At 42.6% G+C, this 230686-nt stretch carries 193 protein-coding genes, 3 tRNA genes and 1 pseudogene (2 of these 197 only partly in view); 161 read left to right on the top strand and 36 right to left on the bottom strand.

All coding sequences use genetic code 11. From position 1 onward, the window contains the following. The 3 genes in view from IGJ26_RS12840 to IGJ26_RS12830 are tightly spaced (each overlapping or abutting the next) and all read right to left on the bottom strand, a layout consistent with a single transcriptional unit that may run on beyond the window. Window positions 1-1027: the 5' portion of a response regulator gene (locus IGJ26_RS12840; RefSeq protein WP_005234181.1), read on the bottom strand. 425 nt of this gene lie to the left of the window's left edge; the window shows 1027 of its 1452 coding nt (coding positions 1-1027); the start codon lies at window positions 1025-1027; its stop codon lies off the left edge, out of view. Next, on the bottom strand, window positions 1024-2793 hold the full coding sequence (locus IGJ26_RS12835; RefSeq protein WP_008380747.1) for a sensor histidine kinase: 1770 nt from the start codon (window positions 2791-2793) through the stop codon (window positions 1024-1026). The genes IGJ26_RS12840 and IGJ26_RS12835 overlap by 4 nt, the downstream gene beginning before the upstream one ends. Beyond that, window positions 2762-3418 (bottom strand): DUF624 domain-containing protein, encoded by a 657-nt coding sequence (locus tag IGJ26_RS12830; protein ID WP_010749870.1) that lies wholly within the window; start codon window positions 3416-3418, stop codon window positions 2762-2764. The genes IGJ26_RS12835 and IGJ26_RS12830 overlap by 32 nt, the downstream gene beginning before the upstream one ends. A gap of 264 nt (window positions 3419-3682) precedes the next feature. Here IGJ26_RS12830 and IGJ26_RS12825 point away from each other — a divergent pair, with 264 nt between their 5' ends. The 5 genes from IGJ26_RS12825 to IGJ26_RS12805 all read left to right on the top strand — a co-directional run bounded on the left by IGJ26_RS12825 (window position 3683) and on the right by IGJ26_RS12805 (window position 10346). Next, on the top strand, window positions 3683-4993 hold the full coding sequence (locus IGJ26_RS12825) for an ABC transporter substrate-binding protein (RefSeq protein WP_016612696.1): 1311 nt from the start codon (window positions 3683-3685) through the stop codon (window positions 4991-4993). 189 nt (window positions 4994-5182) lie between these two features. Continuing rightward, a complete protein-coding gene (locus IGJ26_RS12820; protein ID WP_016621592.1) occupies window positions 5183-6142 on the top strand; it encodes a carbohydrate ABC transporter permease in 960 nt (319 codons plus the stop codon). Window positions 6143-6145: 3 nt separating this feature from the next. Beyond that, window positions 6146-6979, top strand: coding sequence for a carbohydrate ABC transporter permease (locus IGJ26_RS12815; protein WP_005234188.1), 834 nt, complete (start codon window positions 6146-6148; stop codon window positions 6977-6979). 75 nt (window positions 6980-7054) lie between these two features. Further along, on the top strand, window positions 7055-8668 hold the full coding sequence (locus IGJ26_RS12810; protein WP_086316501.1) for a glycosyl hydrolase family 28 protein: 1614 nt from the start codon (window positions 7055-7057) through the stop codon (window positions 8666-8668). Between the two features lie 424 nt (window positions 8669-9092). Further along, on the top strand, window positions 9093-10346 hold the full coding sequence (locus IGJ26_RS12805; protein ID WP_086316500.1) for a glycoside hydrolase family 28 protein: 1254 nt from the start codon (window positions 9093-9095) through the stop codon (window positions 10344-10346). A 247-nt stretch (window positions 10347-10593) separates the two neighbouring features. Here IGJ26_RS12805 and IGJ26_RS12800 read toward each other — a convergent pair whose 3' ends face one another. Next, window positions 10594-12210, bottom strand: coding sequence for a sensor histidine kinase (locus tag IGJ26_RS12800; protein ID WP_430599685.1), 1617 nt, complete (start codon window positions 12208-12210; stop codon window positions 10594-10596). Continuing rightward, the gene (locus IGJ26_RS12795; RefSeq protein ID WP_430599684.1) at window positions 12203-13579 is read right to left on the bottom strand and encodes a response regulator transcription factor; all 1377 of its coding nucleotides are present in this window, start codon (window positions 13577-13579) and stop codon (window positions 12203-12205) included. The genes IGJ26_RS12800 and IGJ26_RS12795 overlap by 8 nt, the downstream gene beginning before the upstream one ends. 166 nt (window positions 13580-13745) lie before the next feature. On the opposite strand from IGJ26_RS12795, the gene IGJ26_RS12790 reads away from it, so the two are divergent. From IGJ26_RS12790 to IGJ26_RS12720, 15 genes are all read left to right on the top strand, one after another. Beyond that, window positions 13746-15017, top strand: a complete 1272-nt coding sequence (locus IGJ26_RS12790; protein WP_430599683.1) for an ABC transporter substrate-binding protein — start codon at window positions 13746-13748, stop codon at window positions 15015-15017. An 84-nt stretch (window positions 15018-15101) separates the two neighbouring features. Then, window positions 15102-15977 carry a carbohydrate ABC transporter permease gene (locus IGJ26_RS12785; RefSeq protein ID WP_373192551.1) on the top strand — a complete coding sequence of 292 codons (876 nt, stop codon included), beginning with the start codon at window positions 15102-15104 and terminating at the stop codon, window positions 15975-15977. Further along, window positions 15974-16804 carry a carbohydrate ABC transporter permease gene (locus IGJ26_RS12780; RefSeq protein ID WP_430599682.1) on the top strand — a complete coding sequence of 277 codons (831 nt, stop codon included), beginning with the start codon at window positions 15974-15976 and terminating at the stop codon, window positions 16802-16804. Before IGJ26_RS12785 ends, IGJ26_RS12780 begins: the two co-directional genes overlap by 4 nt. A gap of 51 nt (window positions 16805-16855) precedes the next feature. Next, a complete protein-coding gene (locus tag IGJ26_RS12775) occupies window positions 16856-18364 on the top strand; it encodes an MGH1-like glycoside hydrolase domain-containing protein (RefSeq protein WP_430599681.1) in 1509 nt (502 codons plus the stop codon). A 479-nt stretch (window positions 18365-18843) separates the two neighbouring features. Then, complete coding sequence (locus tag IGJ26_RS12770; protein ID WP_429961487.1) at window positions 18844-20358, top strand: extracellular solute-binding protein; 1515 nt, start codon at window positions 18844-18846, stop codon at window positions 20356-20358. A gap of 264 nt (window positions 20359-20622) precedes the next feature. After that, window positions 20623-21291: a DUF1961 family protein gene (locus tag IGJ26_RS12765; RefSeq protein ID WP_430599680.1), complete on the top strand. Its 669-nt coding sequence runs from the start codon at window positions 20623-20625 to the stop codon at window positions 21289-21291. Beyond that, entirely contained in the window at window positions 21291-21965 is a 675-nt protein-coding gene (locus IGJ26_RS12760) for a YesL family protein (protein WP_016608833.1), read from the top strand. The genes IGJ26_RS12765 and IGJ26_RS12760 overlap by 1 nt, the downstream gene beginning before the upstream one ends. Next, window positions 21940-24453, top strand: a complete 2514-nt coding sequence (locus tag IGJ26_RS12755; RefSeq protein WP_430599679.1) for a hypothetical protein — start codon at window positions 21940-21942, stop codon at window positions 24451-24453. The genes IGJ26_RS12760 and IGJ26_RS12755 overlap by 26 nt, the downstream gene beginning before the upstream one ends. Further along, window positions 24438-25385 carry an ABC transporter permease gene (locus IGJ26_RS12750; protein ID WP_430599678.1) on the top strand — a complete coding sequence of 316 codons (948 nt, stop codon included), beginning with the start codon at window positions 24438-24440 and terminating at the stop codon, window positions 25383-25385. Before IGJ26_RS12755 ends, IGJ26_RS12750 begins: the two co-directional genes overlap by 16 nt. Window positions 25386-25396: 11 nt before the next feature. Continuing rightward, window positions 25397-26275 carry a carbohydrate ABC transporter permease gene (locus tag IGJ26_RS12745; protein WP_005234200.1) on the top strand — a complete coding sequence of 293 codons (879 nt, stop codon included), beginning with the start codon at window positions 25397-25399 and terminating at the stop codon, window positions 26273-26275. 86 nt (window positions 26276-26361) lie between these two features. Then, a complete protein-coding gene (locus tag IGJ26_RS12740) occupies window positions 26362-28572 on the top strand; it encodes a helix-turn-helix transcriptional regulator (RefSeq protein ID WP_430599677.1) in 2211 nt (736 codons plus the stop codon). A gap of 193 nt (window positions 28573-28765) precedes the next feature. Then, complete coding sequence (locus IGJ26_RS12735) at window positions 28766-31438, top strand: beta-galactosidase (protein WP_430599676.1); 2673 nt, start codon at window positions 28766-28768, stop codon at window positions 31436-31438. Further along, window positions 31410-32249, top strand: coding sequence for a sugar phosphate isomerase/epimerase family protein (locus IGJ26_RS12730; protein ID WP_430599675.1), 840 nt, complete (start codon window positions 31410-31412; stop codon window positions 32247-32249). The genes IGJ26_RS12735 and IGJ26_RS12730 overlap by 29 nt, the downstream gene beginning before the upstream one ends. Window positions 32250-32535: 286 nt before the next feature. After that, window positions 32536-33519, top strand: coding sequence for a LacI family DNA-binding transcriptional regulator (locus IGJ26_RS12725; RefSeq protein WP_430599674.1), 984 nt, complete (start codon window positions 32536-32538; stop codon window positions 33517-33519). 272 nt (window positions 33520-33791) lie between these two features. Beyond that, complete coding sequence (locus tag IGJ26_RS12720; protein ID WP_430599673.1) at window positions 33792-34559, top strand: histidinol-phosphatase; 768 nt, start codon at window positions 33792-33794, stop codon at window positions 34557-34559. 68 nt (window positions 34560-34627) lie between these two features. Here the strand turns inward: IGJ26_RS12720 and add are convergent, their stop codons facing one another. The 4 genes from add to IGJ26_RS12700 form a co-directional block, all read right to left on the bottom strand. After that, a complete protein-coding gene (gene add / locus IGJ26_RS12715; protein WP_430599672.1) occupies window positions 34628-35644 on the bottom strand; it encodes an adenosine deaminase in 1017 nt (338 codons plus the stop codon). 152 nt (window positions 35645-35796) lie between these two features. Further along, a complete protein-coding gene (gene ald / locus IGJ26_RS12710) occupies window positions 35797-36903 on the bottom strand; it encodes an alanine dehydrogenase (RefSeq protein ID WP_008380781.1) in 1107 nt (368 codons plus the stop codon). A 148-nt stretch (window positions 36904-37051) separates the two neighbouring features. Further along, window positions 37052-37774, bottom strand: a complete 723-nt coding sequence (locus IGJ26_RS12705; protein ID WP_086297862.1) for a C39 family peptidase — start codon at window positions 37772-37774, stop codon at window positions 37052-37054. A 100-nt stretch (window positions 37775-37874) separates the two neighbouring features. After that, window positions 37875-39806: an ABC-F family ATP-binding cassette domain-containing protein gene (locus IGJ26_RS12700; RefSeq protein WP_101699272.1), complete on the bottom strand. Its 1932-nt coding sequence runs from the start codon at window positions 39804-39806 to the stop codon at window positions 37875-37877. Window positions 39807-40023: 217 nt separating this feature from the next. On the opposite strand from IGJ26_RS12700, the gene IGJ26_RS12695 reads away from it, so the two are divergent. After that, window positions 40024-40698, top strand: a complete 675-nt coding sequence (locus IGJ26_RS12695; protein WP_005228549.1) for a redox-sensing transcriptional repressor Rex — start codon at window positions 40024-40026, stop codon at window positions 40696-40698. A gap of 92 nt (window positions 40699-40790) precedes the next feature. Here the strand turns inward: IGJ26_RS12695 and IGJ26_RS12690 are convergent, their stop codons facing one another. Next, on the bottom strand, window positions 40791-41153 hold the full coding sequence (locus tag IGJ26_RS12690; RefSeq protein ID WP_008380790.1) for a thioredoxin family protein: 363 nt from the start codon (window positions 41151-41153) through the stop codon (window positions 40791-40793). A 220-nt stretch (window positions 41154-41373) separates the two neighbouring features. Here IGJ26_RS12690 and IGJ26_RS12685 point away from each other — a divergent pair, with 220 nt between their 5' ends. The 13 genes and pseudogenes from IGJ26_RS12685 (at window position 41374) to IGJ26_RS12625 (ending at window position 51759) form a co-directional block, all read left to right on the top strand. Continuing rightward, on the top strand, window positions 41374-42321 hold the full coding sequence (locus tag IGJ26_RS12685; protein WP_101699271.1) for a permease: 948 nt from the start codon (window positions 41374-41376) through the stop codon (window positions 42319-42321). A gap of 3 nt (window positions 42322-42324) precedes the next feature. After that, complete coding sequence (locus IGJ26_RS12680) at window positions 42325-43155, top strand: TIGR03943 family putative permease subunit (protein WP_008380795.1); 831 nt, start codon at window positions 42325-42327, stop codon at window positions 43153-43155. A 145-nt stretch (window positions 43156-43300) separates the two neighbouring features. After that, window positions 43301-43567 (top strand): IreB family regulatory phosphoprotein, encoded by a 267-nt coding sequence (locus tag IGJ26_RS12675; protein ID WP_005228556.1) that lies wholly within the window; start codon window positions 43301-43303, stop codon window positions 43565-43567. Continuing rightward, window positions 43567-43998 carry a Holliday junction resolvase RuvX gene (ruvX, locus tag IGJ26_RS12670; protein WP_005234242.1) on the top strand — a complete coding sequence of 144 codons (432 nt, stop codon included), beginning with the start codon at window positions 43567-43569 and terminating at the stop codon, window positions 43996-43998. The genes IGJ26_RS12675 and ruvX overlap by 1 nt, the downstream gene beginning before the upstream one ends. 22 nt (window positions 43999-44020) lie before the next feature. After that, window positions 44021-44338, top strand: a complete 318-nt coding sequence (locus IGJ26_RS12665; protein WP_005228559.1) for a DUF1292 domain-containing protein — start codon at window positions 44021-44023, stop codon at window positions 44336-44338. A 104-nt stretch (window positions 44339-44442) separates the two neighbouring features. Then, window positions 44443-44865 (top strand): annotated as a pseudogene (locus tag IGJ26_RS12660) (NUDIX hydrolase). A gap of 145 nt (window positions 44866-45010) precedes the next feature. Further along, complete coding sequence (locus tag IGJ26_RS12655; protein ID WP_008380802.1) at window positions 45011-46114, top strand: alpha-hydroxy-acid oxidizing protein; 1104 nt, start codon at window positions 45011-45013, stop codon at window positions 46112-46114. A 176-nt stretch (window positions 46115-46290) separates the two neighbouring features. Further along, window positions 46291-46917: a glycosyltransferase family 32 protein gene (locus IGJ26_RS12650; protein ID WP_430599671.1), complete on the top strand. Its 627-nt coding sequence runs from the start codon at window positions 46291-46293 to the stop codon at window positions 46915-46917. 112 nt (window positions 46918-47029) lie between these two features. Beyond that, the gene (locus IGJ26_RS12645; RefSeq protein WP_016612680.1) at window positions 47030-47539 is read left to right on the top strand and encodes a GNAT family N-acetyltransferase; all 510 of its coding nucleotides are present in this window, start codon (window positions 47030-47032) and stop codon (window positions 47537-47539) included. A 122-nt stretch (window positions 47540-47661) separates the two neighbouring features. Next, window positions 47662-48504, top strand: coding sequence for a DUF368 domain-containing protein (locus IGJ26_RS12640; RefSeq protein WP_010749839.1), 843 nt, complete (start codon window positions 47662-47664; stop codon window positions 48502-48504). A 259-nt stretch (window positions 48505-48763) separates the two neighbouring features. Further along, window positions 48764-50215 (top strand): amidase, encoded by a 1452-nt coding sequence (locus tag IGJ26_RS12635; RefSeq protein WP_005234274.1) that lies wholly within the window; start codon window positions 48764-48766, stop codon window positions 50213-50215. A gap of 12 nt (window positions 50216-50227) precedes the next feature. Beyond that, entirely contained in the window at window positions 50228-51079 is an 852-nt protein-coding gene (locus IGJ26_RS12630; RefSeq protein ID WP_005234276.1) for a transporter substrate-binding domain-containing protein, read from the top strand. Continuing rightward, a complete protein-coding gene (locus tag IGJ26_RS12625; RefSeq protein ID WP_086316492.1) occupies window positions 51079-51759 on the top strand; it encodes an amino acid ABC transporter permease in 681 nt (226 codons plus the stop codon). The genes IGJ26_RS12630 and IGJ26_RS12625 overlap by 1 nt, the downstream gene beginning before the upstream one ends. Window positions 51760-51885: 126 nt before the next feature. Here the strand turns inward: IGJ26_RS12625 and IGJ26_RS12620 are convergent, their stop codons facing one another. Beyond that, window positions 51886-52206, bottom strand: a complete 321-nt coding sequence (locus IGJ26_RS12620) for a helix-turn-helix domain-containing protein (protein ID WP_005228576.1) — start codon at window positions 52204-52206, stop codon at window positions 51886-51888. A 255-nt stretch (window positions 52207-52461) separates the two neighbouring features. On the opposite strand from IGJ26_RS12620, the gene IGJ26_RS12615 reads away from it, so the two are divergent. The 6 genes from IGJ26_RS12615 (at window position 52462) to IGJ26_RS12590 (ending at window position 56746) form a co-directional block, all read left to right on the top strand. After that, window positions 52462-52797, top strand: coding sequence for a PTS cellobiose transporter subunit IIB (locus IGJ26_RS12615; protein ID WP_086316491.1), 336 nt, complete (start codon window positions 52462-52464; stop codon window positions 52795-52797). 13 nt (window positions 52798-52810) lie between these two features. Beyond that, window positions 52811-53167 (top strand): PTS lactose/cellobiose transporter subunit IIA, encoded by a 357-nt coding sequence (locus IGJ26_RS12610; RefSeq protein ID WP_016612677.1) that lies wholly within the window; start codon window positions 52811-52813, stop codon window positions 53165-53167. Continuing rightward, a complete protein-coding gene (locus tag IGJ26_RS12605) occupies window positions 53157-53675 on the top strand; it encodes a hypothetical protein (RefSeq protein WP_016612676.1) in 519 nt (172 codons plus the stop codon). Before IGJ26_RS12610 ends, IGJ26_RS12605 begins: the two co-directional genes overlap by 11 nt. Next, window positions 53668-55020, top strand: a complete 1353-nt coding sequence (gene celB / locus IGJ26_RS12600) for a PTS cellobiose transporter subunit IIC (protein WP_016612675.1) — start codon at window positions 53668-53670, stop codon at window positions 55018-55020. Before IGJ26_RS12605 ends, celB begins: the two co-directional genes overlap by 8 nt. Window positions 55021-55166: 146 nt before the next feature. Continuing rightward, the gene (locus tag IGJ26_RS12595; protein ID WP_086316489.1) at window positions 55167-55805 is read left to right on the top strand and encodes a GyrI-like domain-containing protein; all 639 of its coding nucleotides are present in this window, start codon (window positions 55167-55169) and stop codon (window positions 55803-55805) included. Continuing rightward, on the top strand, window positions 55802-56746 hold the full coding sequence (locus tag IGJ26_RS12590) for an ROK family protein (protein WP_086316488.1): 945 nt from the start codon (window positions 55802-55804) through the stop codon (window positions 56744-56746). The genes IGJ26_RS12595 and IGJ26_RS12590 overlap by 4 nt, the downstream gene beginning before the upstream one ends. Window positions 56747-56792: 46 nt before the next feature. Here IGJ26_RS12590 and IGJ26_RS12585 read toward each other — a convergent pair whose 3' ends face one another. Beyond that, window positions 56793-57992: an AI-2E family transporter gene (locus tag IGJ26_RS12585; RefSeq protein WP_060792815.1), complete on the bottom strand. Its 1200-nt coding sequence runs from the start codon at window positions 57990-57992 to the stop codon at window positions 56793-56795. A 201-nt stretch (window positions 57993-58193) separates the two neighbouring features. Beyond that, complete coding sequence (locus IGJ26_RS12580) at window positions 58194-58562, bottom strand: PaaI family thioesterase (RefSeq protein WP_005234285.1); 369 nt, start codon at window positions 58560-58562, stop codon at window positions 58194-58196. A 188-nt stretch (window positions 58563-58750) separates the two neighbouring features. On the opposite strand from IGJ26_RS12580, the gene menB reads away from it, so the two are divergent. Genes menB through menC form a run of 6 tightly spaced genes read left to right on the top strand, consistent with a single transcriptional unit; the run spans window position 58751 to window position 66091 of the window. Continuing rightward, on the top strand, window positions 58751-59566 hold the full coding sequence (menB, locus tag IGJ26_RS12575; protein ID WP_005228595.1) for a 1,4-dihydroxy-2-naphthoyl-CoA synthase: 816 nt from the start codon (window positions 58751-58753) through the stop codon (window positions 59564-59566). Beyond that, complete coding sequence (gene menE / locus IGJ26_RS12570) at window positions 59566-61065, top strand: o-succinylbenzoate--CoA ligase (protein ID WP_194199257.1); 1500 nt, start codon at window positions 59566-59568, stop codon at window positions 61063-61065. The genes menB and menE overlap by 1 nt, the downstream gene beginning before the upstream one ends. Continuing rightward, window positions 61043-62407: an isochorismate synthase gene (locus tag IGJ26_RS12565; RefSeq protein WP_005234289.1), complete on the top strand. Its 1365-nt coding sequence runs from the start codon at window positions 61043-61045 to the stop codon at window positions 62405-62407. Before menE ends, IGJ26_RS12565 begins: the two co-directional genes overlap by 23 nt. Next, a complete protein-coding gene (gene menD, locus IGJ26_RS12560; protein ID WP_086316486.1) occupies window positions 62400-64112 on the top strand; it encodes a 2-succinyl-5-enolpyruvyl-6-hydroxy-3-cyclohexene-1-carboxylic-acid synthase in 1713 nt (570 codons plus the stop codon). Before IGJ26_RS12565 ends, menD begins: the two co-directional genes overlap by 8 nt. Then, window positions 64109-64948, top strand: a complete 840-nt coding sequence (gene menH, locus IGJ26_RS12555; protein ID WP_194199258.1) for a 2-succinyl-6-hydroxy-2,4-cyclohexadiene-1-carboxylate synthase — start codon at window positions 64109-64111, stop codon at window positions 64946-64948. The genes menD and menH overlap by 4 nt, the downstream gene beginning before the upstream one ends. Before the next feature lie 15 nt (window positions 64949-64963). Further along, entirely contained in the window at window positions 64964-66091 is a 1128-nt protein-coding gene (gene menC, locus IGJ26_RS12550) for an o-succinylbenzoate synthase (protein ID WP_086316484.1), read from the top strand. Window positions 66092-66164: 73 nt separating this feature from the next. On the opposite strand, the gene IGJ26_RS12545 is transcribed toward menC, so the two are convergent. Together IGJ26_RS12545 and IGJ26_RS12540 are read right to left on the bottom strand one after the other, a co-directional pair. Then, window positions 66165-67703 carry an AMP-binding protein gene (locus IGJ26_RS12545; RefSeq protein ID WP_086316483.1) on the bottom strand — a complete coding sequence of 513 codons (1539 nt, stop codon included), beginning with the start codon at window positions 67701-67703 and terminating at the stop codon, window positions 66165-66167. 194 nt (window positions 67704-67897) lie between these two features. Further along, window positions 67898-68521: a DapH/DapD/GlmU-related protein gene (locus IGJ26_RS12540; protein WP_008380829.1), complete on the bottom strand. Its 624-nt coding sequence runs from the start codon at window positions 68519-68521 to the stop codon at window positions 67898-67900. 94 nt (window positions 68522-68615) lie between these two features. Here IGJ26_RS12540 and IGJ26_RS12535 point away from each other — a divergent pair, with 94 nt between their 5' ends. From IGJ26_RS12535 to IGJ26_RS12520, 4 genes are all read left to right on the top strand, one after another. Beyond that, on the top strand, window positions 68616-69809 hold the full coding sequence (locus IGJ26_RS12535) for an NAD(P)-dependent oxidoreductase (RefSeq protein ID WP_086316482.1): 1194 nt from the start codon (window positions 68616-68618) through the stop codon (window positions 69807-69809). 54 nt (window positions 69810-69863) lie between these two features. After that, complete coding sequence (locus IGJ26_RS12530) at window positions 69864-70517, top strand: GntR family transcriptional regulator (RefSeq protein ID WP_086316481.1); 654 nt, start codon at window positions 69864-69866, stop codon at window positions 70515-70517. Window positions 70518-70652: 135 nt separating this feature from the next. Next, window positions 70653-71867 carry a quaternary amine ABC transporter ATP-binding protein gene (locus IGJ26_RS12525; RefSeq protein WP_042890221.1) on the top strand — a complete coding sequence of 405 codons (1215 nt, stop codon included), beginning with the start codon at window positions 70653-70655 and terminating at the stop codon, window positions 71865-71867. Continuing rightward, the gene (locus IGJ26_RS12520) at window positions 71860-73584 is read left to right on the top strand and encodes an ABC transporter permease/substrate binding protein (RefSeq protein WP_005228611.1); all 1725 of its coding nucleotides are present in this window, start codon (window positions 71860-71862) and stop codon (window positions 73582-73584) included. The genes IGJ26_RS12525 and IGJ26_RS12520 overlap by 8 nt, the downstream gene beginning before the upstream one ends. 119 nt (window positions 73585-73703) lie before the next feature. Here IGJ26_RS12520 and IGJ26_RS12515 read toward each other — a convergent pair whose 3' ends face one another. From IGJ26_RS12515 to IGJ26_RS12505, 3 genes are read right to left on the bottom strand one after another with little or no spacing between them, the layout of a single operon-like run. Beyond that, the gene (locus tag IGJ26_RS12515) at window positions 73704-74540 is read right to left on the bottom strand and encodes a histidinol-phosphatase HisJ family protein (RefSeq protein WP_086316480.1); all 837 of its coding nucleotides are present in this window, start codon (window positions 74538-74540) and stop codon (window positions 73704-73706) included. Between the two features lie 19 nt (window positions 74541-74559). Further along, entirely contained in the window at window positions 74560-75201 is a 642-nt protein-coding gene (locus IGJ26_RS12510; protein WP_016612655.1) for a sugar O-acetyltransferase, read from the bottom strand. After that, window positions 75185-75607: a VOC family protein gene (locus IGJ26_RS12505; RefSeq protein ID WP_430599670.1), complete on the bottom strand. Its 423-nt coding sequence runs from the start codon at window positions 75605-75607 to the stop codon at window positions 75185-75187. The genes IGJ26_RS12510 and IGJ26_RS12505 overlap by 17 nt, the downstream gene beginning before the upstream one ends. A gap of 160 nt (window positions 75608-75767) precedes the next feature. On the opposite strand from IGJ26_RS12505, the gene IGJ26_RS12500 reads away from it, so the two are divergent. Beyond that, entirely contained in the window at window positions 75768-76748 is a 981-nt protein-coding gene (locus tag IGJ26_RS12500) for an ROK family protein (protein ID WP_081116353.1), read from the top strand. Window positions 76749-76837: 89 nt separating this feature from the next. On the opposite strand, the gene rnhC is transcribed toward IGJ26_RS12500, so the two are convergent. Continuing rightward, on the bottom strand, window positions 76838-77764 hold the full coding sequence (gene rnhC, locus IGJ26_RS12495) for a ribonuclease HIII (protein WP_086316478.1): 927 nt from the start codon (window positions 77762-77764) through the stop codon (window positions 76838-76840). A 216-nt stretch (window positions 77765-77980) separates the two neighbouring features. Between rnhC and zapA the strand changes: the two genes are divergently transcribed. The 9 genes from zapA to IGJ26_RS12450 all read left to right on the top strand — a co-directional run bounded on the left by zapA (window position 77981) and on the right by IGJ26_RS12450 (window position 87545). After that, on the top strand, window positions 77981-78421 hold the full coding sequence (zapA, locus tag IGJ26_RS12490; protein WP_005228634.1) for a cell division protein ZapA: 441 nt from the start codon (window positions 77981-77983) through the stop codon (window positions 78419-78421). 23 nt (window positions 78422-78444) lie between these two features. Beyond that, on the top strand, window positions 78445-78999 hold the full coding sequence (locus tag IGJ26_RS12485) for a CvpA family protein (protein WP_005234314.1): 555 nt from the start codon (window positions 78445-78447) through the stop codon (window positions 78997-78999). 78 nt (window positions 79000-79077) lie between these two features. Next, complete coding sequence (locus IGJ26_RS12480) at window positions 79078-81441, top strand: endonuclease MutS2 (RefSeq protein WP_016612651.1); 2364 nt, start codon at window positions 79078-79080, stop codon at window positions 81439-81441. Between the two features lie 96 nt (window positions 81442-81537). After that, complete coding sequence (gene trxA / locus IGJ26_RS12475; protein WP_005228645.1) at window positions 81538-81852, top strand: thioredoxin; 315 nt, start codon at window positions 81538-81540, stop codon at window positions 81850-81852. Between the two features lie 178 nt (window positions 81853-82030). Then, complete coding sequence (locus IGJ26_RS12470) at window positions 82031-84265, top strand: L,D-transpeptidase family protein (RefSeq protein ID WP_086316477.1); 2235 nt, start codon at window positions 82031-82033, stop codon at window positions 84263-84265. A 123-nt stretch (window positions 84266-84388) separates the two neighbouring features. Next, entirely contained in the window at window positions 84389-84715 is a 327-nt protein-coding gene (locus tag IGJ26_RS12465; protein ID WP_005234324.1) for a PadR family transcriptional regulator, read from the top strand. Continuing rightward, window positions 84702-85382: a DUF2812 domain-containing protein gene (locus tag IGJ26_RS12460; RefSeq protein ID WP_005234326.1), complete on the top strand. Its 681-nt coding sequence runs from the start codon at window positions 84702-84704 to the stop codon at window positions 85380-85382. Before IGJ26_RS12465 ends, IGJ26_RS12460 begins: the two co-directional genes overlap by 14 nt. 17 nt (window positions 85383-85399) lie before the next feature. Beyond that, a complete protein-coding gene (locus IGJ26_RS12455) occupies window positions 85400-86299 on the top strand; it encodes an ABC transporter ATP-binding protein (protein ID WP_005234329.1) in 900 nt (299 codons plus the stop codon). After that, window positions 86292-87545, top strand: a complete 1254-nt coding sequence (locus IGJ26_RS12450) for an ABC transporter permease (RefSeq protein ID WP_008380850.1) — start codon at window positions 86292-86294, stop codon at window positions 87543-87545. The genes IGJ26_RS12455 and IGJ26_RS12450 overlap by 8 nt, the downstream gene beginning before the upstream one ends. A gap of 72 nt (window positions 87546-87617) precedes the next feature. Here the strand turns inward: IGJ26_RS12450 and IGJ26_RS12445 are convergent, their stop codons facing one another. Then, a complete protein-coding gene (locus IGJ26_RS12445) occupies window positions 87618-88331 on the bottom strand; it encodes a gamma-glutamyl-gamma-aminobutyrate hydrolase family protein (RefSeq protein WP_194199262.1) in 714 nt (237 codons plus the stop codon). Between the two features lie 76 nt (window positions 88332-88407). Continuing rightward, window positions 88408-88782 carry a lactoylglutathione lyase gene (gloA, locus tag IGJ26_RS12440; RefSeq protein WP_005234340.1) on the bottom strand — a complete coding sequence of 125 codons (375 nt, stop codon included), beginning with the start codon at window positions 88780-88782 and terminating at the stop codon, window positions 88408-88410. Between the two features lie 147 nt (window positions 88783-88929). On the opposite strand from gloA, the gene IGJ26_RS12435 reads away from it, so the two are divergent. Continuing rightward, window positions 88930-89373 (top strand): NUDIX hydrolase, encoded by a 444-nt coding sequence (locus tag IGJ26_RS12435; RefSeq protein WP_008380853.1) that lies wholly within the window; start codon window positions 88930-88932, stop codon window positions 89371-89373. A gap of 42 nt (window positions 89374-89415) precedes the next feature. Here the strand turns inward: IGJ26_RS12435 and yidA are convergent, their stop codons facing one another. Genes yidA through IGJ26_RS12420 form a run of 3 tightly spaced genes read right to left on the bottom strand, consistent with a single transcriptional unit; the run spans window position 89416 to window position 92419 of the window. Beyond that, the gene (gene yidA / locus IGJ26_RS12430; protein ID WP_005234343.1) at window positions 89416-90234 is read right to left on the bottom strand and encodes a sugar-phosphatase; all 819 of its coding nucleotides are present in this window, start codon (window positions 90232-90234) and stop codon (window positions 89416-89418) included. A gap of 9 nt (window positions 90235-90243) precedes the next feature. Next, the gene (locus tag IGJ26_RS12425) at window positions 90244-91614 is read right to left on the bottom strand and encodes an HD domain-containing protein (RefSeq protein ID WP_008380856.1); all 1371 of its coding nucleotides are present in this window, start codon (window positions 91612-91614) and stop codon (window positions 90244-90246) included. After that, window positions 91598-92419, bottom strand: a complete 822-nt coding sequence (locus IGJ26_RS12420) for a lipoate--protein ligase family protein (RefSeq protein WP_034878392.1) — start codon at window positions 92417-92419, stop codon at window positions 91598-91600. Before IGJ26_RS12420 ends, IGJ26_RS12425 begins: the two co-directional genes overlap by 17 nt. 221 nt (window positions 92420-92640) lie before the next feature. On the opposite strand from IGJ26_RS12420, the gene IGJ26_RS12415 reads away from it, so the two are divergent. Further along, window positions 92641-93078, top strand: a complete 438-nt coding sequence (locus tag IGJ26_RS12415) for a DUF1934 domain-containing protein (protein ID WP_005234346.1) — start codon at window positions 92641-92643, stop codon at window positions 93076-93078. Between the two features lie 84 nt (window positions 93079-93162). Continuing rightward, a complete protein-coding gene (gene rpoE, locus IGJ26_RS12410; protein ID WP_005234347.1) occupies window positions 93163-93771 on the top strand; it encodes a DNA-directed RNA polymerase subunit delta in 609 nt (202 codons plus the stop codon). 164 nt (window positions 93772-93935) lie between these two features. On the opposite strand, the gene IGJ26_RS12405 is transcribed toward rpoE, so the two are convergent. Next, window positions 93936-94007 (bottom strand) — tRNA-Arg (locus IGJ26_RS12405). 51 nt (window positions 94008-94058) lie between these two features. On the opposite strand from IGJ26_RS12405, the gene rpoN reads away from it, so the two are divergent. The 8 genes from rpoN to IGJ26_RS12365 all read left to right on the top strand — a co-directional run bounded on the left by rpoN (window position 94059) and on the right by IGJ26_RS12365 (window position 115137). Further along, on the top strand, window positions 94059-95378 hold the full coding sequence (gene rpoN / locus IGJ26_RS12400; RefSeq protein WP_176257008.1) for an RNA polymerase factor sigma-54: 1320 nt from the start codon (window positions 94059-94061) through the stop codon (window positions 95376-95378). A gap of 246 nt (window positions 95379-95624) precedes the next feature. After that, window positions 95625-96662 carry a sugar-binding transcriptional regulator gene (locus IGJ26_RS12395; protein WP_005228675.1) on the top strand — a complete coding sequence of 346 codons (1038 nt, stop codon included), beginning with the start codon at window positions 95625-95627 and terminating at the stop codon, window positions 96660-96662. Window positions 96663-96702: 40 nt separating this feature from the next. Beyond that, on the top strand, window positions 96703-97704 hold the full coding sequence (gene gap, locus IGJ26_RS12390; protein ID WP_008380858.1) for a type I glyceraldehyde-3-phosphate dehydrogenase: 1002 nt from the start codon (window positions 96703-96705) through the stop codon (window positions 97702-97704). A 99-nt stretch (window positions 97705-97803) separates the two neighbouring features. Then, window positions 97804-98994 carry a phosphoglycerate kinase gene (locus IGJ26_RS12385; RefSeq protein WP_005234355.1) on the top strand — a complete coding sequence of 397 codons (1191 nt, stop codon included), beginning with the start codon at window positions 97804-97806 and terminating at the stop codon, window positions 98992-98994. A gap of 63 nt (window positions 98995-99057) precedes the next feature. Continuing rightward, window positions 99058-99813, top strand: coding sequence for a triose-phosphate isomerase (tpiA, locus tag IGJ26_RS12380; RefSeq protein ID WP_008380860.1), 756 nt, complete (start codon window positions 99058-99060; stop codon window positions 99811-99813). A gap of 112 nt (window positions 99814-99925) precedes the next feature. Then, window positions 99926-101227 carry a surface-displayed alpha-enolase gene (eno, locus tag IGJ26_RS12375; protein ID WP_005234360.1) on the top strand — a complete coding sequence of 434 codons (1302 nt, stop codon included), beginning with the start codon at window positions 99926-99928 and terminating at the stop codon, window positions 101225-101227. A 230-nt stretch (window positions 101228-101457) separates the two neighbouring features. Next, window positions 101458-102570 carry a UDP-galactopyranose mutase gene (gene glf / locus IGJ26_RS12370; RefSeq protein WP_086316476.1) on the top strand — a complete coding sequence of 371 codons (1113 nt, stop codon included), beginning with the start codon at window positions 101458-101460 and terminating at the stop codon, window positions 102568-102570. A 159-nt stretch (window positions 102571-102729) separates the two neighbouring features. Further along, complete coding sequence (locus IGJ26_RS12365) at window positions 102730-115137, top strand: KxYKxGKxW signal peptide domain-containing protein (protein WP_430599669.1); 12408 nt, start codon at window positions 102730-102732, stop codon at window positions 115135-115137. A gap of 135 nt (window positions 115138-115272) precedes the next feature. Here the strand turns inward: IGJ26_RS12365 and secA2 are convergent, their stop codons facing one another. Both secA2 and IGJ26_RS12355 read right to left on the bottom strand, forming a co-directional pair. Then, window positions 115273-117642: an accessory Sec system translocase SecA2 gene (gene secA2 / locus IGJ26_RS12360; protein ID WP_086316474.1), complete on the bottom strand. Its 2370-nt coding sequence runs from the start codon at window positions 117640-117642 to the stop codon at window positions 115273-115275. A gap of 47 nt (window positions 117643-117689) precedes the next feature. After that, the gene (locus tag IGJ26_RS12355; protein ID WP_228085301.1) at window positions 117690-118085 is read right to left on the bottom strand and encodes a hypothetical protein; all 396 of its coding nucleotides are present in this window, start codon (window positions 118083-118085) and stop codon (window positions 117690-117692) included. A 319-nt stretch (window positions 118086-118404) separates the two neighbouring features. Between IGJ26_RS12355 and IGJ26_RS12350 the strand changes: the two genes are divergently transcribed. The 55 genes from IGJ26_RS12350 (at window position 118405) to IGJ26_RS12080 (ending at window position 173938) form a co-directional block, all read left to right on the top strand. Further along, entirely contained in the window at window positions 118405-119622 is a 1218-nt protein-coding gene (locus IGJ26_RS12350) for an accessory Sec system protein translocase subunit SecY2 (protein ID WP_086316472.1), read from the top strand. A 21-nt stretch (window positions 119623-119643) separates the two neighbouring features. Beyond that, window positions 119644-121245: an accessory Sec system protein Asp1 gene (gene asp1, locus IGJ26_RS12345; protein WP_223347114.1), complete on the top strand. Its 1602-nt coding sequence runs from the start codon at window positions 119644-119646 to the stop codon at window positions 121243-121245. Continuing rightward, window positions 121235-122818: an accessory Sec system protein Asp2 gene (gene asp2 / locus IGJ26_RS12340; RefSeq protein ID WP_086316470.1), complete on the top strand. Its 1584-nt coding sequence runs from the start codon at window positions 121235-121237 to the stop codon at window positions 122816-122818. Before asp1 ends, asp2 begins: the two co-directional genes overlap by 11 nt. 15 nt (window positions 122819-122833) lie before the next feature. Further along, window positions 122834-123739 (top strand): accessory Sec system protein Asp3, encoded by a 906-nt coding sequence (gene asp3 / locus IGJ26_RS12335; RefSeq protein ID WP_225869308.1) that lies wholly within the window; start codon window positions 122834-122836, stop codon window positions 123737-123739. A gap of 16 nt (window positions 123740-123755) precedes the next feature. Continuing rightward, window positions 123756-125195: a glycosyltransferase gene (locus IGJ26_RS12330; RefSeq protein WP_086316469.1), complete on the top strand. Its 1440-nt coding sequence runs from the start codon at window positions 123756-123758 to the stop codon at window positions 125193-125195. After that, the gene (locus tag IGJ26_RS12325; RefSeq protein ID WP_086316468.1) at window positions 125185-126033 is read left to right on the top strand and encodes a hypothetical protein; all 849 of its coding nucleotides are present in this window, start codon (window positions 125185-125187) and stop codon (window positions 126031-126033) included. The genes IGJ26_RS12330 and IGJ26_RS12325 overlap by 11 nt, the downstream gene beginning before the upstream one ends. 7 nt (window positions 126034-126040) lie before the next feature. Next, complete coding sequence (locus IGJ26_RS12320) at window positions 126041-126598, top strand: hypothetical protein (protein ID WP_086316467.1); 558 nt, start codon at window positions 126041-126043, stop codon at window positions 126596-126598. A 49-nt stretch (window positions 126599-126647) separates the two neighbouring features. Continuing rightward, window positions 126648-126839 carry a hypothetical protein gene (locus tag IGJ26_RS12315; protein ID WP_077452924.1) on the top strand — a complete coding sequence of 64 codons (192 nt, stop codon included), beginning with the start codon at window positions 126648-126650 and terminating at the stop codon, window positions 126837-126839. Window positions 126840-126884: 45 nt separating this feature from the next. Further along, a complete protein-coding gene (locus IGJ26_RS12310) occupies window positions 126885-127871 on the top strand; it encodes a helix-turn-helix domain-containing protein (RefSeq protein ID WP_086316466.1) in 987 nt (328 codons plus the stop codon). Further along, a complete protein-coding gene (locus tag IGJ26_RS12305) occupies window positions 127868-128884 on the top strand; it encodes a sugar transferase (protein ID WP_086316465.1) in 1017 nt (338 codons plus the stop codon). Before IGJ26_RS12310 ends, IGJ26_RS12305 begins: the two co-directional genes overlap by 4 nt. Next, on the top strand, window positions 128881-129264 hold the full coding sequence (locus tag IGJ26_RS12300) for a hypothetical protein (protein WP_086316464.1): 384 nt from the start codon (window positions 128881-128883) through the stop codon (window positions 129262-129264). Before IGJ26_RS12305 ends, IGJ26_RS12300 begins: the two co-directional genes overlap by 4 nt. Window positions 129265-129335: 71 nt before the next feature. Next, a complete protein-coding gene (locus tag IGJ26_RS12295) occupies window positions 129336-130673 on the top strand; it encodes a hypothetical protein (protein WP_225869307.1) in 1338 nt (445 codons plus the stop codon). Window positions 130674-131335: 662 nt separating this feature from the next. Next, on the top strand, window positions 131336-135211 hold the full coding sequence (locus tag IGJ26_RS12290) for a Cna B-type domain-containing protein (RefSeq protein ID WP_430599668.1): 3876 nt from the start codon (window positions 131336-131338) through the stop codon (window positions 135209-135211). Between the two features lie 144 nt (window positions 135212-135355). Then, window positions 135356-136312, top strand: a complete 957-nt coding sequence (locus tag IGJ26_RS12285) for an alpha/beta hydrolase (RefSeq protein ID WP_430599667.1) — start codon at window positions 135356-135358, stop codon at window positions 136310-136312. Window positions 136313-136329: 17 nt separating this feature from the next. Next, window positions 136330-136602, top strand: a complete 273-nt coding sequence (locus IGJ26_RS12280) for a GNAT family N-acetyltransferase (RefSeq protein ID WP_005234370.1) — start codon at window positions 136330-136332, stop codon at window positions 136600-136602. 156 nt (window positions 136603-136758) lie between these two features. Then, window positions 136759-136995: a preprotein translocase subunit SecG gene (gene secG, locus IGJ26_RS12275; RefSeq protein ID WP_005228700.1), complete on the top strand. Its 237-nt coding sequence runs from the start codon at window positions 136759-136761 to the stop codon at window positions 136993-136995. Between the two features lie 123 nt (window positions 136996-137118). Continuing rightward, the gene (locus tag IGJ26_RS12270; RefSeq protein WP_430599666.1) at window positions 137119-137871 is read left to right on the top strand and encodes an alpha/beta hydrolase; all 753 of its coding nucleotides are present in this window, start codon (window positions 137119-137121) and stop codon (window positions 137869-137871) included. A 3-nt stretch (window positions 137872-137874) separates the two neighbouring features. Beyond that, a complete protein-coding gene (gene rnr / locus IGJ26_RS12265; protein WP_430599665.1) occupies window positions 137875-140235 on the top strand; it encodes a ribonuclease R in 2361 nt (786 codons plus the stop codon). Between the two features lie 15 nt (window positions 140236-140250). After that, a complete protein-coding gene (gene smpB / locus IGJ26_RS12260) occupies window positions 140251-140709 on the top strand; it encodes an SsrA-binding protein SmpB (protein ID WP_008380870.1) in 459 nt (152 codons plus the stop codon). A 292-nt stretch (window positions 140710-141001) separates the two neighbouring features. Beyond that, window positions 141002-141721 carry a F0F1 ATP synthase subunit A gene (gene atpB, locus IGJ26_RS12255; protein WP_008380872.1) on the top strand — a complete coding sequence of 240 codons (720 nt, stop codon included), beginning with the start codon at window positions 141002-141004 and terminating at the stop codon, window positions 141719-141721. Window positions 141722-141753: 32 nt separating this feature from the next. Next, window positions 141754-141966 carry an ATP synthase F0 subunit C gene (gene atpE, locus IGJ26_RS12250; RefSeq protein ID WP_005228705.1) on the top strand — a complete coding sequence of 71 codons (213 nt, stop codon included), beginning with the start codon at window positions 141754-141756 and terminating at the stop codon, window positions 141964-141966. A gap of 88 nt (window positions 141967-142054) precedes the next feature. Then, window positions 142055-142579 (top strand): F0F1 ATP synthase subunit B, encoded by a 525-nt coding sequence (atpF, locus tag IGJ26_RS12245; RefSeq protein WP_005228706.1) that lies wholly within the window; start codon window positions 142055-142057, stop codon window positions 142577-142579. Continuing rightward, the gene (locus IGJ26_RS12240) at window positions 142566-143108 is read left to right on the top strand and encodes a F0F1 ATP synthase subunit delta (protein WP_005234375.1); all 543 of its coding nucleotides are present in this window, start codon (window positions 142566-142568) and stop codon (window positions 143106-143108) included. Before atpF ends, IGJ26_RS12240 begins: the two co-directional genes overlap by 14 nt. A 23-nt stretch (window positions 143109-143131) precedes the next feature. Further along, the gene (gene atpA, locus IGJ26_RS12235) at window positions 143132-144688 is read left to right on the top strand and encodes a F0F1 ATP synthase subunit alpha (protein ID WP_008380876.1); all 1557 of its coding nucleotides are present in this window, start codon (window positions 143132-143134) and stop codon (window positions 144686-144688) included. 16 nt (window positions 144689-144704) lie between these two features. Further along, window positions 144705-145607: a F0F1 ATP synthase subunit gamma gene (locus IGJ26_RS12230; protein ID WP_005228710.1), complete on the top strand. Its 903-nt coding sequence runs from the start codon at window positions 144705-144707 to the stop codon at window positions 145605-145607. Between the two features lie 26 nt (window positions 145608-145633). Next, complete coding sequence (gene atpD, locus IGJ26_RS12225; protein ID WP_005234377.1) at window positions 145634-147040, top strand: F0F1 ATP synthase subunit beta; 1407 nt, start codon at window positions 145634-145636, stop codon at window positions 147038-147040. Between the two features lie 31 nt (window positions 147041-147071). After that, the gene (locus tag IGJ26_RS12220) at window positions 147072-147494 is read left to right on the top strand and encodes a F0F1 ATP synthase subunit epsilon (RefSeq protein WP_005228716.1); all 423 of its coding nucleotides are present in this window, start codon (window positions 147072-147074) and stop codon (window positions 147492-147494) included. A 157-nt stretch (window positions 147495-147651) separates the two neighbouring features. Beyond that, entirely contained in the window at window positions 147652-147885 is a 234-nt protein-coding gene (locus tag IGJ26_RS12215; protein ID WP_008380880.1) for a DUF1146 family protein, read from the top strand. Window positions 147886-147975: 90 nt separating this feature from the next. After that, entirely contained in the window at window positions 147976-149268 is a 1293-nt protein-coding gene (murA, locus tag IGJ26_RS12210) for a UDP-N-acetylglucosamine 1-carboxyvinyltransferase (protein WP_008380882.1), read from the top strand. A gap of 20 nt (window positions 149269-149288) precedes the next feature. Then, window positions 149289-149465, top strand: a complete 177-nt coding sequence (locus IGJ26_RS12205; protein WP_005228723.1) for a DNA-directed RNA polymerase subunit beta — start codon at window positions 149289-149291, stop codon at window positions 149463-149465. A 92-nt stretch (window positions 149466-149557) separates the two neighbouring features. After that, window positions 149558-149833: a membrane protein insertion efficiency factor YidD gene (gene yidD, locus IGJ26_RS12200; protein WP_008380886.1), complete on the top strand. Its 276-nt coding sequence runs from the start codon at window positions 149558-149560 to the stop codon at window positions 149831-149833. Between the two features lie 39 nt (window positions 149834-149872). After that, window positions 149873-150331: a GNAT family N-acetyltransferase gene (locus IGJ26_RS12195; protein ID WP_005234382.1), complete on the top strand. Its 459-nt coding sequence runs from the start codon at window positions 149873-149875 to the stop codon at window positions 150329-150331. A 126-nt stretch (window positions 150332-150457) separates the two neighbouring features. Next, a complete protein-coding gene (locus tag IGJ26_RS12190; protein ID WP_005234383.1) occupies window positions 150458-151339 on the top strand; it encodes an ROK family protein in 882 nt (293 codons plus the stop codon). 284 nt (window positions 151340-151623) lie between these two features. Beyond that, window positions 151624-152811, top strand: coding sequence for an ABC transporter substrate-binding protein (locus IGJ26_RS12185; protein ID WP_008380891.1), 1188 nt, complete (start codon window positions 151624-151626; stop codon window positions 152809-152811). A gap of 108 nt (window positions 152812-152919) precedes the next feature. After that, window positions 152920-153798, top strand: a complete 879-nt coding sequence (locus IGJ26_RS12180; RefSeq protein WP_008380893.1) for a branched-chain amino acid ABC transporter permease — start codon at window positions 152920-152922, stop codon at window positions 153796-153798. Window positions 153799-153807: 9 nt separating this feature from the next. Beyond that, window positions 153808-154785 (top strand): branched-chain amino acid ABC transporter permease, encoded by a 978-nt coding sequence (locus IGJ26_RS12175; protein ID WP_005228744.1) that lies wholly within the window; start codon window positions 153808-153810, stop codon window positions 154783-154785. Further along, window positions 154766-155542 (top strand): ABC transporter ATP-binding protein, encoded by a 777-nt coding sequence (locus tag IGJ26_RS12170; RefSeq protein WP_008380898.1) that lies wholly within the window; start codon window positions 154766-154768, stop codon window positions 155540-155542. The genes IGJ26_RS12175 and IGJ26_RS12170 overlap by 20 nt, the downstream gene beginning before the upstream one ends. Further along, entirely contained in the window at window positions 155542-156243 is a 702-nt protein-coding gene (locus IGJ26_RS12165; RefSeq protein WP_086297753.1) for an ABC transporter ATP-binding protein, read from the top strand. The genes IGJ26_RS12170 and IGJ26_RS12165 overlap by 1 nt, the downstream gene beginning before the upstream one ends. Window positions 156244-156246: 3 nt before the next feature. Continuing rightward, window positions 156247-156894 (top strand): CBS and ACT domain-containing protein, encoded by a 648-nt coding sequence (locus IGJ26_RS12160; protein ID WP_086297750.1) that lies wholly within the window; start codon window positions 156247-156249, stop codon window positions 156892-156894. 122 nt (window positions 156895-157016) lie between these two features. Then, window positions 157017-157250, top strand: coding sequence for a DUF2969 domain-containing protein (locus IGJ26_RS12155; protein WP_005228752.1), 234 nt, complete (start codon window positions 157017-157019; stop codon window positions 157248-157250). 85 nt (window positions 157251-157335) lie between these two features. Then, window positions 157336-157419, top strand: a tRNA-Tyr gene (locus IGJ26_RS12150). A gap of 4 nt (window positions 157420-157423) precedes the next feature. Continuing rightward, a tRNA-Gln gene (locus IGJ26_RS12145) sits at window positions 157424-157495 on the top strand. Between the two features lie 104 nt (window positions 157496-157599). Then, entirely contained in the window at window positions 157600-157782 is a 183-nt protein-coding gene (locus tag IGJ26_RS12140; protein ID WP_086297747.1) for a hypothetical protein, read from the top strand. Window positions 157783-157892: 110 nt separating this feature from the next. Then, complete coding sequence (locus tag IGJ26_RS12135; RefSeq protein WP_086297744.1) at window positions 157893-158600, top strand: EAL domain-containing protein; 708 nt, start codon at window positions 157893-157895, stop codon at window positions 158598-158600. 4 nt (window positions 158601-158604) lie between these two features. Then, the gene (locus IGJ26_RS12130) at window positions 158605-159714 is read left to right on the top strand and encodes a GGDEF domain-containing protein (protein ID WP_194199702.1); all 1110 of its coding nucleotides are present in this window, start codon (window positions 158605-158607) and stop codon (window positions 159712-159714) included. Between the two features lie 332 nt (window positions 159715-160046). Beyond that, the gene (locus IGJ26_RS12125) at window positions 160047-161099 is read left to right on the top strand and encodes a GGDEF domain-containing protein (RefSeq protein ID WP_016612596.1); all 1053 of its coding nucleotides are present in this window, start codon (window positions 160047-160049) and stop codon (window positions 161097-161099) included. A gap of 61 nt (window positions 161100-161160) precedes the next feature. Then, a complete protein-coding gene (locus tag IGJ26_RS12120) occupies window positions 161161-162201 on the top strand; it encodes a bifunctional glycosyltransferase family 2/GtrA family protein (RefSeq protein WP_016612597.1) in 1041 nt (346 codons plus the stop codon). Next, complete coding sequence (locus tag IGJ26_RS12115; protein WP_194199701.1) at window positions 162198-164462, top strand: glycosyltransferase family 2 protein; 2265 nt, start codon at window positions 162198-162200, stop codon at window positions 164460-164462. Before IGJ26_RS12120 ends, IGJ26_RS12115 begins: the two co-directional genes overlap by 4 nt. Then, on the top strand, window positions 164437-166266 hold the full coding sequence (locus IGJ26_RS12110) for a lantibiotic ABC transporter permease (RefSeq protein WP_194199700.1): 1830 nt from the start codon (window positions 164437-164439) through the stop codon (window positions 166264-166266). The genes IGJ26_RS12115 and IGJ26_RS12110 overlap by 26 nt, the downstream gene beginning before the upstream one ends. 303 nt (window positions 166267-166569) lie before the next feature. Further along, window positions 166570-168474, top strand: coding sequence for a BglG family transcription antiterminator (locus IGJ26_RS12105; protein ID WP_086316459.1), 1905 nt, complete (start codon window positions 166570-166572; stop codon window positions 168472-168474). Window position 168475: 1 nt separating this feature from the next. Next, window positions 168476-168925, top strand: a complete 450-nt coding sequence (locus tag IGJ26_RS12100) for a PTS sugar transporter subunit IIA (RefSeq protein ID WP_005234407.1) — start codon at window positions 168476-168478, stop codon at window positions 168923-168925. Window positions 168926-168948: 23 nt separating this feature from the next. Beyond that, entirely contained in the window at window positions 168949-169266 is a 318-nt protein-coding gene (locus tag IGJ26_RS12095; protein ID WP_005234408.1) for a PTS fructose transporter subunit IIB, read from the top strand. Further along, entirely contained in the window at window positions 169256-170392 is a 1137-nt protein-coding gene (locus tag IGJ26_RS12090) for a PTS fructose transporter subunit IIC (RefSeq protein ID WP_086316458.1), read from the top strand. The genes IGJ26_RS12095 and IGJ26_RS12090 overlap by 11 nt, the downstream gene beginning before the upstream one ends. Window positions 170393-170394: 2 nt before the next feature. Further along, on the top strand, window positions 170395-172980 hold the full coding sequence (locus tag IGJ26_RS12085; protein WP_194199699.1) for a glycoside hydrolase family 38 C-terminal domain-containing protein: 2586 nt from the start codon (window positions 170395-170397) through the stop codon (window positions 172978-172980). 103 nt (window positions 172981-173083) lie between these two features. After that, a complete protein-coding gene (locus IGJ26_RS12080; RefSeq protein WP_005234411.1) occupies window positions 173084-173938 on the top strand; it encodes a GRP family sugar transporter in 855 nt (284 codons plus the stop codon). A 172-nt stretch (window positions 173939-174110) separates the two neighbouring features. Here IGJ26_RS12080 and IGJ26_RS12075 read toward each other — a convergent pair whose 3' ends face one another. Beyond that, window positions 174111-175079: an AraC family transcriptional regulator gene (locus IGJ26_RS12075; RefSeq protein WP_430599664.1), complete on the bottom strand. Its 969-nt coding sequence runs from the start codon at window positions 175077-175079 to the stop codon at window positions 174111-174113. A gap of 152 nt (window positions 175080-175231) precedes the next feature. Here IGJ26_RS12075 and IGJ26_RS12070 point away from each other — a divergent pair, with 152 nt between their 5' ends. Further along, a complete protein-coding gene (locus IGJ26_RS12070) occupies window positions 175232-177889 on the top strand; it encodes a glycosyl hydrolase (protein ID WP_228085300.1) in 2658 nt (885 codons plus the stop codon). Continuing rightward, window positions 177886-179700: a beta-glucoside-specific PTS transporter subunit IIABC gene (locus IGJ26_RS12065; RefSeq protein WP_086316454.1), complete on the top strand. Its 1815-nt coding sequence runs from the start codon at window positions 177886-177888 to the stop codon at window positions 179698-179700. The genes IGJ26_RS12070 and IGJ26_RS12065 overlap by 4 nt, the downstream gene beginning before the upstream one ends. A 57-nt stretch (window positions 179701-179757) precedes the next feature. On the opposite strand, the gene IGJ26_RS12060 is transcribed toward IGJ26_RS12065, so the two are convergent. Continuing rightward, window positions 179758-180639, bottom strand: coding sequence for an AraC family transcriptional regulator (locus IGJ26_RS12060; protein ID WP_005225353.1), 882 nt, complete (start codon window positions 180637-180639; stop codon window positions 179758-179760). A gap of 151 nt (window positions 180640-180790) precedes the next feature. Here IGJ26_RS12060 and rhaB point away from each other — a divergent pair, with 151 nt between their 5' ends. From rhaB to tkt, 11 genes are all read left to right on the top strand, one after another. Continuing rightward, window positions 180791-182275, top strand: coding sequence for a rhamnulokinase (gene rhaB, locus IGJ26_RS12055; RefSeq protein ID WP_087665014.1), 1485 nt, complete (start codon window positions 180791-180793; stop codon window positions 182273-182275). Next, complete coding sequence (gene rhaA / locus IGJ26_RS12050) at window positions 182250-183503, top strand: L-rhamnose isomerase (protein ID WP_005234414.1); 1254 nt, start codon at window positions 182250-182252, stop codon at window positions 183501-183503. Before rhaB ends, rhaA begins: the two co-directional genes overlap by 26 nt. A 7-nt stretch (window positions 183504-183510) precedes the next feature. After that, on the top strand, window positions 183511-184335 hold the full coding sequence (gene rhaD / locus IGJ26_RS12045; protein ID WP_016612608.1) for a rhamnulose-1-phosphate aldolase: 825 nt from the start codon (window positions 183511-183513) through the stop codon (window positions 184333-184335). Between the two features lie 84 nt (window positions 184336-184419). Beyond that, complete coding sequence (gene fucO / locus IGJ26_RS12040; RefSeq protein WP_034872046.1) at window positions 184420-185571, top strand: lactaldehyde reductase; 1152 nt, start codon at window positions 184420-184422, stop codon at window positions 185569-185571. A gap of 345 nt (window positions 185572-185916) precedes the next feature. After that, window positions 185917-187395: a BglG family transcription antiterminator gene (locus tag IGJ26_RS12035; protein ID WP_016612610.1), complete on the top strand. Its 1479-nt coding sequence runs from the start codon at window positions 185917-185919 to the stop codon at window positions 187393-187395. Further along, window positions 187388-187825, top strand: a complete 438-nt coding sequence (locus IGJ26_RS12030) for a PTS sugar transporter subunit IIA (protein WP_016612611.1) — start codon at window positions 187388-187390, stop codon at window positions 187823-187825. The genes IGJ26_RS12035 and IGJ26_RS12030 overlap by 8 nt, the downstream gene beginning before the upstream one ends. 58 nt (window positions 187826-187883) lie before the next feature. After that, window positions 187884-188336, top strand: coding sequence for a PTS sugar transporter subunit IIA (locus IGJ26_RS12025; RefSeq protein WP_016612612.1), 453 nt, complete (start codon window positions 187884-187886; stop codon window positions 188334-188336). Between the two features lie 25 nt (window positions 188337-188361). Then, the gene (locus IGJ26_RS12020) at window positions 188362-188682 is read left to right on the top strand and encodes a PTS fructose transporter subunit IIB (RefSeq protein ID WP_008380953.1); all 321 of its coding nucleotides are present in this window, start codon (window positions 188362-188364) and stop codon (window positions 188680-188682) included. A gap of 24 nt (window positions 188683-188706) precedes the next feature. Continuing rightward, a complete protein-coding gene (locus IGJ26_RS12015; protein WP_005234436.1) occupies window positions 188707-189807 on the top strand; it encodes a PTS fructose transporter subunit IIC in 1101 nt (366 codons plus the stop codon). A 71-nt stretch (window positions 189808-189878) separates the two neighbouring features. Beyond that, the gene (alsE, locus tag IGJ26_RS12010; protein ID WP_008380955.1) at window positions 189879-190571 is read left to right on the top strand and encodes a D-allulose 6-phosphate 3-epimerase; all 693 of its coding nucleotides are present in this window, start codon (window positions 189879-189881) and stop codon (window positions 190569-190571) included. A 166-nt stretch (window positions 190572-190737) separates the two neighbouring features. Continuing rightward, window positions 190738-192741 carry a transketolase gene (tkt, locus tag IGJ26_RS12005; protein ID WP_194199698.1) on the top strand — a complete coding sequence of 668 codons (2004 nt, stop codon included), beginning with the start codon at window positions 190738-190740 and terminating at the stop codon, window positions 192739-192741. Window positions 192742-192826: 85 nt separating this feature from the next. Here the strand turns inward: tkt and IGJ26_RS12000 are convergent, their stop codons facing one another. After that, window positions 192827-193699 (bottom strand): alpha/beta hydrolase, encoded by an 873-nt coding sequence (locus tag IGJ26_RS12000; protein WP_016613703.1) that lies wholly within the window; start codon window positions 193697-193699, stop codon window positions 192827-192829. A gap of 169 nt (window positions 193700-193868) precedes the next feature. On the opposite strand from IGJ26_RS12000, the gene allC reads away from it, so the two are divergent. Genes allC through arcC (IGJ26_RS11965) form a run of 7 tightly spaced genes read left to right on the top strand, consistent with a single transcriptional unit; the run spans window position 193869 to window position 201836 of the window. Beyond that, window positions 193869-195098, top strand: a complete 1230-nt coding sequence (gene allC / locus IGJ26_RS11995) for an allantoate deiminase (RefSeq protein ID WP_016613702.1) — start codon at window positions 193869-193871, stop codon at window positions 195096-195098. A 15-nt stretch (window positions 195099-195113) separates the two neighbouring features. Then, the gene (gene allE / locus IGJ26_RS11990; protein ID WP_016613701.1) at window positions 195114-195899 is read left to right on the top strand and encodes a (S)-ureidoglycine aminohydrolase; all 786 of its coding nucleotides are present in this window, start codon (window positions 195114-195116) and stop codon (window positions 195897-195899) included. 13 nt (window positions 195900-195912) lie between these two features. Continuing rightward, on the top strand, window positions 195913-196989 hold the full coding sequence (allD, locus tag IGJ26_RS11985; RefSeq protein ID WP_005234452.1) for an ureidoglycolate dehydrogenase: 1077 nt from the start codon (window positions 195913-195915) through the stop codon (window positions 196987-196989). Between the two features lie 8 nt (window positions 196990-196997). Beyond that, complete coding sequence (gene fdrA / locus IGJ26_RS11980; protein ID WP_008379230.1) at window positions 196998-198752, top strand: acyl-CoA synthetase FdrA; 1755 nt, start codon at window positions 196998-197000, stop codon at window positions 198750-198752. A 12-nt stretch (window positions 198753-198764) separates the two neighbouring features. After that, complete coding sequence (locus IGJ26_RS11975) at window positions 198765-200027, top strand: DUF1116 domain-containing protein (RefSeq protein WP_005234461.1); 1263 nt, start codon at window positions 198765-198767, stop codon at window positions 200025-200027. A 37-nt stretch (window positions 200028-200064) separates the two neighbouring features. Continuing rightward, entirely contained in the window at window positions 200065-200928 is an 864-nt protein-coding gene (locus IGJ26_RS11970) for a DUF2877 domain-containing protein (RefSeq protein ID WP_034872369.1), read from the top strand. Next, a complete protein-coding gene (gene arcC / locus IGJ26_RS11965; RefSeq protein ID WP_008379225.1) occupies window positions 200901-201836 on the top strand; it encodes a carbamate kinase in 936 nt (311 codons plus the stop codon). Before IGJ26_RS11970 ends, arcC (IGJ26_RS11965) begins: the two co-directional genes overlap by 28 nt. Window positions 201837-201866: 30 nt before the next feature. Here arcC (IGJ26_RS11965) and IGJ26_RS11960 read toward each other — a convergent pair whose 3' ends face one another. Continuing rightward, window positions 201867-203498 (bottom strand): PucR family transcriptional regulator, encoded by a 1632-nt coding sequence (locus tag IGJ26_RS11960; RefSeq protein ID WP_016613699.1) that lies wholly within the window; start codon window positions 203496-203498, stop codon window positions 201867-201869. A 130-nt stretch (window positions 203499-203628) separates the two neighbouring features. Between IGJ26_RS11960 and IGJ26_RS11955 the strand changes: the two genes are divergently transcribed. From IGJ26_RS11955 to abc-f, 4 genes are all read left to right on the top strand, one after another. Then, window positions 203629-204843 carry a pyridoxal-phosphate-dependent aminotransferase family protein gene (locus IGJ26_RS11955; RefSeq protein WP_008379221.1) on the top strand — a complete coding sequence of 405 codons (1215 nt, stop codon included), beginning with the start codon at window positions 203629-203631 and terminating at the stop codon, window positions 204841-204843. 151 nt (window positions 204844-204994) lie between these two features. Continuing rightward, complete coding sequence (locus IGJ26_RS11950; protein ID WP_005225368.1) at window positions 204995-206245, top strand: MFS transporter; 1251 nt, start codon at window positions 204995-204997, stop codon at window positions 206243-206245. A gap of 18 nt (window positions 206246-206263) precedes the next feature. Continuing rightward, a complete protein-coding gene (locus IGJ26_RS11945; protein ID WP_087665006.1) occupies window positions 206264-207532 on the top strand; it encodes a dicarboxylate/amino acid:cation symporter in 1269 nt (422 codons plus the stop codon). 359 nt (window positions 207533-207891) lie between these two features. Continuing rightward, complete coding sequence (gene abc-f / locus IGJ26_RS11940; protein ID WP_194199697.1) at window positions 207892-209361, top strand: ribosomal protection-like ABC-F family protein; 1470 nt, start codon at window positions 207892-207894, stop codon at window positions 209359-209361. 156 nt (window positions 209362-209517) lie between these two features. Here abc-f and IGJ26_RS11935 read toward each other — a convergent pair whose 3' ends face one another. The 3 genes from IGJ26_RS11935 to IGJ26_RS11925 all read right to left on the bottom strand — a co-directional run bounded on the left by IGJ26_RS11935 (window position 209518) and on the right by IGJ26_RS11925 (window position 213239). Further along, complete coding sequence (locus tag IGJ26_RS11935) at window positions 209518-210663, bottom strand: cation:proton antiporter (protein ID WP_005234488.1); 1146 nt, start codon at window positions 210661-210663, stop codon at window positions 209518-209520. A 204-nt stretch (window positions 210664-210867) separates the two neighbouring features. Further along, window positions 210868-211665, bottom strand: a complete 798-nt coding sequence (locus IGJ26_RS11930; protein ID WP_008379212.1) for an alpha/beta hydrolase — start codon at window positions 211663-211665, stop codon at window positions 210868-210870. Next, window positions 211662-213239 carry a PucR family transcriptional regulator gene (locus IGJ26_RS11925; RefSeq protein WP_008379210.1) on the bottom strand — a complete coding sequence of 526 codons (1578 nt, stop codon included), beginning with the start codon at window positions 213237-213239 and terminating at the stop codon, window positions 211662-211664. Before IGJ26_RS11925 ends, IGJ26_RS11930 begins: the two co-directional genes overlap by 4 nt. Before the next feature lie 116 nt (window positions 213240-213355). On the opposite strand from IGJ26_RS11925, the gene fdrA (IGJ26_RS11920) reads away from it, so the two are divergent. The 11 genes from fdrA (IGJ26_RS11920) (at window position 213356) to IGJ26_RS11870 (ending at window position 229048) form a co-directional block, all read left to right on the top strand. Then, a complete protein-coding gene (fdrA, locus tag IGJ26_RS11920; protein WP_087665003.1) occupies window positions 213356-216364 on the top strand; it encodes a DUF1116 domain-containing protein in 3009 nt (1002 codons plus the stop codon). Next, window positions 216354-217175: a DUF2877 domain-containing protein gene (locus tag IGJ26_RS11915; protein ID WP_086297672.1), complete on the top strand. Its 822-nt coding sequence runs from the start codon at window positions 216354-216356 to the stop codon at window positions 217173-217175. Before fdrA (IGJ26_RS11920) ends, IGJ26_RS11915 begins: the two co-directional genes overlap by 11 nt. A 15-nt stretch (window positions 217176-217190) precedes the next feature. Further along, a complete protein-coding gene (locus IGJ26_RS11910) occupies window positions 217191-218441 on the top strand; it encodes an MFS transporter (RefSeq protein WP_008379204.1) in 1251 nt (416 codons plus the stop codon). Continuing rightward, window positions 218438-219370 carry a carbamate kinase gene (arcC, locus tag IGJ26_RS11905; RefSeq protein WP_008379201.1) on the top strand — a complete coding sequence of 311 codons (933 nt, stop codon included), beginning with the start codon at window positions 218438-218440 and terminating at the stop codon, window positions 219368-219370. The genes IGJ26_RS11910 and arcC (IGJ26_RS11905) overlap by 4 nt, the downstream gene beginning before the upstream one ends. A gap of 13 nt (window positions 219371-219383) precedes the next feature. Further along, window positions 219384-220601, top strand: coding sequence for a dicarboxylate/amino acid:cation symporter (locus IGJ26_RS11900; protein ID WP_087665002.1), 1218 nt, complete (start codon window positions 219384-219386; stop codon window positions 220599-220601). Between the two features lie 48 nt (window positions 220602-220649). After that, window positions 220650-221711, top strand: a complete 1062-nt coding sequence (gene allD, locus IGJ26_RS11895; RefSeq protein WP_086297667.1) for an ureidoglycolate dehydrogenase — start codon at window positions 220650-220652, stop codon at window positions 221709-221711. Window positions 221712-221939: 228 nt separating this feature from the next. Next, entirely contained in the window at window positions 221940-222422 is a 483-nt protein-coding gene (gene ssb, locus IGJ26_RS11890; RefSeq protein WP_035006702.1) for a single-stranded DNA-binding protein, read from the top strand. Window positions 222423-222715: 293 nt separating this feature from the next. Then, window positions 222716-223426: a gamma-glutamyl-gamma-aminobutyrate hydrolase family protein gene (locus IGJ26_RS11885; RefSeq protein WP_008379192.1), complete on the top strand. Its 711-nt coding sequence runs from the start codon at window positions 222716-222718 to the stop codon at window positions 223424-223426. 28 nt (window positions 223427-223454) lie between these two features. Continuing rightward, window positions 223455-225098, top strand: coding sequence for a peptide ABC transporter substrate-binding protein (locus IGJ26_RS11880; protein WP_087665001.1), 1644 nt, complete (start codon window positions 223455-223457; stop codon window positions 225096-225098). Between the two features lie 463 nt (window positions 225099-225561). Continuing rightward, on the top strand, window positions 225562-227316 hold the full coding sequence (locus tag IGJ26_RS11875; RefSeq protein ID WP_005234510.1) for an ABC transporter ATP-binding protein: 1755 nt from the start codon (window positions 225562-225564) through the stop codon (window positions 227314-227316). Further along, on the top strand, window positions 227300-229048 hold the full coding sequence (locus IGJ26_RS11870; protein ID WP_087665000.1) for an ABC transporter ATP-binding protein: 1749 nt from the start codon (window positions 227300-227302) through the stop codon (window positions 229046-229048). The genes IGJ26_RS11875 and IGJ26_RS11870 overlap by 17 nt, the downstream gene beginning before the upstream one ends. A 137-nt stretch (window positions 229049-229185) precedes the next feature. Here the strand turns inward: IGJ26_RS11870 and IGJ26_RS11865 are convergent, their stop codons facing one another. Both IGJ26_RS11865 and IGJ26_RS11860 read right to left on the bottom strand, forming a co-directional pair. Further along, a complete protein-coding gene (locus tag IGJ26_RS11865) occupies window positions 229186-230097 on the bottom strand; it encodes a LysR family transcriptional regulator (protein WP_005234515.1) in 912 nt (303 codons plus the stop codon). Window positions 230098-230235: 138 nt separating this feature from the next. After that, window positions 230236-230686, bottom strand: partial view of a MetQ/NlpA family ABC transporter substrate-binding protein gene (locus tag IGJ26_RS11860; RefSeq protein ID WP_086297658.1) — the 3' portion only. 389 nt of this gene lie beyond the right edge of the window; only the last 451 of its 840 coding nucleotides appear in the window; its start codon lies off the right edge, out of view — the gene reads right to left on this strand; the stop codon is at window positions 230236-230238.

Genomic DNA, 230686 nt, shown 5'->3' with positions numbered 1-230686 from the left:
TGATCTTTGGGGAATAGTCATCAAAGTAGATGTCTTTTTTGATGCGATGGTTTTCAAAAATTGCCGATAACAAATCGTTGACCTGCAGCCGCAATAGTTGGACAGGGTAAAGCTCCATGCGACAGGTAGAAAAAAAGTTTTCCGTAAGAACTTGGGCTAAAGTCAGTTCGCCTTTGTCGATCAATGCCAAAAGTTTTTCACGGTATTCCATATAGAGACTATTTTCATAGACATTTTCTTGTGAGATTTGGGCTTCTTGGATGACTTCAAAGGTATCAAAATAAAACTCCTTATCCAAGTTCCGCTTGCCTAAATGATAACTGAGTAAAAATTTTTCGGGGGTTTCGACCCAGCAATTGATGGCGATCCCTTTTCCTAGATGCGCAGCCTGTACCTTCGTTTTAAAAAAGAGATTAAAGGTATTTTCCGTACTGAAGTTCAGGATATAGCCAACTTTGTTTTGATGACCGATCACCAACTCGTGATGGTTCTCATAGCTTTCGATCCGCTTGGCGATGGCGTGATAGAATTTCGAATCAAATAAGTACATACAAAATGGAAAAACGAACGATTCAGGCAGCGGTTCTTCTCCGCAGCTATTGATGTATTGTTCAATTTGTTGTTTTAAATAGAGGGTAGATTCCATTTGACGACGTTCAGAACGTTCGATCGTCTCAGCCAACGCTTCTGAAAGCTTGCTCGGAAAAACAGGTTTTTCAAGGAAAAATTTGACCCCTAAAGCCATCGCTTCTTTGGCAAAGGAGAAGCTGCCAAAGCCTGTCAAAATAATGATTTGAATCGCAGGATTGATGGCTTTTAATTTTTTGATCAAGGCAAGTCCATTGACTTTAGGCATATTGATGTCGGTAATCACGATGTCGATGGTGTTTTGCTGACAAAATGCCAAGGCTTCTTCACTGTCTGTGTAAATTCCTTTGACCACTAATGGGAAATCAAAAGAAGCAACGAGGTTAGCCACACCATTTGCTATCAAGGGTTCATCGTCAACAACGAGGATATTTTTCATGTTTCACTCACTCCTTTTAAGGGGATCACAAAGCGCACCGTCGTCTTTTTGAAGGGAATCGAGGAGACGATGGCTAAGGACGCTTGATCACCATAATGCAGTTGCAATCGTTTTTGAATATTGGTCAATCCGATGCCGCCTTCTTTTTCAATCGAGAAGTTGGCTTTAAAACCAGGGCCATTGTCAGAGACACTGACTTGGAGAAAGGTTGCTTGTTGTTCAATCGTAAGGACGAGGCGACACGTCTCCTTCATATCATTGACGGCGTATTTAAAGACATTTTCAATCAATGGTTGAATCAGTAACTTAGGAATTTTAAAGGACAAGTCATTCACCAAAATTACTTCGATATACTCGATCCGTTTCCCGAAGCGAACGTTTTGAATATTGATATAGGCGTGCACGATATCTAATTCATCTTGTAGCGTTGTGAAGTCAGACTTGGTATCGATTTTTTTTCGAAACAAATAGGCAAGGGAGGTGACCATCTCTGAGATCTGCCACTGCTGATTTTCAATGGCGATCCAGTTGATCGAGTCTAACGTATTGTATAGAAAATGTGGATCTAATTGCGCTTGCAATCCTTTAAATTCGATTTCTTGGGACAATATACGCATTTCATAATTGTCCTTGATCAAGGCATTTAATTCATCGATCATCGTATTGTAGCTTTCATAAAGGACCATGATCTCTTCTTGACTATTTTCTGGGACAGCGAGGGTCTTTAAAGAGGCCAGTTTTTTCGTTTTCCGCAGAACGGCCATTTGCGAAGCCAAGTCAGCTAAAGGGCGGGTCAGCTGATTGCTTATTTTCCGAATCACAACAATAATCAAACATAAAAAAGGCAAACTCACAGCGATGGAAAGGCCTTGTAGTTTATAAAGATCAGCTAAGACTTGATTTTCAGGCAGTAAATAAATGAAGGTCATATTCGGCATCGTCTTCCGATCCATTGCGTAGTAGTACTGGCGATTATCAAACGTCATGGAGCCGATCGATCGCTGGAAGGTTTCCATTTTTTGCTGCAAGGTATTTTGATCCGCAGCGAGGGTTTGCTCGTCATTTGCGGTACTATAAAATTGGTTCTGATACGCCATGAAAAATTGGTTTTGTTCGGAGACAATGGGAAGACTTTCGATCTCGTTACGAAAGAAGGACGTATTCACTAGAAATATCACCGTACCAATATAGGTTAAAGAAAGATCGGCTGTTGAATAGATTTTTCGCAGGTAGACACCTTGAGAAAGGTCCTTTGCAAAAAACCAACTCCCTTTGGCAGGCTTATCGGGCAAAGTCTCGATCATATCTTTGATGGTTTGGCCATTAAAGATATGGTCGGTCTCGGCTAGAAAGTTGATCATGTTTTCGTTCGTTGGGGTAAAGAGATAGACGTTTTGAATCGTTGATTCATTGCGTACGAGGGCGTTGATTTCTGCACTTAAGGCATTCTTTTGGTCGATCGCCTCTAAGGATTGCAAGGAATCTTGTGCCAAGATCCTTTGTAGGCCATTTTGGATCGGTGCACTATCGATAATGCGAAAAGAGAGGGTTTCGACGGCAGTTAAACGCTTGGCGATATTTGTTGAAATGATCGAGACATCTTTATACGCGGCTTCTTTCAGCTGCGCCATGTAGACTTGTCGCCAAACTAAGGTCAGGAGAACAGCCAATGAGACGATAATTGCCACCGTCGCAAAAAAGACAAAATGTAACTGTCGCTCAAAAGGCTGCTTTTTAAAGTGATTGATCAGCTTCTGGGACTTCATGGACACTGCCTCGCTTTGCTTGCAATTGTTTGGTTTTTTCAATCATCTGACCATGAAAAAATTCAGCGAAGAACAAGAAAATCACCAGTCCAAAGACGAGTAACAAAGAGGTTTTGGCAGTCAATAAGAGAAACAATAAATACCAGGTAAACAACAAGGCAAGGCCTTGCAGTGGGTAGCGAAAGACTAGAAAGATACTGACGTACAAGGTCTGTTTCCAAGCGTGTTGTTCGGCTTTGGCATAGGTCATAAAGCTGATGAATGCAGTGTAAAGGAGGAGAATCGTTAAAAGTAAATAGACAGGACGCAGCCAAGCCATTTCAGTCGGGAAAAAATGAGTAATCCGTAAGTTAAACAACAACAGGAGTACTGTACTTAATAGTCCAATGCCAAAAAGGGAAAAGGTGCGAAAGGCTTGCTTGTAGGCTTGCCAGAAGGCAACAGCTGAATAGTCATGACCAGTTTTACGAAAATCATGTAAACATTTGATCGTGACAGCGGTGGCAGGACCGAAGCCAAAAATCCCCAACCCTAAAAGGGTAAAGAAAAGCCATAAAAGGTTTAATTTAGCAAAATAAGCTGTTACCGTAAAAAGACGAAACAGTCCGGTTTGTATTTTTTTCATTGTTTCCACCTACCTTGTTTTTTGAAAAGTAAGCCTTTTCAACGCTAGTATAGCATAGTATATTGGAAAAAATAGAGCATGTCTGTTTTTTTACATTTTTCATCTGTTTTTCTATTTTTTTCTAGCTATTGCCCGTGAAGGCTTAGCCTTCAGCAAAAACGACAGTCTAGTTTTTCACATATTTGCTCTTGTTTTTTCATTTTTATTAACGAGGATTTCCATTACAATCACCTTGTAAGCGCAAACAAAAAGGAGTGTAGAAGAATGAAGAAAACTTTTTTAAAAGCAGCGAGCTTGTTGTTTCTTGGTGCGACCTTAGCAGCTTGTGGCAATAACGGCAATAGTAGCGGAAGCTCAGAAGCTGATGCAGATGGGAAAACGACGATTTCCTTTACCTGGTGGGGCTCAGAAGTCAGACACGAGAAGTATATCGAATCGATCAAAGAATTTGAGAAACAAAATCCTGACATCAAAGTTGAATATGAATATGGTTCTTGGGATGACCATTGGAAAAAACTAGCGACAAAAGCGGCTTCTGGAGAATTACCTGATGTGATCCAGATGGATGTGCAGTACATTGCGCAATATGGAACGAAAAATCAATTAGCAGATATGTCGGAATTTATCGGCAATGAGATTCAAACCGATGATATCAAAGAATCGATTTTAGCAACAGGCGAGTTAGATGGAAACGTTTTCGGCATACCAACTTCTGTCAATACTATGGCGATGCTCTACAATCCATCATTGGTAGAACAAGGGGGCACTGGGATTGACTTTAGCAATTATACCTTCGATGACCTTGTAGAAAGTACGGCAGCGATCGCTGAAGCAACAGGTGATTACGGTTGGAACGATAACAATGACAACAGTACGATTTTGCAATACTTTTTACGTACTAAAGGCGAAGATCTATACCAATACGATGCAGACGGCAAACCAGAGATCGGTTTTACCAAAGAAAACTGGGTTGAATTTATGGGGGCTATCGCAGATCTTACGGAAGCCAAAGCAATGCCAACCGCAGAAGTGACTAGCAATGCCAACAGTATGGATCAATATCCGTTTTCACAAGGAAAAGCAGCTTATATGATGACTTGGTCCAATCAATACTTGACCTATAAAGCCTCCGCCGCAGAAGATGTCGAAATCAATTTGGCTCGTCCTTTTGACTCAGAAAACGGGGCGATGGCGTATCGACCAGGGTTCTTTTATTCGATCGCGAATGCTTCTGAATCAAAAGAAGCAGCTGCGAAGTTTGTTGACTTTTTAGTGAATAGTGAAGAAGCCAATAAGATCATCGGTACTGAGCGGGGGATTCCTTCCAATGATGCCATCAAAGAATTGCTTTATGCCGACATGACACCAGAAGAACAAGAGTCCTCTGATTTCTTAGATGATATTGCAGACATCGTCGGTGATCCATCCCCAATCCCACCAATTGGGTTTGCTGAAATCAACACGTACTTTAAAGAGCTGTACGCAGAGATCACTTATGGCACGATGACACCAGAAGAAACTTATGATGCCTTTACGCAACGCTGCGAAGAAATTTTTGCAGAAAACTATCAATAAGCATAGCTGTGGCGCCTTTACTGACTTTTTCAGTAAAGGCGTTTTTTTAGGAGAAGCACTGGAGGAAAAAAATATAGGTCCTCTAGTTTTTCACATTTCTGTGCTTTTTTTTCTATTCATTCTTAAGAAGTACTTCGTTAAAATCAACTTGTAAGCGTAATCAACTATAGGAGGTAGGAAGTGAAAATTATGGAACTACAATCAAAATCACCCACGGCCAAAGAACCTGGGAAACTCAAAAGCTGGTTTAATCGATTACCAGAATCAAAACAGAATATGGTTACAGGCTACTTATTTATCTCACCCTTCATCATTGGCTTTTTTGCTTTTATAATCGTCCCGATGGGGATTTCTCTTTTTATGTCTTTTCATGACTATGATCTATTGACAGAGGCGCAATTTGTTGGCTGGAATAACTTTATAACGATTTTTACGAATGATCCCAAGTTTGTTCAGTCACTGACTGTTACGCTGAAATATGTTGTGTTGGCAGTCCCTTTACGGCTGATCGTCGCATTAGCAGTGGCGATGCTGATCAACCGCCCATCGAAATTAAGCGGCGCTTATCGGGTATTATTTTATATCCCTTCGATTTTAGGTGGGAGCGTGGCGGTATCGATCATGTGGCGGAATCTTTTTGGCGATTCAGGGTTGATCAATGGCGTGCTAGCGGCGATCGGCTTAGACCCGATCTACTTCTTTAAAAGTCCTGGCTTAGCGTTGATGACCTTGATTTTATTAGCAGCGTGGCAATTTGGCTCGTCGATGTTGATTTTCTTATCCGGTTTGAAAAATATTCCGAAAGATTATTACGAAGCGGCGGAAATTGATGGGGCAGGAAAAATCAGACAGTTTTTCAATATCACGGTCCCAGTCCTGACGCCAATCATCTTTTTCAATCTGATCTATCAAACGATCATGGCCTTTTTGACGTTTACACCTGCGTTTATCATTTCGAATGGGACGGGTTCACCCCGTAACGGCACGTTAGTCTATTCCTTGTACATGTATCAACGAGCCTTTACCGATTTCAAAATGGGCTATGCTTCAGCCTTAGCGTGGATTTTACTGGTCATCGTTGGGTTGATTACGATTCTGTTGTTCGCAACATCGAAATTTTGGGTGTTTAAAGAAAACGAGGAGGTTTGATTGATGCGTGAACAAAAACAAAATTATTTCTTTGATGCCGTGATCTTAGTTGCTGCATTACTGATGCTTTATCCGATTTTCTGGCTGCTGTTTAGTGCCTTTAAACCTAGTAGTGACATTTTTCGAACGGCAACGGAGTTGATCCCCCGCAGCTGGACGTTAGAAAACTTTACCAAGGGGTTTGAAGGGATCGCAGGGATTCCCTTCATTCGCTATATTTTCAACTCATTGCAAATCGCGTTGATTTCAATGGTAGGGGCGGTCTGTTCTTCGGCTGTCATTTCTTATGGATTTGGTCGGATTCCTTTCAAAGGAAAAGGCTTTTGGTTTGCTTGTATCTTGGTCACGATGATGCTACCGCAAGAGATCATCATGGTGCCTCAGTATCTTTGGTTTAATCAATTAGGCTGGCTTAACTCGATTCGTCCAGTGACCGTTCCTTCATACTTCGGACAAGCCTTCTTTATTTTCATGATGGTCCAATTCGTCTCTGCGATCCCGACAGATTTAGATGAAGCAGCAAAAATGGACGGCTGTGGACGGGTCGGTATTTTCTTCCGCGTGATTCTACCGTTGATGAAGCCTTCCTTGGCAAACGCTGCGATCTTCTCTTTCTATTGGAAATGGGAAGAACTGATCGGACCGATGCTGTACCTCACACGTCCGCAAAACTACACGGTATCGATTGCCTTGAAGCAGTTCCTGGATGCTAGCAGCACCTCCAATTGGGGAGCCATGTTCGCGATGTCTGTGGTCTCCTTGCTGCCTGTGTTGATCATCTTCTTTATTTTCCAAAAATACATTGTTGAAGGCATCAGCACGACTGGTCTTAAATAAGTATGGAAAAAGATATTCGCTGTTTTGGAATATCTTTTTTCTATTGAATGAATTCGTTGAAGAAAGGACAAACCGATGGAACCATTTCAAGTAATTGATTTTCATGTCGTACCAAGCACGATCGGCGCTCATCAAGCGACCCTTATTTGGGAGAAGCCGCTGCACGCTCAAGCTATTTTTGGTTATCAATTGTTTTTAGACAACGATTTGATCCAAACCAGACCAACAAACAAGACGCATTGGACGTTGACAAACTTATCTGCCGATCAAACGTATCAAGTAACGATCATCTGCCTCGATCTTCAGGGATGTCTGCTTACAAATACCGCAGTCACGACGACCTTTCGTACAAAGAAAAAAAGTGTTGTGTTAGATGTTACGCAAGCACCATACCATGCTGATAGCGAAGGCAAAGAAGATAGTACCGCCATTCTCCAGCAAGCGATCAACGATTGTCCTAGCAACGGCACAGTCTGGATCCCAACAGGGGCGGTGATCCTTTCCGGTGCGTTGGAGCTAAAAAGCAATATGATTTTTCAGGTAGATGGCACATTGCAAGCAAGCCTCGACATAGAAACGTATCGGGTTGCCCCTCACGATTATTTAGGAAGCGTGAATCAAGAGGGGTTGCCATTAAGCCGTTATGAAGGCTGGGAATTGTTTTGTTTTCGTTCATTGATCAACATTGGGTATATCGATCGGGGCGATCGAGGGCGTATCGTTTGTGAAAATGTCCGTCTTTGTGGCAAAGGAACGATCATTGGTGGCGGGAATCCATTAGGACTAGCGATGCGAAACCCTTATGCAGACCGTGAACAGTATCCAGAATATGTTTCTGATGGAAAACCTGGAAGACGAGTAAGGGGACGTTTGATCTGTATGATGCAGGCCAAAAACATCCATTTGACAGAGCTGACGTTGATTGATCCACCATGCTGGACTGTTCATATGATTTACTGTGACACCGTTGTGACCCATGGGGTGACTATTCAGTCCAAAGGCATCGACAATGGCGATGGTTGGGACCCAGATTCTTCGCAAAATTTGCTGATTTTTGACACCGTTTTTGATACGGGCGATGATTGTATCGCAATCAAATCTGGCAAAAATCCAGAAGGAAATCAGATCAATAGACCAGCGAAAAATATTCGGCTGTTTGATTTGACTATTCGAGGGGGACATGGCATCGCGATTGGTAGTGAGCAATCTGGTGGTGTTGAAAATATCGCTTTTCGAGATTGTCAACTGACCAATACGCTTTATGGACTAGAATTGAAAGCGCAGAATGATCGTGGTGGCTATATTCGTCAAGTGACGATCACCGATTGCCTGTTGGATCGTTTCATGGCTCATCCTGTTGCTTACAATGCCGATGGTCAGGCAGCACAACAGTTACCGATCATTTCGGATATTTTGGTCAAGAATACCCGTATCGTAGGGCAGAACCCTTTGGTCGAGCTAAAAGGGTTTGTCGATGAACAAACACAGCAGGTTTCACCGATCCAACGCGTTACTTTTGAGTCAGTTGCCTTTGAATCAGCTAAAGGGCAAAAGAAAATGATTTTTGAACAGTGTCAGGAGGTCAGCTTTAAAGAGGCAGCGATCATTGATCGAGCGGCCATAAGTGACGCAATAAGTTGCCAAGAAACAGTCGAACTATCCATGGTGGGGCAAAAGAAACGCACGTAGAACAAGCTTTTGGAAATGATCTGCGTTGGTTTTCCCAATGAGAAACAGTTAGTTAAGCACCTTATTTCCTTCCTTGACAGGTTGCGCCTTTTTGCTTTTGTAGACAAAAAGGCGCATTTTTCTAACAAGAAAGGACGTTACAAAAAAAGACGATCCTCAGAAATCAAAAAGGACTTTCTTTTGCCGCTAAGGGGACTATAGTAAAGAATGTAGGAAAAAAGGACGCCAGAAAGCACATGGGAAAAGACAACGAGATGTGCCAAGAGGAACGCTTTACTTGATGGACAGCGCCAGTAAGAAGCACTTAGTTCTATCCAAATAAATGATAGATGAAAAAAGGTTGGCGATGCGCAAATTTTTAAAAGTCATGGATATCGATAAACCTATTTGTAGCGTAAAACAAAAGCGTAGGAGGTAAGCAAGAATGGAAGACATCACGCAATTATTGCAACGAGAAATTGACCAAGCATCAACTGTGCAGGGAACAGTGATTACACCACCCGGCGCCTATCAAATCGGCGCGTTGTTTTTAAAAAGCAATGTGCACTTGATTGTCTCAGAGGATACGATTCTGTATGGTAGTCAAGAACTGGCCGATTATCCCGAAGTAGATAATCGGGTCGCAGGGATCAATATGAAGTGGCCTGCAGCGATGATCAATGTTTTTCACGCAGAAAATGTCATGATCTCGGGAAAAGGGAAACTTGATGGTCGTGGAGAAACATGGTGGCAAACGTTTTGGGGAACAGATGAAGCCAGCGGGATGATGGCGGATTATGCAAAGAAAGGCTTACGCTGGGCAGCAGATTATGATTGCAAGCGTCCACGAAATATCCTTGTTTATGAAAGTCAGCAAGTAACCATCAAAGATATTTCGTCGGTACAGTCGGGTTTTTGGAATACACAAATCACGTATTCTCACCACATATTGATCGACGGCATCACGATAGACAATGGAAAAGGGCCTAGTACTGATGGCATCGATATTGATTCCTGTGAAGAAGTCACCATTCAAAATGCCTACATTTCCTGCAACGATGACAATATCTCGATCAAGGCGGGACGTGGGGCAGAAGCCTTAGCCCAGCAAAGAAGCTGTCGGAAAATCACGATCAAAGACTGTCAGTTAGGGTACGGTTCAGGAATTGCCATTGGCAGTGAAACTTCAGGTGGGATCGAAGAGATCAAAATCCAAAAAGTCGTCTTTGAGCAAACTGGTGCAGGGTTTCGGATCAAATCCGCCAACAATCGAGGTGGATTTATACGCAAGGTCACTGCTTCGGATTTAACGATGAAGGATGTTGGCTTTCCTTTTCTCTTACAAACAAATTGGTACCCAGATTATAGTTATCCAGAACTGCCAGCTGATTATGCGGAAGAGATTCCCGACTATTGGCACAAATTGATGGCACAACCTGCTATTCCAGTAGGTCCAGCAAAGGTCTGCGACATTACTATTGAAAACGTGCAAGCTACCAAAATAGGACAACAAAGCGTGCGTGCTTTCTTCATCGAGGCCAGCCAAGCAGAACCGATCCGCAATCTAACAATGAAAAATCTTTCCATCCATGCCGACGAGTTCGGCAAGATTGCAGGGGTCGAAAACTTAAAGATGGTGGAAACGATCGTCACTGCGTTAGCGCCAACCTTGGATCAAAATGATGTGTATGAGCGGTAGTAGAGAAACTCAAATATTTTTGAACGTAGAATATCTTTATTCTGTGTACTAGTAGAGGAACTTATAGAGGGTCGCATTCGGATAGTAAGAAATATAAAGCAGATTTTTGTTTATATAGCGTTGGATTTTAGATAGAAAACTGTGTATTTGAGTAAAAAAACAAACTTTATCCAAAGTTTTCTGGATAAAAACCTGGTAAAGTTTGTTCACTAAATGAATGGTTTGCTTGATCAAATTAGGATAGAGTTTATGTGTGATTTGTTTTACGGAAATAAAGACAGGTCTTTGTATGTTGTTCGGAAAATCTAACTTCCACATACGAACCTTCATGAAATAGATGCTTCATCCTTTGTTGAATTGAGTGTAATGCAAACCCAAAGTTAGATGGGTCAAGAATGTCAGTATGAGGATGGAACGAAGATTGATTAACAACTTCGATAACTAAAGGAAAGTCATCTTCACTCCAAATATTGATAGAAATTGTTGCAAAATCAACTTCAAGCTCATCAATTCCATATTTAATACTATTTTCTAAAATTGGCTGCAAAATAAAAGTGGGAACAGTTTCATCTAGCAATGGTTCTGAAAGGGAGACGTCAAGATCAATTTGTCGATCAGATAATATCTCAATAAGATGAATATAAGCTGAGGCATTTTTTAACTCATTTTCTAAGCTAGTCAATTGTTCTCCATTATTCAGAGCAGTTCGGTAAAATAGAGTCAAATCAGAAATAATTTTGACGATTTTTTCTTGTTTTGCCTCAATAGCAATCCAATTTATAGTAGAGAGAATGTTGTAAAGAAAGTGAGGATCCATTTTTTCCTGTAAAAGTCTAATTTTCAGGTAACTTTTTTCCTTTTCTTTCTTTTTTATATCAGATAATAATTGACTGATTTCATCTTGCATATCCACGAAACGATGACTTAACTTGGACAGTTCATCATCACCATCTAACGCAGGTGGGATCAGTTTACTTTCGGATGATAAATAACTTGTTTGTTCGTAAAGATAATCAAATCTATCAGTATAATGCTTGGAAAATTTAACTATCATTAATCTTATAATTATAAATAATAGTAGAAAAAAAAGAGCAGATATCAAAACTATCGCAATAATAATTGTCTGTAAGCTTGTAAGACCATTTGCTTCAAATATTGCTAAGGACCAATTATTCTCAAGCTTAACTTGAGATACAGGGCTTTTTTTTGCATTTGCAATGTTTTGAAAAGTTACTATTTGGTTATTATCGTCAAATAAGTAGTAAGCAAATTGATCATTGAAAACACCAGAATCATTGAAAAGAACGTCACTTTTAATCTCCATTTGCAACTCCCCTAAAACGTCGTAAAGATTGGGACTTACTATGGCTTTTACTAAAATGATTTTATCCTCCGTAAAAATCCACTGGGGGGTACTTTTATTTTCAATAGTTGTGTAGTATCCAAGGAGAGTGGAGCGTTCTTTTAAGTAGGAGGTATAGTAGTCGTCAATGGGCTGTAAAATATTAATATCTATCTTACTAATGATGTTATTTGATAAAAGAGAGTTGTAGACATAAAAGCCAACATTTTGTGTATCAATAATTACTTCCGACGGATCTTCCTGTGCGTTTGAAAGCTCAGTCAGTAACGAAATTACGTCTGGATTAGTGGCTAGAAAGTTAATAGCATTTTCGGCATCTTTGATATGAGCATTAATACTTGATGCAGTCTGTTGAGTAGAGCGTTCAAAGCTACTTTTAAGCTCTCGTTGTGATATGAAAAAAATAGTGAAGATCATGATCAAATAGAAAAGTAATGTAGGAATCAAAATAGCTAAAGTAACGATTTGTTTTAACTTCTGTGAGTAACTTTGGTTATTCATTGTTTACACCGTTCTTCCTATATTGAAGTGGAGTAACCCCATTCTTTTTTTTGAAAAACTGTATGAAATACGAAGAATCTTCGAAACCACAGCGTTTAGATGTTTCACTAATTTTAATGCTTGAATTTTTTAGCAAGGACTGAGCTAATGAATTTCGTATGTCACCAATGACATTATTAATATTTCCTCCAGTTTCCTTTTTAAACACTGCACTTAAATAATTGGGAGTTTTTTCAAGGATGAGTGCTAGCCATCCGACGGATAAGTCACTATTTGAGATATTTGACTGGATAAGCTCATAGATTCGATTTACCAAGAAATTATTTGAAGTGTTGTTTTTTTTTGTTTCATTCGCTGTATAGACTAAAACTTCAAAGTCTTCAAATGTTGATAAGGTGTCTTCTCCATTTAAAAATGGTTGAGCCAGGGTATTAATCGTATATTCAAAGTGCTTCTTTAAATAGTCAGTTAATATTTGTTTTAGATCTTTCACAGTTACTTGTCGCTGAGAAAGTGCTGATTTCTTGAGTTGTTTCAGGTAATAGGTAATTTTGTCTTCATCATAATCTAATACAGCAAGGTAGAGTAAATTTAAAATCTCAATGATTGGAAATTCTTCGTGTTCAGAGCGATTTGATAGATTACGAGATTTTATATTAAAAAAGAGGTTTTTTTCTAATTCAATCTTTAATGATAAATAGTTTTCCATAAAGGAATGAGAGATTAATTGACCGTAAACTTCACAGTAGGTATCGGTAATAGGTGATTGAATGCTAGTTGGTTTTGAAAAAAGGAGCTCTAAATAATTTTCTAAGTAAATCGTAGTGGCCTCTCTGTCTATAATGATTGAGTCTTTTACTAGATTCACTTCGTCAGGGTTATGGGTAAGTTTCATTTGTTTAAAGCCAGAAAGATTTAATAGGCTACTTACATTGTGATCTTCCTCAGTATTCACTTGTTTTTTTTCAATAGTAAGTAACAGTCGATTTATTTCACGAGATAAACCAATTTTAAGTACTTCATCAAATACAGTTTTAAATTGTTCTAAGCTCATAGGTTTTAAAAGGTACTGTACGACCCCTAAACGCAAAGCATTTTGAGCATAAGAAAAATCACTATGTGCACTGTAAATTATTGAAAGTAGTTGTGGTTGAATTTGCAGAGCTCGTGTAATTAACTCTATACCATCCATTTTAGGCATTTTTAGGTCAGTAAACAAAATATCAATTTTTTCTTTCTTAAATAGATCGAGAGCTACTTGGCCATTTTTCGCTTCGAAAATTTGGAACGGATACTTTTCTTTTCTGAGAATTTGAATGATACCCGTTCGTTCTATTTTGTTATCATCAACGACTAAGATGGTAAACATATTACTTCCTCCTCACTACGTCTAATTTGATATATAGCGTTTTCATTTATTATACTTGATGAAAAGCTTCAATCGTAGATTTTTCATGTTTTTCGCTTCTTTTTAATGTTGTTACCGTTTTCAAAGTTCGTTATTCTGGTAATACAAATAGCAAGGAGGGAATCATATGAGTAAAAAGAAAGTATTTCTAAGCATTTTTGCATTACTTGTTGGCATTATATTGGCAGCTTGCGGAGCTAGTAATGGGAATCAAACGAATGATAGTGATTCAAAGACTATTTCCATGATGGGATGGTATAGCGAGAATGAAATGGAACCGGTAATTGAAGCTGTGAATAAAGAGTTAGGAGATGAATTGACTGTTGAATACTCTTTTGTTCCGTTGCAACAGTACAATAACGTGTTGAGTACACAGTTATCTTCTGGAGAAGGACCAGATATTATTACAGATGGTGCATCTTTTCCATCACGAATCAAATCAGAAAATTTACTAGATATTTCCAATGAAGCATTTATTCAAGACTTCAATGAGAATGGTTTTGCACTAGCAACATCTGAAGATGGGAAAATTTATGGGATTCCTTCTTATGGTTGGTTTTCTGGAATTTGGTACAATAAGGAAATTTTTGAGACGAATGGCATTGAGGTACCAAAAACATATGATGAATTTTTACAAGTATGCGAGAAATTATCTACTCTTGGAATAGCGCCTATCGGATTTGGATTATCTGATTCAGATTCTGGGAATCATTCGCTTATTGGTTACTTAGAAAATTCGTTTTATCGAGATGAAGCAAATAAAGACTTCGATGAACAATTTGCTTACGGTAAAACTAAGATGGCAGGAGTTATGAATGATGCAGTTGATAAGTGGAGGCGAATTATAGACGACGGGTATATGAATGAAAAAATGCTTGGTATATCTGGTGATCAAAATATGAATATGTTTATCAATGGTGAAATTGCAATGATGAACGGTGGACCATGGAATTATGCAAATTTGGAAGAAGCGGGAATGGATGTAGGAATGTTTTCTCATTTAGGTGATACAGAGGGCGATAATTATTTGATTGGGGGGCCAGCAGTTTCATTGGGAGTGAATAAAAACACGAAAAATGAGACTGAGGCTAAAAAAGTGCTTGCCGCATTTGCAAGCTTAGAGGTTCAACAAACATGGGTTGATGCAAATCCAGGAGGTTTTAGTTATAGAAAAGAAGTAAATGTTGATACTCCCGAGGCATATGCTTTAGTACAAAATGAGTTAGATAACGGTCGTGTTGCTTGTGCTTGGGATCGCTGGGGCGTGAATATGCCGGCTGAGACATTTTTGACAGAGTGGAAAAAACAGATTCAAAATCTAGTATCTAATCAAGTGACAACTGAGGAATTTCTTGAAAATTTGGATAAAAAAGCAGATGAAATTCGTTATAAGGAATGATTTGACTGATACGTACGTTTCTTTTACTGGTGTCTATCCTTCATTGGATGATACCAGTAATTATTTTAGAAAGGGAGAACATTTATGACTAGAAAAGATCAAATTGCTAGCACATTTATGCTATTGCCGGTGATAATCATTTTTACAACCTTCTTTATCGCCCCTTTATTATATACGGCTTACTTTTCTTTTTCAGATTGGAATAACTATTCGCCAAGTGTGAACTTAGTAGGATTGAAAAATTATTTAGCTGTTTTTTCAGATAAACAAATATTAATTGGTATTCAGAATTCACTTGTTTACGCAATTTGTACCGTAATCTTACAGAACGTTATTTCCTTGCCGATAGCCGTATTACTATGTTCAAAAATTCCAGGAAGGAATATTTTTCGAACGATTTTTTTTACGCCAGCTGTATTGAGTACTTTAGTTGTAGGGTATCTTTTTAGTTTTATTTTGTCTAGCCAAGATTTTGGATTATTGAATGAGTTTCTCAATTTGCTCGGTCTTAATTCAGTGAACTTTTTAGGGGATCCAAGATTTGCATTGGCGTCAATCATAGGTACACAAGTATGGCAATGGTTTGGATGGTCGATGGTCATTTATATTGCTAACATCCAAAATATTCCAACTGAATTGTATGAGGCTGCAGATCTTGATGGAGCAAATTCAATGCAAAAGTTCTTCAAAATCACGCTACCCAATTTAGCACCTAGTCTTAAAATTAATTTGATCACTGGGATGATTTCAGGATTGAAGGTTTTTGATATTGTTTTCTCTTTAACAAAGGGCGGACCTGGCTATTCTACTGAAACGATTTTATCTCTGATGTTCTCAAAATTCTCGGAAGGAAACTATGCTTATGCTGCAGCTTTTGGGATGGTCTTTTTGGTAGTAACGATGATTTTGACTTCAATTGTGATGACAATATTTAGAAGATGGGAGAGAACGTTAGCATGAAACAAAATGATTGGATCGTTTGTATCAAGTTTTTAGTATTGAGTTTAGTTTCATTTATTGTTTTAGTACCAATTTATTACTTAATCGTAACAACATTTAAATCAGCTCCTGAAGCAGCGGCAAATCCCATGTCTTTACCTCAAAGCTGGTCATTGTCGCCTTATATAGAGGCTTTCCAAAAAATGAACTACTTAAATGCTTTTAAAAATACATTGATTATTACTTCGTTATCAGTAATAGGATTAGTTGTAGTATCATCAATGGCCGGATACGTTCTAAATCGAATGTCTCAAAAAAAAATTTATAGCCGAATTTTTTTGATTATTTTAGCTGGAATGATGTTTCCTTATCAAATGTCTATAATGGGACTATACAAAATAGTACAAAACTTGAATTTAATGAACACATTATTAGCGGTCATTTTAATCAATATCGCTGTGAATATTCCTTTTGCTACTTTGATGTTTCATAGTTTTGCTGATACGATTCCAACCGAATTGGAGGAATCTGCAAGGATGGATGGCGCCACATTTTTCCAGATTTTTCGTAAGGTCATTTTTCCTTTACTAAAACCAACGACAATGACTATTGCCATCCTAAATACATTAACTATTTGGAATGATTTTATGGGGCCTCTTTATTTCTTACAATCTAGAGAACAAAACGTTATTTTACAAGAAGTGAATCGGAATATTGGACAGTTCTCTACCGATTGGTCAAGTATGTTCCCTATGATGGTACTTGGTATATTACCATTGCTAATTTTTTACTTGATAATGCAAAGGTATATTATAGGCGGTGTAATGAGCGGAGCCGTCAAGGGCTAAAGATATAACTGAAAGAAAGATTTAGAAGAGAAAAAATAAAGGTGGTTCTATATGAGGGATATAGTTGAAATGTATGTAGAAAAATTTAATAAAAACGACGAGGAGTTATTTGTACAAGACATTCCCAACAATGAGGTCTTATTATGGATGAAAGACAATGTCCCTGAATTTCATTGTAGTGATAAACTAATTGAAGAAGCTTATTATTTTAGATGGTGGGTCTTTAGAAAACACATCAAAACTACGCAAGAAGGGCGTATTATTACTGAATTCCTGCCAGAAGTTTCATGGTCTGGTCCGTTTAATTCCATCAACTGTGCTGCGGGGCATCATATTGCTGAAGCACGATGGCTAAAACAGGGAAGGGGTTTAATTCGTGAGTATATAAATTTTTGGTTTAGAGGAAGTGGAGATATCTACTCATACTCGACCTGGATTTTAGATAGTATCAATGATTATGCGATTCAATGGCAGGATCACGACTTTATCCAATCCTTACTGAAAGAATTTGTGAAGTTTTATGAGCACATAGAATCAACGAATATGACAAAGTATGGATTATTCTGGTCAGATGATGATCGAGATGCTATGGAAATGTCGATAAGTGGTAAAGGACTCCGTCCAACTTTGAATAGTTATATGTATGGAAATTGTTTAGTCATTGGCTCACTTGCAAAAAAGGCAGGAGAATATCTTCTTGCAGAAAAATATTTTAGGAAAGCTGAGGCGTTGAAAGAAAAAATAGTAAGTTTATTATGGGATGAAGATGCTCACTTCTTTAAAGTCATTCCACAAAGTCATAAAGATGAGGAAATACATTCTTTTGACTTTAAAGATATTAATAAAGACAGAAATGTAAGAGAACAAATTGGCTATATCCCTTGGCATTTTGGATTAACAGATGAGAGACATCAAAAAGCATGGCAATTCCTAAATGATCCAAATGGTTTCAAAGGTGATTATGGTCCAACAACTGCTGAACGCTCTCATCATTTGTTTAATAAAAAATCTACTCATCATGAATGCTTATGGAATGGTCCATCATGGCCTTTTGCAACAACTCAAACATTAAATTCGATGATTTATGAGATGGAGAATAATAGTGTAAGCATTCAACCAAAAGATTTTTTGAGAGAACTTAGGAATTATGCCAATAGCTTTTATCGTGTAACAGGTGAAGGTGAAAAGATTAATTGGTTAGATGAAAATATAGAACCCAATACTGGTGAGTGGCTATCAAGGAGTATTTTAGAAGCATGGGGATGGCCTAAAAACAAAGGAGGAAGAGAACGAGGAAAAGATTACAACCATTCCGCCTTTAACGATTTGGTGGTACGTGGAATTTGTGGAATTAAAATCGCAGAAGAAAATACCATTCATATTTGTCCGCATGTGGATAATACTGTGGAGTCGTTTACGATTAAAGACTTAATTATATTCAATAAAAAGCTAACAATAGAATATAAAAAGTGCAATGAAAAAAATCAGAAAAACAATATGTTTGTCATTTACGATGGAGAGAATTACGAAGGTTACAAAAGCTTAATACTTAAGAAGTAAAAAAAGATAAGCTTGCCATCTAATATTCTATAAAAGACTGTTTTAGATTGATGATTTGAATAAATAGCTGTTGAAGGATTTGAAAATTGTTACTGTACGAAGCTATAAAGAAGAAAATTAAAATGAATCCGGAGCAGGATGAAACATTTTTGTTCCGGATTTCTTTCGTCTTCTTGATAGATGCTTTAGGTTATGGTTTTTTGATAAAAAGATTCACTTATAGAGAACTATCAGAGTTACATAATATAAAAGTACCATAGATGCCCATAACTATAAGTGATTTACTTTTAATAAAATGATTAAAGGTATTTTATGAAAGAGAATAGAAGTTGATTGAAGACGAACAATTCTCACCCAGCCATATATCAACGATTAACAAAAAATGTCAATTGCTGGAAATCCTGCTTTTCGTTATGCTTTTGGTATTGAAAGCGGTTTATTTAATCGAGCTCAACAACAAAATCTAAGGAGGAAAAGTAGTGAAAAAATTAAGTACGATTCTTGGTTTGGGGTTACTATCGGTCGCCTTTTTGTCGGCATGTGGGAAGGAGGAAGCAGGTTCCACAACAGATTATGATACGATTTCGATGTTATCGCCGTACATTGAAACTGAACCACCTGCAAGTGACAATGAGATTTTGAAGCAATTAGAAGCTTACACTGGCAAAAACATTGATATTACCTGGGCACCCAATACATCCTACGAGGATAAAATGAATATTACGTTAGCTTCAGATGATATTCCAGAAGTGATGGTCATTCAAGGAAAATCAGGAGGATTTATCAAGTCAGCAGAAAATGGGGCTTTTTGGGATTTGACCGACTATTTAGCTGATTATCCTAATCTCTCTCAGTCTAACGAGGATGTTTTGCGTAATTCTTCTGTGAATGGCAAAGTGTACGGAATTTATCGGAAACGTGATGCGATGCGGACGGCGGTGATCATCCGAAAAGATTGGTTAGAAAACTTAAACTTAGAGGTACCAGAAACGATCGATGATCTCTATGAGGTTGCCAAAGCATTTACTGAGAACGATCCCGATGGGAATGGTGAAAATGATACGTTTGGTTTGATTATTCCCCAATGGCCTGGCTCGATCAATTCAAATAGTCCTTACGATGTGTTAGCTACTTGGTTTGGGGCAGGAAATGCTTGGAAAGAAATAGACGGCACTTTAGAGCCATCCTTTATGCAACCAGAATACCTAGAATCAATGCAATTTGTTAAAGATATGGTGGAACAAGGCTATGTCAATCGTGATTTTGCAACTATGGCAGCAGATAAATGGGATGAGCCGTTTATCAATGGACGTGGTGGGATCATTATTGATACGTATTCACGAGCAGCACAAATCAGTAATAAATTATTGCAAGCTGGAGAAGAAGACCTCGTCGTCTTTACAGGGAATTTAAAAGATAATAACGGTACGATGAATGCGTTACCGACAGATGGCTATTCTGGTTTCTTGGCGATTCCTAAGTCGAGTGTCCAGACAGAGGAACATCTAAAAGAGGTGTTGACGTTCCTTGATAAATTAAATGATAAAGAAGCACAGGTATTGCTGAACAACGGAATTGAAGGAATCAATTTCGAAGTAGTGGATGGAATGTCCGTCGCACTAGAAGGATCAGAAGCTGAAGCGCTAGCCAATGCGGTCAAAGGGTACTCACAAATTGGGATGAATGTAACGGAAGATACCCTGTACTATATTGCTAAACCTGATACAGAAGCGGCTACTGAAAGCTATGAAAAACGATTGTCACTGATGGAAGCTGATTTAGAGCACGCTGTCTTTAACCCAGCAGCCTCCTATAATACAGATACGTATGTAACAAAAGGGGCACAGCTTGATCAGATCATTAGTGATGCACGGGTTCAATTTATTGCAGGACAAATCGATGAAGCGGGATGGGAAGCTGCGATCGAACTTTGGAAGAATCAAGGAGGCACGCAGCTGATGGAAGAAACGAATGCCCTTCATCAAGCACAATAACGACAGTCGAAGAAGGTTGAGTGGATCTTGCTCTCAACCTTTTTCTTTTTCAATGATTTTTTTCAGCTAATAAAATGGAGTAATAGTCAAGTGAGACGAGACAGGTAGTAAGAAATCAGAAAAGAAAAAATGGAAACAAGCAAATGAAAACCCTAATCTAACGCTTGATATCAAAGAATTCAAAAAAAGTCAATTGTTAGAAATGTAGGTCAAGTTTACTATGAAAAGAGAAAAGCAGCTCATATACGCATAAAAGGAGAAGAAATGTTAGCGAAATTGATCTATGAAAATCCGCTGAATCAAGTAGCAGATATTCAACACTTTATTGCTGAAGGAGAGCCCAAAATTACTTTCCAAGACGGGATGATTCTGGCAAATACGTATTCTGAAGAATCAAACAAACAACCACATTTTGTTTTATGGCTGCCTCAACAATTTCCAGCGGACCTACGAATCACCTGGCAGTTTCAACCACTGGCTGAACCAGGCTTATGTATGCTCTTTTTTGCAGCAGGCAATCGCAAGGGTGGCTCGATCTTCGATTCTGGAGTACCCAAACGAACCGGGGCATATCCCGAGTATCATTCTGGAGGGATCAATGCTTACCACCTTTCTTATTTTCGAAGAAAGTATGAGGAGGAACGGGCGTTTGAAACGTGTAATTTGCGCAAAAGCCATGGGTTTCATCTGGTCGCCCAAGGCGCAGATCCACTTCCGAGTGTAGCAGATGCCCGAGGGTTTTATCACCTAAGAATCGATAAGGTAGGTGCAACGATCTCCTTTTGGATCAACGACTTATTGGTGTTAAGGTACCTTGATGAGGAACAGTTTGGTCCCGTATTAACCAAAGGAGCGATCGGATTTCGGCAAATGGCGCCAATGAAGGCCCGCTATAAAGACTTAAAGGTATATTCCTTAGAGGAGGAACGGTGATGAATTGGCAGAAAGCATATCAAGCAGCAGATTTTGTCTTTTATTGTTTACTGATAAATGTAACCGTTATTATAGGTGCGCTAGTAGGTGGGATCATCTTTGGACTGGCGCCTAGCGTACAAGCAGGATTCCACGTAGCAAAGAAAACCCTTAAACAGGAATCGCCGCCTTTTTTTCAAACGTTCTTTGGGTATTACCGCAGGAACTTTTGGCGATCGAATCGCTTGGGCTTACCGATCATTCTCTTTTATTTGTGCCCCATGGTAGTGATCCAGCAAGGATTTTTAGCGGCATTGACTCAAACAGGCTTGATCCTATTGATCGTTAGCCAATGCGTCGCGATCGCTGTGATCAATACATTGCTTAGCATGTACGAATATTATGTGCTCCCAACGAAGAAGTACCTAGGCGCTTCACTACGCTTTCTTTTCTTTCAACCTATTGGCACCTTTTTAGGCGTCCTTTGGTTTGGGATTTGTAGTACGATCAGCTTTTTTCTCCCCGGTCTCCTGCCATTTTTAAGTATTGGGATGTGGATTATTGGCACAATGGGGATTTACTTGAAATTATTTGATGAAAATGAACAAAAGCTAAAGCAACAAAACGATGCAGTTCAACCTGCAGAGAGGGAAGAGGAGGAAATCGAACATGGCATTGAAATGGCTCAAAAATAAACCTAAGGGAAAACGTGGGCTGAGTTTTGGGTATCCATGGGAAAAAGGGGCTTTACAACCTGAGGTTCTAAGTGAGGAACTGTTTTTACTAGGTGAGGAGCCGCTGCAAACGAAAGTACTGGCTTACTGGCCAGATGGCAGTGTGAAATGGACAGGACACAGTGGTTTGGTGGCAGAAACGACGCAGTTACTTTTTCAAAGAAAACAGCGTGTCCAGAAGAAACAGGCGATTGCTAGGGAAGCTTACAACGGTATTTATTTTGACAACGGTACGATCAAAGGCTTCTTCCCGAAACATGGGGAAGGGAAAAATGTATTGGACTGGGTAGCGGTCAATGGGCAGAAAAAATTGCAAGATCTTCACGCAATCCTGCAATACCAAAACAAAAAGGTGCAGTCCAAAGTAACGGACTTGATGTTGGAAGAAAATGGTTCCGAGAAAGCCGTTATCAAAGTATCAGGCATCATTGAGATCGATCAAGAAGTGGTGCAAGAGTTTATTTTACGGTTCCGCATCTTTCGCGAAATCAGCAAATTGGAAATCATTCATACGGTCATTATCATCAAACCACTTGCTTATGAAGGCATGGGGGTAGCATTTGATTATGCGTTGACAGGTGAAAATTGGAATCGACAAGTCAAATTTATTGCAGATGCTGTGTATCATGAAGCGGCACAATTGTTACTTTCACGGCGACACTATCAGCAAAACATTCCCTATCAACAACAAGCCAGTGGACAGCTCGTTTCATTGACCCCAGCGGACGAGCCGATGCTGTCTCATGCGGTGGAAAATGCTATTTGGGACAATTTTCGGGTCAATCAAATCAATCATCGGTCATTTGAATTAGAAAAACAGACCGAAGCTGGGTACTGTTGGTTGCCCATTGGGGATGGCGAGCATTATTCAGGTACCTTTTACGCTGGGGGAGAAACCGGCGGCGTTGCTTGCAGCATGGAGAAATTTTGGGAAAAAGCACCATCTGCGATCGAGGTGACAGGCATCACCCAAAAAGAAACCCAAATCACGATGTGGCAGTGGTCACCGAATGCCAAGCCAATGGATTTTCAGCACTATTCCAAACGGGATCATATGCTTAGCGGATACGAAGGAATGGAAGAGATTCGTTCGACGGCAGTTGGTGTAGCAAATACGACGCGTTGTTGGTTGGATCTATATGAAGAAGCCCCGTCAGAAGAAGTGTTGCTAGGCTTAGCTCAAGAAAACCAAGAACCTGCCCAGATCGTTTCATTGCCTGAGCGTTATCAAGAGACAAAGGTTTTTGGCAGGATCAGTTTACCAGACGAATCAACGAAAACGAAACAGTTGCTGGAGCAACAATTGGCTGAGATGCGTCAATTCTATTTAGCAGAAGTCCAACAAAGAAGTTGGTATGGCTATTGGAACTATGGTGATGTCATGCATACCTATGATCAGTTTCGACACCAATGGCGCTACGATCTTGGTGGGTACGCTTGGCAAAACACTGAATTGGTCCCTAACATGTGGCTTTGGCTAGATTTCTTACGGACTGGTGATCCAAGCGTCTACTATCTGGCTGAAAGCATGACGAGACATACTTCAGAAGTCGATCAGTATCATGCTGGGGAATACAAAGGATTAGGGTCACGGCATAATGTCGTTCATTGGGGTTGCCAAGCCAAAGAAGTTCGAATTTCAATGGCGGGTCTCCATCGCTACTACTACTATTTGACAGCGGATGAACGCATTGGAGAGATTATGGAACAAGTCAAAGACAATGAAACCTATGCTTTTGATGCGTTACCACCGATGCGCGAGTTTTATGAACGAGAAACGAAGCGGATACCGATTCGCATCGGACCAGATTGGGCTGCGCTAGTCTCGAACTGGTTTACCCAGTGGGAACGGACGAATGATCCTGTGTACCTTGAAAGAATTCGCACCGGCATCACCTGCATCAAAGCCATGCCCCAGCGCCTATTGTCTGGTCCCACAGTGTTATTTGATCCACAAGACAAAACCTTATCTTATATGGGAACAGGGAATTTTGGCGGCTATCACATGGTCATCTCCTTTGGGGCGCCGCAAGTTTGGTTAGAACTTGCTCAAGTGCTGGAAGACCCAGAGTGGACAGAGATGTTAGGGGAGTTTGGCTGGTTTTATAGCTTGAGTCCTGAAATAAAAGCAGAAGAGTCAAACGAGGTACTGACGGAACCTCATTTTGCCTGGCCAATGTTTGCGTCGACGATGATGGCCTTTGCTGGGCGAGTGCGTAACGATCGAGCAATCAGTCAAAGGGCTTGGCAGTTATTGCTTGATAATGACAAATCGGGTGTTCCATTGCCGATCGAAGCGACCATTGAAGCAGCGACAACGTGGAAAAAAATAAAAGAAATGCCGTGGGTATCGACCAATGTGTTGTCACAGTGGGGGCTAAATACGATTTGTTGTTTAGCACTGATTGGAGCGGAATTAGAGGAGGAGAATGAATGGAAACAACAATAAAAAAAGTGCCGAAAACGAAAGAGCAATGGGGGAGTTTTCTCAACCATTTTAAACAAAATAAATGGCTCTATATTTTGACGATTCCCGGGATCATCTATTTTGCAGTATTTCGTTATGCGCCGATGTATGGGTTGATCATTGCTTTCAAAGATTATGTGCCCTTTTTAGGAATCGCAGATAGCCCATGGGTAGGAACACAAAATTTTATGGATTTCTTCAATAATCCTGATTTCTTTCGAATCTTGTGGAACACGTTGATAATTGCCTTTTTAAACATTTTCTTTTCGTTTCCAGCACCAATCTTTTTGGCACTGTTACTGAATGAATTACGCAACAAGCTGTTTCAGCGGACCATTCAAACCTTCGTCTATGTACCGCATTTTCTTTCATGGACGATCGTCGTTAGTCTTTGGCATATTTTATTCAACATCGATCATGGAGCGATCACTCAATTTATCGCTTCGTTGACAGGCGTGGAAATCGATTTTCTCTCAGACCCGCAATGGTTCCGCCCCATGATCGTGATGCAATCGATTTGGAAAGAGATCGGTTGGGGGACCATTATTTATTTAGCTGCCTTATCAGGTGTGGATCAGGAACAATACGAAGCCGCGATCATGGATGGTGCAGGACGTTTTCGTCGTGTGTGGCATATCACTTTGCCTGCGATTCGTTCGACGATCATCATTATGCTGATCATGCGGATCGGGTCGATTTTGTCTACTGGGTTTGATCAGATTTTCTTGATGACCAATCAGTTGAACCGAACAGTAGCAGATGTTTTTGATACGTATGTGTATATGATGGGGATCACCAATGGCGCTTACAGTTACTCAACAGCCGTCGGATTATTTAAATCGATCGTTGGGATCATCCTCGTACTTTGTACCAATAAATTAGCGAAACGTTTTGGCGAAAGCGGCTTATACTAAGGAGGAAAAAGATGGATACTTTACACAATACGAAGGCAGGGAAAATATTTGACATTTTTAATGCACTATTTTTGGCATTGATTGGGTTATTCATGGTGATTCCTTTTATTTATGTGATCGCAGGTTCATTTGCTACGGAGTTAGAATTGACCACACGTTCGTTTTTCTTATGGCCAAATGAGATCAGTCTCGACTCCTATCGCTTTATTTTTTCAACCAACACCTTTATCCGTAGTTTGCTTGTAACGGTCGGCGTTACCATCGTTGGCACGCTGGTGCAGCTTTTCTGTACCTTCACCTTTGCCTATCCTTTATCACGCAAGCACCTAAAAGGACGGAACACCTTGTTGAATCTCGTGATTTTTGCAATGCTCTTTTCAGGTGGGATGATCCCAACGTTTATCGTGGTGAAAAATTTAGGACTGATCAATTCTTATTGGGCATTGATTTTGCCAATCGCGATCAATCCCTTCAACTTAATGATCATCAAAAACTTTTTCCAAGAAATGCCGATCGAGTTGGAAGAATCCGCCAAGATGGACGGCTGTACGGAACTAGGGATCTTATGGAAAATCATTTTGCCTTTATCAAAACCAGTGATCGCGACCTTCACCCTTTTTTACGCCGTTGGTATCTGGAACGACTTCATGAGTGGATTGCTCTATATCAACGATTCAGCAAAATGGCCGATTCAGTTATTGTTAAGACAGATCACGATGGCGTCCAGTGGTGCCAATGCGTTAGCAAGTATGGACCCCAACTATGTGCCGCCGGAACAAGGAATCAAATTTGCAGTCATCATTGTGGCGACTTTGCCAATTTTGATCTTCTATCCGTTTTTGCAAAAACATTTTGCCAAAGGAATGCTGATTGGATCTGTCAAAGGATGATACACTTCAATAGTTGTGGATAGGTTGTCATGCGTTTTTTCGCATGACAATTTGTTACATAAAATCTATTACAAGGGTGTTTGGGAATGAAGTACTTTAAAACAGGCGGTTTTCATCGAAAACTGCAGCTAGCCAGTCTATGGATCGTCGTGCCGCTATTAGCCGTTGCAATCTTTTTGCATGCCTATTTGATCGGACCATTACAACGATCGTATCAGGAACTAAATAATCGCCAAGTCGAAGGAATCGTTAGTAACATCAACCAACAGTTCTCGCAGCTGGAAGTGACTTTAAGCGTTTGGGGGCAATCGTTTCAAAGGCGCTACCAAGAAGATTTATTGGAAACGACAAATTATCAGACGCTGATCCAGCTGTCGGAAGAATTGTTTTACTTAACCAATAGCTCCAATTATGTCAATCGAATCGGTATTTATTCACTAGGCGAGACGCCTTTTGGGATTGAAAGTGGCGGCACGTATGAATTAACACTCGAGCAAACCAAAACAGCATTTGCACGCTATCGGATCGATAATGGTAGGCAGTATCAGTGGAAGATCATTGAAGAAGAGGATGAATTGATTTTTGTACAAAACATTGATAGCCAAGGCGAAGATCAGCCTAAAATTTTTTTAGTTGCAACGATCGACGAGCAATCATTGTTAAAGTATTTTTATGATACTCAAATTGAAAATGGACTCGCAGCGATTTCCTTTAATCATGAGAGTTTTCGTTTTATTGGCGATCAGAACTTAGCGAATGTTATCCAACCGCTGAGTGAAGAGCATCAAGGAACTTGGGTCGAATCGATCAATGGCAATGATTATAGCATGATCGCCGTAAACAGTATGCGACTCAATCAAATATGGACCTTTTATACCGTCGTTCCCTTAGCATTGATTACCGAGCCAGTCACTCATTTGGCTAGAGTGCTGATCGTCGTAAGCATTCTTTTTATTGCTTGTGTGGCAGTCATGAGTCTCTTTTTGGCAAAAAAACAATACCAACCTTTTGAAAAAACGATGGATCAGCTCTTTGGTAATACCCAATGGAAAAAAGAAAACGATCTAGAGTTTTTGGTGGACCGTTGGCAACAATTAAGTCGGGAAAAAGGATTGCTACAAAATCAGGCGGAACGCTTTCAAGATTCGCTCAAGCGGCAAGTAATCCAACATTTGATGGAAGGGTATTATGGCTATCTGTCAGAGGAAGAATCGCAACAATTACTGCAGCAAAAAAACTGGCGCTTAAGTGACCAAGGGTATCGCCTGTTTTATTTCCAACTCAATGATCTATTAAGCAATCAAGCAAATTCACAAGATGAAACCCATATTTTGTTTGCGCTAGAAAACATTATAACGGATGTCACAGCCATGTTTTTCCCTGAATCAACCATCGTTTCTTCAAATGAAGGACGGATTTTGGTTTTTGTGGTCAATCAAGAGCAACAACTGACAGATTACTTCACGATGGTCACCAAGCAAATCAATTTGATCGTCTGCCGTTATGTCACCATCGTTAGTTCGCAACAAGAAACAGAGATTCGCAAGTTGCCTGAAGTTGCCCAATGTCTCAAAAAGCAAATCCATCTGCAACGGTTGATTTCCGAAAATCAAGTGCTTCAAGGAGAGAAAATGCGCCCACTGCCGAAGTATTCTCTTTCGCAAGAAAATTTGATTTTAACAGCGCTGAAAAGTGGCTATCATGAAGAATTGCAACGAAGTCTCCAGCGGTTTTTAGAACAGGTCGTGGCAGAAAACAATCAACAGGCTGCGGTGATCTATGTGGTCAATCGACTGTACGATCAAGTCGATTACCTTTTAAATGAAAATGGGGTCTCACGAACGGATTATGTATCGAAAACGGTTGTGTTAGAGCGAATCGAACGACTTTTAGCCATCAATCAGATCCAAGCCTTTTTGTACCATCATTTCTTAAAACCCGTCTCCATCCTCTGGCAAGAAAATGTCGCTAATTCTTATAGTGAAATGATCCAAAAAGTAGCGGAGTACATCCAATCTGATTTTCGCAATGAACAAATTTCGTTAGAATACGTTGCGGATCGTTTCGAAGTAGACCCAATCTTTTTGAGTAAGGAGTTCAAGCGTGCCAAGCAGGTCAACTTTATTGATTATTTAACCAATGTTCGCATCGTAGAAGCAAAACGGCAGTTGCTCGAAACTGATCACCAAATCAATGAAATTGCAGAAAGCCTTGGGTATAATCCCAGTTACTTCAATCGTTTATTTAAAAAGTGCACGGGAATGACCCCAGGACAATATCGAAAAGGTCAGAGCTGATCACTGTTGGTTGCTGCGGAAAAGCTCGTATTTTCGCAGCTTTTGCTCTGATTTTTCCATGTTTTCGTCAGCCAATGTTTTGTATAATAGAAAAGAAAGCGATTTCTAATACAGCTTAAGTTCAGCAAGAAAACCAGCAGACTTGTCAAAGCTGTTGGAAATCTGATAGTAAATAGATGGAGGAAGAAAAGAAATGAAAATCGTTCTAGGCGGAGATTCAACCGTGGCGGATTATCCCCTTGATCAACAGCCAATGATGGGCTGGGGACAAGCTTTACCAAGCTATCTGTCCCCAGAAGTAGACGTACACAATTTTGCGAAAAACGGCAGTACGACTCGTTCCTTTATCGAAGAAGGGTTGTTTGAGCAACTCCTGCAAGAAGTCGAACCGAATACAGTCGTCCTACTGCAATTTGGACATAATGACCAAAAAGAGAAAAATCATGTCACGATGGAGGCGTACATTGCTCATTTGACAGACATGATCCGTCAAATCAAAGAAAAAACAGGAATCCCGATCCTGTGTACACCTGTTGAACGGCGTGTAGGAGAAGAGGGACGACTGGCGCATACGTTGTCAGCGTTTTTATCGGTCTTAAGAGAACTTAGTCGAACGGAAGAAGTGGATTTGTTTGATTTAAATCGCTATACCTATCATTATTATGACACACTAGGACTAGAAGCTTCCAAAGCACTCTTTGTTTGGTTAGCACCGGATGAACACCCTAATTATCCTGCAGGTCTCGCAGATGATACCCACTTTTCAAAGGTCGGGGCGCATATGATCGCTCGCTATGTAGCGATTCGTTTACAGGCGTTTTTCCATGAGCAACCACTGTTTCCTGATATTTATTACGGCGCCTGCATGTATCCAGAAGTCTGGTCGGAAGAAATCATGCAAAGTGATAGTCAAACGATGAAAACGTTGGGCATGAATTTTGCTAGAATTGGGGAATTCATTTGGCGTGACTTGGAGCCTCAACCTGGAGAATATGATTTTTCGTTGTTGGAACGTGCGCTAGAACAGTACCAAGCAAATGGCATCGATGTTTGCTTATGTATTCCAACGCCGACCCCACCCCGCTGGTTTACAAAACAGTACCCAGAAGCATTAATCACTAATCAAGATGGAACGAAGATGCATCACGGCTCAAGACAGCATGTCTGTACAAACAACGAGGACTTTCGCCGTTATGCCTATCGGTTGACGAGAAAAATCGCTGAGATTGCCGAAAAACATGAAAATGTCGTTATGTTGCAATTGGACAATGAATTTAAATGTCATGTCGATCTATGTTATTGTACGACGTGCCAAACGCGTTGGCATACGTATTTAAAAGATAGCTATCAATCCGTGACCAACCTCAACGAGTGTTGGGGCACGAAGGTATGGAGTGAGTGGTATGACGCATTTGAGGATGTCGTCTTGCCACTAACGACCCCGTTTTTGCATAATTCTTCCCTGATGAATGCCTTTCGTCGCTTTACCACTGATACGTTGAATGAGTTTGCGCATGATCTTTGTCATTTTATCCGAATGGAGACCGCGTTACCCATTACCCATAACTCCGCTTTTGGGTTTAACTTGCAAAATGATGAGCTATTTGCTGATTTAGATATTGCTGGTTTTGATACGTATGCACCGGCAGACAACTATCCAGCGTATACCATGAACTTGGATCGTTGGCGGAATGTCAAACCGCGCAACAAGGAAATGTTATTGTTAGAAACTTGTACCGCCAATGCCGGTCATATTGAAAACTATGCGGCACCTCGTCCTCATGGGTTTGTCACAAGTGAAGCGTTCATTGGCTATGCTGGTCATTTGAAATCCTTCTGTTTTTGGCATTTTCGTGGACATCGCTATGGTGTGGAGCAACCCCATAGCGCCGTGTTAACTGCTTGGGGAGAGCCAGATCGTGGGTATGAAGAGGTAGTTCGGATTGGCGAACTAAGACAACAGATCGCACCACTTTTAGCGGAAACGAAGTATGTATCTGCAAAAATAGCCATCATCTACTCGGACTACTCGAAACGCTTTTACACGATCGATCATGGGGGTATTTATGATTATCGCAGCCTGTTTACCGAATTTTACGGCAGTCTGATTCGCCAAGGGATTCGTGTAGAAATCATTCAAGAAAATAGTCCGTTAGAAGAGTATGATGTTGTTCTTGCCCCATTTGTTCGTTGGATCAGTCCTACCTTGCTGAAAAAATTTGCCGCCTTTACTGAAGCAGGAGGCAAGCTGATTTTAGGCCCGATGACGGGGGATCGGACAAAAGAGCTAGCGTGGCCAGCGACGAATGGCTTAGATCGTTTAGGAGAATGGCTCGGGTTTGACCAAATCCAGCAGTTTACGGTGAAAGGACTGACTTATCAGCTAACCTATGACGGCCTAAAAGAACCTTTGGATCATTTGGTCACAGTTTTTCATTGCCCAGAAGATTGGGAAACGATCGGACGAGGGAATGACCAAACGCTACTAGCTAAGAAACAACTGGCTCAAGGAGAGATCATCTATTTAGGTGCGCTACCTAGCAATTTACCAGACAGTTTGATATGGCAGTCGTTTTGTCACAAAGAACTTTTCCCTTATGAATCAGAGCGCCTGTTGATCAAATGTTCGGAAGGTGTGATGAAGTATCGCCGAGAGTCAGCGACCCATGTCCAACTCTGGATCAGTAACTTAGGGATGACGACAGCTGACTTTACCTTACATCTCCCCGGTTTCGAACGCTTATCAGGTGAAGCGCTGGCGCGGGGTAACCATAGGCTAGAACCTTATGAAAATTTGATTATTGAATGGGAAAAAACAGTAGAAAGCGAGGAGTCAGATGATTCATTTAGCCATCCGAGGGCATGACCTCTCAGGAGAATATACACCCAAGCAGCTAGCACAAGCGGTAGGAGCAAAGAAAATAAGAAACGTTCAGTTTGCCTTGAATGCGTCTTTTCCAGACCTAAGTGCTCCTGAAAAAATGAGTCCAGGTATGGGGACCTTCTTCAAGAATGAATTCCAAGAACAAGGCGTTCAAATCGCTTTGTTAAGTTGTTATAGTAACTTGATTCATCCCGAACCAGAGGAACGAGAGAAAATCTTACAGAAATTTGAGCGCTACTTATTCCATGCCCGTTATTTTGGTGCCAGCATGGTGGCTTCAGAAACAGGCTCAGTCATTGCCGCACTGGGATATAGTGAAGAGAATTTTTCAGATGAGGTTTTTGAAGACTTGATCCATGTGATCCAGCGACTCGTTCGAGTGGGAGAAAAATATCAAATCATGGTAGGGATCGAAGCCGGACTGAATCATCCGCTGTATTCGAATCAGCGCATCGCCGAGCTGATTGAACGTGTTCCTTCTGATTATTTAGGGATCATTTATGATCCAACGAATTTGATCACCGCAAAAACGGCTGCTGATCAAGTCGCATTGGTAGAAGAAGCATTTACTCTTTTCGGAGAGAAAATCGTCTGCTTGCACCTAAAGGATTTTCAACTCTCGGGAGAAGAAGTGATCCCTGTCCCATTAGGTGAAGGACAAATACGGTATCCAGAAATTTTACAGCTTCTGATCAAACACAAGCCATACTGTTATGTGGTATTAGAAGAAACAAAAGACGCTGGGATCGATCGTGCGGTGGCGTTGATTGAAGGCTTAGATTTAAAAAATTAGCTGGGTGCTTTTGTAAATGATTGTTTAAGAGAACACGGGAGTGATTTTCTTGTTTTCTTCAAAGACGCTGACATTAATGCAAACTTTTATCGAGCATAGAAAAGTTGTTTATGGTGAGATTTCATCTAAACAGCTTTTTTATTTTCATAAAAACAGAAAATATGATGCAAGGTTTGTTATTATAGAATAAAAAGAAAGCGTTTTAGAGTGTTGCATTCGGATAATAGATCAAATGGAAAAGGATTTAACAATTACGAGACATGTAAAAGAGAGAAAGGAGGGACCAATGGCAAACATGCAAGACGTAGCAAAACTTGCCAATGTATCCGTGACTACCGTCTCACGAGTGATCAATAACAGAAAATATGTCAATGAAGAAACAAAGCAGATTGTGCTAGAAGCAATTCAAGCACTTGATTATGTACCAAATGAATTAGCACGGTCCTTTTATTACAATTCCTCAAAGATGATCGGCTTGCTGATCTATGATTTGAAAAATGATTTTTATAATCAATTTATCACCCGAATCGAGTCGCAACTGATTGAGAAAGGCTATAGTTTGATGATTGGTACCACACAAGGGAATCCTGAAAGAGAAACCTATTTTTTGAACTTGTTTCTCGCAAATAATATTGATGGGGTAATTTTATGTACCAACCTTTGTACGCAAGGTCCATTGTTGCAAAAGGTTCTCAAATTACCTCTAGTGAGTGTGGGTAGAGTCCTTAGCGATGAAGTATCCTCCGTTTCTGCGGATAATACCTCAGGTGGACAGTTGGCAGCACAGATCTTAATCCAAAATCGTTGTCGCGAGATCCTCTTCGTTAATGGACCAAAGACATTACATTCCGTTCAAGAAAAATCAGCTGGTTTTTATCAAGTGATGGACCAATACCCAGAGATCCATGTTCACGAGGTCATACTCGATTTTGTAAATGTCACGCAAACTTCCTTTGATCAACTTTTTCGTCAATGGCCTTCTATCGATGGCATTTTTGCGGCAAGCGATTTTTTGGCAGCCTGCGCTTTACGTTCCCTTCATTCACTGGATAAAAAGGTTGGTGAAGCGATTCAAGTGATTGGTTATGAAAACACCAATGTTTGTCTTTGTACTAACCCTTTGCTTTCGTCCATCGCACGACCTTTAGAGGAGATGGTGGATTGGACGACCCCGCTACTTTTTCAAGAGGTACAAGGAGACAAAACCGCACCAAGACACGTCCTCTTGAAAAATTCATTTGTCCCAAGAGAAACGACTCAATGGAAGTGATGGGAAAAGAAGCAACCGTTTGCAGCTTTCTTTTGATTGTCTTGGGATAGCCGCAATTCTATAATGAAATGGACTGGAATAAATCTAGAATGAGGAAGTTGCTAAGTGATAGGTGTTGATAGCTAGGAATATTTTTTTAAAAAATGGTTCCGCTTACGAAATGTTCTGTAAAATAGCGAACGGCTTGAAGGATAACGCCTCAAGAAGAGCGTACCTAAAATGCGATCACAAGAACAAATTAACCTAAATGTAATATGAAGGAGTGATTAACCATGTGGAAAGGAAACTATCATACCCACACAACTCGATGCAAACATGCACGGGATTCTGATGAAGACTATGTGATCAAAGCCATCCAAGCTGGCTTTAAGGAAATCGGCTTCGCTGATCATTGTCCCTGGCCCTTTGAGGATGGGTATGTCTCGCCCATGCGGATGGATGTTGCGCAATTGGAAGATTACGTTTCATCGGTGAAAAGCTTACGGGAAAAATATCAAGGACAAATCGATGTGAAATTAGGATTAGAGTGTGAATATTTTGAAACAATGATTCCTTGGCTAGTTGCAGAGAAAGAAAGGCTGTCGATCGACTATTTGATTTTTGGCAATCACTTTCCTGAAATCGAAAGCAATCACTATTACGACCATACACCCGGGGATTCGGTAAAAGCGATCAAAGATTATCTCCGTGTTTCTTTACAAGGGATCGAATCAGAAATTTTTGCTTATATGGCACACCCAGATGTGTTTATGCGGGGCTATAAAACCTTCGATTCCCATTGCGAAGAAGTTGCTTACCGTTTATGCGAAAAAGCCAAAGAGTATCAGCTGCCATTGGAGTATAATTTGGCGGGCTATACGAATGGTGGCTATCCGCATCCTGAATTTTGGAAGATCGCTAAGGAAGTCGGCTGCTCTTGTATTATTGGGATCGATGCCCACGAGAGTGCGGCTTTCACAAATACAGAAATTTACGAAAGAGCTCTTTTAGAAATCGATGCCTTAGGATTAACAAGGATCGATCGGCTCTTCTTTGCGTGAAGGAAAGAAAGTTGATTGTTTTGGAAATAAACATGGACGCCAGTGGGGATCACTAGCGTCCATGTTTATTAGAATTGCCATTCTTGAATTTTTTTCAAGAGTACCGCTTTGTCGGCAGCTTCCGCAAAGGAATGCTGAGCGGCAGTTTCGTTTATGAAGCGCATCTCTGATTCGGACATGTCGCAATGATGAGCCATTTGCAGGTATTCATTGGTCAATGTCGTATTTGAGACCGTTCGGTTATCTGTGTTCAAACAAAAAGGGACATTGGCTTCCAGCCATTCTCTTAATGGGTATGCCGAGTATGTGGGAATCGCACGAGTATGAACATTGCTGGTAGGACAGCCTTCGATACAGCGCTTTTGTTCTCGAACAAACGCTTGAGCAGTGTGATCTCCTTTTAAGGCGATGCCGTGGCCAATCCGCTGCGCACCGCTTTCGATGGCTTGATAAATGTTTTGCACACAGCCGCATTCGCCTGCATGTAAGGTCAGCTGGACACTTTGGTTCTTGAGGAACACTTGATAGCTAGCAGCTAAATCAGGGACGTACCCGTCTTCTTCTGGACCTGCTAGATCAATACCGACTACTTTTTCATCGGTAAGAGCGATCGCTTCATCAAAAATCTCCGTAATAGCTGGTAGGTCTTCTTGACGCATCCCAATGACCAAAACATTGCCTTTGATTGGGTAGCGTTTTTCTGCTCGTGCGATGCCTTCGATCACGGCTTGGATGGTCTGGCTGCAAGTGAGTCCTTTGTCCATCGATAAGCTGGGGGCAAAGCGGATCTCAATATAAGCGACCCCATCTTGAGCGGCTTGTTCCATCACGTCATAGGCAGCAGCTGCTAAAGCTTCTTGTGTTTGCAAATACGGCCGAACGAAATCAAAGCAGCTAAGATAATCCCTCAGGTCATGACAATCTTTGGGGGCTTGCATCTGTGCTTTCACAGCTTCGATGTCTTGAGCGATGGGAAGCTCTTGCTGATTGGCGATGGCGATCAATGTTTCTGGACGAATGGAACCGTCGAGATGGCAATGAAGTTCTACTTTGGGAAATGCTTGGATTTGTTGTTGAGTAAGCACAGTGTTCCTCCTGTCTAGGTCGAATTTTTTTTAAGTATGAATATAGCATACTTCCAAAGCCCATGCTACCCAAAAAAGGAAATTCTCATAGAAAGCAAACCAGCAACCGCGAATTACTTGTGCGGCTGCTGGTTTTATTGTGGGAGAGTGGCTCAAATCAATTCCGATAGATCGGTAAAAGGCAATGACAGATCGTGAGCGGCTTCTTTTGAAGTAAATGCGCCCTCATAGGCGATGACCCCTTTGGCAAGGGCCTCGTTTTCTCGCAACGCTGCTAAAGGGTTTTTCGCTAGCTGCTGGGCATACGGTAATGTGGCAATGCTCAATGCGATGGTTGCCGTTTGCGGCACAGCTCCCGGCATATTCGCCACTGCATAGTGAATAACTTCTTCCCGGATATAGGTTGGCTCGTCGTGGGTGGTGACTTTGTCTTCAGTCTCGAAAATTCCGCCTTGGTCAATGGCAATATCGACGATCACGGATTTTTCAGGCATCTGTTTCACCATGTCGCGGGTCACTAAGCACGGGGCTTTTTGTCCTGGCAATAAAACTGCTCCTACCACCAAGTCTGCGGATTGGATCGTTCGCTCGATATTCAAACGATTGGAATACAAAGTTTGGACTTGACCAGAAAATTGTCGATCCAGCTCTTGTAAGCGTGGGATTGAAACGTCTAAAATTGTCACTTGTGCGCCTAGACCTACGGCGACTCTCGCGGCATTCTCGCCGGCAACGCCACCACCAATGATCGTTACCCGACCTTGACGGACGCCGGGAACACCCGAGAGCAGGATCCCTTTTCCGCCATAAATTTTTTCGAGAAATTGCGCGCCAATTTGAACAGACATTCTTCCAGCGATCTCACTCATGGGAGACAGTAAAGGCAGGGTGCCGTTCGCCAGCTGGACGTTCTCATAAGCAACAGCGATCACTTTGCTGTCGATCAACGCTTGAGCAAGCTGTTGATTGGCGGCTACGTGGAAATAGGTGAATAAAACCAGTCCCTCATGCAAAAAGGGGTATTCTTCTGGTAAAGGTTCTTTGACTTTCATAACCAATTCAGAGGCCCAAACCTCTTCAACGGTAGCAATCGTAGCGCCGACTTCCTGATACGCTTGATCAGAAAAGGTTGATCCTGCACCAGCGCCTTGTTCAACGAAGACTTCGTGTCCGTCTTGGACTAACTCATAGACTCCGGAGGGCGGCAATGCCACACGATTTTCATTGTTCTTAATTTCTTTGGGGATACCGATTTTCATAGATTTCACACCTTTCTTTCTTCCATTATAATAGAAAGCGGATTCCCAAAGGGAGAAAAAAGGGTTTTTTTATTAAAAAAATAAGATCCAGTTGCTGCTTTCGGGACGACAAAGAAAAAAGCCCCACAATGGGACTTTTTTCGAACAATCAGCTGAAGGTCCAAAAGCGTAAGCTTTGATCAGCGATTTCATCTAGTGTGTAGTAAGTAGCGTAGTGGGATTTTTCCGGATCATCATTGGGATCTAAGACAAACACTTGATCGCCCATCATTCCACCTAAGACCATGATATGGCCGCCATCTGTAAATTCCCCTGGGGTCATAGAAACGATGACGGGATGATTTTGTTGCAAGTAGGCTTCAACGCTAGCTAGGTCAGTACTAAGATCATAATAGTTGTAGCCGTTTGCATCGGCAAAGTCAGAAAAAATCCGCCAGTCCGTTCCTTGGCCGTCAACGTAATAATGATCTCCTGCCCAATCAAGGACTTCCGGTGGCGTAATGTGATAGCCTTCAAGATAGGATTGAACCATCGCAAGAGAAGCGATCGCACAGCCGTTTTCTGCTAAGGTTTGGCTGCCGTCATTGCCATAGGATCTATCGGCCCATTCTTCGTTCGTCTGCAGGAAAATCGGTGTTGTGATGTCCATTTCCCCTAAGTACGCATTGATATCTTCACTAAAAATAGCTTGAGAGTAAATATATTCGTCGTCATAACTCTCATCATAGGCAACGACGGTGTGCACGTGTTCGGACAACTCTCCGTACAACACGTGATGAGAGATTCGATTGAACCCTATCCAAATCAACACCAATCCTGCTAAAACAATCATTGGCCGACGCTTTCGATAAACATCTGTCTGTTTTTGCATTTTTCCCTCCTTGTTTTACGAATCGTACGTATTCATCCTGTTCTTTTAAGTAAAACAAAGGAGGGGGAGCTTGTCATCGGCCTACAGACCGATTCCACGATCAACTTTCAAATGCCTCTAGTTCTAAGCTAGTATTTTCCCATGCTTCTAATAGGGCTTCTTGTTCAGTGCGGGCTTGTTCTAACGCTTGATTCAACGCGGTCAATTTTACATGATCATTCAACGCTTCTGGTGCGGTCATGTCTTGTTCCAGTTGCTGGATCGTTTCTTCTATCTTGGCAAGCTCTTCTTCGATTTGGGCGACTTTTCGCTGTAAGGTTCTAACGGCTTTTTGCTGTTCTTTGCTTTGGACAAAGTTTTGTTTGCCTGCTGAAATGGTGGTTTCGGTTGTTTTTGCTTCCAGCATCGCTGCGATTTCAGCTTCTTCTTGTTTCTTTTCTAAATAATAATCGTAATCGCCTAGATAGAGCTTGCTGCCATTTTCAGACAGTTCCACGACCTTGGTGGCGATTCGATTGATAAAGTAGCGGTCGTGAGATACGAAGAACAACGTGCCTTCATAATCGATCAGGGCATTTTCTAAGACTTCTTTGCTGTCGATGTCTAAGTGATTGGTTGGTTCATCCAAAATCAAGAAATTGTCATGATCCATGGCTAATTTTGCCAAAGCGACACGGGCTTTTTCGCCACCGCTTAACAGCGTGATCGGCTTTTCAACATCTTCTCCCGAAAATAAGAAGCTGCCTAATATATTGCGAATATCGACTTCAGGTGTGGTACTGTGGTCATCCCAAAGCTCATGGAGGATCGTTTTGGTTGAGTGCAGATCGGATTGAGTTTGGTCATAGTACCCGATTGAAACATTGGCGCCAAAATGCACCTTTCCTTGAATAAAGGGGATTTTATGAATCAGCGATTTCAGTAAGGTTGACTTGCCGATCCCATTCGGCCCCACTAAAGCGATCGCATCTTTGCGACGAACATCTAAGTCGATGGGCGCCGATAAGACTTCTTCTTCAGAATAACCGATAGCGGCATTTTCTACTTGCATTACAACATTTCCTGAAGGTTTTTCAATGGAAAAAAGGAAGTGGGCGGATTTTTCATCTCCTTGCGGGCGATCCAACCGGTCCATTTTCTCCAATTGCTTACGGCGACTTTGCGCGCGTTTGGTGGTAGAGGCACGGACAAGGTTGCGGGCAACAAAGTCTTCCAGTTTATTGATTTCTTCTTGCTGCTTTTCAAAGGCTTTCCATTCGCTTTGCAGCTGTTCCGCTTTCAGGGTCAAATAGCGGCTGTAATTGCCTTTGTAGTGGCGCATTTTTTGCCGACTCAGTTCGTAGACTTCGTTGACAACTTTGTCTAAGAAGTAACGGTCATGGGAAACGATCAGCAACGCACCGGCATATCCTTGTAGATAGTTTTCCAACCAAGATAACGTTTCGATGTCTAAATGGTTGGTCGGCTCATCGAGGATCAAGATATCAGGTTTTTGCAGCAGCATTTTTGCTAATGCCAAGCGGGTTTTTTGACCACCGGAAAGGGTATCGATCGGCTGTGTGTAAAAAGAAGGATCAAACTGAAAACCGTGCAAGACGGAGCGAATTTCATTTTCATAGCCATAGCCGTTTTTTTCTGCAAATTCATGTTGCAATTGATCGTATTCTTTCAGGAGATTGCCAGAGTTAGCAGCAGGATCTGCTTCGGAGATGGCGATCTCTAAGGTACGCATGCGCTGCTCCATCTGTCGAACCGTTGCAAAAGCTCCTAGCATTTCTTCCCAAACGGTGGCCTGACTATCAAGTCCGGTATCTTGAGCTAAGTAGCCCATCGTAGCGGTCTTGTTTTTAGCGATCGTTCCTTTATCAGGACTTTCGAGTCCAGCAATAATTTTCAGTAGCGTTGATTTACCAGCACCGTTGCGCCCAACAAGCGCGATTCGGGAATTGCTGGCAATCTCTAATTGGATATTTTCAAATAAAACCTCGGCTCCGAAAAGACGGGCGATTTGGTTGGCTTGTAATAAAATCATGTGTATGTCATTCCTATCTTTAAGAAACTTGTCTGTATCAAGGTTGCAATACTACAAGTCTATCATATTTTATGAAAAACAGCGATTGGGAAAAAGTTTGATTTTACCATTATAAAATTTATATTTCAAATTATGAGCATTCAAATTGATTTTTGAACAATGTATTTGTTATGATAGCTTCATCACAAGTGAATTTTTCACAATGGGGGAGTATTCTTTGAAAGATCATCAAATTCCAAAGGCAACAGCGAAGCGATTGCCTTTATATTATCGTTACTTGCGTATTTTGCACCAAGCTGGCAAATTAAAAGTTTCTTCGACCGAACTAAGTGAAGCTGTTCAAGTTGATAGTGCGACGATCCGCCGCGACTTTTCCTACTTTGGTGAATTAGGAAAACGCGGCTATGGCTATGACGTTGAAAGCTTGATGCAGTTCTTTGCGAAGACATTGAACGAAGACCACATGACGAATGTAGCTTTAGTCGGTGTCGGAAACTTGGGGAGCGCCTTGTTGAAATACAAATTTCACCAAAGCAACAGCATTCGGATCAGTGCTGCATTTGATGTCAATGAAGATCTAGTTGGTCGAATCGTAGATGGTGTGCCGGTCTATCCAATGGATGACATGAAGGAACAAGTGAAGATCCAGCAGATCGATGTGGCTATTTTGACGGTTCCCGCACAACATTCACAAGATTTAGTGAACGAGCTTGTGAAAGCTGGCATTAAAGGAATCTTGAACTTTACACCTGCACGGATCACTGCACCAAAAGGCGTGCTGATTCAAAACGTTGACTTAACCAATGAATTGCAAACATTGATTTATTTCTTGCATTCAGGCAACGTCTTGTCCCATGAAGAACCAGTAGAAGAACCATCACTAAGCGAATAATCGCATCACATAAATAGGAACCAGCAAAACAGCTGCCAGATCGTAGTATATACAAGGATCTGACAGCTGTTTTTTGCTTTCATTCACTGAACTTACTCGTCTAACTGGTCAAAAAGTGATTCGTAGGAATCTTGCTCTTCAACGCTTGTGAGTGCTTCTTGATACCGCAAGATTTGTTGAGTCAAACGTGTGAAATCGATGATGCGGGCTTCGCGATGCACTTCTTTCCCATTTGCGAACAAGAGGACGACGGGAACCGTCAAGACCGAAAATAAACTGGCTGCTTCTGGCTCTGTCAGCGTGTTGATGGTAAATAGTGGGAGTTGTTGGGTTTGTGCCAGTGTTTGGATGCGTGGTTTGTCCGCAACACAAATACTGCAATTTGGTTGAGAGAGATAGAGTAGTGCCAACGGATGTTGGGCGAGCCTCTCTTGGATCGGTTGATTTTTTTGCATAAGTCATTCCTCCATGGAAAATGTACGCTGTTCTTGAGGAAAAGTCAAAATATCTGCTAGTTGCTGATCATTTAGGTGAACAAGAAGGATTTAAAGATAAGGAAAATCTAAAGCAACGATTAAAAAAACAGACTGCTTTAAAAAAAACGTTGTATAAAAAAAGGAAAAAACGTATAGTAATTCCAGCGTTTCGAATTTATTGATAAAGAAGGTTAAAGTTATGTTTCAGGCATTACCGAATTCTGTCCTGCAAATGAGTGTTATTTTTTTATCTATCGTCATTGAAGCCTTGCCCTTTGTCCTATTGGGCTGCTTGATATCAGGTGCTTTACAAGTCTTCTTGACGCCAGAAAGAGTCACGAGACTCTTACCAAAAAACAAATTGGCATCGATCACTGTTGGTTGTGGCCTGGGGGTATTTTTTCCTTCCTGCGAGTGTGGGATCGTACCGATCGTTAATCAGTTCGTAAAAAAAGACGTGCCAGTGTATACGGCGTTTGCCTTTATGCTGACTGCACCGATCATCAATCCTATCGTGATTTTTTCGACATTCATTGCCTTTGGAAATTCCGCGAAGTTCGCCTTTTTGCGTGTACTGGGCAGCTTATTGGTCGCAATGGTCGTGGGGATCTGGCTGGCGTATTTTAACAAACAAGAGGTCTTAAAAACACGGCTTGCCAATCAATTAAGTGGCGGGAATGAGCAAGTAGCTCACCCACACCATCATGGGCATGATCACGCCCACCATCAAACAGAAAAGACCAGTCATCCGCTTCTTCGGCAGATTCGTCATTTGCTACAGCATAGTTTGGATGAGTTTTTCGATACTGGGCGTTATTTGATCATTGGTGCGTTGATCGCCTCAGCGATGCAGACCTATCTGCCAACTGGCTTGATGCTGACATTAGGCTCCACGAAGCTGTTAGCGGTTTTCGTCATGCTGCTGTTGGCACTGACATTATCCCTATGTTCCGAAGCAGATGCCTTTATCGGCTCTTCGTTGTTGAGTTTATTCGGCACTGGACCAGTCGTCGGTTTCCTGGTTTTTGGTCCAATGGTAGATATTAAAAACCTGTTGATGATGAAGCGGTACTTTTCGGGGCGTTTTATCGCTTCTCTGGTTGGTTTAGTCGCAATCGTCGTTTCAATTTATGCATGGGTGGTGTAAAGAATGATTCGTTTTTTGATCTTATCAGGCTATTTTGAATTAATGATGTATTTGCAAGTGACGGGCAAACTCAATCAGTTTATCAACATTCATTATCGCTATCTCGCTATTTTATCTATGATCATTTCTTTATTGTTGGCTTTGGTCCAGCTGTACTTTTGGGTCAAACAAGAGCCCGAGCATCATCATGACGACGAGCACCAGCATGGATTAGAGAAAAAATACCAACGAGTGATTGCGTATTTTCTATTAGCCTTACCGATCATCGTGGGTCTCTTTTTTCCCACCGTTAGCTTGGATACGACGATCGTTGAAGCAAAAGGGTTTAATTTCCCCCTAAGTGAAGAATCTGTGGGGGATCCAGAAATGACGACCCAATATCTGAAACCCGATACAAGTCTTTATTTTAACAAAGAAGATTATGACACTCAGATGGATGCAGCCTTGGCACGTTACGCCAAAGATGAGACGATTGCGGTAACGGAAGAAAATTACTTGGAAGTCATGGAGTTGATCTATACGTACCCGAGTGAATTCATTGGTAAGAAAATCACCTATGATGGATTTGTGTACCATGCAGATCAAGATGATGCCAATGAAATCTTTTTGTTTCGTTTTGGCATTATCCATTGTGTGGCTGATTCAGGCGTTTTCGGTTTACGGGTGGAATTGCCGCAGCAAGCGACTGCAGAAAATAACCAGTGGCTCCACGTGGAAGGGACGATCCAATCGAAGTACTATCAACCCTTCAAACGAGACTTGCCGATGGTGGTAGCAGACCAAGAGAAGACGATTGAAGCACCAGAAAACCAGTATGTCTATCGCGCTTTCTAGCTTTTTTTAAGAAAGTTCATAGAAACATCATAAACCTTTGTTATAATGAAGAAAATCTAAGCATATGTTTGTAGTTTTATCAAACGTTTAGTACAATATAGTAGGAACATATGCTAAAATCTATACAAAAGAGAGGTGTCGTGAAATGGGTTTTACAGATGAAACAGTTCGCTTTGATTTTGATGATAGCCGTAAAAAAGAAGTCAGCGAAACATTAGCTATCGTCTACCGAGCATTAGAGGAAAAAGGATACAATCCGATCAATCAAATCGTCGGTTATCTCCTTTCTGGCGACCCGGCTTACATTCCTCGTTATCGGGATGCCCGGAATTTGATTCGTCGTCACGAACGGGATGAGATCATGGAAGTTCTGATCCGTTATTATTTAGGCAATCACGGGATCAACCTATAATGAGAATCATGGGATTGGATGTTGGTTCGCGGACAGTCGGCGTGGCGGTCAGTGACCCAATGGGCTGGACAGCACAAGGGATCGAGATCATTCGCATCAATGAAGATGAAGGCAATTTCGGTTATGATCGACTTGCTGAATTGGTGAAAGAATATGAAGTCTCACGTTTTGTGGTAGGACTACCTAAAAATATGAATAATACGATCGGACCTAGAGCGGAAGCTTCTATGGCTTACGGCGCAGCGATCGAACAGCAATTCGGTTTGCCGGTCGTTTACCAAGACGAACGTCTGACGACCGTTCAAGCAGAACGAATGCTGGTAGAACAGGCGAATACATCGCGTGCCAAACGAAAAAAAGTGATTGATAAATTAGCAGCAGTCATGATTTTGCAGAATTATTTAGATGGTGCTGGGAAACAGCTGTTTTAATTTACAGAAAAGAGGAAAATAAATGTCAGAACATACACACGATCATAACCACGATCACGATCATGAAGGACATGAACACATTACTTTAATCGATGATCAAGGAAATGAAACATTATACGAAATTCTATTAACGGTTGACGGTACGGAAGAATTCGGCCGCAACTACGTCTTGCTTTATCCAGCAGGCGTACCAGAAGAAGAAGACGTTGAATTACAAGCATACGCTTATATTGAAAACGAAGACGGTTCTGAAGGTGAATTAGAACAGATCGAAACAGAAGCAGAATGGGATATGATTGAAGAAGTCTTCAACACATTCATGGCGGAAGAAGAAGAGTAATAAGTTGCAAGTGCTGACCCTTTCCATAAGGGATCAGCACTTTTTTTGATTTAACGACTGTTTATTTTAGAAACATGTCTGCTTTTTTGAAAGGAATGAGAAAAATGAGTAACGTAACGATATTCGATCTTGAAAAGATCGCAGAAGAGCAGCTAGTTTTTGCCGTGATCATCAGCAAGTACCAAGAAAAGTTCGTCTATGTCAAACACAAAGAACGAGACACCTTGGAGATCCCTGGAGGCAAGCGAGAACTAGGAGAAAGCATCACAGAGTGTGCTGCCCGTGAATGAAAAGAAGAAACAGGCGCCAAGCACTTTACTCTAGAGCCGTTATTTATCTATGGGGTAGAAAAAGACGGGGAGACCGATTACGGCTTGGTGTTCGAAGCCCAGATCACGGAGTTGGAGGATGAGTTGACCTCAGAGATCGAAGCAATCTATGTAAGGGTAAAGCCGCCTGTCAGTTGGACATATCCAACGATTCAGCCGTTGTTATTGGCAGAATATGTTAAACGAACAAAACAATAATTCAGCTAGTTCAAATGGAGGGCTGTCTTGAGTGGAAAAGTAAAGTAAGCCTATTTGACAGGAGTGAGCGAATGAGTTGCGTGATCCTGCAATCAGGGGTAGGATGAAAATGTAAACGTTATCTTATTGGAGAGTAGGGAAAGGCATGGAAAAAATTTATCAAGCAAGTACCGCAGAAGGAGCAATCGATTTTATCAATATGCGCGATTTGGAGATCGCGGCAGAGGAAGTGATTCCTAAAGGTGGGTATGGCTATATCAGCAGTGGTGCGGGGGATATTTTTACCTATCAAGAAAATGAACGCGCCTTCAATCACAAATTGATCATTCCTCATGTCTTAAAGGACATTGAATTACCGGACACAACGTTGTCCTTTGGCGGTGACACGTTGTCAGCGCCAATCATTATGGCACCTGTGGCTGCCCACGGCTTAGCAAATGTTGCGGCAGAACAAGCGTCAGCCAAAGGTGTGTCACGTTTTGGCACGATCTATACGGCGAGTTCGTATGCCTCTTGTACGTTGGAAGAAATCCGAGCGGCTGGAGGTCAAGAAGCGCCGCAGTGGTTCCAGTTTTATATGAGTAAAGACGATGGTATTAACAAAGACATCTTGGCGATGGCAAAACGCAATGGCGCCAAAGCGATCGTTTTGACCGCAGATGCAACCGTGGGGGGCAATCGAGAAACGGATCGCCGCAATGGCTTCACCTTTCCGTTGGCAATGCCGATCGTTCAGGCTTATCAATCAGGGATCGGACAAACGATGGATGCCGTTTACGGCTCCTCAAAACAAAAATTAAGTCCCCAGGACGTCGCTTTTATCGCCAAAGAATCTGACTTGCCAGTTTATGTCAAAGGGGTGCAATCAGAAGAAGATGTGGAACGAGCTTTAGGGGCAGGTGCACAAGGGATTTGGGTCTCAAATCACGGGGGACGCCAATTGGATGGTGGTCCAGCTTCCTTTGATTCCTTGCAGATCGTGGCTGAAGCAGTGGCAGGTCGGGCGCCGATCGTCTTCGATAGCGGGGTACGGCGAGGACAGCATGTCTTTAAAGCGATTGCTTGCGGAGCAGATCTAGTGGCGATCGGTCGACCAGTGATCTATGGGTTGGCTCTAGGTGGTGCCACTGGTGTTCAACAAGTCTTTGATTTCTTCAAAAAAGAATTGGAGATGGTCATGCAGCTTGCGGGGACGCAAACGGTGGCAGATATCAAAAAAGCCGTCTTACGGGACAATCATTATTTATAAGCAATCCCTCAAAAAGCACTCGAGTCGTTGACTCAGGTGCTTTTTTCAATGATCCTTTCTGATCCTGAAGAGCAGAGCCAACAGTTCTTTTCGCCGTAAAAAGTGTATATGATTTTGAAACAATTGCAAAATCCGCTACACTTAAAAGAGACCAATAAACTAAAGGAGAGAGATTGATGATTCCAAAAATTATTCATTATTGCTGGTTTGGCGGCAATGCATTAGGTGAACAAGAAAAGAAATACATGGATACCTGGAAAAAATATTGTCCGGATTATGAGATCAAACGTTGGGATGAATCAACGATCGACCTTTCAAAATTCGGTCCTTATCTAAAAGAGGCCTATGACCAAGAAGAATGGGCATTTGTGTCAGATGTGGTTCGTTTGTATGCGTTAGTGACAGAAGGCGGTATTTATATGGATACTGATATCGAGGTGGTCAAACCTTTAGATGAGCTCTTGACACTGGAGGCATTTATGGGCTTTGAGATCGAAACCAAGATTTCTACTGGGATCATTGGAGCGGTTCCGCACCATCCCTTTATGGAAGAATGGTACCACGATTACGATGACCGAAAATTTGTCCGGGCAGAAAAAACGGAAGATGTCGTCACCAATGTGATCCGAGTGACGGAACTGCTGCAAAACCACGGATTAGAATTGAATAATCAACGACAAACCGTTAAGGGCGTAGAGATCTTCCCGCAAATGACGTTTTCACCAAAAAGCTATATCACGGGTGAGGTCGAGGAAGATCCGAGTACGATGGTGATCCATCAGTTTTCTGGCTCTTGGTTATAAAAGAGTAAGTCTATGAAAGGACGGACAGTGGGGAAAGCTGTCCGCCCTTTTTGCTTTTGCAAGGGATAATGGAGATGTGATAGAATAGCTTGATAAAAAAGGAGGCGTTTTGATGGCTATCAAACGATGTACTTTGGCAGATTTAGAAGAATTGGGAGAAATCAGCGTATCCACCTATTACGATACATTTGCTCCTTTCAATACGGAGGAAAATACTCGTATCTATCTAGAAGAAGCCTACAATCTGCCGAAACTGACCCGAGAGTTAGAAAATCCGCAATCGGCGTTTTATTTTTTACAAGAAAATGATCAAACCGTAGGATATATCAAACTTAACTGGGGTGAGGCGCAAACGGAAGCGATTGCCCCAGAGGGGTTGGAAATTGAACGAATCTATATCAAAAAAGAACATAAGCGCAGAGGCTATGGCAAAACACTGCTGCTGTTTGCTCAAGAGACCGCCAAAGCGCTGCAGAAAAAGTCGATCTGGTTAGGTGTTTGGGAATTTAACGACAATGCGTTGGCTTTTTATCATACGATGGGCTTTGTAAGAGTTGGCAGTCATTCCTTTTTTATGGGGGATGATGAGCAGACGGATTTCTTGATGCTGAAAGAACTTTGAAATCTGCCTTTGTATGAGGAATTAGAAATTACTTTCCATTTTTTTGGCAATCAAGTATAGTTAAAGGGATTGATGAAAAAAGAACGATTGGTGAAAACCATCGCTAAGGAGAGCAATTGTAAATGGAAAAACAGAGAAACGAAAGTATTTTGTCACGTTTTCTTAAAGGCGTGGTGATTGCCTTGGGCTTTATCTTGCCTGGTGTTTCAGGTGGCGTATTGGCAGCCATCTTAGGCATTTATGAGCGGATGCTGCGCTTTATGGCACATCTGACGAAGAATTTTAAAGAGAATCTCCTCTTTTTCCTGCCAGTAGGGATCGGGGGAATCGTAGGGATCGGGCTTTTATCAAAGCCATTAGAGTGGCTGCTGCAAAACTATCAAATCATCGTTTTGTGGGGCTTTGCGGGGGCAATTATTGGGACGTTACCAGCACTTGCTAAAGAATCGACCTTGAAAAGCAAACGGACAACCGGCGACCTGCTTTGGTTCTTCGGCAGTATGGTCATCGGCTTCTTGTTCCTCTATTTTATGGGCGATATCTTAGGAACGATCCCTGCCAATTTCATTGGTTTTGTGATCGCCGGCGGTCTGATCGCGTTAGGTGTTTTGGTTCCCGGCTTGAGTCCTTCAAACCTTTTGCTCGTTTTGGGCCTTTATGATCCGATGTTGAAAGGCTTTAAGAGCTTTGACATCATGGGGGTCTTTCTACCGATCGCCATTGGCGGCTTGGCAGTGATGCTGCTGTTTTCGAAATTGATGGAGTGGCTATTGAGCCATTATCATTCAAAAGTCTATCACTTCATTTTAGGGATCGTTATTGCCTCAACGATATTGATCGTGATTCCTCCGGTGGCAAACTATAGCGGCTTTACTTGGGTAACAGCCGTCATCGGAATTATCTTGTTTGTCTTGGGGGCTTGGTTAGGTCTTTGGATGAGCAAGCTGGAAGAAAAATACAAGTAAATCAAAACGGCACATCGTTTGGCGATGTGCCGTTTTTGTTAGGTAATGATTCGGGCAGCTAAGAGAAAGCGTTGGTGGACAGCCAGTAGTAAAAAGATTGGAACGTTTGATAACGATGTGATACAGGTTTAAAAACTGTTCTATTTTTGTTGAAAGATTTCCTAGTGTTTGGTATATTGTAGTCTATATAAAGAAGAATTTTTCATGTGTTACAGTTTAGATAATTGTTTGAGGTTATTGAGAAAAAGGAGGGACAAGCATGCAAGATGCGACCTATTGGGCGGAACAATTGCGGCAAGGACAAATCAGCTTTGCCGAGCGGGTGGCGATGATCGAAGAAAAAGTCAATCAACAAAATTCGCTTTTGAATGCGCTTGTAACATTTGATCCGCAAGCAGCGATCCAGCATTACGAGCAGCATCTTCAAAAAACGGTTTTTGGTGGACAACCCATGCCGTTAAAAATACTCGGCCAAACCAAAGCAGGGTGGCCAGCAACGTCAGGAGCCAAACTGTTTGCAAAAGCACGAGCCAGCCGCACGGCTCATTTTGTCTCTCGTTTAGAAGAGGCGGGCTTTGTGCCGTTAGGGCAAACCAATGCACCAGAATTTGGATTCAAAAATATCACTGATCCAACATTGTATGGGCCTACACGTAATCCGTGGAATCCTGCCTATTCAGCTGGTGGTTCCAGTGGTGGTGCGGCAGCGGCAGTGGCTTCGGGGATGTTTCCGATTGCAGGTGCCAGTGATGGCGGCGGATCGATCCGCATTCCAGCTTCCTTTAGCGGATTGATCGGTTTGAAGCCAACCCGTGGCACGATGCCAGTGGGTCCTAGTGAATGGCGCAGCTGGCAAGGCGCTTCCATCAACTTTGCGTTGACGCTTTCTATGCGTGATACGGAACAGTTGTTTTATGCGTTGCGGACGTCACAGCCGGCAGCCCCTTATCAGGCACCGCAAGTAGAATGGCATCATCAGCAAGCGAGTCAAAAACCGCGGTTGAAGGTTGCTTTTACTACCGCATCGCCGACCGGTGGACAAGTGTCTGAAACTGCCATCCAAGCAGTCCGAAGTGCAGCCGCATTTTTAGAAAAGCAGGGGCACGAAGTCATTGAAGTGGGCTATCCAGTGGATGGTCAGCAAATGATGACCACTTATTACGCCATGAATGGTGGCGAAACAGCTGCGATGTTTGCTGAGATCGATGCTGCTCGTCAAGAACCGGTCAGACGGGAAGAGATGGAATTGATGACCTGGGCACTTTACCAATATGGCAAAAAACTGCCGGCCGCCGATTACGTTCTTGCCTTGCAGTGGTGGGATCAGCTGGCAGAAAAAATGGAAGAAGTCTTTTCGACCTATGATCTCTTTTTAACACCGACGACGGCTTTTCCAGCCCCTTTGATCGAGGAAGACTTACAAAGCGATAGCATTCGCCAAAGACTGCATGAGATCGAATCGCTTGGAAAAAGTGCTGCGGGTGAGTTGATCGAAGAAATGTTTGCCAAGAGCTATACTCTGACACCTTACACTCAATTAGCCAATTTAACGGGGCAGCCAGCCATCAGCTTGCCAACTGCTCTTAGCGAGGAAGGGTTGCCGCTAGGGATCCAATTTATGGCGTCTAAAGGCAGAGAAGATCTGCTTTTCCAAGTCGGCTATTTATTTGAAACACAGCAACGATTTCTGTTGCCAAAACAAGGAAACTAAGAGGAGGATATTATGAAACAAGTTAGAAAAGGGAAAATCGTTGCAATGGTTGGCTTTTTAGGTTTATTTACGGGGGTCCTGTTAAGTGCCTGCAGCAAACCAACGGAAGAAGACTCAAGTCTAAGCAAGGTGGAAGAAGCCAAAACATTGGTTGTTGCTACTTCGGGAACCTTGTATCCATCGTCTTACTATAACGATGAAAATGAATTAGTGGGCTATGATGTCGATGTGGCAAAAGAAGTCGCCAAACGATTAGGCGTAGAGATCACATTTAAAGAGTACAATGTCGATGGACAAGTTTCTTCTTTAACACGTGGAGAAGCCGATTTTGCTGCCAACGATTTTGGTTTGACGGATGAACGGGCGGAAAAATTCAGTCTCTCAACGCCTATCAAATACTCGTTCGATAGTATGATCGTGCGTAAAAGTGATGACTCAGGGATTGCTTCTTTAGAAGATTTGGATGGCAAAAAAGCTGCTGGTGAACCGAATACCAGCTACATGCGCTTAGCCGAATCTTATGGGGCAGAATTAGTGACTTACGACAACGCAACGAATGATCAGTATTTGACAGATGTTGCGAATGGTCGAACGGATGTGATCTTGAATGATTACTATTTGCAAAAAATGGCGGTTGCTGCTTTGCCAGATATCCCTGTAAAAATTTTAGAAGATGTCTACTTTAATCCGAATGAAACGGGCTTCTTATTTGTGAAGGATCATAAAGCATTGCAGGAAAAAGTGGATGCTGTTTTAGCAGAAATGAAAGAAGACGGCCGTTTAAAAGAACTTGCAGAAACGTATTTTCAAACCGATATTTCAGTAAAATCTGATCAAGCGATCCAAACGGTTGAAACAGACTAATGTATATTCCAACCCTTGATTTGCCGTTGATGTGGGACTCATTGCCCTATTTGCTGTCGGGCTTGTCCTATACGGTCGGCATTGCTGTCGTTTCTTTTCTAGGTGGCAACCTCTTAGGGATCATGCTCACCTTCTTAGGGATGCTGGAAAACCCCATCATTAGAGGGTTCGTGCGGGGCTATCTCTCATTTCTAAGAGGCGTCCCAGCGTTGGTCTTGTTGTTCCTACTGTATTTTGGCTTGCCTTATCAATTGTCGGCGCTTAGTGCTGCGATCATCTGTTTTACATTGACCAGCAGCGCATTTATCGGGGAAATCTACCGAGGATCAATTGCTGGTGTGGATCGTGGGCAATTTGATGCTGCCTATGCGTTAGGGTTATCCTTTACGAAAACGATGCGTCTGATTATTTTGCCGCAAGCCTTTCGTATTTCTGTACCGGCTTTGAGTAATGTGGCAATGGATTTGTTGAAAGGGACCTCCTTGGCAGCAATGATCACGATTCCTGATATTTTTCAAAAAGCTAAGATCGTTGGCGGACGAACTTTTGATTACATGTCCATGTACGTGCTAGTTGCCATCATCTATTGGCTGTTGTGCATTTTGATTGAAGCCGGGCAAAAGCGATTAGAACAACATTTTTCAAAACGCTTTGCTGCTAATGATACTGTAAGACAATAAAAAAAGAGCCGAGGCCCTTCAACTGCTGTCAATGTTTCCTTGTGAGACATTGACAGCAGTTTTTTCTTTAGGTAATGAAGCAGCACCACAAGTTAGCCAGAGAAAAAAGGCAGAATAGTATCGCGTTTACTCTGGACGGTTTTTTATAAATTCGATAAAGGTAATGATTTCAGATAGTTGATATTCAGTAAAGTCCTCATTGATTCTTGAAGCCACACGAATCTGTTTCATAGAGAGGGCTTCCAAATCATTCGGACGTCCATGTAAATAATCGAGACTGACATTGAAGTAATCAGCAAGTTCTTTTTGGATCTCAATATCGGGCATCCGATTGCCTTGCTCATACGAAGCATAGGTTGTTTTGGCGATTCCTAAATATTTTGCCATTTTTGCTTGTGTTAAACCAGATCGCGTTTTCCGCAACTGTCTTAAACGATCTTTAAACATGAAATCCCCTCCACAAAATTATTCTACTATGACACGATAGAAGCAGAAAGAAATTAATGTTTTATATCACTAATAGAGTTTTATTGCATTTACAAAGTACTCGATATGTAATACTATTTATGTGAAGAAGGATTACTACCTGTAAGAATCAGCAGATAGTGAATCGTTCTCAAGGATTTTTTATAGCACGAAGGAGGGGAGAAAAAAGGAACAGATACAACAAAATGGAAGCGTTTCATAGAAGGAGGAAGGGAAATGAAAAAAGTATTGATAATTTGTGCAGCAGGCATGTCTTCATCGTTGATCGCCAAAAAAGGAACAAGCTTTTTAACCACAGAAGGTTGGTCAGTGAGGATCGATGCCATCTCTGCTTCAGAGGGGATCGCTACGATCGCCAAGGATGACTACGATTTATATCTAGTTAGCCCGCAAACGAAAATGCATTTTGCCAATTTAAAGAAAAGCGCCGATAAATACGGCAAACCAATCGTGAATATTCCCCCGCAAGCGTATATTCCGATCCCAATCGGAATCGAGAAATTAGCACAGTTAGTCAAAGAAAGCATTGCATTAGAAAAAAGTACGAAATAAATGGAGGCAGGCTATGGATAGTGAAAAAATACAAGAAATATCCTTTGAACTTATTTTAGCAAGCGGTGATGCCCGCACGATGATTCATCAAGCCTTTGAACAGATGCGAATCAGTAGTTGTCAAGAAGCGCAAGAGTTGTTGGACACAGCCAATGATTCATTAGTCAAAGCCCACCGCATCCAGTCAAAAATGCTGCAAGAATATGCTTCAGGGACCTCATTTACCTGCGATATCTTGTTGATCCATGCACAAGATCATTTGATGACAACCATGACCCTCAGAGAGGTTGCACTAGAAATGCTAAGGATTTATCAAAAGATGAATCGCCTTGAAGAAGCGATCCAATGCAGGAGTGCAGATGGCGAGTAAGCAAGCAAAAGTCGCGCAAAGAGATGCATCGCAAAAACTGACGAAGAAAAATCTCTATTTTCAACGTCTGTTGTTTTTGCGGTACTTAGTCGCATTCTCTTTCTTTTTTAACCTATATTGGCTGTTAGCTGCTTCTTTGGCAGGGCAATGGCTGCGTGTGGTTCCACTGAGCCTGTTGCTTTTTTCAATGGGAGCGATCAGTGAGTTTATCCGCTTATATGGACACCACGCAACCATCGTCCGCAAGCAACTCTTTTTTACTACTTGGTATTTACGCCTTCAAATGGGGACAATGGCCATTCTTTTTTTATTGACTTTTTTTGGAGTGACAGAAGTTATTTTCCCCTATTTCACCTCGCAAAGTACGGAGTATGTTCGCATAGTTCTCTGGATAAGTGGCGTCTTTGCTTGGAGTGGTATCAGAAAACTGAAGAAAATTTTTCGTAATAAAGATCGACAATGGCAATGGATACGTGAATTTGAAGAGATAGAAAGAAAGGGTGATTGAATTGACAGAATCGAACAATAAACTATTTCAACTTTTGGAAAAAGCAGTAATGGGTCCGATGGGAAAGATTTCCCAATACAAAATCGTTCGTAGCATCATGGCGGCAGGGATGGCGTCGATTCCTTTTACGATCGTAGGCTCAATGTTTTTAGTATTCAACATTTTACCGATCACGTTTCCGTTTTTAGCTGACTTTTTTGAAGCGACTTTTTTGAATTTCAGTGATTTGTATATGTTAGCAAATAGTACGACCATGGGGTTATTGGCATTATATTTTTGTATCGTTCTGGGCTATGAGTATTCCAAGATCATTCAAGTCGAGGAGAATCTCGACCTGACGCCGATCAATGGGGCGTTGTTAGGTGTTTTTGCTACATTGATGTCGATTCCTCAGCTTGTTTTTGACGGCGGAAAAATGACACGGATGAATGATGTGGAAGAAGGGCTGATCAATGGCTGGTTGATTGGTGCCGATGGAGTCGCACGTCTAGGAACTGTTGGTATTTTCACCGGTATCGTGATGGCGGTCGTTGCCGTTCAGCTGTATCGTCTCTGTGTAAAAAACAACTGGGTCATCAAAATGCCCGAAGAAGTGCCTGAAGGTGTGGCTCGTAGTTTTACAGCACTGATACCAGCCTTTGTAGTGGCAGTTGTGGTTCTGACCATCAATGGTGTTTTAGTTGTTTTTGGGACGGATATTTTTCAACTAGTGGCAATTCCGTTTGGGTTTGTTACCCACCTTACGGATAGTTGGTTGGGAATCATGGTGATTTACTTCCTCGCGCATGCCTTGTGGTTGGTAGGGATTCATGGATTCAATATCATTAGTCCACTGATCACCCCGATCATGTTAGCTAATTTAGCTGCCAATGTTGAAGGGGCGAGTTTCCCATTAGCAGGCCAATTTACCAACGGGTACGTGACATTAGGTGGTTCGGGAGCAACCCTTGGTTTTACCTTATTTATGATCTACATTGCTAAATCGAAACAGATGAAAGTATTAGGGAGAGCTGCCATCGTCCCGTCGATTTTCAATATCAATGAACCGATTATTTTCGGGGTGCCGATCATCTATAATCCTTATTTAGCAATTCCTTTCTTGTTAGCACCGATGGCATCCGCCACGATCGCGTATTTTGCCACAAGGATGGAATTGATTCGTCCCATGATCGCCAATATTCCTTTCCCAACACCCGTTGGACTTGGTGGTTTTATTGGCACCGGTGGAGACTGGCGTGCAGGCGTCGTTGCCATTGTTTGTGCAGTTGTTTCTTTCTTGATCTATTTTCCATTTGCGAAGTTTTATGACACAAAATTGCTGAAAGAAGAACAAGAAGCCGCATAAGACGAGCAGTTGGGGAAACAGCAAGTAGCTACATTATCTCTATAGAAAAAACAATCGTCCCTTTGCAGTTGAGGGGATAACTGTTTTTGCGATGTCCCTTCTTTTTCATGGTAAAATAAAGAAAAGCAAATCGAGGAGGGTCTTTTATGAAGTATGAATGGCGCAAACTAGAAAAAGAGCTTTATCTTCCCAAAAAACCAACAGTGATCGAGGTGCCAACGTATCAATTTATCAGTTTGAGCGGCAGCGGCGATCCGAATCGTCCTGAATTCAGCGAAGAAATCGCCGCTTTATATACGATTTCTTATTCACTCAGGATGGGGTTAAAAAAAGGAGCTTTTGGCAATGAACCCTTTGAATACACGGTCTTTCCTTTAGAAGGTGTGTGGACCTCTCTGACAAAGCCAGAGGGTGCCATCAACAAAGAAGAATTGATCTATAAAATCATGATTCGCCAACCAGAGCCAGTCACGGAAACACTGTTTCAAGAACAGCTCTTGGCAGTCAAAGAGAAGAAAGACAATCCAAATCTAGAGAAGCTCATCTTTGAACGTTATGAAGAAGGACTGTGTCTGCAAGCAATGCATACAGGCTCTTTTGATACTGAAGCGGAAACATTTGCGCAAATGAAGGAGCTGTTAAAACAAGAACAGTTAGTGATCCGTCCAACGATGGACACGTTCCAGCATCGAGAAATCTATTTGTCTGATCCGCGAAAAGACTCACCAGATAAAGCCAAAACCGTCCTGCGATGGGCAGTAGAATCAGAAGGTGGGATTCAGTGAATAAAAACTATTTAAGCATCGACATCGGCGGCACGAAAATCAAATCGGCTGTCATTGATCGCTCGGGGAATATTCTGACACGAGGACGGATGGATACGCCGAAAAGTCTTGCGGAATTTTTGACGGGGATTGAAACGATCGTTGAGGACGTTCATGGAAGCATTCGGGGCATTGCGGTTAGTACCCCGGGAAAAGTCAACCCAGAGACAGGGACAATCTCGTTTGGCGGGGCATTGCCTTTTTTAGATGGGGTCTCCTTAAAACAGCTGCTGGCAAAGTACCAAGTGCCGCTGGCTTTGACCAACGATGGCAAAGCAGCCGCATTAGCTGAATGGTGGCTAGGAAACCTTAAAGGGATTCAAAACGGAGCTGCCATAACATTAGGTACTGGTTTGGGCGGTGGCGTAATCGTTGAGGGAAAACTGATCCAAGGTGCACATTTTCAAGCCGGGGAATTAAGTTTTCTACTAAATGCCACTAAGAGAAGCGATGCTCCAGAAAACGCTGAGCAACCAAATAATCAGGGATTGACCCTGCAGCAATTGGCAGGTTTTAGCGGTTCAGCGGTCGCCATGATTCGCCGCAGCGCCCAACTGCTAGGCTTAGCTGATCTTGCGGATGGTGAAGCAGTTTTTGACGCCATCAATCAGAAAGAGCCACAGGTCTGGGCGCTGTTTACAGCGTATTGCCGAGAAATCGCGTGTGTCATGCTCAATGTTCAAGCCGTGATCGACTTAGAGCGCTTCGTGATTGGCGGTGGCATCAGTGCCCAAGCGATCGTAGTGGAAGAAATCGACCGTCAGTATCAGCAACTGCTAGCTAGTTTACCGATTTTGCAGCAGACTTTGACGAAGCCGGAGATCCAAGCGTGCAAATTTCAAAACGATGCAAACTTATTAGGGGCACTCTATCATTTCTTTTTGGAACATGAGATGAAATAAAATAGACCAAAAAACTGCCGCGAACCAACGATTCGCGACAGTTTTTTTAAGCTTTTTTCTTGGTGTCTTTGTCTTCGTCACCTAGGTAATCTTTGCTAGTGAAGGCACTGTGGAAGTATTTGCCTTCTTGACCGTAATAGCGGTTATAGCGCTGCTTGAATTTGCGGAACACGTAAACGACAAGAACTTTTAGCAGACAATAAATTGGAATCCCGAAAATCACCCCAACGATCCCCATCAAATCACCCATCACTAATAAAACAACCAGAATCGTAATAGGATGAATTTTCAATCGGTCACCCATCACACGGGGCACGACTAAATCCCCATGAAGCAACTGTACAGCAAACCAAGCAATCAAAAATTTAACCAACATCCCGGTGGAGTCTTGTGCGGCAATGAAAAGTCCCGGGAAAAAGACGATAAAAGGACCAATATAGGGGATGATGCAAAGCAGACCAGCGGCGATCGCCAGAATACTGGCATACTCTAAGCCAATCAATAGGAAAACGACCCAATAGATCGCCCCTAAAATCAAGGAAGAAATGATTTGTCCTTTCAAAAAGGCACCGACTTGTATGTCAGAGATCTTGACGATTTCATTAAAGTCTTTGCGAAAACGTGGTGGCACTAACGAGAGAACTGAAAAATAAAACTTGTTGGGGTTGCGCAATAAGAAAAAGGCAATGATCGGTCCCGTAAACAAAGCGATGAACAAGGTCGAAATCGTTGAAAACAAACTGCTGAGCCCAGCAGCACCAGTTTCCCAATAGTCTCCAATAAAACTCATGATGTTGTTGGTAATATTTTGCAATGTGTCTGTAATTTGTGCCATCTCATCTTGAAACGGGGTATTTTCTAAAAAGGCGGTCGCGTTTTTCTCAAAGTCACTGACCAAACTCGGTAAGCTGTTGATCAGATCGGTGGTTTGCTGCTCCAAAATCGGGTAAAGCTGGAAACCAGCAAAGACGATCAATAAAAGAATCAAAAGATAGATCCCAGCAATCGAAACACTGCGGGGAATTTTTTTCGATTCCAATTTATCGACTACCGGGTTAAACAGATAGTAAAGGATCAGCCCAAATAAAAAGGGTGGGATAATAGCTGTAAGTATGGCTGAAAAGGGTGTAAATAAAAAAGAAATCTGATTTAGCAAAAAGACAGCAACTGCCGACAAGATAATCAGTCCTAAGACATAATAGCTTGTTTTGCCGCCTAAAAAGTGGATCAATCGGTTATTTTTCATAATAAGCCTCGCTTTCTTAGCTACATTATAACGAAAGACCCCTATTCTGTAAAAAAACAACGTACCTTTTGAAAAAACTACGCTCATATTCTCAATATCTTTATAATGAAAGAATATCTTTGATAAGGGGTTAACTGATGGCATCTTTCTTCAAAGCAGGCCAAAAATGCTCCCGTGTTTACAACACAGGAGCGAAAAGAATTATTTGCGCACTGTCGTCAAGGTACAGCGACCAACGGCTGTTTTTAACCCGCTAGCTAACCAAATAGTGGCTTGCCAAGTTTGGATACGAGCGCCGATACGATCAGGACTAGCTTCTACGATCAGGGTTCCTTCTTGAGCGGCGGCTAGATGGTTGACTTGTAGGTCAACGCCGGCGGCGAAGGCTTCTTCTTGAGCCAAAGCTTGATTGGCGCCGATGCTGCAGGCAGTCTCGATCAAAACGCCGTTAATGCCACCGTGAACGAGACCAAAAGGCTGTTTGTGCTGTTCTTTGATTGGCATCCGTAAACGAACAAAATCGGCTGTTGCTGCTTCTACTTCGATTTCTAAAGCTTCTAGTAAGTTCATTTTTTGCTCCTTTTTCTAAGAAAGTTACCATGATTATAGCACGAGTTTTGGTAGAAATAGCCGAAGTTCTAAGAAAGACAGCAACAGGTGGAGAAGTCTTAAGAAATTCCCTTAAACAAAGCAATTTCTAACGAAAAGCGACTAGATATGTGTATAATAGAGCTATGTGAATTGAGGAGGAACAAGTAATGAGAGAATGGAAAACCTTAAAAGAGTACGATGAAATTTTATTTGAACAACATGGAAAAGTGGCGAAAATCACGATCAACCGCCCAGAAGTCCACAATGCGTTTACACCAAAAACGGTGTTTGAAATGATTGATGCGTTTTCAATCAGTCGCGATGAACCAGGCATCGGCGTGATTATTTTGACAGGCGCCGGCGACAAAGCCTTTTGTTCAGGCGGAGACCAAAAAGTCCGTGGTCACGGTGGCTATGTTGGGGAAGATCAGGTTCCTCGCTTAAACGTATTGGATCTGCAACGCTTGATCCGCACGTTGCCAAAACCGGTGATCGCCATGGTCAAAGGCTGGTCGATCGGCGGCGGGAATGTTTTACAATTAGTTTGTGATTTAACGATTGCCGCTGACAATGCTAAATTTGGTCAAACAGGACCAAATGTCGGTAGTTTTGATGGTGGCTATGGTTCGGGCTATCTTGCACGGACGATCGGACATAAAAAAGCCAAGGAAGTTTGGTTCATGACAAAACAATATACTGCCGAAGAAGCATTGGCGATGAACTGGATCAATACAGTCGTTCCTCTTGATCGAGTAGAAGATGAAACGATGGAATGGGCCGAAACGATGCTGCAAAAGAGCCCGTTGGCGTTACGTATGATCAAAGCATCAATGAATGCCGATACGGACGGATTAGCTGGCATTCAGCAATTGGCCGGCGATGCGACCTTATTGTATTACACGATGGATGAAGCCAAAGAAGGTCGTGACGCGTTTAAAGAAAAACGTCAACCAGACTTCGACCAATTCCCTAAATTCCCATAATGACTGGGAGTTGGCTGCAAAGGCAAGCACAACTTCATCCAGAACGACCAGCTTTTTATTGGCATGAAAAAAGCTGGTCGTTTGCTGCCTTGCAAAAAGAGGTTTATGCTTATGCTGCTTATTATCAAGCCCAATTCGTTGTTCTGCCAAACCGGGTAGCCCTTTTTAGCAATAACTCCCCTGAAATGGTCTTTACGATCCTTGCATTGTGGGAGTTGGGGATCGAAGTCCAGCTGTTGAATACGCGATTGACAGCCGCTGAAATCACCTTCCAATTGCAAGATGCCCACTGCGACTGGGTGATCACGGCGGATCAGGCAGCGGTCCCGGGTGTTCGCAGCCTGACCTTTGGACAAGCGATGGAACAGGCGAAGGCTCTTGCCAGTTCTTTTGATCCTTCGTTTGTTCCTAATAAAGCAATCTATCAAGCAGAACAAGTAGCTTCGATTATGTATACATCCGGTACGACGGGCAATCCCAAGGGTGTGCCGCAAACCTTTAGGAATCATCTAGCAAGTGCCGAAGCAACTCAAAAGAATTTAACGATCACTAGTGAGGATTGTTGGCTTTGTGCAGTTCCGCTGTATCATATCAGTGGATTATCAATTCTCTTGCGTTCCTTGCGACTTGGAATGAGTGTTCGTTTGTATGAGCGCTTTGATGCTGGAGAAATGGCGAAAGATCTTGAGGCAGGAAAAGGGACGATCGTTTCTTTGGTGGCGAAAATGTTGACAGATTTGCTGCCGTTGGTGCCCCAACAAGGCTTTGATTCGTTGCGTTATGTACTGCTAGGCGGCGGTCCGATTGCCAAAAGTGTATTGGAAAAATGCCAGCAAAAACAGCTTTCTGTGATCCAATCCTATGGGATGACAGAAACCTGTTCACAAGTGGTGGCATTGCCGCCAGAAAAAGCTTCAGAAAAAATCGGCTCCTCAGGGGTTACCCTGCAAGGTGTCCATTTACGAATTGCGGTTGATGCGAAAATGGCAGATCATCAGACTGCTGAAAGTACCCAGTCGATCGGAGAGATCCAACTGCAAGGACCGGCGATCACGACCCGTTACTTAAACGATCGCAGTCCACAGCAGTGGGATCAAGAGGGCTGGTTTGCCACAGGAGATCTAGGGTATCTTGATCAAGAGGGCTTTTTGTATGTAGTCAGTCGTGCAAGCGAACTGATCATATCTGGTGGAGAAAACATCTATCCCGCAGAAGTGGAGCAAGCCTTGTTGCAGCATCCAGCGGTCAAAGAGGCAGCTGTGGTGGGGGAACCAGACGAGGAGTGGGGACAATCTGTCGCGGCTTATTTAACGTTAAATGAGTCCGTCCGACTCCAAGCGTTGTTGGATACATTAGAAGGGCAGATCGCCCATTATAAATTTCCGCGCCGTTTTTATCACGTGCGAGAAATGCCGCGCACAGCAAGCGGCAAACTTTTAAAACGGCTATTGCTGAGTGAAGAAAGAGTGAACTACATTGAACAGCAAATCATCAAGTAATTATGAAGCAGCGATCGCTGCCGGGAAAACCTATTTGAGTGAGTATCAGCCTTTAAAAAGGTGTGACTTACTGGCTCTTTATGCAGCGGCACAAGAATATCAAGGGGAACGCTATTTCTGGCGTACCCCTGATGAAACGACTAGTCTGGTAGGGTTGGGTTGGTTAGCCACTTTTTCGCAACCCAAACTTGCAGACTTTTCAGAAGTCCGCTCTCTCTTAAAGCAAGCCCATTATCAACCAGAGGCACCTTTGCAGGCGCAGTTGGTTGGTGGTTTTGCTTTTGATGAACAGGCAGAAGTCAGTCAGGATTGGGCTGAGCTAGGTGCCGGTCTCTTTGCGTTGCCAGAAATACTGGTCAGCAAAACTGATGATCAGTGTGGCGTCGTTTATACAGTAGCCGCTTCTTCCGAGGAACAACGACAACAAAAAGTCGCTGCCTTACAGGAAAAAGTCGCAAGCTGGTTGAATGCCAACCCGGACAAGAGTCTTGTAGCAGAAACGCCTGCTTTTCAGGCACAAGAGGAACTAGAGGTGCCCCAATGGCTGCAAGCGGTCGAAGAGACAGTGGCAGCCATTCGCTCGACTGAAACACCGTTGAAAAAAGTGGTTCTGGCCAGGAGAATGAAGATAGAAACGAAGCAGTCGATCATTAGTGCTGGGGTGTTGCAACGGTTGGCGCAACAGCAGCCGAATACCTATCTTTTTGCCATCGAACATGGGGGCCATGTTTTTGCTGGTGCGACGCCAGAACGCTTGCTAAAAGCGACTGTCGATCAGTTTGAAACGGTAAGTATCGCAGGTTCCGCGCCAAGAGGCAAAACCAAAGAAGAAGATGAGGCACTGGCACAAGCCCTCTTAGCGGACGCAAAAAATACCCATGAACATCAAGTAGTTGTCGATCGCTTGGAAACGGCATTGGCTACTTTGTTAGCTGACGGTTTTCAATCAGAAGCCCGCTCCGTCATCAAAAATCGTGACATTCAGCATTTGTTTGTTCCTTTAGCAGGGCAAAGAAAAGCAGGAGTCAACTTTCTGAGCGCCGTGCAAAAACTACACCCGACCCCAGCATTGGGGGGAGAACCGAAAGAAGCAGCCGTCTCTTGGATTCGTACCCATGAACCAGCCAGCAGAGGGATGTACGGTGGACCGATCGGTTGGTTGGGTATTCAAGAAGATATTGGCGAGTTTGCAGTGGCCATCCGCTCAGGATTCTTTAGCGGCAATCAAGCAACGCTGTATGCAGGCTGTGGGATCGTTGCCGATTCAGATGCGGAATCCGAACGTCAAGAAACACGGTTAAAATTTCAACCGATGAGGAGAGGGATCTTAGGAGATGAATAACCAGACAGTCATGACAGACTATTTATTAGCGGCAATCCAAGGACTAAAAGCAGCGGGTGCGAAGCGAGCGGTTATTAGTCCCGGTTCACGCTCAACGCCATTGGCGCTACTATTGCATCGTGATCCTGAGATCACCTGTATGGTGGCTGTCGATGAACGTTCGGCTGCTTTTTTTGCTTTAGGGATGTCCAAAGTTGATCTCCAACCGACGATCTTACTGTGTACCTCTGGAACTGCAGCAGCCAATTATTATCCAGCAATTTGTGAAGCAGAGGCCACCAACTTGCCATTGATCGTCTTAACGGCTGATCGCCCGCCAGAACTGCGGGGCGTTGGGGCGCCACAAGCAATGGACCAACAGAATTTGTATGCCTCTCACGTCAAAAAGATGGTAGAGATGACGGTGCCAGAAAACGATCCTGCTTTGTTGCGTTATAGTTTTTGGCAAGCTACAACTTGCACGATCGAAGCGCAAAAACAGCCGAAAGGCCCGGTCCAAATCAACTTTCCATTACGGGAGCCGCTGTTGCCTGACTTTAGTCGCCAATGCAGTATTCAGCAAGACGTGAGCTATCTGGCACCACAACAAGAGCTGTCAGCTGAGATGATCACCCAGCTAGCCCCTTACTTTGATAAAAAAGGTATTCTGATTGCTGGAGAAAGCCTTACGATCGAAGAAGCGCAGCAGTTGCTGGCTTTTTCAGAGAAATTAGGCTGGCCGATTGTCGGCGATCCATTGACCAATTTGGCGACAGCCGGTACCAAAGTAGGAACATTTATCAGTCAAGCCGATCTTATTTTCCCGCAATTGACTTCTGCCTTCCAACCAGAGGTGGTCGTGCGTTTTGGTCGCTTACCAGTCACTAAAAATGTCCTGTTATGGTTGAACAAAGCAGCGGATACGACGACGTGGCTCTTTGTTGATCCATCGGGGCAGTGGCAAGACCAGTTGCATCGGGCAAACTATTTGATCGAAGCAGCGATCAGCACTTTCGTGGTGGCCATCACCCAGTTGCCGATCGTCAAACATACGGCGTGGCAACAACAATGGCAAGCACTTCAAGCGCGGGCAGATCAGGTGATTGCTGCAAGTCCGCAGTTGAAACAATGGGATGAGAGCAGCGCTGTGCGCATGCTCCAACAATGTCTACCTGAAGAAGCGCAAATTCTTTTGGCAAACAGCAATGCGATCCGTTTCTTTGATCGCTACGGCAGCAAAACTTCCTCCACTTATCGAGTGTATGGAAATCGGGGCGTCAATGGGATCGACGGCCTTGTCTCGACCGTAGCTGGGATTGCTTCAGCCAGTCAAAAGCCTACCTACTTGTTGATTGGTGATTTAGCGTTGTACCATGATATGAACGGCCTACAACTACTGCGTCAGTATCAATTGCCAGTAACGATCATTTTACTGAATAATAACGGTGGTGGGATCTTTTCCTTTTTGTCACAAAACACCTTAGAACCAAACGACTTTGTCCCGCTCTTTGGCACGCCGTTAGACCTTGAGTTTCAAAAAGTGGCGGCCTTATATGAGGCAGATTGGCACACACCGACCTCTTTGCTAGAGTTTCAAACGATTTTAACGGAAACAAGCCAACAGCCGCGTTTTCAAATAATCGAAGTGAAGGGTGAGCAAAAAGATCCGGTCAACACTTGGCAAGCACTGCAACAGCAGTTTAGCGAGGCGGGAGCGCAGCAATGAGGGACACGATAAATGGCGTCAGTTATTTTTATCAGTGGTTGCAACCGTACCGACCAGCCTTACCAACCCTTGTGGCATTGCATGGCTTCACGGGTTCTTCGGAAAGTTTTCGACCGGTTTTTGTAGAGGAAGGTTCTTATAATGTATTGGCAGTCGACTTGATTGGACATGGACGGTCATCGATTTATGTCCATCCCATGCGTTATGAACTTCCTTTACTGGTGGAGGATCTCGCACAGCTTTTAGCGAAGTTAGGGATTGAACGCTATGGTCTTTATGGCTACTCGATGGGGGCACGAATCGCACTTGTCTGGGCAGTCAAGGAACCAGCTGCAGTGACCCATCTTTTGCTTGAGAGTGGTTCCCCCGGGTTGGCTGATCCAGCAGAACGACTCGCTCGTCAGCGGCACGATCGCCGCTTAGGATTGCGCTTACTAAGGGAGCCTTTGGTCGATTTTGTCGATTACTGGCAAGAACTGCCGTTGTTTGCTAGTCAAAAGGAGCTGCCCTTAGTGCAGCAGGCTGCTGTACGCCAAGGACGCTTGCAGCAAAATAAATTTGGCTTGGCAGTAAGCTTGGTTTACGGTGGTACTGGCAAACAGCCAAGCTGTTGGTCGGCACTTCCGCAGCTAGCTTGTGAAATTCTTTATTTAGCCGGGGAAAAAGATTTAAAGTTTCGGAAAATCGCCCACCAAATGAAGCAGCTGCAACCAGAGATGACCATCAAAGTCGTTGCTAATGCTGGACATTGTATCCATTTAGAACAGCCGACACAGGTTCGTCATGAAATCGATCAATGGTTTGTAAAAGGATCGGGGCCACAGTCAGCTGATTGACAAGGAGAGAACGCAATGAAGATTGAGAAAATTGAACGCATCGCCTGTCGCTTGCCCCTCAAACAACCCTTTGTGACAAGTTACGGACAATTAACAGAAAAAGCCTTTGATCTTTATTTGGTGACGGCAGAGGAGGGAACGGTGGGCATCGGTGAATTGGTCGCTTTTGAGCAGCCAGATTACATTGAAGAAACCCTCTTTTCTGCTCGACAAGTGATTGAAACAGCACTGATCCCATTATTGATTGACCAGGAGATCGAGCATCCGCAAGAAGTTTGGCAATTGTTTCAAACGGTCCAAGGAAACTACATGGCAAAATCGGCTTTGGAAACAGCAATTTGGGATCTATATGGCAAGCAAACGCATCAAAGTGTGAAAGAGCTGTATACCGCGACCCGACCGAGTGTCGCGGTTGGCGTTAGTATCGGCATACAATACTCTGTCGAAAAACTAATGGCTCTTGTTGCCGCTTATGTCGCCCAAGGGTATCAACGAATCAAGTTAAAAATCAAGCCGGGGCAAGATGTGGCACCCTTGCGAGCGATTCGACAAGCCTTTCCAGAATTGCTTTTGATGGCGGATGCGAACGGGGCCTATCAAAATGAGCCTGAACGCATTTTGGCACTTGATGACTTAGGCCTGGTGATGATCGAGCAACCCCTTAAGGTACGAGATCTGGTGGGGCACAGTCAGCTACAGCGACAGATGAAGACGCCTCTATGTTTGGATGAAGATATTCGAACGGCAGAAGACGTCGATACAGTCGCAGCACTGGACAGCTGCCGTGCGATCAACCTGAAAATCCCTCGTGTCGGTGGGATCACCGAAGCTTTGCGAATCCTTGATCGATGTCAAACCCATGGACTACTCGTTTGGTTAGGCGGCATGTTTGAGTCTGGTGTAGGACGAGCCATGAATTTGCAATTTGCGAGTCAAGATATTTTCCATTTTCCCGGGGACCTTTCCGCTTCTGACCGTTACTTTTATGATGATGTCATTACACAGCCTGCAACTTTGCATGAAGGAAAGCTGCTGGTACCTGATGGAAAGGGCTTTGGTATCACATTAGCTGAAACAAAGCTAAGTCAATATGGGCAATCTAAAGAACGTATCTACTCAAGAAAACGGTCAGCGAAAGAATAACCGCAGCGAAAGAAAACACAGCGAAAGCAAAAGAAACGGCCAGCAGGGAAATCTGTTGGCCGTTTCTTTTGTTTTAGTCTGCGTTTTTGAATTCTTTTTCAATTTGTAGTCGTTGAACTTTCATGGTTGCTGTTCGTGGGATATCTTCGTAGTCGCGTAAAATTGGTTGATTGAGGTGAGGGAGATCTTCCACCATTTTCCACCAAGCATCCCAATCCATTTCACGATTTGGCGCTAAAGCAATGATTGGTTGTGGTGAGTTTTCTTTGTCGCGAACAATCACAACTTCGGCAAGGAAGTCTAAATGATCCAGCAAAAGGTCTTCCAAGGCAAGATTGCTTTCAATATTTTTGATCAAGTCCACTTGACGGTCTTTTAAGTAAAGATGTCCCTGATCATCCATCATGCCGTAGTCTCCACTGTCCCACCAAGCGCCATAGACATTGTCAGCAAAACGCTGATCTTCTTTATAATAGGTCAACGCGCGTCCTTTTGAAAGGAAATGGATGTGCCCATCGGTATTGGCTGGCAGCTCGTTGCCCTCTGCATCGGCGATCCGTGCTCTCGTTAAGTCCTCGAGACCCACACCCATATCACGGGCATCGTTGGTAGCGATGCTTTCTAAGGTATGTGCTTTTAGGATCATTGGCCCGCATTCACTTTGACCATAGACTTGCAAAAAGATTGCTTCTTTTGTTGCTGAAGTATTTAAAAAAGTGGCCATTGTTTGGTTGTTGATGGCATCAAAGGTTGAATGGTAATAGCGAATATTGGCGAAAGCATCTGGTTGTTCTTTTGCCACAAAGCTCCATTGGACAAAATTGTTTGGATGAGTTTCCAAAGCGATTGGTGGATATTCTTTTAGCATGCCTACGACATGAGCGCCGTTGGCATTGGCTAATGGCATCATCGGAAAACCCATCGCCATCAAGGATGAGATGCCGATATTGAAGCGGGAGTGCACCGGTGAAATATGGAACGCCACTAAATCAGAGTCTGCCTTGGTGCGATCAATCTTGGTGAAGATCGTTTTTTGCCATTTTGTCCGCCAGCCCATGGAGTTTGCCGAATGACAAATCAATTTTGGAATACCCGTTGTTCCAGAAGTGTGGGTCATATAAGAAATTTGATCCACTGGTAACTCAGTTTGGGCCACTGGTTCCGCGGGTTGTTGCAGCAGATGACGAACAGCAATCTGTTTGTCAGTACTGCTATTTTTCACTTGTGCGACGCGGCCTTCGGTTTCTTCATCAAATAAGATGAATGGATCTTCTAAGCGATCCACAAACACTTCGATGGTTTCAGCAGGGAAATGGTAAGAGATCATAGCAGGCACTGCGCCAAGGTAAGAAGCAGCCGTTGCTAATAAATAGGTATCGAATTTTGAAGATTTATAAAGAATGATTTTATCGCCGGCTTGCACGCCTAGTGCAGCAAGTTGGTAAGCACGTTTTAAAATCATTTCATGGCTCGAACGGTAAGTACTACGATAGCCAAGTTCAGGAAATGCTGGCAGCACTTCATCGTGGATGATGGTTGTGTCAGGAAATGCCTCGGCAGCTTCGCGGTAATTGGTGTAAAGATTTAATGGACGATAGTCTAAAATGGTCAAATAGAACACTCCTTTAAAAGTTCGTGAAAAATTTCATTTGATTTCTCCATTTTAGCACAGGAATTTCTCGATACAATAGATTTTCAGTGTTTTTTATATATTTCTAAAAAATCCTTCCCTCAAAGACTTTCGAAGAATGAATGACTGTGATGTGTTATCATTCATTCCTCGTACTAAGCGGAAAAAGCGCATAATCAACGGGTGTATTTTACTATAAAATCTTCGATTGGGAGCCGGAAATCCAGATAGCGTGCTTCTAATTCTGCACGACTCCAATTCCACCAAGCGATTTCTTGTAAAGCAGTGATCGTTTCTGGATCAAAGCGGTATTTGATCACTTTTGCTGGAACCCCGCCGACGATCGCATAAGGCGGCACATCTTTGGTTACGACTGCGTTTGAGGCGATCACGGCACCATCACCGACGGTCAAACCAGATTGGATCACGGCACCGTGGCCGATCCAGACATCATTGCCAATGACGGTCGTTTTTGCTTTGCGTTTTTCTAAGAAGGACTCGTCCTTTGGCGCAAATCCATAGCCTTCGCCATTATAGGCAAAAAGATGCTGACTAGGGCGTTCATAGGGATGATTGGTGGGGCCGATGCGGACCATCGCTGCGATACTGATAAAACGTCCTAATTGACTGTTCTGAATAAAGCAATATTGCCCCGTATAGGTATAATTGCCGATGGAAGAATGATCAATGTGATTGGCTTCGCCAATTTCGACATAGTCTCCTAAAGTTGTGTCTTGAAGCTGCGAGTCTTTGCCAACGATCGGCTGTTCATCTGGAAAATTTGTGATCGATAGGTGCATAGTAATCATCCTCTCTTGCGTATTGCTATCATTTTACCGCACTTTTTTGTACTATTTGACTAATACGCACTAAAGACAAAAGGAGGTCTGCTTTATGGAGACGATTTATCAGTTAGATAAGATGACCGAAACGATAGGTAAGCGAGCAATCAAAAAAGGATACTCGTTAAAAAATCAAGCGGCCCCAGAGGCGCTGTTTGTACGCAGTTCAACGGTTCCTAACGAATTGATCACACCAGAATTAGCTGTGATCGCTCGCTCAGGAACAGGCACCAATACGATCGATTTGGCACGGTGTACTCAAAATGGCACAGTAGTCTTCAATAGTCCAGGTGTCAATGCCAATGCAGTCAAAGAATTGGTGCTCTCCAATTTGTTTCTCAGCGTTCGCCCCTTATTCAAAGCCATCCAGACGGTAGCTGATTTGCAAGAAGAGCTAACGTCAGGTCAAATTGAAGCAGAAGATGTGTTGAAGGTAGCTGAAGAACGGCGAAAAGAAGTGATCGGCGAAGAATTAGCTGGAAAAACCATCGGTATTTTAGGCTTAGGAGAGATCGGTGAACGGGTGGCAAAAGCCTGTCACCAGTTAGGAATGGAAGTCCTCGGCTATGCCCGTACGAAAAAAGCGGCCCACGATTACGAACAAGTTAGTGACTTGCACGTGCTGTTGGCCGAATCAGATTTTGTGGTGGTTTTGCTTCCTTTGAGTCAAGAGACCCACGGCTTGCTGAATCGACAAACGATTCAGCAGATGAAAAAAAATGCAGTGTTGATGAATTTTGGGCGCGGGGAGATCGTGGAAGAAGCAGCCGTCTTAGAAGCACTAGCCAAAAATCAGCTCAAACAATACATCACCGACTTTCCTAGTGCCGGCTTGATCGGACAACCGAAAGTGTTGTGTTATCCGCATATCGGCGGCAGTACTACCAATGCCTTGGAAAAGGGGGATCACGTAGTTTTTGATCGCATGCATGCCTATTTGCGCGCTGGGACGATTCAAGAATCGGTCAATTTTCCTCATGCAGAGTTGCCTTTTTTGGCACCGTATCGCTTGGCGCTGTTTTATCACGACAAGCCTGGTGCTTTTGCCCCGCTATTGCGGATCATTTCTGAAGCAGGCGTAGATATCGATAATTTGGCGAGTGAGAGAAAAGCCGGAGTCGCCTATACCTTGATTGATCTTGATGAGACAAATGAAATACTGTTGCAAGATCTACAAAAGCAGATACAGCAAGAAACAGCGATCATCCGTGCCCGCTTGATCAAAAATTCGCGAACCAGTGAATAGTTGCCACCAACAATGTTTCTTGTTATGATGAAAAAAAAGTAAAGGAAGTTCATCATGACGAATAAGTTTCAAGATAAAAAGAAGGTCGCTTTGCCTCGTTATCAGCAGATTGCCGTGGCGATCGCGGAACGAATCGTTGAAAATCGCTACCAAGTTGGGCAAAAGATCCATGCGCGCTCAACGTTAGCCAGCAATTTCAATGTCTCTCCTGAAACAGCCCGCAAAGCGATCAATGTATTAGTTGATTTAGAAATCATGGATGTCCGTCATGGCAGCGGCGCCTATATCGCTTCAAAGGAAAAAGCACAGGCCTTTGTTGAACAATACCAAGATGTGCAGTCGATCCAAGAAATCAGACAAGACATTTTAGACAGTGTGGAGCGGCAGCAGCAAGAGCTGGATAATTTTTCTGACTTGTTGAACACGTTAGTGCAGCAGACCAAAAAGGTACACCATATGAGTCCGTTTGTGCCCTTTGAACTTCAGTTGACGGTACAAGCGCAGCATTTGGAAAAAAGTATCAATGAATTGAATATTTGGCAAGCCACAGGGGCGACGATCATCGCAATCCAAACAACCGAAGAATTGTTGTTGTCACCAGGACCTTATGCGAAATTCAGTGCAGGCAATACGATTTATTTTGTCGGAAATGAACTGGCGTTGCAGCGCATGACCAATTTCTTCTATCCAACGGACCATTCAGCGTAATTCTTTTTCCTGATTCCCATGCTTTTTTTGCAAAAGAAAAAGCATTGGGAAATTTTTTTTGACAAAGTGACCACATCTTGTTAAGATAGTATGGTCACTTTCGTGAAATTTTTCAGAAAAAGGAGTATTAATCATTTGAGTAAAGTTAAAGTGGAACACTTAACCAAAATCTTCGGTAAGAAAAAGCAGCAAGCTCTTGCCATGGTCAAAGAACAACGCAGCAAAAACGAGATTTTAGAAAAAACAGGTGCCACCGTCGGGGTCTATGATGTGAACTTTGAAGTCAACGAAGGCGAGATTTTCGTCATCATGGGCCTTTCTGGAAGCGGGAAGTCAACATTGATTCGACTATTGAATCGATTGATCGAGCCGTCTGGCGGAGATATTTACATAGATGGCGTAGATGTTGCCAAAATGAGTAAAGAAGAACTGCGAGAAGTTCGTCGTCACAAAATCAACATGGTTTTCCAAAGCTTTGGCCTTTTCCCTCATCGGACGATTTTAGAGAACACCGAATATGGACTAGAAGTCCGTGGGGTCTCGAAAGAAGAACGAACAGCGAAAGCGGAAAAAGCGTTAGAAAACTCAGGATTGCTTTCTTTTAAAGACCAATATCCTGACCAGCTGTCTGGAGGGATGCAACAGCGTGTGGGACTTGCCCGTGCGTTAGCCAATGATCCAGAGATCCTCTTGATGGACGAAGCCTTTTCAGCACTCGATCCGCTGATTCGCCGTGAAATGCAAGATGAACTTTTAGAACTACAAGCCAATGTTCAAAAAACGATCATCTTTATCACCCATGATTTGAACGAGGCCTTGCGGATCGGTGACCGGATCGCTTTAATGAAAGATGGTCAGATCATGCAGATCGGTACAGGAGAAGATATTTTGACGAATCCTGCCAACCAATACGTGCGTGATTTCGTGGAAGATGTCGATCGTTCCAAAGTCTTGACTGCGCAAAACATCATGGTTCCAGCATTGACGACGAACATCGAGATCGATGGACCAAGCGTAGCATTGAACCGGATGCGGAAAGAAGAAGTCAGCATGCTGTTAGCCGTCGACAAACGTCGTCACCTAAAAGGAAGCTTGACAGCCGAGTCTGCTCGTGAGGCGCGGAAAAACAATCTGACCTTGAAGGAAGTTATTGATAAAAATGTTAAAAAGATTGATAAAGATATGCTGGTAACGGATATCTTCAATTTGATCTATGATTCGCCTACACCTTTAGCCGTGGTAGAAAACGATCGTTTGATCGGAGTCGTGATCCGCGGAAGCGTGATTGAAGCGTTGGCTGAGACCGATTCAGCCGCTCTAGCAGAGGAAGGGGTAGTGACAAATGGATAATTTCTTACAACATACGATTCCGGTGGCTGATTGGGTCGAAAACTTTACTGATTGGCTAACAGGAACTTTCAGTGGATTGTTTTCAGCCTTACAGTCTTTCGGACAATTTATCATGGACGCTATTACAAATGTATTATTGTTTGTACCACCGTTGTTAATGATCGTCTTATTGACGGCTGCTGCCTTTTTCGTTTCACGCAAAAAATTCGGCTTGCCAGCCTTTACTTTTGTTGGGTTGCTGTTCATCTATAACCAAGGGTTATGGACAGACTTGATGAACACCGTGACGTTGGTCTTGTTGTCAAGTTTGGTTTCGATCATCATTGGGATTCCACTAGGGATCTTAATGGCGAAAAGCGAAAAAGCGCAAAGCATCGTGACGCCAATCTTAGACTTTATGCAAACGATGCCTGGTTTCGTTTATTTGATTCCTGCGGTTGCTTTCTTTGGGATCGGCATGGTTCCTGGGGTCTTTGCCTCAGTGATCTTTGCTCTACCACCAACCGTTCGGATGACGAACTTAGGGATTCGCCAAATTTCTCGTGAATTGGTAGAAGCCTCTGATTCCTTCGGTGGGACTGGCTGGCAAAAACTGATCAAATTAGAATTGCCACTAGCCAAAAGCACTATTTTGGCTGGGGTCAACCAAACCACGATGCTGGCATTATCAATGGTCGTGATCGCGTCAATGATCGGTGCTCCTGGGTTAGGGCGCGGCGTCTTGTCCGCCTTGCAACGAGCACAAGTCGGTAACGGATTTGTCAGTGGGGTATCCTTAGTTATTTTGGCGATCATCATGGATCGCTTTACCCAGAATTTGAATCGTTCGGCACATCAAAAAGCAGCCAGCAAGACAAGTCGCAAACAAAAACGTCTTTTTGGCGGGATTGCTGCAGCGGCAGTCGTTGCTTTGATTGGCGCATCGTTTGCCTTTGGAAATGTTTCTGACAGCAAAGGCACGGTGAACTTGGCGTATGTCGAATGGGATACGGAAGTCGCATCTACCCATGTGGTGGCAGAAGTCTTGTCGCAAATGGGCTACGAAGTCAACACGACGCCTTTGGATAATGCCATCATGTGGGAATCGGTGGCAAAAGGGGAAGTTGACGGGATGGTTGCTGCTTGGCTGCCATCTACGCATCAATCCCAGTATGAACAGTACCAAGACCAAGTCGAGAACTTAGGTCCTAACTTAGAAGGAGCAAAACTGGGGATCGTTGTACCAAGTTATATGGATGTAGATTCCATCGCAGACCTTTCTGACGAAGCTGGAAAAACCATCACTGGTATCGAACCAGGCGCTGGTGTCGTAAATGCAGCGGAAAATACGGTTGCAACGTATGACAACCTTTCCGATTGGAATGTCGCTACCTCTTCTTCAGGAGCGATGACAGTGGCATTAGGCCAAGCCATCAAGAACCAAGATGAGATCGTTATTACTGGCTGGTCTCCACATTGGATGTTTGCGAAATATGATCTGAAATATCTGGATGATCCAGAAGGAACAATGGGTGAAGCAGAAAGCATCAACACTGTTGTACGCCAAGGATTAGCAGATGACATGCCAGAAGTTTACGAAGTACTTGATCGTTTCAACTGGACACAAGAAGATATGGAAGAAGTCATGTTAGCAATCAATGACGGAACGTCAGCCGAAGATGCAGCCAAAGATTGGGTAGCCAATCACCCAGAAGAAGTTGCTGCATGGACGAACTAATGTCTAAAAAAAGAACGACCGTAGATTGAAGCGGTCGTTCTTTTTGTTGTTTAAAATACTTAGGTTCATAACGAAAGACGAGGGGATGATTTTTGCAAAAGACGGAGCTTTTGTGCAGGTTAAGCAAAACGATGAAAAATCGGCTGCATCTGTTCAAACGTACAGAGTTCAGTAAATCCTAATGATCGTAAAAGTTCTTGTCCCTCTTTGATTTGAAACCCGAGCTGCTCTGGTTTATGACTGTCGCTGCCGATGGTTAGCACGCTTCCCCCCAAGTCACGATAAAGCTTGAGGATCTCGATCGATGGCGTATACCCATTGATTCCGTAACGGTGGGAAGAGGTATTCAGTTCAATGCCTTTGCCATCTTTGATCACGACTTTCAAGATCTCTGCGATTTGTTCTTTCGTTTGTTCAAAAGCATCCTTCTCTTTATCTAAATAACGACGAATCAAATCCATATGAGCTAAGACGGAATACTCTTTATATGTCGTGACCAGCTGATACATTTCATCATAATAGCGCTCGTAGCATTCCTGTTGGCTGCGTCCTTTTTGAAATTCTCCAGTCCAAAATTCTTGATCGTCTACCTGATGAACGGAAAGTAAAATGAAGTCAAAGGGATGCGAATGATAAAGACGGGTAAATTGTGGGATCGTGTGCATTTGCATCCCAAATTCCAGCCCAGTTTTTAGCTTGATTTGGTCACTGTATGTTTCCTTTAAGCGTGCCAGTTCGGTAAAATACAAGTCGTAGTAGACATTTTTTACGACTTTATTGGCTCCGACGAGGTACGCATCCGTCGCTTGCCAGTCTTCTTTGACCCCATAATCCACATGATCGGTAAAGCAGATTTCTGCTAAGCCTAGGTTAATGGCGTCTTTGACTACATCTTCCATCAAATACCAAGAATCATCGCTGTAATCACTATGAACGTGATAGTCTGTAAAAATCATGGCGTCTCCTTTTGTTTCGTTATTTTTGCTGCTTCTGCCAGTCTGCTCGTTTTTGATAATAAAGCTGGGCGGCCGTTTCCCAATGCTCTTTGTCAGTCGGCTGAATCTCACGGATCAGACGGGCTGGATTGCCGCCGACGATCGTATTCGGCGGCACATCTTTTGTGACGACGGAACCAGCAGCGACGATGGCATGTTTGCCGATCGTGACACCTGGTAAAATCGTACTATTGCCTCCGATCCAAACGTAATCTTCGACGGTGATCGGTAGGCCAAATTCCAAATCTTGACTGCGGACCACAGAATCGATCGGATGGCCGGCTGTATAGAAGCTGACCCGTGGTCCCACCATCACATGATCACCAATCAGAATCTTATTGACATCTAAAAAAATGCAATCCATATTGGCATAAAAGTGATCACCAATCTCAACATGGCGACCATAGTCGACAAAAAGGGGTGGTTGGATAAAGCAATGCTGCCCAAATTTGCCAAAGAGTGCTTTTTCTTTGGCGATGATTCCTTCTCGGTCATCGACTGGTAAAAGGTTGATTTCCTGGGCCCGTTTTTTCCCCTCCACTGAGCCATTCTCAGGGAGAATACCGGCAGCTTGATACAGTTGACCAGCCAACATCGCTTGATAATCAAAATCTTCTTTCATTGCAAAATCCTTTCTGAGACGGTAAATCGTCGGTGGTTAATTCAATCAAATTGCCTTCGGGGTCTTGGACAACTGCTTCATAATAGCCATCGCCTGTCGTACGAGGACCATTTAAAAGAGGGTAGCCATCTTCAGCAAACCGTTGAGCGTATCGATCAACGTCAGCTTGATCACCTACTGCAATCGCAAGGTGAGTGTAGCCTAAGCTCTCACTGACACGAGGGCTTAAAAATTTCTTGGTCGTTAATTCTAACCGACTTCCAGAATCAAAGGTCAAAAAATAGGACTGAAAGCCTGTTTTCGGATTATGGTATTTTGGGTTGCTGACCGCCTGAAAGTAGGTTTCATAAAATGTCCTCATTTTTTCCAAATCATTGACATATAGTGCGATGTGTTCAATTTTCATTATCGACAACTCCTTTAATAAGCAATATAGATCGTTTTTTTTTTGAACTTAGTAAACTTTGTTTAATAAGTTGCTTCTATTATACCTTTGTTAACAAAATTAATAAAGGTATATTCCCAGCTTTTTATCTGTTAAAATAGGAGCGTTGAGGGGGAGAAAAATGAAAGCTTATCAGCCAACGACCATTAAATTACATAATCAGGCAGTATTGCTGGATTTGCTAAAACAGCAGCAAGCGCCTATGACCAAGCGCCAACTGGCAGATGCCTCTCAATTAAGCGTGGTAACGATCAACAAGCTGCTTCCTGAATTGATTGAAAAGCAGTTGCTTTTGACGACGGATCAACCGCAACGAACGGGAGGACGTCAAGCTGCGGCTTACCAGTACAATGCGCAACGGACACTGTTGTTGATCATTCAGTTTATCGAAGAAGACCAGCAGATCGTGATTCGTTTTTCAGTCGTCGATCTCGTCGGGAACATTTTGCATCATGAGCAGTCAGCAGAGGGCCGATTGCCGCAGTTCTTGCAAGTGATTCGTCAGATAAAACAGGAATACCCGAAAATCAGCTTGGCAGTCGTGGGAATTCCTGGTGTGGAAATTGCTGGAAGACTGAAGATCATGGATGCTCCAGCATTTAAGGACATGGCGCTAGGGGAATTGATTGAAAAGGAGATCGCTGTAAAAACGCTTATTGAGAATGACGTGAATGCTGCGGTATTTCATTTCAAAGAAGAGAAAAAAATCGTGGCTGGCATTTATTTTCCGAAAAATTATCCGCCAGGTGCGGGACTGGTCATCGACCAACAGCTCTTTAAAGGAGCCAACCATTTAAGTGGCGAAATCAAGCATTTGCCGCATCTCTACACGGCTTCTTACCCTTTGGCAACAGAGGCGATCCCAGAACAAGTGACTGCCACTCTTCAAGCGATCGTGGCAGTGACGGACCCGCATCAAGTCATTTTGTTTTTGCCCTCTGAATGGCAGGCGCTCGTGTCGCGCTCCTTTTTGGAAAAGCAGCTGGCAGCAGTGTTTCAATATGGCGTCTTGCCAAAATTACACTTTTCCGATCAGTTTTCAGAAAATTATTTGGATGGGTTGATCACGATGGGAATCGAAGCAGCTGGCTTAGGGCTTTGATTCCCAGCATTCAACTGGTACTGAGGACAAAAACTGCCGCTGCTTCCTTTATTCAGAAGTAGCAGCAGTTTTTTTGAAAATACGAGAACTCACAGCTTGGCGAGTTTCTGTGCTTTTTCGGTATTCGCAAAATGCAGTTTGGCATATTGGCCTAATAGTGCTATGCCACCTTGCTGCAGTAATTTTGCTGCAACTTGATCAGCAGCTGCGTGGGCGCCAGAAGGCAAGCGCAAACCGACTTCTTTAGAGGCTGCATCTAATTCATCCAAAAAGACTGTACGACATAAAATAGAGGCTGCCGCTACTGCTAAATGATATTGTTCACCTTTCGTCGCAAAATAGAGCTTTTCAGTGACCGCTACTTGTTCCGACTTTAAATAGGTGCGATAATTTTTTTCGCTCGTGAACTGATCGATCAAAATGGCATCTGGTGTCTCAGGAGCAATCTTTTGCAAAAGCAAACGAATGGCTTGATTATGCAAAGCAACTTTCATTCGGACTGTGTTGTATTTTGGTTGGATCTCGTTGTATTTGCTGGGCGTGACGGTGAGCAATTGGTAAGGAACCAATTCTTTGATTTTCGGCGCCATCTTACGGATCTCTGGATCTGTCAGCATTTTTGAATCCTTGACACCTAAGGCTTTCAGCTGTGGCAATTGCTCTTTTTTGGCATAGACGGCACAGACCACCAAAGGACCGAAATAACTGCCGTTGCCGACCTCGTCACTGCCGACGACGCTTTTTTCGCTAAATCCTGCTGGCAACGCAGTGGTTGAAACAGTCGCTTTTTTCTTATCCGGTACAGCACTTGCCGTATCGCCCCATAAGGAAGCTTCTTTTTCAGCAGTCGCTCCTTGAAACATGACTTTTCCAGACGTATAAGCAGTGATCGTCGTTGGCCCTTTTTTGGCGACAAACGCTGTATAAGGAACTTTCTTAGCCAGCAGTTCTCGTTGGTAAAATTGCTGCATCTTTTTGATAGTTGAAGTTGGTACTTTGATAACGATCGTACTCATTTGATTCCTCCTGTTTTTTTGTCTTTTCTTAGGTAGACAAAAGGATACTTTAAGATTTTACCATACTTCTTATTCTTTTTTACTAAGACGATCAGCAAACAAACGATTGGCATGGAAATTCATAAGAAAATCACGTATAATAGTTAAGAGTTTGCGACACATGTTCAATAAGTGATAGAATAGAGCAGAATGTAAGCAATGGGAGGAAATATTCCTATGACGGAGCAAAAGAAACGCTATAAAGCAGTTATCGCGAATCAAAGTTACACGATTATTGGACGCGAAAGCAAAGAACACATGGATATGGTGACAAGATTGGTCAATGACCAACTGCTTGAGATCATGCAATTATCGCCACAAACCGATCAAGAACAAGCGTCGATCTTATTAGCGATCAACGCTGTTTCCGACCAGCTGAAAAAACAAGAACAGCTTTTGGTCCTACAAAAAAAAGTGGACGAGTTGCGGGGACAAGCCATTAAAGCAACGGAGCTTGAGAATCGCATCAAGCGGATCGAAGCAATCGAATCCGAAGCACGGAAAGTTCTCGATGAGACAGGTCGCAGTGATGTGGAGATCCATAATCATGTGGAAGCACAACAGATCTTAAATGAACAAAGGAAACGAAAAATTCAAGAAAAGACAGCCCATGGGTAGTGCGGCGTAGAAAGGATTCCTAAATGATTGGATTATTTGTCTTGGTTTTGTTGTTGGCAGCCTTTTACGGCGGCGCGCGGCGCGGAACCAGTTTACAATTGGTCTCAGTTTTGGGCTATTTGATCTCTTTTTTCTTTGCAGTTGCGAATTACCAAGAAATTGCGAAAAAAATTGAGCTCTATGTTCCTTATATGTCAGTAACGGCGGATTCAAAGTTAAAATACTACGATATGGAACTGGCTTTAGATTTAGACAAAGCCTATTATGCGGCTATCGCTTTTGTGATGGTACTCTTTGCTGGTTGGCTGATCACAAAACTATTAGTGATTTTTGCAGACAGTTTGCGTTACAAACGCCTACGTTTTTTAGGTGGCTATGACTGGGCAGTTGCGGGTGTTTTGAATGTCATCTTGATGTATATCAATTTATATATGTTTTTTATGATTCTCTCAATGATCCCGTTTGCCACGATTCAAAATCTGTTTGAAACGAGCGGAACTGCGAATTTCATCGTTGATCGGTCACCGATTCTCTCAGATTATTTCTATCGATTGTGGATCACAGATGTGATTGGGTAAAAAGCAGGCAGATGGTTGCAGAGCCATTCTGCCTTTTTCTTAGGAACAAAAAGTTAAAACAAAGCAGGTGAGAAAAGAATGAATACTAAGATCCTTGATGTTTTAGGATTTGAACAAGTAAAGAGTCAAATCGGTCAGTATATCGTAACAGCCCAAGGAAAAGAAGCCTTAGCAAAGCTTGTGCCATCAAGTGATGCGCAAGTCATTTCCTCTTGGCTAGCAGAAACAGAAGACGCGATCAAGATCCAGCGTTTAAGAGGCGGAATCCCTGTACCAAAAATTGAGAATATTCGTCCCCAAATGAAACGGATCGAAATCGGCGCAGATTTAAACGGCGTTGAATTGGCACAAGTTGCCCGCGTCTTATCAACTACGCAGGAATTGAAACGCTTTTTTGCTGATTTGTCTGAAAGTGAGATTGAATTTTCCCGCTTGTATCACTGGGAAGAACAGTTGGTTTCTTTACCAACCTTGAATCGTCGCTTGAAAGAAGCTATCGATGAGGATGGCCGAGTCACAGACGATGCCTCTCCAGCACTTCGGGGAATTCGTCAATCGATCCGACGAGCAGAACGGACGATCCGTGAGACATTGGATGGCATCGTCCGAGGTGGCAATGCAAAGTATCTAAGTGATACGATCGTAACCATGCGAAATGAGCGTTATGTGATTCCAGTCAAACAAGAATACCGAGGTGTTTTCGGCGGCGTGGTTCACGACCAAAGTTCATCTGGTCAAACCTTGTTTATCGAACCGAAACAAGTAGTGGAACAAAATAACCGCTTGCGTCAGCATCAAATTGCGGAACGGGACGAAATCACTCGTATTTTGGCGGAATTATCAGCAGAGTTAGCTCCGTACCAAAGAGAGATCCTCCATAATGCATATGTGATCGGAATCATGGATTTCATGAATGCCAAGGCTCGTTTTGGGAAAGAGATGAAGGCAATCGTACCAGCGATCAATCAAGATAACCATGTCTTTTTTAAACAAGCACGTCATCCATTGATCGATCAAGAAAAAGTCGTTCCTAACGATATTACGATTGGAAAAGACTATCAAGCTGTTGTCATTACTGGGCCGAATACCGGCGGGAAAACCATCACCTTAAAAACATTAGGGCTATTGCAGATCATGGGCCAAGCCGGCTTACCAATCTTGGCAGAAGAAGAAAGCCAAATGGGGATCTTCAATGAAATTTTTGCGGACATTGGTGATGAACAATCCATTGAGCAAAGTCTATCGACCTTTTCTTCACATATGACAACGATCGTTGATGTGTTGAAAAAAGTCGACGAAACAAGTCTGGTGCTTTTTGATGAACTAGGTGCTGGGACCGATCCCCAAGAAGGGGCAGCACTAGCAATTGCGATTTTGGACGAACTTGGGGCTAAGTCGGCTTATGTCATGGCGACGACCCATTATCCAGAATTGAAAGTTTATGGCTATAACCGATCCAATACGATCAACGCCTCTATGGAGTTTGATGTCGATACCTTAAGTCCGACCTATCGCTTGTTGATCGGGGTTCCGGGACGAAGCAATGCGTTTGAGATTTCGAAAAGACTTGGCTTGCCAGAGACGATCATTGATCAAGCCAAAGAGATCATGGACGGAGAAAGCCAAGACCTGAATGAAATGATCGCTGATTTAGAAAATCGAAGAAAAATGACGGAAACCGAGTATCTGGAAGTTCGTCATCATGTAAAAGAAGCAGCCCGCTTGCACCAAGAATTGGAAGCAGCTTACAGTTATTTCTTTGAAGAACGCGAAAAAGAATTGGCAAAAGCCCGTCAAAAAGCCAATCAAATCGTAGAAGAAGCCAAAGAGGAATCTGAAAAAATCATTGCCGATATTCGTAAAATGCAGTTAGCTGGCGGTCAAACGAAGGTCAAAGAACACGAACTGATCGATGCGCGCACCAAGCTATCAGGACTGCAGCAAGAAGAACATCTGCAAAAAAACAAAGTTCTGCAAAAAGCCAAAGCAGCCAAGACGCTGAAAGAAGGAGACGAGGTACTCGTAACTTCTTATGGGCAGCGCGGGGTACTGTTGAAAAAAGCCGGCAAAAATCAGTGGCAAGTCCAAATTGGCATTCTGAAAATGAATTTGCCAGAAACAGATTTACAACCGGCAGCACCGGTGAAGGAACCAACACAACGCATCGTCAATACGATTCGTTCTGCTGACAGCAGTCCAGTGGTCAACCAGTTGGATTTACGCGGCAAGCGGTACGAAGAAGCCCTCAATGAAGTGGATCAGTATTTGGATGCAGCAATTTTGGCAGGCTATCCGCAGGTGACGATCGTTCACGGTAAAGGAACTGGCGCATTGCGTCAAGGGATCACTGACTACCTAAAAAATCATCGCTCGGTGAAAAGTTTTGAATTTGCGCCAGCAAACCAAGGGGGCAATGGAGCGACCATTGTGAAGTTTAACTAAACGTTAAGAACCCTTACCTTTTGTAAGCAGACGATTTTAAAAAACTTACGATACGTGGTATACTTTTTTTAGTTTTAAAAATGGAGGGGAAGTACGATGGCAAAAGAAATAACCGATAAAACTTTTTCAGAAGAAACCGATAAAGGCTTAGTCCTTATTGATTTTTGGGCAACTTGGTGTGGCCCTTGTCGTATGCAAGCGCCGATCTTGGAACAATTAGCGAATGAATATGAGGAAGACGAATTGAAGATCGTGAAAATGGATGTGGATGAAAATCCTGAAACACCTGCTTCATTCGGGATCATGTCTATTCCTACTTTGTTGTTGAAAAAAGACGGTCAAGTCGTTGATAAAGCAATTGGGGTGCATACAAAAGATCAATTGAAAGCTTTAGTTGCGGAACATATGTAATAGAATAAGTGTTTTTGAAGCAATAGCCGAAAGAGGCTATTGCTTTTTTGTTTTTGGGAGGTTTTTTTTAGATATTTCTTTCGGCAGTGGTATACTTAAAGTGGGGAGTGGCACTAAAAAATATCTCGTTTATATAGTAAGAAAGTGATACCAAAATAGGATTGAAGGGGGAATAAAAATGAAAAAGTTGAAACGCGGGTTGTTTCAAGGCGTTGCGATTGTTGGGGTACTGGTTGCACCCACCGTAGGAACGATCACACAAGTCTATGCAGCAAATGAAGGGGATTCGACAACAGCTTCTTTCGCTGCGCAAGAGACGACGTCAGAAAGTTTCTCAGAAGAAAGCACAGCATCATCTCAAGAGGCCAGCACTGAGAGTATAGAGTCAAGTACGGCAACAGAGTCCTCATCAACGTCTACCTCTTCATCAGAAACAACGTCAAGTACTGGCACGGCTACGACTGAGACCAGTCAGACCGAGATCACCCAAGATTCATCTACTCAATCGACGGAAGAAACTTCGGAAGAACCAGACTTAGGGATCATTGATGTTGAATCAATTGCAGATAAAAACCAATATGTAAAAATCAATCCGGTTGCAGCAGCCAATCCTGAAACGCAAAACATCCTTTACCGTTTTGAGAAGGATCAATTGATCGAACAAGGAACGATCGATGAATTAGCTGGCAAGGTATACCGTAGTGTCAAACGGTATCAAGATACCGATAAGCAGACCTATCTTGAAATTCGCGACGATCAAAAGGTTATCGGTGTCGTAGCAGAAGCAGCAGTGAAAGTTGCCGGCGGAACCTTCAAAACCGAGAAGAAATATGCAACCATCACAAGTGCGAAAGAACCGCTTTGGCAAGATGTGTTTTTAGATAAAAAAACGAGCACCTCTTCAAGCATTAATGGTCAAACCTTTGAAATCAAAGAAGTATTCACGACGAATAATAACGTAGTCTATTACGCATTGTATTCAAATAAAAATGTTCTCATCGGTTGGATAAAAGCCGCCGGTGTTAAGTTAGCGACAACTCCTGGTGGTGCATGGCAGTCTGAATCAAAATATGCCACGATCATCAGCGGGAATTATACGCTATGGCAAAATTTTAATTGGACAGCGAAGAAAGGAACGACAGCCGCTTTAAATGGCAAAACAGTCAAAGTTACTGGTAAATATCGTCACTTGAATGGGTCGACGTACTATTCCCTTTATACAAATAACAATAAATGGCTAGGCTATATCAATGCCTCGGGTGTTAAGTTAACGACGGATGCACAAGGTGCCTATCAATCCTACGGAAAATATGTGACATTGACCAAGAAAAATTACACGATTTGGGGCAATTTTCGCTGGTCGAGTAAGAAAAATACTACAACGAAATTAGCGGGAAAAACCTATCTTGCAAAAGGAAGATATAACCATGTCAATGGCGGTGTCTACTTGTCCCTTTATGATGCTAACGGAAAATGGATCGGCTACTTAAATGCCGATGCAGCAACGGTTGCCAACAATCAAGGCGGTACTTGGCAAAGTGAAAAACGCACAGTCCGCCTAAAAAGTAAGAATTATACCTTATGGCAAGATTTAGCTTTTGCGAAGAAAAAAGGCAGCAGCGCTGATTATATGAACAAGAATATTCAAGTTACTGGGAAATATCAACATTTCAACGGCTCCACCTACTATTCACTTTATCTCAATAACAAGTGGCTGGGTTACATCAATGCAAGTGGGGTGACTAATGCCCATACGATCACCTCTCAAAGCAACATTAGCCGCTACGTGGTCGTCAAGAATGGGGATGGCAATTTCTTTGAAAAAGCTGATCCAAATAGTACGAAACTTGGGAAAAAGAGTGCCTACAAAGGGTATATGGCACAAGCGACCAAACTAGCAAAAACGAGTGATGGCAACTACCTGTATCTCGTTTCGCCAGCCGGTCGAATCGGTTGGGTCAAGGAAAATCAAACCACAAATGTAAATAGTAACTTTTGGATGTATACTACTGGAGGAAAATATCCTTCATTAAACGTTCAAAACTTAAATATTGAAGTATCCATCAGCAAACAGCGGGTTTATATCAAATCAGGGAATAAAGTGATTTATACGATGCTTTGCTCGACCGGTGCCTTCAATACACCAACACCTTTAGGGAATTTTCGCATCCAAGCAGAAAAAGGCTTAGCTTTTTCAGGAGCCGCCTACTACCGTTCCTTTAAAGACCATGGGGTCTATTTATTCCATACGATCCCAACGAGTATCGCTTGGTCCACCAATGCTTTTAGTTCCGTTGAAGGACGAAAATTAGGCACTCGGGCTTCTCATGGCTGTATTCGATTAGCAGTGCCGGATGCCAAATGGTTTTACTATAACATGCCTTATAATACGCCTGTCAAAATTGCTAATTAATGATCAAAAGTCGTTTCCGTCAACGGAGACGGCTTTTATTTTCCCAAAAAAAAAGATTGACGCTGGCTATATCATTCGATAATATATCATTAAGTGATATAGTTAGTGGGATGGAGGAATCAAATGGATGAGGCATTGACAGATTCAACCTATTTGATTTTATTAGCGCTTTTAAAGCCAAAACATGGGTATGTCATTATGAAACAAATCCATGAGCTAAGCCAAGGAACATTTGAGATTGGCCCCGCGACGATGTATACGATTTTGAAAAAGCTGACGAAAAAGGGGTGGATCGATTTAGAAGAAAGCGTCGATCGAAAAAAAATCTATCAGATTACACCAGAAGGAAGACAGGTTCTGGAGAAAGATATTCAGCGACGCAAACTATTTTATCAAATCGGAGAACAGGTCTTCGAAGCGTTAGGAGGGGAACAAGATGGGCATCAATAAGAAATATCTTCTTTCTCTTGGAGTCGCCTATTATCCGGAAAAGGAAATGGTTCGTTTACAAAAACAAGCGTCAATGGGCTGGCATTTTGTGAAGATGAATCGGTTAGGGTTTTTGAAGTTTATCAAAGGAAAATCGGAAACGACCAAATATGCAGTGGACTTTTTCGAAGGAGATCCTTCTGAGATCGTTGATTACCTAGCGATGTATCAAGCTGGGGGCTGGACCTATATCAGCAATTATAAAGATCGGTATTTTTATTTTAAAGCATCTCCGGATACACCAGCGATTTTCAGCGATCAAGAAAGCTATCAAGAACGAATCGATAATGAGACGCGCTATTTGATGAAAAAATCGATTCTGTTTTCAGTGGTCAGTTTAGCAATTTTAGCAGTAATTTATTTTTCCATTCGTTATTTCAATATTCGTACAAATCCCTTTTGGTCCTTTGGGCTAGGATTGATTACTGGGCTAGTATTTATTCCGATAGGGGTAGGATTGACCACGATTTTGATGAAATTTTTATACAAAAATCGAGCAAGTTATTACAATGAACCAGAGAAACTGGCGAAACGCCAACGGGTGATCCGCGACTCTATCATCTTGATGGTTGCAGGAGCAATCGTTGGTGCCATTATCGGTTTTTTCTTTAGTGACATATTTTATTAGACAGGGAAGGTGAGCATGTGTTAGAAGCAAAACAGCTAGTAAAAACATTTGGGGATTATACAGCAGTCGATCAATTGTCTTTTACCATCAATGATGGTCAGATTATGGGATTAATTGGTCAAAACGGAGCAGGAAAAACGACGACATTCCGATTGATCTTGGATTTTTTGAAAGCCGATCAAGGAGAAGTATTATGGGATGGTCACAAAATTAGTGAAAAAGAATACAATCTTATTGGCTATCTGCCAGAAGAACGCGGCTTGTATCCAAAAGTCACGATTGAAGATCAATTGATCTACTTCGCGCGTTTACGTGGCAAAAAGAAAGAAGACATCGTACCCAAAATAGACTATTGGATGGACAAGTTTAAAGTCAAAGGCAAGAAAACTGATAAAGTCAAATCTTTATCAAAAGGAAATCAGCAAAAAGTTCAGCTAATTTCAACGTTGATCCATGAACCAAAATTAGTGATTCTAGATGAACCGTTTAGTGGCTTAGACCCAGTCAACGCGGAACTGTTGAAAAACGGGATCATTGAACTGAAAAAAAATGGCTCTTGTGTCATCTTCTCCAGTCATAATATGGATAACGTAGAAAAAATCTGTGACCACTTGATTATGCTAAGGGATGGTCAAACTGTCTTAAACGGAAAGGTCCATGAAATTCGTGAATCCTTTGGACGAACGAAAGTTTATTTGGAGTCTAATTTGACGAAAGAACAGCTTTTGGCAGTGGCAGGTGTTGAGGAAGTCATTGCCAGAGAAGACGGCAGCTATGATATTACGATCGCTGATCCTGCAGTAGGAAAAACCTTATTTGATTTAGCGACGGCGGATGGTTATATCCCTATGTTCAATCAACAACCGCCAACGTTAGAAGAAATCTTTAAGCGGAAGGCAGGAAAAACAAATGAATAAGTTTTGGGTAATCGCATTAGATGTTTATAAGAAAAATATCAAATCAATTTCGTTTTTGATTATGATATTGGTTCCATTCATTGCAATGGGCGGATTTTATCTGATTAGTTACTTTGCCGATGGTATGAGCAGTGTGGATAAAATTGTCGTTTATGCGAATGAACCAGCCATTGCGCAGACCTTTGTGGAGCAAAGTAGCGATGATTATGAATTTGAAGTTGTGGAAAGCGAAGAACAAGGACAACAACAGTTGGCTGACAAAGATGCTGATGCCTTGTTAGTTATTACTGCTTCAGGGGATACGCTGCAAGGGGAATTATTAAGCGAGTCCTCGATGGGGCAAGCTTTAGAGCTGACGATCCAACAATTATTGACGGGCTTGCAGTCATCCTTTCGAGCTAGCGAGCTTGGTTTGACTGCTGAGCAAGTGGCAGTTCTTAGTGAAGTTGCACCACTTGACCGGCAAAAAGTTTCCTTCAGTGAAGGTGGCGAAATGACCTATGGAGAAGATAATACCGCGATGCAAGCAGCAGTTAGTACCATCGCAACAATCGTTCTCTTTTTCTTTATCATCACTTACGCACAAATCATTGCGCAAGAAATTGCTTCTGAAAAAGGAACGCGCATTATGGAAGTCATTTTGTCTAGTACGCGAGCACAAACCCATTACTACGCCAAATTAACTGGGGTGATCATGGTTGCAGCGACCCAGCTAGTTGCGTATGTTGCGATTTTTGGCGGGAGTTATTTCTGGATCAAGGACAACTCCATGGTAAAAGACTTATTGGCAAGTTTTTCATCAGATGGCATTTTTGGTCCTTTCCTCGTGTTTGCGATCGTTTTCGTCTTCTTAGGAATCTTGATCTATTCTGTCTTGTCAGCCCTTTGCGGGTCGTTAGTGAACAAAGCAGAAGATACGGCGAAAGCCATTATTCCAGTGACGTATCTTTCGTTGGGCGGGTATATGCTAGGAATCGTACTAGGCGGTATGGATCCGCATAACGTTGTTTTACGAGTAACTTCTTATATCCCATTCTTGTCCTCGTATATTATGCCAGTACGGCTTGCTAATGATACAGTGGGGATTGGCGGAGCGTTGATTTCAGTAGGGATCCTTGCTGTTACCACGATCGTCCTGATGCTGGTTTCTGCAAAAATGTACAAATCAAATGTCTTGATCTATAACGACAATGGCATCTTGGCAACGTTGAAACAATCACTGGTGTTAATGAAAAATGAGAAATAAACAAAACGCCCGATCCTTTTTGTGATCGGGCGTTTTTTATTGGCTAGCATCTAGAAAACAAGGTGCAGGCCTTTAGAATTCCTGCACAAAAAAGTCGAAGATCGATTGCTCAGAAGGCAGCTTGTGAGCGGCTAGCTCAGGATGCCACTGAATGCCTAAGATCGGTGCGCCATAGGCGGTGGATTCAATGGCTTCAACAACACCATCAGGAGCGGTGGCGGTCACATTGAAATCATCTGCAACTGTTTTGACTGCTTGGTGATGAAAAGAATTGACTTGATAGGTTGTGCCTAAAAGAGCAGCCAAACGACTGTCTGCCTTGATTTCCACCCGATGTGTAGGGAATTGAAAGAACGTTGGTAATTGCACGTGTTTGATCGTTGGGTGATCGATCAAAGAGAGATCTTGGTACAAACTCCCACCAAATGCGACATTTAGTAACTGCATGCCGCGGCAGATTCCAAAGATGGGTTTGTTTTGAGCCACTGCTTCTTTGATCAATGCCAATTCAAAGACATCACGATCAGGATGAATGCCTTGAATCAAAGGATGAGGATCTTCGCCATAATGATCAGGGGAGACATCATGACCACCGGCTAACAAGAGTTTATCGATTTTGCAGATGTAAGTCGCAGCATCTTCCACGACACCCATTGGTAATATTAGGGGAATGCCTTGGGCTTGTTGGATATGGGTGACAAAATTTTTGGGTGTATAGGACAACCAATGTTCTGCTTCTTCAATCATTGGCCGTTCATTAGCAGCGATGCCGATAATGGGTTTCATTTGATCAAACCTTTCTATAAGTAAATGGAACGAAAAGAAAAAAGGACACGAGGTCCTTTTTTCGAGCATCTTCGCTTTATTTTTCGCGAATAACTTCGATTTTATAACCATCAGGATCTTTCACAAAATAGTAAGATGGAGAAGTCCCTGGTAGTCCTTTCAAGTCAGTGACGTCAAATCCGGCAGCTTGGTGCTTCTCATGAAGCGCTTCTAGATCATCGGTACTGATGGCGATGTGGCCATAGCCGTCGCCTAACTCATAGCCAGGATGGTCATAGTTATATGTCAACTCTAGCTCGTAGTCATCTCCAGGCAATGTTAAGTAAACCAAAGTAAATTGATGTTCAGGAAAATCACGACGGCGAGATTCTTCAAAACCAAAGGCAGTTTGATAAAAATCTAGAGAAGCCGTTAAGTCTTTGACGCGGACACAAGTGTGAGCCATTTTCATGGGTAAATCATCCTTTCGATCTTGATAGTTGTATGATAACATATTTTATCATTTTATAACGAATAAAAGACAACAGAGCGTTATTTCCAGCTTGTCCAGACTATTGGCATAGGGTAAAATGGAAAGAAAGTGTTGGTGGAGGGAATCATGCCAGAAAAGGAAATTGTGTTCGGGGAAAAAGAAGCGGGGAAACCATACAAATCAAGATATGGCGCGTATGTCGTTCTTCCAAATGAAAAAAATGAAGTGATCTTGGTACAAGCACCCAATGGCGCCTATTTTTTACCAGGCGGTGAAATTGAACCAAATGAGACCAAAGAAGAAGCGATCCAGCGAGAATTAATAGAAGAACTTGGATTTGAAGGGGAGATCGCTGCCTATTTAGGGGAGGCAGTTGAATACTTCTATTCACGCCATCGCGATACATTTTACCATCATCCCGGCTATTTCTATTTAATGACCAAATGGAAAAAAGTCTGTGAACCGACAGAAGAAAACAATCAGTTGTCATGGCATACGCCAGAAGAAGCGATTCAGCGATTGAAACGCGGCAGCCATAAATGGGCAGTTGAACAATGGTTGGCAAAATAAAAAAGGCAGGCTTCCGATAAAAAGGAAACCTGCCTTTTACACTTAGTTATTTGCTAAAACATACTTGTTGATTACTTCTGCCACACCATCTTCTTCGTTTGATGCAGTTAGGACATCTGCGGCATTTTTCACGTTTTCAGTGGCATTGGCCATCGCCACACCGATACCAGCGTATTCCACCATGGTTAAATCATTTTCGTTATCGCCGATCGCCATGACTTCTTCTTGTTTGATGCCTAAGTGCTCCGCCAATTTTTTGACAGCAGCCCCTTTATGGGCTTGTTTATTTAGAACTTCCAAGAAGTAAGGAGCACTTTTGACCACATTGTAATTGTCCGTCAAACTGCTCGGCAATTGTGGGATGATCTGATTAAGTTTTTCGGGATCATCGATCATCATCATTTTGATGATATTCAAGTCAGCAGTCATTTCTTCTGGTGTCCGATATTTCAATGGCATGTTGACTAAGAAGGCTTCATAAATCGTATAAGGACTGATATCGCGGTTAGCGGTATACATGGTATCTTCGGTTTCTACATGAAGATGAACCCCTAATTTTCTCGCAGTCATCTCAACAAAGAGATAGTCATCTTGGGACAAGCCGAATTCAGAGATGATCTCTTGGTTTTTGGTTTTTTGAACCAAAGAGCCATTATAAGTAATAACGAAATCATTGTCCGTAAATAAGTCTAGTTCCTTTAATAAATCTTGGACACCAGTTAAAGGGCGTCCCGTACACAAAACGATGCGTACACCTTGCTTTTCAGCGTCTTTCAATGCCTTGTAAACGGCTGGGGTGATCTTGCGGTCGTTGTTCAACAGGGTACCATCGATATCGATGGCGATCAATTTGATACTCATAAGTTCCTCCTAGTGGCTTGGTTTGATCAAAGCACCATTGCGAATGTGCTTGGCAAACTCTTGATACGTCTCTCCAAATAAATCATAGTGATTTTGGATGTTGGGGTCAATCATTTCTTTTGGAAAATAAAAGCGTTGGTCACCTTGGGTTTGTCCCGCTAAAGCTGCAACTAGCTGACTGGCTTGGGATAATTCCACAAGGGAACCATCTTTTTCCTGTAATTCGATTTGTGTCCGATGTTTGCCTGAAGTCGGCCGATAAAAATCATAAGGCAGATCGAAGCTTGAATTGATGGCAGTATAATAGCGGGGATTGAAGCCGACTTTTTCCACCAGTCCCTGCATTTCTTCAATCATAGGCAACTGCGTCTCATCGTCAAAGCGGGCGGATTTCAACGGTTTACGATTTAAGAACCGCTTGGCCAAATCGCTGAGGATCGGATCATTTTCTTCCGTCCATTGGGTAAAGTAGGTATTCAGAACGCCATCGTCGAGTTTCAAGTATTCATCTAAGGTGAATTCTTGTTTTAAAAATGGGAGAAGCAGCTGCGAATGGCCTTGAAACAATTCTGAATCCACTTGATACAGTTCTGCAGCTCGATCCAGCAAATGGGCTAAGATCACTTCCATCCCTCGAGAACTCGCATGGAAATAAACTTGCACATACATCTGGTAACGACTGACGATGTAGTCCTCCACAGCGTGCATGCCATTCATAGAAAAAGCAATACCGCCTTCGTACGGACGAATCACTCGTAAAATTCGGGTCAGATCAAACGTGCCGTATTCAGTGCCGGTAAAATAAGCATCGCGCAGCAAGTAGTCCATCCGATCAGCATCGATTTGACTAGAAATCATTTGAACGACTTGAGGATTTGGATAAGTTTTAGTGATAACACTTGCGACTTTCTCAGGAAATCCAGCTTCCACTCGGTTCAATATCTGATGAACTTCCGTTTCAGGAGAAGTAATGATCGCCACTGTGATGGCTTCATGGTCTGTATGGAAAATGTGCTCAAAGGTGTGGGAGTATGGTCCGTGGCCCACATCATGAAGCAATGCTGCACACAAGGTCACTAAACGCTCTTTATCATCCCAGCCGTTTGGTCCGACTTTTTCAAGGGAATAATTGCGTTGGAAAATATCGCAAATGCGACGGCTGATTTCATAAACGCCCAAGGAGTGAGAAAAGCGGCTATGTTCTGCTCCGTGAAAGGTAAAGGAAGCAGTTCCAAGCTGTTTGATGCGCCGCAAACGCTGCACTTCTTTGGAATTGATCAAATCTAAAATCACTTGGTGCTGTACATGGACATAGTTATGAACAGGATCACGAAATACTTTTTCTATCGCTAAGGTTTGATATTTATATGGTAGGCTCATCGCTAAACTCCTTTATTGGTTGGTTTCGCTTTTCCATGCCAGCTAAGCGTTGCTGCATTTGTTCGCTAAGGTTATTTTCTGTCCGCCATTGATCCAGTGATTCAAGCGGATATAGGGATTGGTCTGTGATCAAGGAAAGCAGGGCTTTTTGCAAGCGGTCAGTCACCTCGTGTGTGGTAAACTTACGGCCGAGGGCCGCTTCTAAAGTGGTCATGCTCGCAGGATTGACGGCTGGATAGCCATCTGTACCAAAGCGCTCTTTCAAACCTGCTTGGTAAAAACGACGAACGAGAGAGCCGCGGGCTGGTTGGTCGCCGTTGACACTCAGATACATCATGACAGCCACGCCGTCTTTGATTCGTCGTTGTGCTGTACCAGCAATTTTTTTCCCATCAATACTCAGGTCATAGGTGCCTGGGCAATACGAGTCAGCAATTTCATAAGCCAAAATTGTCCGCTCAGGAAAGGCGGTTTGCAGCAATGTCGCCATCATTTCATAGGCTGCATCTGTGGTGGCAGCCAAATGTTTAGGGAAGATGAGGGAGACATTCAAAATACCGGCATCATTAATTACGCCAAGCCCCCCTGAGTTGCGTATGATCGAGGCATAGCCAGCTTCTTTCAAAACCTGCAGACCATCTGTCAAAAAAGGCAGCCGGGTATCTTTCATGCCTAAAATCATCGTATCGGACAACTGCCAAAAATGACAATAAACTTGTTCCTGTTTGCCAGCAACTTCGGTGGCAACATCGGTGAAGGCAAACGGCTCATAAGGATTGTGGATACGTGGTAAGGTTTGATCCATTACATAGATAGTCAAATCGGTTAAACTCCTTTAAAATACCTGTTATCCTTATTATATACGATTCTTGGAAAATTACTTGGAGAAAAGAATGAAAACTTGCTATTGTTTTCTTTTTTTATTTTCAATGAAGAAATAGACTAAGGAGAATCAACTGAAATGATTGACAAACGAATGAAAAAAAGCAAGAATGAAACTGAAATCTTCAAAGGAGGCACACGTACATGCAAGAATTATCAAAAGGAATCCCAATCTCGATTCATTTAACAACCAATGTACGTCAAGCAGGGGAAACAGAGAACTTTCTGTTTGATCTGCAAGGACAAGCAGTCAAGATCGGTGATACCTTATATCTCCGTTACAAAGAGATCCAGCCAGACGGCACCGACATTCCCGTTACGATGAAAATTATGCCAGACGGATTGATTCAATTGATTCGCTCAGGGGAAATGCGCATGCGCTTGAAATTTTCTTATAAGGAACGTTTAGAGACGAGTTATCAAACCCCGTATGGCTTGATGATGTTCCACACCTTCACCAATCACTTGCACGTTAGCTTGAAAGACCGTCCATACTCGGGAAAGATCGATATCGATTATGACTTGTTCATGGCTGCTGACAAAGTCGGCGAATACAAACTGTCTTTAGAATTTACCGCTTAATCAAAGGGAAATTGAAAGAAAAAATTGCAATTTGAGACGTAATTTTGTATGATTAGGAGTAGACTGTGAAAGGACGTGTCCCGTTTGGAAATTAATGTATTTGAAGGTGTAAATAAAAACGAATTGTCGATGATTGAAGTTGCCCATGCGATTTTAGAGCAGCGCGGTGACGTGATGGATTTTTCTGATTTGGTCAACCAAATTCAAAACTATCTTGAAACTTCAGACAGCGAGATTCGTGATTCATTGGCGCAGTTTTATACAGACTTGAATATCGACGGTAGTTTTATTTCTTTAGGCGACAATCGTTGGGGCTTACGTTCATGGTACGCCATTGATTCGATCGATGAAGAAGTCAACCATGGCATCGAAGACGAGGATGAAGATACACCACGTCGTCGCAAACGTAAAAAAGTCAATGCCTTTATCAACGATGATGAAGATGCAATCGATTATAACGATGATGATCCTGAGGATACTGATTTGTCAGATGACGAAGAAGATGATCTCTTTGATGATGATGATGACGAGGATGAAGAAATCTCGGCATACAATTCAGACTTGCAAGAAATCGGCGCCGACAATAGCACCGATGATGAAGAAGAATTACCTGACAGCATTGAGGAAGATCTCACCATTATCGATGACGATGATGAAGATGATTTTGCGGATGAAGAGGAAGAAGAGGAGTAATCCTCTTCTTTTTTTCGCCTTATGGCTGCAAGCAGCTTTTAATCGTTGAAGGACGAGTTCGCCTTCTTACATAGATACAAATAAAAAAGGAACCGCATCAGCGGTCCCTAAGTGCTTTTGAATTATTGATTTGAATCGAGTATACTTGTAACGAAAAGAAAAAACGCGCCTTGAGGGAATCGAACCCCCGTCTCAAGAACCGGAATCTTACGTGATATCCACTACACTAAAGGCGCGAAGCACAAATATTAGTTTAACCAATTTCAGTGAAAAAAACAAGAGGTAGAATGATGAAATTTCAACAGCAATTTTCACAACAACAAAAACAGACGCAAAAGCTTGCTATGACGCAGAAATTACAGCAATCGATCCAAGTGCTGCAATTTTCTGCAGATGAATTATTGTCCTTCATAGATAACCAGGCATTAGAAAATCCGTTGATTGATCTGGGGGAATATGATTCGCCCATCACACCAAGCAAGAGCAGCGGCTCGTCAGAACAAATAATGGATTACTTAAGCCAGATCCCTGATCAGCACACGTCTTTATTCGAACACCTCATTGATCAAGTTCATTTAAATTACCGCGACACCTTTTTGCGGACGATCGTTTTATTTTTAGTCGAGTACATTGATTTAAACGGCTTTTTGACGATTGATTTGGAAGAAGCTGGGAAGCTTGTCGGGGGGACGCCGATCCAAATGCTTGATGCTTTAACCTTGATCCAGCAACTGGATCCGGCAGGAGTCGGTGCTCGTGATCTAAGAGAGTGTTTGATGCTGCAAACGGAAAGAGATGACTATGCGCCGCCAATGGCTTATCTCATTTTAGAAGAATTCTTCACGGAAATGGCAGAGCGCAAGTGGGACAAAATCAGCAAAGCGCTGCAGATTCCATTAACTGAGATTCAAAAGGTCTTTGATTATGTTCAAACATTGACCCCCACACCAGGGGCGGCGTTTGGGTCGACCGATGGGCTTTACATCGTTCCTGACCTGCGAGTGACGGTTGAAAAAGGACAACCGATCGTGAAATCAAACAAACGCGCCTTACCAGAGGTTCGCTTTCAGCAGCAGTACTTTGACCAATTGAAGCAAAGCGGTGATCCAGAAGTCTTAAGTTATTTAGACAATAAAGCCCAAGAGTTCGAGTGGTTAAAGAAGACCTTGCTGCAACGAGGGGATACCATCTATCGTGTCGGGGTGCAGATCGTTGCGCGGCAAAAGGAGTTTTTCACTCAACCAGATCGACCATTAAAGCCATTGGTTTTAAGAGAAGTTGCCGAAGAATTAGGAATTCATGAATCAACGGTCAGCCGGGCAGTCAATGGGAAATACTTGGAGACCTCCTTTGGGGTGTTTGAATTAAAACTATTCTTTGGACAGAAAGTTTCGACGCAAGAAAGCGGTGATGACCTGACGACGGCATCGATCAAACAGCAGCTAAAAGCACTGATCAATGAAGAAAATAAAAACAAACCATTGTCAGACCAAAAGTTGACAGATGCCCTCAAAGCCCAAGGCATCGATATTTCTAGACGAACGGTGGCAAAGTATCGTGAAGCCATGAATATCCCTGGTTCTTCCAAGCGGAAACGATTCGAGTAAAGCAAAACTTACTATTAACGATGAGTAGGGAAGGCAGCAAAGCCTTTCCTTTTTTTATCGATCCTTTCCTCTTTTTCAAATTATGACGATTTTATGAAAAGCAAGATTTTGTGACTGAAATAGTTGCGTATCAAGGCGATAAGTGCTACTATTATTGGTGTAGGAAACAGATTTAAATTTTTTTTGCAATCGATGGGTCATTTTAAGTCATTGTAGGACGAAAATTGTCCAACGGGAGGATATAAAATGCTCGATGAATTAAAATTGATTGAGGCAATCACCCCGGATATTCTCGCTGTACTCCAGGAACGTTACCGTATCTTAAGAAATATTTATTGGATGCAGCCCGTTGGCCGCCGGACACTTTCGGAAAGTTTATCAATGACGGAACGCGTGTTGAGGACGGAAACAGATATCCTTAAAAAGCTGAAACTGATCGACTCTTCAAAAAGCGGCATGCAATTGACCGCCTACGGAGAAGAAGTGTACACGAAGATTGGTGCACTGATGGATCAGCTGTTCGGAATGCACCAAATCGAGAAACGATTATCAGAGACCTTTGGCATCGAACGTTGTTTGATTGCGAGCGGCGATGGTGATCGACAACCGAAAGTTATTGCTGAATTTGGCCAGTTGCTGAATGAATCGTTGGATCTCTTATTGCCAGAAGGCAAAAACACCATCGCAGTAATGGGAGGGACGACAATGGCGAAAGTTGCCGAGGAATTGGGTAATTTGGAAACCGCCAAACGTCATAACTTGTTTGTTCCAGCCCGTGGTGGTATCGGAGAATCAGTCAACGTGCAAGCAAACTCTGTCAGCTCGGTGATGGCAATGCAGACAAATGGCGATTATCGCTCCTTGTTTGTACCAGAACAATTAAGCATGAACACCTACGAGTTTCTCTTGAAAGAACCCGCCATCGTTGATGTCTTAAACTTGATAAGTCAAGCAAATTGTGTTATTCATAGTATTGGACGGGCGTTGCATATGGCGGCTCGAAGAAAAATGTCAGAACAAGAAATTCTGATGTTGAAACAAAAAAATGCAGTTGCAGAATCCTTTGGGTATTTCTTTAACGAAGCAGGCGAGGTCGTTTACAAAGTTCCTCGAATCGGACTTCAATTAAAAGATTTACAAAAAGTCCCAATCATTTTTGCGGTCGCTGGCGGACAATCAAAAGCCAAAGCGGTCAATGCATACATGAAAAATGCACCAAAACAAACCTGGCTCATCACCGATGAAGCTTGCGCAAATGAGATTTTAAAAGGGGCAACCCTTTAAAATAAATATTTTTATGATTTTCATAAGGAGGAAATCTTAAATGACAGTTAAAGTAGGTATTAATGGATTTGGACGTATCGGACGCTTAGCATTTCGTCGTATCCAAGAAGTAGAAGGAATCGAAGTTGTGGCTATCAATGACTTAACAGACGCTAAAATGTTAGCTCACTTGTTAAAATATGATACAACACAAGGACGTTTCAACGGTACAGTTGAAGTTCACGAAGGTTCATTCAATGTGAACGGAAACGAAATCAAAGTTTTAGCTAACCGCAACCCTGAAGAATTGCCTTGGGGCGAACTAGGTGTTGAAATCGTGTTAGAATGTACTGGATTCTTCACTTCTAAAGCAGCTGCTGAAAAACATTTAACAGCTGGTGCAAAACGTGTAGTTATCTCAGCTCCTGGTGGAAACGATGTTCCAACAATCGTTTACAACACAAACCATGAAACTTTAACAGGTGAAGAAACAGTTATCTCTGGTGCTTCATGTACAACAAACTGTTTAGCTCCTATGGCGAAAACATTGAACGACAAATTTGGTGTGATTGAAGGATTAATGACTACAATCCATGCTTACACAGGTGACCAAATGACTCTAGACGGACCACACCCTAAAGGTGACTTCCGCCGTGCCCGTGCTGCTGCTGCAAACATCGTGCCTAACTCAACTGGTGCTGCTAAAGCGATCGGCTTAGTAATCCCAGAATTGAACGGCAAATTAGATGGTGCTGCTCAACGTGTTCCTGTTGCAACTGGTTCATTAACTGAATTAGTTACTGTTCTTGACAAAGAAGTAACTGTTGATGAAATCAATGCAGCAATGAAAGAAGCTTCAAACGAATCTTACGGTTACAACACAGACGAAATCGTTTCTTCTGATATCGTTGGTATGACTTACGGTTCATTATTTGATGCAACTCAAACAAAAGTTATGACTGTTGGCGACAAACAATTAGTTAAAACTGTTGCTTGGTACGACAATGAAATGTCATACACTGCACAATTAGTACGTACTTTAGAATACTTCGCTAACCTATAAGAGTTGCGAACGACTTTAATTTAAACCATCGCAAGAGAAAGCGGGGAAGCATCGCGCTTCTCCGCTTTTTTTAACAATTATGCTAGGAGGAATCTGTTCATGGCTAAAATGACAGTTCAAGATATCGATTTAAAAGATAAAAAAGTTCTTGTACGTGTGGACTTCAACGTTCCATTGAAAGATGGAGTGATCGGAGATGATACACGGATCAAAGCAGCATTACCAACAATCAATTATGTGATCGAAAACGGCGGAAAAGCAATTCTTTTCTCACACTTAGGTCGTGTGAAAGAAGAAGCAGATAAAGCTGGAAAATCTTTAGCGCCAGTTGCGAAACGTCTTGGCGAATTGTTAGGCAAAGAAGTAACATTCGTTGATGAAACCCGCGGCGAAAAATTAGAAGCAGCGATCAACAACATGCAAGATGGCGATGTCGTTGTTTTTGAAAACACTCGTTTTGAAGACATCGATGGCAAAAAAGAAAGCAAAAACGATCCTGAACTAGGCAAATACTGGGCTTCTTTAGGCGATGTTTTTGTAAATGATGCCTTTGGTACCGCACACCGCGCACACGCTTCAAACGTAGGGATCGCTTCAACAGGTATCCCAACAGTTGCTGGTTTCTTAATGGAAAAAGAAATCAAATTCATCGGGGAAGCAGTCGAAGAACCAAAACGTCCAATGATCGCGATTCTTGGTGGAGCAAAAGTATCTGATAAAATCGGCGTAATCGAAAACTTGATTCCTAAAGCAGACAAAATCTTGATCGGCGGCGGAATGACGTATACGTTCTACAAAGCAAAAGGCATGGAAATCGGTAATTCTCTTGTGGAAGCAGATAAAGTAGAATTAGCAAAAGAATTGATCGAAAAAGCTGGCGATAAATTAGTATTACCAGTTGATTCAATCACTGCTGCTGAATTTTCAAATGATGTCCCAACAGAAGAACATACTGGTGATGTTCCTGAAGGACAAATGGGCTTAGATATCGGACCTGAAACCATCGCTTTGTTTGCTGAAACATTAAAAGGCGCAAAAACAGTCGTTTGGAACGGACCTATGGGTGTGTTTGAAATGTCTAACTTCGCAAACGGTACGATTGGTGTTTGTGAAGCAATTGCCAACCTTGAAGATGCAACAACGATCATCGGTGGCGGTGACTCTGCAGCTGCAGCAGAACAATTAGGGTTTGCTGACAAATTTACCCACATCTCAACAGGTGGCGGTGCCAGCCTTGAATTGCTAGAAGGAAAAACACTTCCTGGCCTAGCTGCGATCAACGATAAATAATCAATGACAAGCCGTGCAAAGAACTTTCTTTGCACGCTTGATAACGAAAAGGAGTGCCAGAACATGCGCAAACCAATTATTGCCGGAAACTGGAAAATGAACAAAACTGCGAAAGAAGCAAAAGAATTTGCTGAAGCAGTCAAAACAAAAATTCCTAGCAACGAGACAGTTGACTCTGTGATCGGTTCGCCAGCTTTATTCTTAGAAACATTAGTGAATGCTGCTGAAGGAACAGAATTAAAAATTGCTGCTCAAAACAGCTACTGGGAAAATGAAGGTGCCTTTACTGGCGAAACTTCACCAGCAGCTTTAGCAGATCTAGGTGTTGACTATGTCATCATTGGTCATTCAGAACGTCGTGAATACTTCCATGAGACAGATGAAGACATCAACAAAAAAGCCAAAGCAATCTTTGCAAACGGCATGATTCCAATCCTATGCTGTGGTGAATCTTTAGAAACCTATGAAGCTGGCAAAACAGCGGAGTGGATCGAAGGACAAATCACTGCTGGCTTAGACGGTTTAACAGACGGTCAAGTAAGTAATCTTGTGATTGCTTACGAACCAATCTGGGCAATCGGTACTGGTAAATCAGCGGATGCAAACATCGCAGACGAAATTTGTGGCGTTGTCCGCAAAACCGTTGAAAAATTATACGGCAAAGAAGTTTCAGATAGCGTGCGTATCCAATACGGCGGTTCTGTAAAACCTGAAAACATTGCTGAATACATGGCAAAAGAAAATGTTGACGGAGCATTAGTTGGCGGCGCAAGCTTGCAAGCTGATTCATTCCTAGCATTATTAGATGCTGTAAAATAATTTCATTTTCATGAAAATAACATTTGCAGAATCGTGATTTTTTCACTACAATTAAGTTGTTCGCAAGGGGTATTCCCCTTAAGATAAAACAAACTCAAAGGAGAGACAAAACATGTCAATTATTACTGATGTTTACGCACGCGAAGTCTTAGACTCACGTGGTAACCCAACTATCGAAGTAGAAGTCTACACAGAATCAGGTGCTTTCGGCCGCGGAATGGTTCCTTCAGGAGCTTCAACAGGTGAACACGAAGCAGTTGAATTACGTGATGGCGACAAAGCTCGTTATGGCGGTAAAGGTGTAACGAAAGCAGTTGACAATGTAAATAACATCATTGCAGAAGCTATCATCGGCTACGATGTACGTGACCAAATGGCTATCGATAAAGCAATGATCGCTTTAGACGGAACTCCTAACAAAGGCAAATTAGGCGCAAACGCGATTCTTGGTGTTTCTATCGCTGTTGCTCGTGCAGCTGCTGATTACCTAGAAGTACCTTTATACCACTACTTAGGCGGATTCAATACAAAAGTATTGCCAACTCCTATGATGAACATCATCAACGGTGGTTCTCACTCTGACGCACCAATCGCTTTCCAAGAATTCATGATCTTGCCTGTAGGCGCACCTACATTCAAAGAAGGCTTACGTTGGGGTACTGAAGTATTCCACGCTTTGAAATCAATCTTGTCTAAACGTGGTTTAGAAACTTCAGTAGGTGACGAAGGTGGTTTCGCTCCTCGTTTTGAAGGAACTGAAGACGGTGTTGAAACAATCTTAGAAGCAATCAAAGCTGCTGGTTTAGAACCAGGTAAAGATGTATATCTAGGATTTGACTGTGCATCATCAGAATTCTACGAAAACGGTGTTTACGACTACTCTAAATTTGAAGGCGAAAACGGCGTAAAACGTACTGCTGCTGAACAAGTTGACTACTTAGAAGAATTAGTTAACAAATACCCAATCATCACTATCGAAGACGGTATGGATGAAAACGATTGGGATGGTTGGAAACTATTAACTGAACGCTTAGGCGACAAAGTTCAATTAGTAGGGGATGACTTGTTTGTTACAAATACTGAAATCCTTGAAAAAGGAATCAAAAACGGTATCGGTAACTCAATCCTTATCAAAGTTAACCAAATCGGTACATTGACTGAAACATTCAATGCAATCGAAATGGCGAAAGAAGCTGGATACACTGCAGTAGTTTCTCACCGTTCAGGTGAAACAGAAGATTCAACAATCTCTGATATCGCTGTTGCAACAAACGCTGGCCAAATCAAAACTGGTTCTCTTTCACGTACTGACCGTATTGCAAAATACAACCAATTACTACGTATCGAAGACCAACTTGGTGAAGTTGCTGAATACAAAGGCTTGCAAGCTTTCTACAACTTAAAAAATAAATAATCTTTCGATTATTGCTTTGCTCTGAAAGAGCAGCGGTTGATTTAACAGTCAGCTGCTGCGATTTCAGAGCTTTTTTGTTGCCTCGATTCATTCAGTGCAGACAATGACCAATCATTTAAGATAACAGAAGGTAGTCATTTCTTCTATATTTTCTTTTTCAAAAAAAAGAAATTATAGTTCTGACTTATCAAAATCCTATAATAAAAGAAAATAGTTTTTAGGAGAAAAAAATGGCTTATGATTATTTGATCGTTGGTACAGGTCTTTTTGGCTCAGTTTTTGCTCATGAAGCAGCGAAACGGGGACATACAGTGAAAATGTTGGAAAAACGGACACATATTGGCGGTAATTGTTATACAGAAAAACAAGCAGGAATCGACGTACATAAGTATGGTGCGCATATTTTTCATACATCGAGTAAAAAAATTTGGGACTATATCAATCAGTTTACTGAATTCTATCCCTACATTCATGCTCCTATTGCAAACTATCAAGGCGAGCTATATAATCTTCCTTTTAATATGAACACATTTTACCAACTGTGGGGAACCAAAAATCCTGCTGAAGCTCGTACCAAAATAATGACTCAAATTGAAAAGACAAGAATAAAAAGACCACGAAATTTAGAAGAACAGGCTCTTTCTTTAGTCGGACCAGACATCTATCATAAGCTGATCAAAGGCTACACTGAAAAACAGTGGGGACGAGAATGCGATCTTCTTCCTTCTTTTATTATCAAAAGGCTGCCGATCCGGTATACCTTTAACAACAATTATTTTACGGATATTTTTCAAGGAATACCTAAATTGGGTTATACACAAATGATTCAAAAAATGCTTACACATCCACTGATTGATGTTTCTTTAGAGACTGATTTTTTTGCAGATCGCACACGACATGAATCCTCTTCTAAGAACATTGTTTATACTGGAATGATTGATCAATATTTCGATTATTGTTATGGCGAGTTGGCCTATCGGTCTTTACATTTTGAAACTGAAGTCTATAACACGGATAATTACCAAGGAACAGCCGTCATGAACTTTACAGACAGTCAAACGCCCTATACGCGAATCATTGAGCATAAACATTTTTGTCCAGTGGTGTCAAAAAGAACAGTTATCACTAAAGAATACCCGAAAGAGTGGAAGAAAGGAGATATTCCTTACTACCCAATTAACGATCAAAGCAATAATGCATTGTATCGCAAGTATGAAAAATTAGCGCAACAGCAAAAAAATTGTTTGTTTGGTGGGCGCCTAGCCAGCTATCGCTATTATGATATGGACGATACGATCGCAGCTGCTTTAAAGCTTGTCCAACAGGAATTTCAAGTGGAGTAACCTCTTCTATTGGAGAGGTTGCTTTTTTTTGTCCCGATTCTGGGACAAAACGTAACTTTTTTACTAGCTATGAAATAATTAGTTATCCTATCTTCTAAATAAATAGGACTTGGGGAAGTTTATAAAACATTTTTACGAAAGGGGAGAAAAATAAACGTAATGAGTAAAAAGAATAATTATCGAAAGTTGTTACGCTCCAATAAAAGTGAACGCTACAAGATGTATAAAAGCGGAAAACATTGGGTCTATGCAACGATCACTTCTTTTACTGGCATTGCTGGATTGAGTATCGCGCCAATCGTGGCACATGCTTCAGAAATCACACCGCCATTAGATGCAAGTAAAGAAGCAAATGCCGAGAATGTCTTGGCAAATAAAACGACGACCAAAATACCGGCTTCATCGACACAAGAAAGTGAAGCTACTTCTCAATCTGAAAGCACACAGCCATCGGATAGTTTTTCTGAATCCGAAAGTATTACCCAGTCACAAAGTGCAACAGAGTCAACTAGTTTAACCGAATCACAGAGTGTGAGTGATTCAGAAATTGAAAACAATGTTACCACTATTGAAGAATCCCAAAGCACTTCTGAATCAATGAGCCTTTCCGAGGAGGAGAGTGTGTCTGAATCAGAGAGTTTGAGTATCTCAGAAAGTACCTCGATTTCAGAAAGTGGTTCGTTGTCGTCAAGTGCATCAGAATCGACTAGTCTATCGATGTCACGATCTACCAGCGTCTCTCATTCAACGTCAGTAAGTCAAAAGAACCCACCAAAACAAACAGTCTCCGAAAAAAATAAAGTAGAATCACAAAAAGCACAAGAGCTCTTTGATCAATTAGTGCCGAAGAAAGTACAAGCGTCGGTTGACACTACAACGAATTCATTAGAGATAGTAGTCAAAGATGGCAATTCGCCAAGTACATCTTTGATACGGGCAGCGCAACAATATGCTAGTGCCAATAATTTGATTGCAAGTTTTGCAATTACCACCCAATCGGGGCAGATCATTAAAATCAATGTTTCTGCAGATCCGGATATGGGTCGAGAAGAATTTGAGCAGGCAATCAATGATGGAAATAAAACCAATTCACCTTCTGGGGTAACAGTTGATGTGCCAGACCAAGTGAAGAATAAAGATTTATATAAGCAAACCGCTATTGCTAATGGCACTTATGCCGCAGTTACTGACTGGGCTACCTTAAAAGCAGCATATGGAAATTCTTCGATTACCTATATCGAGGTAACCGCCAATATTACAGCAGCTACCAATGTGGCAACTCGTGATTTGGGTTGGCGCGAAACGAGTGTGATTATTGACGGGAATGGTTTTACAGTCAATATGGCAGGAGCAGCGTTTAATGTAGGGGCAAGTTCTACGGTTCGCGGTTCAATTTTTACGATCACAAATATTAACTTGATTCATTGGCAGTCAGGCACCAACTCAGGAGACAGTGGGACAGGTACAGCGGACGCTGTGATCGATTCAAGGTCGGCAACAGGTGGTTATGGATACTGGTACTTCAATATCGATAATGTCACTCTCGAAGGACGAGATGGTGTTAGCGGAACAGATACTGCTTATCAACCACGACGACTACTGGATGCTGAGGATAGTCAAGTGACTTTATCAGGCAAAATCGTTGCCAATGTAAAACAAGAATTGATGCAAATTGGGGAAGTAGCTATCGCTAACGGATCCCATGTAGAGTTGAATCGAACAGCTGGTACCACTGGTTATTCCATGTTTTACTATATGGCCATCCGAGGGAACAATGCGAGTGATACAGGATTCAACCATACCTTTAAAGTAGGTGATGGAGCGACAATTATTGGGAACGAACTTAGTACCTATAATAGTAACAACTATCCCCTTGTCTATTATGGATTTAACTCAATCACTGTTGGAGATGACGTAACCTGGAAACAAGACGGCTTCCAAATGCTCCTTGATTTTTCTCGTTATTCAGGAAGTCAATCAAATGACCGAACTGCAACTTTTGGACAAAATTTACAAATGACGGCTACGCGTACAGTAGGTTCTAACTCGCTGAATGTCACAAATAGAGCGGTTGTTACATTTAATGCAGGAACGGTACTTGATTTGCAACAATGGAATGCCAATACTGTTGTAAACGTTGATTCTGGCGCAACCATTCGCTTTATTTCACCGCGAGCATTGCACTTAGCACGTTTAACTTCTTCAGGAGCTGTTTCGGCTGGCCGATTGATTACAGGTTCGGGAACATTTGTCATGAATAATTCTCAGATTAGTACATGGCAGGGCAGCAGTAGCCAAACCGCTGCTCCAGAAGGAAACCGTAACTTAAAATTCGTAGAGATGACTATTTCAGGTACGACAACCACCATTAAAGATACGGCTGGAAATGTTACTACATCTAATATTGTAGATACTTCTACCCGTGAATTAGCGACTGTTGCTATTGCACCAGGAACTGTAACTGTAAACTATGTTGATCAGTATGGCAATATTATCAAAACTGTTGATATGCCAATTGATCCAGACGTTAATTACATTGGTGAGTATCTTGATTTGCAAACGTTGGAGTATGCCAATGATCTAATGCCTGATAATTATATGTGGGCAATTGGTACTCAAGTCGCTAGTTCTGCGAAAAACGATGGCCAAAGTGGCGGAGATAGTACGACTAATGCCGATAATGGGGATAGTTATGGACAAGCGACAGTTGCGATCGTTCCGATGGAAAACACCAATTATACCTATAATATTTATGTATACGGTGTTGCTAATAATTCGGTTCAGTACCAATATGTTGACGTTAAGACAGGTCAAGTGATCTCTTCTGAGTACATGAATGCTGGTACCGAAGCTTCAGGAACAGATAGAGTTCCTGCAAACTACGGGAATGTTATTGATTGGACCAATAGTTACTATACTTCGACGAATTTACCTCCTGGTTACTATTATGCAACAGGTGCAGTATTAAATGGTAATGTACAGCCTGGATCTACTACAGTCGGTACTGGAGCGAGTCTAACCACTATTTATGTTGTAGCAGACACACAAACAGTCAACGTAACATTTGTTAATTCAGATGGTCGTCCATTACAAAACCAAACTGGCACAGTTGCCATCAATGGGACGACCGGCCAAGAAATAAGTTATGAGGATTTAATTGCGGATTACCTCACTCAAACCGGTTATTATGCAGATCAAACAGGGACATTTGTTTTTGATAATACTAGCAATAATGGTAGTACGACAGATAGTGATCAACAGTTTATTACGATCACTCTCTATCCGTCTTATCAAGAAGTCGGTGTCGTTGGAAATAATCAACCGGAATCAGATCCTGCTACAGGGGAAGCATTTGAGCAAATCCCGGGAACAGTCACTGTTGGAAAATATGGTACTTCTGGCGTTTCAAACGAAAGTATCACTCTTGGTGTAACAGATGCAGATTTAGAGAGAAATGGATACATTTATACGGTTACAGGACCAGATGGAGTAGTCTACAATACATTAGCGGAAGCTATGGCTGCCAATCAAACTTTTGACACCACCAGTAATGGAGCATCTCAAATGGATTCTTCACCTCAGATGTTCACGGTCAATTATGAACAAGATCCGGTATCTTTGTCTACTTCAGAGTCTGTTTCGGGAAGTGAATCATTATCAGAATCCATTATTACTTCTACTTCAGAATCAGAAAGTGTTTCTCTTTCTCAATCGATTTCAGAAAGTGACTCTTTATCAGAATCGATCTCTGTTAGTGATTCAGAATCAATGTCTACATCAATGAGTGAGTCTGTTTCAGTTTCAGAATCAGAGAGTGACTCGTTGTCATCGTCTATTTCAGAAAGTGAATCTGATATGAATGATTCGACATCTGAATCATTATCAACATCAATCTCTACTTCAACTTCTTTAAGTGATTCAGAATCGGTTTCGATCTCATTGAGTGACTCAGAATCAGCGTCTCTTTCAACAAGTGAATCTATTTCAGTGTCGGACTCAGAGAGTGGCTCGTCATCGACCTCTATCTCAGAAAGTGAATCAATGTCTCTTTCAATTTCGCTTAGTGATTCAGAATCTTTATCAGAATCCCTATCTGAAAGTATTTCAACATCGATTTCATTGTCGGATAGTGATTCAATGTCAGAAAGTCTTTCAGCATCAGAATCGTTATCCATATCAGCTAGTGTTTCTGAGTCAGATTCAGAAAGTGATAGTTCTAGCTTTAGTGCCTCTGTTTCTGGATCATTGAGCAACAGTACGAGTGATTCTGAAAGTTTATCTTTATCTGAGTCAGTATCAGTTTCACTCTCGCAATCACTCAGTGAATCCACTTCACTATCATTGTCAGAGAGTGATTCAGTATCAGAAAGTATTTCAGCATCAGAATCATTATCTGTCGCAATTAGTGAATCTGATTCTTCTTCGCTTAGTGAGAGCATTAGTTTCAGCGAATCTATTTCTGATTCATTGAGTGCTAGCATGAGTTTATCAGAAAGTTTATCGGAATCAGACTCGATCTCAAATTCAATTAGTATGTCGATGTCATTGAGCATTAGTGAAAGCAATAGTGAGTCTACTAGCGAATCAGCAAGCTTCAGTGGCAGCACAAGTGTAAGTAACAGTGATTCCACAAGTGTAAGTACGTCAGCTAGTGCATCAACATCTGTAAGTATTAGCGAGTCAATCAGTACCAGCACATCAGTTAGCGATTCATTATCATTAAGTAACAGTGAGTCAATGAGTTTGAGTACCTCGCTTAGTGATTCATCCTCATTGAGCGCCAGCATTTCGACATCATTAAGTGCAAGTGACTCTGCAAGTTATAGCGGCAGTACGAGCGTAAGTAATAGCGATTCGGCAAGCGAAAGTATATCTGCAAGTAATTCACTTTCAGTAAGTATTAGTGAGTCAACAAGTGAAAGTACGTCAATCAGCGATTCTGCATCATTGAGTACAAGCATTTCGACATCCCTAAGTGCGAGTGATTCTGCAAGTTACAGTGGTAGCACAAGTGTAAGCAACAGTGATTCCACAAGCGCAAGTACGTCAAGTAGTGAATCAACATCTGCAAGCATTAGTGAGTCGACAAGCACCAGCACATCGATCAGCGATTCGTTATCAGTAAGTACAAGTATCAGTAACAGTGATTCGGCAAGTGCAAGTACATCAGTGAGTGAATCAACATCTGTAAGTATTAGTGAATCCACAAGCACAAGCACCTCGATCAGCGATTCATTATCATTGAGTACAAGTGTTTCATCTTCCCTAAGTGCGAGTGAATCAGCAAGCTTTAGCGGTAGCACAAGTGTAAGTAACAGTGATTCGACAAGTGCAAGTACGTCAAGTAGTGAATCAACATCTACAAGTATCAGTGAGTCGACAAGCTTGAGCACCTCGATCAGCGATTCATTATCATTGAGTACAAGTGTTTCATCTTCCTTAAGTGCGAGTGAATCAGCAAGCTTCAGTGGTAGTACAAGTGTAAGCAACAGTGATTCCACAAGCGCAAGTACGTCAAGCAGTGAATCAACATCTGCAAGTATTAGTGAGTCAACAAGCACCAGCACGTCGATCAGCGATTCGTTATCAGTAAGTACAAGTATCAGTAACAGCGAATCAGCAAGTGAAAGTACGTCAATCAGCGATTCTGCATCATTGAGTACAAGCATTTCGACATCCTTAAGTGCGAGTGATTCTGCAAGTTACAGTGGTAGTACAAGTGTAAGTAACAGTGATTCGACAAGTACAAGTACGTCAAATAGTGAATCAACATCTACAAGTATCAGTGAGTCGACAAGCTTGAGCACATCAATTAGTGATTCATCATCATTGAGTACAAGTGTTTCATCTTCCCTAAGTGCGAGTGAATCAGCAAGCTTCAGTGGTAGTACAAGTGTAAGCAACAGTGATTCCACAAGCGCAAGTACGTCAAGCAGTGAATCAACATCTGCAAGCATTAGTGAGTCAACAAGCACCAGCACATCGATCAGCGATTCGTTATCAGTAAGTACAAGTATCAGTAACAGCGAATCAGCAAGCCTGAGCACATCAGTCAGTGATTCATCATCATTGAGCACAAGTATTTCGACATCTCTAAGTGCGAGTGAATCAGCAAGCTTTAGCGGTAGCACAAGTGTAAGTAACAGTGATTCGACAAGTGCAAGTACGTCAAGTAGTGAATCAACATCTACAAGTATCAGTGAGTCGACAAGCTTGAGCACATCAATTAGTGATTCATCATCATTGAGTACAAGTGTTTCATCTTCCCTAAGTGCGAGTGATTCAGCAAGCTTTAGCGGTAGCACAAGTGTAAGTAACAGTGATTCGACAAGTGCAAGTACGTCAAGTAGTGAATCAACATCTACAAGTATTAGTGAGTCGACAAGCACCAGCACATCGATCAGCGATTCATTATCAGTAAGTACAAGCATCAGTAACAGTGAATCAGCAAGCCTGAGCACATCAGTCAGTGATTCATCATCATTGAGCACAAGTATTTCGACATCTCTAAGTGCGAGTGATTCAGCAAGCTTTAGTGGTAGCACAAGTGTAAGTAATAGTGATTCCACAAGTACGAGCACGTCGATTAGCGATTCATTATCAGTAAGTACAAGCATCAGTAACAGCGAATCAGCAAGTGAAAGTACGTCAATCAGCGATTCTGCATCATTGAGTACAAGCATTTCGGCATCATTAAGTGCGAGTGATTCAGCAAGCTTTAGCGGCAGCACAAGTGTAAGCAACAGTGAGTCCACAAGTACGAGCACGTCGATCAGCGATTCATTATCAGTAAGTACAAGCATCAGTAACAGTGAATCAGCAAGCTTGAGCACATCAATCAGTGATTCATTATCATTGAGTACAAGTGTTTCGACATCCCTAAGTGCGAGTGAATCAGCAAGCTTTAGTGGTAGCACAAGCGTAAGCAACAGTGAGTCGACAAGCGCAAGTACGTCAGTGAGCGAATCAACATCTACAAGCGTTAGTGAGTCAACAAGCTTGAGCACATCAATCAGTGATTCATTATCATTGAGTACAAGTGTTTCGACATCTCTAAGTGCGAGTGAATCAGCAAGCTTTAGTGGTAGCACAAGTGTAAGTAATAGTGAGTCCACAAGTACGAGCACGTCGATTAGCGATTCATTATCAGTAAGTACAAGCATCAGTAACAGCGAATCAGCAAGTACAAGCACATCAGTCAGTGATTCATCATCATTGAGCACAAGTGTTTCGACATCTCTAAGTGCGAGTGAATCAGCAAGCTTTAGTGGAAGCACAAGTGTAAGCAACAGTGATTCCACAAGCACCAGCACGTCGATTAGCGATTCAATGTCTGTAAGTACAAGTATCAGTAACAGTGAATCAGCAAGTGAAAGTACGTCAATCAGTGATTCATCATCATTGAGCACAAGTATTTCGACATCTCTAAGTGCGAGTGATTCAGCAAGCTTTAGCGGCAGTACAAGTGTAAGTAACAGTGATTCCACAAGCGCAAGTACGTCATCGAGCGAATCAACATCTACAAGCATTAGTGAATCAACAAGCAACAGCACATCGAACAGTGATTCATCATCATTGAGTACAAGTGTTTCGACATCTCTAAGTGCGAGTGATTCAGCAAGCTTCAGTGGCAGCACAAGTGTAAGTAATAGTGAGTCGACAAGCACCAGCACGTCGATCAGCGATTCAATGTCTGTAAGTACAAGTATCAGTAACAGTGAATCAGCAAGTGAAAGTACGTCAATCAGTGATTCATCATCATTGAGCACAAGTATTTCGACATCTCTAAGTGCGAGTGATTCAGCAAGCTTTAGCGGCAGTACAAGTGTAAGTAACAGTGATTCCACAAGCGCAAGTACGTCATCGAGCGAATCAACATCTACAAGCATTAGTGAATCAACAAGCAACAGCACATCGAACAGTGATTCATCATCATTGAGTACAAGTGTTTCGACATCTCTAAGTGCGAGTGATTCAGCAAGCTTTAGTGGTAGCACAAGTGTAAGTAATAGTGAGTCAACAAGTACAAGTACGTCGATCAGTGATTCACTATCATTGAGTACAAGTATTTCAGCATCCCTAAGTGCGAGTGATTCCGCAAGTTACAGTGGCAGCACAAGCGTAAGCAACAGTGAGTCCACAAGCTCAAGTACGTCAGTGAGCGAATCATCATCTACAAGCGTTAGTGAGTCGACAAGCTTGAGCACATCGATCAGTGACTCATCATCACAAAGTGCAAGCATTTCGACATCATTAAGTGCGAGCGATTCTACAAGCTTTAGTGGCAGCACAAGTCTAAGCAACAGTGATTCCACAAGTACGAGCACGTCGATCAGCGATTCATTATCTGTAAGTACAAGCATTAGTAACAGTGAATCAACAAGCCTGAGCACATCAATCAGTGATTCATCATCATTGAGTACAAGTGTTTCGACATCTCTAAGTGCGAGTGATTCTGCAAGCTTTAGTGGCAGCACAAGCGTAAGTAATAGTGAGTCGATAAGTACAAGCACGTCGATCAGCGATTCATTGTCTGTAAGTACAAGCATCAGTAACAGTGAGTCGATAAGTACAAGCACATCAATCAGTGATTCATCATCATTGAGCACAAGCATTTCGACATCTCTAAGTGCGAGTGATTCAGCAAGCTTTAGTGGCAGCACAAGTGTAAGCAACAGTGAGTCCATAAGTACGAGCACGTCGATCAGTGATTCATCATCATTGAGTACAAGTATTTCGGCATCCTTAAGTGCGAGTGATTCAGCAAGCTTTAGCGGAAGCACAAGTGTTAGCAGTAGCGATTCCACAAGTGTAAGTACGTCATTAAGTGATTCATCATCGCTAAGTACAAGTGTAAGCAACAGTGACTCGACAAGTACAAGCACGTCGATCAGCGATTCGTTATCAGTAAGTACAAGTATCAGTAACAGTGAATCAGCAATTACAAGCACATCAATCAGTGATTCATCATCATTGAGTACAAGTATTTCGGCATCCTTAAGTGCGAGTGATTCAGCAAGCTTTAGCGGCAGCACAAGTGTTAGCAGTAGCGATTCCACAAGTGTAAGTACGTCATTAAGTGATTCATCATCGCTAAGTACAAGTGTAAGCAACAGTGACTCGACAAGTGCAAGTACGTCGATCAGCGATTCAATGTCTGTAAGTACAAGTATCAGTAACAGCGAATCAGCAAGCCTGAGCGCATCGATCAGTGATTCATCATCGTTAAGTACCAGTGTGAGTGATAGTGATTCGACAAGTACAAGTGCCTCAATTAGCGATTCAATGTCTGTAAGTACAAGCATCAGTAACAGTGAATCAACAAGCTTGAGTACGTCCATCAGTGCCTCTTCGTCATTGAGCACAAGTATCTCAGTATCACAAAGTGCGAGCGATTCTACAAGCTTTAGTGGTAGCACAAGCGTAAGTACTAGTGAATCAACAAGTGCAAGTACGTCGATCAGTGACTCGTTATCTCTAAGCACAAGTACTTCGTTGTCATTAAGTGCGAGCGATTCTACAAGCTTTAGTGGCAGCACAAGTGTAAGCAACAGTGAGTCAACAAGTACGAGTACGTCATTGAGTGACTCATTATCAGTAAGTACAAGTATTAGTAACAGTGAGTCAGCAAGTATTAGTACTTCACTAAGTGATTCATCATCATTGAGTACTAGTGGTTTAATGTCACAAAGTGCAAGCGACTCTGCAAGCTACAGCGGTAGCACAAGTACAAGTAATAGTGAATCAACAAGCATTAGTACGTCTGTGAGCGATTCACGGACTAGTGAAAGTCAAAGCTATAGCAGCAGTACTTCAGCCAGCTTGAGCATGAGTACTAGTGTCAGTACTTCGGTTAGTGACTCTGCTTCAATTAGTACAAGTAGCAGTAATAGTGAATCGAATAGTTTGAGTACGTCAATTAGTGATTCACGTTCAAGTATGAGTGAAAGCTTTAGCAGCAGTACCTCAGCAAGTATTAGTCTAAGTACTAGTGACAGTACTAGCTACAGTAGCAGCACCTCAGCAAGCATAAGTACAAGTACTAGCGATAGTACAAGTATTAGTAATAGTGCTTCTGAAAGTATGAGTGAAAGCTTGAGTATCAGTACATCAATGAGCGACTCATCGTCAATCAGTGCTAGCTTGAGCAATAGCGATAGTCTTTCAGAAAGCAGATCACTAGCAAGTGAAAGTCAAAGCTACAGTAGTAGTACTTCTGCGAGTCTAAGTCTCAGCACAAGTACTAGCAGTTCATTAAGTGATTCATCGTCAACTAGTGCGAGCGACAGCTACAGTTTGAGTAATAGTTTGAGCCAATTGACAAGTGACTCACTTTCCGAAGGTATTAGTTTAAGTAATAGCCTAAGTAATAGTTTCAGTCAAAGTACTTCAGCTAGCACGAGTTTGAGTTCAAGTACAAGTCTAAGTGAACAATTATCTCAATCAGTCAGTGCCAGCGAGTCACGGAGTGATAGCCTAAGCTATAGTAGCAGCACATCAATTAGTACGAGTGAAAGTAGCAGTACTAGCTTGAGCGAATTACTATCTCGTTCAACCAGTGCCAGTGAATCACGGAGCAATAGCTTGAGCCAAAGCACAAGTACTTCGTTGAGTGGCAGCAACAGCTCTAGCTTAAGTTTAAGTGAAATGAACTCTCAATCTAGCAGTGCGAGCGAATCACGGAGTGATAGTGTAAGCAATAGCATGAGCACATCAACTAGTGACAGCTTAAGTTCTAGTACGAGTGTAAGTGATTTACTTTCTAGATCAGAGAGTGCAAGTGAATCTAGAAGTGATAGCCTAAGCTATAGCGGTAGCACGAGCGTAAGTAACAGCTTAAGTTTAAGCGCGAGTCTAAGTGATTTACTATCTAGATCTGAAAGTGCCAGCGAATCACGTAGTTTCAGTACGAGTGATAGTGCAAGCACATCACTCAGCAATAGCGATAGTGCAAGTGATAGCTTAAGCGATCTATATTCAAGATCGAACAGTTCTAGCCTTTCAACCAGTGACAGTACAAGTACAAATGATTCTGTCTCGGCAAGTGTTAGTGAGAGCACCAGCATTTCACAATCTACTAGTACAAGTCTAAGCGAATCGGCATCAATCAGCACATCGCTTAGCGAAAAACAAGAAGTGATTGAATCTCAAAGTGTGAGTGCTTCGACAAGTGATTCACAAAGCTCTAGCACCAGTGAATCAGTTAGCGTCAGCATCAGTACTAGCGAAAGCGAGCGGAATAGTACGGAAGTTACACCTAGCGAATCAACCTCCATTAGCGAAAGCATTAGTACAAGTGAAAGTGTCCGAGATTCCGAATCGGTTAGTTCAAGTGACAGTACAAGTTTGAGTCAATCTATGAGTACGAGCGATCAAGCCTCCGCTTCTGAAAGCACAAGCAACAGTTCTAGCATTCGCGATTCTGAGTCTGAAAGTGCAAGTGTTTCTACGGAAGAAAGCCGCAGCTTCAGTACAAGTGAGTCGATTTTTGCAAGTGAAAGCACATCAATCAGTCAAAGTGACAGTACAAGTATGAGCGAATCAGCTAGTGAAAGTACCAGCATTAGTGACAGTGAACGTGGTTCAATATCTGATAGTGCAAGTGTAAGTGATTCGACATCAACAAGTGACAGTACAAGTGTGAGTGAATCTGTTAGCGAAAGTACCAGCATTAGTGACAGTGAACGTGGTTCAATGTCTGATAGTGCAAGTGTAAGTGATTCGACTTCAACAAGCGAAAGCCTAAGTGTGAGTGAATCTGTTAGCGAAAGTACCAGCATTAGTGACAGTGAACGTGGTTCAATGTCTGATAGTGCAAGTGTAAGTGATTCGACTTCAACAAGCGAAAGCCTAAGTGTGAGTGAATCAGCTAGCGAAAGCACCAGCATCAGCGATAGTGAACGTGATTCAATGTCAAATAGTGCAAGTGTAAGTGATTCGACTTCAACAAGCGAAAGCCTAAGTGTGAGTGAATCAGCTAGCGAAAGCACCAGCATCAGTGATAGTGAACGTGATTCAGTATCACTTAGCGCCGAATCAAGTGATTCTGGGTCAACAAGCGACAGTCTGAGTGCTAGCAACTCGGCTAGTCAGAGTGAAAGCTTTAGTGCCTCTGATCGAGATTCAGTCTCCATGAGCGCTAGTGAATCAATCAGCGATAGTACCAGCGTGAGTGACTCTGCTTCGCTAAGCACAAGTACAAGTGATATCAACTCTGATATCGTCAGTGAATATCACAGTAATAGCTTGTCTGAGAGTCTATCAGAGCTGCAATCACAATCAACTAGCCAAGATCATTCACTTTCGGCAAGTGAGTCTATCAGCGGCTCTACTTCAACACCATCAAGTTCTAATCAGAACAACGGAGTGAATGGAAATACAGTAACGCCAATTGGCAACACAGGAGTAGGGGGGCATACGACCAGTGCATCTGGTTCTACTCTTCCTAAGACTGGCGAATCTGATGCAAGTGGTATTCAAATGTCTCTTGCTGGAATTGCCACGCTGTTGGCTGCTATTGCTTTATTGAAAAAGAAAAAAGATGAAGCAAAGCGTGAAACAGAGTAACCCGTTAGTTTTGGTTTGTGAAGAGCTAGGATAAATTTCCTAGCTCTTCTAAAATGATAAAAGTACTTCTATTAAATAAAAAAGCATCACAGTTAGGCAAACTAACTGTGATGCTTTTTTATTGGCTATGGTTGGTTATGGAAATTCAACATCGAATGAACCATCTTCTGTTTTTACCAACTCGGATAATAATAAATTTCTGACTGCTTCTAGATAAATGGCTTCACGCATTTCAGAGAAAGAACGATGTGCTTCTACTTGAAATTCATAGATGGGGCGATGTTGTCCCCAGTTTCGTCCATTGATGACTGTTTTCAATTGTTGCAGGTTGTCTGATTGTTCGATCCAAAGAGTATCTAAGGCTTTTAAAAGTATGATTCGCTTGAAAAACAGCTGTTGGAAACTATCTGGCATAAATTGATGAATGTGAATCAAACGCTCTGAAATCAGATCCAATAAAAATTTTTTGACCGTTCGCTTATTAAATTTATCTAGTTTCTCGATTTCAAAAACATCAAAATTATAGTCCAAATTATTAAAGATAAAATCAAGGATCGCTTGTTGATTTAGGTTCGCTTTTTTAGTGGTGAATTGATTGATTGTTTCTTCTATGCATTGATTAATGATATTTTCTAATTCGACAGGGGTACCTTTCATAATGCTGTTTCTCATGCTGTACATTTTGTCTCTTTGAATGGTAATAATTGAGTCAAATTCTAGCGTCGTTTGACGTCCGGCAATTTCTTGATTTTTGCGATTGCTTTGAGACTGATTGATTAGTTTATTGTATTTTTTCTTTTTTAAGGGCGTGAGATCACTGGATAATTCTTCTTGTTCAGTTAATAATTCTCGTTCGTCGGCGGCCCATTTGGGTGCACTTTCAACTACGATTTTGTCTTCCATAGATACATAGAAAATACTGTCACCCGGATCTCCTTGACGTCCAGAGCGGCCCCGAAGCTGATTGTCAATTCGGTCACTGGTCATCCGCTCAGTTCCTACTACTAACAGACCACCATTTTCCCGTGCGTCTTCTTCCAGTTTAATATCTGTACCACGTCCAGCCATTGAAGTAGCCACAGTTACGGCACCTTTTTTACCAGCTTCTGAGATGATCCAAGATTCCTTGGTCGCTGTTGTAGCGTTTAAAAGATTATGAGGGATTCGATGCTTTAAGAGAATCAGGGAGTATAACGTCGACATTGAGACTGATCCTGTCTCAATCAATACGGGGCGTTCTTGCGTCAAAGCATTTCTTACTGCTTCTAAAGAAGCCATGATTTTCGACTGATTGGTCACATAGACCAGATCCTGATGATCTTTTCGGCGAATGGGTTTATTTGTCGGAATTTCGATTACGTCAATATCATACGTTTCTCGAAATTCGTCGGCGTCTGTTTTGGCAGTACCAGTCATTCCGGACAAAATTTTAAATTTTCGGAATAGATTTTGGTAGGTAATGGAGCCCATGGATCGGCTCTCTGTAGTGATCTCTACGCCTTCTTTTGCTTCGATTGCTTGATGAAGGCCAGCTTGTAGTTTTGTTCCAATCAGCTTACGTCCATTTGCTTCATCAAGCAAAAGAATCTCATTGTCCTCCACAACATAGTCTTTGTTTAAGTGTAAGAGATAGTTGGCCCGTAAGGCAATGACTAAATGACGGTAAAGATTTTTCCATTTTTCTGAAAGAATAGTTTCAACACCTAAGTAGTCTTCGGCTTTTTTTATGCCTGCTTCTGTAAACCAAGCGTGACGTTTGTTTTCACTTCTCATAAAGTCTTTACCTTCAATCAAGCTTTTCACAAACCAATCAGATAGCGTAAAAAAATTTGACTGAACTTTGGGTGCTCCTGAAATGATCAATGGCGTTTGCGCCATATCAAGTAATATTGCATCGATTTCATCTATCAGTACATAATTGAAGTGGGTGACATATTGTTCGTCTGGAGAAACAGCCAAGTTGTCAAATAAATAGTCAAAGCCCAGTGCGCTATGCGTCGTGTAGACGATGTCTGCTGCATAGACCACCTCTTTATCGATTTCTTCTCCTTCATCTTCATGTTCAGGAACACCTGCAGCCACGGATAGTCCTAGAAAACGATAGACTTTTCCCGTTTCTTCAATATCTCGCAAGGCTAAATACGTATTAGAAGTAATCAAGAAATTGCCTTTGCCTCCCAGACCATGTAAATACATCGGCATGGTTGCGGTCAATGTTTTTCCTTCTCCGGTTTTCATTTCAGCAACATTGCCGTAAAAAAGAGCAATTGCGCCAAGAATTTGAACAAAATAAGGCTCCATTCCTAAGACACGACGGTCTGCTTCGACAACGACAGCATAGGCTTGCGGGAGTAAACTCTCCAGTTTTTTACCCTGTTCGAGTTGTTGTCGAAAATGAATGGTTTGCATTTGCAATTCTTGATCTGATAATTGCCGATAGTTTTCTGCAAGACTTTGAACTTTTCTCGCCAACCGAATATACTTGCGAAACTTTTTATCTTTCATTTTTGTTGTTCCTCCTTTCAAAAACTTAAATTGCTTGTGGCTTAAGCTTAATCAGCAATGCTTTCTAATTTAGCACGAATCATGACGTCGTCTAGTTCAAAAAGATATTCCCTCATCAAATCATTGGCTTCTAAAAAAAAGACGATTTTTCCCTTCTGAGTAACTAGTTTCATCTTTCTTGATGCAATAAGTGGTTCTTTGTTTTGATCCAGTAGCGCTTCACCAGAACTTGTTACGAAGTGAAGTGAAAACGTATAGGTTTTGGTGCTATCCATATTATAGTAGGGAAATTCACCATGATAGATGGACTCTTGATCAACTGCTTCCAAAGAGTCATCAGTCCGCAAAACGACAGCTTTTAGGTTTAACTTAGGCGTCGGTTCATTGTCAGGGACCCTAGATTCTGCAGTCGGTGTTTCGTTGACTGTTAAATTTTCTTTCAAAAAAAAGATACCTCCTAAGAGCAAAACGAGAGGTATGATGACTTCAATTAGTTTTTTCATAGTAACGACCTTCTTTTGGGGGCTATTTCTCAGGAAATTCTCCCTTTTTTTTCCAATCCTTGTATTTCTCTGATGACTATTTAAAGTGAGTAGTTTTTACTTATTTGAATTTAAAACGATGATACCACAATGACCAACCTCACCTTTTCCTTTTTTTTTTTCATTTCAACAAAAAACAAGTACAAAAGGCAATTTTAAACCTGTTACTATTTTGTTAAACCTTGCAGATTAAAAAAAAGTAAGAAAATTGGAGATGAAAATGAAGAATCAAAAAGAACTCATTCGAAGAATAATCGCGAGCTTTTTCCTTTTGTTCATTGTTGAGATAGGTAAGCATATCCAGGTTCCTTTTTTTATTTCAGAAAAGATACCAGAGGAATCAACTAGTTTGATTCTGAAATTTTTAGCGACATCAACCGGTGGGAATTTTACTGTTCCAACGCTTTTTTCTTTAGGGATGGGCCCGTATATGACTGCCCTGATCATCTGGACAACGATCAGCATGATTGATACAGAAAGTATCGGAAATCTTTCCACCAAACGAATTGGGTATATTCAACGCAGTTTGACTCTTTTATTTGCTATCCTTCAAAGTTGCGCACTGGTTTTAAAATTTCGTTCCTCAATGATTGATCAAAAAGCAATTGGAGGCTCTATTGTCCTGTTGTTTTTAGGAGCAGTTCTTCTTTTGACGGCTGGGGGATTGTTCGTTGCATGGCTAGCTGATATCAACATTGATAAAGGAATTGGAGGTCAAAGTCTGTTTATTGTTCCAGGTTTACTGATGAATATCCCAGCTATGTTAATTTCGGGACAAACAGAATCCGTTCATTTAAGTCAAAACTTTCTTATCGGGTTAGTTATGGTGACCTTAGTTTTTATTTATCTCACACTCTTCCTTTACAATGCAGAATACCGTATCAATATTGAACGGACAGGTATCGACAGTCGCTTTAACAATTCGTATATTCCTATTCGACTTTTACCTGCCGGGGCAATGCCTTTCATGTTTGCAGTAACTGTCTTTTCAATGCCGCAGCTTTTACTATTGAACGAAAAGTGGGGAGACACAGGCTTTTCAAATTTTATTACGACTTACTTTTCCTTTAATAATGTGCGGGGTGTTTTCACTTATGGTCTGATTCTCTATGTTTTAGGTTACGGATTTAGTTTTATAAATGTTCGACCATACGATATAGCCAAAAATCTAAAAGAGACGGGAGATTACATTTTAAATGTTGCTCCTGGTAAACAGACAGAGCGATATATATTGAAGCGTTTATCAACCGTTGCATTACTTGGCAACAGTTATCTTGTGATCGTTTCAATGATTCCCTTATTGATAGGATTGCAAAATCAAATCATTTCCAACTTAGCTTTTTATTTCGGAAGTATTTTTATGTTGATCATCATTTTAGAAACTATCACAAATGAAATACGGTTCCTCTTTTCCAGACATACTTACCGGATTTTTTAGAGGATGTTAGGAGGCAATTTTTTGAATTATTTTATCCCTGATTGGACGACCAGTAGTGGCAATTTAGAAAGTGATTATATGATGAATATCATTCAGCTTTTCAAGAACAATCGAGAACCGTATCACTTATTGTTATTGGAGCATATACCGTTTTTACGTTATCAGATGCATGCATATGAATTAGAAGTAGCGCAAATGACTTCGCTTTATGATCGCTTGCAAGACATTCAAAAAACCAATGGATTTCCCTTAGATGTCGATGACTTGCCTCTTGCTCAGAATGTTGAGAAGGTCTATACACCTTTTGGAATCACGCTGATTAAGGAAAATCAACCATTTGGTGAAATTCGGTTCAATTCATTTGGTTTTGCAGAACAGATGTCTATAATGACGGAACCTTATCGACAAATCCTCTTTTTCGATGATCGGGGATTTATTTCTGCAAAATCGTTCCAGAATGACAAAGGGGAACAAGTAAAGAAGATTTATTATAACGAATCGGGAATGGAAAAATGTGTGGAATACTTTGGAGAAAATCCACAGATTGAGCTGATAAATCCTCAAAGAATTGGGCTAAAGAAAAGTCAGTATCAAAGCATGGATGAACTTCTTTTAGAGATGATGAATCAATTTCAACTGAATCTTGAGCCAGAAGATCAAACAATTTGTTTGACAAATGAGCGGAGTCTACGATTGGTCAAAACGAACGAGGAACGAAAAAGAGTGATCCAGATCGTTTCTGATGCCCACAGACTTTCAACTTGTGCATCAGATGAAAAAGCAGCATTATGGGCTGGCGAAAATAAAATCATTACGGATTCGACTAGTAATCAAACAGCGCTTTTCTCTTTAATGAAACAGTCCGGTGTCAATGACCTATCTCGGATACAGCGCATACCTATTTACACAACTTCTTTTCAGCTGGGCAATAGCAACTCCATTCCCCAGCTGGTTCTTTATTGGAACGCCGGTGAGCTTAACGAAGACGTTCGGAGAATCCATCATCTATTACTGCAAAAAGTTATTCAGAATGATCGTTATGACTTAATTATCGAAACGACGACATTCCAAAGCGAAGTCGTTTTACGAGAAGCACAAAAAGAACTGGTTGATACTCACTTCGGTGTCGATAGTGAATCTGAGGAGTATCAAAAGGTATTAAAGTATTTCGAAGCAAAAAAGGCGAAAAAGTTATTTAAAACGGATGAAGAGGCGATTGAAGAGATCCGAGAAAGCAAAAATTGGCGAAATCTAGTAGAGGCAGTTGATGTCAATTTTAGGATTCACTTTCGTTTGGATTCTCATCTCACCACGATTCGTCAGGATTTCAATGAGACACGATTGTATATTGATTTGTCTGCTGAAGTTGATGTCCAGAAACAAGCACTAGCTGTTAGTGCAGGGATTCCTCAGCTTGTTAGGAAGAAAACCGATTATGTGGATGACCAAAAGAATGGGCAAATCATTGGTCAAATTAGAGAATTAGATGCAGCAATCGCTTTTTACCTGGACGATTTAAATAATTGGAACCAAGCATTGGTGGAAAATATTAGTTATATTGAGCGTTTTAGTGAGGAAAATATTATTAAACAATGGAGGGAGTTGCTAGAGGGTGTCGTCTAAACAGATTCAGGTATTTCATGTTGCAGCTGTTTCTTCTGAGGGGCAAAAGCAGCTTTCTCCTTTGTTTGCCTATCAGTGGCTTCCGTTGGCCTATGATTTCAGAAAAGATGAGCAGGAGCTACAGCTGTTTAAGAAAGACAAATATAATACCAAATACCATCGGGCAATTTTTCTTCTAGAGGAAAATGCCGCGATTCTTGAAAATTTGGAATTTTTAAAACAATTGCCAGCCTACCAAATATTTTACGAAGAAAATGGGCAGCTATCTCCAGAAGTTCAAGCGCTATTCACATTAAAAGCAGCGAATCCTTTTGATAAAAAGCAGCTAGAAAATGTTTTTCGTACGATCAATGAGCAATTCTCAGCAAAGCAACAAGGATATAAGCTATCTATGGATCACATGAAATTTAATAAAACTGTCCCGTTGCAGATCGTTAAAGAAGGACATGCAGCCTGTCAGGTAAAGGCACAACTGACATCAGACGATCAGCAAATAACTACTTGGAAAATGACTAACCTGATACCTAAAGACGAACGCACCTGTTTTTATCCGGAGATCGCAGATGTTCAAGGAGAAGTGACATTAAAAATCAAACTCTTTTTCATTAAAGAAAACACGAATCAAGTCATCCAAGTGATTGAGGTCCTTCACGATCAAATCATAAATGGGGAGCCGGTTTACTTCAAATTAGATCAAAATTCATACATCAATGTTTCATTGTATGCCAAAGGAAATCGAGGGCAATTTACGATCGGGCAGATGCACCTGCGAAGAGCAATGGCAGATGAAAGTGTCATGATTCCAGGAGGCGGACGGATTCGGGATGAAGAGAATCTGGGGGGCGAAGTGATCTATTACTTTAATCCGGGAGATTTAAAACCTCCATTAGCGGTTTATTTTTCTGGCTATCGTTCAGCGGAAGGATTTGAAGGCCGTGGGATGATGGGAAGTATGGGCTGTCCGTTTCTGCTGATTGGTGACCCTCGTTTAGAAGGTGGGAATTTCTATCTAGGCAGCCAGAAATTCGAACAAGAAATCGTAGCGATCATCTTAGGGAAACTAGCACTGCTAGGATTTGATAAGTCAGACCTCATTTTATCCGGATTATCGATGGGCACGTTTGGGGCGCTGTATTTTGCTAGCGATTTAAGCCCAAACAGTGTCATTGTGGGAAAACCGTTGACGAATCTTGGTTCCATTGCTCTAAATGAACGCATCAATCGACCAACTGGATTTCCAACCTCATTGGATATGCTGCTTTACAATATTGGGGTTGTTTCAAAAGAAGCGAGCAGTCAATTGAATGAACGGTTCTGGAGCAAATTCAAAAGTGGCGATTATCGGGAGACAACCTTTGCGATCGCCTATATGAAACAAGACGATTACGACATGGAGGCATTTCCAATGTTGTTTGAATTTTTAAAAAATAATTTCCCCATGACTCGTGTTCTGTATAAAGGCATGATCGGCCGACATAACGATAATAGTCCTGCCATCAATAATTGGTTTTTGAAACAATACAAAAATATTCTCGTGCATACATTTCACCGCGATATCAAGAAAATATTATAGGGAATGAGGGAGTCGATGAATAGTTTATATCGTATCAAGTGGGGGATCGACTTTAATGACAATTATAATTATGGCGCAAAAATAGCTTATATGCCCTCTGGGGATGTCTTGTACTCTTCTCCTTTGATGCCTCCAGGCGTCAGTATTAAATCTTGGTATTCGAAAACAGAATTTCATATTAGTCGGAAATCACCAATGCTACCAATGTTACTGCCTGGATACAAGTACGAGTTAACACTTCATGCTGCATTCGATCGTAAGGAAGCAGTACAGCTATTGGTGGAATTTTTTGATAAGGATGGTTTTCTCCTTGAAAAACTAGTCTTCGAAACAAACCAAGAATGTTTTCTCTTTCCGCAAGGTGCCACTGATTATCAGATTCATATGGTAAACAAAAAGCATCAAGAGATTCATTTTAAGGAATTGGTTTTATCCACTAAGGAGAATCAAGCATTTGAAGTGGTTCCTATAAATGCAACCACTGGAGCAAACCAAGGCTCAAACATAGCAACCAGCGTTGTTGCGGTTACACCGTTGGTTGAGAAACATGCTGCATTATCGGTCGTATTTGAAAAACAGAACAGCTATGTCAAAGAATATTCACTTTCAGATTTTGAAGCAGGATTGTTTGTTGAACCGGATACTAAGGCTGCATCATCGTATTTGGAAGTATTACTTGAACAAATCTATCAGCGAAGCGATAGTCCCGAAAAAATCAACCTTAAAATGGGACAAAATTTTTCTTTGCTGGAGTCTTGTTACCACGAAGATTTTTCTGTATTAGCTTTATTATTTGCAAAGCCAAATAAAGAAGCCGAAGCACCCGAGCTTATGGATCGTCTGCAAAAAAAGATCGCACTTAATCAAAGGGCACTAAAAGTTTTAGAGAATGTAAAAGAAAACAGGAAAAAATCAACCTAATAAAGAGGGGGACATCATGAATTTTTTTGTAAATAAAGCAATGGGGATTGGTAATTCTGGTGTGGAACATGCACAGTTCTATCGTGCTGCTTGTTTTGATAGAAAAAATATTCCCTATAAGTATATTTTTATGGAGCTAGTGAAGAATCTCCATGAAGCCATGGCGGCTTGGAAAATACCAGATGATAAAGTCATCTCCATGTGGGAATATTTTGCACTAGAAGGTGATTATTTAAGGCAAGGGGCTAAAGCAGTTTTTACTGCACAACAAGATCTCTTAGTAGATGCTACGAACACACATAGAATCAAAGAAACCATCACGTCATCAGGATTAAAAATCGTTGAGCATATGGAAAAATCTCCTAGTCCAAAAAAGGAAGGCTTACTGCTAGTTTCGGATTATCGGGTAGAGATTTTTGACTATCGAACGAATCAAAGAAAAATCATGTACAGTTATCGAAATGATTCGCATCGAGGAAGAGTAATGACGAATATTCATTTGTTTGCTTTCAAAGGCAAACATCGTTTCTTTAGAAATGAAGTCTTATTGCAGCGATTTTTCTTTAAACAACTGATAGAAGAATTCCCAGAAACCAAAAGTATCATCATTGATCGGGGGGAGGAAAGCGAGGCTGCTTTATATGATCATTGTCCTCCGGAAATCAAATTGATTGAGATCGTTCATGCCGATCATTTATCTGATCGTGACGTAGCTAGCGCACCTCTTTGGAACAATTACTATGAATTTGCTTTGACACATTTGGAACAAGTCGCTCATATCGTTGTTGCGACAGAATTGCAAAGGCAAGATTTGTTGATCGATTTCCCAAACGAGTCCAAAAAAATTGTGACGATCCCGGTGGGAGGGATTCGCGATGTGACAGAAGACTCATTTGAATTAGGCAAACAACAGGCAGAGAAGTTTGTGACGGTCTCTCGTTTGGCATCTGAAAAGCACATTGATCTTGTGATGCGGGCAATTGCTGCAGCAAAAAAAGAATATCCAACGATCTCTTTAGACATCTATGGTCAAGGGGGAGAAGAAGGCAAGTTAAAAGCAGTGATCAAGGAGTTGAATGCAGAAGAGTACATTCGGTTAAAAGGGCATTCTCATGCAATCAATGAAGTATATCCTGATTATGATGCATTTATCTCTGGTTCTTTTTCAGAAGGTTTCGGATTGACTTATATTGAAGCTTTAAATGCAGGATTGCCAATTGTAACCTTCAAGGCTCGTTTTGGGGCCATGGAGTTGATCAAAGAAGGAGTCAATGGTTATTTGAAAGATTTTTCTAGAACTGATGAAGCCTATACTATTCAGCAACTAACAGATGGCATTCGTCAGTTGACTGCTTCTGATCTGAACCAACTTAAAGCCAATACCCGCAAGTCTGTCCGAATGTTTCAAGACGCGATAATTGCAGAGAAATGGAGTGAGTTGATCAATGCATTATGAATTAGTAACCGTGATCCGACCAAATGACCGAATTTGGATGGCACAAAAATCACGAATCAAAGAAGGAAGTCAAGTGTTGTCCATCTCACCGAGTCCAAATTTCCAAGCGATGCTCCAAAAAGAAGCATTGCAGGGAATAAATATTTTAGATCAAGTGACACAGCGCAGTCACGATCCAGAATCCTTTCTGTTTTTTAACCAAGTACCAACAGCTTACTGTACAGAAGTTTATATGAACGAGGACCGGACCATTTCCTTGATCACTGATGGAGATGAAGTAGGTAAAGTGAGCTTGTATCCTATGACTAGAAGACATGTCAAAGAAGTTCGCTACTTCTATCCTGATGGCACGACAGATTTCATTGAAGAATATGCCGCAGATGGGAAATTATTCTCAACTATTTATTACTGCAATGACCAGGTTCAAGAGATTGTTTTTTTCAATGATCAGCAACAAAGTATTCTGAATTACTATTTTTATCAAGGCACCATCAATTTGGTCACGATTCGTGATACAGAAACATTCAAGGTAACTCAAAAATTTAACACAACACTTGATTTCATTCGAGATCAGTTAGCTTTCCAGTTAACAGAAAATGATACAGTTGGCATTTCATATATGGGTTTAGAATTATTTTCTCTAGCAAAATCCAACTCGACAAATACACTTTATCTGGAAGAATCGCCGCTTGATGGCAAAGGGAATATCAAAGGGAACTTAATGAGTATTTTAGATGACCGCGTTCCTTATATTCATAAGGTAGAAGTCGATCAAAAGAATTATCAGTTGTTGGCAAACAAAAATGTATGCATGGACAAAGTTGTGTTGAAAGGATAAAGACAAAATGAAAAAAATGAAAGCCACTGAATTGTATGAGCAAATTATGTTGTTAATAAAAGAGAACAGCGGGTCCATGCTCACTTTTGAGAAGGAACAAGAGGAAGCAAAGAAACTTTTTACTCATCAAAACGAATTGATTGATCAGCTGATTCAAATCAATCAAGAAATGAAAGCAATGATGAACAAGTCAGAAAACGATATCGATCTAAATGTGATCCAAACATTAAAAAAACAATTCAATGCATCTTTTGAGCAGCAGCAAGAGGAGCAAAATAAATTACAAATGATTTATGAGAAGCTCTTTTCTGCTTATGAGGTTGAAAAGCAAATGCTTCGAACCTATTTTTTGAATGAAACCGAGCAGATCATTGATCGGTTAACCTCAACCGTCGAAAGACAAGATAACGATGTGAATCAATTGAGTCAAGAGCTGATTGATGAGCTTCGGGCAGTGGAAGTAGCAGAGGTAGTGAATGAGATAGCTACAAACGAAAATGAACCAGTAGAAAATGTTTCAGAACTGAGTGAATCACTACAACTGGCAGACGATCAGAACCAGTAGATAAACCAGTTTTCTTCATAGGTGTTTGCCGAAAATAAACTGGGAAGAGGTGATTTCGTTGGCGAATAATCAGCTAGAAAAAACGATTCAAGCGGGATTTCAAGAAGAACGAGAAAACGTAAGAAATCACTCAGAAGAAAAGAAAAAGGGCAAAGCGATCACCATTGTGCTTTCCTTAGTTATGTCGATCGTGATCCTTGGATCGTTGGTTTATTCTTTATTGGAAGCATTACAGAAGTAAGAATAAAAATAGGTCCTGCATTTTAGAAAAAAGGATTTGAAAAATATGGAAACTAGATTACTAAGCGTTTGTCGATTAATTAGCACGATCAACCCAGACTTAAAGATACCTGATACATCAGTCGTTGCTGTCAATATTGATCGCGAGAAATTAGAAGAGATACGCAAATGTAAAGGACTATCTGTGAAATCTTTTGAAAGAAAGATTGGGTTATCTCGCTCACGGTACTATAGATGGGTACAATATGAGATCGACTTGCCCTTCGAATTGGTTGTTGGCATCAAGAAAATGTTGAGCATATCTGATACCGAATTGTTAGACATGTTTGCAATGTCAACAGATGAACAACTTCATCTATTAAGTGTATTGATTTATAGCTCTTTATCAACGAAAGAGGACATGTTTGTTACCTTTATGAAAGTCAGAAAAGAGTTAGAAAAATTTCGCACCTCTACTGAGGATAATACGATGTTTAAACTTATGTTGGCCTATTCTGACCTCGTATTTGGTTGTATGAATCAGAAAGTCCCGGATGCAAGTTTAGAAATGCTTGAAACATTTTTTCTGGGAACTGATTTTTATACATTATTTGACAGCCTTTTATATTTAGCTACATTACGCATCAAACAGCGCTATGGCTTGCACGCTTCATCTTTAGAAAAACAAATTTTTTTGTTAGAGAGCTGCCTTTTAAAGAAAATAAATTCGACTGATTTTACGGAACTGCGGCCAGTCTTGGTAGGCGCCGTATTAGATTTATCAGAATGTTTGGTAGACATCCAACGCTGTGATGATGCGGTTCAATTACTTCAACATGCAAGTCGTTTAATGGAGGAACATTGGCATATTGATGTCTATAATCAGACAGTTCTAAAACTAGTCAAATATTTGCTGCTTACAAGGAATACTGCACAAGAAGATCCTGCTGTACAACTGTTCTCTAAAAATTTGAAAGGTGCAGAATGGTGCTTACCGAAAGATGAAGTGATGTTTGTGCGGGCAATGATGGAAAAGGAGATGGGACAAGCGTGAATCGGTGGGTGACGACGATCATTGAATCGAATGCAGCAGATTCAGTCAAAAAAGCGAAAGTAGATGTTTTTCACATTGCCAATGGGATGGATTATCAACCTTTATATATTTATCGTTATATCGATGAGAATGAAGATGATTATGCACTTATGTCAAGGATTGATGGCATTACAGCTGGTGTCGCTTATGAAGATATCGTGGTCTATCAATATCCAAGTTATAACGGAGCCCATTTTGACCGAATGTTCTTACAAAGAATGAAACAAAGAGGGATTTACACGAGTTTATTCATCCATGACGCTGAGATGTTGCGTGGGAAAGTCGATTTTGATGAATCTGCTCTTTTCAATGAAGCAACAGTATTGATCGTTCATAGCCAAGCTATGCAGACAGCCTTAGTCGAAAGAGGCGTAACACGGAGAATGATCCAAAAACCATTTTTCGACTATCAGCATCAAGAAGTTAGTGTCAGTCATGAAAGACCAGAAAAACGAGTTGTCTTTGCAGGAAATTTGGCAAAAACCCGTTTTCTACAGCAGTGGCCCAATCGCACGGAAATTCTTGTATACGGCGATAAAAACGACAGTCAATTTGGTCCGAATGTTCATTATTGTGGTGTTTTTGAGCAAGAGAAATTGGTTCGTAGGATGGAGAAAAATGGTTTCGGACTTGCGTGGGATGATAAGTTGCCTGATGGTGGTGACTACCAACAATATACGAAGTATAATGCACCGCACAAAATCTCGTTGTATCTCTCGTTAGGAATCCCTGTCATTGTATGGAAAGAAGCAGCTATAGCAGAGATGGTACAGAAACTGGAACTTGGCATTACTATCAACGCAATTGAAGACATTGATCATCAATTAAGTGAGTTAACAGATGAAGAGCTGCTGCGGATAAAAAATAATGTTCTTTCATTTAGTCGTTTACTGCAATCAGGAATATTTACTAGAACGGCACTGATGGATTCAGAAGTGAAAATACTCCTAGGCAAAGGAGCAAGTCAAGCATGAAACAATCAATGAGTACAAAGAAGTTATCCGCAATCATTCAAATCAGCGAACTAGACCAGATGTTGACTGATTTGAAACAAACGATCGAACAACGGGACAGTAAAATTGCGCGATTACAACAAATGATTTTAGAAAAACGACAGTCAGCCATTGGTTATCGCGATTTTATTGTCTTAAAGAATAGCCAAGAAGAATTGAGAGAGTTATGCAAAAAAATTGACTTGCAGCTGGTCAAAACCAATGAACTTTTGCGGCATATACGTAATACAAAAGTAATTTTCAGCGACTTGTTGCTTTTAGAAGCAGAAGTCAACGAACAAATGAGTAAAATTCATGAACTGTCCAATGCATTCTTTATCCAAGAAGAGGCAGGAAAATAGAGGATGAAATAGCAATAGTGTTATTAGGGAAGCTGTAATTCATGATAAATAGGGAAGTTAGGGGGATTAGTGTGAACAAAATCATTGCATTAGACATTGATGAATTTCGAGTAGGCGTTGTTGGCTACGGTTATCAAGATGTCAGAAGTTCTGTTTATTCAGAAGTCAAAAAAAATAATCTACAATATCTTTTAGGAAAGAATAATGAACCGATCTACCTAAAAAACAAAGTAGGGAAACGAATACTTCTCGGGGGCAGCGAGAAAGAAATCACTTGGGGGCTCGACAAGTTGTATAGTCGACGATCAGAAGCCTATCAAACATTTGGCAATCCGTTGGCAATCCTGGGAGACCAAAAATTTAAGACATATATCAAAACGATACTCTCTTATTTAGTAGCGAAAAGACCCTCACTTTTTACTGAAATTGCAGAGGATTACTTTAGCTGTTCATTATGCCTTGGCGTAGCAACAGAAAGTTTTGACCGGCTTGCTGACATTGAGAGACAACTGGCAGATGAATTCGAGACAGTTGTTGATGGCACTCACTATCAGATCCGCATCGAGCGAGTAAAGCTGATCCCGAAATCTCTGGGCGCAATTTTTGAAAGCAAACGAAATGATATTCATTTGATGTTAGGCGTGGAAGAAATTCTTGCTGGGTTGACCTATGTGATTGAAATCAATGATCATTCTCTCACTTGTGATAGCTACGAAAATGGGGAACTGATCAAAAGTTCAAAAGTCACAGACGGCTTGTTTGAATTGGCAGGCAACGTGGTACAAGCTTATCAAGAAAATGAGGGGGATCATCCCGCACCTATCTTTGCGCTAGATCATGGCGTCGTTTACGATATGCTTGTCACAGCTAAGAAAAACAATCCATTTGTCGTGACGATCAATGGAGGTCAGACAATAGATTTAACTGAGATCGTTAAAAAAGAGACGACTGCTTTGACAGATCAATTGATTGATTATGTAAACAGTGATCAAGATATTCAATATGCTGATACAATTCTAATCAGAGATATTCCTTCAGAAACGATCAACGAAAACACAGTAAATCAGGCACTCAACAAGATGGGGTTATCTTGTAAAGTGTTTAACAATAAAAATGCTCTTGGCGTGTATCTCTTCGGAGAGTTGTTTTGGAAAAGTCAACTGAATGCTTCGATAGATCACTTTGAGGATAACAGTCCATTTCCAATGAAGCCAGACGGTTTAGAGTCGAAAGTGAATGCAGAACCTTTACCAGTCGAGAAGTCCCTCGAATCTTCAACTAACCAAATTGATTCTGAGCTACCAGAAGCTACCAAGCAAAAGAGTCATCATAGAAGCTTATCAGTAGAAGCAATCTTTGCGGAACAGTCGGAATTGCTTGATTTCTTGATCAGCAACGACAAAGAGTAGTCGATTTGGAGAAGGAAACGTGAATTTCGAGCGGATTGCAATAACCATTCCCTTTTTTTCCATGGTTAGTCTTTTGTACTAGATCAGAACATCGGACTTTGCAATAAAGTCTTGTCGTCAATAAGGATTGATATGTTGTACAAAAAACACACTTGGGACTGAAGAATCAATTATGATTCATCAGTCCCAAAAACGATAAAGACGTTTCTTTGTACAGTAAAAGTTAAGAGAACTTATAAATAAAGGGAAAATAACAGTAAGATTTTAAAGAATCTGCTAAAATTTTTGTAACCGAAAATGAAAATAATATGATTGTTTATGAAAATTTCATTTTCAGTTTACAATTATTTTTTTTTGACAAGTGAAATTTTAGCGAGTAGCCAATCACTCCTGATGTTTAAGCGTTTTGAAGGAAAGAACTTTTATCACAAACAAAAGATTCTTTCTGGATTTTGAGTATTTATCATGAAAAAAATATTCTGTTGTTTTTCAAACAAAAGAAATCCTATTTCATTTTCACAAATTCCCTTGAGAGAAGGACCCATTTTTTGGCTTTTGCTCTCATTTTTCTCACAGAATCAAAATTTGGGTCATTTTGCATTTTCTCTTTTTTCCGATTAGGATAATCACCTGAGTAAAATTTGTTGTTTGGAGGAAGAGAAATGCGTACTTATGTGAAAAAAATAGCTTACCCAATGTTCATGCTGTCCTTACTTATTTTATCCTATTTGGCGCCTTTATTATCAGTCATCACAGCCAATGCGGACACCGAGGAGAATCCCAAAACAATCCTATTTCAAAACGAAAAGGGCATAGCGCAAGTGACATCATTACCAGATCCTACCACAGGGGAGATCACTTGGACGATCCAAGTAGAAAAGAATCAACAAGCAGCAAATCAACTGGCATTCAGCTTGAGTGAAGGGGAACAAACGGTTCTGCCGAACTCGATTCAAAGCAGCGGCACGCCATTTACATATGATCCGCAAAGACAGCAGCTGATGGAAGAAACCGCTAGCAGTTCTTTTAGCCAAATGACGCTAACGTTTCAAACAAAAAGTCTTCAAACATTGACAATCAAATCCGCCTTTCTTCAAACAGATGAAAAAAATGGACAAGTGAAAGAAGACATCATCAACACAACAGATGTAGCAGTTGTTCTACCTGAAAATGAATCCACAGAAGCAACGAGTACAGAAGCCGTACTTTCTGATACTCAGGATCAAACAGAGGCTTCTGAAAAAAAGGTTGTATCAACAAGCAGCGAGTCACAACAACAAACGGCGTCAAATACTGCATCAAAAACCATAGAATCAACGCCTGATACCCAAGCAAGTGCGCCAGCAGCTTCACAACTTTCAAGTGGGGGCATTTTTAAAAATGATGTTCCTGAAGTTGATGACGCACTTCTAGGAGAAGCGCAATATTTTCATATTTTTGCTAACCATGCGACGCTAAATACACACACGAACGGAAATTTGGCCGTTGGTGAATTAAACGGAAATGTCAATTTTGGGACCAGTATTCAGGATGGTTCTTTGCCAACAGAAATCAATTATATTCAAAAGGTCAATTCCATCGCAAACTCTTCTTTTGTATCAGGAAGTGATAGTAGAAAAAACAAAGTTGTTTTTGGCCCATCAGTCACAGTAGATTTAGCAGATCAAAATCAGCAACCTGCCGTTTTTGTAAATGGTCAGAGAATGGATCACTTGAAGACTTCCGAAGTTTTTCAAGATCAATCCGTGAGTGAGCCTTATATAGACTTTGAACAAGCATTTTCAACGTTACAGGCGACGTCAGAAAGACTGGGAGCTTATCCGCAGACACCCGGTGTAACCAAGGATTTCACTGATAATAATCAGCGGGTCATCAATACAGCCGATGCCGAAGATGAGACACAAGCGGTTGTTTTGACCTTGACAGACGAACAAGGAAATCCACTTGATGATGGTGTTTACGAACTTCAAAACAACAAGACGCATAAGGAAGTCGATGAAGAAGTCACAAATGATGATGGGCAGGTGATCGAAGCTGGTCTTCCAGAGGGAGAATATTCCTTTGTGGAAACGGAAGCGCCAGACGGCTATCTGATTGATAAAAAACCCATTTCTTTTTCAGAAGATACAATTGCGAAAGAAGATCAAAAGGTTGTTGTTTCTCTTTCAAAAACGGAATTAGAAAAAGATACGCCAATCACCATTAAAGGGCTAACAAGAGGAAATACGCCTGTGATCATCAATGTGGACACTGAGGGAGCCAGCACCGTTAATGTTAAGTCCCAAATCAAACTAGAATATACGGATGGTACGTCTCGTAATAGCCATGAAACAGAAGAGTTTGATGATGCTGTTATCTTATGGAATTTTGTTGACCAATCAGAGGGCCAAACGATTTCGATTAATAGTCCATTCCAAGGAACCATCTTGGCTGTTGGTGATACAGTCGATGTCCATCAAAATGTTGACGGCAGTATCATTGCTGATACAGTGCTGGTCAACGCAGAAACCCATCGCTGGGATCTGCAAGCAAATGAAACAATCGTGCCGACTATTAAACTAGCTGCCATGAATCAATTGCTTTCTTTTGAAACAACGACAATCAGCGGGACCAAAACGTGGGATGATTATGACAACAAATTCAATACCCGTCCGACAAGCATTATGGTTCAATTATTGCAAAACGGTGAAGTATTCCAAACAAAAACGGTTACCCAAAGTAAAGAGGGGGACTGGCATTATGAATTTACTGATCTACCGAAAACTGACGAATCTGGTCAGACCTATGAATACACAATCCAAGAAACACCTGTTGAAGGGTATTCTACTAAAGTAAACGGTTATGACCTGGTCAACACGTACCGCAATACTGAAACGACAGAAGTAGCCGGAACAAAGACATGGAAAGACTATGGCAACAAGTTCAATACCCGCCCTGAAAGCATCACTGTCGACTTAATGCAAAATGATAAAGAAATCGACAAGCAAGTCGTAAAAGCAGATAACCAAGGCGACTGGACTTATCACTTCGAGAATCTGCCTAAGTATGATGAAAAAGGTCAAGCATACACCTACACGATCCAAGAAGAAAAAGTTTCAGGTTACACCACTGAAATCAACGGCTATGACCTAGTCAACACCTATCACAATACTGAAACGACAGACGTAGCTGGAACAAAGACATGGGATGACTATGGCAACAAGTTCAATACCCGCCCTGAAAGCATCACTGTCGACTTAATGCAAAACGGTAAAGAGATTGATAAACAAACCGTAAAAGCTGATAAAGAAAACAACTGGACCTATCACTTCGAGAATCTGCCTAAGTATGATGAAAAAGGTCAAGCATACACCTACACGATCCAAGAAGAAAAAGTGCCAGGTTACACCACTGAAATCAATGGTTATGATCTAGTCAACACCTACCGCAATACTGAAACGACAGACGTAGCCGGAACAAAGACATGGAATGACTACGATAACAAATTCGAAACAAGACCAGAAAGCATCACTGTCAAGCTGATGCAAAATGATAAAGAAATCGACAAGCAAGTCGTAAAAGCTGATAAAGAAAACAACTGGAGTTATCACTTTGAGAATCTGTCTAAGTATGATGAAAAAGGTCAAGCTTACACCTACACGATCCAAGAAGAAAAAGTGCCAGGTTACACCACTGAAATCAATGGTTATGACCTAGTCAACACCTATCGCAACACCGAAACAACGGTAGTATCGGGAACGAAGACGTGGAATGACTATGGCAACAAGTTCCACACCCGTCCAGAGAGTATCACTGTGAAGCTGATGCAAAATGATAAAAAAATTGACAAACAAACCGTAAAAGCAGATAACCAAGGGAACTGGACCTATCGCTTTGAAAATTTGCCTAAGTATGATGAAAAAGGTCAAGCATACACGTACACGATCCAAGAAGAAAAAGTGCCAAGTTACACTATTAAAGTCAACGGCTATGACCTGGTCAACACCTATCACAATACCGAAACAACGGTAGTATCAGGAACGAAGACGTGGAATGACTATGATAACAAGTTCAATACCCGCCCTGAAAGCATCACTGTCGAATTAATGCAAAACGGTAAAGAAATCGACAAGCAAACCGTAAAAGCAGATAAAGAAGGCAACTGGACCTATCGTTTTGAAGATCTGCCAAAATATGATGAGAAAGGTCAAGCGTACACCTATAGCATTCAAGAAGTGGCTGTCAAAGGATACAAGTCAGAAGTCCATGACTATGATTTGATCAATACTTATGTCGAATCAAAAACGCCTGAGACACCGAATGATCCTAGCGGTCCCAAAGTACCAACACCTTCTGACAAGTCTGATAAACCGAAAAAAATAGCCGGAAACGCCGAGCAAAAGCTGGATGACAAAAAGAACCAGACAGAGTCATCACAGACAGATAATGAAAAACGATTGCCAAAGACAAATGAGGAATCCTCTTATGAACTAAGTGTTCTTGGAAGTATTTTACTCACCATGATCGCCTTCCTATTCTATAAACAGAAACATATTTAACCAAACAAATCTTTGTACTGCTCCTTCGCTAGAAGTCAGTACAAAGATTTTTTCTTAAAAAAGTATAGGACTTATTTAAGACTTGCGACAAAACTTTGGCTGAAAACCGGTGTAAATGGTAAACTAAAATGAAGGGGGGATCCTATGGTTTGGCTATTGCTACTACTGCTTATTTTTATTTTTTTGGTGTACTATGTATATCGCACGTCTGTGATGAAAAAGGGCGTACGCTATTTTGTTTCGGCAATTATTATGCGTAACAATGAATGGTATGAAAAAGAAGGCAGAAAGAAACTGGGGATTCCATACAAAGAGCGGATCGCGAAAAGCAGTTCGGCTTTTTGGTCACAAGGTTCGGAATGTACGGTAACGACCACCGATGATCTGATCCTGAGAGCAGAAGTCTTTGATCAGTGTGCTAAAACGTGGGTGATCTGCTTGCATGGGTATCGCAGTGATGGGCAAGCAGACTGTCAAGATGCGGCCGAGAAATTCTGGGCTGCGGGTTACAATGTTTTAGTTCCTGATTTGCGTGGACATGGCCGTAGTGAAGGCAAAGAGATCGGCTTAGGGTGGCTAGATCGGATGGATCTGCTTTTGTGGATCGATAAGATTTTGGAAAAAGACCCACAAACCCAAATCTTCCTCTATGGTTTAGGGATGGGAGCGGCGACTTTGCTGCTGGCCAGTGGAGAAGTCATGCCGGTGCAAGTTGCGGGTTTGATCTCAGACAGCAGTTATACGTCCGTTTATAGTGCCATTCGGGCAAGTCTACCACAATTTTCTCGGTTACCCGTCAAGCGCTTTTTGCGATTAGCCAATCGTTACAGTAAACACTTAGTTGGCTACCCCTTCCTACAAATCTCAGTGACCCGACAAGTCGGCAGCAACCATTTACCTGTGCTGTTTTTACAAGGAGAAAAGGATACGTTTCTTTCTGAAAAAGAAATCAATACTTTAATGGAAGCAACGGCTGGTCCGAAACAAAAAGTCCTTTTTCCCAATATGGGACATTTACAGGCAGTTAAAGATGCCCCAGAATATTGGCCAACCGTTTTGCAATTTATTGAGAATACCAAACAAAAAACAGACATTGTCTGATAGAAAGGGCGAAAACAATGGAAATAAAAGAAGAAAACAAGCGTTTTGCTTTATATGATGGAGAAACAGAAATTGGTGAGATTACATGGCAAGAAACACCAGATGATGTACTTGAAGTTGATCACACCTTCGTCAACCCTGATTATCGTGGACAGCAATTGGCGCAAAAATTGCTCAAAGCAGTTGTTGAAAAAGCACGACGGGAAGAGAAAAAAATTATGCCTGTCTGCTCCTTTGCGGTCAAAGAGTTCAAAGAAAAACCAGAATATGATGACGTACTCGTTCGCTGATTTGAACGAAAGCGATCTATGAGAAAAAGGCTGTCAGAAAGGACAGTCTTTTTTTTAAACCGTCACGCAACGAGCAATGACAAAAAGGGAGTAGTAATTTCTAGCGGAAAATGCTAAAATAGAAAGGACGACTTTAGCAAGCAAGGAGGAGCTAACGTGTATAATATCTTATTAACTGCTGTAATTGTTATTTCGATTTTAATGGTCATTACGATCATGATGCAGCCTAGCAAGCAAAATAGTGCAGCTAGTGCCTTTACTGGCGGTGCGGATCAATTGTTTGGTAAGCAAAAAGCCCGTGGATTTGAAGCAGTGATGCAGCGCTCAACGGCCATTTTAGGGTTTGTTTGGATGGTCTTGCTCTTTATTTTGGCTTTTCTTTCATCAAACTAATCATTTTGCTAGCGAACCTCTCGTAAAGAGAGGTTTTTTTCTTTTTAAGGGGAAGATTTTGATCGCATTTGTCGAAGTATTCTTCTTAACTATGGTAGAATTGGACGTGAGGTGAAAGGAAACATGAAAACATTTAATCAACCAAAACCGGTTTTTGCTGAACACGGCAAGCGAGCAGTCATTTTGTTCCATGCCTATTCAGGTAGTCCTAACGATGTGCGTATGCTTTGTCGTTCGTTAGAACAAAAAGACTACACGGTTTATACGCCGATGTTTACTGGACATGGTACGCCCAATCCAGATGATATCTTAAATCAAGGGATGGCTGCTTGGCAGCAGGATGCTGCAGATGCAGTTACTTATGTAAGAGAAAAAGGCTATGAAGAAGTTGCCGTTCTTGGACTTTCGATGGGCGGGATTTTAGCGATGGATCGTTTGACACAAGATCCAACATTGATGGGGGGCGGACTGTTTTGTTCGCCATTATTTGAAACCAAGAATGAAGTGCCAGTCAATTTTGAAAAGTATGCTGAAATGGTCATACCCTATGCTGATTTAGACGAGGCGACCCAAAAAGAAATATTGGCAGAAGTCCCTCGTAAGGTCAGAGAGCAACTGCAAGGAATCGAAACAGTCGGACAAACCACAGCTGGGCATTTAGGGAAAATCGAGCGCCCAGTCTTTCTAGCACAAGCAGGAAAGGATCAAATGATCGATCCACAGACGGTTTTCAAAACAGCAGGGGCACTGTCCCATGTTCCCTATACGCTTCAATGGTATCCCGAAAGCGGTCATGTGGTGACCGTTGGACCAGAACGGAAAAAATTAGAGCAGGATGTGTTTGCTTTCTTAGAAACACTTGCTTGGAAAGAGTGAGTTATGACAGAAACGATTAAAACAAAAATCATTCAGTTTCTCGAAGAAAGCCGCAAAAAAAGTTTTTCAATGGAAGAAATTGCTGAAGGTCTAGGACTTCAAAAAAGTACAGACTTTAAGAATCTTGTTCAGACAGTAGCGGCGATGGAACGAGAAGGCAGCGTGATTTTTAACAAAAAAGGCAAAGTGAAATTACCCATGAAACGAGTGTTTGTGGAAGGAACCTTCCGTGCCAACGAGCGGGGCTTCGGCTTTGTCACTTTGGATGAAGAAGAAGACGATATTTATATCCCTAAAGAAGCAACAGGCTATGCCATGGACGGCGATACCGTTGCTGTGGACATCGTGCACGTTGCGGATCCTTTCTCAGATCGTGGTGCAGAGGGGAAAGTCGTTGAGATCAAACAACGGGCCATCAGTCAGTTGGTCGGCGAGTTTACATTATTTGATGAAAAAGAGATCGAAGAGTCGGATCTATATGGCGTTGTTCAGCCTAAAGATAAAAAACTAAGTGAATTGAAGGTGTTTATTGGTGCTCAAGGGATTCGACCTGTAGATGGGAGCATTGTGATCGTTGAAATCAGCCATTACCCAGAAAAAGGTTATTCGAAAAGCTTAGAGGGGTTAATCACGAAAGTTGTAGGACATAAAAACGATCCTGGAATGGATATATTATCGATCGTCGTGGCGAACGGGATTCCAACAAAATTCGAGGAAGAAACCTTAGCAGCGGCAGATGCAGTACCAGATACGATCGATCCTGCCGACTTTCCGGAACGGCGGGATTTACGAGATCAACAGATTGTAACAATCGATGGAGCGGATGCCAAAGATTTGGATGATGCGGTGACCGTAAAAGCATTGCCTGACGGTAGCTTCTATTTGGGCGTGCATATCGCCGATGTTTCTTATTATGTGACCGAAAACAGCGCATTGGATAAAGAAGCGTTTGATCGGGGAACGAGTGTCTATCTTACGGATCGTGTGATTCCGATGATCCCACAGCGTTTATCAAACGGGATCTGTTCGTTGAATCCGAATGTCCCAAGGTTGACTATGAGCTGTGAAATGTGGATCAACCAAGAGGGGATCGTCACAGATTACAATATTTTCCAAAGTATTATTCAAACAAGTGCCCGTATGACGTATCAAGCAGTCAATCAAATCATTGAAGACAATGATCCAGAAACCACCAAAGAATATGCGGAATTAGTACCGATGTTCCATGATATGGCCGCCTTGCATCACGTGTTAGAAGCGATGCGCATCAAACGTGGGGCAGTTTCTTTTGAAGACCGAGAAGCAAAAGTCTTGGTCGATGGAGAAGGACACCCGCAAGAAATCGTTCTACGAGCACGGGGCGTCGGCGAACGATTGATCGAATCATTCATGTTGGCAGCCAATGAAACCGTGGCGCGTCATTTCAATCAGAAGCATTTACCATTTATTTACCGGATCCATGAGGAACCAAAAGAAGAGAAAATGCGCCGCTTCTTTGATTTTGCATCTGCTTTAGGGATCGTAGTCAAGCAGACCAATGGCTCGATCTCACCAAAACAATTGCAAAAAGTTGTTGAAGATGTCGCAGATAAGCCAGAGGCAATGGTTGTCAATACGATGCTACTAAGAAGTATGCAACAAGCGAAGTATTCTGAAGAAAACGTCGGTCACTATGGTTTGGCAGCGGAAGATTATACCCACTTCACGTCACCGATCCGTCGTTATCCCGACTTGATCGTGCATCGTTTGATTCGATCTTACAGTGAAGATGTCTCAGAAGCCAACCAAAACAAATGGGCTGAAATCTTGCCGGACATCGCGCTGCACAGCTCCCAAATGGAACGACGAGCAGTCGATGCAGAAAGAGAAGTCGATGCGCTTAAAAAAGCTGAGTATATGGCCGATAAAGTAGGAGAAGAGTTTGACGGTATCATCAGTTCCGTCGTTAAGTTTGGCTTGTTTATTGAACTGCCTAACACGATTGAAGGGTTGATCCATATCAATAATCTGAAGCAAGATTACTTCCATTATTTGGAAAACCATCTGGCACTTGTGGGTGAACGGACAGGCCTGACCTTTAAAATTGGTCAGAAAGTTCGCATCAAAGTCGTAAAGGCTGATCCAGAAACAAGAGAGATCGATTTCGAACTGGTAGCAGCAGAAGAAGTTGAAAAACTGCAAGCACCAAAAGCCAACAAACGTAACAACAATCAAAAAAATGAAGCGGACCGTCGCGGGAAAAAACAACGAAACCCTGAGAAAAACCAAGGGAAACGCTTTGAGCAATCAGGCAAAGGCAAGCCGAAAAAAGCTGGCAAAGTGAAAAAGAAAAAACCTTTTTACAAAGGAATCAAGAAAAAATAATTGGAGGGATGGCCCGTGCCTAAAGGAGAAGGGAAATTAATCGCCCAAAACAAAAAGGCCCGCCATGATTACACGATCCTCGATACGATCGAAGCGGGGATCGTCTTACAGGGAACCGAGATCAAGGCGATCCGTAACAGTCGGATCAATTTGAAAGACGGCTTTGTACGCATTCGTAACGGTGAGGCATTCTTAGTCAATGTGCATATCAGTCCTTACGAGCAAGGAAACATTTTTAATCACGATCCATTGCGGACGAGAAAACTGTTGCTACACAAAAAGCAGATCGCTCGTCTGATTGGCGAAACAAAAAATACCGGTATGACGATTGTGCCATTAAAGGTGTATATCAAGGATGGTTATGCCAAAGTTTTGATTGGTTTAGCGAAAGGAAAACGCGAATATGACAAGCGGGAATCCTTGAAACGCAAAGATCAAGAAAGACAAATTGACCGAGTTCTTAGAAATTTCTAATTTTCTAAGAACTTCTTTTAGAATCCGATAGAGGTTATTGCTTTGAAAATCACGCTAAATTTGGTAGCATTTAAGGGAAAGCTGTTGATATAACAGGCTTTTTCTTCCACATAGCGACACGAGGATTTTTCAATTAATTTAGGATTTTTGGCATTGTGAGTTTTTTGTCTAATTTTCTTGAAAATGCTTTGAAATTTTCCATTCGTGGTGGTATGATACCGATTGTTATGAGAGGAAACGCATTGTAACACCAGATTTTTTCTGGAGATGACAGGAAAAGAGGTGAGAAAGATTGGAAGATAAATCGCTTATGTTTCATATCGGTCCTATATGGTTTGATGGAACTGTAGCTATGATGACAATCATTTCTTGTATTATTGTTTTTTTGGTGGTCTTTATTTGTACACGTAACCTGCAAATGAAACCGAAAGGGAAGCAGAACTTCATTGAATGGGTCATTGACTTTGTTCGTGGCATCGTGGCGGACAATCTACCAGGATCTCAAGTGAACAACTTTCATTTGCTCGGTGTAACAATGTTTCTTTTTGTGTTTGTGGCAAATGAGATCGGCTTAGTCACAAAAATCGTGACGACAGATGACATTACCTTATGGAAAAGTCCGACAGCAGACCCGTTTGTTACATTGACACTTGCACTTATGGTTATTTCCTTGACACATTTCTTTGGGATCAAGTCGTTGGGCTTCAAAAATTACTTGATCAATTCGTATCTGAAACCGGTGGGCTTTTTATTGCCGCTAAAAATCATCGAAGAATTTACGAATGTCATCACGTTAGGCTTGCGTTTATATGGAAATATATTCGCTGGTGAAGTGTTATTAGGATTGATTGCCAACATGTTTATTAGTCTTGGTTGGTGGTCATTGCCGATCGTGATGCCGCTAGAAATGATCTGGATTGGCTTCTCGCTCTTTATTGGAGCGATCCAAGCTTATGTATTTGTTACATTGACCATGGTATTTATGAGCCACAAAATCGTGGCAGAACATTAATCGAATCGACATACAATTAGGAGGAAAAAAGAATGAACTTTATTGGAGCAGGATTAGCAATTATCGGAGCAGCAATTGGTGCAGGGTATGGTAACGGACAAGTAATCGCAAAAACAATCGAATCAATGGCACGCCAACCTGAAATGTCAGGTCAACTACGTTCAACAATGTTTATCGGGGTAGCGTTAGTCGAAGCTGTACCGATTCTAGGGGTAGTTATCGCGCTGTTATTAGTCTTCCGATAAGACGAGCACGAAAAGGCAGAAACGAACAATTGCACTCGTTTTTGCTTTTTTCTAATGAAACAATGACTTTCAGAAAGGAAGAATCGTTATGCTAAATCAGTTGGTTATAGCGGAAGTTCAAAATCCAATGCTTGGCAATATTATCGTTGTCAGCGGGTCAATTCTTCTTTTGCTATTCTTATTGAAACATTTTGCATGGGATGCCATCAGCAGCATGATGCAAAAACGGGAAGATAAAATCGCCAATGATTTGGATTCAGCGGAACAATCACGCTTGAATGCAGCAAAATTAGAAAAAGAACGCCAAGAAAAATTGGCACGTTCTCATTCTGAAGCTGCGGAGATCATCAAGAGCGCCAAAGATAGCGGGGAATTGAGTCGGCAAAATATTTTGAGCGAGACCAAAGAAGAAGTGGCTCGTTTGAAAGAAAAAGCAAACTCAGATATCACCCTTGAAAAAGAAACTGCGTTAAAAGAAGTGAAAGATGATGTTGCAGAACTTTCGCTTCAAATCGCAGAAAAAATCTTAGGCCGCGAATTGACTCCCGAAAATCATGAATCCCTAATCAATCAATATATCGAAGGATTGGGTTCAGTTAATGAAACTCGATAAATTCACAGTGGGAAAACGTTATGGAAAAGCGTTGTTCGAATTGGCGATGGAAGAACAGCGCTTGACAGAAGTTTACCAAGAATTATTGACCTTGCGTCAGATTTATCAGGAAATTCCAACATTCGGCCAAATCGTGACCGATAACCGCTTGGATCTCCATGAAAAAAGACAATTAGTCGATCAATTGCTGAAGGGCTTTGAAGGCTTGGTCAGAAATTTCTTAGAGATCGTTTATGAATATGATCGCATGGATGATCTATTGCTGATCATTGATGAATACGAACGTCGTTACGATGAATATCAAGGTCTTGTTCTCGGAACGATCACAACGGCTGTTGCTTTGTCAGCAGAACAAAAAAGCAAAATCGAAAAGCAAATCGCCGATAAGCTTGGGTACAAGCAGGCACAATTGAAAGAAACGATCGATCCAACGATTTTAGGCGGTGTCATCGTTGAAGCAAATCATCAAGTGATCGACGGTAGTATTAAGAGCCAACTGGATTATCTGCGACAAAAAATCGGCAGATAAACAAGAGATAAGAGGTGAATCGGATGGCCATCAAAGCAGAAGAAATTAGTGCCTTGATTAAAGAGCAAATTAAAAATTATCAGAACGAACTTTCTGTAGAAGAAATCGGTACTGTCACATATGTTGGGGACGGGATCGCCCGCGCCCACGGTTTAGAAAATGCCATGAGTGGAGAACTGCTTGAGTTTTCAAACGGTTCTTATGGGATGGCACAAAACTTAGAGTCAAACGATGTCGGAATCATCATCCTAGGTGATTTTGAAACCATTCGTGAAGGGGACAAAGTAAAACGAACTGGTAAAATCATGGAAGTTCCTGTCGGCGATGCATTAATTGGCCGGGTAGTAAATCCATTAGGGCAACCAATCGATGGTTTAGGTCCGATCGAAACAGATAAATCACGCCCAGTCGAAGCAGCTGCACCAGGTGTTATGCAACGGAAATCCGTTTCGGAACCAATGCAAACAGGGTTGAAAGCTATTGATGCTTTAGTACCAATCGGTCGTGGCCAACGGGAATTAGTCATCGGTGACCGGAAAACCGGAAAAACAACGATCGCTATTGATGCGATCATCAACCAAAAAGGGCAAGACATGATCTGTATTTATGTCGCAATTGGCCAAAAAGATTCAACTGTTCGTGCACAAGTAGAAACATTGCGGCGTTACGGGGCCCTTGATTACACGATCGTGGTTTCAGCAGGTGCTTCACAACCAGCACCACTGCTTTATATCGCACCTTATGCGGGGGCTGCGATGGGGGAAGAATTCATGTATAACGGCAAACATGTTTTGATCGTCTTTGATGACTTATCAAAACAAGCGGTCGCTTATCGTGAACTTTCTCTACTTCTACGTCGTCCGCCAGGTCGTGAAGCATACCCAGGGGATGTCTTCTACTTGCATTCTCGTTTATTGGAACGTGCAGCGAAATTAAGTGATGAACTAGGTGGTGGATCGATGACGGCATTGCCGTTTGTTGAAACACAAGCAGGGGATATTTCAGCCTATATCCCAACCAACGTGATTTCTATCACAGATGGACAAATTTTCTTAGAAAACGACCTTTTCTATTCTGGTGTTCGTCCTGCCGTAGCGGCTGGATTATCCGTTTCACGGGTTGGGGGGTCTGCGCAGATCAAAGCAATGAAAAAAGTTGCCGGTACCTTGCGTTTGGACTTGGCTAGCTATCGCGAACTAGAGGCCTTTACGCAGTTTGGGTCTGATCTAGATGCTGCAACACAGGCCAAATTAAACCGCGGTCGTCGAACCGTTGAAATCTTGAAGCAAAAACTGCATGAACCACTGGCAGTAGAAAAACAAGTCGTGATTCTTTATGCCTTGACGCATGGATTCATTGATAGTGTACCAGTCAATAAACTATTGGACTTTGAAGCAGAATTATTTGAATATATCGAAGCAAATGCGGCGACGATTTTTGAAACCATTCGGACAACGAAAGATTTGCCAGAAGAAAGCTTGTTAGATGACACCATTAAAGCATTCAAAGATATTTTCATGGCATCCAACGGTTCTCGGGTGACACCCCAAGATAAAATATCGACAATGCAAAACGCATAAAAAGAGGTGAGAGAAAATGGCTGCTTCATTAAATGAAATCAAGCAACGAATTGCCTCAACAAAAAAAACCAGCCAAATCACAAAGGCCATGCAAATGGTTTCAGCTGCAAAATTAACAAAATCTGAAGCTCATTCGAAACAGTTTCAAGTGTATGCCAACAAAGTACGTGAAATCGTTACGCATTTAACTGCGCAGCAGCTTTCCGATCTTGCAGGTTCTGGTCCAAAAGATGGTGTGAACTATAACAGTATGTTGGTTAGTCGTCCGGTCAAACGCACAGGCTACATCGTCATCACTTCTGATGGCGGTCTAGTGGGCGGCTACAATAGTTCCATCTTGAAGCAAATGATGACCATGCTGGATGAAGACCATGCAAAAGAAGAAGAGTATGTCATGATTGCCATTGGTGCAACTGGCGCTGACTTTTTCAAAGCACGGGGCATCAATTTGGCGTACGAGCTAAGAAACCTTTCGGATCAACCAAGCTTTGACGAGGTGCGTAAAATCGTAACATTGGCGACAACGATGTACCAAAACGAAGTCTTCGATGAATTATATGTGTGTTATAACCATCACATCAACTCATTGACTAGCCAATTTCGTGTGGAGAAAATGTTGCCGATTTCCGATCTAGATCCTGAAGAAGCCGAAAGTTATGAACAAGAATACTTGTTTGAACCTTCCAGAGAAGCAATTTTGAATCAATTACTGCCTCAATACGCTGAAAGCTTGATTTATGGTGCGATTGTTGACGCAAAAACAGCCGAGCATGCTGCCGGAATGACAGCGATGAAAACAGCAACAGATAATGCCAAAAATATTATTGGGGACTTGACGATCTCTTATAACCGAGCGCGCCAAGGAGCGATCACCCAAGAAATTACTGAAATTGTGGCGGGGGCATCCGCGTTAGAATAGTTTCAAGAACGAATGGAGGAATACGAATGAGTTCAGGCAAGATTGTTCAAGTCATTGGTCCCGTTGTTGACGTGGAATTCTCTCTAGACCAATCATTACCAGATATCAACAATGCGTTGATTGTTTACAAAAAAGATGAGCAGAAAACAAAAGTTGTGTTAGAAGCTGCCTTAGAACTTGGCGACGGCGTTATCCGTACGATTGCCATGGAATCAACAGATGGCTTACAACGAGGAATGGAAGTAATCGATACAGGCGCCTCCATTTCTGTTCCAGTTGGGACAGAAACCTTAGGACGGGTGTTTAATGTCTTAGGGGACACCATCGATTTAGAAGCACCGTTTCCTGAAGAAGCACCCCGCAGTGGGATCCACAAAAAAGCTCCTGACTTTGATGAATTGTCAACAAGTACCGAGATCCTTGAGACTGGGATCAAAGTTATCGACTTATTAGCCCCTTATTTAAAAGGGGGGAAAGTTGGTCTTTTCGGTGGTGCCGGTGTTGGTAAAACTGTCTTGATCCAAGAACTGATCCACAACATTGCCCAAGAGCATGGGGGGATCTCTGTCTTCACAGGTGTTGGTGAACGGACACGTGAAGGAAACGACCTTTATAATGAAATGAAAGAATCTGGCGTTATCGAAAAAACAGCCATGGTGTTTGGACAAATGAACGAACCACCAGGTGCCCGGATGCGGGTTGCCTTGACTGGGTTGACCTTAGCGGAGTACTTCCGCGATGTAGAAGGACAAGACGTGCTTTTGTTTATCGATAATATCTTCCGATTTACTCAAGCTGGTTCTGAAGTATCTGCCTTACTAGGTCGGATGCCTTCTGCCGTTGGATATCAACCGACACTAGCAACCGAAATGGGACAATTGCAAGAACGGATCACTTCAACAAAAAAAGGATCGGTTACTTCTATTCAAGCAATCTATGTTCCTGCCGATGACTACACGGACCCAGCACCAGCGACTGCTTTTGCCCATTTGGATGCAACAACCAACTTGGAACGTAAATTGACTGAACAAGGGATCTATCCAGCTGTTGATCCGCTAGCTTCTTCTTCTAGTGCGTTAGCACCTGAAATCGTTGGTGAAAAACACTATGAAGTAGCGACTGAAGTACAGCATGCGTTGCAACGTTATCGCGAACTACAAGACATCATCGCTATCTTAGGGATGGATGAGTTGTCTGATGAAGAAAAAACGTTAGTGGCTCGTGCGCGTCGGATCCAATTCTTCTTGTCGCAAAACTTCCACGTAGCGGAACAGTTTACTGGACAACCTGGTTCTTATGTACCAGTTGAAGAAACGATCAAAGGCTTTGCTGAGATTCTTGAAGGAAAATATGATGATCTTCCAGAAGAAGCCTTCCGTAGTGTAGGACGAATTGAAGACGTCATTGAAAAAGCGAAAAAAATTGGCTATTAATTAACCAGCCTTGAAGAAAGAGGGGAACCTCATGGATCAATTTTTAACAGTCAATGTGGTGACACCTGCTGGTTTGGTTTACGATCATCACGCGAAAATCGTGGTTGCACGTACGACAGATGGTGAGATCGGTATTTTGCCGCATCATGCCCCAATCATCGTTCCTTTGACGATTGATGAAGTCCGGGTCAAACGGATCGATTCAGATACTCACGTCGACTGGGTCGCCGTTAATGGCGGTATCCTTGAAGTGCGGGACAATGTTGTCTCCATCGTAGCCGATAGTGCGGAACGTGATCGTGATATCGACGTTTCACGGGCAGAAAGAGCAAAACAACGTGCAGAACGTCAAATCGAAGAGGCCAAACAAGTCGAAGATATCGACCAGCTTCGTCGCGCAACGGTTGCTTTGCACCGCGCCATTAATCGAATCAACGTGTCAAAACATTCCTAAAAAAACAAGGGCATCTTGCCTTTGTTTTTTTTATTCGAGAAAACGTTTTAAAAACTTTTTAAAGTCTTTTCATGAAGGTTTCAAGAAAGATTATTTTTTATCTTGACATCTTTGTGGTATGATAGGAATGTTCAATTATGAAAAAGGAGCAGGAAGTATGCAAGTGTATGGAATTGATGCAATCATTCGAATCGTGAGTCATTTAGCGTTCATCTATTTAGCATTTTGGGCATTGCAATCTGTGCGGATCGATGCTTTTTTTAAAGCCTTACGAACGACTCAGATACGAATGGTCATGGTGTTTCTTGCGATTGCATTAGGCTACACCGCCAGTACTTTTTTCCTTGAGTTGATTGCGTTATGTCGTAATTTATTTTTAACAGGTTTTTAAGAATTTCATTAATATATGCAAAAACACCGAATATTATGCTATAATTGGCAAGATTTGTGTGAGTCACTGCATTATTTGGAGGGAACATAAATGGAAGAGATGATCGTTCAAGGTGGTAATCGATTAACTGGAACAGTGAAGATCGAAGGGGCAAAAAATGCTGTTCTACCTATCTTAGCGGCAAGCTTATTAGCGGAAGAAGGAACAACGACATTAACAAATGTACCGATCCTTTCCGATGTATTAACAATGAAAGAAGTGATTCGGCATTTAAATGTCGCAATCGATTTTGAAGAAGAAAACAATACGATGACGATCGATGCATCACAAGAGTTAGCGATCGAAGCACCTTATGAGTATGTAAGCCAAATGCGCGCTTCAATCGTAGTCATGGGGCCTTTGTTAGCCCGTAATGGTCATGCCAAAGTGGCAATGCCTGGCGGCTGTGCAATCGGCAAACGACCAATTGATTTGCATTTGAAGGGATTTCAAGCACTAGGCGCTCAAATCATCCAAAAAGATGGATACATAGAAGCGATCGCCGATGAGTTAAAAGGCAATAGCATTTACTTGGATTTCCCAAGTGTCGGCGCAACGCAAAATATCATGATGGCTGCGGTAAAAGCTAAAGGTATCACCATCATTGAAAACGTCGCTCGTGAACCTGAAATCGTCGATTTAGCAAACATTTTAAACAAAATGGGTGCAAAAGTCTTTGGTGCAGGAACCGAAACGATGCGTATCGAAGGGGTCGATCACCTTCATGCGGTGGAACATTCGATCGTCCAAGACCGTATCGAAGCAGGAACCTTTATGGTTGCAGCAGCGATGACCCAAGGAGACGTCATTATTAAAGATGCGATCTCAGAACACAATCGTCCATTGATCTCAAAATTGATCGAAATGGGCGCAGAAGTGACTGAAGTAGCTGAAGGGATTCGTGTCGTTGGACCTGAACAATTGAAGGCAACAGATGTGAAAACAATGCCTCATCCAGGTTTTCCTACGGACATGCAAGCGCAAATGTCTGCTATTCAACTTTTAGCAGCTGGAACGAGTGTTGTGAACGAAACTGTATTTGAGAACCGTTTCCAACATTTAGAAGAAATGCGTCGGATGAATGCTCATGTCAAAATAGACGGCAACGTAGCAGTGATCGAAGGCGGCCATGAATTGCAAGGTGCGCTGGTCTATGCAACGGATTTACGTGCAGCAGCAGCGTTAATTTTATTAGGTCTACGTTCAACTGGTCGGACACGTGTCCGCAATCTAAAATATTTGGATCGTGGCTATTACAAATTCCATGAAAAATTGCAGCAATTAGGTGCTTCTGTGGAACGAGTTTCTGAAGCAGTTGAAGAAACCGTACCAGTAAACGCATAGTAGGAGTAGGAGAGAATAAAGTGAAGTTGAACCGTTACATTCTAACTAGCTTGATAAAAATTCTAATCGTCATATTATTAGCTATTTTATTGTTCTTAGCCGGAACGATGATTGGCTATGGGGTGATTGGCGACGGTAGTCCTTTTAAAGTCTTCTCTCCAAGTCTTTGGAATCATATCTTTGAGTTTATGAAGTAACCCCAAACTAGGACTTATGCCTCGTGCTGAGTCCTAGTTTTTTCTATCTATCTTCACTGAATCGTGATCATAAAAAGAAAGGTTGGCAAGAAATGAGTAAACTTTTGATTGGCTTTGTTCGTTTCTATCAACGTTTTATTTCCCCATTATTTCCTCCTAGCTGTCGTTATTATCCGACTTGCTCAGGATACATGATCCAAGCGATCCAAGTCCATGGCGCAGCCAAAGGAGGTTTGATGGGGGTAGCTCGTATCTTACGCTGCCATCCCTTTGTAAAAGGCGGTATAGATTACGTACCCCAGACGTTTACTTTAAAACGAAATACGCAAGACAAAGTCAAACCAACGTACCGTTATCGGAAAAGTTAAAAGGAATCAACAAAAATGTAAAAAAGGAGCCAAAAAGCCATGATTCGTCCAATCGACTCTAATGAAGCGTATCCTTGGGCGTTGCTGCTGGATGCAGATCCTGAAAAAGCAGTCGTAGAAAGCTATCTATATAATAGCCAAACACTTGTTTATGAAGAAGCTGGAGAAATGATTGGTGTGCTAGTTTATCAAAATCAAGGCAACAACTGGGAGATTATGAATGTGGCCGTTTCTCCAGAAAAGCAAGGAATGGGCATTGGTCGTCAATTGCTGCAAGCTGCCGAAGAAGCGATCCTCAGTCAACACCTTGGGGCAAAACGGCCGATTGTAGTGATCAAAACTGGTAGTCTGCCCTCTGCAGCCCTGACTTTGTACCAAACGCAAGGCTATGTTGAAAAAGACCGGATGGAAAATTATTTCACCACTCACTATGCTGAACCGATTTTCGAAAATGGGCAGCAGTTGATCGATCAAGTTATTTTGGAAAAGCAGCTCTAATCCCATAGAGACAGTCTATGGCGATTTTAGGCTGTTTTTTTTATTGTTCTCGGAAATCGCTTTCTTCAAGCAGGGACTTACGGTAAAATAGATAGTATCAGAATAATAAAGGATTGAGGGAAAAAAATGGCGATTTTAGTCTTTGATATGGGTGGTTCAGCAGTAAAATATGGCGTCTGGGCACAGGATTCTTTGGTGAGTAAAGGCAAATTTACAACACCAAGCACGTGGCAAGAAATGAAAGCCCAGTTGCAGCAAGTAAGAGCAAGCGTAAACGAAGAGATCGAAGGGGTCGGGATCAGTGCTCCAGGTGCAGTCAATGCCCAAGAACGTCGAATCGACGGTATCAGTGCGATTCCTTATATCCATGGGTTTGACATCTACTCTGAACTCGAAGGAGTGTTTGGGGTACCAGTAACCATCGAAAATGATGCCAATTGCGCTGGGATGGCTGAATTCTATCAAGGAGCGGGCAAAGAGTATCAGCAAGCAGCTTTCGTTGTGATCGGAACAGGCGTTGGCGGTACCCTGTTTCAAAATGGTGAGCTAGTCCGTGGGGCACATTTATACGGCGGTGAATTTGGGTTGATGATTTTGGATCAAGGCAAAACATTTTCGCAACTAGGGACAGCGGTTCAGATGGCTTGGCGTTATTGTGATCGAATTGGTGTAGATCGAACCACAATTACCGGCGAAGAGGTCTTTCAACGTGCAGAAGATGGGGATGCCATTGCGATCGAGGAAGTCAATAAATTTTACCGCTATTTAGCGCAAGGACTATTCAGTATTCAATTTGCTTTTGATCCTGAAGTGATCATTATCGGTGGCGGTGTCAGTGCCAAAAATGGCTTGTTAGAAGAAGTGAATCAACGGTTGAAAAAAATGTTGGCAGATCAAGCTTTAAATGATTTTGTCCCACTGATCAAGCTATGTGACTATCGCAACGATGCCAATCTAGTTGGGGCGGCAGCCAATTTTCAAGCATTGTATCCACGAAATAGCCGCTAACATCTTGATGTAATGTTTTCAAACGTCCTTTTGACAAAAAATGAAGCAATTCGAAACGATCAAAAAGTAAGCAAAGGAAAAAAAACTTTGCTTGCTTTTCTTTTTGTTCAAAAAAATGAAAAGCGATTCCATTATTGATGGAACAGTGTTTTAAAAACACTATTTTTTCCTAGTAAAAAAAAAAAATTCTGAATAGGTGAAATATTCTGATAATTCGTTGACATTTTCCAGATTTTTCAGTATATTGGATAACATATTCAGGGGAAGTGAAGGAGAGGAAAATTATGAAAAAGAAATTTGCGTTTTTGTTTGCGAGTTTGTTTTTGTTGACAGCATGTAGCGCTGGACCAACAGGTGGATCAACGGATGGCAGCGGGGCTGCTGAAGGTGGCAATAAACAAGAGGGAGATACCATCAAGATCGGAACCAACTTAGAGTTGTCAGGAGCCGTAGCTGCTTATGGGACGGCTGAAAAAGAAGGAATCGACTTAGCAGTAGAAGAAATCAATGCTGCCGGCGGTATTCTTGGAAAACAAATTGAAATTATTTCGAAAGATAACAAATCAGATAACAATGAAGCTGCAACGGTAGCAGCCAACTTAGCTACAAATGATAAAGTTGTAGCCATCATTGGTCCAGCAACTTCTGGTGCTACGAAAGCGGCTTTGCCTAACGTGACCAGAGCACAAGTACCAATGGTTACACCTTCAGGTACTGACGATGCGATTACTTATACTAGTGGGAAAGTGCAAGAATTTGCCTTCCGTTCTTGTTTCCAAGATAGCTTCCAAGGAACGATCTTAGCGAAATATGCGGCTGAAAATTTGGATGCATCAAAAGCCGTGATCTTGGGAGACAACTCAAGTGATTACGCAATTGGATTGACGGAAGCATTTAAAGAAAGTTACCCAGGCGAAATTGTCTTAGAAGATAACTTTACTGAAGGCGACAAAGATTTCCAAGCAGTTCTTACAAGAATCAAAGATGTCGACTTCGATGTCTTGTTCATTCCAGGCTACTACACAGAAGCTGGTTTGATCATCAAGCAAGCGCGAGAATTAGGAATTGATCAAGCAATCATTGGTGCCGATGGATTCGGTGATGAAAAAATGGTTCAAACAGCTGGTGCAGAAAATGTCAGCAATGTTTACTATACCGGTCACTTCTCTACCAAAGCACCAGCAAACGACAAAGTTGAGCCCTTTGTGGCAGCTTTCAATGAAAAGTATGGCAAAGAACCTTCTGCTTTTAATGCGTTAGCCTATGATGCAGTTTACATGATCAAACAAGCAATCGAAGATCAAAACTCAGCAGATTCATTGGCAATTGCAGCTGGTTTGTCTGAACTGAAAGACTTTGTCGGCGTGACAGGTGAAATCACAATGGATGAAAATCATAACCCTGAGAAATCAGCAGTTGTTTTAGGATTGACTGACGGGAAGGAAACCTCAGCAGACACTGTGGAACCTTAAAAACCTGTAGTTGTTTGGCAGTGAAAACTGGGACAGACCTGATGTGTTTGTCTCAGTTTCTTTTCTCTAATGAGAAGAACCATAATAAATGATATTGGAAGTGAGTATATGGAAATGATGATCCAACAATTGATCAACGGCTTGTTTCTAGGCAGTATCTACGCCTTGTTAGCGTTGGGTTATACGATGGTGTATGGCATCATCAAGCTGATCAACTTCGCCCACGGAGAAGTTTATATGATTGGTAGTTTTATCGGTTACTTTTTGATCAATCAATGGCAATTGGGCTTTTTCCCAGCGTTATTCATTTCGATGATCGCCAGTGCAGCACTTGGGGTAACGATTGAATTTTTAGCCTATCGTCCTTTGAGAAATTCCACGCGAATTTCGGCATTGATTACGGCAATCGGGGTTTCTTATTTTTTGCAAAATGTCATGATTTTTTTCTTTTCTGCCAATGTGCGCCCGTTTCCGCAAGCAATCGAACGAAAAACCTATTCCATCGGGTTTGTTCAAGTAAGTAATGTCCAGTTATTGATTTTGGCTGTTTCGGTTACCTTAATGATTCTCTTGCAATTGATCGTGAAAAAGACCCGTATGGGAAAAGCGATGCGTGCAGTAAGTGTTGATGCAGATGCAGCGCGTTTGATGGGGATCAATGTTAATCGAACGATTTCCTTTACCTTTGCCTTAGGCTCGGCTTTAGCTGCAGCTGGCGGGATGCTGATCGGTTTGTATTATAATTCCATTGATCCATCAATGGGGGTCGTTCCTGGTCTGAAGTCTTTTGTTGCGGCGGTTCTCGGCGGGATCGGGATCATTCCTGGTGCAGCTTTAGGCGGCTTTGTGATCGGTTTAGTGGAGACAGCAGCGACAGCGCTTGGTTTTTCTGATTACAAGGATGCTTTAGTGTATGTCATTTTAATAATTATATTGTTGGTTCGTCCAGCTGGGATCCTCGGCAAAAATATCAAAGAGAAAGTGTAGGTGGCAGAAATGAAAAAGAATTTACGTTACAACTTAATCTGGCTCGCTCTGGCAGCTATTCTTTATTTTGGATTATTTGCAGCCTACAATGGCGGAATGATTAATTTGTTCTCTGATGCGATCATCGTCAATATCGGAATCAATATCATCTTGGCAGTCAGTTTGAATCTAATCATCGGCTTTTCAGGGCAATTCTCCTTAGGACATGCTGGGTTTATGGCAATCGGTGCTTATGCTGGCGCGATCCTGTCGGCAAGCAATCCAACCTTTGGCGGCTTTTTAACTGGTTTACTGGTGGGGATGCTGGTTTCAGGTGCAGTCGCATTAGTGGTTGGGATTCCGACCCTCCGTTTAAAAGGCGACTATCTAGCGATCGCTACCCTAGGTGTGGCAGAGATCATTCGGATCTTGTTGGTGAACCTACGAGGCTTGACCAATGGTCCTGCTGGAATTTTCGGATTGCCCCAATTCAGTAATTGGCAGATCGTCTTTCTCTTTGCCGTTCTATCGATTCTTGTCGTTTCAAACTTTATCCATAGCGGACCAGGCAGAGCGACTTTAGCGATTCGGGAAGATGAGATCGCTGCAGAATCGATGGGGGTCAACACAACGAAATACAAGGTAATTGCGTTTGTGATGGGGGCAGTGATGGCAAGCATTGCTGGTACCCTTTATGCCAGCTATCAGCAGTCGGTTTTCCCACGAGATTACGGTTTTATGAAATCGATCGATGTGTTGATCATCGTCGTTTTTGGAGGGCTTGGGAGTACCACAGGAGCGGTTGTTTCGGCAGTAGTGCTAGGAATCTTAAACATGTACTTGCAAGGCTTCTCTGATTTGCGCATGATCATTTATGCATTGGCTTTGATCATCATCATGATCTTTAAACCAAGCGGACTTTTAGGGACCTGGGAATTCTCCGTAAAAGGACTGTTGGACAAATTTAGAAAAAAGGGGGATGACAACGATGCCTCTATTAGAAGTTAAAAGCTTAACGAAAAACTTCGGTGGTTTAGCTGCTGTTTCTCATGTAGACCTCCATCTAGATACCAATGAGCTGGTCGGGTTGATTGGACCAAACGGTGCCGGCAAGACAACGCTCTTTAACCTCCTGACAGGTGTTTATGAGCCTAGTGAAGGCGAAGTGCTTTTTGAGACCCAAGGTAAGCCAAAACGTTTAAATGGCGTGAAGCCTTATAAAATCGCGGATTTAGGCCTTTCAAGAACCTTCCAAAATATTCGCTTGTTTAAAAACTTGACCGTAATGGATAACGTCTTGATCGCTATGAACAGTAAGCATAAAGAAGGACTACTGACGAGCATCTTGCGTTTGCCAAAGTATTACAAAAACGAAGAATCCATGAAGAAAAAAGCCTTAGAGCTGTTACGGATCTTTGATATGGATGGCAAAAGCCAAACGTTAGCGAAAAATTTGCCTTATGGCGAGCAACGCCGTTTAGAGATCGTACGCGCATTGGCTACAGAGCCAAAAATTTTGTTTCTTGACGAGCCGGCAGCGGGGATGAATCCTCAGGAAACAACAGAACTGACAAAGCTGATCTATAAGATCCAAAAAGATTTTCAATTGACGATCCTCTTGATCGAGCATGATATGAGTTTGGTCATGGAAGTGTGCGAACGGATCTATGTACTGGAATACGGGCAAGTCATCGCCCACGGTGAACCAGAAGAGATCAAAAACAATCCACGGGTAATCGAAGCCTATCTAGGAGGGGAAATCTGATGCTGGAAATTCAAAATTTAAGTGTTCACTACGGCATGATCCAAGCAGTTCATGATGTTTCCTTCCACGTCAATCAAGGAGAGATCGTTTCGCTGATTGGTGCCAATGGTGCCGGAAAAACCACGATTTTACGGACGATTTCTGGATTGATCCGTCCTTCAAAAGGCTCCGTCACTTTTGAAGGAAAGAAAATTGAGAAAGAAGCACCGCAAAAAATCGTCGCAAACGGCTTGTCGCAGGTGCCAGAAGGGCGGCACGTCTTTTCCGGTTTGACGGTTCAAGAAAACTTAGAGATGGGCGCCTTCTTGCGTAAAGACAGTGGTGTCAAAGAAGACTATGAACAAGTTTATCGCAAGTTTCCTGTATTGAAAGAACGCCTCTCGCAAGATGCGTCGACATTATCTGGCGGTGAGCAGCAGATGTTGGCAATGGGGCGGGCATTGATGTCAAAACCGCGCTTGCTTTTGCTGGATGAGCCATCGATGGGCTTGGCGCCAATTTTTATCAAAGAAATTTTTTCCATCATTCAAGAAATCAAGCAGCAAGGAACGACTGTGCTGCTGATCGAACAAAATGCGAAAATGGCTTTATCGATTGCCGATCGCGGCTATGTATTAGAAACCGGGAAAATCGTTTTAGAAGGTACCGGAGAAGAATTACTAGCAAGCGATGAAGTTAGAAAAGCGTATCTAGGAGGTTAAACAATGAGCGTAAGTGATTTTATGACGAAGACGGTCATCACCGTCGATTCACAAACACCGATCTTTGATGCAATAGATGTGATGAAGCAGCACGATATCCATCGTCTACCTGTCGTTGGTGATGGCAAATTAGTAGGGTTGATCACAGAAGGAACGATCGCTGAAGCAACTCCCTCAAAAGCGACCAGCTTAAGCGTTTATGAAATGAACTATCTCTTAAATAAAACGACGGTCGCTGATATCATGTTGAAAAAAGTGACCACGATTGAACCGGAAGCTTTATTAGAGGATGCGATTTCGGTGATGCGAAGTGAAAACGTTGGGGTTTTACCAGTCATGGATGATGATGCCTTAGTGGGAATCATTACCAACAATGATATTTTCGATGCCTTTTTGAAAATCACTGGGTACCACGATGGTGGAACACGAGTGTCCATTGAGATCACGGATGACCATGTGGGTGTTTTAGCAGACGTGACGAAACTCCTTGCGGATCATCAGATGAGTATTTTGACGATTGTGGTAAATCGGATGGCACTAAAAACAGTTGTTGAGATCCAAGTAGAATCACGGCAAGTCGCAGCAATCGAGAAAATTTTAAGCGATGCAGGCTATACCGTGACGAGTGCTGTCTTGACGAACCAGAAGTGATCTAAGAAAAAGTAGCTGATCGTAAAGATTGGCTACTTTTTTTATTTCCAGAAGAGATTTTCTTTTTCTTTTGTTGCTTTTCTGTTAAAATAGGAAGGTGCTGTAAAGAAAGAGGTGCAACCATGTCTAAGAAAAATAAAGATATCGAAGTACGTATTGAAGAAACAACAAAAGCCATTCATGGCAAAGACTATACCGTCAATGAATTATTCATCGGAAAAAAACGCATTGGTGAGATTTTAACAACTGGACCAAAAGAATTTCAAAGCTTTTTAGGGGATGAAGATCTAGGTTCGAGCAGAAGCTTAGAAGCTGCCATCGAGATGATTATTCGTCAATGGAATTTACATGAATAATTTCTAGAAAAATTTACTTTTTGCTCTTGCAATTTGTTATCTTTTTCGGTATTATAACTATTGTCAGGTTTGAGAAAAACCTTTTGGAGGAGTAGCGAAGTGGCTAAACGCGACGGACTGTAAATCCGTTCCTTAGGGTTCAGTGGTTCGAATCCACTCTCCTCCACCATTATTGGGGTATAGCCAAGCGGTAAGGCAACGGACTTTGACTCCGTCATGCGTTGGTTCGAATCCAGCTACCCCAGTCAAAGAGATACGTAGAAAAAAACAGCAAGCACTCTTGCTGTTTTTTTGTTATTTAAAAAGAATCGTGTTTTTTTATAAGTACTTAAAGAAACAGGAGGCTGATATGGAAGAAGCCACTTTCAACAAGCTAGTTTCTACGAAATTGAAAAAAGCAATGGTTGCTTTGGGGCATTTCTATGAAACAGGTATGGAGTGGAACGGAAAATCACAGTCGATTCTTTCACAGAAATTTCTTTCAGAGAATTTAAAATATTTGGGCATTTTTGGTTCTGTTTGGTATACTTAGGCAAATCAGTTCCTTTGAGAGAACCATTTTATAGCATGAGAAACGAGCGATGACAGGAATATTGCCGATTTTCGGAAGTGATAACTTTACTAGATGGGGGCTTAACGAAGATGGGAAATGAAACGACTTGGGAGAACACAGACCGCCTTTATCTGTTGTGTCAACCAATCATGCAGGTAAAATCGCTAAGTCAGCAAGAGTTGAATGGCTATGAAGTCTTGCTACGTAGCGAGAAGAACAACCGATTTCCACAGCAAGAATTCAGCACAATGATTCAAACTGAAAGTGGCAATCAGCAATTGATGAGATGGTATGCCAAGGAATTGCGGCGTCTATGCAAAAAAAAGCCGGAAACCCGCTTTAGTGTCAATATACATCCACAACAGCTGCTGTGGCAGTCTACGTGGTCCTTTTTTGAAACGATGGCTGTTTATAAGGCGCAGTTGCAGATTGAATTGACGGAACACCCCGTACGCATACAGCAAGAGTCATTTGATTTGTCTGTAGCCATTGCAAAAATTAAAGCTTATGGTTATGTGATTGCGGTCGATGATATCGGTTGCGGACAAAATACCCTCTCGTTGGTCTTTGCCAATCTTGCCAGCGTTGATTGTTTGAAATTTTCGTTGTTACCGTTTATTCAGCTTGATGAGGAGATTGGCTTCAGCTTTTTGGCTTGTTGGTTGAAGGTTGCCCAAAAATATCAGCTTGAGCTGATCGTTGAAGGGATCGAGAACCGCGAAAAAATGGTCCAGTTGCTTGAGATGGGGGTGCATTTGCAACAAGGATATTTATGGTCTAAAGGAGAGCGATTGTGATGGAATGTTAGAACGAGGCGTGCTTTTGGCGTTTGGTTTGCCGCTGATGATTGCCAGTTTACTGGTGACCGCAGATGTTTTTGTACGAAGTGTGCAAAAAATATCGGTTTCTCGTCCATTTAAGTATTTTATTATTGGTATTCTGACGTTTACGCATTTGTATTTTATTCTTTCTTTTTCAATGAATTCAGTTGGGTTTATCTGTTATCAATACACAACTGCTTTTATTGCGAGTCATTTTTTCTATGGTGATCGTGGCAAGATCTTGATTTTGATAACGCCGTGTATGGTCGTTTTCTATTTACTGTTTGTCGGTTTTTCTGACATTGGCAAAGCCTTTTATTTACCGCTATTAGGTGTCGGTGTCTTTGTCCTTGATTTTCTCTTATCAAAAATCAAGTCGCTGCGTCCGCAACAGCAATTTTATATGATGTATTTTTTGACCTGCCTGCTCTCACCGCGTTTTTCGATGCTAGTCCATCATACGACGACCTATGACTGGGAAGCGATGCTGGCAGTATTTGTTGGTTCTTTCGTGCTGCTAGCAAGTTTCATGTGGTTGCATCGATTGATTGAGGGGCAAGAATACCAAGTACTGGCAGAGTTAGCGAATAGTAAGATCGATGCGTTGACCGGCTGCTTCAACTATGGGACCTATAACCACGATCTGCTTCAAGCCGTTTCACAGAAAAAGGCTGTGACGATCGCCATGATCGATCTCGATCACTTCAAAAAGGTCAACGACCGTTATGGTCATATCGCTGGAAATGAGCTGTTGAGAACCTTTGCCACACGGACGACTACTTTTTTAGAGGCGCATTTTGCCGAGACCTATTCCTTTTATCGTTATGGCGGCGAAGAGTTCTGTGTCGTGATCGAAGGGGATGTCAAAGAACAGACCGTAGCTGCGATGACGACGCTGTGTCAAACCATTTCCAGCAGTATGTTTCCTGTCGCCAATTTTGAAAAAGGGACGATGTCTTTGTCTTGCGGCGTTGAAGCGAGCACCGTTTGTCATGGGGATATCTTGGCAGCCGTTGAAAGAGCCGATCAAGCACTCTATCTCGCAAAACAAAGTGGTCGAAACCGGGTGTGCACCTTGCCTGAGACGTAAAAAAATAATGGAAAAATAATTTACACAAATTCTCAAAGAATTAAATGTTTATGCACAAAAAGTTAGTAATAATAAAGAAATAATGTTATTTATTTACAAAATATACATTTTGATTATTTTGTTTATCTTGAGAATCTTCGCATATCAACAAAAAGATTGAAACTATGTATAATTTCTGGTAAATTATTCTAAATCAAGAGTGATAAAAACTGTCAATAATAAATAGTGATCCTTACTTGATGCTTTGTCCGCTTTTCCAATGAAATGTCTCTGGAATTGTCCCGTCGAATCAGCAAGTAAGGGTTCTTTTTTTTAGAAAGGAAGCACAGGAAATGGCAAATACGCTGGTTGTCAATACACTCGCAAATTTAGGCGCAATTATCATCAATATTTATTTGTTATTCAAAATCAGTGATGGCTTCGTAGGTCAAGGGACATTCAAAGCGAAACAGATCGCAGCGGCGATTGCTTGTGAAACCGTGGTGGGGATGCTGATGATGAATTTCTCTTACGTCGTATACGAAACGCGATTTGACCTGCGCTTTTTACTTTACGCTTTTTCCATGAAATATCTGGGGTGGAAGGTGACCGTACCGACGATGGTCAATCTAGCGTTAGGGCGTTTCTTGTTTGAAGTATCAAAATCTTCTTGGCTGAACTTATATCTTACGTTTTTTTTGATGGTGACACTGACATTTCTGCATGCCTGGGCCAAACGGCGATTTACTGACAAACAAGAGTTGTTCCTATCAATAACCTACTTGATTGCTATCTCCTTTCTTTTTGGTTTTTATTTGACGGGTGATATTCAAAAAACGACCCTAATTTATATAGTTTATGGCATTCTCGCCTATACGTTGGCGTTTTTCCTTTACTCGATAGTAAATGATATGCAGCGCATTTTGGCATTGGTCAAAATCGATGATCTTACGCAGTTGAATAACTTCCGTAAGTTTCAAGATGACCGCCAACGCCTAGATACGACCGATGTGGACTTATCGATCGCTTTGATCGATATCGATCATTTCAAAAATTACAATGACCGTTACGGACACCGTGCCGGGGATGTGATTTTGCAAGAAATCGCTCGTATTTTTTCGACCTACTGTACGGCGAGCAATCCGGTCTATCGCATCGGTGGGGAAGAGTTTGCAATCTTGATTCAAGGAGACGCACAGGCTGCTGCTTATCTCCTTGAAAAAATTCAAAAGCGCATCCGTTACCAAGAAATCATCTTGGATGCCGGTGATTCGGTCAGCATCACGTTGTCGATTGGGATCGCACAACGGCAAAGGGGTGAGTTGCTACAGCAAACGCAAGAACGTGCGGATCAAGCATTGTATCGAGCCAAACGCAGCGGTCGCGACCAACTCTGTCTTTACTGATGGGGGTGGCTTCTTTTCTTTTTTTTGTTTTCAAAAATACTACCTTAAATGAGGAACGCATATGGAGAATAGTTTAATCATGATTCCTTCGCTAGAACCTGACCACAAACTGCTGGCTCTGGTGGAGAAAATTCGTTTGCATAATCAGCACCTGCCGATTTTGGTCGTGGATGATGGCAGTGGGGCAGCTTATCAGCCTGTCTTTTCGGCATTGGAACAGAAGTTTGGTTGTCAGGTTTTGACCCATCCAAAGAATCAGGGAAAAGGCGCAGCCATCAAAACCGCTCTCACTGAAGTGCTGACAAACCAGCCAGCTGTTGAATTTATGGTGACCATTGATTCGGACGGGCAGCATGAGTATACCGATATGATGGCTTGCTTAGCAAAGGCCCAAGCCCATCCGGACAGCATTATTTTAGGGACCCGATCCTTTGGCAAAGAAGTGCCCTTGCGGAGTAAGTTCGGCAACATTTTGACCCGAAATATCCTGCGTTTAGCGACTGGTCTTGCTATCGAGGATTCGCAGACGGGCTTAAGGGTTTTCCCTCGGAAATTCATGACAGATTTGTTGGCGATCTCAGGTGAGCGCTTTGAATATGAAACGCGGATGCTGATCGAAGCCCAGAAACGGGGGTGGCCGATTCTCTCGCAACCGATCGCCACCATCTATATTGAAGAAAATGCCTCTTCCCATTTTCGGGTCTTGGCAGATTCCGTCGCTATCTATAGCGTCTTTTTGAAGTATTTGTTTTCATCTGTGGTCTCCTTTTTTGTCGATGTGATCGCTTATGCGTTATTGATCCATTTCTTGTCTGTCATCAATCTGTCCTCCATCGTGATCGCTTCGTTGGGTGCCCGATTGATTTCGGCGATCGTCAATTACTACATCAATCGCGAGCTTGTTTTTGGTCAACGGACAAAGAACAGTATGCTGCAGTATTTTTTATTGGTGATCGTACAGATTTTGCTGTCCTCTTTTCTCGTCTACCTGATTTATTTGATCCTACCGATCGGAGATTCTGTGTTGTTAAAAATAGGCGTCGATTGCCTGCTCTTTTTCTTTAGTTACCATGTGCAAAAAAATGTCATCTTTAAGGAGTGATTGAGGTGGAACAAAAACGTTTGCCTTGGGCGAAAAAAGTCGTTTACTTTCTGGCGTTTGTCTTTTCGCTGATCTATTTATCATGGCGGGGGCTGTATACATTGCCATGGCACGAGTCTTGGTTTGCCTTGCTGTTTGGTTTGCTGCTTTGGGGCAGTGAGATCGTATCGAACTTTACGGGCTTGCTGTTGATTTGGAACAAAAACAAAGCAAAGCCCTTTGAAAAACCGATCGTGCCAGAAGCCGACTATCCAGCGATCGATGTGTTGATTGCGACCCATAATGAAGAAGTGCCGCTTTTATTAAAAACGGTCAATGCGGCAGTTCATATGAAATACCCCGATCCCCAAAAAGTTCACATCTACTTGTCAGATGACACCAACCGTCCAGAGGTCAAAGCACTGGCAGATAAATTTGGCATCGGCTATATCGGGTTGACAGGCAATCAGCATGCCAAGTCAGGCAATCTCAATCATGCATTATCAAAAACCAATTCGCCGCTAGTGGCGACCTTTGATGCAGATATGATCCCTTACTCAGATTTTTTGCTGGAAACAGTGCCATATTTTGTGGCAAATCAGCAGGAACGCCGTAAAGACCAGACCATCAAACCGTTGGGCTTTGTCCAAACACCGCAAAGCTTTTATAATGCGGATCTTTTTCAGTACAATCTTTTTTCAGAAGCGGCAATCCCTAACGAGCAGGACTTCTTTTCCAGAGAAGTCAATGTTTTGAACAACGCCCATGATACAGCTATTTATACAGGTTCCAATACGGTGATCGCACGAGAAGCGATCGAAGCCGCTGGCGGATTTCCGACGGACACGATCACGGAAGATTTTGAATTAGGCGCCTTGATCAATTGCCAAGGTTATCGCAGTTTATCAACACTGCAGCCAATGGCCAGCGGTCTGTCTCCAATTGATATCCCAAGTGCCTTAAAGCAGCGGATTCGCTGGGGAAGAGGAGTGGTCCAAAGTGTCCACAATCTCCATCTTTTTAAGAATAAGACGTTGTCTTTGGCGCAAAAAATGGTTTTCTTAAACAGCTATTTGTATTGGTGGTCGTTTCTACGACGGCTACTATTTATTTTCGCGCCGATTTTGTACACCGTCTTTAATGTAAGGGTCGTAGAGACAAACTTTTGGGTCTTGCTGCTGTTTTGGCTGCCAAGCTATACGTTCTTGCATTTGGCGATGCAGGATTTGAGCAGTGATATTCGAACGCAGCGTTGGGGCGAGATCCAGGAAACGATTTTTGCACCTTACCTAGTGATTCCTGTCTTTTTGCAAGCCATTGGCATCAAAGAGACCCGCTTCAAGGTGACTAATAAAGCAGCAACTCAGTCTAAAAAAGACTTGTTGTTTGTGGTGCCGCATTTGTTGCTGTTGATTTTGACGATTATCGGCTTAGTGAAGTTTAATTACGGCAAATTCGGCTCAGAGATTTTCTACGGCAGCGTGTTGACCTTCTGGCTGCTGACCCATTTCTTTAACTTAACCTTTGCGGTCTTATTTTATCTCGGTCGCCCGATTTATCGAACGACGGAACGGTTCAGAGCCCATTATCCTGTTGAAGTTTCCGACCAAGACGCCAGCTATTCTTTGATGACAGAAAATATCTCAGAAAATGGCTTGTCCTTCGTTTCTGACGTTCCTCTTTATTTTCCGCCAGATGCGCCGCTGACTTTTAAAATCACCCGTAATGGCTACCAAGCAGAGATGACTGGAAATATTGTCCGCGTCTTTTCTGGAAAAGATCGCTGGGTCTATGGCGTTGCTTTAAACCAGTTGACAGAAAAAGATTACTTAGCCTATCTGCAGATCATTTATGATGGCTTCAATCAAAGCCTGCCGGTTCTGCGGGATCCGTGGATGACCTTCTTTGACAGTCTTTTTGAAAATCTCGGTAAGCATCTGCTGCAAGCCAAACAAAAGCCATTGCCGCCTCAACGAGTGCCCATACTGACCATTGATCAAAAATGGCACTTTGATGAAGGAACCTATGCGGTCACAACATTTGGTTTTGATCAGTTCACGTTGGCAAAAGCAGAAGAGGTCGAGATGCCGGTCCATCTAAACTTACCGATCAGTAATCTTGTGCTTCACGCTGAAAAAGCGACGCTTCAGCCAAAAGAAAATCAAGTGATATATCAAGTAAGCAATCTTTCAGAGCTGCGTTCCACAGTAGCCCTCCAAGAATGGGTAGACAGCTTGCTGAGAAAGGAGGCAGACGATGATCGAGATCCTGCTGCGATTTAGTCTATTTGGTTTATCATTAGCTGGCTATGCCTATCTTTTTGTACGAGTTTGTCATTTTACCAAATACATTAGCTGGATCGCTGCCTGCTGTTTGCCGATCCTCGTTCTTTCCTTTGTCGCATATGGTCCCAAAGGATGGTTGATCTGGGGGGCCTGGTTTTTATTTGGTCTTGGCTTACTATTATGCGTTTGGCGTTTTTGGCAGGAGTGCCATCAGGTGCGGTGGGGTTTACAAGAGCCCATCATGCTGTGGTTTTATGGCTATTTTGCTTTGTTCGTTTTAACATTGCTTCACAGTCATTTGACCCACTATGACAACTTCTCTCATTGGGCGACGATCGTTAAATTCCTTTATACGCAGGGACAATTGCCAACGGCAACCGATGCCATCATCAGTTTTACTTCCTATCCTTTAGGCAGCTCACTGTTTGTTACTTATACAGCAATCATCGTTGGCTATCATGAGAATGTCTTGCTGATTGGTCAATTGATTTTGATTTTCTGTAGTCTGTATAGTTTTTTTGCGATTATTCGTGATCCGAAAAGAAAGCTGGCTTTTGTCTTGGTCTTCACCAGCATGGCCGTATTCAATTATTTTAATATTGCGATTCGAATGAATAATTTGCTGGTAGACTTCATTCTTCCCGTTTTAACTTTGGCAGGCATCTCCGGGTTATTTTCTTTAAAAGGCAAAGTGCTGCCTTCAATCAGCTACTTTCTTTTGATTGGCGCCTCTCTTGATTTGGTCAAAAATAGTGCCGTCTTTTTTCTGCTGATTTTAGGTGGCTATTTACTAGTCTGCTTATGGCAGGCATCAATTCGTTGGCGGCAACGGCTAGGCTTGATGATTGTAGGATTAGCTGCCATTGGGCTATCTGTCCTGCCGGCGATTCTTTGGAACCTGCATGTCAAAGCGAATTTTCCTAAATCGAAGCATGAAGTCAGCGTGACCGCTTATAAACAGATTTTTGGTGAAAAGGATTCTCAGATACTGCAGCAGATTACGGATGTTTTTGTCAAAACGATCACGGATGTTACGACGGTTTCCACGCAAGGGATTCTCTTGATCCAGGTCATCCTGTTGGGCAGTTGGCTATTTGTCCGATTTATTATAAAAAAACGCAATCCATTTCTAAAAGAACTGCTGTTGATCGATGGTATTATTGGTCTCTATTACTTGGGTATTTACGCCATGTTCTTGTTCTCGATGCCCACTGATGAAGCACTGTCTTTGGCAGGGTTCGATCGCTATGCTTCGAGTATTGTGATCTTGGCATTAGGTTTGATGACCTTTTTCATGGTCCGGGGCATTGATCATTTGTATCATGAACAAGCGATCGATCGGCGAAACTACCGTAGTTTTGCCAGCTTGACCACAAAAAAAATCTATCAATACAGTACCTTGATTCTGTTATTTTTTGCGACATTGCTGATCCTTTCAGAAAATAATGGCATGCGTTATACCAATCGTGAATATGCTGCTTCGATTCCAGCACAAGTTTCAGCCGTTACTGGCGATCGCTTTGACCTAAACCAGAAAAAATACTTGGTCGTCAGTACCAATAAAGAAGCAGTAGACAGCTACTTAGTTGGCTATGTCGGCAAATATTACTTGTTTTCACCCAATGTCGATGGCCGAGAGAATTTCCTCTTATCAGATGCAGATTTTCGCACGCTATTAAAACAATACGATGAAGTCGTCGTCCTAGAAGAGCACTATACCTTTAATGCCATGACGAAGAAGCTAACAGGCAAGACCTTTGCCCCTGGTGTTTATTCGGTGGCGGAGGTGTTGGGGCAATAGATGAAGGAATTTCTCAAGCGCGTCTCCTTATTAGAGAATCAATAGTAAAAATACCAATGAAACAGACGTATCGTTTGTTCATTGGTATTTTTTTTCTGTTCCCACTGAGTAATATCCTCTATACTATGAAAATACCAAAAGATATGTAAATAATCTGGATTAAACGAAAGGGTACACATGAATAAAAAAACGGCGCAATATTTTCAGTGCCTATGATTTACTGTAATCAATGCAGTAAAAGTAAGTGTTTTCATTTTTTTGAGAAAAAGCTACCATTAGAAATGTAGACGAGGTGAAAGTTTCATGATCAGTGAACGGGAAAAAGCAATTATTCGATATCTCTTAGAGAATGGACCAACAACGGTTGCTAAAATTGGGTTGCATATGTCGCTTTCGCAAAAGACAGTTTCGCAATCGCTAAAGAGAATTGATGAATTTTTGCAGGAAACAGCAATAAGGCTTGTTCGCAAACCTAGAGTAGGTGTATTTCTTGATGGCGATTCAGCTGAAATTCTAAAGTATCTTGATGGGCACGAGGAATCAAACTTACCGACGAGCAAAAAAGATCGTATTCAGTTTCTTTGCTTTGAAATACTGAAACAAAAAACGTATTTTACGCGTCAACAACTGCAAGATGCACTCTACATCAGTAAATCAACTTTAGAAAATGACATGGGGCAGGTAAGCGAGATCTTTCGTCATTTTAACGTTACGATTGAAGTTTTACCGGGGAAGGGTTCCTTTTTGAATTTGTCAGAACAAGAAAAACGTCGTTTAGCATTTGATTTGATCTACTATTTCTGGGGTGGAAATTGGAAAATAACACAAGAGCAGCAACGCTATTTGCATTCGATTCAAGGAATTCCTCAGTTTGTTAATGATTTTATTGACCTGACAAAAATTTCTTTAGTTGATACGCTCTTACAAGAGTATTTGAAAAAAGAACAAATTACGCTTAATGATGCTGCCTATCACTCACTATTGCTTCATCTAATCATCATGATTGATCGGGTCAAAGAGAAGAATTATCTGACTTTCGAAGAAAGAAGCCATCCTTTGATGGAGAATAGAGCTTTTTATCGATTTATCGCATCAATAGAAGAAACGTTTTCTCTGTCGTTGCCAGTTTCGGAAGTTCATTATATTTCGCTTCATATCTATGGGGATTCGTTGATGAAGAAGAATGACTCCGATGATTTGCTTGATGAAACGATACGAAAATTGATTCATGAGACGATCTCCCTACGCAATGAAAGTCTTTTGTTAGGATTGGTATCACATATCAAAGAAGCTATTTATCGCATTCAAAAAGGATTAGTCATTCATAACCCGTTTCTAAATGATGTGAAGAAGAATTTCCCTTTGTCTTTTGAGGAAGCGCTTCGATTAGCTCATGCCTTAAATTGGCAGTTTTCGATTTCGATCCCCGAAGATGAGGTTGCTTTTTTGGCCGTACACATCCAAGTGATGAAAGAACAGCGAGAAGAAAAACAACCGCAGAAAGTGAGTGTCTTATTAGTTTGTAGCAGTGGTAAAGGCACTTCACAACTATTAGCTGCTCGCATTCGGAGAAATTATGAGCAAATCGATATTTCCAGAATTCTTTCTATTCAAGAGTTGATTCAGACCAATATTTATGAGGACTTGATTTTATCGACAGTGGATTTAAAAATCGATTCGATTCCAACAATCAATGTTTCACCTGTACTGAATAAAGATGAGCAGCGAAAAATAGAAACCTTTTTAAAAAATGTCGAAGAAAAGCAAAATGGTTCTTTCAGTCAGTTTTCGAAACTGATTCACGAGGACTTGATTTTTTTAGATCATCATTTTGAAAATTATCAAGAGGTGATTACATTTATTGGAGAGCAGTTGGTTACTCGTGGGTATGTGATCGAGGAAATGATTAATTCTTCCCTAAAAAGGGAACAGCTTTCCTTTACTTCTTTTGGACGATTCGCAACGCCTCATGGGACGCCAGAATACGTGAAAAAATCAGCGATTGTATTTTTACGTCTTAATAATGAGATCCACTGGGGAGAAACAAAGGTGAAATATGTCTTTTTCATCTGTATCAAGGATGAAACTGTACAAGACCTTGAGGAAATCTATGACACGATGCTTAATGTGATGGAATCAGATGAACGAACCTTCCTCCTTAAAGGGACGAAAGATGAATTAAAAAAGTATTTACAAGGGGGAACATAAAATGAATATAGAAACACTACTACCTTTTGAACATATTGTTCTTGGTCTAGAGGCAACCACTAAAGAAGAAGTGGTCCGTCAATTAGCAAAAATATTAGTAATTGAAGGAATCGTTCAATCCGAAAATGAGTATGTTCAATCAGTCATGGAAAGAGAAGATCACTCGACCACAGGAATAGGCAATAATATAGCTATCCCTCATGGAAAAAGTCGTGCAGTTTCTGAACCCGCAATCGTTTTTGCTCGGTTAAAGGCACCATTAGAATGGCAATCTTTAGATGATGAACCGGTAACGGTTGTGATTATGCTTGCTATTCCTGAAGAACATCAAGGAGACACCCATTTACGGATTTTATCAGAAATTGCCATGAAATTGATGGATGAAGACATCACAGAAGCGCTGAAAAGCGAAACAGATAAAGAGATTATCGCGAAATTATTAAGCGAATAAAATGGAGAAAAGGGGAAAGACGAATGAAGAGAAAAATTATTGCAGTAACGGCGTGTGCCACAGGAGTTGCTCATACCTTTATGGCGGCACAGGCGCTAAAAAAAGCAGCAGCGAAACGTGGCGATTTAATCAAGGTTGAGACACAAGGAGCAACAGGTATCGAAAATGAATTGAACGAGCGGGATTGTCAAATTGGGGAAGTCGTGATTTTTGCCGTTGATACGAAAGTGAGAAATGAGGAGCGTTTCAATGGCAAAATGATTCTCAAAGTCCCGGTAGCAGCCCCTATAAAAAACGCAGAAAAAGTAATTGAAGATGCATTAAAGCTGATTGATCAATAAAGAGGAGGAAAATCAGATGAAAAAGTTGGCAAGTGAAATGAAAAATCATGTTTTAACAGGAATATCTTATATGATTCCTCTAGTGATTGCCGGAGCAGTTATCATGGCGATTTCTCGAGTAGGTGGATCAATATTTGGGATTGTTGATATTTGGGACGCCTCTCATGGAGAAAGTGCGAATACGATTATCCGATTACTCCATAGTTTAGATGGATTCGGTGGCATTGCGTTAGGACTGATGTTTCCCGTAATATCGGCATTTATTGCTTATTCGATTTCCGATAAGCTAGGGATTGCCCCTGGTCTTGTTGGAGGTATGTTAGTAAAAGACATTAACGCAGGCTTCTTAGGCGCAATTGTTTCAGGGTTGATCGCTGGGTACATCTGCTTGTGGATCAAAAACCATATCAAACTGCCAAAATCGATGGCATCGGTAGTTCCAGTGTTCTTAGTTCCTGTTTTAGGTACTTTAGTCACTGTCCTACTTGTGAACTATGTGATCGGTACACCATTTGCAGCTATCAATGTGGGCTTAGAGTCATGGTTGAACGGATTGAGTGGCGGAAATGCGGTCGTGATGGCGGCAGTTGTAGGGGCAATGGTTGGATTTGATCTTGGAGGGCCAGTAAATAAGGCAGCTGTGACAACCGCGATGGCTTTATTGACAAGTAACGTTTATGCACCAAACACTGCAGCACAAGTGGCGATTATCATTCCGCCAATTGGTTTAGGATTAGCGACTGTTTTTGCAAAGAATAAATACAATAACGAACTAAAAGAAGCAGGAAAATCGTCGATCATTATGGGACTAGTAGGTATTTCAGAAGGAGCGATCCCATTTGCGGTGGAAAATCCACTAAAAGTGATCCCAGTGAATATGATTGGTTCAGCGATTGGTTCTGCAATGGCTGTAGGTCTAGGAGCTGTCAATACAGCGCCAATCTCTGGTTTTTATGGTTGGTTCACCGTAGAAAAATGGCCACTGTATGTTTTATCGATTGCTACTGGCTCATTATTCATTGCGATTTGTACAAGCTTGCTACGTTCAAAAGATGCGGGGAAAGAAACAGATGCCACGATGGAAGAGTTTGACGAAGCGGCTTGGGAAGAGCAGTGGGAAGCATAGCTATGACAAATGTACACATAGTAAACCACACCCATTGGGATCGTGAATGGTATTTTACTTCGATGGACTGTGTCGTTTTGAGTGACCAATTATTTAGTGATGTACTAAAAGAACTAAAGAGGCAACCGACTGCTTCTTTCGTGCTAGATGGACAACTGTCTATTCTGGACGATTACTTAGAACTCTATCCTGAGCGCTTGACTGAGGTCAAAGAGTTGATCGCCAATGGTCAATTGTTCATCGGTCCTTGGTACACCCAAACAGATGCCTTTTTCGCTTCTGGTGAGTCTATCATTCGAAATGCCATGATTGGTATATTTGATAGCAAAAAATATGGCAGCTATATGCCGATCGGTTATTTGCCAGATACATTTGGTTTTAATGCTCAAATGCCAACCATATTGAACGAAGTTGGACTTGATAACATTATCTTTTGGCGAGGCATCGATTTAGGGGAACAGGTCAAATCCCCTTACTTTAAATGGACGAGTTTAAGTGGGCGAGGTTCACTGTATGCGGTGAATTTTCCTCAAGGATATGGTGCACAGCAGCAATTGGAGCCAACGAGCAGTTATGTAGATGGCAGACTCGATAGAGGTGTTGATTTTATTAAGAGCTACGCGAATGAACCTGAAATTTTGATTCCAACTGGAAATGATCAGTTAGGCATTGTTTCTGCCATAGAAGAAAAACTAACGAAAATCAATCAGCTTGGAAAATACAAGTATCAATTGAGCACCTATCCAGCATTTATGGAGATCGTCCGTCAAAAAGAACTGGAAGTTTATCAAGGAGAGTTTCGTGCACCGGTTTTTGCACGGGTTCACAAAACGATTGGTTCTGTACGAATGGATCTGAAACGTGAGATTTTTCGATTAGAAAACAAATTAGTTTTAGAAATTGAACCAATGTTAGTTATTGCGAAAGATTTAGGGATCGAATTAAGCAATCGCTTGCTAATGAAAGCTTGGAAAAAGTTATTTGAATGTCAAGCCCATGATAGTTTGGCAGGCTGTGTATCAGATAGTGTTGCACAAGATATCAGTCATCGGGTAAAAGAAATCAGTGAGATTTGTGAGAGCATTGAAAATTTGATTTTAAAAAGAATCAGTGAAGGACTCGCTTTACAAGCCAACCAATTTCTGATTCTTCATCCAACACCAGTGCCATTTCAAGGAGAGAAATTCGTTAAGATCGTATCCAGAACCAACAATATCAAGGTTATTGGAGCTGATTCATCTGTACTTGAAGCAGTGTATATCCCAAGCAGGAAAAATATTATGGAAGAAACTCCGGCTGGCAACCGTTTTATTGAAGAAGAGGGGTATTATCTGTTAACCGTTCAAGTGACCTGTGCCTTTTCAGGCCTTGGTTATCAAGTCCTTACATTTGAAGAGCAAGAGACAACTCCCGAATCGTCTTTAGATCAAAACACATGGATTAGAAATGGAAAATACATGCTTTCCTTTGAAGACGGCCACCTGATTTATTCAGATGGAAAACAACAGATCGTGGATTTCTTGTCGATCATCGATGATAGTAATGCCGGTGATACGTATGACTATTCGCCTATTTTGAATGATCAACCGATCACGCTTCGTTTTGCCAGCTGCAATGGGAAGCAAGAAACATTGGCTTTGGAAGGAAGTTTACAGCTACCGTATACGATCGAAGAACGGATGAAAGGAATCGCCACCAAAACATTCGATTATACATTGACCCTCCAACTGACAAAAAATGGTGAGGTAAACGCAAAGCTACGTTTTAAAAATACGCTTTTAAATCATCGGATTCGAGTGAAAGCTCGATTAAACAAGCCGATAGAAAGAGCGGTTGCGGCCATTCAATTTGGCTATCTTGAAAAAAGAAATCAAACACTGGAAAATTGGCAAGAAAAATATGCAGAAAAACCTGTCAATATTGAACCATTTGAAAAACAAGTGGTTGTTTATGATCAAGAGAACGCCCTCGTTTTCTATAGCGAGCAGAGCAAAGAGTATGAATATATCGATGACTCCTTATATGTAACGGTAGTAGCTACAACCGACTCTCTAGGAAAACCAGATTTGTTGTATCGACCAGGTCGTGCTTCTGGCGATACAACCAAAAAGGGACATATTATGATGGAAACACCTCTTGCTCAAATGGAAAACTATGAGATGGTCTTCGATTTTTCCCTAAGGGTCGCATCAACAGCTATTTCTGAAGAGTTGTTGGCTACTTGGAAAACTGTTAAAGAACAGCCATCGATTTCTTATCAATTGCAAGATTTGAATTACTTTATTTATCGTATAGACAATAAAATTCAAAAGCGCATTGATCCATTATCTCTGACCGACATGTCTCTTTCTTTGTTGTCTTGCAGCTTAGAACCAGGTGTGGGAGTCAGTGCGCTCCATAATGCGTATTACTCTGAGGGAATCGTTGTCCGTTTCGTCAATTCAACGAACAAAGAACGTCCTCTTGAGCCCAAAAAATTATTTAATGGGTACGAATATCAGCGAATCAATGCCTTAGAAGAACTGCTTGAAGCGGATCATATCATCCACGCTTATGGAGTAGCAACCTATTTATTAACTAAAAACTAGGAATAAAGAACACAAAATTTGTCGAGAAGGAATTGCTTCTGTAACGTTTTCCTCTACAAGATTTTGTGTTCTCGCTTTTTTACAATACTTAGAAGGAGTTTTTATGTCCGTACAACTTTTATTGCTTGCCTCACTGCCTGCACTAGGATGGGGCTTAATGCCAATCGTCGCTAAATTGATGGGAGGAAAATCAGAGGAACAACTGCTAGGAACAACAATCGCAGCCTTGATTTTCGGTAGTGTATTTGGTTTCTTGAATCAAGTGAGTTATGCCATGGTGCCATTTTTCATCAGTTTATTATCTGGGGTTTTTTGGGCTTGCGGACAATACTTCCAATTTCTTGCTTTGGAGAAAGCGGAGGTTTCTAAAGTAATGCCCGTCTCCGTCGGGACCCAATTATTATTTGTTACATTAGCATCTGGCTTCTTTCTCAAAGAATGGACAGATTTAACGACTGTAATTTTCTCAATCATGGCATTAGGAGTCATTCTAACAGGTGTTTTCCTTGTAACTAAGACAACTCATCAGCAAACAGGCTTAACACAGCAAGTACTTCTTTATCTATGTTGTTCTTCAGCTTTTTTGATGCTATATGTGACAGTCACTGGTCTGTTTCAGATAAGTGGCGCACAGATTTTCTTGCCTCAGGCAGTAGGGATGTTTCTCGGGGGAAGCGTAATTTCCTTGAAAAGTAAGCAACAGTTGCGTTTCCGCAAAATAATCCACAATTTAGGTACTGGTAGCACATGGGTTATCGCGAATACTTCGTTATTCGCTGTATCGTCTTCTTTAGGTGTAGGCGTAACCTATTCATTTTCTCAAATGAGCTTACTTGTTGCTACTTATGGAAGTATTGTCCTCTTAAAGGAACAAAAAGTTGGCAGAGAAAAGCAATTTGTAGCTCTTGGTAGCTTGCTCTATATTGTTGGTGTATTAGGGATGAGTTGGTTGAAATAACTTTGCACCTGAGCAATTTTAGTTAGTGATCAATAAAGTAGCAGATAACAGTTTAACCAATAAAGAACTTATCTTAAAAATCAAAGAGTGGGTAACCACTCTTTTTTTTGTTTAGAACATGAATATTTAACTTATGCCACATTTTTTTATTTAAGCAAGTAGCGACATAGAATCATTTTTTCTTTTTTGGCGTATGCCCATAATACAGTTTGTATTTTTTATAGAAAAAAGTGATATTGGTGAAACCTGCTTCAGCCGCACATTGGGTGATTGGTTTGGTGGAGGAAGCAATTAAGTTGTGGGCGAGATTCAATTTCTTTTCGATAATCAATTCGGTCAAATTTTTACTAGTTTCTCGTTTGATCAATGTACTTAAATAGGAAGGAGAATAGTTGAAAAGGGTGGCGAGTTTTGGCAAAGTAACCGTTTGGAAGTTCTCTTCGATATAGGTCAAGATCGCTAGAATGTGCTGTTTTTTTGCCGCTTCTTGCTTGTTGGTCTGATAGTCGAACTCACGTACGAGAAAAGTGAAAAGAATGGCTATTAGATTGCTGATGATTCGTTTACTACCAATGGCTTTTTCATAAGTTTCTTTCAGCATTTCTTGAATCACAGCATGGATCCGATCATCTTTATTGTTCTTAAAGACAATATATTGGTCATGCGCGTGCTTGTCTGACAATGCAGTCAGAACAAAATCAAGCACGACCCCTTCATTAAACTGTTCTCGACTAATCAATTGAGCGAAATAATCCCGCTTGATCAAAAGATTGATCAAAACATCGTCTTCACCAGTCATTTCAATCGAATGGGGAATTCCGGTATCAATCAGACAAATTTGTCCTTTTGTCAGCGTAACTTTCTGATCATCGATCAATTGGGTGCATGTTCCTGAGTAGATATAATTTAATTCGATAAAACTGTGGTTATGATAAGGAACTCGACTGAAGCGGCTTTGCTTTAACAGAGTAAAGTTTTCTTGTTCTTCCATCAGATTATCGAATAAGTAAACTTGTCGGCCATTGATCATCACTTTTTCCAGCTGTTGATAATAGTCAGAAAGGTGGTTTGGATGGTCTCTGTGATAGCATTCCCGCTCAGATAACTGAAAAAGCTTTTTTTCCATTTCTTCGGTTGTCATTATGATCTCCTCCTTTCGTAAATCTAAAAATGTGATAATTATCTGCAAAGAAGATGACATTGTTTCAATCTGCAGAATTGCTTATGATACATTTGAAAGCGTATTTATTATGATTTTAAATGAAGTTGAATGAGAAAGAAAGAGGAATTTGTATGAAAAAGATAACGAATTTATTGAACGAAAAATATGATAATCATATTTTTCCGTTTTTATGGATGCATGGAGAAGAGAAGGAGACGATTCAAACTTACATCAATAAAATTTACGAAGCCGGCATCCGATCTGTCTGCATCGAATCACGCCCTCATGAAGAATTTTTGAAAGCGCAATGGTGGGACGAGTTGGCGATCATCATTGAAGAGTGTGAAAAAAGACAAATGACACTTTGGATTTTGGATGACAAGCACTTTCCAACAGGCTACGCCGCAGGAGAAATTGAGAAGAATCATCGACATTTGCAGAAAGAATTTTTGAATTTTCGACAATTTGATTTTGTAGGCCCAAAAAAGAATGCTGGAATTATGTTGGATTGGTGTTCCAATGCAGAGCGACCGAATATTTTGAATTCCGAAGGGGAAACGGTTAACGAGAGTGGCAAATCATTTTTTTCTGCTGAAATCATCAGCGCCGTTGCGGTCAAAAAAACTGGATTTAAGCAGATCAGCGAGGAGGAGTGGATCGACCTTACAGACTCAATGATTGATGAGACATTGTATTGGTCTATTCCTGAAGGAGAGTGGAGTATCTTTGTCTTTTACACGACACAAGAAGGAGGGGAAGCTTCGACACAAGGGTACTTGAATCCTTTGGTACCAGAAGCAACGGATGTTTTGCTGGAAACGGTTTATCAAAGTCATTATCAACACTTTGGAGAGAAATTTGGCACAACGATCCAAGGATTTTTCTCAGATGAACCGCGGTTTGGGAATATCAAGGGTCCTGATGCAGTCCTTGGAAAAGTAGATATGCCATTGCCGTGGCGGTATGATTTGTTGACTTTGTTAGCAAACCAGCTAGCCATATCTGAAACTGAGCTGCGAGGGCTGTTGCCGGCTCTCTATCGTGGTGAATCAAAACAGACGGCTAAGATTCGTTACAATTATATGTCGTTGGTTTCTGAGCTATATAGTCAACACTTTTCTCAGCGGATCGGACGCTGGTGTCGGGAACATAAGGTCGACTATATCGGACATGTGATTGAGGATAACAATGCCCATGCACGTTTAGGCTATGGGGCAGGTCACTTCTTTCAATCGATGAAAGGACAATCGATGGCAGGGATCGATGTCGTTTTGCATCAATTGATGCCGCAACAAAATGACGGATACTTTGAAGCCATGACATCTACTGGCTGGGATGGCGAATTTTTCCATTACGCATTAGGGAAAATGGGGGCATCTTTAGGAAACTTAGACCCTGTGAAACAAGGTCGAACGATGTGCGAAGTATTCGGTGCATATGGTTGGTCAGAAGGAACCAAACTGATGAAATGGCTAACCGATCACATGCTGGTGCGAGGGGTCAATCATTTTGTCCCTCATGCTTTTTCAATGAATGACTTTCCTGATGCCGATTGCCCGCCACACTTTTATGCGCAAGGCCATAATCCACAATTTGAGGGCTTCAAACAGCTGATGACGTATATGAATCGTTTGAGTTATCTATTTAGCGACGGGAAACATCAAGCGGATATTGCTGTGCTGTACCATGCTGAAGCGGAGTGGGCAGGCGCTTATATGCCGATTCAAAAAGTTGCTCGTGAACTGATGGAACATCAATACGAATTTGAAATCGTTTCGGTTGAGATGATGCTTGATGCGCAATTTACGGATCAAACGTTTGTCATCAATGAGTATGCCTTTCAAACATTAGTCATTCCATATACTGAGCGAATGTCTGGTCCATTGATCAAAAAGCTGACAGCTCTCGCAGAATCTGGAATTCAAATTATTTTTGTTGAGGAAATGGTGAAAGAAGCCCTTGAACAAACTCTGCTTACCCATGAACTGCGGCTTCTCGCTCGCCTTACGGAAGTAACACCGCTCACAGCACTTACTGATAACGTTGGCTTGAAGGTACGGGATCGTTTAGAAACATCAAAAGCTCTGCCGTATTTGCGCTACTATCATTATCAGCAGCAGACAGATGAAATATTCATGCTTTTCAATGAAAATGACAGTGAATCGCTGCAGTTTCAGGCTGTTTTTCCTGCTAAGAAGCCTTTAGTTCAATATGATCCAGTAGAAAATAAACTGAAACCTGTGTCATATAAAAATGGCAGCTATGAGATTCATTTAGCACCAGCAGAGAGTATGATTCTTTTTGAAGCTACCTCGGAACAACCATTGCGTATTGATAGAAGCAAACCAGTGAAAGAAGTTCATCTAAACGATCAGCCATGGCAAGTCACTTTCGAAGGAATCGGGAAAGAGCAAGCGGTAGTTGCCTGTCAAAAACAATATTCGTCATTGCCTTTACTGGGAGTCGGTGATGACTTCAGTCGGTTTAGCGGGAAAATCACTTATACCGTGGACTTCCCTAAAGCAGCAGGAGAGGTTTTATTAAGTATTGAAGATGCTTCAGAAGTTGTGACTGTTTCAGTGAACGGTCATTGTGTAGGCACAAGAATCAGTACACCGTATACATTTGAGTTGACGGACCTGCTTCAAGAAACGAATAATTCCATCCAGATTGAAGTGATCAATAATTTAGGTCGCAGTATGCGGGATTATCTTTCACAGTTTGTCCTGTTCGAGCCTTTGGGGATCACTGGCGAAATCAAACTTTTTATTGAGGAGGAGCAAAAATGAACAACCAGCAGTTGGCAACAGAGGTTTTAAAGGAAATTGGTGGAAAAGCCAATATCGAATCGGTGACCCATTGCGTCACACGTCTGCGTTTTGTATTGCATGATACAGATACCCCAAGTAAGGAGACCATTGCTAGTCTTGACGGAGTGATTTCAGTCGTTGAACAGGGCGGACAGTACCAGATCGTTTTAGGAAATCGTGTAAACGATGTCTATGAAGCGGTCCTGCAACAAGTCGGCGAATTAATAGAAGACAATACCCATGAAAAAACAAAAAAATCTCTTTTTGATCAGTTTACCTCCACGATTTCAGGGATTTTCACGCCAGCTTTAGGCGCTATGGCTGCGTCAGGAACGATCAAAGGGATCTTGACGATTTTATCAGTAGCAGGTATTTTGTCAGAAACTTCGGGAACCTATATCGTTTTGTATGCATTGTCTAATGCTTTCTTTTACTTCATGCCAATCTTATTAGGTGCTTCGGCGGCAAATTATTTTAAATTAAACAGCTATGTCGGAATGTTGATTGGGGCATCATTGATCTATCCTACTTTGCTGCCGTATGCGACAGAAGGTAGTTTGACCTTTTTGTCGATTCCCGTGAATATGATGGACTATACTTCTTCCGTTTTTCCGGCAATCATTGCTGTCTGGGTGGCAGCCAAAATCAATGGCTTCGTTCAGAATTGGCCGTTGAAAGATTTGCGATTCATGGTACAGCCTCTTATCGTGTTACTAGTTTCTGTCCCTCTTGCCTTGCTGGTCGTTGGTCCAATTATATCCAACTTATCAAGTCTACTGGCAACGCTTGTTAATAATGTTTATCACTTCAGTCCGGTTTTGGGCGGGCTGGTGATTGGGGGACCATGGATCTTGATGGTCATGTTCGGATTGCATTGGGCATTCATTCCAATTTTTCTTAACAACATGGCGATGCAAGGATTCGATCCTGTGATGGGTCTGCTCTTAGCGAACCAAATGGCAATGGCTGGAGCTGTCGTGGCGGTTGGTCTACGAACGAAAAACGATAAAACGAAAGCACTCGCATACTCAACAGGTCTGACAACCCTGATTGGTGTCAGTGAACCAGCATTGTACGGAGTATTACTTCCTTATAAACGTCCGTTGATCGCTGCTGTCATCGGTGGAAGTTTAGGTGGTGTTATTGCAGGATTTATGCAGACAGTGCAGTATTCTTTTGGTGGTTCAGGATTGTTGGGTATTCCTTTGATTATCAATCCAGCAGGAATCGATGGTGGATTTTATGGTGGGATTGCTTCGCAGGTAGTAGGGCTTGTTGCGGCATTTCTAATCACCTATTTTTGGGGAATTGTAGAACCTGAAAAAAGGAAAGCAGTCAATTCAAAAGAGCCAGTGAATTCAAAAATCAATTTTCAAGAAGTCGTTCAAGGAGAAGTCGTTCCCTTAACAGAGGTTCCTGACAAAGTTTTTTCAGAAGGCTTGATGGGGCAAGGGAAAGCAATCAAACCACAATCAAACACCTTTTATGCCCCTTTTGATGGCGTGGTCACTGCTTTATTTCCAACAAAGCATGCGATCGGCTTGACCAGTGATCAAGGCGTTGAACTTTTGATCCATATCGGTGTTGACACAGTAGAGCTAGAGGGAAGGCACTTTACGACCCTTATTGAAGCAAATCAAGCAATCAAAAAGGGCCAGCCGCTGATAAAAGCCGATCTCGCAGCTATCCAAGCAGAGGGATATGCGACCATTACGCCAGTTGTGGTAACGAATGCGTCAGCATTTGAGAAGATCATGAATGAAAAAGAGTCACTTATTGTTGCCAACTAAAACCTTAGATTCAATGCAAAGAAACATGAAATCAGTGAATGATTTCATGTTTCTTTTTTACCGTCCATTCTCCGTCTGTCGATAATCACTAGGTGAAATGCCGACTTTTTTCTTGAATAAACGGCTGAAATAGGCGGTGTTTTCGATGCCGATCGCCAATGAGATCTCTTTGATGGAAAGCCGAGAATAGCGCAAAAGGTCTTTCGAATAAGAGATGCGTTTGCTGATCTGGTACTCGATGGGGGGCAAGCCCATGTATTTGGAAAACTCCTTGACGATTTGATACTTATTGATATGATACCTTTCCTCCAAAGATTCCAAGGTGATCCCTTGACGGAAATCTTCTTCTAGCTGGTCACGAATCTGCAAAATATAAGGGGGGATCTCACTATCCGAAAAATCGAGATGATATTTTTGCAGGAGCAGTTCATTGAGCAGCTGATGGATCAAAACAGAGCTTTGGAAGGCAGTTTTCGCATTTGGTTCTGGCTGTAGCATCAATAAATCTTGTAAGACCAAGTGGATCGGATTTTGACGACTGCTGGCAGGATTGGTGTGAAAAACTGGACTGCCATTTTTGAGGAATTCCTCATAAAACGCTGCGACGTTGGCGCCATATAGATGGATCCAGTCCATTTCCCAGGGCTCTTGACTAACGGTGCGGTAGTACTGATAGTCTAGACAGTCGATAAAAAACACATCACCCGCTTTCAGTTGATAGCTTTTTCCTTTGTAGCGCAATTCACCGCAGCCGGACAATGTATACTTGATCAAATAAGAAGGCAGGTTCTCTCGTTCTGTAAAGTAAGGTTTGCTGGCTTTGAAATAGCCGATTTCTTGAATGTAATAGAAAAGTTCACGCTGCTTTTGAGTTGAAGTATTGATGTAACGCAGTGAATCGGTTGACCATGAGTGGTTGGCTTTTTCCCAGTAGTCCATCGGATCCTCCTTTTTACCAAGATTGTGCAAGTCTTTATCAAAATTGTGTGATGAAACTCGTTGATTGTCAAGCTAAAATTGAGGCAACAAGAATGAATCAGTAAATTGTAATCGATTTATTTTTAACCAAGATAATGAAAGGTGGAGACCAGTGAACACATTTATCGCAATCGATATCGGCGCATCAAGCGGTCGTCTGATGTTGAGCCGTTGGGAAAATGAGCAGATCACTTTAGAAGAGATCCATCGCTTTAAAAACGGCTTTCGTCCCCTTGAAGGCTTTGACCGCTGGGCGATCGATTATTTGATCCAAGAGATTTTAGTAGGACTGCAAAAAGTGAAACAAGCCGGTATCAATGACTGCTTCGTCGGAATCGACACCTGGGCAGTGGACTACTGTTTGATCGATCAAGCAGGCGAACGTTTAGGCGACCCAGTCGCTTATCGAGATAGTCGCACCAATGATGCGATCGCGGCTTTTGGCCAGCGCTATTCTTTGCAAAAACTGTATGAGAAAACAGGCATTCAGCTGCAGCCCTTCAACACGATTTTTCAATTAGCCACAGAAGAAGCGCAACTGTTGCAAAAAGCCGACAAACTGCTGTTGATTCCAGATTATTTGGGCTACGTTTTTACCGGCAAGATGGTCACGGAAAAAACCAATGCCTCGACGATGCAGCTTCTAAATGCCAATACCCAAACATGGGATGTAGAATTATTAGCTGAGATTGGCGTAACAGAAGGACTGTTCCCACCATTGGTTGATGCTGGGACGGTTTTAGGCGCACTGCAAACTCAGAAGTTTCCAGCCTATGATTTGCCACAAGCGACCTTTGTCACTGTCGCTAGTCATGATACGGCTTCGGCGATCATCGGTACACCCGGAGAAGGGTCAGAGTGGGGCTACATCAGCAGCGGGACATGGTCATTGCTGGGGATCGAAACCAAAGTACCCAATGTTTCCCTTGCCGCCTTTGATGAAAATTATACGAACGAATGGGGTGCCCACAACACGATTCGCTTTTTAAAAAATATTATGGGCATGTGGCTGATCCAAGAAGTGGCTCGGCAGCAAGATTATCAGTATTCCTATGCAGAACTGGCGGAATTGGCGCAAGCAACGCCTGCTTTTCAACAGTTTGTCGATGTCAATGATCCTCGTTTTTTGAATCCAGAAAATATGATTACTGAACTGCAAGCGTATTGTCGAGAAACCCAGCAGAAAGTTCCAGAAACCGCAGGGGAACTGGCTCGCTGTGTGTATGATAACTTAGCGCTTTGTTATGCCAGCGAATTGCAAAAGCTGGAACAGCTGACAGGTATGACGAACAAGCTGCAAAAACTGCATATCGTGGGGGGCGGTTCCAACAATCGCTTTTTAAATCAACTGACGGCTGATGCTGCGCAGCTGACGATCGAAGCTGGCCCAAGTGAAGCAACGGCGATCGGCAATCTTTTAATGCAGATGATGAGTGCTGGCATCTTCACGTCGCTGGTTGAAGCACGCCGCGCGGTCAAACACTCATTTCCTTGCAGTGTTCATGAACCACAGCCTTTTGATCACAAGATTTTAAGCAACTATCAACGTTTTATAGAAGGAGAAGGAAAAAATGACAACGATTCAACAGCGTTATGAAGAAGCTAAGACAGCATATGCCAAATTAGACGTCGACACGGATGCGGTTTTGAAAAAATTAGCCGATGTGAAAATCTCGATGCATGTTTGGCAAGGGGACGATGTGCAAGGATTTTTGAGTGATGAAGCGTTATCTGGTGGGATCTCTGTAACAGGGAATTATCCTGGTGCTGCGCATACCCCTGAGGAGTTGCGCCAAGATTTAGAAAAAGCCTACTCTTTGATTCCTGGAAAACACAAATTGAACCTTCACGCCATCTATTTAGACACCGAGGAAGCAGTGGATCTAAATGAATTGGAGCCTAAGCATTTTGAAAAATGGGTCGCTTGGGCGAAAGAACAAGGCTTAGGTTTAGACTTCAATCCAACCTTTTTCTCACATCCCATGTTCAAAGATGGCTTTACCCTTGCTTCACCAGATGAAGAAGTTCGTCAGTTTTGGATCGAACACGGCAAACGTTCGCGTCAAATCGCTGCCTATATGGGCAAAGAAACTGGGCAAGTCTGTGTCAATAATTTCTGGGTGCCAGATGGCTACAAAGACAACCCGATCGATCGTTTTACACCACGGGAACGCTTGATGACAGCATTAGATGAGATTTTTGCTGAAGAATTGCCAGCGGAATACACAGTGGATGCCGTGGAAAGCAAGTTGTTTGGTCTTGGCGCCGAAGCCTACACCGTCGGCTCTCATGAATTTTATATGGGCTATGGCTTGACGCGCGATAAACTGATTTGTTTGGATGCTGGACATTTTCATCCAACTGAAGTGATCTCCAATAAATTGTCTTCATTGGCACTATTCAGCAAAGGCATTTTGCTGCACGTCAGCCGTCCTGTACGCTGGGATAGTGATCATGTCGTGATCATGGATGATGAATTGCAAGAGATTGGCCGCGAATTGGTTCGCAATGACTTATTGCCAAAAACCAACATTGGGTTAGATTTCTTTGATGCGACGATCAATCGGGTCGCTGCGTGGGTGATCGGGACGCGCAATACTCAAAAAGCGTTGCTAAAAGCGATGCTAGAACCGATCGAAGAACTAAAAGCAATCGAATTATCAGGTGATTTCACCACTCGTTTAGCCATGACGGAAGAATTAAAAGACTATCCGTATGCAGATGTTTGGAATTACTTCTGTGAAAGCCAAGGGGTACCAGCAGGTCTGGATTGGCTATCAGAAGTGAAAGCCTATGAAGAAACCGTCTTAAAAGCCAGAAAGTAGGAGAACGATGAAAAAGATTGATATTTTACAAGCGAATTTTGTACAAGAAATGATGGAAACGACAGCAAATCTTTACCGTTTAGGGTGGGATGAGCGCAACGGTGGCAATATTTCTTACTTATTAACAGAAGAAGAGATCTTGCCTTTCATCGATCCGCAAAGCGTCTTGCGGGAAATTCCCATGATTTTTGATGCTACGGCACTAGCCGGCAAGTACTTTATTGTGACAGGTTCAGGAAAATACTTTAAAAATGTAGCCGCACATGCAGCGGAAAACCTTGGTGTGATTCGGGTCAAAGAAGATGGGCAAACATTGGAATTGCTTTGGGGCTTGGAAAATGGTGCGGTGCCAACGAGTGAACTGCCAAGTCATTTCATGAGTCATATCGCTCGCTTGTCGGTCGATCCAGAAAACCGAATCATCATGCATAACCACGCATCGCATCTTTTAGCCATGAGTTTTACCCATGAGTTGGATGAACGCAGTTTCACGAGGACCCTGTGGCAGATGTGTACGGAGTGCTTGGTGGTCTTCCCAGAAGGTGTTTCCATCATTCCTTGGATGGTTCCAGGAACGAACGAGATCGGCGAAGCAACAGCTGCTAAAATGAAAGAAACCCGTTTGGTACTTTGGCCGCAACATGGCATCTACGGTGCTGGCAAAGATATGGATGAAGTCTTTGGCTTGATTGAAACGGCAGAGAAAGCTGCGGAAGTGTACACCTATGTCAAAGCGCAAGGCCCAATTTTACAAACCATTACAGATGAAAATCTGAAAAAATTGGCTGACGCTTTCAAAGTCACTCCCCGAGCAGGCTATCTTGAGGTATAATCAATGGTAGAAGAATAGAAAAGGCTTTCAGTCTTTTCTATTTAACCTATATTGTGAATAAACAAACAAATGGAGGTAGGAAGAATGGCGAATAGAATGATTTTGAATGAAACATCGTATTTTGGAAAAGGAGCAATCGAGAACGTACCGACAGAATTCAAGGCACGAGGGTTCAAAAAAGCGGCAGTGATCACCGACAAAGATTTGGTGAAATTTGAAGTAGCAACCAAAGTGACGAAATTATTGGATGAAGCAGGTGTCGACTATGCGTTATATGATGGGATCGTGCCCAACCCAACGATCCAAAATGTCAAAGACGGCTTAGCGTTTGTCAAAGAAGCCCAAGCTGATTGTATCATTGCGATTGGCGGTGGTTCACCGATCGATACGGCAAAAGCGATTGCGATTATTGCTACGAATCCTGAATTTTCAGATGTGATTAGTTTGGAAGGCGTGGCAGACACGAAACATCCATGCTTGCCGATTTTAGCGGTACCGACAACTTCTGGGACTGCAGCCGAGGTAACGATCAACTATGTGATTACAGATGAAGAAAATCATCGGAAATTCGTTTGTGTAGATCCTCACGATATTCCTCTAGTAGCCTTTGTGGACAGCGATATGATGATGGGGATGCCGAAGAGCTTGGCAGCCGCAACGGGAATGGATGCCATGACCCACGCCATCGAAGGCTTCATCACCAAAGGCGCTTGGGAAATGACTGACATGCTGCACATCAAAGCAATCGAGATCATCGGGCGCTCATTGAGAGATTCCGTGAATGGCGATCAAGCAGGACGAGAAGCGATGGCACTAGGGCAATACATTGCCGGTATGGGCTTTTCAAACGTCGGCTTGGGCTTAGTCCACGGCATGGCACATCCATTGTCCGCTTGGTACAACATTCCTCACGGAGTAGCGTGCGCGTCTTTGTTGCCAACCATCATGAAATACAACAAAGACTTTACGGGTGAAAAATACCGTGAGATCGCGATCGTTTTAGGCATTGAAGGGGCAGAAACGATGTCACTTGAAGACGTCCGAGATGCTGCTTGCCAAGCAATCGATCAGTTAAGCACAGATGTGGGTATTCCAGCGACCATTTCTGAATTAGGCGTCAAAGAAGAAGATATCCCAGCCATCGCCAAAGATGCCTTGAATGATGTCTGCACACCAGGCAACCCGCGGGATACGACTTTAGAAGAGATTATTGAGCTTTATCGTTCGTTGATGTAAAAGCTCAAATCGTTCCTTTCAATGAGCGTGCTTATTTCGCTTGCTGTATAGGCGCTCAAACCTGGATTGCTCCTTAACGACGGTTGAAGGGTTTCGATAAACGGCGTTTTCCTTATCGTTTCATGGGAACTAGCAGCTTTTCTTATTCCAACAGTTGAATAATGAACATTGATGATAACACTGACTTTGTTACAGCCATTTTGAAAAATGGCTGTTTTTTTTGTCCTTAACGTTGTATTGTAATTCTTATTATCGATCGTCTTTGTCCCTTGAAGGGGACAAAGAATGATAGAACGCTTACATTTCCTGGTGCTATGATAAGTGTGTAGAAAGGAGAACGGTTACATGACTGTTATGGAACAACGAAAGAGAAAAATCATCCATATTCTTTCCAATACGAGAGAATTTGTCACAGCCGATGAACTATCCGCAGCGCTTCGACTTTCTACAAAGTCGATTTATCGCATCGTAAAAGCGATCAATGAGGATGCCACGATTGACTATGTGATTCTCTCAGAAAAAGGGAAAGGCTACCGCTTAAGTTTCCATCATCAAGAAAAGCCCCAGAGTCAGAAAGCGGAGATGCCGAATGCACTGACACCAGTGGAACGCCGTAACAAGGTGATGGAGGAGCTATTGCTTATTTCACCCAAAAGAAAGAATATTTTTTCCCTGTATCAGCCTTTTTATGTGAGTGAAACGGTCATCAACAGTGATGAGAAATTAATTTCTGAAGCTTTGCAGCGTTTTGAGCTGACGGTTTCCCGCAAAAATAAAATGATCGGGGTGAACGGTGCAGAAAAAAATATCCGTCGAGCATTGCAGGAGTATATCCAGCAAACCCGCAATATCCGCTTGGATGATCTGCATGTGACGAATGAGTCGTTCAACCGTTATGATGCGGAGTTTGTTTTGCGACAGCTGAATTTGATTGAAAATCACCTAGGCTTAGTAATTCCTCACCCATACAACATCAATCTTTTTTCTCACCTGTATATCTTATTGCGGCGGTTTCGCAAAGTAGGGAATTCGTTTAACGAGGATATTTTAGATGAGAAAGAGAAACAGCAAATGCAAGAAAACCCAGAATTAGCCACCATCGCCAAAGAGATCATTGGCAATAGCGAACAGTACTTGCATACGAAATTACCAGAAAACGAAAGCTATTATATGTATCAGTACCTCGTCTCCTCACGGATGCAAAAGGCCACGGATGAATTAGAGGATCTGTCAGAACAAGTAAAACTGATTTCCAATGCATTTATAGAAAAAATGAGCACTCAGCTGCAGCGCTCATTTGAAGACGAGGAGTTATTCGGTAAATTGGCTCGCCATATCAAACCAATGATCAATCGATTGCGACATGGGATCGAAGTCAAAAACAATCTTTTGGAGCAAATCAAATTAGAATACACAGATTTGTTTTTTGCTACCGAAGAGACTGCAAGAGAAATCTGCCATGTGTACGATTTGCCAGCGCTCACAGAAGATGAAGTCGGCTTTGTCACCCTTTACTTTGCTCAAGCGATCGAAGAACATCCTCAACAACTCAAGGTTATGATCGTCTGTACTACGGGAATCGGGACCTCCGAATTATTAAAAGTAAAAGTGCATAAGAAATTTCGTGAGTTGGCAATCACCGCTGTCCTACCTTCTCGTGATGTGGAAGCGGCTTTAAAGCAACACCCGGATACGGAGATGATCATCTCAACCGTTCAATTAACGATCGATAGTCCGATTCCGGTCGTGATCGTGAGCGCCATGCTGACGATGGAAGACCAAAAACGCCTTGAAGCGATGATTGGGAGGGTGAGAAATGTCTAAATTCCCTTTGTCCCTTACTTTAGTTTCAACAGAAGCAGGAGAGACGAAAGTCGATGTTTTAAGGAAGATTGCAGCTGTTAGTCAAACAATCGGGCTGACGGAGAGCAAAACCCTGCTATTTGAAGCACTGCAAGCCCGAGAAGCGAGCGGCAACACGATGATCGCTGAAGATTTTGCGCTACCACACATTGAAAGTGCTGTGGTGAAAAAAAGCGGAATCGTCCTCGTCAGAGGTGAAAAAGTCCTTTGGCAGGGAACGCTGCAAGCAAAAACGATTTTTGCGATCCTGATGAAGACTGACGAAACAACCGCGGTGAAACAAGCAGTCATCCGCTTAATGAAATGTTTCGCCTATGAAGAAAATCTGCAATTCATTGCAGAAAAATCAAAAGAAGAAATCGAAGCCTTCCTTCTCAACCAACGCGGCTGATAGGAATGAATGGTCAATTCAGTAAGGCAAGAGGTACTCAACTAGAGGAGGAAAACGAATGGATATTTCAACAGTAATTGATCCAAAAATAATCAAAACCAACATGGAGGCCGCTTCTAAAGAAGAAGCCCTGCAGCAATTGAGTCAGCTTTTATATACCAATGAGTACTTGACGGATCAGGCAGCATTTTTAAAAGATGTCTATGAGCGGGAAGCAGTTGGTCAAACAGGGATTGGTAATTACATTGCCATTCCTCATGGAAAAAGTGCTCATGTGAAGGAGATTGGTGTAGCAATCGGGGTTTTAAAACAAGAGATCCCTTGGGAAACGTTGGATGGCAAGGGAGTGAAAGGAATTATCTTATTCGCCGTCGGTGATGACACGGAAGGGGCGCAAAAGCATTTGAAATTGCTCTCTTTGTTCGCTCGGAAATTAGGAAATGACGAGGTGACGGCTGCCTTGTTGAAAGCAAAAGAGCCGCAGCAAGTGATTGAAGCATTTCAAGGATAACAGAAAATTTAAGGAGGAATTATTTATGAAAATCGTCGGAGTATGTGCATGTACAGTAGGGATCGCTCACACTTATATTGCTCAAGAAAAGTTAGAAAATGCGGCAAAAAAGGCAGGTTACGAGATCCATGTGGAAACACAAGGAACGATCGGTCGTGAAAATGAATTGTCACCTGAAGCGATTGCGGCTGCAGATGTCGTGATTTTAGCAGTTGACGTCAAAGTAGCAGGACGTGAACGATTTGAAGGGAAACGAATCATTCAAGTGCCGACCGAAGTTGCCATCAAGTCCCCAAGCAAATTGTTGGAAAAAGCCAAAGAGGTCGTCCAACAGCAGGCGGTCTAAGCAAACCGAAGGAGGAAGGAAACTATGGAAAAAATCAAAGCATTGAATTTAAAAGGACATTTGTTGACAGCCATCTCCTATTTGATTCCGATTGTCTGCGGTGCCGGATTCTTGATTGCCATTGGCATGGCTTTCGGCGGCACCAGCCAGGGACAACTAGTGCCAGGTGAATTTACGATTTGGGATGCTTTAGCTACGATGGGAGGCGCAGGACTCGGGTTGCTTCCAGTGGTCATTGCGACAGGAATTTCTTATGCGATTGCCGAAAAACCGGGGATCGCGCCAGGGTTTATTATTGGTTTGACAGCCAATGCCATTGGTGCAGGTTTTATTGGGGGAATTTTGGGCGGCTACTTAGCTGGATATCTAGTAATTGCTATTTTACGATTTATTAAAGTACCAAATTGGGCGAAAGGCTTGATGCCGACATTGATCATTCCCTTTTTGACCTCTTTGATCGGTGGTCTGATCATGGTCTATATTATCGGTACACCGATCACTGCCTTTACGAACTTACTGACGAACGCACTAAATAGCTTAGGCTCCTCTTCATTATTGGTTTTTGGTGCCGTCATCGGCTTGTTGAGCGGCGTTGATTATGGTGGACCAATCAATAAAACGGTCTTTGCTTTTGTTCTGACGATGCAAGCAGAAGGGATCAATGGACCGATCACTGCACTGCAATTAGTCAATACTGCAACACCGATCGGCTTTGGTTTAGCATTCTTTATTGCAAAACTGTTCGGCAAAAACATCTATACGCCTGTAGAAGTGGAAACGTTAAAATCTGCCGTACCAATGGGTGTGATCAATATCGTTGAAGGGGTGATCCCAATCGTTATGAACGATATCGTCCGAGGGCTGATCGCAACAGCTATCGGTGGCGCTGCTGGAGGTGCTGTTTCAATGGTCTTAGGGGCAGATGCAACGGTACCGTTTGGTGGTGTGCTGATGCTGCCGACTATGACTCGTCCATGGGCTGGGGCAGTAGCTTTGTTGGTAAATATAGTAGTGACTGGGATCACCTTGGCTTTGATCAAGAAAAATGTCACTGAAGAACAAGTAGCCGCGCAAGCAGAAGTGGAAGAAGAAGAAATCGATTTAGATGATATTCAAATTTTCTAAGAAAAGCGATTCAATTGAAAGAAGAATCGTTCCTCTCAGTACAAGACTGATCGAGGAGAAAGGATAAGTCTATGAACAAAGTTGAATTTTCACCGTCACTGATGACGATGGATCTAGATAAATTTAAAGAGCAAATCACTTTTTTGAATGACCAAGTGGACTCCTATCATATTGATATTATGGATGGTCATTACGTACCCAATATTTCCCTATCCCCATGGTTTATTCAAGAGGTCCGCAAAATCAGTACTTTGCCTTTGTCCGCTCATTTGATGGTCACTGAACCTGCCTTTTGGGTGCAGCAGCTGATCGATATCAACTGTGAATGGATTTGCATGCACGCTGAAGTTTTGGATGGGTTAGCATTTCGTCTGATCGATCAAATCCATGATGCCGGATTAAAAGCCGGGATCGTCTTAAATCCTGAAACGCCAGTATCGGTCATTTTGCCTTATATCGATCGTTTGGATAAAGTCACGATCATGACGGTTGATCCAGGGTTTGCTGGCCAACGCTTTATTGAAGGGGCGTTAGATAAAATTGTTGAACTGCGGGAATTACGGGAAGAATACGACTATCACTATGTCATTGAAATGGATGGTTCCTCCAATCGGAAATCCTTCAAACGGATCGATGAAGCCAATCCAGACATCTATATTGTCGGACGCAGTGGATTGTTTGGTTTAGATGATGACATTGCCAAAGCATGGTCGATCATGGTCGCAGATTATCAAGAAATGACTGGAAAAGTTTTGAGTAGCTAAGCAAAGCCGAAAGCAAAAGAACCGGACGACTCAAGTTGCGGACTGTTAAAAAGAGGAGCATTAGATGCCTCCTAGCCTGTAAACTTTGGGTGTCTGGTTCTTTTCTATTGTGAAAAGGCAGTGAATAGAAACATGCTGGCTGAAGAAAGTGAAGGAGGCAATTTAATTGAAAAAATTATTTGATAAAATCGATCAATTAGGAGTGAACACCCTTCGTACATTAAGTATCGAAGCCGTACAAAAAGCCAATTCAGGACATCCAGGATTACCGATGGGGGCAGCACCCATGGCCTATGCCTTGTGGACCAAACACTTGAAAGTCAATCCAACAACTTCTCGCAACTGGGTGGATCGTGACCGCTTTGTTTTGTCTGCTGGACACGGTTCGGCGTTATTGTACAGCTTGTTGCATGTGTCTGGTTACGATGTGACCATTGAGGATCTAAAAAACTTCCGTCAATGGGATAGCCGCACACCAGGACATCCAGAAGTCGATCACACAGACGGCGTGGAAGCAACCACTGGACCTTTAGGACAAGGGATCGCCATGGCAGTCGGTATGGCAATGGCCGAAGCCCACTTGGCTGCAACCTATAATCGCGAAAAGTATCAAGTCATCGATCACTATACCTACGCTTTATGTGGCGATGGCGACTTGATGGAAGGTGTTTCGCAAGAAGCTGCATCCATGGCGGGTCACATAAAATTAGACAAACTGATCGTCTTGTACGATTCAAATGACATCTCCCTAGATGGCCCAACTTCAAAAGCCTTTACAGAAAATGTCGGTGCGCGTTTTGAAGCGTATGGCTGGCAACACATTCTCGTTGAAGACGGCAATGATTTAGAAGCGATCTCGAAAGCGATCGACGAAGCAAAAGCTGAAAGCGACAAACCAACCTTGATCGAAATCAAGACTGTGATCGGATACGGTGCGCCAAATCAAGGCACCTCTGCCGTTCATGGTGCGCCGATCGGTGCCGAAGGCATTTCTGCAGCCAAAGCGATTTATGGTTGGGAATACCCAGAATTTACCGTACCTGAAGAAGTTGCCGCGCGCTTCAAAGAAACCATGATCGATGAAGGACAAAAAGCTGAAGCCGCTTGGAACGAAACTTTCCATGCCTATGAAGCAGCCTACCCAGAACTTGCGGCGCAATTCAAACAAGCCTTTGCGGGTGAATTGCCAGCAGATTGGGATGCAGCATTACCAAGCTACGAAGTTGGCAGCTCACAAGCTAGCCGGGTATCCAGCAAAGAGATGATCCAAGCCTTATCCAAAGCCGTCCCTAGTCTCTGGGGCGGATCGGCTGACCTTTCTGGTTCCAACAACACGATGGTGGCAGCAGAAAAAGACTTTGAACCTGGCCAATACGAAGGCCGCAACATTTGGTTTGGTGTCCGAGAATTTGCGATGGCGGCAGCGATGAACGGAATCCAATTGCATGGCGGTACGCGAATCTATGGCGGAACCTTCTTCGTCTTCGTTGATTACTTGCGTCCAGCGGTGCGCTTGTCTGCGATCCAGCATGCACCTGTGATCTATGTCTTGACGCATGACTCCGTGGCGGTGGGAGAAGATGGACCGACGCATGAGCCAATCGAGCAATTAGCCAGCGTCCGGTGCATGCCAAATGTCCAAGTGATTCGTCCAGCAGACGGCAATGAAACCCGTGCTGCCTGGAAATTGGCCATGACGACAACGGATAAACCAACGGTCTTAGTCTTAAGCCGACAAAATCTACCAGTGATCGAAGGCACGCAAACCGGTGCCGATGAAAATGTCGCAAAAGGTGGCTACGTGATTTCAAAACAAGCTGGTGAAACACCAGCGGGGATTTTGATCGCCACAGGTTCTGAAGTGAATCTTGCGGTCCAAGCACAAGCTAAATTGGCAGAAGAAGGCATCGATGTATCGGTGGTCTCCTTACCAAGCTTTGATTTGTTTGAAGCACAAAGTTCAGAATACAAAGAAAGCGTCTTGCCAAAAGCAGTGAAGAAACGGGTAGCGATCGAAGCGGCTTCCCCATTTGGTTGGGAACGTTACACTGGCTGTCATGGAAAAGTGATTGCGATCGATCATTTCGGTGCATCCGCACCTGGTGACAAAGTCTTAGCGGAATTCGGCTTCAGTGTTGAGAATGTCGTGAATACCTTCAACTCACTATAATCAAAAAACAGGCGATCTTTAGAGGGAACATTCCTTTGAAGATCGCCTGTTTTTGTTTACTAAAGAAGCATGGCCAAATCTGCGCTTAATTTTTCTCTATTGTTAAAAGGAGCCATGAAATCATCTCTCGATAGCAGTCATCAGCGATCGCATTTGGTGTCCGATCAAAGTCATGCTGTTCTAAGTCGAGCCAAAGTGTTTTGGCACGGGGGACTTGTGCAGCGAAAGCTTCGGAGGCGCTGAAGGGAACGTCTGGATCTTTTTTGCAATGAACGACAAAGCAAGGAGGAAAGTCTTTGTAAGCGGCAGCAGGAATCGCCAAGGCTGCCAGCTGTTCCCGATTGCCTAAATAACGCTGCCAGTTGCCATATTGACGGGCGGAAAGGTACAAAGGGAATCGTTTTTCTAACGTGCCGTGGGTGATTGGTTGGCTTTCGATCATAGCTTCGGCGTCGAGTGGCGGGACTTTCGGAAATTGCGTGTAAAAGCGTGCCGGCTGCAAAAATTCTTTATAAAACAACTCTTGGTATCCGTAAAATCGGATCAAGCCTTTTTGCTCCGGATGCTTTGTGCGTGCGGTCAGTAAGGTCGCTAAAAAACCGCCGGCGGAGCGACCGAATAGAATGTACTCATTTGCACCAACGCCGCTGAAGTGCCAGCCCTCTGTCAAAAACCATTCCACTGCCTTTTTTGTATGAAGGTAAATGTCGTTCAGCGCTACTTCGGGAGCCAGTGGATAATCAAAGAGATAAAGGCTAACACCGGCAGCCAGCAATTGGTGGACATAATCCTGCGGAAGGTCTTCCCGCTGACCATAGAGGAAGCCACCACCATGAAAATACAAAAGGCTGATCCGAGGCTGCGCTGCTTTTAGGATCGTCACTTCTAACGGCAAAGTGCCGTAGGTGTCAAATTGGATTTTTTCTGTTTGCGCAAAGGCATTTTTAGGATAAACCATTGTTTTCTTCCTTTCTCTTCTTCGATAGTATAAGGAAGAGTATAGGAGAAGGAAGCGGTTTAAAAAACAGCGTTATGACTAAAAATAGAAACGGTTTTGTCGAAAGTGAACAATGATGTCCTTCAGTAACACGCTTACAATAACCGTATAAATTAAAGGAGGCAGAACAATGGAGTTGAAAAAAGAAGTAGCGGCAATGATCGATGCATTATCTCAGATTGGGAATGATCCAACTGGAGGAATGACTAGACTGCTTTATACCGATTCATGGAAAGAAGCGCAATCATTTGTAGAAAAACAATTAAAAAAAACTGGCTTAACGACGTCCTATGATGCAGTCGGCAATCTCTTCGGCAGAATGGAAGGCAGCCAGTATCCAGAAGAAACGATTCTTTCAGGGTCACATATCGATACCGTCGTCAACGGTGGCACATTAGACGGTCAATACGGGGTCGTTGCTGCTGCTTTAGCGATCAAGTATTTAAAAGAGACCTATGGGCAACCTTTACGCTCCTTGGAAGTCATCTCAATGGCAGAAGAAGAAGGCAGTCGTTTTCCAACCGTTTTTTGGGGAAGTAAAAACTTTGTCGGAGAGGCCAAAAAAGCCGATGTTGAAGCGATCGCAGATTTTGAAGGCAATAGCTTCGTGGCAGAGATGCAACGCCAAGGCTTTGATTTTCGCGACCCACAAGAACCGGTTCGTTCAGACATTAAAGCCTTCGTGGAAATCCATATCGAACAAGGCAGTGTTTTAGAAAAAGAAAATTTGCAGATCGGTGTCGTCAATAGTATCGCTGGTCAAAAGCGCTACACCTTTGTCTTAAAAGGACAAGCCAATCATGCAGGAACCACACCGATGGGCTATCGCCAAGATGCTGTGTATGGTTTTGCCAAAATGTGTGCCGCAGTGATCGACCGTGGCTTAGAGCTTGGGGATCCATTAGTAGTGACATTCGGTAAAGTTGAGCCAAAACCGAATACGGTCAACGTGGTTCCTGGTGAAGTGTTGTTTACGATGGATTGTCGCCATACTGATGGGCAGCTATTGGATGCCTTTACTGCTGAAGCAGAACAGATCATTCAAACGATCGCCCAAGAGCATGACTTGACAGTGGAGATGGATCTATGGATGGATGAACGCCCTGTGCCGATGGACGATACGATCGTTGCCACGGTGGAACACGCGGTGAAGCAAACTGGCAAACGCTACAAAGTCATGCATAGTGGGGCGGGGCATGATTCCCAAATCATTGCACCACATTTTCCAACGGCGATGCTTTTTGTACCAAGTATTGATGGGATTAGCCACAACCCAGCCGAAGCAACGACTATCGAAGATTTAACAGCTGGGGTAGAAGTTTTAGCAGCTTCCCTTTACGAGCTAGCATACAAAGAATAGAAAGCAGGGACACACATGGGATACAAAAATAATAATACGGGCTATTTAGATGGATTGCTGCAATCACGAGCAGTCATTAGAAAAAATAATTTTGCGATCTTGCCGCATGATGGGCTAGTGAATAATGTCATTCCAGGCTTCGAAAACTGTGAATGTTCGATACTCGGCACACCAAAATTAGGGGCGTCTTTTGTCGATTACATCATTTCATTCAAAAAAGATGGCGCCAACCAATTGGGCTTCGGCGGTCCAGAGATCGAGAGTTTTTTGTATGTCATCTCGGGCAAACTGGAAGTAAGTGATGGCAAAGAAACCCATACATTGACGGACGGAGGCTATATCTATCTGCCTGCTGGAGAAAAACTGTATATGAAAAATCTCCAAGAAGAAGCGACAGAAGTGTTCTTGTATAAGAAACGTTACCAACCACTTGAAAATCACCAAGCCTACAAAGTAGTGGGGAATCTCTCAGAGTTGACACCGATCCAATACGAAGGGATGGAAGACGTCTTGCTTTGGGATTTCTTACCAAAAGAGCTGGGCTTTGACATGAATATCCATATCCTTTCCTTTGAACCAGGGGCAAGTCATGGCTACATTGAGACCCACTACCAAGAACATGGAGCGTACTTACTGTCAGGTAAAGGGATGTATAACTTAGATAATGAGTGGTTCCCAGTGGAAAAAGGCGACTACATTTTCATGAGTGCCTATGTACAGCAAGCGGCCTATGGTGTTGGTCGTGACGAACCATTGACCTATATTTATTCCAAAGATTGCAACCGCGATCCGGAAATTTAAAGGAGTTTAGAAAATGGAAGAGACGGTTATTGTACAGTCACAAGAGTTACAGCAATTGATCCAAAAAAAATTAGCGGCTGCTGGTTTGTCTGAAGCGCACGCAGCCATCGTTGCAGAGCATTTGGTCTTTGCCGATGCCAGCGGGATCCACTCTCATGGGGCTGTACGGGTAGACTATTACGCAGAGCGGATCGCTAAAGGTGGAATGAATCGCACTCCACAGATCACGTTTGAAGAGACTGGGCCTAGCAGCGGGATCGTTCACGGTCAAAATGGCGCAGGGCAGGTCGTTGTATTAGAAGCGACAAAGCATGCCATTGAGATGGCCAAACGTTCTGGGATCGCGGCGGTTGGTGTACGGAAAACGAGTCATAGTGGGGCGCTATCCTACTATGTCAAAAAAGCTGCAGAAGCTGACTTGATTGCATTATCTATGTGCCAATCAGATTCAATGGTGGTTCCTTTTGGCGGCAAAGAAAATTATTTTGGTACCAATCCAATCGCATTTGCCGCACCACGAAAACAGGGGGCACCGGTGGTCTTTGACATGGCAACGACGGTCCAAGCGTGGGGCAAAATATTAGATGCTCGCTCCAAAAATAAAGAGATTCCTGCGACATGGGCCGTGGATGCTCATGGCAAGCCAACGACGAATCCACATCATGTCCACGGCTTACTGCCTATCTCAGGGCCAAAAGGCTTTGGGTTGATGATGATGGTGGATATCTTATCAGGAATGCTCCTTGGGCTGCCTTTTGGCAAGCATGTTTCCTCTATGTACAACGATCTGACGAAAGGTCGCGACTTAGGGCAATTTATTTTGCTGATCGATCCGCAACGCTTTACAGATTTAGACACATTTAAAGAGTCGGTGGAGACGATGGTTGCCGAACTGCACGACATACCGGCTGCTGAACAGTTCCAGCAAGTCTATTATCCAGGCGAGATCAATCAACTAACCTATGAAAAATATATGGCAGAAGGCATTCCCATCGAGAAGAACATTTATCGCTATCTCATTAGCGACACGGTTCATTTTGACCAGTATTCTGGGTCAGATGCCTTTGCACAGACAGGAACAGGAGAGTGAGGAGACCCATGTTACACACTATTATTCAAAAAAACAATTACCAAGATTCCATTGTTTTAATGCTTTTGACCAATCGTCTACTGACGATCGAAGGGATCAACAACGCTTCGGTCATGATGGGCACACCTGCCAATAAGGACATTTTCAAGACGGGTGGTCTTTATACCGAGGAGATGAGCAATGCGACATCTAACGATATGGTGCTCGTTTTAGACATCGAAGAGGAAGAAATCATCGAAACAGTCCTGTCAGAAATCGATGCCTTCTTATCGGACCAAAGCAATAGCGCAGGAGAGGAAACCCAAAGCGTCAAAACTTGGGAAAAAGCCTTAGATCTTGGAAAAGATGCGAAGGTCGCTGTCTTATCGATTCCCGGTACTATGGCAGCACCAGAAATTGAAACCGCATTAGCAGCGGGCAAACATGTATTTTGTTTCAGTGATAACGTTTCATTGGAAGAGGAAGTTCGGCTAAAGAAACTGGCGCATGAAAAAGGACTTCTTTTAATGGGACCAGATTGTGGCACAGGGATTCTCAATGGGATACCAGTAGCCTTCACCAATGCCGTCCGTAAAGGGAAAATCGGTGTTGTCGGCGCTTCGGGTACTGGTATCCAAGAAGTCACCACTATTATTCATAAATTGGGTGCCGGTGTGACACAAGCCATCGGAACCGGTGGACGAGATCTCAAAGAAGCCGTCGGTGGGATCACCATGAAAGATAGCATTCTTGCCTTGGAACACGATCCTGATACGGAGGTGATCGTGGTGATCTCCAAACCACCTGCACCACGTGTCCGAGATGAAGTGTTGGCACTTTTAAGAAGAGGAACAAAACCTGCAGTCACGATTTTTCTTGGGGAAGAGCCAACGGACCACGAAGAAAATCTTTACCGAGCCTACACGCTGGAAGAAGCGGCTCAATTAGCCGTGCAGCTGCTACGTCAAGAACAGATTGGACTAGAGCCAGTGAAAGAGGAAACAGCAGCTGCCACTTTTGGACCTGAACAACAAAAAATCAAAGCTTACTATTCTGGCGGAACATTGGCGTACGAAGCAGCGATGCTTGTTAAAGCAGGATTAAATCTGGAACAAGAAGATACCCATCAGGAAGGATACATCTTAAAAGCAGCTGGCCATGAGATCATCGATTTAGGTGATGACATTTATACTCAAGGCAAGCCCCATCCGATGATCGACCCAACAAAGCGGATCGAACTGTTGAAACAAGCGGGGGAAGATCCTGAAACGGCAGTGATTTTGTTAGATATCGTTTTAGGGTACGGCTCTCATCAAGATATGGCGAGTGAATTGGCACCGACCATCAAATCATTGAAGGAAGAAGCACAAGCAGCTGGTCGGGAGTTAGCGGTGATCGCTACGATCGTTGGAACTGATTTAGACCCCCAAGATAGCAACGAGCAAGCAGAGATTTTAACCGCAGCTGGCGTGATTTTGTGTCAAAGCAATGCCCAAGCAGTCAAAAAAGCTTTAGCAATGCTCGGCCATCCCTTTTCCCCAATTAGTCGTAAGCTGTTGCCAAAAGCAGTGACAACTGCCGATGGGTTGCCAGAGCCATCTGAAAAGAGCCGCGAATTGTTGTCGAATGACGCGTTCATCAATGTAGGGTTGCGTAGCTTTGCAGAAGCGATCCAGACGCATCACGGTCAAGTCGTTCAATACGACTGGCAGCCAATTGCTGGTGGGAACGTAACGTTACAAAAAGCCTTACGTTTCTTAGCACAAGTGTCACTATCAGAGTAGGAGGAAGTTATCGTGTACGAAACTATTGAAGAAGCAAACCAAGCCGTTATTGCCAAGATCGTTGCCGGTTCGCCTTTTTTGTTGGATGTCGTTCCAGCAGTCAGTGTCATTCCAGAATTAGGTGAAGGAAAAGTCCTATTGCACGCAGGACCACCGATCCGCTACGACCAGATGATCGATCCGATTCAAGGCGCTTGTGTTGGAGCGGGACTTTTTGAAGGCTGGGGCGAAACGGAAGAAGAGGTACGTCATTTATTAGCATCTGGGGAAGTTCAACTGATTCCTTGTCACCACGTGCAAGCGGTTGGCCCAATGGGGGGCATCACCTCTGCCAATATGCCGGTTCTCGTGGTGGAAAACAAAACAGACGGCAACCGAGCGTACTGTACGATGAACGAAGGGATTGGGGCAGTTTTACGTTTTGGCGCCTATTCTCAAGAAGTCATTGATCGCTTGCATTGGATGAAAAATACGTTAGCACCAGTTTTAAGTGCTGCACTACAAACAAAACCCGATGGCTTGAACATCAATGTCTTAGTCGCAAAAGCAATCGCCATGGGGGATGAGTTCCATCAACGGAATATCGCTGCTTCGTTGGCGTTCTTAAAAGAAGTAGCACCAGCGATCGTTACCCTTGAAGGATTTGAAAAAGAAAAACCAGAAGTCATTCAGTTTCTAGCAGACACGGATCAGTTTTTCTTGAATATCATGATGGCTTCTTCAAAAGCGGTGCTTGATGGCGCCCGGACGATTGAAGAAGGAACGGTTGTGACAGCAATGTGTCGCAACGGGCATGAATTCGGTATCCGTATTTCTGGTATGGGGGACGAGTGGTTTACCGGTCCTGTCAATACACCAAAAGGGTTGTATTTCTCAGGATTCAGTGAAGAAGATGCCTCTCCAGATATGGGCGACAGTGCCATTACGGAAACCTTTGGTGTTGGGGGAATGGCGATGATTGCTGCCCCAGCTGTGACACGCTTCGTTGGTTCCGGCGGATTTCACGATGCGTTGAAAACCAGCAATGAGATGTTAGAGATCTCCATTGATACCAATCCGAATTTTCCCGTTCCTACATGGGACTTCAAAGGGATCTGTTTAGGGATCGATGCTCGGAAAGTCGTGGAAACAGGGATCTTACCGGTGATCAATACAGGGATCGCCAACAAACAAGCTGGACGGGGACAAATTGGGGCCGGGACAGTGACACCACCAATGGATTGCTTTGAAAAAGCTGTCTTGGCTTATGCAAAAAAATTAGGATTTGAAGAATAACTCAGGGTCTGAAAACGTGAAAAGGAGCAACCTAGCGATGATACAGGCAAAATGGATCGACCAAGCTTTATTTGAACCCGCATTTATCAATGGCACCTGGCTCGTTCACAGTGTGTTTCAGCATAGTTTCAATCTGCAAGATCCTCGTCAGGATCAGCTGATCTGTGTCTCTAAACAAGCGGCTCGCGTGCCCAAAGGGATGATTTTAGCTGCCGACGATTATGCAGCGTTGGCGACCGACTTGCTTGCTGGTACCACTCTTTTGGTTCAGCAACGAGTGATCCATTTTCCGCATCATCGTCTGTCTTTTCAAAAGGCAGCCATGTTTACAACCACCTTCCCAGCTGGCACAGCCCCATTTGATCGAGAACTGTTTTGGTCAACCCTCCAACATGTCACGGAAAAGACGGGGATTCAAGAAGCTGTTTCACAAACCATCAGCAGCAATCATCCGTTTTATGACGCAATCGATCAGCTATGCACGCCTTCATTTAAAGAACAACGGCAAGCAGTCGCTTATTTAGTCGGACGGGGTGTCGGATTGACCCCCACAGGCGATGATATGCTAGTTGGTCATTTGCTGGCTCGCCGAGTGATGGGGCAAGAAGATACCCGCTTGGTGGCTTATCTACAAAGAAGGCTGTTGACAGTCAATGATTTGACGACTGACGTCAGTAAACATTATCTTCTGCATGCGTTGACAGGCGCATTCAATCAATCGGCGTTATCCTTGACCAGGTGTACCGATTCAGCGGCTTTTTACCAAGTAATCAAAGAGATACTAGCGATCGGTCATACCTCGGGGGCTGACTTTTTGGCAGGGTTTGCTCGCAGTATCAATCAATTTCAAAACAATAGAAATGAGGAATTCATATGGCAAAACGAGTGGTCATCGCTCTAGGGGGCAATGCAATTTTAAAACCGAATCAACCAGCGACCGTAGAGACACAGCTTGCAAATATCCAGTTAAGTGCAGAACAGATCGCTAAAATCGAGAAACTTGACCATCAAATCGTTGTGACGCATGGCAATGGGCCGCAAGTCGGCAATATTTTACGACAAAATGAAGAAGCCAAAGAAGTCGTGCCGCCTTTTCCACTGGATGTCTGCAATGCAGAGTCACAAGGCTTTATCGGTTATTTGATGGAGCAAAGCATCAAAAATAAAATCGATCAAGAAGAACTGACCAGCAATGTCGTGACCTTATTGACTCAAGTGGAAGTGGCAGCGGATGATCCCGCGTTTGAAAAGCCAACGAAGCCGATCGGCTTGTTCTACTCAGAAGAAGAAGCAAAAACAATGGCTGAGGAAAAACATTGGGTGATGGAAGAAGATGCTGGACGTGGGTACCGTCGCGTCGTGCCATCCCCACAACCTGTGACGATCCACGGCGTGGAATCAATGGTTCATTTATTGAATCAAAATACCATCGTGATCGCTGGTGGCGGCGGTGGGATTCCAGTCGTAAAACAAGCGGAAGGCTTGAAAGGGATCGAAGCAGTCATCGATAAAGACCGAACTGGGAAAAAATTGGCAGAACAAGTGGATGCCGATGTATTTATGATGCTGACCGACGTCAGCAACGTTTATATCAATTACGGAACACCGGAGCAAGAAAAATTAACGGGATTATCCGTAAGTGAAGCGCAAGCATATTTTGATGCGGGGCATTTTGCAGAAGGCAGTATGGGGCCGAAAATGGAAGCAGCGATTGCGTTTGCCAAGCAAGGAAAGACGGCAATCATCTGCTCATTGGAAGAAGCAGACTTAGCATTGTTAGGTGAAGCAGGCACAAGGATCGCTGGGTAACACCAGCGATCCAACTGCTTGATTCGCCTATTAGTCGCCTTCTTCCGACAGCTCAAGGGCTAAGCGCAGATCCAGGCTAATGCTAGGATCATGCACGTTTTTTCCTAGTAGCTTTTGGCACTGTTCGATGCGGTATTTGATCGTATTGCGATGAACGAACAAGGCTTTGGCGGTGCGGGTGATCTCACATTGATAATCCAAGTAAGCCCGTAAGGTTTTGCGCAATTCGATGGTGGCATCTTCTTGCGGAAACGCCAATTCTTTGAGGATCGTGCGGCAGAAATAATGGATATCTTCAGGGCTCATTTTTTCAAATAGACTCCGCATTCCCCGTTGATGGTAGAAAGAGACGATGGGAGAATCATGTTGGCCTCTTCGTTCTTCATAAGCAGTCTTTGCTTCAATGTAAGAGCTGGCTAAATCATTGATGCTTTCACAGACACTCCCTACACCAAAGGCCATTCGAAAAGGCAACCGATTGGTCAAAGCATTGGCGGTCTCAATCAAATGGTCTTCTAAGGCATCACACTTATGCTGCACGAAAATCGCAAAGTGATTGCTGCCCTTTAAGCGAAAGAGACAAACATCTTTGATGCGATAAGGCAGTTGTTCACTAAACCACTGATAGACCAAGTCACTTTCTTCTTTTAGGTATTTGTCTTTGTCTTTGGTTTCTTTGGTTGGTTCACAGGCACCATAGATGACACGATAATGGCGGGCTTTGACCAACCCGTAAGTCTTTCCGAGATCTAACCAATCTTTTTGTTCCTGTTTGGAAGATTGCTGGTATTCGATCATCCGTGTTAAAAAGTCACTTTTTAAATCTTCAAAAGATTCTTGCACTTTTTGGTTTTTGTAGAGCATAAACGACAAGACCAATGCTGCTTGTTCCAGCGCAAAATCCGAGACAGGATAAGGAATCGCCTCAGGATTCAAAATGACTAAATAATGGGGGAAATAAGTGGAGGTTTCAATGGCATAATAAGAAATTTGTGACGTTTTTTCATGGAGATCTTTGATAGGGATCGCCCCGCTTTTTTCACCAGTAAAAACCCCTTTCGTTTGTCCTAATTGATGGATGTAGTACTCCGCGGGTTTTGACATGCGGGTGAAATGCTTGGAATGGGCAATCACTTGTTTGAAAGGATTCAACAAAATGATCGGTGTATTGACCATTTGGCCAAAATCAGCGATAAAGCGAGCGATGCTGACATCCTTCATCAAGGAAGCAGAGAACCGTTTTTGGATATCTAAGGCATAACTCAGCTGCTCGGTTTTGGTGTTCCATAGTAAATTCAAAAGCTGGTGCATCAAACGGCCCAGCGGCATCGTGGCAGGTACTTCTACGATGGGGAAACCTAAACTATCGGCGTAGGCGATGACTTCAGGATCGATGACATCCAAAAAACGACCGATCTTGATGCCTAATCCAGCGGCATTTTTGGCTACGAGGGAATCAATCAGTTCAAGCAGTGCTCCTTGATTATCTTTATAAACCATCGCCGTGCTTAAGATAAAGGTATGCTCAGGAATATAGTGGGCGATATCGGGGGTCTCAGTGATTTCGATACTGTCGACGGGAATTTCCGCGGTAATGGGATCTGTCAACAAACGCAAATTGGAAAAGCGTGGTGTAGCAAGCAATTCAGCAACTAACTTCATAGAGAAACTCCTTTTAGAATTGAACAAAACAAACAAAAACATGTCCTTTTTTAGCTTTATTGTACAACAAACTTGGAAACGTTGACAAGGCGTTGGGCAGTGAAATCAAAAAGAGAAATGAGGGGAAAAGATGTATAAAGAGTTAACGATCGCACAACGTACGATCATGACACCTGGGCCTGTAGAAGCCCATCCAGCTGTTCTTCAAGCAATGACCAATCGTATTTTGGGACAGTTTGATCCGAATTTTTTGGCGATCATGGATGAGGTCAAAGAAATGATCAAACAACCGTTTGGAACCAAAAACAAAGAGGCATTTGCCATTGATGGGACTTCCCGAGCTGGTTTAGAAGCGGCGCTGATCGCTTTGATCGAACCAGGGGACAAAGTCTTGATCCCCGCCTATGGGCGCTTTGCTTTCTTACTTGGAGAAATCTGTGAACGTGCCCAAGCGCAAGTCAAATATGTAGAAAAAGAATGGACGGCTCCTTTTGCACCCGCAGAGGTCATCAAAGAAATCGACGCATTTCAACCCAAGATCGTGGCGATGGTCCACGGGGAAACTGCCAATGGGCAAATGCAGCCGTTAGCAGAAATTGGGCAGTATTGTCGCGCAAAAGATATTTTCTTTGTCGTTGACATGGTGGCGACTTATGGTGGCGTGGCCCTGTCAGTCGATGATTGGTGTGTCGATTTGGCAATTGCCGGTACACAGAAGTGTTTAAGTGTGCCGTCTGGTCTTTCATTAGTGACCTACAACGATCGAGTCGAAGCCGTCCTTAATGCCCGTTACCAAAAAGAATTAGGCTTGAGCAAAACGGATCGAAACAAGCGGCACATTATGAGTAATTACTTGGATTTGAGTCAATTGCAACGCTACTGGAACAAAGAGCGAATCAACCATCACACAGAAGCGACGAGTATGATCTATGCGCTTCATGAAGGATTACGGATGTTGCTAAACGAAGGCCTCGATGCAGCCTATCAACGTCATTTGACGAATGAAGGGGCGTTGGTCGCTGGACTGGAGGCAATGGGGCTTTCGATTTATGGCGAAAAAGCAACCAAAATGCCGACAGTTACCCCCATCTTTATTCCAGAAGGTGTTGATGGCGAAGCTGTCCGAGAAGAGATGCTTCACTCCTTTGGTGTAGAGATCGCTAGTTCATTTGGTGATCTAGAAGGAAAAATCTGGCGGATTGGAAATATGGGCTACAGCAGCCGCAAAGAAAATATTTTACATGTCCTAGCCGCGTTAGAAGGGGCACTATTGTACCAGCAAGCACCAATTTCTGCCGGCAAAGCACTCATCGCTGCGTTAAATTACTACCAAAAAACGACTTAAAATTTTAGCACAAATGCACAACGACTGAAAGCGCTTTGTGAAAAATGACAAATGCAATCGTCGGCAAAAAAACGTACACTAAGACTATCTTAAAGCGCTTTCGTTGACGTGCTTCACAAACTTTACTTGTGTAACTGATGGAGGGAAAAAAATGGAAATCAATAAAGAACGTGGTGGGCTTGCCTACTGGAAACAAATTATTATCTTAATGTGTTCAGGCTGGGTCACTATCTGGATTTATCGCGCTGCGTTATCACCGGTCTATCCGCAAATCAATGAGTCACTTGGCGGCAATATTTCTGATACAGCATTAGGATCGATTGCCAGCTTTTACTTTTTCGGCTATGTGATCATGCAGATCCCTGCCGGCTTTTTAGTGGATAAGATTGGGAAGAAAACAGTTCTGCTTCCGGGATTTGTGGTATTTGCACTGGCAGCTTTACTGATTTCACAAGCCTCTTCAATCTCCATGATCTATACCGGTAGCTTTTTAGCAGGGATCGGCTGTGGATCATTTTATGGTTCCGCGTATTCTTTGACCTCACAGAACATTCCGAAAGAAAAGAAGAGCTTCTCAACAGCGATCGTCAATAGTGGTTCTGCCGTTGGTTCAGGGTTTGGGATGATCTTATCAAGCTTTATCGTTATTCAGATGAACATGCCTTGGCAAACAATGATGTATTTATCCGCTTTCTTGATCGTTTGTATGACGATCGCTTTCGCATTGGTGATCCGCAGCAACAAAGAAGACGTAGCTTTCTTGGAGAGTCAAGCAGCAGCTGAAGAAGAAACAACGGATCAGCCGAAAGAAAAAGTTTCCCTTTCGACCTTGTTCTCCCTGCGGATGCTCTTTACGTATGTGTTATATTTTGCGACGTGTTATGCCTACTATATGACGGTTACTTGGCTACCAAACTTCTTAGGAACAGAACGAGGCTTCCAAGGAGTCGCAATCGGATTCTCTTCTTCATTGGTGGCATTTGCTTCGATTCCTGGGGCCTTGTTCTTTAGCCGCTTGGCAGACAAATACATGCATAAAAAAGTTACCTTTATCGTTATTTTAGAAGTATTAGCGGCGTTGATGTTATTAGTAACGGTGCAAGCAACAAATTCGACCTTCTTAATGATCGCGTTGATCTTGTACGGGTTCCTTGGAAAACTAGCGGTTGAACCAATCATCATTTCTTGGCTAGGGGAAAATGCACCAAAAGTTGGGGTCGGTACGACATTAGGGGTCTTCAACTTTTTCGGCATGATGTCTTCCGTTATCGCACCAACATTGACCGGATCGATCTCGGATGCAACAGGGTCAAAAGTAATGGGCTTTTATATCGCAATTATTTTGTTGATCGGTGGTACATTCTTATTCTTGACTGTAAACTCTAAGAAAACAGCAAAGTAGAAAAGTGAGGAACAACAGATGAAAAAACGATCCTTAAAAATCAGTTTGACCAACCAAATCATGATTGCAACGGTATTGGGGATTTTTTGGGGCGTTTCCTTTCCCGGTTTAGGTGATCAAATGCAGCTAGTCGGGGACTTCTTCTTGCGACTGATTCAAATGTCTGTGGTCGTGTTGGTCATGGGCTCGGTGATTGAAGCGGTGGGGGGACTTGATCCAAAAGAATTAGGTGGGATCGGCGGGAAAGTCTTCCTCTGGTTTACCGGTTCGACCCTCGTCGCCGCTATTTTCGGTCTCTTGTTCGCCTTGATCCTCAAGCCCGGCGCAGGCCTTGACCAGTCGCTGCTGCAAAGTACAGAAACTGCATTAAGTACCAGCAGTATAGAAGAAGTCATCTTGAACTTTGTTCCACTGAACATTATTCAAGCCATGGTGGAGCAGAATATGATCCAAGTGATTATTTTTTCGCTCTTCTTTGGCCTTGCCTTGAGCTTAATCAAGCATGAAAAAAAGAATCAGCTGTTTCTAGATATGATCAGTAGTTTTAATCATATTTTGTTAAAAATGGTCAGCATGATCATGAAGTTGGCGCCGATCGGGATTTTCGGCCTTGTTGCTTCCTTAGTAGAAGATACCGGTATTCGTGTGTTGGGAATGTTAGCCAGTTTTTTATTGACGTTAGCAGCAGCATCTTTGCTCTTTTTGTTTCTTTGGTTTCTCTTGACGTCGCTCTATTGCAAAGTTTCCTTGTTTCGTTTGATAAAGAACATGTGGCGCCTCTCGGTGGTTTCCTTTACGACCACCTCCTCTGCTGTTTCATTGCCGTTTCAAATCGAAGATGGCAAAGAGCGATTTGGGATCAGTGATCGAATCAATAAGCTCGTGATGCCTCTGGGCATGACCTTAAATAGCAATGGGCTCTCCTTATTTTTAGCCCTGGCAATCGTAACCGTTGCTCAGGCGTACCAGATCCAATTGAGCTGGGGGGATCTTTTGCAAGTGGTCTTGTTGTCCTCGTTGGCATGCTTGGGAACGATCGTCGTTCCAGGCGGCGGATTAGTCACACTGGCTACGGTTTTACCTATGTTAGGACTGCCTAATGAAAGCATCGCCTTACTGGCTGGAATCGATTGGTTTTCTGGGATGTTTCGGACCCTCTTGAATGTTGACCCTGACGTCACAGTGGCGTTGATCGTTGCTCATGATGAAGGAGAACTGGATCATGCAGTCTTCAATGGTGAAAAAGCCTCGGTCAAATTAGCAGAAAAAATCAACGATGGCGTATAAGACCAATCATTCTTGTGATGAAACTTTACTCTTTTTTGAAAACGTGCTACGATTGATTCGTTGATAGACTAAAGAAGCTTCCTGAAATACCGTAAACGGTAAACAGTAGCGGCTGATTTTCCGCTTGTCATTCAACAGACAACTACGACAAAAAGAGGAGGAAAAAACATGACAGCATCGATGAAATTGTGGATTGACCTTTTGAATAGCTAACTTAAATCTATTTCAAAAGTCTAGGCAATCGTGATTTCAAGGGATGAGTGTCCTCTTTTTTCCAATTTCTTATTAAAATCAGGGTATAGCGGTAGGCTATGCCCTTTTTTTGTGCTTGCGTTTTCCTAGACGGGAAGGACAGACTGATGGAACAATTAAGTGTAAAAATAAACAATCTAATCAAAAATTATGGGTCCAAAGAAATACTGAACATTGAAGGACTGAGCGCCTATCAAACGGATCGTATCGGGATCGTGGGCGCAAACGGGCAAGGCAAGTCTACCTTGCTGAAGTTGATTGCGGGAGTGGTCGATCCTGATTCAGGAACGATTCAAAAAGAAAATTCGTTTCACTATTTCCCGCAAATCGCTGAGGTGACTGAAAAGACGGAGGGCCTTGACTGGGCGCTGTTCGGTCGTTTTTCGATCCCAACAAATGAATTGGCGACACTAAGCGGCGGGGAGGAGACCAAATACCGGTTGGCACAAACGTTATCTTCCTATCAGTTAGGACTTTTGCTCGATGAGCCAACGACCCATTTGGACCAGCAAGGAATTCAAGTCTTGATTGAGGAATTGCAGTATTATTATGGCACCCTGATCGTGGTCAGTCATGATCGGTATCTATTGAATCAGCTGGCAACGAAAATCTGGGAAGTCGATCAAGGAAAAGTCACCGAGTATGCTGGCAATTATGACAGTTACCGACAGCAAAAAGAGCAAGCGGCACAGCGTATTGCCTGGGAGGCTGCGCAGTATCAGCAACAAAAACAGCAGTTGACCCAAGCAATCCAAAAGAAAAAAGAACAAGCGATCAAGAGCAGTCGTATTTCTGAAAAAAAGCGACAGCAGAACATCCGACCAGACCGTTTGTCGTCATCAAAACAAAAAGACACGGTGCAAAAGTCATTGCAAAAAACAGTCAAAGCCATGGAAAGCCGCTTGGATCAGTTGGAAGAAGTGAAGGGCGTCGCCCGGCAGCAGGTGATTCGTTTTCCAGTAGTCCCTGCAGTGGAGCTGCATAATAAACGACCGATTCGTGGGGAGCAAGTAACCATTCAAAGAGGGGCGAAACGATTGCTAGACAGCAGCAGTTTCCAGTTTGCTGCCGGGAAGAAAATCGCTATCGTGGGTCCGAACGGTTCGGGAAAGTCGACTTTACTAAAAGAAATCATCGCAGGTGGAGAGGGAATCTATGTATCACCGAAAATCGTCTTTGCGGTCTACGAGCAAATGGGCTATCGAAAAAACAGCACCACACCGCTTTTGACGGAATTGATGGCTCAAACAGACTATCAGGAACCACTGGTCCGCAGTATTTTACACAATCTGAGATTTAGCCAGATTGACGTGATGAAGCCAGTCAATGTGCTAAGCGGCGGAGAAGCGACACGGGTCGAGCTCGCACGCATCTTTACTCAACCTGCCAATGTCTTGATACTTGATGAACCGACGAACTTTATTGATCTGCCGACAATCACCGTCTTGGAACAATTGATTCGCAGCTATCGAGGCATGGTTTTGTTCACATCTCACGATCAAGCGTTTATCGATGCCGTCGCGGATGATGTGTATCAAATCGATCATGGAAAATTAACATTGGTTTCCAGTAACTAGCAGCATTGTCGCTTTTATACCTGTATAAAGAAAAACAGCGCGGGAAAGGAAGCGACCGCCCAACGTTCGATCAACAATCGGCCGTTGAGCGGTCACTACAAAACCCGTGCTGTTTTTTTCGCAATCATCGGTATCGCCTAGCTGTTGCTACATCGCTTAATAAATCTTTTTCGTAAAGTATTTTAAGATCAGGGGAGAGATCAAGGTACTCAACAAGACAACGATCACCAAAGGGGAATACAATGCGGACGAAATCAATTGGTTTTGTTGACCAATCTGCAAAATGATCAATGCCATTTCACCTCGGGAAATCATTCCAGCTCCCACCATCCAAGCACTGTTGTTTGAGAATTTCGCGATTTTCGCCCCGACATAGCCGCCGACCAATTTGGTCATGATCGCGACCACGGTAAAGGCAAGAATAAAGAATAATTGCTCATTTAAGCGGGAAAAATCAACTTCCAAGCCAACGCTGACAAAGAACACCGGAATGAAGACGGCGTAACCTAATGCTTCGACACTGTGTTCCACTTCCTCACGAACCTTCGTTTGACTGACAGCGATCCCTGCGAAGAAGGCACCAATGACCGAGCTTAACCCAACGAGGTCAGCAAGATACGCCATTCCTAAGCAGATGATCAGTGACATGATGATCACCGCGGAATTTGCAAATAGCTTTTCTGCAAGTGCCAATAAGAACGGAGCAATCCATTTCACTAATAGAAAAATCAACACAAAATAAATCAATTCTACCAATAAGGTGACCGGCAGTGGTGTTGCTTGGCTGCTTTCGCCGCCTAAAAAGGAAAGGCTAAGACTCAAAACCAACACGACCAAAATATCATCCACGACGGAAGCACCAAGAATCGTCGACCCTTCTTTCGTATTCACCACATTCAACTCTTTCAATACTTCGACAGAAATACTGACTGAGGTGGCAGCTAATACGATCCCGAAAAAGAACGCTTCTGTGGGACTGCTTTGAAAACCGACCCCCGTGGCATACCCGAAGAGCATAGGGAACACGATCCCCAAAAGGGCAACGAGCATCCCTGGACGAAAATAGCGTTTCAATAAAGAAATATCACTTTCCAATCCCGCTAAAAACATCAGCAAAATAACACCAATCTCTGAAAAATCATGAACCAGAATATCTGGATGGACCCAATTGAGTCCTGCGCCTCCTAATAAAACCCCCGCTAACAACTGCCCGATAACAGCAGGAACGCCCATCCGTCTCGCCAGATGCGAGAAGAGGGTCGTCGTGATTAGGATCAAACACAAAATCCCGACAAAATGCATAAAACCTCATCCTTCTTTCCTATAACATACTCCCCTTTAGTATAGCATTCTCTCTTGAATTGAGCCTGTATCAAGCCTTTTTTTATTAAAAGAGTTTCATTAAACCACACGTTTTTTGAGATAAGGAGGAAGCGAAGGCAATCAGAGTTTTTCTGTGCACTCGTCGAAATAAAAAAACATTATTTTCACTTTACTTGTATCAAATTATTGTTTGAGCCAACGGGCGAGCTGCTGAAACACCATTTGGACTTGCGGCTCCTCGACGTTTTTCAAAAAGTCGTGGGGCAAATCATAGACAGGGACAAATTTGCTTTTAGGCACTTTCTTCAAGCCTTTGCTGTAACGAAAAGGAACTTCCTCATCGGTACTGCTGGCACTGCTGAAAATTGGAGGAAATTGAGCAAGCAGCTCAGGATCAATGGCATAGTCAGAAAGAGCTTCAGCTGTTAGACCATAGATCGTGGTGAGTTCTTGCTGTTGAACCCAATAAACATAAGGCAAATAGCGCTGAAACTGCGGATCATCCCAAACGATCTCGGTTTGATCCAAAGAAGGGACTTGCTCTTTGCTTAAGAGCGGCTGCTGCAAGACTCGTTTGTTTTCAATAAAAGAAAGATCGGTATACCCATAAAAATTGACCAGTTTTTCAGGCAATCTCTGTTGTTCCTTCAGTAATTGCTGGGTCAGCGCCAGCATCAAATAACCGCCAGCTGAGCGTCCGCAGAAACAAAACGGGTTATCTTTAAGCACAGTTGCTTGCAATTCTTGAAAATTTTGCCAGTTCAGCGCCAAAATCTCCGCTAACGAGGAATTGGGCGCCAGTAAATAATCGACTGTGAGGACGCTGTATTGCTGCTCTTGAAATAGTGCGATCAGTGATGCGGGAATGTCTTGACGGGTTCCATAAACAAAACCGCCGCCGTGAAAGTAAATCACGTATTTCTCCGAAGCAGGATAAAGGGACACCGAAGCACCGGTGGTCAATTGCCATTCTTTTTTCATTTTGCTTGACTCCTTTTCTGAAGCTCTAATAAATAGGTGCCGATCTCGTAATTGACTAATTGGATCGGACTTGTCAGATCGATCTCTAGTAGCTGTTCGATTTTGCTTAGCCGATAACGAATCGTTTTGGCATGAAGAAACAAGGTTTCAGCCGTATTTTTGTAATTGCGATTCGTGATAAAAAAGGTATACAGCGTTTTGAACAGCTCTTCATTTTCTTCCGAAAGTTGATACAGCTTCGGGGGAATGCTTTGCTGCAGCTTTTCTAGTTGGTTCTCCTTGATAAAGGAACTAAAGATACCTAAGTCGCTATAGGCAATGATCGGCGCCAAATAAAACTGCCGATTGAAGCGGATCGCATCCAAACACTCTGGCAGGATCTCTTTGATCTGTTCCTTGCGTAAGACTTCGCTGACCACCAAGCAGCCATGTTCATCGGCTAACAGGGCATCATCAAAATGTGTCTGCAGCATCTGTTTCGTCACCTGATGGGCGATCGATTGGAAATTATAGAGGATCACCAAATAATTGTGGTGTTCAAAAAAGACGTGGGGTGTTTTCAACGCCCGTAGCTTGTGCAAAACGACGGACTTACGCTCCTTATCTTTAAAGCTGTTGGAAGCAAAGGCGATGCCTTGGTAAAAATCGTAGCGATCCAGTTGCGCTTCTTCTAACAAAAGATCCAGCTCAGCCAAATTGCTAGGAGTGTTTTGCAAGATCGCATCGGCAAGATTGTTCATGCGATTGTAGCGCTCTTTCTTCAACAAATACGCCATTTGGAGGCGTTCATAGATGACGTCGATCACATTTTCAATAATCATGACTTTTGCCTCAGGGATCTGCGAATCTTTCTGATAAACGATCAGGGTACATAGATCATTGTAAGGATTGATGATCTCTACTTTGATGGCAGTCACATATTGATTGTTCTCATGAGAAAATAATTCCAAATATTCGTAGTGGTTCTTGGTAAACTCGATGGTCTTCATAGGTTCTTGTTTGGTCACCACGAAATTCTTAAAGGATTGACCGACGGACACATGCACATCTAAATGGGGGATGCGCAAAGAACAAGGCTTTTCGATCAATTGATAGAACTCTTGCATGATCTGATCGAAAGAAGAGTGGTTGCGCTCGACTTTCATGAAGCGCTGGCGAACTTCGTAATAGGTACGCAGCAGCTGGGTTTGGTGATTCAGCAATGGTTCGTAAACCGCTAGCATGATGGCTTCATAGCTGACTTCTTGCTGTACTTTGATCAAAGGGATCTGATAAGCAAAGCTAAGCTCAATCACCCAATCTGGAATCATAGGGATCAAGCGATCCACTTTGATCACTAAACCGCTGACACCGATTTGCTGCATTTTTTCAAAAAAAACACGCAGTTCCTCAGGCGATTGGTCTTTGAAGGCATAAAAAGAAGTCAAAATCAATTGATGGGCTTTGCTCCATTTTTCGATATCCATCGCTTCCAACACCATAACGGAACCAACGGAATTTGTTAAACCAATGGAGCCAGTCAGGACTTTACTTTTTTCAAAAAGCGGCAGTTCAACCAATTCTTTTAATTTCATAAAATGCTCCTTTTTTCTCTTTTGGATAAAAAGTATAGCATTTTTTTAGAACTTTATCCAATGAAAACGCAAACAAGGCTCGTTAGAATGAGAGTATAAGAAAAGGAGGAGAACAAATGCTGCACACAGTAATCTTAAAGAATAACTACCAAGATTCCATTAACTTAATGCTGCTGACGAATACGATCAATGATCTAGGCGATGTCGAAATGAGTCAAATCATGATGGGGACGGATGCAAACAAAGATATATTAAATAACACTGGCTTGCTTTCTAAAGAGGCTGAAGGTGCTTCACCCAACGATATGATGATCGTAGTCGATAGCCAAAACGAACAGATCATGGATCAAGTAATGCCAGCAATCGATTCATTTTTAGCTGATCTTTCAGCAAAAGATCAAGGCAAAGAAACGCCAGCGGCGGCTTCATGGCAAGAAGCCTTGAGCGCAATGCCGGATGCCAATGTTGCACTATTTAGTATTCCTGGGGAATATGGTGCTGCCGAGATGGAAAAAGCCTTGAAAAATGACTTGCATGTATTCTCGTTTACGGACAATGTTGCTATCGAAGATGAAGTGCGTTTGAAACAGCTGGCTCATGAAAAAGGCTTATTGATGATGGGGCCAGACTGTGGGACCGGTATTATTTCCAGCATTCCGATTGCCTTCACGAATGTCGTGGCACCAGGAAACATCGGTGTTGTTGGTGCCTCTGGTACGGGGATTCAAGAAGTGACGACGATCATTGACCGATTAGGCGGTGGTGTCGTTCATGCCATCGGGACCGGCGGACGTGACTTAAGCGACAAAGTTGGGGCGATCACTGTCAAAGATGCCATCGTTGCTTTAGAAAATCATGAACCGACAGATGTGATTTGCGTGATCTCGAAACCACCTGCAAAAGAAGTGCGGGATGAAGTCGTTCAATTGCTACAAAGTATCAGCAAACCTGTAGTAGCGATTTTCTTAGGAGAAAAACCAGAAGCCCATGAAGGAAAAGTCTATTTGGCACATACGCTGGAAGAAACAGCGCGCATTGCTGTTGATCTTGCCAATGAAGAACCAGTCAAGGCGAACTATTTTGAACGCGTGGAAACCCCAGATGTGCCCAAGCTCGCTGCCGACAAAGTGGTTAAAGGTCTTTATTCTGGCGGAACATTAGCTGCCGAAGCAGGAATGCTGATCTCCGAAGCCTTGAATTTAGAAGGCCTTGTAAAACAAGAAGGCTATATCTTACATTCCCATGGCTACGATGTGATCGACCTTGGTGATGATATCTATACCCAAGGCAAACCGCATCCAATGATCGATCCTGAAGTGCGCATCAAAAAAATCGAAGACTATGCGCAAGATGAGCAAACCGGGGTCATTCTATTTGATGTGGTGCTAGGTTACGGCGCGCATGCAGATATGGTAGGAGCTTTGTTACCAGCTATCGAAGCTGCACAGCAAACAGCCCAAGCAGCTGATCGCGCGTTGTACTTTGTTGCTACCGTCTGCGGAACTGAAAAAGATCCGCAAAACTACCAAGAAGCGGTCAACCGTTTGAAAGCAGCTGGCGTCTATGTGGCACCAAGCAATGCTCAAGCAGTGCAATTAGCCCTAGCTTTAAAAGGGGCGACTCTTTCTGAAGCAGACAAAACAGTCAATGACTATACTGGTAGCAAGGTTGAGGTGCCGACAGTCAGCGAGAAAGTAATGGAGCTGTTGACCACCAAACCACGGATCATCAATGTTGGCTTGCAAAGCTTCAATGAATCGATCCTGCAATATGGCGGGAAAACAGAACAATTCAACTGGCGTCCTCGTGCCAACGGCAACAAGAAAATGATCCGTATTTTAGACGCGTTAGAAGAATTTGACGAAAAAATCACAGATGAAAACCAAGCAGTGACGGATAAAATCAAAAATGCCCAACCATTCTTGATCGATGTCGTTCCGGCTAAATCAGTGATCGCTGAATTAAACGAAAGTCAGAAAACCTTGCTGCATGCAGGACCGCCGATCCAATGGTCGGAAATGACGGGACCGATGCAAGGGTCTTGTATCGGCGCTGCCTTGTTTGAACGCTGGGCGAAAGATGAAGACGAAGCCCGCCGCTTACTCGAAAGTGGGGAAGTCCGCTTTATGCCATGTCACCATGTCCAGGCAGTTGGACCAATGGGGGGAATCACTTCTGGGAATATGCCTGTCTTTGTGGTTGAAAACCGCCTTGTCGGCAACAAAGCCTACTGTATTTTGAACGAAGGGATCGGTAAAGTCTTACGATTTGGTGCCTATTCACAAGAAGTCATCGATCGTTTGGATTGGATCAAAGACGTCTTAGGACCAACCATTGCCAAGGCATTAAAACTAACTGAAGAAGGCATCAATTTGAATGTATTGATTGCCCGGTCGATCACAATGGGGGATGAATTCCATCAACGAAATATTGCAGCATCATTGAACTTCTTGAAAGAGATCGCGCCGTTGATCATCCAAACAGAAATCGATGAAAAGCAAAAATATGAAGTGATCAAGTTCTTAGCAGATACCGATCAGTTCTTCTTGAATATCATGATGGCAACCGGCAAAGCCATCGTTGACGGTGCCCGTGTCGATGCCAAAGGAACGATCGTGACCACCATGACGAGAAACGGCGTCAATTTTGGGGTTCGTGTCGCCCAAACAGAAGACCAATGGCATACTGCACCAGTCAATACGCCGAAAGGTTTGTACTTTACTGGGTTTACCGAAGCAGATGGCAATCCTGATATTGGGGACAGTGCCATTACTGAAACCGTCGGTGTCGGAGCAATGGCGATGGTAGCCGCACCAGGTGTAACACGCTTTGTCGGCGCTGGTGGTTTTGAAGATGCGCTAGAAACTTCCAATGAAATGGCAAAAATCTGTTTCGGTCATAATCCGACCTTCTCGATCCCAACATGGGACTTCCAAGGGACTTGTTTGGGGATCGACATCCGTAAAGTCGTTGAAACAGGCATCACCCCAATCATCAATACCGGGATCGCCCATAAAGAAGCAGGTGTCGGCCAAGTGGGTGCAGGGACGGTGCGCGCACCGTTAGGCTGTTTTGAAAATGCCTTGACGGCTTATGCGAAGGATCTGGGGATCGATGTTGACTGAGAAAATCAAAATCAGTGATTATCTAGACCCATTGCAACGATTCGGTCGTACCGGTCGGGTGCATAGCGTGTTTGATCGTTCATTCAATGTGATGATCGGGCAGCAGCTGGTCAATATCAACAACTATCGCAACTATTTGACTGGCTTCGGAGTCTTTTTACCAGATGCATTGTTTGAGCAAGTCCTGCCTTTGATCGAGGTCGGCAATCGCGTGCAAGTCCGAGAGCATGGTCTGACCTTTTACAGCACAAAAGGAACATTTTCTCTTTCATTAGAGGAAAAAGAATTGGTTTCGCTGCAGGTGAAGGAGCTATCCTTCACCTCTGCGGAATTGCAGCTTTTGAAAGAAATCCTGATTCAACAAAAACTAGAAACCAAGATTGGGTTGCCCGAAGATGAGAAAACCCAAGCAGTATTTGCGGCATTGCGGCAGCCTGTCTCAGATTGGGAACCAATCATTGCTCACCTGATTGGTCGTGGCAAAGGATTGACGCCTAGCGGCGATGATCTTTTAGTTGCCTATCAAGCGATGCTCTATGCCTTGCAGCAGCCGGAAGCTGAAGTGTTAGCGCAAGCATTGGCAAAACCGCTGTCTACGACGGATGTCAGCTTTGCTTATATTCAAAGTGCCAGTCAAGGGTATGTCAATTCTCTGATGCTGCAATTATTCAAAGATTTAAAAAAGCAAAACCCACAGGTGATTGAAAAAGATGTGCAGCAGTTGATGTCCGTTGGTCATTCGTCAGGCAAAGATCTTAGTTTTGGGTTGTTGTTAGCGTTGGAGTCATTGTCACTTGAGGAAAAAGAATAGAAATGGGGAGAAATCATGGAAATCAGTAACCAGAAAGATGCGGTCAAAGTAAGCAATTCTTACTGGAAAAAAGTCGTTGCTATTTTCTTTGTCGGCTGGATTTTAATGTACGCCACACGGACGATCTTCAATCCAATCATGGGTGTGATCGGAGAAGAATTCAATTTAAGCAACACACAACTAGGACTTGCCAATAGTATTTTCTTTTTGACATATGCCGTTGCGCAAATTCCTTTTGGCATCATCGGCGACAAAATCGGTCGCAAATTGGTGATCGCCCTAGGTTTTGTTTTATTGGCGGTGACTACTTACTTCAGTGGGCTAGCCACAAGCTTCGTTTTGTTCTTAGTGATTCGTGCCATTGCAGGGATTGGTCAAGGTGCCTATTACGGTCCGCAATACGCATTGTCTACCGAAGCGATTCCCGACAACAAACGGACCGTCGGAAATGCCATTATCAACAGTGGGATGGCGTTTGGAACGTCTGGCGGGTACTTGCTTTCTAGTAAATTGGTCTTGGATAACGGGGGCCATTGGAGCCAACCCTTCTTCCTAATGGCGTTTCCGACCTTGATTGTCGGTGTCTTGTTCTATTTTGTTTTGAAAGAAAAAGTGATTCGTCCAGAAGATGAAGGACAAGAAATAAAAGAAGAGGGGCCAAAAGAAAAGATTTCCTTGAAGCAGATTTTTTCAAACCGCAATCTCGTGGCAGCCTTTGTTCTATGCTTTACCAGCATTTATGCAAACTTTGTGATTATAACTTGGCTGCCGCAATTCTTGATTGCCGAGCGTGGCTTTGAAGGGGCGAGTGTCGGCTTTATTGCTTCCTTAGTCCCATGGGCATCGATTCCAGGTGCGCTGATTTTTGCTCGATTGAATGATAAAACTGGCGCGACGAAAAAATTAGTCTATTTATTGGTCCCATTGGCGACCCTTTCCGTATTTGCCATTGCCTTTGTAACGGATCGTACCTTATTGATCACTGTTTTGATTTTGTATGGATTGACTGGCAAGCTGGCGCTTGATCCAATCGTCGTGACCTTTGTGACGAAAAACGCACCAAAAGGCGCCTTAGGAACGACCTTGAGTGCCTATAACTTTATCGGGATGTCGGGGTCGATCTTAGCACCTTATGTTACTGGCTTTTTAGCCGATTCTTTAGGATCGATGCAGGTCGGGTTTTACCTGTCTTGTCTATTACTGCTGATCGGATTAGGTGTTTTTGCCGTATTAGCAAAGGAAAATCAGAAGGAGAGCATAAAATGAGTTTGAATGTGATCGCGTTAGGCGGCAATGCTATTTTAGATAAAGACCCTAGTGATGAAGGACAAAAAGCAGTTGTTGCGCAAGCAGCACGTTATATTGCCGATTTTGTCGAAAAAGGGGAAAAAGTCATTGTTTGTCACGGCAATGGACCACAAGTCGGCAACTTACTGTTGCAGCAAAAAGCCGGGGAAAGTGAAAAAAATCCCCAATTGAAATTAGACAGCTGCGTGGCAATGACCCAAGGAAGTATCGGTTATTGGCTGCAAAATGCCTTGATCAATGAGTTTGCCACACGACAAGCACATCCATCGGTGATCTCATTAGTCACCCAAGTTCGTGTCGATCCAGCAGATCCATCGTTTGAGAAACCTTCCAAACCAGTCGGACCTTTTTATAGTGAAGAGGAAGCCAATGCTGCGATGGCAGCCAATGGCGGGGTGTATCAAGAAGACGCTGGGCGTGGTTACCGCAAAGTGGTTCCATCGCCGAAACCGCAAGAAATTGTTGAAAAAGAAGCCATCAAAACATTGGTCGATGCAGGTGTGATCACGATTTGTGCCGGTGGCGGTGGCGTACCTGTCGTTCGCAACGATAATGGGTTTACTGGCGTGGAAGCCGTCAACGACAAAGACTTTACCGCCAGTGTCTTAGCAAAAGATGTGCAGGCCGATCGCCTGATCATTTTGACCGGTGTCGACAATATCTACATCAATTACAATCAGCCGAATCAGCAAGCCTTAGGGGAAATCAGTGTGGCACAAGCCAAGGGCTACATCGAGGAAGGCCATTTTGCAGCGGGCAGTATGTTGCCAAAAATAGAAGCTGCGATTGATTTTGTTGAAGAAGATGCAGCCAGAACCGCGATTATTACCTCAATCGAAAAGTTAGCTGAACTGGATCAGCATACAGGAACCATACTTCGAAAATAAAGAGGGGATCAAAGTGAAAGCAAAAAAACTACCGATGGTGACGCAGATCGTTATTGCCGTTCTTCTAGGGATTCTTTGCGGTTTGTTCTTTGGGCAAGCCGCTTCATTCCTAAAAATCTTGGGCGATCTTTTCTTGCGTCTGATGCAAATGGCGATCCCGTTATTGATCGTTGGACAAATCATTCAAGCAGTTGGGGGCATTGCCCCGAAAGAACTCACACGTTTGGGTGGAAAAACGATCGCTGTCTTTGGGATTTCCTCCTTATTCGCAGCTGCATGGGGTGTGCTGATGGCGGTCTTCTTTGCTCCGGGCAAAGGGATCGACTTTTCACAAGCTGCCGGCGAACCTCTGCAAGCACAAGAAATTTCTATATCAGAGACTGTAATCAACTTTATTCCCACGAATATTTTCGATGCGTTGAGTAAAGGGTCAATTATTCAAATCATCGTTTTTGGGTTGTTCTTTGGTGTTGCTCTCAATCACTTTATGCAAAAGAAACCTGAGTCATCTCTTTATGGGCTGATCGTGGATCTGAATGAGGTCGTCATTGCCATCATTCGTTACGTGATGATCGTGGCACCAATCGGTATTTTTGCTTTGATCGCTTCAACGATCAGCTCCCTGGGCTTGCAGATCATTTTGCCATTAGGCAGCTATTTGCTCGTCTACGGTCTAGCCACCGTCACGTTCCTTGGGCTGTGGCTAGTCTTGTTGACCGTGTATTGTCGGATCAATCCGTTACGATTGATCAAAAATATGAAGAATATGTCGGTCATGGCATTGGCGACAACCTCCTCTGCCATCACGCTGCCGATCGCTATGGAAGAATCCCAGAACAAATTAGGACTCAGTAGCCGCATCACCAATTTGGTATTGCCATTGGGCATGTCTTTGAACAGCAATGGGTCAGCGATGCATATGGCGATTACCGTCATGACAATCGCCCAAATGTATCAAATCAACTTTGACGGGATCCAAATGGTGACGGTAGCTGTAACTGCGACTTTCGTTTCTTTAGCCAATGCAGTTGTTCCCGGAGCGGGGTTAGTTTCCTTGGCAATCATCGTTCCCCAGCTCGGTTTACCAATCGAAAGCATTGCGCTATTTGCTGGTGTCGAATGGTTTGTTGGCATGCTGCGGACAATTTTGAACGTGAACTCAGACGTCTATTCAGCGCTGCTGATCGCTAAGTCAGCCGATGAACTGGATTATCGCGTGTTTAATCAATAAGAGAAGCCGTTGCCAAGCGTGCTTCTCTTTTTCTAAGGAGGAGAAAAGATGGAAGAAATGAGCAGACGTTCTCTGCTGGAATTAGAAGCATTGATGAAAAAGAAACTATTGGCTGCTGGTTTGCCAGAAGCCGCTGCCAGTGAAACAGCGGCGCATTTGACCTTTGCGGATGCTTGCGGGATCCATTCTCATGGTGCCGTGCGGATGGACTACTATGCCGAGCGTTTAGTAAAAGGTGGCATCACGCTGGAACCAAACATGTCTTTTGAAAAAACAGGCGCCGCTACCGGAATTTTCCACGGAGATAACGGCATGGGGCATTATGTGTGCAATGAAGCGATGGCGATCGCCATTCATCTGGCAAAAGAAGCCGGGATCGCTGCAGTAGGAATCGAGCAGACCAGCCATAGCGGGACGATGGCGTATTACGTCAAACAGGCTGCTGAAGCCGACTTAGTAGCGATCGCCATGTGTCAATCGGATCCGATGGCGGTGCCTTTTGGTGGGACCGAAAACTATTTTGGCACCAATCCAATCGCGTTTGCTGCACCACGAGCCAATCATCCACCGGTGGTTTTTGATATGGCGACGACGGTTCAAGCGTGGGGCAAAATTTTGGATGCTCGCTCGAAGAAGCAGCAGATCCCCGATACTTGGGCAGTAGACGAGCATGGCTTGCCTACCACCGATCCCTATGCTGTCCAAGGATTATTGCCAATCGCTGGTGCTAAAGGATATGGCTTGATGATGATGGTGGATATTTTAGCTGGCTCGATGCTAGGCTTGGCTTTTGGTAAACAGGTCACCTCCATGTATGCGGACTTGACGGAAAAACGCCGCTTAGGACAATTCCTTCTTGTGATCGATCCATCTCGTTTTACCAACACCGAAACCTTCAAGCAAAGCATCGATCAGATGGTGACTGAGCTGCATGCAATCCCGCCAGTAGAAGGGCAATCACAAGTCTACTATCCTGGAGAGATCAGCCAAATACACTTTGAAAAAGCCCAGCAAGAAGGGGTCATGATCCCCAAAGCGATCATCGACTATCTCGAAAGCGAAACCCTCCATTTTGATCGCTATGGTAGTCAAGATTCCTTTGCTAAATAAAAATCCGCAAAAGGCAGTTGGTTCATAGGGGGATTGAACCAACTGTTTTTTTGCTGTGTGGAGCAAAGAGAAGTTTTCAGTCAGAAAATCGCACATTATTGGCAGGATCAGACGAATTCTTTGAGTTGGTTCATTTTGTTCAAAGCATTTCTTAAGCCATTCGACCTTTGATTGCTTGTTTTTTGGAATGTGGTAGAATAGGTCGCATAAGTTAAGATCACTCAAGAAATGAGAGAAAAGCGAGGATGCAACGTGGCAATGAATAAAGTGGTTCTTACTGGGAAAATCGCAGAGATGCCTAGTAAAGAAGCGTTTGATGCGGCGGACGATCAGGGCGTACGTTTTGATCTTGTCATTGTGTCTCAATGGCAAAACAGTGAAGAAGTGCACCATGAATGGTTTGCTTGCGTCATTCATGGAAAACAGGCAGAGACCTTTTTACGGTATACTCAAAAAGGGGCAAGTATCAAAATCAATGGACACTTGCAAGGCTGTCCTTATGAAACACCAGAAGGTCAGAGACTTTGTGCGGCAGAAGTGGTGGTGGATAGCTTCCAAATCTTAGAGTTGGCAGAAGAACCAGCGGCGCCTTTTCCTAAAAAGCGGCTATCGACACTTGATGAAACAACGCAAACAAAGTCGATCCGTAATGAAAAAGATCCCCTAAAAACACAGATGCTGGAGTTTTTAAAAGACAATCGATTATTTTAATGACGAAACATGCGGAAAGCAACGGCTTCTCGCATGTTTTTTTACGTAGAGAAAGTATTGGTAAAATTCAACTATATCTGACTAGCGGTGTTCTTTATTGCTTATCAAAGAGGGGGTTAAATAGAATGGTGATTGTAATAAATGATCGCGAAAGTGAAAATAGTGTTTCACAAAAAGTGCGGATTGGTTTAGAATAGTTGAAACATATCTTGAGAAAAAGAGCGGCGCTTGCCTTGTTCAACTGCTAGATACCGCTTTTTTCTGAAAAAATCGTTAATCAGGGAGGGAAGTCGATGGGCAAATCAATTATAGGGATCGCTGCGAATGAAGTGCAAGATGCTGGCGATGTGCTGCATCATTTGCCGATCGCCTACACACCATTAGGGTATGTGCGAGCGATCCAGCAAGCGGGCGGACTGCCATTGCTCGTGCCAATCAGTGAGCCAGCTGCAGCCAAGGACTATGTTTCACAGATCGATAAACTGGTATTAGCTGGTGGACAAGATGTTTCACCCAAGTTTTATGGGCAGGAGGCCCATCAGGCAACTGGAAGCGGTTTGTTGGCACGGGATGAGTTTGAACTAGCGCTGATCGATGAAGCGCTGCTGCAAAAGAAACCAATTTTTGCGGTTTGTCGGGGAATGCAGCTGGTCAACGTGGCATTCGGTGGCACGCTGCAGCAAGACATCAGTACCTTCAGTGAGATCATTCATATGCAGGCGCCGATTCCGAAAGAAGTGCCGACCCATGCCATCGTGACGGCTGAAAAAAGCATGTTGGCTCGTGTTTACGGTCAAAAAACAAAGGTTAATTCCTTTCATCATCAAGCGGTGGATCGATTGGCTCGTCCATTGCAAAAGACAGCTTGGAGTCCTGATGGCATCATTGAAGGCATTGAACACGTGGGTCAGCGCTTGTTGGCGGTTCAATGGCATCCTGATTTTGCCTATGATGCGCTTATACAAGAACAAGCGGTTTTCAAGTATGTCGTTGACGTATTGTAAGAAAGAGGATCACGCAAGGAGGAGAAAAATGAAAAAGAAAATGATGGGTATCACTGCTTTCACATTATTGGTTTTAAGTGCCTGCAGTACCACGAGCCCCACGACGGATTCTGGACAGCAAGAGGAGCAAGGAGCCGTTGCGCAAGAAATTCAAGTGTCAACCGCTGGCGCCTTATCAACCCTTGATAGCGGACAATACACGGATGTCAATAGTTCCGATATGATCGGACAAGTGGCAGAAGGGTTATACCGTCTGGATCAAGAGGGGGATCCTGAGCTTGCGATGGCCGCTGAAGAGCCTACGGTATCAGAAGACGGACTGGTTTATACCTTCACCATTCGTGATGCAAAATGGAGCAATGGCGATCCTGTTACTGCGGATGATTTTGTCTACGCCTTTCAATATGTTGCTAATCCAGAGAATGGTTCTAGTAGCAGTAATCAAATGGATGTGTTGAAAAATGGCAGTCAAGTGCGTCAAGGGGACGCTGAGGTGAGTGAGTTAGGTGCAAAAGCATTGGACCAGCAGACGTTAGAGCTGACATTGGCAAGTCCAATCTCGTATCTGGATCAAATTTTGGTCGGGACACCTTTTATGCCAAAAAACCAAGCGTTTGCTGAAGAAAAAGGTGCCGATTATGGGTTATCAGCGGAAAATTTTGTCGGCAATGGCCCATTCTTGATCGAAGGGTGGAACGGGACCAACGAATCATGGACGTTAACGAAAAATCCTGATTATTGGGATGCTGAGAATGTCCAATTGACCAAGATCGACGTGCAAGTAGTGAAGGAAACGGCGACTGGTGTCAGCCTTTTTGAAACAGGAGAACTGGACTACACCACCTTAACGGATACTTACGCGCAGCAATACCAAAACTCAGCTCAAGCCAACTATGTGCCAAAGGCGCTGGTGGGGTATTTAAGTGCCAACCAAAAACGAGAAGTCACAGGCAATGTCAAGGTACGTCAAGCAATTTTACAAGCCATCGACAAAGAGGCATTTGCCGAAAATATCTTAGGTGATGGGTCCACTGCATTGAACGGCTTTGTGCCAAGCAACTTTGCCAAAGATCCTGAAACAGACCAAGATTTTCGTGAAGAAAATGGCGATTTACTGCCGTACGATTTAACAGCCGCACAAGAGCTTTGGGCACAAGCCAAAGAAGAGTTGGGACAAGACGAAATCACTTTGGAACTGTTGTCAGCAGATACAGCAGCAGCCAAGAAAACCATCGAGTTTGTCCAAGGGCAGTTAGAAACCAATTTGCCGGGATTAACCATCGATGCCAAGTCGATTCCTTTACAAAACCGTTTGGACTTGCAATCCCAAGGTGAATTTGATCTCGTCTTTGGGACTTGGACACCAGATTACGCGGACCCGATCAACTTCTTAGAATTTTATGATTCAACAGGTGGCTTGAATACGTCTGGGTATGCTAGTGAAAGTTACGATCAAGGGTTAGCAGAAGCACGGACGACTTTAGCAAACGACCCAGCTGCCCGTTGGGACTTATTGAAAGAACTGGAAAAACAATTGATCGTTGAAGATACAGCCGTTTTGCCGTTATATCAAGGGGCGGTGGCGTATTTGAAAACAGATCGTTTGCAAGGGGTGCAAGTATTTCCTTTTGGACGAACAGTATCCTATCGCCTAGCATCTGTCACAGAATAAACAGGTAGTAAGAAAACAGAGGAACTTTTTTTCAACCAAGTGTGCTGATCAAACAGCGTTTGTTGAAGAGAAGGGCATCTGTTTTTTTATTTTAGCCAAAATCGTTGCAACTCTTGGGGTAAAACAGGAATTCGTTTTCAAAAAAAGGTTGTTAAAAAGGGCTGTTTTCACATCTGTGTTTTTAGAAAAGTCAATCTTTTTTAAAGAAAATTAATAAAAGTTGTTGCATTCTCAGAAACTTATCTGTAAAGTGTTAGGTGTAGTCAGCAAAATAAAAAGAGAAGGAGGGATTACGATGCAAAAAGTATTTGATAAAAAAACAACCAAATTGAATAAAGTGAATCCCTCATTCGGTAACCATTAGTGTACAGATAATGTCTATAATAACGACGTTTATGCTCTGTCCTTTTTCCGAAGGGACAGAGCTTTTTTGTGTACTTTTTTAGAATGTGAGGGATAAAACATGAAGTATGTATTAAAACAATTAACAACGTATTTTAAAGAACATAAGGTGCGCTATACCTTCGTATTCGTCTTTATGGTGATTGCTAGTGCGATGTATGTCGCACCAATCTATATCTTGCGCTTATTCATTGATGCGTTGATCCAAGATAATTTTGATTATTCGGTACTGGTCCAATACGTGACCCTCTTTGCCGGAGCTATCTTGTTAGGATATCTGGCCGAATTTGTTTGGACGTTTAATTTATTTATTGGTTCCTACGATTTGCAAAAACAATTACGGGAACAATTGATGAGCCACTTTCTTAAAATGGGGGCGCCGTTTTACCATCGTTTCCGAACAGGCGATTTAATGACTCGTTCCAGTGACGATGTCCAAGTGATGGGGATGACCGTTGGGTATGGACTGATGGTTTTCTTAAATACTAGTTTGTATCTAAGTTTTATCGTGGCGATGATGGCTGGGACGGTTTCTTGGCTATTGACCTTGATTGCCTTGATTCCAATGCCGCTTTTAGCCTATTACATTTTCAAATGGGGCTCGCAAGTCGATAAGGCGTTTACGGAAGCGCAGAATTCTGTTTCTGAGATGAACAGTGAAGTGTTGGAGATCATTGATGGCATTCGGGTCGTCCGAGCTTATGGACTAGAAGGAGCCACCACTGAACAGTTTCAAAAGAAAACACTGGAAACAAGAGCAAAAAACAATATCGTTTCTGAGATCGATTCCCGTTTCGGGCCGCTGATTACCATCATCTTAGCGATCAGTTTTGTGATGAGCTTTGGTGTCGGGGCGTTTCTTGTTGCCAACCAAACGATCACCATCGGTGCGATGGTCTCTTTCCAAGTGTACTTGACAATGGTCGTTTGGCCGATGATCTCAGCAGGAGATCTTGTGAATGTGATGCAACAAGGTGCCGCATCCTGGCGTCGGATCAATGAAGTGCTGCAGACGGGTGATGAATTAGAAACTCCTGGTGAAGCCGACCTGCAAGCCATCAATACGATCCGTTTTGAAGCATACCATTTCCAATACCCACAAGCAGCTCGTTATGTGTTAGAAGGACTGGATTTGACGATCACTCGTGGAGAAGTCTTAGGGATCGTTGGGAAGACCGGTAGCGGAAAAACGACGCTGCTAAGACAATTCGGTCACCGCTATCCATACTCTGATCAAGTACCCTTGATTAACGAGCAGCCGTTGACGACCTATCAAACAACAGCAGTGCGCAACCACTTTGCAGAAGTGCCGCAAGAACATACCTTGTTTTCACGAACAATTCGCGAGAACTTGCTATTCGGACAGCCAGATGCTTCAGAAGAAGTGTTGTGGGAAGCACTGGAAGCCGCTTGCTTTAGTGAAGACATCAAGCGGATGCCAGAAGGGCTCGAAACGGTCGTCGGTGAGAAAGGCGTTTCCCTGTCTGGTGGACAAAAACAACGCTTGTCCTTAGCACGGGCGTTTTTACGAAACAGTGAAGTCCTCTTACTGGATGATGCCCTTTCGGCAGTTGATGCCAAAACGGAACAAGCCATCATCACGAATTTGAAAACGATGAAGCAGGCACCGACCTCCATCATCGTGACCCATCGATTGTCCGCCATCACCGAAGCGGATCAAATCATCGTCTTAGAAGACGGACGGATCACACAGCGTGGTACCCATCAGGAGTTGATCGAAACGCCAGGCTGGTACCAAGAACAGTATTACCATCAACAGTTAAAGGAGGACGATACAAGTGTTCTCAACGATTAAGCGTTTGCTCACGTATTTGAGCTATTATAAAAAACAATTTACCGTGGGCGCAATCTTGCTGTTGTTGGCAGCAGCGCTCGAACTGACTTCACCACTGATTGCCAAACAGCTGATCGACCGAGTGATGACACCGGCGGTTGACAGCAGAAACCTAAACACGATACTTTTGATCCAATTACTCGCTGGGTATTTGCTGGTCAATTTGATTGGTTCTCTCTTTCGTTATATCAGCTTGCTGCAATTGCGAAAAATGTCCAACAGTATTGTCAAAAAAATGCGGGATCAGCTTTTTGACCATATGCACAAATTACCGGTTTCTTACTTTGACCAGATCCCAGCTGGTAAAGTCGTCGCACGGATTACGAATGACACCGAAGTTTTGCGGTCTAATTTCTACGTGATCGTGATCAGTAATTTGTTAAGCAACATTATCCAAATCATTGGTGCGTTTATTGCATTATTTCTTTTGAACCGCACCTTAGGAGCAGCGATGCTGATCCTGATCCCGATTTTAGGAATCTGGCAGCATTTTTACACAAAATATGCCTCTCGTTACAATTTAGCAATGCGGGAATACATCTCACAAATCAGTGGGCAGTTAAATGAATTTGTCCAAGGAATGGCGATCATCCAAGCCTTCCAACGAGAAAATCAGTTGCAGAAAGAATTTAATGAGACAGTAGAGAAATGGTTCAAAACCGGACGTAAATACCTCTTACTCGATTCAAGTATCGCTTGGGGATTAGGCAATTTGTTGCGAAATTCAACGATCTTGATTTTGATCACGACCTTGGCTGCCTTTTTCCTTGATGGCCGCTTGGCGATCTCAGCAGGCTTGCTGTATGCCTTTATTGATTACATCAACCGCCTGTATGATCCCATCGAAGGGCTTGTCCAAACCATCACCAATGTGCAGCAATCATTGGCAGCCGGACAGCGGGTCTTTGAGTTTGCTGATCAGCCGGTTGAAAAACAACAAAGTGAGCAGCTGACTGTCACGAATGGCGATGTTTCTTTCCAACAAGTGACCTTTGGCTACGATCCTGAGCAAGCAATCTTGCACGATATCAACTTTGACGTTGCAGCAGGAGAGACCATTGCTCTAGTCGGTCATACTGGTTCTGGAAAATCGAGTATTTTGAACCTGTTGTTCCGTTTTTATGATCCGCAGCACGGAAAAATCGTTGTGGATGGACAAGTGATCGCTGATTTTGATCGTCATAGTTTAAGAGATTCAATGGCGATCGTCATGCAAGATCCCTATCTATTTACTGGAACGATCGCCAGCAACATCGGAATGAACGATCCAACGATCACCGAAGCGATGATTATCGATGCCTTGAAACAAGTCGGCGCTGACTACCTTTTGAGCCGCTACGAAAAAGGCATCCATCATCCAGTCGTTGAAAAAGGCAATGAGTTTTCTAGTGGAGAACGCCAGCTGATCAGTTTTGCCCGTGCATTGGTGTTTGATCCGAAAATCTTGATTCTGGATGAAGCGACGAGCCATGTGGACACTGAAACAGAATCCATCATTCAAAAGGCGATGACCATCTTGCAAAAAGGACGGACGACCTTTATGATCGCTCACCGTTTGTCAACGATCAAACAAGCAGATCAAATCTTGGTCTTGGATCAAGGGAAGATCGTGGAACGGGGAACCCATTCGAGTCTTGTCCAAGGGCAAGGAATCTATCAGCAAATGTATCAAATGCAGGCAGAGCAGCTGTAATCAGCGGTGATTGCCGACAATGTTAACCGTAAAAGAAAATCCTTGAGCCTCCTGCATGGGAAGTGGCTCAAGGATTTTTTATATAATGCGAAGGAGCAGCCAATCATCTATGGGGAGTTGGAAGAGGAGGCCTTCGCTTATATATCACTAGGAAAAGCTGTAAGATGATGCCGTAATTTTGCTAAGAAACGCTCGCCGATCACTGATAACGGGCGATCGTTCTTTTTAATGAGGATGATCTCACCCTCGGACGCGTCGATCAAAGGAAGAAAAGCCAAGCCTTGGCGTTCTGGTTGGGCAACGATCCCCGAGCCGGTTCCATAAAGATCCGTCTGTTGTAATAGCTGGACCATCGTGCCTCGATCGCTGACATGCACCACTTGAGGGCTTTGAGCGAAGTCGATCAAATCTTCTGAGAAGAACGAATAGCGTTCATCTTCTTGCAAAAAGCGTACTTGTGGATAAGGGGCGAGATCTCTTAAGGAAAGCTGCCTTTTTTCTGTCAAGGGATGAGCTGCTCGCAAAAAGACATGGGGGCGAAACCGTCCCAACGCCTCGAAGGACAATTGGGCGCCTTGCAGTAGTCGTTCCAATCCTGCTTGGTTTTGCTCATTCAAATAAAGGATCCCAAATTCACTTCGATATTGTTGCACGTCCGTGATCACCTTTAAGGTCGTGGTTTCTAATAAGCGAAACTGGCGGCAGTCGGGAAATTCCTGCAGCAGCTCACTGAAAATTCCAGCCGTGAAATCATAGTGCTGGCTTGCGATAGCGAAGGTTTGACTCGCTGCTTGCTTGCTGGAAAAACGCGTTTGCAGCTGCGCCACTTGACTCAAGATCGGCTGGGCATGGTCTAGAAATTCCGAGCCTTCGGCAGTCAAGCGGGCGCCTTGATTCGTACGCTCGAAAAGCTGGACCTCCAATTCTGTTTCCAACTCTTTCACGGCTTGGGAAAGACTTGGCTGCGAAAGATACAGCCGTTTGGCTGCTTCACGAAAACTTCCATGGTCAGCGATCGCTTGCACGATGCGCATTTGTTGAATATTCAATTTTTGACCTCCTTTACAAAGATTCAGACGGGGAATGGTCCACTAATCAATAGTAGTCATGTCTTTTCCTTCTATAGTAATAGAAGCTTCTTTAAAAAATACGACGACAGTTGCTGCTTATTGCTACTTGTGAAGCGGTCATTGCAATTCTTCAGGAATAAACCAATAACCCGTTTGATTCTCTTCTGCCAGCAGTTCTTTAAAGGCTTCAGAATGATAAGCTGCCACCACTGCCTGTGCCCAGTCACTATCTTTGTTGGCTTTTTTTACCGTTGCCACCAGTTCATACTCTTGCAAAATGTCTTCACTTAATAAGCTTTCCTCTGCAGCGATTCCAGCACTGTAAACGATGCTGCCGGGAATCACCGCATAGTCTAAATCTGCTAAGCTGCGGGGGATTTGGGCAGAATCCATCTCAACGATATCCAAGTCATAAGGATTGTCAGTAATGGTTCTTAACGTCGCGTCAATGGGCGCCACTTCCGGGTCAAGTTCGATCCAGCCGGCTTTTTGCAGCAGCAACAGGGCCCGGGCACTATTTGACGGATCATTGGGGATCCCGATGGTATCGTTTGCTTCAATCGCTGTT

The sequence above is a fragment of the Enterococcus sp. AZ095a genome, from assembly GCF_050546735.1.
GTDB classification, from domain to species: domain Bacteria; phylum Bacillota; class Bacilli; order Lactobacillales; family Enterococcaceae; genus Enterococcus_D; species Enterococcus_D entomosocium.
The sequence above is the reverse complement of the archived record's forward strand: the minus strand, read 5'-3'. Positions and strand labels throughout refer to the sequence as shown.

Excerpts from the sequence above, each read along its gene's own strand:
- IGJ26_RS12835 (WP_008380747.1), bottom strand. The coding sequence starts at position 2,793 with ATGAAGTCCCAGAAGCTGATCAATCACTTTAAAAAGCAGCCTTTTGAG.
- IGJ26_RS12830 (WP_010749870.1), bottom strand. The coding sequence starts at position 3,418 with ATGAAAAAAATACAAACCGGACTGTTTCGTCTTTTTACGGTAACAGCT.
- IGJ26_RS12825 (WP_016612696.1), top strand. The coding sequence starts at position 3,683 with ATGAAGAAAACTTTTTTAAAAGCAGCGAGCTTGTTGTTTCTTGGTGCG.
- IGJ26_RS12820 (WP_016621592.1), top strand. The coding sequence starts at position 5,183 with ATGGAACTACAATCAAAATCACCCACGGCCAAAGAACCTGGGAAACTC.
- IGJ26_RS12815 (WP_005234188.1), top strand. The coding sequence starts at position 6,146 with ATGCGTGAACAAAAACAAAATTATTTCTTTGATGCCGTGATCTTAGTT.
- IGJ26_RS12810 (WP_086316501.1), top strand. The coding sequence starts at position 7,055 with ATGGAACCATTTCAAGTAATTGATTTTCATGTCGTACCAAGCACGATC.
- IGJ26_RS12805 (WP_086316500.1), top strand. The coding sequence starts at position 9,093 with ATGGAAGACATCACGCAATTATTGCAACGAGAAATTGACCAAGCATCA.
- IGJ26_RS12800 (WP_430599685.1), bottom strand. The coding sequence starts at position 12,210 with ATGAATAACCAAAGTTACTCACAGAAGTTAAAACAAATCGTTACTTTA.
- IGJ26_RS12795 (WP_430599684.1), bottom strand. The coding sequence starts at position 13,579 with ATGTTTACCATCTTAGTCGTTGATGATAACAAAATAGAACGAACGGGT.
- IGJ26_RS12790 (WP_430599683.1), top strand. The coding sequence starts at position 13,746 with ATGAGTAAAAAGAAAGTATTTCTAAGCATTTTTGCATTACTTGTTGGC.
- IGJ26_RS12785 (WP_373192551.1), top strand. The coding sequence starts at position 15,102 with ATGACTAGAAAAGATCAAATTGCTAGCACATTTATGCTATTGCCGGTG.
- IGJ26_RS12780 (WP_430599682.1), top strand. The coding sequence starts at position 15,974 with ATGAAACAAAATGATTGGATCGTTTGTATCAAGTTTTTAGTATTGAGT.
- IGJ26_RS12775 (WP_430599681.1), top strand. The coding sequence starts at position 16,856 with ATGAGGGATATAGTTGAAATGTATGTAGAAAAATTTAATAAAAACGAC.
- IGJ26_RS12765 (WP_430599680.1), top strand. The coding sequence starts at position 20,623 with ATGTTAGCGAAATTGATCTATGAAAATCCGCTGAATCAAGTAGCAGAT.
- IGJ26_RS12760 (WP_016608833.1), top strand. The coding sequence starts at position 21,291 with ATGAATTGGCAGAAAGCATATCAAGCAGCAGATTTTGTCTTTTATTGT.
- IGJ26_RS12755 (WP_430599679.1), top strand. The coding sequence starts at position 21,940 with ATGGCATTGAAATGGCTCAAAAATAAACCTAAGGGAAAACGTGGGCTG.
- IGJ26_RS12750 (WP_430599678.1), top strand. The coding sequence starts at position 24,438 with ATGGAAACAACAATAAAAAAAGTGCCGAAAACGAAAGAGCAATGGGGG.
- IGJ26_RS12745 (WP_005234200.1), top strand. The coding sequence starts at position 25,397 with ATGGATACTTTACACAATACGAAGGCAGGGAAAATATTTGACATTTTT.
- IGJ26_RS12740 (WP_430599677.1), top strand. The coding sequence starts at position 26,362 with ATGAAGTACTTTAAAACAGGCGGTTTTCATCGAAAACTGCAGCTAGCC.
- IGJ26_RS12735 (WP_430599676.1), top strand. The coding sequence starts at position 28,766 with ATGAAAATCGTTCTAGGCGGAGATTCAACCGTGGCGGATTATCCCCTT.
- IGJ26_RS12730 (WP_430599675.1), top strand. The coding sequence starts at position 31,410 with ATGATTCATTTAGCCATCCGAGGGCATGACCTCTCAGGAGAATATACA.
- IGJ26_RS12725 (WP_430599674.1), top strand. The coding sequence starts at position 32,536 with ATGGCAAACATGCAAGACGTAGCAAAACTTGCCAATGTATCCGTGACT.
- IGJ26_RS12720 (WP_430599673.1), top strand. The coding sequence starts at position 33,792 with ATGTGGAAAGGAAACTATCATACCCACACAACTCGATGCAAACATGCA.
- ald (WP_008380781.1), bottom strand. The coding sequence starts at position 36,903 with ATGAAAATCGGTATCCCCAAAGAAATTAAGAACAATGAAAATCGTGTG.
- IGJ26_RS12705 (WP_086297862.1), bottom strand. The coding sequence starts at position 37,774 with ATGCAAAAACAGACAGATGTTTATCGAAAGCGTCGGCCAATGATTGTT.
- IGJ26_RS12700 (WP_101699272.1), bottom strand. The coding sequence starts at position 39,806 with ATGATTTTATTACAAGCCAACCAAATCGCCCGTCTTTTCGGAGCCGAG.
- IGJ26_RS12690 (WP_008380790.1), bottom strand. The coding sequence starts at position 41,153 with ATGCAAAAAAATCAACCGATCCAAGAGAGGCTCGCCCAACATCCGTTG.
- IGJ26_RS12685 (WP_101699271.1), top strand. The coding sequence starts at position 41,374 with ATGTTTCAGGCATTACCGAATTCTGTCCTGCAAATGAGTGTTATTTTT.
- IGJ26_RS12680 (WP_008380795.1), top strand. The coding sequence starts at position 42,325 with ATGATTCGTTTTTTGATCTTATCAGGCTATTTTGAATTAATGATGTAT.
- IGJ26_RS12675 (WP_005228556.1), top strand. The coding sequence starts at position 43,301 with ATGGGTTTTACAGATGAAACAGTTCGCTTTGATTTTGATGATAGCCGT.
- ruvX (WP_005234242.1), top strand. The coding sequence starts at position 43,567 with ATGAGAATCATGGGATTGGATGTTGGTTCGCGGACAGTCGGCGTGGCG.
- IGJ26_RS12665 (WP_005228559.1), top strand. The coding sequence starts at position 44,021 with ATGTCAGAACATACACACGATCATAACCACGATCACGATCATGAAGGA.
- IGJ26_RS12655 (WP_008380802.1), top strand. The coding sequence starts at position 45,011 with ATGGAAAAAATTTATCAAGCAAGTACCGCAGAAGGAGCAATCGATTTT.
- IGJ26_RS12650 (WP_430599671.1), top strand. The coding sequence starts at position 46,291 with ATGATTCCAAAAATTATTCATTATTGCTGGTTTGGCGGCAATGCATTA.
- IGJ26_RS12645 (WP_016612680.1), top strand. The coding sequence starts at position 47,030 with ATGGCTATCAAACGATGTACTTTGGCAGATTTAGAAGAATTGGGAGAA.
- IGJ26_RS12640 (WP_010749839.1), top strand. The coding sequence starts at position 47,662 with ATGGAAAAACAGAGAAACGAAAGTATTTTGTCACGTTTTCTTAAAGGC.
- IGJ26_RS12635 (WP_005234274.1), top strand. The coding sequence starts at position 48,764 with ATGCAAGATGCGACCTATTGGGCGGAACAATTGCGGCAAGGACAAATC.
- IGJ26_RS12630 (WP_005234276.1), top strand. The coding sequence starts at position 50,228 with ATGAAACAAGTTAGAAAAGGGAAAATCGTTGCAATGGTTGGCTTTTTA.
- IGJ26_RS12625 (WP_086316492.1), top strand. The coding sequence starts at position 51,079 with ATGTATATTCCAACCCTTGATTTGCCGTTGATGTGGGACTCATTGCCC.
- IGJ26_RS12620 (WP_005228576.1), bottom strand. The coding sequence starts at position 52,206 with ATGTTTAAAGATCGTTTAAGACAGTTGCGGAAAACGCGATCTGGTTTA.
- IGJ26_RS12615 (WP_086316491.1), top strand. The coding sequence starts at position 52,462 with ATGAAAAAAGTATTGATAATTTGTGCAGCAGGCATGTCTTCATCGTTG.
- IGJ26_RS12610 (WP_016612677.1), top strand. The coding sequence starts at position 52,811 with ATGGATAGTGAAAAAATACAAGAAATATCCTTTGAACTTATTTTAGCA.
- IGJ26_RS12605 (WP_016612676.1), top strand. The coding sequence starts at position 53,157 with ATGGCGAGTAAGCAAGCAAAAGTCGCGCAAAGAGATGCATCGCAAAAA.
- IGJ26_RS12595 (WP_086316489.1), top strand. The coding sequence starts at position 55,167 with ATGAAGTATGAATGGCGCAAACTAGAAAAAGAGCTTTATCTTCCCAAA.
- IGJ26_RS12585 (WP_060792815.1), bottom strand. The coding sequence starts at position 57,992 with ATGAAAAATAACCGATTGATCCACTTTTTAGGCGGCAAAACAAGCTAT.
- IGJ26_RS12580 (WP_005234285.1), bottom strand. The coding sequence starts at position 58,562 with ATGAACTTACTAGAAGCTTTAGAAATCGAAGTAGAAGCAGCAACAGCC.
- menB (WP_005228595.1), top strand. The coding sequence starts at position 58,751 with ATGAGAGAATGGAAAACCTTAAAAGAGTACGATGAAATTTTATTTGAA.
- menE (WP_194199257.1), top strand. The coding sequence starts at position 59,566 with ATGACTGGGAGTTGGCTGCAAAGGCAAGCACAACTTCATCCAGAACGA.
- menD (WP_086316486.1), top strand. The coding sequence starts at position 62,400 with ATGAATAACCAGACAGTCATGACAGACTATTTATTAGCGGCAATCCAA.
- menH (WP_194199258.1), top strand. The coding sequence starts at position 64,109 with ATGAGGGACACGATAAATGGCGTCAGTTATTTTTATCAGTGGTTGCAA.
- menC (WP_086316484.1), top strand. The coding sequence starts at position 64,964 with ATGAAGATTGAGAAAATTGAACGCATCGCCTGTCGCTTGCCCCTCAAA.
- IGJ26_RS12540 (WP_008380829.1), bottom strand. The coding sequence starts at position 68,521 with ATGCACCTATCGATCACAAATTTTCCAGATGAACAGCCGATCGTTGGC.
- IGJ26_RS12535 (WP_086316482.1), top strand. The coding sequence starts at position 68,616 with ATGGAGACGATTTATCAGTTAGATAAGATGACCGAAACGATAGGTAAG.
- IGJ26_RS12530 (WP_086316481.1), top strand. The coding sequence starts at position 69,864 with ATGACGAATAAGTTTCAAGATAAAAAGAAGGTCGCTTTGCCTCGTTAT.
- IGJ26_RS12520 (WP_005228611.1), top strand. The coding sequence starts at position 71,860 with ATGGATAATTTCTTACAACATACGATTCCGGTGGCTGATTGGGTCGAA.
- IGJ26_RS12515 (WP_086316480.1), bottom strand. The coding sequence starts at position 74,540 with ATGATTTTTACAGACTATCACGTTCATAGTGATTACAGCGATGATTCT.
- IGJ26_RS12510 (WP_016612655.1), bottom strand. The coding sequence starts at position 75,201 with ATGAAAGAAGATTTTGATTATCAAGCGATGTTGGCTGGTCAACTGTAT.
- IGJ26_RS12505 (WP_430599670.1), bottom strand. The coding sequence starts at position 75,607 with ATGAAAATTGAACACATCGCACTATATGTCAATGATTTGGAAAAAATG.
- IGJ26_RS12500 (WP_081116353.1), top strand. The coding sequence starts at position 75,768 with ATGAAAGCTTATCAGCCAACGACCATTAAATTACATAATCAGGCAGTA.
- rnhC (WP_086316478.1), bottom strand. The coding sequence starts at position 77,764 with ATGAGTACGATCGTTATCAAAGTACCAACTTCAACTATCAAAAAGATG.
- zapA (WP_005228634.1), top strand. The coding sequence starts at position 77,981 with ATGACGGAGCAAAAGAAACGCTATAAAGCAGTTATCGCGAATCAAAGT.
- IGJ26_RS12485 (WP_005234314.1), top strand. The coding sequence starts at position 78,445 with ATGATTGGATTATTTGTCTTGGTTTTGTTGTTGGCAGCCTTTTACGGC.
- IGJ26_RS12480 (WP_016612651.1), top strand. The coding sequence starts at position 79,078 with ATGAATACTAAGATCCTTGATGTTTTAGGATTTGAACAAGTAAAGAGT.
- trxA (WP_005228645.1), top strand. The coding sequence starts at position 81,538 with ATGGCAAAAGAAATAACCGATAAAACTTTTTCAGAAGAAACCGATAAA.
- IGJ26_RS12470 (WP_086316477.1), top strand. The coding sequence starts at position 82,031 with ATGAAAAAGTTGAAACGCGGGTTGTTTCAAGGCGTTGCGATTGTTGGG.
- IGJ26_RS12465 (WP_005234324.1), top strand. The coding sequence starts at position 84,389 with ATGGATGAGGCATTGACAGATTCAACCTATTTGATTTTATTAGCGCTT.
- IGJ26_RS12460 (WP_005234326.1), top strand. The coding sequence starts at position 84,702 with ATGGGCATCAATAAGAAATATCTTCTTTCTCTTGGAGTCGCCTATTAT.
- IGJ26_RS12450 (WP_008380850.1), top strand. The coding sequence starts at position 86,292 with ATGAATAAGTTTTGGGTAATCGCATTAGATGTTTATAAGAAAAATATC.
- IGJ26_RS12445 (WP_194199262.1), bottom strand. The coding sequence starts at position 88,331 with ATGAAACCCATTATCGGCATCGCTGCTAATGAACGGCCAATGATTGAA.
- gloA (WP_005234340.1), bottom strand. The coding sequence starts at position 88,782 with ATGAAAATGGCTCACACTTGTGTCCGCGTCAAAGACTTAACGGCTTCT.
- IGJ26_RS12435 (WP_008380853.1), top strand. The coding sequence starts at position 88,930 with ATGCCAGAAAAGGAAATTGTGTTCGGGGAAAAAGAAGCGGGGAAACCA.
- yidA (WP_005234343.1), bottom strand. The coding sequence starts at position 90,234 with ATGAGTATCAAATTGATCGCCATCGATATCGATGGTACCCTGTTGAAC.
- IGJ26_RS12425 (WP_008380856.1), bottom strand. The coding sequence starts at position 91,614 with ATGAGCCTACCATATAAATATCAAACCTTAGCGATAGAAAAAGTATTT.
- IGJ26_RS12420 (WP_034878392.1), bottom strand. The coding sequence starts at position 92,419 with ATGGATCAAACCTTACCACGTATCCACAATCCTTATGAGCCGTTTGCC.
- IGJ26_RS12415 (WP_005234346.1), top strand. The coding sequence starts at position 92,641 with ATGCAAGAATTATCAAAAGGAATCCCAATCTCGATTCATTTAACAACC.
- rpoN (WP_176257008.1), top strand. The coding sequence starts at position 94,059 with ATGATGAAATTTCAACAGCAATTTTCACAACAACAAAAACAGACGCAA.
- IGJ26_RS12395 (WP_005228675.1), top strand. The coding sequence starts at position 95,625 with ATGCTCGATGAATTAAAATTGATTGAGGCAATCACCCCGGATATTCTC.
- gap (WP_008380858.1), top strand. The coding sequence starts at position 96,703 with ATGACAGTTAAAGTAGGTATTAATGGATTTGGACGTATCGGACGCTTA.
- IGJ26_RS12385 (WP_005234355.1), top strand. The coding sequence starts at position 97,804 with ATGGCTAAAATGACAGTTCAAGATATCGATTTAAAAGATAAAAAAGTT.
- tpiA (WP_008380860.1), top strand. The coding sequence starts at position 99,058 with ATGCGCAAACCAATTATTGCCGGAAACTGGAAAATGAACAAAACTGCG.
- eno (WP_005234360.1), top strand. The coding sequence starts at position 99,926 with ATGTCAATTATTACTGATGTTTACGCACGCGAAGTCTTAGACTCACGT.
- glf (WP_086316476.1), top strand. The coding sequence starts at position 101,458 with ATGGCTTATGATTATTTGATCGTTGGTACAGGTCTTTTTGGCTCAGTT.
- IGJ26_RS12365 (WP_430599669.1), top strand. The coding sequence starts at position 102,730 with ATGAGTAAAAAGAATAATTATCGAAAGTTGTTACGCTCCAATAAAAGT.
- secA2 (WP_086316474.1), bottom strand. The coding sequence starts at position 117,642 with ATGAAAGATAAAAAGTTTCGCAAGTATATTCGGTTGGCGAGAAAAGTT.
- IGJ26_RS12350 (WP_086316472.1), top strand. The coding sequence starts at position 118,405 with ATGAAGAATCAAAAAGAACTCATTCGAAGAATAATCGCGAGCTTTTTC.
- asp3 (WP_225869308.1), top strand. The coding sequence starts at position 122,834 with ATGAATAGTTTATATCGTATCAAGTGGGGGATCGACTTTAATGACAAT.
- IGJ26_RS12330 (WP_086316469.1), top strand. The coding sequence starts at position 123,756 with ATGAATTTTTTTGTAAATAAAGCAATGGGGATTGGTAATTCTGGTGTG.
- IGJ26_RS12325 (WP_086316468.1), top strand. The coding sequence starts at position 125,185 with ATGCATTATGAATTAGTAACCGTGATCCGACCAAATGACCGAATTTGG.
- IGJ26_RS12320 (WP_086316467.1), top strand. The coding sequence starts at position 126,041 with ATGAAAAAAATGAAAGCCACTGAATTGTATGAGCAAATTATGTTGTTA.
- IGJ26_RS12310 (WP_086316466.1), top strand. The coding sequence starts at position 126,885 with ATGGAAACTAGATTACTAAGCGTTTGTCGATTAATTAGCACGATCAAC.
- IGJ26_RS12300 (WP_086316464.1), top strand. The coding sequence starts at position 128,881 with ATGAAACAATCAATGAGTACAAAGAAGTTATCCGCAATCATTCAAATC.
- IGJ26_RS12290 (WP_430599668.1), top strand. The coding sequence starts at position 131,336 with ATGCGTACTTATGTGAAAAAAATAGCTTACCCAATGTTCATGCTGTCC.
- IGJ26_RS12285 (WP_430599667.1), top strand. The coding sequence starts at position 135,356 with ATGGTTTGGCTATTGCTACTACTGCTTATTTTTATTTTTTTGGTGTAC.
- IGJ26_RS12280 (WP_005234370.1), top strand. The coding sequence starts at position 136,330 with ATGGAAATAAAAGAAGAAAACAAGCGTTTTGCTTTATATGATGGAGAA.
- IGJ26_RS12270 (WP_430599666.1), top strand. The coding sequence starts at position 137,119 with ATGAAAACATTTAATCAACCAAAACCGGTTTTTGCTGAACACGGCAAG.
- rnr (WP_430599665.1), top strand. The coding sequence starts at position 137,875 with ATGACAGAAACGATTAAAACAAAAATCATTCAGTTTCTCGAAGAAAGC.
- atpE (WP_005228705.1), top strand. The coding sequence starts at position 141,754 with ATGAACTTTATTGGAGCAGGATTAGCAATTATCGGAGCAGCAATTGGT.
- atpF (WP_005228706.1), top strand. The coding sequence starts at position 142,055 with ATGCTAAATCAGTTGGTTATAGCGGAAGTTCAAAATCCAATGCTTGGC.
- IGJ26_RS12240 (WP_005234375.1), top strand. The coding sequence starts at position 142,566 with ATGAAACTCGATAAATTCACAGTGGGAAAACGTTATGGAAAAGCGTTG.
- atpA (WP_008380876.1), top strand. The coding sequence starts at position 143,132 with ATGGCCATCAAAGCAGAAGAAATTAGTGCCTTGATTAAAGAGCAAATT.
- IGJ26_RS12230 (WP_005228710.1), top strand. The coding sequence starts at position 144,705 with ATGGCTGCTTCATTAAATGAAATCAAGCAACGAATTGCCTCAACAAAA.
- atpD (WP_005234377.1), top strand. The coding sequence starts at position 145,634 with ATGAGTTCAGGCAAGATTGTTCAAGTCATTGGTCCCGTTGTTGACGTG.
- IGJ26_RS12220 (WP_005228716.1), top strand. The coding sequence starts at position 147,072 with ATGGATCAATTTTTAACAGTCAATGTGGTGACACCTGCTGGTTTGGTT.
- IGJ26_RS12215 (WP_008380880.1), top strand. The coding sequence starts at position 147,652 with ATGCAAGTGTATGGAATTGATGCAATCATTCGAATCGTGAGTCATTTA.
- murA (WP_008380882.1), top strand. The coding sequence starts at position 147,976 with ATGGAAGAGATGATCGTTCAAGGTGGTAATCGATTAACTGGAACAGTG.
- yidD (WP_008380886.1), top strand. The coding sequence starts at position 149,558 with ATGAGTAAACTTTTGATTGGCTTTGTTCGTTTCTATCAACGTTTTATT.
- IGJ26_RS12195 (WP_005234382.1), top strand. The coding sequence starts at position 149,873 with ATGATTCGTCCAATCGACTCTAATGAAGCGTATCCTTGGGCGTTGCTG.
- IGJ26_RS12190 (WP_005234383.1), top strand. The coding sequence starts at position 150,458 with ATGGCGATTTTAGTCTTTGATATGGGTGGTTCAGCAGTAAAATATGGC.
- IGJ26_RS12185 (WP_008380891.1), top strand. The coding sequence starts at position 151,624 with ATGAAAAAGAAATTTGCGTTTTTGTTTGCGAGTTTGTTTTTGTTGACA.
- IGJ26_RS12180 (WP_008380893.1), top strand. The coding sequence starts at position 152,920 with ATGGAAATGATGATCCAACAATTGATCAACGGCTTGTTTCTAGGCAGT.
- IGJ26_RS12175 (WP_005228744.1), top strand. The coding sequence starts at position 153,808 with ATGAAAAAGAATTTACGTTACAACTTAATCTGGCTCGCTCTGGCAGCT.
- IGJ26_RS12170 (WP_008380898.1), top strand. The coding sequence starts at position 154,766 with ATGCCTCTATTAGAAGTTAAAAGCTTAACGAAAAACTTCGGTGGTTTA.
- IGJ26_RS12165 (WP_086297753.1), top strand. The coding sequence starts at position 155,542 with ATGCTGGAAATTCAAAATTTAAGTGTTCACTACGGCATGATCCAAGCA.
- IGJ26_RS12160 (WP_086297750.1), top strand. The coding sequence starts at position 156,247 with ATGAGCGTAAGTGATTTTATGACGAAGACGGTCATCACCGTCGATTCA.
- IGJ26_RS12155 (WP_005228752.1), top strand. The coding sequence starts at position 157,017 with ATGTCTAAGAAAAATAAAGATATCGAAGTACGTATTGAAGAAACAACA.
- IGJ26_RS12140 (WP_086297747.1), top strand. The coding sequence starts at position 157,600 with ATGGAAGAAGCCACTTTCAACAAGCTAGTTTCTACGAAATTGAAAAAA.
- IGJ26_RS12135 (WP_086297744.1), top strand. The coding sequence starts at position 157,893 with ATGGGAAATGAAACGACTTGGGAGAACACAGACCGCCTTTATCTGTTG.
- IGJ26_RS12130 (WP_194199702.1), top strand. The coding sequence starts at position 158,605 with ATGTTAGAACGAGGCGTGCTTTTGGCGTTTGGTTTGCCGCTGATGATT.
- IGJ26_RS12125 (WP_016612596.1), top strand. The coding sequence starts at position 160,047 with ATGGCAAATACGCTGGTTGTCAATACACTCGCAAATTTAGGCGCAATT.
- IGJ26_RS12120 (WP_016612597.1), top strand. The coding sequence starts at position 161,161 with ATGGAGAATAGTTTAATCATGATTCCTTCGCTAGAACCTGACCACAAA.
- IGJ26_RS12110 (WP_194199700.1), top strand. The coding sequence starts at position 164,437 with ATGATCGAGATCCTGCTGCGATTTAGTCTATTTGGTTTATCATTAGCT.
- IGJ26_RS12105 (WP_086316459.1), top strand. The coding sequence starts at position 166,570 with ATGATCAGTGAACGGGAAAAAGCAATTATTCGATATCTCTTAGAGAAT.
- IGJ26_RS12100 (WP_005234407.1), top strand. The coding sequence starts at position 168,476 with ATGAATATAGAAACACTACTACCTTTTGAACATATTGTTCTTGGTCTA.
- IGJ26_RS12095 (WP_005234408.1), top strand. The coding sequence starts at position 168,949 with ATGAAGAGAAAAATTATTGCAGTAACGGCGTGTGCCACAGGAGTTGCT.
- IGJ26_RS12085 (WP_194199699.1), top strand. The coding sequence starts at position 170,395 with ATGACAAATGTACACATAGTAAACCACACCCATTGGGATCGTGAATGG.
- IGJ26_RS12080 (WP_005234411.1), top strand. The coding sequence starts at position 173,084 with ATGTCCGTACAACTTTTATTGCTTGCCTCACTGCCTGCACTAGGATGG.
- IGJ26_RS12075 (WP_430599664.1), bottom strand. The coding sequence starts at position 175,079 with ATGACAACCGAAGAAATGGAAAAAAAGCTTTTTCAGTTATCTGAGCGG.
- IGJ26_RS12070 (WP_228085300.1), top strand. The coding sequence starts at position 175,232 with ATGAAAAAGATAACGAATTTATTGAACGAAAAATATGATAATCATATT.
- IGJ26_RS12065 (WP_086316454.1), top strand. The coding sequence starts at position 177,886 with ATGAACAACCAGCAGTTGGCAACAGAGGTTTTAAAGGAAATTGGTGGA.
- IGJ26_RS12060 (WP_005225353.1), bottom strand. The coding sequence starts at position 180,639 with ATGGACTACTGGGAAAAAGCCAACCACTCATGGTCAACCGATTCACTG.
- rhaA (WP_005234414.1), top strand. The coding sequence starts at position 182,250 with ATGACAACGATTCAACAGCGTTATGAAGAAGCTAAGACAGCATATGCC.
- rhaD (WP_016612608.1), top strand. The coding sequence starts at position 183,511 with ATGAAAAAGATTGATATTTTACAAGCGAATTTTGTACAAGAAATGATG.
- fucO (WP_034872046.1), top strand. The coding sequence starts at position 184,420 with ATGGCGAATAGAATGATTTTGAATGAAACATCGTATTTTGGAAAAGGA.
- IGJ26_RS12035 (WP_016612610.1), top strand. The coding sequence starts at position 185,917 with ATGACTGTTATGGAACAACGAAAGAGAAAAATCATCCATATTCTTTCC.
- IGJ26_RS12030 (WP_016612611.1), top strand. The coding sequence starts at position 187,388 with ATGTCTAAATTCCCTTTGTCCCTTACTTTAGTTTCAACAGAAGCAGGA.
- IGJ26_RS12025 (WP_016612612.1), top strand. The coding sequence starts at position 187,884 with ATGGATATTTCAACAGTAATTGATCCAAAAATAATCAAAACCAACATG.
- IGJ26_RS12020 (WP_008380953.1), top strand. The coding sequence starts at position 188,362 with ATGAAAATCGTCGGAGTATGTGCATGTACAGTAGGGATCGCTCACACT.
- IGJ26_RS12015 (WP_005234436.1), top strand. The coding sequence starts at position 188,707 with ATGGAAAAAATCAAAGCATTGAATTTAAAAGGACATTTGTTGACAGCC.
- alsE (WP_008380955.1), top strand. The coding sequence starts at position 189,879 with ATGAACAAAGTTGAATTTTCACCGTCACTGATGACGATGGATCTAGAT.
- IGJ26_RS12000 (WP_016613703.1), bottom strand. The coding sequence starts at position 193,699 with ATGGTTTATCCTAAAAATGCCTTTGCGCAAACAGAAAAAATCCAATTT.
- allC (WP_016613702.1), top strand. The coding sequence starts at position 193,869 with ATGGAGTTGAAAAAAGAAGTAGCGGCAATGATCGATGCATTATCTCAG.
- allE (WP_016613701.1), top strand. The coding sequence starts at position 195,114 with ATGGGATACAAAAATAATAATACGGGCTATTTAGATGGATTGCTGCAA.
- allD (WP_005234452.1), top strand. The coding sequence starts at position 195,913 with ATGGAAGAGACGGTTATTGTACAGTCACAAGAGTTACAGCAATTGATC.
- fdrA (WP_008379230.1), top strand. The coding sequence starts at position 196,998 with ATGTTACACACTATTATTCAAAAAAACAATTACCAAGATTCCATTGTT.
- IGJ26_RS11970 (WP_034872369.1), top strand. The coding sequence starts at position 200,065 with ATGATACAGGCAAAATGGATCGACCAAGCTTTATTTGAACCCGCATTT.
- arcC (WP_008379225.1), top strand. The coding sequence starts at position 200,901 with ATGGCAAAACGAGTGGTCATCGCTCTAGGGGGCAATGCAATTTTAAAA.
- IGJ26_RS11960 (WP_016613699.1), bottom strand. The coding sequence starts at position 203,498 with ATGAAGTTAGTTGCTGAATTGCTTGCTACACCACGCTTTTCCAATTTG.
- IGJ26_RS11955 (WP_008379221.1), top strand. The coding sequence starts at position 203,629 with ATGTATAAAGAGTTAACGATCGCACAACGTACGATCATGACACCTGGG.
- IGJ26_RS11950 (WP_005225368.1), top strand. The coding sequence starts at position 204,995 with ATGGAAATCAATAAAGAACGTGGTGGGCTTGCCTACTGGAAACAAATT.
- IGJ26_RS11945 (WP_087665006.1), top strand. The coding sequence starts at position 206,264 with ATGAAAAAACGATCCTTAAAAATCAGTTTGACCAACCAAATCATGATT.
- abc-f (WP_194199697.1), top strand. The coding sequence starts at position 207,892 with ATGGAACAATTAAGTGTAAAAATAAACAATCTAATCAAAAATTATGGG.
- IGJ26_RS11935 (WP_005234488.1), bottom strand. The coding sequence starts at position 210,663 with ATGCATTTTGTCGGGATTTTGTGTTTGATCCTAATCACGACGACCCTC.
- IGJ26_RS11930 (WP_008379212.1), bottom strand. The coding sequence starts at position 211,665 with ATGAAAAAAGAATGGCAATTGACCACCGGTGCTTCGGTGTCCCTTTAT.
- IGJ26_RS11925 (WP_008379210.1), bottom strand. The coding sequence starts at position 213,239 with ATGAAATTAAAAGAATTGGTTGAACTGCCGCTTTTTGAAAAAAGTAAA.
- fdrA (WP_087665003.1), top strand. The coding sequence starts at position 213,356 with ATGCTGCACACAGTAATCTTAAAGAATAACTACCAAGATTCCATTAAC.
- IGJ26_RS11915 (WP_086297672.1), top strand. The coding sequence starts at position 216,354 with ATGTTGACTGAGAAAATCAAAATCAGTGATTATCTAGACCCATTGCAA.
- IGJ26_RS11910 (WP_008379204.1), top strand. The coding sequence starts at position 217,191 with ATGGAAATCAGTAACCAGAAAGATGCGGTCAAAGTAAGCAATTCTTAC.
- arcC (WP_008379201.1), top strand. The coding sequence starts at position 218,438 with ATGAGTTTGAATGTGATCGCGTTAGGCGGCAATGCTATTTTAGATAAA.
- allD (WP_086297667.1), top strand. The coding sequence starts at position 220,650 with ATGGAAGAAATGAGCAGACGTTCTCTGCTGGAATTAGAAGCATTGATG.
- ssb (WP_035006702.1), top strand. The coding sequence starts at position 221,940 with ATGAGAGAAAAGCGAGGATGCAACGTGGCAATGAATAAAGTGGTTCTT.
- IGJ26_RS11885 (WP_008379192.1), top strand. The coding sequence starts at position 222,716 with ATGGGCAAATCAATTATAGGGATCGCTGCGAATGAAGTGCAAGATGCT.
- IGJ26_RS11880 (WP_087665001.1), top strand. The coding sequence starts at position 223,455 with ATGAAAAAGAAAATGATGGGTATCACTGCTTTCACATTATTGGTTTTA.
- IGJ26_RS11875 (WP_005234510.1), top strand. The coding sequence starts at position 225,562 with ATGAAGTATGTATTAAAACAATTAACAACGTATTTTAAAGAACATAAG.